The following is a 228,826-nucleotide window of genomic DNA, read 5'->3' as shown; positions in this document are numbered from 1 at the left end:
CAGCACGCCCTTCGCGCCGAGGCGTTCGGCTTCCTGTGCGTACTGAATGGCCATGCGGGTGGGGCCGCCGGCACCCGCGAGAATCGGCACCTTGCCGGCGCAGGTGTCGACGGCGGTTTTGATCACGGCGCTGTAGTCCTGCGGCGTGAGCGAGAAGAATTCGCCCGTGCCGCCAGCCGCAAACAGGGCCGTCGCACCGAACGGCGCCAGCCATTCCAGGCGATCCGCGTAAGCGCGCGCGTTGAAGTCGCCATTCGCGTCGAAGTCGGTCACGGGGAAAGACAACAAGCCGTCGGAGACGATCTGTTTGAGTTCTTGGGGTGCGGTCATTTCGGCAGTTCCTGTCGGCCCGCGGGGCCGGATTCGGTAATAAAAGGGATCGCTCAACTAGCGTCCGGCGCTTAGTTATATGTCATCGTATAACATGTCATTCGGTCGATCAAGAGGGAGGCCGTTGGAATGGCAGTTGGGATAAACCCGGAAAGGGGTTGTCACTATATGGACGTAACCGCGAAAGCGTACGCGCATCAAGCGTCTAGATGTATGATGACGCATAAGTGACGGCGGGTTGAGCCAACATCAACGACGCCGGATGGGATCAAGTCAGCAGGAGGAGAGGTACGCAAGATGTCTTCAACACAGGACACGCGCCACGCAGGCGATACACCGCAGGAAACCGGGCCCGGCACACCGGGATCAACGGCGGCTTCGGCGGCTTCGGCGGCTTCGGCGGCTTCGGCAGCTTCGGCAGCTTCGGCAGCTTCGGCAACATCGGGGCTGTCGGATATTTCCAACAAATCGACGGCCGCACCGCGCTATATCCGGATGCAGCCGGAAGACAACGTCGCTATCGTCGTGAACGACGGCGGCTTGCCTGCGGGCAGCCGTTTTGCCGACGGGCTGGTGCTCGTCGACGCGGTGCCGCAGGGACACAAGGTCGCGCTGGCCGATCTCGCACTGGATGCGCCGGTGATTCGCTACGGCGTGGTCATCGGCTACGCAGCGCGCCCGTTACCGGCGGGCAGTTGGGTCAACGAACGCAACCTGCACATGCCCGAGGCCCCGTCGCTCGACCGGCTGCCGATCGCCACGCGCGTGCCTGCGGCATTGCCACCGCTTGAGGGCTTCACGTTTCAGGGCTATCGCAACGCCGACGGCTCGGTGGGCACGCGCAATATTCTGGCCATTACCACCACCGTGCAGTGCGTGGCCGGGGTGGTCGAATTCGCGGTGAAGCGCATCAAGGAAACGTTGCTGCCGAAGTATCCGAATGTCGACGATGTCGTCGGACTGGAGCACACCTACGGCTGTGGCGTCGCCATCGATGCGCCGGACGCCATCGTGCCGATCCGCACACTGCGCAACATCGCGACGAATCCGAACTTCGGCGGCGAGGTGATGGTGGTGAGTCTGGGCTGCGAAAAGCTCCAGCCTGAGCGTCTGCTCCCGGCGGGCAGCATTCCCATCGGCAGCGCGGATGCCGACGGCAAACCCGACACGGTCTGCCTGCAAGACGAGGCCCACGTCGGCTTTTTGTCGATGATCGATTCGATTCTTGCTACAGCGGACGTGCACTTGCAGCGCCTGAATGCGCGTCAACGCGAAACGGTACCGGCATCGGAGCTGATCGTCGGCGTGCAGTGCGGTGGCAGCGATGCGTTCTCGGGCGTGACGGCGAATCCTGCCGTGGGTTTTGCCACGGACCTGCTGGTGCGCACGGGCGCTACGGTGATGTTCTCGGAAGTGACCGAAGTGCGCGACGGCATCGATCAACTGACCTCACGCGCGGCAACGCCCGAAGTGGCGGCGGCCATGATCAAGGAGATGGCTTGGTACGACGCGTACCTTGAGCGCGGCCGCGTGGATCGCAGCGCGAACACGACGCCCGGCAACAAGCGGGGTGGTCTGTCGAATATTGTCGAAAAGGCGATGGGGTCGATCGTGAAGTCGGGCAGCGGGCCGATTCACGGCGTGGTGTCGCCGGGCGACAAGCTCGACCGTTCACGCCAGCGCGGGCTCATCTACGCGGCGACGCCCGCCAGCGATTTCATCTGCGGCACGCTGCAACTGGCGGCCGGCATCAACCTGCATGTGTTCACCACCGGGCGCGGCACGCCGTACGGTCTCGCCGAAGTCCCGGTGATCAAAGTCGCGACCCGCAGCGATCTGGCACGCCGGTGGCACGATCTGATGGATGTGGACGCAGGGCGCATCGCGACCGGCGACGCCACCATCGAAGACGTGGGCTGGCAGTTGTTCCACTTGATGCTGGCGGTGGCCAGCGGCGAGAAGACGTGGGCAGAGCGTTGGGGATTACACAACGCGCTCGTCCTGTTCAACCCCGCGCCGGTGACCTGATGTGATGCGCGGGGCGTGCTGGCTCGTGCGTCAAAGATCGGCTTGTGTCTGCGCGAGGCCGAACTCGAGCATGGCCGGCACGAAGCAATGGTTGAGCGTGTCGCGTCGGGAGAGTTTGGTCAGCACATAGCGGCGGAAGGCGGTAAGGGTGCCCCAGTCGCCGACATCGGGCGGCAGCAGATCGGCCAGTTCGCACTGTTTGAGCAAGCCCGGGGGCAGGGCGTTGGTGTCTTGCCACGCGGTGGGCGCCGCGTCGATGCTGCGCTCGATCGGTTGCCCCAGATGTTGTTCTGCAATCTCATCCAGACGGGCCGCAAAATCCTCATCACCCGGTACACAGGAGGCCAGCGTCTCGCGCGCCTCATACGGCAACCGTTGCCAGTCGGCCAGTGACAAATGCTGGCCGCTGTGATCCAGATTGAAGCGAATCGCCATTGTGATGAACTTCAGGTCTTCGCAGGCTTCGATCTCGAAGACAAAGATCGGCAGACGCTGATAGAGATGCATGAGCGTAACTCCTCGTGAGGCGACATATCGTAGCCAGACGATTGTACCCGCGCGACGCGAGCCATTGCGACCGCACGCACGATAGTGTGATGGCTGCGAAGTTGCTGTGAGGGTTCTTGGGTGATTTCCGAAAGTGCTCTGCCAAAGCGAGATGACGAGGCGGTCCGCGCGACGCCTGCGCGTGACGCTTGCGGTTAACTGCCGGTCGCAGCACGCGGTGTTGTCGGTGCCGTCAGCCGCCCAATGCGCACCGGTCGCGACGGAAAGGCTTGCTGTCCTATACGGCGGCCACGGAGTGACGACGAGATCCGCGCTGTGAAAATTCCTAGAGCGGTGCCCCAATCACGAAACCCTCCGGTTTTCCTAAGGTAAGCGTTTGCTCGCAGGATTCGACAGGAGCCGACATGCCGACCAACGCCTCGCCGCTACCCTTCCCGTTTGTGCCCGTCGTGCCAGCTTCACGCCCGGCATCACAGAGTCATGCCGCATTGGCCCCAACGCCATCCCTTACACCCGCGAAACCCTCGACACCCGCGACCGCCTCCGTAATCTCCCCGCCCGACGCGCCGTCTTCCTCGGATACTTCAGACAACCCGCCTCGCCGCGCCTCGGGAAAATCTGGCAAATCTGGCGTCACTTCCGGCAACACCGAAGCATCAAAATCCCGCGTTCCCCATCGAAGCGTCTCGTTCGGCGCGCGTCAGACGCCGGTCATGTCACCCGACAGCGGGCTCGCCGACCTGCGCATCGACGTCGTTCGCGCCGTGGCGTGCGCCGACGTGCCGTTGCTTGGCGCGATTGTCCGATGAGCGCGGTGCCTGTCGTGTCCAATTCACCCGATGTGTCTCGTCCTGCGCCGGACGCCGAGAAGCAGAGTCCGGCGGTCTGGCTCATCGTGTCGCCGCATGCGGAGTGGTCGTGTGCGGGCGATGTGGTCACCGTGGCGTCGCGTGAGGTGTCGTGCACGTTGCGCGGCGCTTCGCCCGAAGTGCCCGCATGGCTGGAGCGCTTGCAGCATGGCGTGCTGCTGGCGTCGGCACCCACCCCGGGGACATGGCTCGCGGCGCTCGTCGATGAAGAACTCGCCAGCGTGTTGCCTGCCACCGATCCCGATATCGTGCCGGCGTTCGGAAAGATCTGCGATGTGTGGATGCGCGGCATTTTCGCGTCGCCGTTCTGGGCGCGCTTTCTCGCAGGCGAATCGAGCGAGATTCAGGTGCTCGCGTTTCTTGCCCAGATGTATCACCGGGCGGCGGGCGCCGACGTGCACAACCGCATTGCCGTCGAGCGTTGTACCGACCCCGTATTGCGGCCGATTCTGCTGCGCCAGTACCGGGAGCAGCGGGGGCAGGCGACCATGCTTGCCGCCGGGTTGTTGCGGTGCGGTGCGGCGGCGCGCACGTTTCTCGATAGCGGGGCGTTTGACGCGACGCATGCACTGGTCGATTTCATCATCGAAGCGGCGGGCGACATGCCGGGCTATGTCGGCTGCTGTGCGTTGTGTCAGGCACCGGCAGCGGCACGCGCCGTTAGCGAGATCGAAGCGCAGTTCGACGCGTTATCACAGCGCTATCCTTCGGCGGCCGACGGCTTCGCGGCGGTGTGTGCGCATGCGCGCCACGATGCCAGCGTTTGCGGCGGTACGCCGTTGTTGTCGCTCTGGGTGCAGGAGGCCGGGCCGCCCGATGCGGCAGCGCGCCTGCGCATGTTGCGCGGCGCGTTCGGCGTGGCGGCGGCGTATCGCGCGATGTTCGACGCGTTGTATCGTCTCGACGAGGACCTCTGAGCCCTCACAAGAGGCACCCGATTGGGGCGCACGCCTCGTATAATGGCGTCCCAACGGCGGGGGCGGTTGCGACTTCGCGCCGTCTGCCCCCTGACCATGACAACCCAACTCGCTTACCTCGCCGCGCTCGGTGCCGCCCTTTGCTGGGCTTGCAGCGGCATGATCGCCATCACGCCTGTTCGTCAGGCCGGTTCCTTCCCGTTCAACTACGCCCGCATGCTGCTCGTCTTCGCGATGTTGCTCTTCGCGCTGGCGGTGTTGCGCGGCTGGCCGTCGCTTACCACTGAGCAGTGGCTGCGATTGTGCGCGTCGGGTCTCATCGGCATTCTGGTGGGCGACACCATTCTCTATACGTCGCTCGGCCGTCTCGGGCCGCGCCGCAACTCCATCATCTTCGCCACCAATGCACCGATGACCGCCATGCTCGGTTACTTCTGGCTAGGCGAAGCTTTGGGCTGGCGAGCCATCGTCGGCGTTGCGCTGGTGACGGCAGGCGTGGCGCTGGCGATTGCGTTCGGCGGCCGGCGCGACGATGCGCATCACTGGGAATCGGTACGCGGCGATGTGCGCGTGGGCGTGTTGATCGGCCTGACGGCGGCGCTCTGTCATTCCATCGGCACCTTGATTGCCAAGCCCGTGATGGCGGCAGGGGTCGACCCGGTCGGGGCGTCGGCGGTGCGTGTGGGGGTGTCGGCGCTCGGACTCACGATACTGGCCGCACGGCGCGGTCGCAGCATCTTTTCGGCGTTCACGCCCGGCACGCTGGCGCTGACCGCGTTGTCCGGCTTTGTCGGCGTGGCCGTCGGCATGACGCTGCTGCTCTACGGCATGGGCCACGGCAATACCGGGGTGATCGCCACGCTCTCGGCGACCACGCCGGTGATGGTGTTGCCGTTGCTGTGGATCCGGACGCGTCAACGTCCGGCGGCAGGTGCGTGGGTCGGGGCGTTGATCGCGAGCGCGGGTGTGGCGATGATCTTCAATCGCTAAGGCGTGTGGACGCTGGGCGTTGTTGATTCACCGCGTCAACACGTCAGCGCGTCAGCGGCGAGCGCAGGCTTTCGGTGTTCTGCGAGGGGGAGTCGTCGGACAGACTCGCCAGCGCGGACGCGGCAGTGGGCGACGTTTCGCTCGGTGCCGGGCGCGGTGCCGCCGGTGTGAGCAGGCGCCGCAGCCACGCCGCAAGCCGCTCGAACACACTCGGATCGTCGTTGAAGATCTCGGGGCGCAGCACGCGCAGATATTCCAGAATTTGATCGGCCTCCTGACGACCGACCGAGCCGTAGATCACGGCGAGATCGAGTAAGGCCTGCAATTCCCCCAGCTTCTCGCGCGCCTGCAACGGGCGCGCCGTTTCCACGCCACGTTTGGCCTCGAACACACGTTCGCGCAACACCGACGCCGCGCGCCACGCGGGGGTCTGCAAGGTCGCTTCCAGCGTGCGCAAGTCTTGTGCCGACGTGACGATCTGTCCTGCCAGCGACTCTACGATGCGCTCTTCTCCCTTCGCTTCACGCACGATGCCTTCGGCCCAGCGGCTGGCCTGACGCGACATGTCTTCGCGCGTCCATTCCGGGCGCGAGACAAAGTAGAAACCATGCTGACGGGCCTGATTCAGGATGATCGAGACGACATCCGGAAACTGTTTGTCGAAGGTGCGCTTGGCCCATGCGTAGTGACCGCCTGCGAGCAGTTGCGCGACGGCGGCTTCGGTCAACGGCACGGTGCTGTCGAGCAGGCGTGCGCGCAGAAAATCGTCGAACGGGGGCGGCGTGAAGTGACGATCGACGGCGGCAGAAATGCGCACGAACGCGTCGAAGTCCTTTTGCAGATCCGCAAGTGCGGTGTCGGACAGGGTGAGAGAGATACGGCTCATCGTGACAGGCTCCCGGCCACTGCGACGGCGCGATACCAGTCGTCACGCGAGCCTGTCATGGCCCGGCGAGCGTCTGCCTGAGTGCAGCGGGCCGGATGCGGCGTCGCCGGAGCCCGTGCCACGTGCATCCCCGTTGCGCGTGAAGTCATTGCAGCGATACGTGTAATCGGTGCGCCCGGGTCGTTGCCGTGCGCTATGAAGATGGCCATCGGTACGCGTCGCAGTCTCGCGGCGTGCGTGGCCCCATATGGCGGCGATTCTAGCGTATTCGTCGCCAGCAAGTCACCGCGATTCATTAAACCGCTGTCGAATCCACAGTTTGCAGAGCGATTGTTGTGGATCCCCTCAGGTAAACGGCACAAACGCAGCAGAACTTTAGGGCTGCTGCGTTTGTGCGTTACCTGCACCGCGTTGGGGCGCTCAGGCGTTCAGGCGTTCCCGGCCGGGCCCAGCAGATACACGGCGAAGCGAGCGCGCGCGTCGTGCCACACACGCTCCACGTCCCAACCTGCCGACGTGGCGAGTGCGCGGAATTCCGTGGGGCCGTACTTGTAGGAATTCTCAGTGTGGATAGATTCGCCGGCAGCGAATGTGAAGCGCTGGCCGAGCACGTCGGCGTGGCACGGGCGCTGGGCGACCAGATGCATCTCGATGCGGCTCGCGGCCGCATTGAACCGGGCTTCATGCCGGAAGGCGTCGAGCGGCAGGTTGCCGTCGAGCTCGCGGTTGATGCGCACCAGCAGGTTCAGGTCGAACTGCGCCGTCACGCCGCGTGCATCGTCGTAGGCGGGCAGGAGTACCGCCGGGTCTTTGCACGCATCGACCCCGACGACCATGCGGCGGCGCGGTCCGAGCATCTTGCCCACATGGGCCAGAAACGCGGCGGCCTGACCCGGCGCGAAGTTGCCGATCGTCGAGCCGGGGAAGAAGCCCAGGCGCGGACCCTGTGTGTCGTGCAATTGTGGAGGAAGCCGGAAAGGCCGCGTGAAGTCAGCGCGCACCGGCAGCATCGGAATGCCCGGACAACGGCGCGCCAAGGCGGCGACCGCGTCGTCGAGAAAATCGTCGGCAATGTCGACCGGCACGTAGGCCCGAGGGGTGACGAGGGCGTCGAGCAGCAATGGGGTCTTGCGACTGGAGCCACTGCCGAATTCGACGACGACGGCATCCGGGCCGATCACATCGGCAATCGCCGCGGCGCATTCACCGAGCAGCGCGGTTTCGGTACGGGTCTGGTAGTACTCGTCGAGGCCGGTGATTTCCTCGAAAAGTTCGCTGCCACGCCGGTCGTAGAGCCAGACACTGGGCAGCGACTTGGGGGTATGGCCGAGACCGGTGAGTACGTCGGTGGCAAACGCGTTCTCGGGCAGTGACGGGCAAACAAATGCCGTGGCTTGGGTGGCATGCGACATCAGCGGTCCTCCGCGAGCCTCAGGCCGCAGAATTGCCAGCGCTGATGCGGGTAGAAGAAGTTGCGGTACGTCGCACGCGAGTGTCCCGCCGGGGTTGCCAGCGAGCCGCCACGCAGCACGAATTGTCCGCACATGAACTTGCCGTTGTATTCGCCGACGGCCCCCGCTGCCGTCCGGAATCCGGGATAAGCGACGTACGGGCTCGCGGTCCATTGCCAGACCGGGCCATAGAGCTGCTGCATCGGGGAGTTCTCGTGCGCGGCGTGTGCTACGTGTGCCACATGTGCCGCGGCCTCCCACTCGTGTTCTGTTGGCAATCGCTTGCCGGCCCAGCGCGCAAACGCGTCGGCCTCGAAATAACTCACATGTCGCACGGGCGCGTTGTCGTCGACCGGTTGCATGCCGGCGAGTGTCATCGCGTGCCATTCGCCGTTGCGCAATTCCCAGTAGAGCGGATGCCCCCAGCCTTCGCGCTGCACGGTGGCCCAGCCGTCCGAGAGCCAGAGGCCCGCGATGCGATAGCCGCCGTCTTCGATGAAGTCGCGCCATTCGCCGTTGGTCACGACGCGCGAGGCGATGGCAAAGGGGCGTAACAGGAAGTCGTGGGCAGGCGTTTCGCAATCGAACGCAAACGACTCGCCGCCGTGGCCGATGGTATGCCGTCCGCCATCGTGTTCGATCCATTGCAACGGGAGGTTGCGATGCGCTTCACGATCGGCGTCGCGAATGATTTCACGATGCGCGGGCCGCAGCGGATTCTGCGCGAACAGATGCAGCAAGTCGGTGTGCATCAGTTCCTGATGTTGCTCTTCGTGATGCAGGCCGAGCGTGATCAGATCGGAGACTTCGCGCGGCAAGTCGGCATGCAGCAGCATCTCGTGCATGGCGCTGTCGACATGCTGCCGATAGCGCACGATCTCATCGAGCGTGGGGCGTGTGAGCAGCCCCCGTTGCGGACGCGGATGACGCGGACCGGCGGCTTCGTAATACGAATTGAAGAGAAACGCGAAACGCGGATCGTAGGGGTGATAGCGCTTGCCCGAGAGCGCGCCGTGTTCGCCGAGCAGAAAAGTCTCGAAGAACCACGTCGTGTGTGCGAGGTGCCACTTGATGGGGCTCGCATCGGGCATCGACTGCACGGTGGCATCGGCGTCCGACAGACCGGCCGCGAACGCGACCGACGCGGCGCGCACGGCATCGAACCGGTCGGCGAGCGTATGGCCAGTCAACGCACGGCCGGCTGCACCCAATGCGCCATCAGGCCCATCGCGCGCGATGCGCGAGACAGTGGCGGAGGGGGAGGTGCCGGAGGGCGCCTCGGCTTGCGACGTACAACATGGGACGGTCATGGGGACACACCGTGCTGTGAAACGTGCGCTCTATTGTAGACCTGTTGACGTCGCTCCGTATGACACTCGGGGAGGACATTGCCAGCGCCCGGACGGCAAGCCGGTTCGCCTACATCGATGGCCTACATCAACCACCCGGTCAGTCCGAGCAGGCTGCCGCCGGCGATAAGCCAGAGCGGATTCCAGCGGGTGCGCAGCGTGATGACGATGGCGACGAGCGTGACCAGCGTGCGGGCAAGATTGATGTCGATTTCGCGGGCGAGAATGGCGCTGCTGGCGGCCAGCAGCCCGACCGTGATCGGGGCGAGCCCGGCGCGCACGGCCCGCACCCAGGGCGAGCGCTCGTGCCGGTCGACCCAGCCGCCGACCAGATACGCGAGTAACGAACTTGGTGCGCATTTGGCGAGCGTGGCGGTGAGGGCGCCGGGCAGTCCGGCGGCTTGCAGGCCGATCAGCGTGACCGCCATGCCGTTCGGCCCGGGGGCTGCCTGTGCCAGCGAGAAGAAGGTGACGAATTGCGCGTCGGTGATCCAGTGGCGGGTTTCGACGGCGTAGCGATGGATGTCCGCGAGGGTGACGTTGGTGCCGCCGACCGCGAGCAGCGACCAGAGCGAACCGTGCAGAAAGAGATCGATGAGCGTGTGCATGGCGTGGCGCTCAGGCGGCATCCGGCGGCGGGCGCATGCGATCGGCGTCGCGCTGTCGTCGCAGATGGTAGGCCATGAGGATGGCGCAGGGGCCCAGCACGCCGAGCACGGCCAGCAGGGGCAGACCGAAGACGAAGCTGCCGACGAAGGTTGCGGCGGCGAAGGTCAGCGTGCTCCAGTGGCGTTCCAACCCGGCGAGCAGGCGCAGGGCGGTGGCGATGACCAGCCCGGTGGCGGCGGGCATCAAGCCGGAGAGCAGATGCTGCACGACCTGTGTTTGTCCCCACTGCGCGTAGGCGAAGCCGATGAGGATGATGACGATGGTCGGGCAGAAGTAGAGACCGGCAACCGCGGAGGCCGCGCCGCGCGGCCCTTGAAAGCGCCGGCCGAGCACGGTGGCGATATTGGCGACGTTCGGGCCGGGCAGCAGTTGGGCGAGTGGCAGGAGCTCGGCGAATTCGCGGTCGGTGAGCCATTGTTTCTGATCGACGACCATGCGACGCGCCCACGGCAGCACACCGCCGAAGCCGGTCGCGCCGACGCTGCCGAACGCGACGGCAAGTTGCCAGCAGGAGGGCGGCGGCGAGGCGTGTTCCCCGGGGGCGCTGACTTGACCACCGACGGCGCTTTTGGCGCCTGTGCCTGATGGTGCAGAGGGCGCGGATGGCATGAAAGGCGGGGTGAGTGCGTCGTGACGATCGGAATTATCTGAATCGGCGGGCATGACGACGAAGCGATAGAAAGGATAGGGAGTCTGGGAACACGCACAAAGGTGTCGCGCGGTTTCCCTTGAGAACGGTAACGCGTGAGATGCTGCGCGTCTTGTTGGCCCGCTGTCAGCCGCTACGTCTGCTCACTACGTAGCCGTATCAAGTGGGCCCGCTACCTGATGGGCCATGAATCTCGTGCTCCAGCCGGACGACTTCCTGAGCGACGAGTGCGATGGCGTTACGAATTTCCATCAACGCGGTGTAGAGCGCCTGTGCATTCTGAGGGGATTGCATGGCGACATCGCGGGCAGCGGATTCGATGGCGTCGAGCGACAGGGCGATGCGGTCGAGATTCTCCAGCATGGGATCGATCTCCGGTGGAGCGCGCACCGCGCGCATGCCGTCATGATACTCAACTGACGTAACGCGGTGGGGATGTTAGAATGCGCGACCCTGCCGGGGTGATGAAATTGGTAAACATAGCGGACTTAAAATCCGCCGCCTTCGGGCTTGCCGGTTCAAGTCCGGTCCCCGGTACCACACACCGTTCTTTGAGCGCACGCGCACGAAGAACCGGTCACGCCTTCTTTCCGAATCCCGATCTCCCCCCAATCGAGCCGATGACGTTCTTTGGTTGATGTCATCGAGCACGGCCGCATCGCCCGGTTGCGCCGTGCAAGGCCGTCAATCCGGCACCTACCTTTGGGGAATGCATGCAATCACTTTCTGTTCAGCGGTCCAAGCGAAAATATATTTTGCTGTTGCTCGGTTGTCTCGGCTTCGTCATTGCCGGTGCTTTCATCCTCCGGTCTGGCGGGACGCACCGGCATTCAGCCGCTTCGGCGTTGTGGATCGGTTGGTCGACCATTGTCTTTTTTGGTGCAGGCATTCCGATTGCCTTGTGGCAACTCGTCGATGGACGCCCCCGTTTGCAGATCGACGGCAACGGCATTCTGGACCGAAGACTTGGCGTGGGCCCGATTCCATGGTCGGAGATCACTGGCGCTTACATCAAAGCCGTAGCGGGCAACGCCTTCATCTGTCTTGACGTCAAAGATCCGGAAAAATGGCGGCAGAAAATGTCGAAGACTCAGCGCATGTTGGTCGCGGGCAATGCGATGCTCGGCTACACCGCGCTCGTGCTGAATGTCAGCGACGTCAAAGAGGATCCCGAGGCGATCCTCGATCTCATTCTCAAGAACCTCTCGACGTGGCAAGACACGCGTAGTCAGTTCGTCGGCTGGACTGGCTGAACCTGCCATCGCCGCCATCGCGGTCAGTGAAGTTTTCCTCAACGGTGCCATGAGATTGAAAGGTTAACTTGCAAGTTGACCTTCCGAGTTCTATGCTCCGTCCATGACTGTTCCCAACGAATCCGAAAGCGCTATCGCCGACCTGTTGCCGGTGATGGGCCAACTCATGCGCCGCCTGCGGGCGGTGACCAACACCCGTGAACTGAGCTGGTCGCAGGTAGCCGTCATGGCGCGCCTTGAAGAGGCCGGTCCCATGACCACCGCTGACCTCGCCCGTGCCGAAGCCGTGAAACCGCAGTCGATGGGCGGCACGCTGGCGGTCATGGAGGCGGAAGGGCTCGTCCGGCGGTATCCGCACCCGGACGATGGCCGTCAGATGCTTGTTTCGCTGACCGACGACGGCCGCGAAACGCGGCGCAAGGTGCGGCTCGCCAAACACGACTGGCTGATGCATGCCGTCGCCGATTTCACGCCGGCCGAACGCAAGACGCTTGTCTCTGCGGTCGACCTCATTCGCCGACTCGGCAACTCTTGAAGCACATCAAACTCACGATGCCACTCTCACAACTCGATTCCCGTCCCGGCTTGCCCGCGCTTGTCGTCATCGACATGCAGAAAGGCATCGTCAGACTGCCGACCGCCCACCCCGTCGCCGACATCACGGCCAACAACGTCGCGCTGTTGCGTGCCTTTCGTGCCAAGGGTCTGCCGGTGGTGCTGGTGAATGTTGCCGGTCTGCCGCCGGGCCGCACCGACGCGCCGAAGCACGCAGGACTTCCCGCCGATTGGGCCGAACTCATTCCCGAGCTTGAAGTACAACCAGACGATCACCAAGTCACCAAGCGGCAATGGGGCGCGTTTTACGGCACGTCGCTCGACCAGTTTCTGCGTCGTCGCGGTGTCACGCAGGTCGTGCTCGCGGGCATTTCCACGAGCATCGGCGTGGAATCCACCGCGCGCAATGCGCACGAGTTCGGCTACAACGTGGCGCTGGTGCTCGACGCGATGACCGACCTGAATCTCGTCTCTCACGAGCACAGCGTCGAGAAAATCTTCCCGCGCCTCGGCGAGACGACGACCACTGCCGAGGTGCTCAACGCACTGTCGCAGCGCGCCGATAGTTGAATCGTATTATTTGAACGTGTGCAGATAGGCCAGCAAGTCCGCGATCTTGCGCGGATTGCTGATGCCCCAGAAGCGCATCTTGGTCCCGGGCACCACTTTGCCCGGGTTCTCGATGAAGGCGGCGAGCGACTTGTCGTCCCAGACGATGCCCGACTGTTTCATCGCGTTCGAATACTCGAAATCCTTCAGGCTGCCGGCGTGACGGCCCGCGATCGCGTTCAGTTGCGGGCCGAACCCCGAGCTCGCCATCGGGCCCACCGAGTGGCACGACGAACAGCGCGACGTGAAGAGCGTTTTTCCCTCGGCAATATCTCCCGCAGCGAAGGCTGGTGAGGCCACCGCCAGCATCAGAAGCAGCAAGGTGCGCGCGGCGGGAACGGGCAGGGGAAAACGGGTCATCGGCGAACGGGGTTTGAGTGGGTTACGCAACAAGCGTCGTGCGGGCAAGGCGTTAAGTTACCGCGTTCTAAATCTCGGGGCCAGCGATTCTGCCGTGCAGCGTTGCGACATCCTGTCGCGGTGCTTGCTCGCGCCCCTCACGCCACCTCCGCCATTCACGCAGCTTCATAGCCACTCGCGCCGGGCCGCTGCCATTCGTCGCATCCCCATCGAGAAGTGTTTCGCAATCTCCGATGCTTCGGTCATCGCCGCTGCTGAGCGGTCATCTTCCGGAGAGTTGCGATGACGTTTCTGTCACATGTCCCGATGTGGGTCGGGTTTCTGTTTCTGGCGCTGGTGGGTTTGGGCCTGTCGGCCACGCGCACGCAGCAAAAGCCCCTGTGGGCGGCGCTGGCGATGCCTGTCGCCATGACGTTGTTCTCGGCATATGGCGTCGCGAATACCTTTGGCGCGAGCACGCCGTCGTTGATCGCGTGGACCAGCGCGGTGGTGATCGTGGTAGTGATGCGCGCCGCGTTGGGTATCTGGGGAGACGTGCGCTGGCTGCCTGAGTCGCGCAGGGTGCTCGTGCCGGGAAGCTGGATGCCGCTGGTATGGATGCTCGCGATCTTCGCGATGAAATTTGCGGTGGCGGTGCAACTGGCCATGCATCCGGCGTTGCACGAACAAGGCAGCTTTGCCGCGTGGATCAGCCTTGCCTACGGCGCATTCACCGGCGTATTCCTTGGCAGAGGGCTGGCGATTCGCCGTGCGATTCGGCTGGCAGACAACAAGGCGGTGCCGTTGGTGTCTTGAGTGATGTCGTGCGTGATTTTGCGCGTGATTCTGTGCGTAATTTTTTGAGTATCGAGGTGTGACGTCGCATCGCTGCGGCGCCACACCCTCGCACGTCGATCAGAAGGTCACGACGCCTTCGTCACGCTGTCAGGCAGATCGCGACCGTGGTACTTCTTGTAGATCGCGTTGAGCTTGCCGTTCTTCAGATTGGTCTTCACCCACTCGTTGATCCACTCTTTCAGGCGCGGTTGATCCTTGTTGAGTGCGATGCCGAGATCGAAGTCCTTCTGCGTGAATTTCAATTCAAGGTTCTTGTCCGGCGCGCGCTTGATCATTTCGCCGAGGTTCGACGGCGTGCTCGAGAAGATGTCCACCTGACCCGTGACCATCGACGTGATCAACGTCGCGTCGTCTTCATAGCGCACGATCTGCGCGCCCTTGGCATTCTGCGCGGTCTCGGTGTCGTTGACGGTGGCGCGCGTGAGGCCGATGCGTTTGCCGTTCAGGTCGGCGTAGCTCTTGATGTTCATGCTCTTCGGACCGCCGACAATGATCGAGATCACGGCGTACGGCACAGAGAAATCGATGACCTTCGCGCGCTCGGGTGTAATCGACAAGTCGGCCACCACGACATCGGCACGGTTGGCTTGCAGCGTCGGCACGCGTGCGGCGTTGGTCACCGAGACGATGTCGAGCTTCACGCCGAGATCCTTGGCGAGCAGTTGTGCCGTTTCGACGTCCGAGCCTGCCGGTTGCAGGTTGGCATCGGCAAACGAGAACAGCGGCGTGCCCATGGCAATCGCAACGCGAATCTTGCCCGCCTTCTTGATGTCGTCGAGCTGATCGGCCAGCGCAGCGTGCGCCATTGCGCCGAGCACAACGGCGGTACAGGCTTGGGCGAAGAGTGTCTTGAGTTTCATGTAGTGGTCTCCTTAGCGTGATGTGTTGTCAACTGCGTTTAGCGAATTTACGAACGCTCACAGGCCGTTGGCGAGGAACGTGCGCAGTTCGGGCGTTTTCGGGGCGTCGAGCATTTCACCCGGGCCGACTTCCCATACCTTGCCCTGATGCATGTAAATGATCTGATCGGCCACGCGCTTCGCGAAGGCCATTTCGTGCGTGACCAGCAACATCGTCATGCCGCCAGCCGCGAGATCCTCCATCACGCGCAGCACTTCGCCCGTGAGTTGCGGGTCAAGTGCGGAGGTCACTTCATCGAACAACATGACCTTTGGTGACATCGCCAATGAACGCGCAATGGCCACACGTTGCTGCTGTCCGCCCGAGAGCTGTTCCGGATAGCTGTCGGCCTTTTCCGCAAGGCCCACTTGCGCGAGCACACGCTTGGCAACGGTCTCGGCTTCGCTGCGCGGCATGCGCTTCACATGACGTAGCGCGAGCATGATGTTCTCGCGCACGCTCAGGTGCGGAAACAGGTTGTAGCTCTGGAAGACGATGCCGACTTCGCGGCGCAGCTCGTGCAGATCGATCTTCGGATCTTCCACGCGAATGCCGCACACTTCGATGGAGCCTTCGTCGATCGTCTCCAGCCGGTCGATGCAGCGCAGCGCCGTACTCTTGCCCGAACCGCTCGCGCCGATGATCGCGACCATCTTGCCGCGCTCCACTTCGAACGACACGCCCTTGAGCACCGGGTTGTCGCCGAAGCGCTTGTGAATCTGGTTGACCTTAACGATTGCCGACATTGAGCCTGTCCTCCAGTGCCGCGCTCCAGCGTGATAGTGGGTAGCACAGCACAAAATAAAACACCCCCACCAGCGAGAACACGAGGAAGGGCTGGAAAATCGAGTTGTTGATGATCTGGCCGGCGCGCGTGAGTTCGACGAAGCCGATCACCGACGCCAGCGACGTCATCTTGATGATCTGCACCAGAAAGCCAATCGTGGGCGGCAGCGACAAACGGATGGCCTGCGGAATGATCACGAGACGCAACGTCTGCCAGCGGGTGAACGACAGGCACTCGGCCGCCTCCCATTGCGCTTGCGGCATCGCTTCCACACAGCCGCGCCAGATGTCACCGAGATAGGCGCTCGTGTAGACCATCAGCGCGAGCGCCGCGGCCACGATGGCGGGCAATTCGAAGCCGTACACCGACAGGCCGAAATACACGATGAACAGCAGAATCAGCAGCGGTATGCCCTGAATCGCTTCGATGAAAATTTGCGCCGGCAAGCGCAGCCAGCGCCGCGGCGAGATGCGCGCGAGCATCACGAGAAAGCCACCGGCGCTGCCGAGCACGAACGCGATCAGCGAGAGCACCAGCGTCCAGCCGATCGACTGCACGAGATAACCCAGATAGGTCCACGAAAAACTGCCGATCATGACGCGCTCCGTTGCGCGGGGGTACCGCTGGTGTTGGTCGCGCTGCCCGGGTTTGCTGCGGCCACGCGCGCGGCTGTCGCGCGACGACGTGCGGCCTGTGCTGTCTGGGCGGCAGCGCGCCGCACGGTGCGGCGGCGCTTGAAGAGGTATTCACCGAACGCCCACGCGACGAGCTTCACCAACAGCGACAGCGCCACATAGAGCACGGCCACGACGATGTAGGTCTCGAGCGAGCGGAACGTGTCCGACTGCACCGTGTTGGCGACAGCGGTGAGTTCTTCGGCAGAAATCTGCGAGGCCATGGCCGAGGCCTGCATCATCAGAATGAACTGCGTCGTGAGCGCGGGGTACACCTTCTCGATGGCCGGTTGCAGCATCACGTGCCACGCGATGCGCCATTTCGACAGGCCCAGACACTCGGCCGCCTCGATCTGGCCGCGCGGCACCGACTCGATGCCCGCGCGGATGATCTCTGCCGCGTAGGCGCCGATGTTGATGACCATCGCGATGACCGCCGCAGCGAACGTCGGCATGTGAATGCCCAGACTCGCGAGGCCGAAATAGAGAAGGAAGATCTGGACGAGGAACGGGGTGTTGCGCACCGACTCGATGTAGATGCCGCACAAGCGCGACAACAGGCGATAACGGCTTCGTTTGGCGAACGCCACGAGTGTGCCGAGTGCCGTGCCGATGATCACGGACAACACCGTCATCTTCAGCGTGAGCCACGCGCCCTCCAGGAAAACTGGCCAATAAGGGACCAGCGGGGCGAAATTCAACGAAAAATGCATGGCTAACGCCTGTCTCCGGTGACGTTCGGGGCCGACGCGCCAGGTAGTGCCTTCACGGTGATGACAACCGCGGTTGCGCTGGAGGGTCTTTCTTGTACGTCGTCATATAAGTGATGTGATTTTGCGCATCGGTATTCCGCGTTGTCAATAGCGCGGGCTTGCGGGGATACCCGAGGCTATGGCCTTGATAGGACTAGGGGTAAGTCGCTCCGGATGCCGTGCGGCGGGGGTGTGGCGTGGCTATGAAGCTGCCTCAACGATCGGTTGACGGGGACGTGTTTCCGCCATGTCATCGTATCTCTTGATTGAGGAAGTCCGATGAGCCGAGAACGTCGGGGAGGGGCGGCGGCGAGGGGAGATGCCGGGTGTCGCGTGGCGAGGGACCTTTTATACTTGCGCTTTATCGCTCGCGGGCCTCGCTTGGGTCCGCGCATCTGCCGAGTCCGTCATGACCACCACCGACCGCAAGCCCCTCGCCCTGAGATCAATAACTGCGGTGTTCGCGCAGCCAAGCGCCGGGCGCGCCGAGCATGGGCGTGGGCAGGGGCGGGTTCATCCGGGCGCGAAGTGCTTGGGCGACGATGCGTCGCAAGGCGAGGTCTGATGGCCTTGTCCGCGACGCCGCTCGACGAACTCGACCGGAATCTGCTCGCGCTGTTGCGCGTGAACGCCCGCGAAAGTGCGGCCAATCTCGCGCGCCGGCTCGGTGTGGCGCGTACGACGGTGCTTGCACGTATCGGGCGGCTTGAGCGCGCGGGCGTGATCGCCGGCTACACCGTGCGGCTCGGGCAGGACGCCGTGGGTGGCGGCTTGCAGGCGTGCGTAGGCATCAGCGTGCAGCCGCGCTCCGGGCGCGATGTCCAGCGACGGCTCGACAAGATGCCCGAGATTCACCTGCTATGCACCGTCAGCGGCGAGTTCGACTACGTGGCCTGGCTGCATGCAGCGTCGCCCGATCAACTCGACGCGCTGCTCGACACCATCGGCGAGATCGACGGTGTGACGCGCACCACCACATCGGTGGTACTCGCCCGGAAGATCGACCGGGGCGGCGTGTTGCCTTGATCCGGCGAGGGTTCCTCCCTGATTCAGCGCTAATTCGGTGCTAAGAATTCGGCGCTAAGGTGTCGACCGGCGGTCTTGGTGCGCCGGTTCGGCCATCCCGCTCGGGCATTTCCGCAGGCTTGGTAATTTTCCGTAAACGCTGGATGGGTATTTGCTAAGAAATCTGCGACGCCATGCCGCGGTGGAAGCGCCTCGTTGGTGCGCCGCAGCAAGGCGTGACGGGGCGTTGTAGCGGCCAACCCCGCGCCTGTCGGGCGTCCCCGTGACTTTGGCCAGTGCGCAACGGTGGCTCGCTGCCGGAAGCGAGGCGTTCCAGCGCTGCGCAAAAATGGGGCAAAATGCGTCCCCATCGTCTTCTCAATCCCCGCAATACCCCATGGAGCGTCGACTTCAGGTTTGTCGGGTAGTGGCGATAGTGCTAAACTTATTGAGAATAATTTGCATTAACTTCCTCACAATCTGGAGTTTGTATGCGCGTGAAATCCCTCGTGGCAGCGGTGCTGCTCGCCGGTGCAGCGACCCTGGCGCAAGCCGCCGAGTTTCCGATCGGTAAGCCGCTGGTCACGGCAGGCATGGAAATCAACACCGTTTATCTGCAACCGATCACGATGGAACCGGCCGGCATGATGAACGATGCCAAGAAGTCGGATATCCACCTCGAGGCAGATATTCACGCCGTGGCCAAGAACCCGAACGGTTACGCCGAAGGCGACTGGATTCCGGGTCTGGAAATTACGTACAAGCTGCAAAAGGCCGGTAGCGCGAAGGTCATCGAAGGTCTGATGATGCCGATGGTTGCGAGCGATGGCCCGCACTACGGCGACAACGTGAAGCTCGACGGCGTGGGCAAGTACACGCTGACGATGGTGGTGAATGCCCCGGGCACACTGGCCGAATTCGGTTGCAAGATGGGCGGCGGCGCGATGGCCGCATCGGGCGCACACGCTGCCCACGGCGGTATGGGCCCGTGGTGCTTCGGCCGTCACGTCGACAAGGAAACCGGCGTGGGTCCGTGGTTCAAGCCCATCACGAAGACCGTCGAATTCACGTTCAGCGGTATTGGCAAGAAGGGCGGCTACTAAGCCCGGACTATCTTGATGCAGCGTTGGCCTGTTGGCGGGTCGACGCTGTTTTCATTTGGAGCATGAAGGATGATTCAGCGCATCGCGCGCCTGCTGGCCACGATGATGGCCGTGCTGGCCACGTTGTTCGCACTCGGCGGCCCCTCGCTTGCCCGCGCGGACGAACTTCCCACGTTCAAGCTGGAAATGAACAACGGCAAGCTCAACCCCGCCCGCATCGAAGTGCCGGCCGGCAAGCGCATCAAGATCGAAGTGCATAACACCGGCACGAACGCGGTCGAGTTCGAGAGCCTGCAACTGCGCAAGGAAAAGGTGCTCGCACCGGGCGCGCAGTCGTTTGTCGTGATCGCCCCGCTGCAACCGGGCGAGTACAAGTTTTTCGACGATTTCCATCAGCAGGCGCAAGGCGTGATCGTCGCCAAGTAAGTATCAGCAAGCATCAACAAGTATCAACGAGCAACACTAAAGGAATTGCACGATGGGTCAGGTCATGTTCATCGTCTGGCGCGAAAGCGTCGAGGCACTGCTGGTCGTAGGCATTCTGCATGCCTGGCTGGCCAACCCAGAGCACGGCGCCAAGCGCGGCCTGCCCTATCTGTGGGCCGGCGTAGCACTGGGGATTGCGGCCGCCGTGGCACTCGGCGCCGCACTGGTCGGTTTCACCGAAGTGCTCTCGGGCGACGCGCAAGACTACTTCCAGACCGCCATGGTGCTGATCGCCTGTGTGCTGATCGTGCAGATGGTTTTCTGGATGAAGCGGCATGGCCGCACGCTCAAGCGCGACATGGAGTCGTCGCTACAGAAAACGCACGATCAGGGCACCTGGTGGGGTGTGCTGATTCTGGTGGCGCTGGCGATTGCCCGTGAAGGCAGCGAGACGGCGATCTTCCTGTACGGCATCGGTTTTGGTCAGCAAGGCAGCGTGCCGCTGACGATGTGGCTGGCCGTGGTGATCGGTTTCGTGCTGGCGCTGCTGACGTTCTGGCTGCTGCAACTGGGCGGCAAGGTGTTCTCGTGGCGACTGTTTTTCCGCGTGACGGAAATCATGTTGTTGTTCCTCGCCGCGGGCCTGCTGGAGTCGGGTCTGGACCGTTTGATCTCGCTGGAGCTCGTGCCGACACTGGTCGATCAACTGTGGGATACTTCCGCGATTCTTGACGACACCAGCCCGTTTGGCGGTCTGGTCGCCACGCTGACCGGCTACCGGGCCCACCCGGCCGGCATGAACCTGTTGGTGTATGCGCTGTACTGGCTGTTCATCTGGGCGCTGTTGAAGCGCGCAGGTGCCCCGGCCAAGCAGGTGAAGGCTGCATAAGCGGTAAATGCGCGGTAAATGAGTTGAGTCGTAACTGAGCCGTACCCGGGCGGCACGAACCACCCGATTGGCCATTTGGCCAGACCGGCCTGCACGGACCACGCTGGATAAAGAGTCCGTCAGGCCGCTGAAGCAATCCCCCGAAGCACGAGTTGAGCATGAGCATCGCCATACCTGTCCCGAACCTGCTGGCCCGCGTGGGCCTTTGGATGCAACGCCACGGCAAACTGATCCGCGGCGTGCAGTGGGGCATCGTCTTGGTTTATGCGTTCCTCATCTGCGTGCCGGTCATGATGCCGTTGCCTGACGAGACGGCGCACATTCTGAACAACCTCACCGTCTTCGCCCAGTTCACCTTCTGGGGCATCTGGTGGCCGTTTGTGCTCATCAGCATGGTCTTGATGGGACGCGTGTGGTGCGGGGTGCTCTGCCCCGAAGGCACCCTCTCCGAATTCGCCAGCCGTCACGGCCGTGGCCGCGCCATTCCGCGCTGGATGCGCTGGGGCGGCTGGCCCTTCGTGGCCTTTGCCGGGACCACGCTCTACGGCCAGATGGTCAGCGTCTATCAGTATCCGAAAGCCGTGCTGCTCGTCTTGGGCGGCTCGACCATCGGGGCGATGGTGATCGGTTACTTCTACGGACGCGACAAGCGGGTCTGGTGCAAGTATCTGTGCCCGGTCAACGGCGTGTTCTCGTTGCTGGCGCGCCTCGCGCCGTTCCACTTCAAGGTCAACGAAGACGCGTGGCGTCAGTCGTATCACACCAACGGTCACAAGATCATCCCGGTCAATTGCGCGCCCATCGTGCCGCTGCGCAATATGAAGGGCGGTGCGCAGTGCCATATGTGCGGCCGCTGTGCCGGACACCGCGACGCAATCGAGCTTGCGGGGCGTTCGCCGAGCGAAGAAATCGTGAAGTTCGGCGCGACCGAAAACAACAGCGTGTGGGACAGCATTCTCCTGATGTACGGCCTGCTCGGCGTGGCCATCGGCGCGTTCCACTGGACCGTGAACCCGTGGTTCGTCACCGTCAAGACGGCGATCGCGTCGTGGCTCATCGATCGCAACATCATGTGGCCGTTCGAGACCAATGCGCCGTGGTTCGTGTTCACGAACTATCCCGATCAGAGCGACGTGTTCTCGTGGCTCGACGGCGGTCTGGTCGTCGCCTACATCGTTGGCAACGGCGTGTTGCTCGGATTGGCTTTCACGATCATCTTTGCGCTGGCCAACCGCGCGATGGGCCCGTGGCAGACCTCGCGTTTCAACCATCTGGTGCAGGCGTTGATTCCGATTGCGGGCGCAGGCGTGTTCATCGGCCTGTCGGCGACCACCGTCAGCCTGCTGCGTGCCGAGCATCTGCCGGTGTACTGGGCCAACGACGTGCGTGCCAGCATTCTGGCCGCCACCACGCTGTGGAGCCTGTGGCTGGGCTGGCGCGTGACGGGCCGCCATGCGCGCACGCTGGGCCGTCGTCTTGCCGGCATGGCTGGCATCGTGGCGGCGCTGGCGCTGGTCAACTGGCTCTGGCTGCTGATGTTCTGGATCTGGTAAGCCAACGGTAAATCAGGTCTTGCTGGCCGGAACCTCGCCTTGGCGGGCATCCGGCGCGTGACCTACAATGTCGCCACAAGTCTCCCTGTGTGCCGCCCATGTTGCTCGCTCAACGCCTTCCGCTTTACTTCCGACTCGTTCGACTCGACAAGCCGATCGGCACCGTGCTGCTGTTGTGGCCGACGCTCGCCGCGCTGTGGATCGCCTCCAGCGGGCATCCCGATCCGCTGCTCGTCCTGATCTTCACGCTCGGCACCTTCCTGATGCGCTCGGCCGGTTGTGCCATCAACGATTACGCCGACCGTGACTTCGATAAATACGTCAAACGCACGCAGGAGCGTCCGATCACCTCGGGCCGCATTCGCGCGTGGGAAGCGGTAGCCGTCGCCGCGACGCTGGCACTGGCGAGCTTCCTGTTGATCCTGCCGCTCAATGCGCTGACCAAGTGGCTGTCGATCCCGGCGTTGTTCGTCGCGGGCACGTATCCGTTCACCAAGCGTTTTCTGGCGATTCCGCAGGCGTATCTGGGCGTCGCCTTCGGCTTCGGTATTCCGATGGCGTTTGCGGCCGTGCAGGACCAAGTGCCGATGCTGGCGTGGATTCTGCTGCTCTCCAACGTGTTCTGGTCGGTGGCGTACGACACCGAATACGCGATGGTCGATCGCGACGACGATCTGAAGATCGGCATCAAGACATCCGCCATCACCTTCGGCCGCTTCGACGTTGCCGCGATCATGCTTTGCTACGTTGTGGCGTTGGGCATTCAGGCCGGTGTGGGCGCGTATCTGGGGTTCGGCTGGCCGTTCTGGCTGGGCATCGCGGTGGCGGTGGGTTGCGCCATTTATCACTACTTCCTGATTCGCGAGCGCGAGCGCATGCCTTGCTTTGCGGCGTTCCGTCATAACAACTGGCTCGGTGCCGCCGTCTTCGCCGGTATCGCCGGACATTACCTGCTGACGGCGCACGGCTGAAGGCGCGCGCTTGCGGCGCGCAACTGCGGAGAGCGCAGAAAAGAAAAACGGCGCGGTGATCTGTCGATCATTCGCGCCGTTTTTGCATTCACCGGCAGGTCGTGCCGGTGAGGTCGAACCTTAGTGACCTTCAGGCATCGCCGAGTTCGTCGCCCAGTTCTTTCGCACGCGTATTGGCGGCGTGCACACCGCGCACGATGGCGGCCTTGATCGAATCGCGATCGAACGAGCTGAGTGCGGCGAACGTGGTGCCGCCCTTCGAGGTCACGCGCTCGCGCAGCACGCTGGCGGGTTCGCTCGATTGTGCGGCCAGTTGTGATGCGCCGGTGAACGTGGCGATCGCCAATTGGCGGCCTTGTTCCGGCGAGAAGCCCAGTTCTTGTGCGGCTTGCTCAAGGGCTTCGATGAAATAGAACACATAGGCCGGGCCGCTGCCCGAGATCGCCGTGACGCCGTCGAGCTGGCTTTCCTTTTCCACCCAGACGATCTGACCGGCGGCGCCGAGCACCGTTTCGGCGCGCTTGCGCTGATCGGTGTCCACGCCCGAGAGGGCTGCCAGCCCCGTGATGCCCATGCCGATCAAGGCAGGCGTGTTCGGCATGCAGCGCACGATCTGGTTGTGACCGCCAAGCCAGCGGGCCAGATCCGACGCGCGGATACCGGCTGCGATGCTGATGACCAGTTGCGTGTTCAGATGCGGTTGCAGGGCTTGGGCCACGTCCTTGAGGACTTGCGGCTTCACGGCCAGCACCAGCGTGTCGTAGTCGCGCAGGCGGTCGTTGGGCGCGCTGGCGGTTTCGATGCCGTATTGTTTGACGAGGCCCTCGCGGGTCGATTCGTTGACGTCGATCGCGAGAATGTCGCGCGGTGCCGTGCCGCGTCCCACCAGTCCGCCGATCAGGGCGTTGGCCATATTGCCGCCGCCGATGAATGCAATTCTCATAACCATCCTTTGCGTTGCGTGAGTCGTTTGCGTCGTTACCGTGTCATGCCGTGGCGAGTCTGCGACTCGTCCGTCATCCGAAATCGCCTGCGCGCGCTAAATCCGTAGTGCCTCAGGCGTGGGACCCGTAATCACGGGCCCCGAAAATTGCGGTGCCGATGCGCACCATTGTCGCACCCTCCGCGATGGCGGCTTCCAGATCGCCGGACATGCCCATCGACAGTGTGTCGAGTGCCATACCGTCGGCGCGCAGCGCATCGAACAGTTCGCGCATCGCCCGCAGCGGCGCACGTTGGCGCACGGGGTCGTCATCGGGTTTGGGAATGGCCATCAGGCCGCGCAGTTGCAGGTTGGGCAGGGCGGCAATCGCGCGCGCTGTCTCCGGCACCTCGGCCGGGGGAATGCCGCTCTTGCTGGCTTCACCGCTGATATTCACTTGCAGGCAGACCTTAAGCGGCGGCATATCGGCGGGACGTTGCGCGCTCAGGCGTTCCGCGATCTTGAGCCGGTCGACCGAGTGGACCCAGGCGAAGTGTTCCGCGACCGGGCGGGTCTTATTGCTTTGCAGCGGCCCGATAAAGTGCCATTCGAGCGGTTTGCCGTCGACCGTCGCGCCGGCCAGCGCCGCGATCTTGTCGAGGGCCTCTTGCACATAGTTTTCGCCGAAGGCTAGTTGCCCGGCGGCCATGGCATCGCGCACCGCGTCGGCCCCAAAGGTTTTCGAGACGGCGAGCAATTGCACGCTGCCTGCTGGGCGATGGGCGTTGGCGGTAGCTTGGGCGATCCGGGAGAGGACGGCGTCGAGGTGAGCGGCGATGGTCGACATGAGGCGAGTTCGGGCGTCGATGGGGCGGAGGGCGGGAGCAGAAGTGCATCACCGGCACGCCGATGGGGGTGCAGGCCAACGATTATAGCCGTGCGTATGGGGAGGTGCTACCCCGGCAAAAAACAAGGTGCTACCCAATAACGAAGGGGCATGGCCGCAGAACGGCGCGCGAATTGTGGCAGACTGCGCGTGCCGACAATCAAAGGGAGTCAAAGATGAGCGCGAGTTCACAGCAGGCAACACAGGCACGTCAGGTCTATGACTTTTCCGTCCAGACGTTGGCGGGCGAGACGGTGAGTTTGTCGCAGTATCGCGGCAAGGTTTTGCTCATCGTGAATACGGCGAGCGAGTGTGGTTTCACGCCGCAGTACGAGGGCTTGCAGGCGCTGTATGCGGAGTTGGCGCCGCGCGGTTTCGAGGTGCTGGCATTCCCGTGTAATCAGTTCGGCAAGCAGGAGCCGGGGGATGCGCAGGCGATCCGCAGCTTTTGCGACTTGCGCTTTCACGTCACGTTTCCCATGTTCGCCAAGGTGGACGTCAAAGGCCCCGACGCCGCGCCGCTTTACCAGTATCTGACCGACGAAAAGCGCGGCGTGCTGGGCACCAAAGCGATCAAGTGGAACTTCACCAAGTTTCTGGTCGATGCGAACGGCAAGGTCATCGAGCGTTACGCACCGACCGCCAAGCCACAGGCGATCCGTGCGGATATCGAGCGCCTGTTGCCGGCGTGACGTCAGACCCGGTGAGTGTTGGCCAAAGGTCGGTCAAGACTCGACTCAAAAGCCGAACCGCGCCCGCAGTACACGCCACGGCATCGTGAGCCCGCGTTCGGCCGGTGCGTCGCCGTCGTGGCAGGTCAGTTCTGCGCCTTGGTCAGTGCTCAGCACCAGCCAGCCGGTTTCCTGAACCACATAGGCATGACCGGCAGTCAGTTGCACCGGCGCCGCCCAAACCGTCGCGGCGAGCCAGCGCGGGGCAGGGGTGAGCGCCACGCTGCCGCGCTTCACATGGAATACCGCGCCACGGCGCACATACGTGTGGAATGCCTGAGCGCTCGCCAGCGTCAGTTGCTCCGGCAGCGCGACAAGGTCACCAGCGGTGTTGGGGGAGTGCGTGGCGGCAGCGCGCGTGTCCCGGCGGCCTTGCGTGAGGGCGAGATCCGGCGAGAAGATAGGCTGGAGGGTTTGGGGGCGCTTTGCCATGACAGACTCCGGTGCGTTGAACAGGTACGAATAGCGTATCGACCCGAGACCCCTGCCGGTAGGCACACAGCTCGCCGGTTTTGCCCATAACAGAAGGGCTTTCGGGCATCTGTTACGATGCCAATTCCGCAAATCTGTATCTGTTATGGTGGCCGCCGATGCCTGATGATCTCCCCATGGATGCCGCCATCGCCCCCCCGCCCTCAGCCGCCACGACTACGCCCGACGTTCGATCGGACGTGAATCCGTCGGCATCGCCTTCGTCTCCATCTCCGTCAGCCGCTCCGGCCCTGCCGCTGTATCGCCAGCTCGCCGGACACTATCTGCTCGCCATCGAGGCCGGTACGCTCGTGCCCGGCGACCGCATGCCGAGCGTGCGCACGCTGATGGAGCGGCATCAGGTCAGCCTGTCGACCGCATTGCAGACGTGCCGGCATCTGGAAGCACAGGGCGTGCTCGAAGCGCGTCCGCGCTCCGGGTATTTTGTGCGCACGCCCGCGCGTGCCACGCTCGCGCCGCTGGACGAACCACGCCCGTGGGTGCCCGATCTCGCGCAGTACGTCGGTATCAATCAGCGTGTGTCGTCGATTCTTGCGCGCGGCCTTCAGGCAAGCGTGCACACCAACTTTGCGGTCGCCCACGGTGCGCCCCCGCTGTATCCCGTGACCGAACTGCGTCAGGCCACGTTGCGTGCGCTACGCGACAATCCGCTGCTCTACGGCGTACCGCCTCCGGGCGGCGGCGAAGCCCGCTTTCGTGCCGCCATCGCCCGCCGCGCGCTGGCCGCCCGCATGAATATCGCGCCGGAGGAAATCGTCGTCACGCATGGCTGCATCGAGGCCATCAATCTCGCGCTGCGTGCCGTAGCGAGCCCCGGCGACGTGGTGGCCGTCGAGTCGCCCACGTACTACGCGTTGCTGCAAACGCTCGAGAGCATGGGCATTCGCGCGCTCGAAATCCCGACCAGCCCGCAGACCGGCATCTCGCTAGAAGCGCTGGATCTCGCTTGCGAGACCTACGACAACATCAAGGCCGTTATCGTCGTTCCGCATTTCCAGAACCCGATCGGCTCGGTGATGCCCGACGCCCACAAGGCCCGCCTCGTCAAATGGGGCGAAACGCGAAACATCGCGATCATCGAAGACGACACCTATTCAGCGCTCGGTGACGACGACAATACCCCCGCCGCCATTCGCGGCTGGGACACCACCGGCAACGTGATTCACTGCGCCTCGCTGCACAAGACCCTCGCACCCGGCATGCGCTTGGGCTGGATCGCGGGTGGCAAGTGGCAGTCGCGTATCGAGATGCTGAAGTACGCCCAGACGCGTCCGAACGAAGCGCTGGCGCAGATCGCGATGGGAGAATTCATGGACTCGCCGAAGTACGACCGGCACCTGCGTCGCTTGCGTGCTCACTTGCGTGAGCAGCGTGCGGCGATGGCCGAGGCGATTGCCACGTATTTTCCGGCCGGCACGCGTCTGACGCTGCCGACCGGTGGACTGAGTCTGTGGGTAGAAATGCCGGGCGGCGTGAGTTCGGAGCAACTGTTCGATGCGGCGCTGGCCAAGGGCATTCGCATCGCGCCGGGGAGCCTGTTCTCCAATTCGACGCGTTACGACCACTTCCTGCGCATGAATACCGGGCACCCGTTCACGCGCGAGATCGACCGTGCGGTGCGTACGCTCGCAACGGAAGTCACGCGTCTGGTCGACACGAAGGGGTGATGCGGCCGGCTGACGAGAACCGCTGTCGCGAACCGCTGACAGCGATCAGAACTCGGGATACATCCGCCCCGGGTTGAAGATGCCCGCCGGGTCGAATACTGATTTCAGGTTGCGGTGAATACGCATGACCGGCGCGGGCAGCGGCGTGAAGACACTGACGCCGGGTTCGCCATAGCGGAACAGCGTCGCGTGTCCGCCATCCTGACGGGCCGCCGAGCGCACGATCTGCGCGTCGGCGTCCGTGATCCACCAGCGCTGTGCGCCTCCCCATTCGATCAACTGCTTGCCCGGCAGACGATGCGGTTCCGCCGTGGACGGTACGGCCAGACGCCACAGCGCCTGACCCGGTCCGGCATCGGCGAAGAAGTTATCCGTTTGCTCGCGAATCGCATGCCAGAACTTGGCCGCATGGATCGCATCGACCAGCTCGCCGCCCATCTTCACGCGCGCCGCCTTGATCGCCGCCGAGGCGCCTGCCAGACGAATCACCAGCAAATCGTTGCGCCACGCACTGCCCGTGATCGGCAGCGGTTGTCCGCCCCATTCGTTGAGCTTGCGCACCGCGTCCACGGCGTTCATTTCGAATTGCAGCGTCAGTTCGGCAAACGGCTGCGGCAACACCTTGATCGAGACTTCGAGAATCAGCCCGAGCGTACCGAGCGAGCCCGCCAGCATGCGCGAGACGTCGAACCCGGCCACGTTCTTCATGACCTGTCCGCCGAAGTTCAGCACATGACCCCGGCCGTCCATCAGCTTCGCGCCCAGCACGAAGTCGCGCACCGCGCCCACGGCAGCCCGGCGTGGCCCCGATAGCCCGGCAGCCACCGCGCCCCCGATCGTCGCACCGGGCCCGAAGTAGGGCGGCTCGAACGGCAGCAATTGATTGCGCTCGGCGAGTGCGGCTTCGATATCGGCCAGCGGCGTGCCGCAGCGCGCCACGATCACCAGCTCGGCCGGGTCGTAGGCCACGATGCCGCTATACGTGCGTGTGTCCAGCACTTCGCCCACTCGTTGCTGGCCGTACCAGGCCTTTGTTCCGCCGCCACGCAATTGCAGGGGCTGACGCCGGGCGGTGGCGTGTTCGATGACGGCGCGGAAGTGATCGAGAGTATCGTTCGTGTCGGTCATCAGCTCGGTTCGGCCGGTGGCGGCGTGTCGGTTTGGTAGGGGCCAAGCTCGCTGCCGCAATGCTTGCAGAAGCGGGCGTCGGCGTCGTGCCCTTCGGTGAGGCAGTCCTGACAGGTGCGCGTCGTGATCGACTGCTTGCGCATGGCCAGATGAATTTCGGCACCCATGATCCCGGTCGGAATCGCAATCACGCTGTAGCCGAGCAGCATCACGAAACCCGTGATCGCCTTGCCCAGCCCGGTGACCGGCACCACGTCGCCGTAGCCGGTCGTCGTGAGCGTGACGATGGCCCAGTAGATGCCCACGGGAATGCTCGTGAAGCCGTGCTCCGGCCCCTCGATGATGTGCATGAGCGTGCCGAAGATCACCACGATGATCGACACGAAGCCGAGGAACACGAAGATCTTGCGGCGCGCGTTATACAGCGCGAGGCTCAGCACTCCGGCTTCGTTCACATACGCCGTGAGCTTCAGAATCCGGAACGCACGCATGAGGCGCAGCAGCCGCACGTCGATCAGGCCGTGCAACTCGGGCACGAGAATGGCGAGATACGTCGGCAGAATCGAGAGCAGATCGATGATGCCGTAGAACGACAGCGCATAGCGCAACGGCCGGTGCGCGCACAACAGGCGTGCGATGTACTCGGCCGTGAACAGCAGTGTGAAGAACCATTCGAGAATGGCCATCGGCAGCGGCAGCGTGTCCTGCACCACCGGCACGCTGGAGACGACGACCACGAGCACCGACATGACGATCGCGATGAGCAACGCGATGTCGAACAGACGCCCTTCGCGGGTGTCGGCCTCGAAGATGATGATGTAAAGCCGCTGCCGCCAGTCGTGCGGCAGCCATTCCGACAGTGCTCGCACGTCAGAACCTCGGCAGGTCGGGGTGAGGCAGCAGGCCGCCGCGCACGTGCAGCTTGCCGTATTCGGCACAGCGCGCGCGGGTGGGAATGCCCTTGTCCGGGTTGAGCAGGCCGACCGGATCGAAGGCGCGCTTCACACCGAAGAACGCGTCACGCTCCTCGGCCGAGAACTGCACGCACATCGAGTTGATCTTCTCGATGCCCACGCCGTGCTCGCCCGTGATCGTGCCGCCAAGTTCGACGCACGCTTCGAGAATGTCGCAACCGAACGCTTCGGCGCGATGCCATTCGTCGAGGTCGTTGCCGTTGAAAAGAATCAGCGGATGCATATTGCCGTCTCCCGCGTGAAAGACGTTAATACAGCGCAATCCGTATTGTTGTTCCATCCGCTCGATGCGTTTGAGCAAAGTCCCAATCGTGCGGCGAGGGATGGTCCCGTCCATGCAGTAATAGTCGGGCGAGATGCGCCCGGCGGCGGGGAACGCGTTCTTGCGGCCCGACCAGAACCGCAGGCGCTCCTCTTCACTGCGCGAAATCTGAAGCCGGGTGGCGCCGGATGTGCGCAGGACATGCGAGATGCGCATGATCTCTTCGGCGACTTCTTCCGGCGTGCCGTCTGACTCGCACAGCAGGATGGCCGCGGCGTCGAGGTCGTAGCCCGCGTGCACGAACTCTTCGACTGCTTGCGTGGCGGCCTTGTCCATCATTTCCAGCCCCGCCGGGATGATGCCGGCGGCGATGATCGCGGCCACGGCGTTGCCGCCGGTTTCCACGTCGTCGAAGCTCGCCATGATGACCTGCGCCGTTTGCGCTTTCGGGATGAGCTTGACCGTGATTTCGGTCACCACGCCGAACATGCCTTCGCTGCCGATGAACACCGAGAGCAGATCGAGGCCCGGCGCGTCGGGGCCGAGCGAGCCGAATTCGATGGCTTCGCCCGACATCGTGATGGCACGCACGCGCAGCACGTTGTGCACCGTCAGACCGTACTTCAGGCAATGCACGCCGCCGGAGTTTTCCGCCACGTTGCCGCCGATGGTGCAGGCGATTTGCGATGACGGATCGGGCGCGTAATAGAGGCCGTAGGTAGCGGCCGCGTCCGAGATGGCGAGGTTGCGCACGCCGGGCTGCACGGTGGCCGTGCGCGCGTACGGGTCGATCTCGACAATCTTCTTGAATTTGGCCAGCGACAGCACGAGCCCATCGGAAATGGGCATCGCGCCGCCGGACAGGCTGGTGCCTGCGCCGCGCGGCACCACGGGGATGCCGAGTTGGTGGCAGGCCTGCAAGATGCGCTGCACCTGCGATTCCGATTCGGGCAACGCGACGGCCAGCGGCACGCGCCGATAGGCGGCGAGGCCATCGCACTCGTACGGTGTGGTGTCCTCGCGGCGATGCAGGATGCAGTGCGCCGGCAGAATCTGCGTCAGCGCATCGAGCAACTGGCGCTGACGTTCTTCAAGCGGCGTCTGCCGATCGGGCACGTCGGCGTCGCGTGGGCTTTGCGAAATCGCGGGAGCGTTCATGCGGTGCTCAGCCCGCCGAGCGCAACCGGAAAATCTTGCCCGGATTGAGCAGGTTCTGCGGATCGAGCGACAGCTTGATACCGCGCATCACATCGATGGCGTCTTCGCCGTGTTCGGTCACGAGAAAGCCCATCTTGTGCAGGCCCACGCCGTGTTCGCCCGTGCACGTGCCGCCCATGCGGATGGCGCGCTCGACGATACGCTGGTTCAGGTACTCGGCTTCTTCGATCTCTTCGGGCTTGTCCGGGTCGATCAGAATCGCCACGTGGAAGTTGCCGTCGCCAACGTGGCCCACGATCGGGCAGGGCAGGCTCGACGCGTTCAGATCGACTTCCGTCTCGCCCACGCATTCGGCCAGACGCGAGATCGGCACGCATACGTCGGTCGTCACGGCGCGGCAGCCCGGCTTGAGTTGCAGCATCGCGAAGTACGCGCTGTGACGCGCACCCCACAGACGGTTGCGGTCTTCCGTGCGGGTGGCCCACTCGAAGCCCGTGCCGCCGTTGTCGTCGGCCAGTGCCTGCACCGTCTCGGCCTGCTCTTTCACGCCGGCTTCGCTGCCGTGGAATTCGAAGAAGAGCGTCTGCGTTTCGGGCAGTTCCATCTTCGAGTGCTTGTTGATCGCACGCACGGCGAGGGCGTCGACGAACTCGACGCGCGCCACCGGCACGCCCAGTTGAATCGTCTGGATCGTGCAGTTGACGGCGTCCGTCATGCTCGGGAACGAGCAGATGGCGGCCGACACGGCTTCGGGTTGCGGATACAGGCGGACGGTGGCCTCGGTAATGATGCCCAGCGTGCCTTCGCTGCCGACGAACAGGCGCGTCAGGTCGTAGCCGGCCGAGGACTTGCGGGCGCGCGTGCCGGTGTGGATCACACGGCCGTCGGCCAGCACCACGGTGAGGGCGAGCACGTTCTCGCGCATCGTGCCGTAGCGCACGGCGTTGGTGCCCGAGGCGCGGGTTGCACACATGCCGCCGATGCTGGCGTCGGCACCCGGATCGATCGGGAAGAACAGACCCGTATCGCGCAGCGCTTCATTCAGCGCTTTGCGCGAGATGCCCGGCTCGACCGTGACCGTCAGGTCTTCGGCATTGATCGAGACGACCTTGTTCATCTCGGAGAGATCGAGCGACAGGCCGCCTTCGACGGCCAGCAGGTGACCTTCTAGCGACGAACCGGCGCCGTAGGGAATCAGAGGGACGTTGTACTTGGCGCAGAGCTTGACGATCTGCGAGACCTCGTCGGTGCTGTGCGCGAACGCGACGGCGTCGGGCAGCATCGGGTCGAAGGGAGATTCGTCACGGCCGTGGTGCTCGCGCAGCGCCTCCTTGGTGCTCACGCGCTCGCCCAGCAGGGCTTGCAACTCGGTGAGCAAGGCGTCGGGGAACGGACGCTTGGCAGCAAACGGCAGATGGGGGTGATTCACGGCTTTCTCCTTCGGGTCTCCGGGCGGCCAGCGCGGGATGGCGATGGCGTGCCCCTATTAGGCGGGGTCTCGGGGGCGCTGGCCGGAGACCGCGCCTACCCTGACACCTCATGAGCGTGGATTTTACGCCGGGACGGCGTTTTTCCCCACCCTTTGCGTCATATCATACGAACTTGTCGTCGACATGCGTCGTGAGGGCTGCCTGAAAAACAGGCAACGCATGGCAGATGACGTTTTTCTATCACAAGAAGGTAAGTCGAACCGCCACCGGGGTATGACAACCGGCGGGCATGGCATGCCGCAAGGAGCAGGTATCGCAAGATGGGGAATCGTTTGAGCAAGATCGTCACGCGCGCGGGCGATGGCGGCAGAACCGGTCTGGGCGACGGCGCCCATGTCGACAAACACAGCCTGCGCATTGTCGCCATCGGCGAAGTCGACGAAACCAATTCGCATATCGGCGTGTTGCTGTGTGAAGACCTGCCGGTGGACGTGCGCGACGTGCTGGTGGCGATCCAGCATGATCTGTTCGATCTCGGCGGCGAACTGAGCACGCCGCGTCATACCTTGCTGGGCGCCCCGCACGTCGTCAGACTCGACGGCTGGCTGGCGCATTACAACGCGGCACTGCCGCCCTTGAAGGAATTCATCCTGCCCGGCGGCACGCGCGCGGCGGCGCTCGCGCACGTGGTGCGTACGGTGGCTCGCCGTGCCGAGCGTGCGATGGTTGCGCTGGGTGCCGAAGAGACCGTGGGACCGGCGCCGCGTCAGTACATCAACCGTCTGTCGGATCTGATGTTCGTGCTGGCCCGTGTGCTCAACCGCGCCGGTGGCGGTGACGACGTGCTGTGGCAGCGCGAGCGGGACACCGGCAACGCTGCCTGAATCCGCGCATCACCGGACACCCGACGGGCGTCGGGTACGGTGAGTGCGCGTTTTCCTGCCGGATCAGTTGCCTGAACCGCGCGCCAGACGGCGGGCACGCACGGCTTCGGCCAGCGTGTCGAGCACGCCCAGACTGTCTTCCCAGTTGATGCACGCATCGGTAATGCTCTGGCCGTAGGTCAGCGGCTTGCCCGGCACGTGGTCCTGACGGCCAGCCACGAGGTGCGATTCGACCATCACACCGATGATGCGGTCGTCGCCACCGGCGATCTGGCGGGCGATGTCTTCGCACACCGGGATCTGGTTCTCGTGCTTCTTCTGGCTGTTGGCGTGCGAGGCGTCGATCATCACGCGTGCGGCCAGACCCGACTTGGCGATGTCGTCGCAAGCGGCTTGCACGCTGGCAGCGTCATAGTTCGGCGCCTTGCCGCCGCGCAGGATCAGGTGGCAATCCTCGTTGCCCGCGGTCGATACGATGGCCGAGTGGCCGCCCTTCGTCACCGACAGGAAATGGTGCGGCTGCGAGGCGGCCTTGATCGCGTCGACGGCGATCTTCACGTTGCCGTCGGTGCCGTTCTTGAAGCCAACCGGGCACGACAGTCCCGAGGCCAGTTCGCGGTGCACCTGCGACTCGGTCGTGCGCGCGCCGATGGCACCCCACGACACCAGATCCGCGATGTACTGCGGGCTGATCATGTCGAGGTATTCGGTGCCGGCCGGCAGGCCCAGCTCGTTGATCTCGGCGAGCAGTTCGCGCGCGAGGCGCAGGCCGTCGTTGATCTTGAAGCTGTTGTCCATGTGCGGGTCGTTGATCAGACCCTTCCAGCCCACCGTCGTGCGCGGCTTTTCGAAGTACACGCGCATCACGATTTCGAGTTCGCCCTTCAGGCGCTCGCGCTGTTCGACCAGACGCGCGGCGTATTCCAGCGCGGCTTTCGGGTCGTGGATCGAGCACGGGCCGATGATCACGACGAGACGGTCTTCCATGCCGTGCAACACGCGGTGGATGGCGCCGCGCGAGCGATGGATGAGGTCCGCGCTCTTTTCCGAGCAGGGGGATTCGCGAATCAGGTGCGCCGGGGGCGTCAGTTCCTTGAGCTCGCGAATACGGACATCATCGGTGTTGTGGGGAGGCATGGTTTTTCTCCTGGGCAGTTCGGACTGCGGTTCGGTTCTCGGGAATTCGGGTCAAAAAAAACCGCCAGACTCGCTGGCGGTTTTTCAGGATTCGTTTCGGTGCTTACTGCTGCAACTGTCCCTCTCCATCCGCCAGCGGTGTGAGATACGCAAAAAAGTAAAAGTAAAACTTATTGGCGGTCATGAGGGATATCTGACGTTGCATCGCAGGCGTTTGCCGTGCACAGAATCAACTTTATACGCCGAATCGGATGACGCTGCAACCGTGGCTCTGCGCTAAACGTCTGCAAAACGCGCGGAAATATTGCATTTCATGGTGGTCAAATGCGTTGTTAAAGCATGATATTTCGAATTCTCGCAAAAACGCCCGGTTTGAGCCGGGCGCTTTGCTAAGCTTCACGCATTTTTTGCAGTGCGCCATCTTTTCCGTGACATTCGGCCAACAGAAGCGATGATGCGCTGTGGTGCGGGCCTAATGACAGGTTAAGCCGTGCCGCCGACCGTCATGTTTTCCATGCGCAGCGTCGGCTGGCCGACACCGACCGGCACGCTTTGGCCTTCCTTGCCGCACACGCCCACGCCCGAATCCAGCGCCATGTCGTTGCCGATCATGGTCACGTCCTTGAGCGATTCCGGACCGTTGCCGATCAGCGTGGCGCCCTTGACCGGATACGTGATCTTGCCGTCTTCGATCATGTACGCCTCGGACATCGAGAACACGAACTTGCCGTTGGTGATGTCGACCTGACCGCCGCCGAAGTTCACCGCATACAAGCCGTGCTTGACCGAGGCGATGATTTCCGCCGGGTCTTTGTCACCGCCGAGCATGTACGTGTTCGTCATGCGCGGCATCGGCAGGGCGGCGTACGATTCGCGGCGGCCGTTGCCGGTCACCGGCATCTTCATCAGGCGGGCGTTCAGGCTGTCTTGCATATAGCCCTTGAGAATGCCGTCTTCGATGAGCGTCGTGCACTGCGTGGGGTTGCCTTCGTCGTCGATATTGAGCGAGCCGCGGCGGTTCGACAGCGTGCCGTCATCCACCACTGTCACGCCTTTGGCCGCGACGCGCTCACCGAGGCGTCCCGAGAATGCCGACGAGCCCTTGCGGTTGAAGTCGCCTTCGAGACCGTGGCCGATGGCTTCGTGCAGCAGCACGCCGGGCCAGCCCGGTCCAAGCACCACGGTCATCGCACCGGCCGGGGCCGGGCGGGCGTCGAGCTTGACGATGGCGCCGTCGACGGCTTCCTTGACGTACTTGGCGAGCAGATCGTCGGTGAAGTAGCCGTAGTCGAGACGGGCACCGCCGCCGCTGTTGCCGATTTCACGCTTGCCATTCGATTCGACGATGACCGTGACCGACACGCGCACCAGCGGGCGCACATCGGCGGCGATCACGCCGTCGCTGCGGGCCACCAGCACCACATCGTATTCACCGGCCAGACCGGCCATCACCTGCGAGACGCGCGGGTCGCTGGCGCGTGCCAGCTTTTCGATGCGCTCCAGTAGGGCGATCTTGCCGTTCGCGTCGAGCGAGGCGAGCGGATCGGACGGCAGATACAGCGCGCGCCCCGTGACGTTCGAGAGCTTGCTGCCCACCTTCACGCGGCCACGGCCTGCCGTGGCGATGCTGCGCGTGGCGGCGGCGGCTTCCTTCAGCGCGATCTCGGAGATGTCGTCCGAGTAGGCAAATGCCGTGCGGTCGCCCACGATGGCGCGCACACCGACGCCCTGATCGATCGAGAACGAGCCGGATTTGACGATGCCTTCCTCAAGGCTCCACGCCTCGCTGCGCGTGTACTGGAAGTACAGATCGGCGTAGTCCACGCGATGCGTGAAGATGTCGCCGAGCGCGCGTTGCAGGTGGGTTTCGTCGAGGCCGTACGGGGTGAGCAGCAGCTCACGGGCGGTGGCCAGGTTCTGAATGCCGGGTTCGATGATTTTCATGCGGTGTCAGGCCAAGGAAATATGTTCGGAATATGGGGACGGAAGACGCAATGTCAACCTTGCGCGCGGGCAGGCGTGGCGGGCGCAGGCGCCGGGGCGTCGTGGGCATCGCCGATGGCGCCCAGCACGCGGTGTCGCAACGCCGGCAGGCTCTGGCGAACGGCCGCGAGCCGCGCCGGATCGATGTCGCCGACGACCACGCCGGCGCCGTCGTCTTCACGCTGGGCGACGATATCGCCCCACGGATCGATCAGCATCGAATGCCCCCAGGTGCGCCGCCCGTTTTCGTGGACGCCGCCCTGCGCGGACGCCAGCACGTAGCATTGGTTTTCGATGGCACGCGCGCGGAGCAGCAACTCCCAGTGCGCGCGCCCTGTGGTGTAGGTGAAAGCGGCGGGTACGACCATGAGCGTACAGTCGCCCATGGCCCGGTACAACTCGGGAAAACGCAGGTCGTAGCAGACCGACAGGCCGACGCGGCCAAACGGCGCTTCAAACGTGCGTACGGTTTCACCGGGGCGAATGGTACGCGCTTCGTCATAGGCTTCTTCGCCTTTGACGAAATTGAACAGGTGAATCTTGTCGTAACGCGCGGCGGGGGAGCCATCCGGGCCGTAGACGAGCGTCGTGTTGAGCACGCGGTCGGCTTCCGGGGCGGCCAGCGGCATCGTGCCGCCGATCAGCCAGACGCCGTTGCGACGTGCCGTTTCCGCCAGAAAGTCCTGAATCGGACCGTGGCCGGGTTGTTCACGCAGGGAGAGTTTGTCGGTGTCGCGCTGGCCCATGTAGCAAAAGTACTCGGGCAGCAGCACCAGTTGCGCGCCGGCGTCAGCCGCTTCGGCGACCCAGCGTCCGGCGTCCGCGAGATTGCGTGCGACGTCGGGGGCGCTGACCATCTGTACTGCGGCCACGCGTGCCGGCGCGTTGGAAGCGTTCGGCGTGGCGCGGGTGGCTGAACTATCGGGGCTCGTCATGAAGTCGCTGAAAAGACGCTCGCAAAGCCGGCTCAGTTGCCGTGCAGCCCGTTGGGCGTGGCGGTGTTCTGGGCTTCGGGCCGGGATTCCGGGGATGGATCGATCTTACTCTGATTGCCGCTCGCCTGTCCGATGATGGGGTTGTCCCACGAACCGGTCACGTGATACGTCGTCGAGAGCGTACGCGAGAGCTGTTCGCCGAGCGCCAATTGCGCGAAGAAGGAGCCGATACCCAGTGCCGGGTTGATGATCGCCCAAGCCAGCGAAGCCGACGCCGCATTGATCTTCGGCAGCACGAGCACGTTCAGGTCCTGCGTCTCGCGCGCCAGATCCGTATGCCCGTCGATGCGAATCGTGGCCGCATTCGCATGAATCGTCAGGTCGTCGGTCGTCGCCACGCCGCCTTGCATCGTCGCGTTGCCGTCGATGTTGTCGAACGGCAGGCCGCTGCCGACCACACTGTTGAAGTCGAACGTGAGGATCTTGGCGAGTGTCTGCACGGAAAGAATACCCAGCAACTTCGCGAGCCCCGGGTCGGCCTTCAGAATCTGACCGCGCTTGAGTTCAACCTTCACCTTTCCGCCGAGCGTCGGGTAGTCGATGGCATCGGGGCCGCCGCGCCAGCCGAAACGGCCCGACACCGTGCCCGAGCCATCCTTGAGCGTCTTGGGCAGGCCCAGCCGGTCGAGCAGCGCGCCGGCATTCTTCACATCGAGATTGAAGTCGAGGACCGTGCGGCGCGGGATATCGTCGTCCGAGCCAGCGGCTGTGGCGGCGGCTGCGCGCCGGCGCGACGTGCGCCAGTTGCCCGTCACGTCCAGTGTGGCGGCGCTGTTGCTCAACTCCAGCTTGGTGAGTTGCCAGACCGGTACGCCATCTTCCAGATCGTTATGCGCATTGAGTTGCAGGCGTCCCAACGGCTTGTCGCGCAGCACGAAATCGTTGGCCACCACATCGATCGCGGGGAATTCGTCGCTGGGCTCGTCGAGCACTTGCGTGAGCACGTCGTCGCCGTGTTCTTCCTTGGGAATCACCAGCTTGGCGAGCCGCGCGCGGATCGCGCCCGACGGGTTCTTCGCGTCCGGCGCGCGCCATTCGGCGAAACCCGAGACCAGATCCGAGGCCAGACTCACTTGCCAGTCGCGGTCATTGCGTTGCGCGCCCAGCACCAGCTCCGGCCACAGACGCGACATCAGCCGCACTTGTTTCGCGTGCAACGCCAGTCGCGTCGGCAGGTACGGCGTGAGCGCACCGAATTCCTCGCGGGCGGCGGCGGCCGTCTCGGCGGGCGAGGGCGGCGTGCCTTGCGTGCCCGGCGTGGCGGCATCGGTGGAGAGCGACGCGATCACGCTGCGCCACGCATCCACGTCGAGCGTGTCGAACTGCGCCGTGGCCTGCACGCCTTCACGCGGTGCGGGCACTGGCTGATTGATGCCAATGCCGCCGCGCAGCACCTCAACGCGGTTGCCGTTACGCTGCTGCACGTAATTGCCTTGCACGCTGCCGATGGCGAAATCGAGCGTATCGATGCGGCGTCCTCCGGCGTTCGGCTGCGGACGTAGCGAGAAGCGCGCGGGCAACGACACGTCGGCGCTCTTGCCCAGCGGCGCAGGCAGATTCACCGCGAGGCCGGCGAGCGAGGATTGCACGGCGACCTCCGTCATGCCCTGACGCACGGTGACCACCGCCGTGTAGGGCGTGGCACCCGTCATGCGCTTTGCCAACTGGGCCAGCGAAGCATTTTCGCGGTTCTCGCGCAGACCTTGCGCGCTCATCGTGCCGGCGACGTTCAGGGCGATGGTGCCGTCGTCGCGGCTGCCGCCCGACGCGCGCACATCGCCGCCAAGGAACGTGCCGCGCAGGTTATCGAGCGAAATACCGCGTTCCGTGAAGGCCAGTTCGCCGTCGACCGCGCCGAACGTCGGCAGTCCGTTCAGCAAGGCGATGTCATTGCGCAGGAAGCGCGCCCGCCCGGTCACCTTCGAGCGGTCCGTGTGTTCGAGCGGCATCGAGAGTTGGAGGGCGAGCTGTGCGGTGCCGTTCGCGCGCGTTTCGTCGGTGAAATCGCCGATCCAGTGCCCGACCGGGCTCGAATTGATGTACTTCACGAAGTCCGCTGCCGGGCCCCGCGCATCGCCCTTGAGGACGAGCGTCGAATCCTCTTGCCCGATCTTGTCGATATCGCCGATCACCTGCGTGAGCGTGACCCCATGGATCGAGCCGGTGTCGATGGCGATATGCAGCTTGTCGGCATCGAAACGCAGATTGCCGCGCACCTTCTCGAACGCCGGCCAGACTTCCGTATGTCCCGGGCGCAGCGGCGACGGATTGAACGTCACGTCGACCAGCGGAATGTCGATGCGGAACTTGCCGTGCCCCTTATCGAACGGGAAGAATTCCAGATCGCCTTGCACGGCGAACGGCGCGTTTTGCACCGTGCCGGCGATGAGCGCGCGTTGCAGGTAGTCGCGCACGGCGGCACCGATATCGGTGGGCAGATAGCGCGGCACCGCATTCGCATTGGCGCGCGTGATCGTGCCTTTCAGATCGACGATGCCGTTGTCGCGGCCTCCGTTCTGCCATGTGCCGCTCACGTCGCCTGCGAGTTCCGCGTTTTGCAGATGCAGCGCGTCCACACGCACGTGTATCTCGGCGGGGGCATCGCGTTTCGTGACCGGATGCGAGACGCGCCAACTGGTGCGCGCCGTGAGCGTGTCGAGGGCGATACGGGGCTGATCGAAGCGGCCCGGGAAATCGAGCACCGAACCCTTCGAATTCAGCGTGAGGCTGCCGCGCGACTGATCGGCGTCGACGTGGCCGCTCAGGTGCGAGAAACCGGGGCGTCCGGCATTCGGGCCGCCAGCGCGGGCCGGCGGGTTCGGATTGGGCAGGCTATCGATGCCCGCGTCTTCGAAGTCGGCGACCACCCGGTAGCGATCGCGTTCCGGCGGGAGTTGCCGGATACCCGGCAGATCGCGCCAGTTGGTGCTGCCGTGGGGCTTGGGTGCCTGATAGCTCAGGTCGAAGTTCGCAAGGCGGCCGCGCGGCTGGAAGCTCGTGAGCTGGTCGCGGGTCGTTTTGTCGATCGGGAGTGCGGGCACCAGCGCCATGGCGGCACCGATATCGAAGCGTTGACCGGCCAGCGTGACATGCAGGCCGCGGTCGGCCGTGGTCGGGGCGTAGCTGCCGCGCATGTCGGGGACATCGAGCGTCGGGCGGCCGGCCGCCTGCAACGTGAGGCCGCGCACGCGCCAGTTCCAGCCGCTGTCCGCCTGCGGCCCGATGCGGGTGATGTCGATCCGGCCCTGCGTCGCATCGAACGACAGGGGCGGCAGGTCGTCGGCGAGCTGTGCCGACGTGTTTTCCCCGGCGGCACGCAGCGTGGCGCCCGTGATGGCGCCGTTGTCGAAGTTCACCCACGCGCGCGCAGCGAGCCGGCCGCGCGTGTCGCGAGCGTCGTGTTCGCCTGGCAGGTCGACGTGTTGGGCGAGGGCGGCGAGATCGATGGTGCCGATGTCGGCGTAGATCTCACCGCGCCAGCGCTTGAGTTCGCCGGGGCGGGCGAAGAGCGGGGTCGTGAAGCGTGCGCGAACGTCGAGCGGGGCGACCATGCCGGCGGGCGGCGTGGCCTGCATGCCGAAGCGATGTTCCAACCCGCGATTGCGCAACATTGCGTTCGCGTTGGTGATGACGGTTTCGGGTACGTCGCGGGTGGCGTCGCGCCAGCGCACCGTGCCGCCGCGAATGATCACGCGTGCCTGACGCATGAGCCAGTCGGTCGCCTGCGTGTCCGAGTCGCTGCCGTTGCCGGAAACCGGCATGCCGGCGACGAGAATCGAGCCGTCGGCGAGGCGCTCGACGCTGAGATCCGGCTGATAGAGCGTCAGACTCGAGAGGCGCAGGTCGAGGTGGATCAGGCTCGTCCACGACAGCACCGCGTCGAGGCGATGGAGCGTGAGGCCGGGCTCCACGGGCGGTGGCGCGCCGGGCGGTGCGTAGGTTTGTGCGGTGGCTTTCGCACCGTTGCGGGGCTTGGCGGGGGCTGCTGCGGGCGCGCGCGCGTGCAGGATGCGCACGTCTTCGAGCGTCAGATAGGGGTGCCAACCGCGCCAGACGGCGTCGATGCGGCCGATCGAGACGGGTAAACCGAGCGCGCGCGACGCGGCCGCCTCGATTTGAGGGCGGTAGTCCGACACACGGGGGAGGATCACGTACCGGGTCGCCAGCACGACGGCGCCAAGTCCGAAATACACGACCACGATGAGCGCCAGCAGCCATTCCAGGCCCAGGCGCATGCCACGCGGCAGTGACGAGAACCAGGACCGGGTCGCAGTGGGCGAGGCAGGCGGCTTACGGTCGGTCATGCTGCTCGTCTACGAGGGAATGTGGTAGTTTCTGTGGCAAAGACTGTAACACAAGCCCATGGCCGTTCGACGGGCGGACCGTCGCACAAAGAGACAGGTATTCCGCCGTTTAATTTCACGCGGGTAAGCCGGCGAAAGCTCGCGTAAGTGCGTGAAAGTTCACCGCGCGGTATCCACAAGGTGCTGCAAAGGGTGTCCGACGCCCCGGTACGAGCGCGTTTCGACATGCGGCCGCATGCCCGCAAAGCCTCGCTGCGCGGGGCTCGCCGTCCGGCTGGGGGTGTGTTTCTGTCTTGCCGACAGACATCGTGTGTCTCCATTCTCATTGCTGACCGGAACCCCGCCAGTGAGTTCACCCGAAATTCAGACTGACATCCAGACTTACTCCCGTTATGCCGCGCGCATGCTGGCGAGCCGCCCTGCGCTGGCCGAAGCGTTGCCTGCGTTGAGTGAGCATCCCGTCGACGCGCGCTGGCTGGCGCGGCGTTTCGAAGCCATTGCGGGCGTGACGCTCACACCGCCCGACCAGCCGTCCGGCGTGAGCGGCATCGACGAAGCCGGGTTGACGCGGGCGCTTCGCGTGTTGCGCGTCGAAGCCTTGTGCGCCGTGATGCAGCGCGACCTCGATGGGCGCGCCGAGTTGGCCGAAGTGACCGGCGCCATGACCGCGCTGGCCGAATTCGCCGTGCAGGCAGGCATCGCCGTGCTGTCGCGCGAGTTGGAAGCGATCCACGGCGTGCCGCGCAATACTGAAGGCGAGCCCCAGACGCTGGGCGTGGTCGGCATGGGCAAGCTGGGCGGGCGCGAGTTGAATGTCTCGTCCGACATCGACCTGATCTTCCTTTATGAAGACGACGGCGACACCACGGCGCCCGATGGCGGCACCACCACCGGGCTGCGGCTGCTGTCCAATCATGAATTTTTCACCAAGCTCGGCCGCAAGCTGATCGGGCTGATTTCGGAACTGACGCCGGACGGTTATGTATTCCGGGTAGATATGCGGCTGCGTCCGAACGGCGATTCGGGACCGCTCGTGTGCAGTCTGCCGATGCTCGAAGAGTATTTCTACGTGCAGGGCCGCGAGTGGGAGCGCTACGCGTGGATCAAGGGCCGTCTCGTTTCCGAAGTGGCGAGCGAGCCGGGCAAGCGAATCGAGCGGCTGCTGTCGGCATTGGTGCAGCCCTTCGTGTTTCGTCGCTATCTCGATTACGGCGTGATCGGGGCCATTCGCGCGTTGCACGAACAGATTCGCCATGAGGCCGAACGCCGCGCGCGCGCCAAGCCCGCACGCATCAACGACATCAAGCTGGGGCGCGGCGGTATTCGCGAAGTCGAATTCTCGGCGCAGGTTTTCCAGTTGATTCGCGGCGGGCAGGAGCCGGAGTTGCGGGTGCGCCCGACGCTGGCGGTGCTCGGTGTTGCCGCCCGGCGTGGGTGGCTGGCGCAGAGCGTGGCCGATGCGCTGGCGAATGCGTATCTCTTCCTGCGCAAGCTTGAGCACCGTATTCAGTATCTCGACGACGCGCAGACCCACATCCTGCCCACGCCCGGAGACGACCGTCTCGCGGTGGCGAGGGCGATGGGTTTTCCCGACGAGGCGGCGTTCATGACCGTGCTCGACGAGCATCGCGAGTTTGTCGCGGCGCAGTTCGACGAGATATTTGCCGACAAGGCCGGCGCCAACGCTCAGAAGGGCGGTTCGGCAGGCGAGGGCGATTGCGAGTGTCCGCCTGAGTTGTGGAGCGAGTGTCTCGCGGATGAAGCGCAGACCGGCGACTTGGGCAACCAACTGACGAAGTTGGGTTTCAGCGATGCCGAAGGCGCGCTGGATCGCTTGCGCGCCGTGTGGACATCGTCGCGATACAAGGCGCTCAACGAGACCAGCCGGCGGCGCTTCGATCAACTGGTGCAGCGTGCCGTCGAAGGCGCCTCGGGCACGAAAGAAGCCGACGCCGTGTTGGGACGGATGCTGGACCTGCTCTCGACCATCAGCCGTCGCAGTTCCTATCTGGCGTTGCTGACCGAGTATCCGCGTGCGCTTGAGCGCGTGGTCAAGGTGCTGGCGGGTTCGCGGTGGGCGGCGGGTTATCTCATCAGCCATCCGCAGTTGCTGGATGAATTGCTCGACGACGAGGCACTGGCGGCACCGTTCGACTGGCCGTCATTCAAGACACAGTTGTTGCTGAGTCTGAATGCGTCGGGCGCGGTGGGCAATGTCGAAGTGCAGATGGATATCTTGCGGCGTGCGCATCATGCCGAAGTGTTCCGCATTCTGTTGCTCGATTTGCAGGGCACCTTGTCGGTGGAGGCGATTGGCGACCGGTTGTCCGAGTTGGCCGATGTGATCGTCGACGTGACGATTGCGACCGTATGGCCGCACGTGGCGACGCGTCACCGCGAAGTGCCTCGTTTCTCCGTGATTGCGTACGGCAAGCTGGGTGGCAAGGAGTTGGGTTACGCGTCCGATCTCGATCTGATTTTCCTGTACGACGACGATGACGATCGCGCACCGGATGCATACGCGGCACTGGCGCGGCGCTTCGTGACGTGGCTGACCACGCACACGGGCGCGGGCATGTTGTTCGATGTGGACTTGCGGCTGCGCCCCAATGGGTTGTCGGGGCTGTTGGTGACCAACATCGAGAGCTTCCGCCAGTATCAGTTCCGAGAGGGGAATGCGAACACCGCGTGGGTCTGGGAGCATCAGGCGCTGACGCGGGCGAGGTTCTGTGCGGGCGACGATGCGATTGGCGCGACGTTCGAGGACATTCGCAAGCAAGTATTGGCGACACCGCGCGAGGCACTGCCGCTGGCACAAGAGATTGTGGCGATGCGCCGCAAGGTGTTGGAGGGGCATCCGAACCCGACGCAGCTATTCGATCTGAAGCACGACCGTGGCGGCATGGTGGACATCGAGTTCACCGTGCAGTATCTGGTCTTGCTGCACTCCGGCGCCCATCCGGCCTTGTTGCGTAACGCGGGCAACATCGCGTTGCTGCGCGAGGCGGCACAGTTGGGGCTGATCGATGCGAAGTTGGCAGACGATGCCGCAGCGGCTTACCGGACGTATCGAAAGCGCCAGCACAAACTGCGGCTGGACGGCGTGGAGGCAGCGCGAGTCCCGGCGGTCGATATCGAGACCGAGCGCAGTGCCGTCATGGCGTTGTGGGATTCGGTGTTCGCGGACGCCGGGCCGGTTTAATGGCGGCGCAGGTGTGAGTTGAACGACAGTGGTGGGAAAGACGCCGGGCGAGCCCCGGCGTTTTTCATTAGGGCGGGGGCACAGCGAGGGCGAGGGGGCTTGGACTAAAGCGCCAGCATCTCCCGGGCGTGCTTGCGGGTCGTCGCGGTGATTTCAACGCCCCCGAGCATGCGCGCGATTTCTTCGACGCGTTCCGTGCGATTGAGCGGTTCGATTTCGCTCATGGTGGAATCGCCATCGCTGCGTTTCTTCACGCGCAGGTGTTGATGGCCGAGCGCGGCGACTTGAGGCAGGTGGGTGACGCAGAGCACTTGGCGGCCTTGGCCGAGTTCGCGCAGCAGGCGTCCGACCACCTCGGCGACGGCGCCACCGATCCCCGAATCCACTTCGTCGAAGATCAGCGTGGGCGTGAGGCTTGCGCTGCTGGCGATGACTTGCAGCGCGAGGCTGATACGCGCCAGTTCGCCGCCTGAAGCGACTTTCGCGAGCGGTCGCGTCGGCACACCGGGGTGACCGGCCACGAGAAACTCCACCGTCTCCAGCCCGAACGATTGCGGCTCGGCGGCGAGGGTGATGGCCACATCGAAGCGTCCACCGGGCATCGACAGGTCTTGCATCGCGCGGGTGACTTCGCGCGACAGCGAGGCGGCGGCTTTCGCACGGGCTTTCGACAGCGCTTTGGCAAGTTCGAGATAAGCCGCGTGCGCCGCGTCGGTGGCGGCCTGCATCGCCGCCGTGTCTTGCGACGCCGTCAGTTCTTCCAGTTGCGCACGGCGCGCCGCGTGTTCGGCGGGCAAGTTCTCAGGCGTCACGCGGAACTTGCGCGCTGCCGAATGCAGTGCGTCGAGACGTTGCTCCACGACAGCCAGTCGTTCCGGATCGAGATCGATGCGCTGCGCGTAGTGCGAAAGCGAATGCACCGCTTCGCGCAGTTGAATCTCGGCGGGTTCCAGTGCGGCGAGCGCGTCGGCGAGCCCCGTGTCGATTTCTGCCAGTTCGCGAATCTGATGCACCACGTGCCCGAGCGACGGGACGATGGCCCCGTCCGCTTCGGCCAGCGCATCGAGCGCGCTCTGCACGCCGTTGATCAGGCTCGCGGCGTGAGAGAGGCGGCGATGTTCCGCGTTTACCTCATCCCATTCCCCTTCCTGCGGGCCGAGCTTGTCCAGTTCGGCCGTCTGCCATTCCAGACGTTCGCGTTCCAGTTGCAGTTCGCGATCGCGGCCCTGTGCTTCTTCACAGCGCTTGACCAGACGGCGCCATTCCTTATGTGCCGCTGCCGTATCGGCCGCGAGCCCCGTGGCACCCGCGTGCGAGTCCAGCAGGCGGCGCTGCGCGTCAGGGCGGAGCAATTGCTGGTGCGCGTGCTGGCCGTGAATGTCCACCAGCATCTCGCCGAGTTCGCGCAATTGCGTGAGCGTCGCGGGCGTGCCGTTGATGAACGCGCGCGAACGCCCGGTCGTATCCAGCACGCGGCGCAACAGCACGCCGCCGTGTTCTTCCAGCGTGAGCGCTTGCGCTTGCAGCCACGCTTCCAGATCCGGGCGCGCTTCGGCATCCGCCGCAAATTCTGCCGTGATGTCCGCACGCGTCTGGCCCGTGCGCACCATGCTGGCGTCGCCTCGCTCGCCCATGGCCAGCGCGAGGGCATCGATCAGAATCGACTTGCCTGCGCCGGTCTCGCCGGAGAACACCGTAAAGCCGGCGGAGAATTCCAGATCGAGACGATCGACGATCACAAAATCGCGAATCGAGAGACTGCGTAGCATGGGGTATCGGGTGCCTGACGTTCGGACACCGGCCCGGCGGGCCAGCGGGAAGCGTCAATGATAAGGGGACTTTGCGACGAACGGGAGGGCTGGTGTTGGGTCGGTGTTGGGTAGGTGTTGGGCTGGCGCTTATGCGGGCCTGCGCTCGGTACGCATAAAAACACACGCCACCGGGTAAGGTGGCGTGTAGGCAGAATCAGTTTTGCGGCGCGTCTTCGTCCGAGATATGTTCGTTCCAGTGCAGCTTGCGGCGCAGCGTCGCGTAATAGTTGTAGCCGACCGGATGCAGGAACGTCACCTGATGCTCCGAGCGGCTCACGAGAATCTTGTCGCCCTGACGTAGTTCCGCAAACGACTGCATGTCGAAATTCGCGCCGACTTCGCGTCCGCCCGTGATCGTGATCACGATGTCGCTGGAGTCCGGCAGCACGATCGGACGGTTCGACAGCGCGTGCGGCGCAATCGGCACCAGCACCACACCGCCGAGACGCGGGTGAAGGATCGGGCCCGACGCCGACAGCGCGTAAGCCGTCGAGCCGGTCGGCGTGGCGACGATCAGGCCGTCCGAGCGCTGCTTGTACATGAAGCGCCCGTCCACATCCACGCGCAGTTCCACCATGCCCGAGATGCCCGAGCGGTTCACCACGACGTCGTTGAACGCGAGCGTCTCGAAAAGCGTCTGCCCGTCGCGGTCGATGCGTGCGGCGAGCAGCGTGCGCTGCTCCGCTTCGAAATGACCTTCGAGCATCGCCGGCACCACCTGACGCATATCGTCGAGCGGAATATCCGTGATGAAACCCACGCGCCCGTGGTTCACGCCGATCAGCGGCACCCCTGAGGCGGCCAGTTGACGGCCGACGCCGAGCATCGTCCCGTCGCCACCCACGACGACGGCGACATCGGTCTGCGTGCCGATCTCCTGAATATCGAGCGTGCCGTACGGGTCGGCACCGGCGCCGATGTTATGCGCCGTATCGCGCTCGAAGACGACGTGATGCCCGCGCTGGGCAATGCATGCCGCGAGCGTGAGCAACGGTTCGGCAACGCCGTCGGCATGGTACTTCCCGACGAGCGCTACGGTCTTGAAAGGGCTCCCTGTTTTCATGCCGCCATTACACCATAAGTCGATGACAGCAACCATCGCGTATGCCGCGCAAAGTCAGGCTGTGCCATTGTGCCGACACGCCTGCGCGCCAAACGCCGCGTGCGTACGTTTCGCGTTACAATTTTTGCCATGCTAGATCAACGTGCGCAGACTCTCCTCAAAACCCTGATCGAACGGTACATCGCCGATGGCCAACCGGTCGGTTCGCGCACGCTTTCCCGTTATTCAGGCCTCGATCTCTCTCCGGCGACCATCCGCAACGTGATGGCCGACCTTGAGGCGCTGGGCTTCGTCGCCAGCCCCCATACGTCTGCCGGTCGAATCCCCACGCCGCGCGCCTACCGCCTCTTCGTCGACACCATGCTCTCCGTGAGCCCGCTCGAAGACGCCGTGCATCGCCTCGCGTCGCAGGTGCAAAATCGCCTGCAACCGGCCGGACCGCAGCAACTGGTGGCGTCTGCCGCGCAGGTGCTGTCCAACCTGTCGCAGTTCGCGGGCGTGGTGCTGACCCCGCGACGCAGTCAGGTTTTCCGCCAGATCGAATTCCTGCGATTGTCTGAAAAACGCGTGCTGCTCATCATCGTCACCCCCGACGGCGACGTGCAGAACCGCATCATCCTCACCGAAAAAGACTACTCGCCCGCCCAACTGGTCGAAGCCGGCAACTATCTGAACGCCCATTTCGGCGGTCACAGCTTCGACGATGTGCGCGCTTACTTGCGCGGCGAGCTCGATGCACTGCGTTCCGACATGAGTGCGCTGATGCAGGCGGCGGTCGATGCCGGCAGTGACGCCATGGCCGATACCACGCGCGAAGAGAGCGTGCTGATCTCGGGCGAGCGTAACTTGCTCGGTGTCGAAGACTTGTCGTCCAGCATGGAACGGCTGCGCAAGCTGTTCGACGTGTTCGAGTCGAAGACCGGCCTGCTGCAACTGCTCGACGTATCGAGCCGCGCACAGGGCGTGCAGATCTTCATCGGCGGCGAGTCGAGTCTGGTGCCCATCGAAGAGATGACCGTCGTGACCGCGCCGTACGAAGTGGACGGTGAAGTGGTCGGTACGCTGGGCGTGATCGGCCCGACACGCATGGCCTACGAGCGCGTGATTCCCATCGTCGATATCACGGCCAAGCTGCTCTCGAACGCGCTCAGCCAGCATTGAGCCCGAGGGGCCCGCGAGATTCCGGTGCCAGCCTGTCTATTGCCGTGTCTTCACCTGTATTCACCTGTCGTACCGCCGAATTCGCGTTACAACCCCGTAGCATTCATTTACACGCTGTCACAAGCGGCAGGCTTACGCTCAAGGTGTCACTTACGGCGGGGTGAATGGGCTGGTTGACTCGCCGAAGGATTCGGACAGAACAACAAGGCGGCACGCGGCACACGCTACGCATGCGGGTCCGCCGGAAGGGCCGGGAGTCGGTATGAAACCCCTGAATTCATGGCGGACCGTGGTTCGCTTAGTTGGCGCCGGGCTGATGTTCGGCGCCATCGGTGCGCTGGTCGCCCCCGCGCTGGCACAAGCCCAGAGCGCCGACCCGCCCGGACGTGTGGCGCGGCTCGGCGAGTTCGACGGCACCGTGACCTACGCGCCCGCCGGTACCACCGACTGGCGTTATGCCGACCGCAATCGGCCGCTCACCACCGGCGACGCCGTCTGGGTCGACCGCAACAGCCGCGCCGAGATGCATGTCGGTGGCACGGCAGTGCGCATCGGTGCCTCCACTAGCGTCACGTTGTCGGCCGTGACCGACCAGAATGTGCAACTGAACGTAACGCAAGGCACCGTCGGCTTGCGTCTGCGCAGCTACGATCCCAACCAGCCTTACGAAATCGATACGCCCAATCTCGCCTTCGTGCCGCAGCAGGCGGGCGAGTACCGCATCGACGTCGACCCGAATGGCGTGACCACCGTCAGCGTGTGGCAAGGCGCGGGCACCGTGTACGGACAAGGCGCGTCGGTGCCGCTGCGTCAGGGGCAGCGCGTCGCCTTCACCGGGCAAAACCTCATGCAGCAACCGACCGGGCCGTTGGCCGCAGACGCGTTCGATCAATGGGTGCGCGAGCGCGATGCTCGCGAAGACGCGTCCGTCTCCGCCCGCTATGTGCCACGCGACATGACCGGCTTTGAGAGCCTCGACGATTACGGCTCGTGGCAAGACACGTCGACCTACGGCGCCGTGTGGGTGCCGTCGAGCGTGCCGTCCGGCTGGGCGCCGTACCGCACGGGGCACTGGGTCTGGGTCGACCCGTGGGGCTGGACGTGGGTGGACGAAGCGCCGTGGGGCTTCGCGCCTTATCACTATGGCCGCTGGGCGTACGTCGATACGCGCTGGTGCTGGGTGCCGGGTCCGGTGGCCGTGCGTCCGGTGTATGCACCGGCACTCGTCGGCTGGGTCGGCGGCAGCAGCGGCGGCAACCAGTGGGGCGTGGCGTTTGCTGCGGGCGGCGTCGGACTGGCATGGTTCGCACTCGGACCGCACGACCCGTATCGCCCGGCGTATCACGCCAGTTCGTCGTACGTCACCAACATCAATCGTTCGACGGTGATCAGTACGACCAACATCAACAACATCAATAACGTCCACAACGTTACGAATATCAACAACATCTACGTGAACCGCAACGTGCGCGGTGCCGTGTCGACCATGCCCGCACAAGCCTTCGTGCAGGGCCGCCCGGTCGGTGCGCCGACGGCGTTGGCGGCGCCGCGTGCCGGTCAGAACTGGCGCGTGGGCAACACACCGGGCGTTGCGCCGGTGCAGCAGAGCCTGGTGGGCAACAGCCGCCCGGCCGCCGGGGTGCCGCCGATGGCCGCATTCAACCGCCCGGTGCTGGCTACGCGCGCGCCGGTGACGCGTCCGGTGGCGTCGCGTGAACTGACGAGCAACCTGCATGCCGTGCCCAATGCCGGCGGCACGCCGCTGGCGTTCACACCGAATAACCGTCCGGGTGCTGCCGCACCGCAAGCGCATGTTCAGCCGCGCGTGACCGTGGTCGGGACGCGCGGGCCAGTGGGCGCGCCGATCGGGCAGAACGGTCCTAACGGTGCTAATGGTCCGAACGGTGCCCAACCCGCGCTGAACCATACCGGTGCGCTGCCTGCCACTGGTGCCGTGCCGGCGATGCATGGCGCGCCGGGTGTGCCGGGCCAACCGGGCCAACCCGGCGTACCGGGTGTCCCCGGTCAGCCGGGCGTGCCGAATCGCGCGGGCGAACCCGGCGTGCCGCATCCGCCCGGTGTAACGGGTCAGATGGGGCAGCCGGGCCGTCCGGAACAGCCCACGGTGCGTGGCGAAGTGAATGGACAGCCGGGGCAACCGGGGCAACCGGGGCAGCGCGGACAGCAGGCACAACCGGCGCAGCCGGGCCAGCCGGGACATGACGCGGCACAGCGCGACATGCAGATGCACCGTCAGAATCCGACAGCGCCGACAGCACCGGCCGCCCAGCCGCAGCGTCCGGAACCCAATGACGCCGAGGCAGCGCGTCGCCCGCAGCAGTATCAGTCGCGTCCGCAGGCGCAGCGTCCGGAACCGCAGCCGTTCCAGCAACCGGCGCAGCCGCAGCCTCGCGTGCAGCCGCAGGCGCCGCAAGCACCGCAGGAGCACGTGCAGCCGCAACCGCGTCCGCAACCGCAACCGCAGGAGCACCCGCAGGCCGCACCGCGTCCGCAGCCTCAGGAACGTCCGCAGCCCCAAGAGCGCCCGCAACCTCAGGAACGTCCGCAACCGGCCCCGCGCCCACAGCCGCAGGAGCATCCGCAGCCAAAACCTGCTCCGAAGGAAAACAAGCCCGAGGCGCACGCGCCGGCGCATGAAGGCCAGCACCCGTGGGCCGAACATCGTCCGGCCCACGAAGACGACCATCAGCACGGCTGATCCGGTGCACGTCCCGCCGCCGTCCCGCATGACCGGGGACGGCGGCTGGCGCCTGTTGCCGCACCGGATTTCGTCCCGGTTTGCGGTAAAGTACGCCTCATGCGCTTCGATCCCGAACCTATTTCGCATGGCCAGTCCGGCAAGACCGCCGTTCTGCTGATCAACCTCGGCACCCCCGACGAGCCGCGTCCGGCGGCCGTGCGCCGATACCTGCGCGAGTTTTTGTCTGACCCGCGCGTGGTGGAAATTCCCCCGCTCATCTGGCAGCCGCTGCTGCGTCTCGTGATCCTGCCGTTCCGCTCGCGCCAGTCGGCGCAGAAGTACGCCACGGTCTGGACGCGCGAGGGCTCGCCGCTCAAGGTCAACACCGAGCATCAGACCACCGCGCTGCGCAATCTGCTGCACGCGAACGATTACGACGTGATCGTCGACTACGCCATGCGGTACGGCAATCCGTCGATTCCGGACCGTATTCGCGCGCTGCGTCAGAACGGCGTCGAGCGCATTTTGCTGCTGCCGCTATATCCGCAGTATTCGAGCAGCACGACGGCGACGGCCACCGACGCGGTGTACCGCGTGCTGGCACGCCTGCGCAACCAGCCCGACGTGCGCACGGTGCGCGACTATCACGACCATCCCGCCTATATCGAGGCACTGCGCCAGCAAGTGGAAGGCTACTGGCAGCAGCACGGACGCCCCGACTTCGCCGCTGGCGAGCGTCTGCTGCTGAGTTTTCACGGCGTGCCGCGCCGCACGCTCGATCTGGGCGACCCGTACCACGATCAGTGTGTGAAGACCGCGCGCCTGCTGGCGGCGGCGCTCGGACTCGACGAGACCACCTGCCGTCTCACGTTCCAGTCGCGCTTTGGCAAGGCCGAATGGCTTCAGCCGTACACGGCGCCGACGCTCGAAGAGCTGGGCCGTGGCGGCACGCCGCGCGTGGACGTGTTCTGCCCGGGCTTCACGTCCGACTGTCTCGAAACGCTGGAAGAAATCAATATGGAAGGCCGCCACATCTACGAGGCGGCGGGCGGCAAGGCATTCCACTTCATTCCCTGCCTGAACGGCGCGAGCGCATGGATTACGGCGCTTGGCGAGATTGCCGCGCGCAATCTGCAAGGCTGGCCGGTGCTGTCCCCTGAAGGGCAGGCGGACGCCGCCGTTGCCGCTGCCGCGTCCACACGGGCGCGTCAGGTCGCGGCCGTGGCGGCATTCGACGAAGCGAATGCGGCGGCCAACCCCGGAGCGCGCGCATGACGGTGAAGGTCGACGATTCTGCCCACGCCGCCACGCGTATCGACAAATGGCTGTGGGCGGCACGCTTCTTCAAGACCCGTTCGCTCGCCACGCAGGCGGTGGATCGCGGTCGCGTGCTGTGCAACGAAGGGCGCGTGAAACCGGCGCGCGACGTGCGTCCCGGTGACATCCTGTCGGTCGATAACGGCAGCACGCGTTGGGAGGTCCGTATCAAGGCGATTGCCGAGGTACGCGGCTCCGCGCCCATCGCCCAGTCGCTCTACGAGGAAACCGAAGCCAGTATTCGTGCGCGTGCTGAAGAAAGTGAGCGCCGGCAACTGTTTCAGGAGCCTGCGGCGCAGATGCACGGCCGCCCGACCAAGCGTGACCGCCGCCGCATCGGCGGATTGGGCGACTGATCCGTTTCCGTGTTTTCAATGCCCGAATGAACGCCGCCGCCGGCGAAATGCGCGGCGGCGGACGAGAGGGAGCGGAAATGAACCAGGGCAGTCGGGAAAACGGTAAGACGGTGAGACAGGCAAGTCCGGAAAATCGACGGCTAACGGGGCGTCCAGCGTGGTCCGGTCAGACTGGGATCAGCGTGTGGGCAATCCGTTCGAAGACTGATGGGCTGGCACGCCCGGCATGTCGACATAGTGGTTCAGCACCGCGCGCACGCCACCATATTCGGTGTCGCGCCGGGTGACTGCACCGGACAGGCAGATCGTAATCGTTACCATCGTCACCAACGCAAGGATGAAGACGACAGCCAGTGGCAGCTTCATGATGCGCTCCTAACGCTACATAACGCTCAACGGGACGGGGGGTGTCCGGCGAGCGGCCGGGTCCAGAAATCGGCACAAATTCTGACTGGACCGTAATTCATGTTAGGTCGCAGCAACGGCCGATACAATAGAGGACTCGTAACGCGTGTAACCGGATATTTTTCGGCACGCCGCGCGCACCGACACGGGGCACAGAATGCCCGCCCACTCTTGAAATCGGTGTGAACGCCCCTACTATCCAAAGGGATTTGAACCGGTGGCGCATCGTCGTGGTGCGCTGCAAGAACCTTTTGACGACTCATTCTCATGACTGAACAGCAAAACACTCCCGACCAGCCGATTCCGTCCCAGGCCGACGCGGCCCCGACCGATGCTGCGGGCGCGACCGACGCGCTGCCCTCGGTCGAGGCACTGCTGCTTGCCGCACAGGCCGAAGCGGCTGATCTGCGTGACCAGCTCCTGCGCGCGCGCGCCGAGACCGAGAACATCCGCCGCCGGTCGCAGGAAGACGTGACCAAGGCCCACAAGTTTGCCGTGGAATCCTTCGCCGAGAACCTGTTGCCGGTCATCGACAGCCTGGAAGCCGCTGCCGCCGACACCAGCGGCGACGTGACCAAGCTGCAAGAAGGCGTGCAACTGACGCTGCGCCAACTGTTGGCGGCGCTGGAGCGCGGCCGGGTCAGCGTGATCGACCCGGCGGGCGCCAAGTTCGACCCGCATCAGCATCAGGCCATTTCGATGGTGCCGGCCGATCAGGAGCCGAACACCGTCGTGCAAGTGCTCCAGAAGGGTTACCTGATTTCCGAGCGCGTGCTGCGCCCGGCGCTGGTGACCGTGGCTGCCGCCAAGTAAGGCGGGCGGCAAGCAGTAAGCAGGACTGCAATTAACCGGAAAGCTGCTCAAAAAACGAGCAGCACCGGCAGGAAGGCATCCAGAATGACCGAGCTTGTCATGACATCATGGCAAGCTTTGGTTTTTTCAGGATGGGCGGTACGGCGCGGGCATGGCAACACGGTGCCCGTAGACGATCAGCGGATCAGCGGCAAATTCGGCAACAACGACATCATGGCAAGCGATCTTACGGGCATGCGCGGCGTAGACGGCACGGCTTTCGAGGCATTCTCGATGCGCGAGCTGACGGCGGCGACGTTCGACGAGGGCTTGCTGGCGGCGGGCGACGGACTCGCCGTGGTGTTTTTCTGGGGCGTCGACTGCTTTAACTGCGAAGTCGCCAAGAAAACCATGCTGTCGCAGCGTGAAGCCATCGAAGCGCTGGATTTGCGCTGGTTTCACGCCAATGTGTATGCCGATATGGCGCTGGGCCGGCGTTTCGCGCTGCACGGGGTGCCGACGTTTTTCTTCTTCCATCACGGTAAGAAACTGGGCCGGGCGACCGGCTGGCAGGGCTTGCCCCAGTTCCGGCTGGCGGTAGCCGCCGCCCGCGAGAAGATCGCGGCGGCCGGGGGCAAAACCGGACCGCAAGAAGGGTCTTGAAAAGCACCGCGCGGCACCCATATGTCGTGCAGATCAATGAATTGAACGGGCCACAGGCCTGACGGAAAGACGCAAAGGACGCTAGGAGAAATTTTATGGGCAAGATTATCGGTATCGACTTGGGCACCACGAACTCGTGCGTGGCCGTGATGGAAGGCAATCAGGTCAAGATCATTGAAAACGCGGAAGGTGCTCGCACCACGCCGTCGATCATCGCCTATGTCGAAGACGGCGAGATTCTGGTCGGCGCGCCGGCCAAGCGCCAGGCAGTGACCAACCCGCGTAACACGCTGTACGCGGTGAAGCGCCTGATCGGCCGCCGTTTCGAAGAAAAAGAAGTGCAGAAGGACATCGGCCTGATGCCCTACAAGATCGTCAAGGCCGACAACGGCGATGCATGGGTGGAAGCGCGCGACCAGAAACTGGCCCCGCCGCAGGTTTCCGCCGAAGTGCTGCGCAAGATGAAGAAGACCGCCGAAGACTATCTGGGCGAGCCGGTCACGGAAGCCGTGATCACGGTGCCGGCGTACTTCAACGACAGCCAGCGCCAAGCTACCAAGGACGCAGGCCGCATCGCCGGTCTGGAAGTCAAGCGCATCATCAACGAGCCGACCGCCGCCGCACTGGCTTTCGGTCTGGACAAGAAAGAAGGCGGCGACCGCAAGATTGCCGTGTATGACCTGGGTGGCGGCACGTTCGACATCTCGATCATCGAAATTGCCGACGTGGACGGCGAGCACCAGTTCGAAGTGCTGTCGACCAACGGCGACACGTTCCTGGGCGGCGAAGACTTCGACCAACGCATCATCGACTACATCATCGGCGAGTTCAAGAAAGAACAAGGCGTCGATCTGTCGAAGGACGTGCTGGCGCTGCAACGCCTGAAGGAAGCGGCTGAAAAGGCCAAGATCGAACTGTCGTCGGCCCAGCAGACCGAAATCAACCTGCCGTACATCACGGCTGACGCCTCGGGTCCGAAGCACTTGAACCTGAAGATCACGCGCGCCAAGCTCGAAGCGCTGGTCGAAGAGCTGATCGAACGCACGATCGAGCCCTGCCGTCTGGCCATCAAGGATGCCGGCGTGAAGGTGAGCGACATCGACGACGTGATTCTCGTCGGTGGTATGACCCGTATGCCGAAGGTGCAGGACAAGGTGAAGGAGTTCTTCGGCAAGGAACCGCGCAAGGACGTGAACCCGGACGAAGCCGTGGCCGCAGGTGCCTCGATTCAAGGTTCGGTGCTCTCGGGCGATCGCAAGGACGTGCTGCTGCTCGACGTGACCCCGCTGTCGCTGGGTATCGAAACGCTGGGCGGCGTGATGACCAAGATGATCACGAAGAACACCACGATCCCGACGAAGCACTCGCAAGTGTTCTCGACGGCTGACGACAATCAGCCGGCCGTGACGATCAAGGTGTATCAGGGTGAGCGCGAGATGGCCGCCGGCAACAAGTCGCTGGGCGAGTTCAACCTCGAAGGCATTCCGCCGGCCGCCCGTGGCACGCCGCAGATCGAAGTGACTTTCGACATCGACGCCAACGGCATTTTGCACGTGGGCGCCAAGGACAAGGCCACCGGCAAGGAAAACAAGATCGTCATCAAGGCGAACTCGGGTCTGTCGGACGCCGAGATCGAGAAGATGGTCAAGGACGCCGAGCTGAACGCCGAAGAAGACAAGAAGGCTCGCGAACTGGCGGACTCCCGTAACCAGGGCGACGCGCTGGTGCACAGCACGCGCAAGGCGCTGACCGAGTACGGCGACAAGATCGAGGCTTCGGAAAAAGAAGCGATCGAGTCGGCCATCACGGCACTCGAAGGCGCACTGCGTGGTTCGGACAAGGCAGATATCGATGCCAAGGTCGAAGCGCTGGGTACCGCGAGCCAGAAGCTCGGCGAAAAGATGTACGCCGACATGCAGGCTCAGGCAGGCGCCGCAGGTGCTGCCGGTGCCGAGCAAGGCAAGCCGCATGACGACAACGTGGTTGACGCCGAAGTGAAGGAAGTCAACGACAAGAAGTAAAGCGTGCATGGCGCGCGGCACAGGCAGGAGTCTGCCGGTGTCGTGCGTATGGGCCGGGTATCGAAGTTCTCCGTACGGAGAATCTCGACCCGGCTTTTTGCCTGATGGCGACATGCGCCAACATTGGAAAGAGTTATGGCCAAACGTGATTACTACGAAGTCCTTGGCGTCGCCAAGAACGCCGACGGCGACGAAATCAAGAAGGCATATCGCAAGCTGGCGATGAAGTACCATCCGGACCGCAATCCGGACAGCAAGGACGCCGAAGAGAAGTTCAAGGAAGTCAAAGAGGCCTACGAGATGCTCTCCGAGCCGGAGAAGCGCGCAGCGTACGACCAGTACGGTCACGCAGGCGTCGACCCGAATATGGGCGGCTTCGGCGGTGCAGGCGGTCAGGGCTACGGTGGCTTCGCCGACGCGTTCGGCGACATCTTCGGCGACATCTTCGGTCAGGGCGGCCCCGGTGGCGGCCGTGGCGGTGGCCGTGGGGGTCCGCAGGTGTATCGCGGTGCCGACCTGCGCTACAACATGGAAATTACGCTGGAGCAGGCCGCCAACGGTTTCGACACGCAGATTCGCGTGCCGAGCTGGGAAGAGTGCGAAGTCTGCCACGGCAACGGCGCCAAGCCGGGCACCAAGCCCGAAACCTGCCCGACCTGTAACGGCTCGGGTTCGGTGCGCATGTCGCAAGGTTTCTTCAGCATTCAGCAGACCTGCCCGAAGTGCCACGGCACGGGCTCGTACATTCCTGAGCCCTGCACCAACTGCCATGGCTCGGGCAAGCTCAAGAAGACCAAGACGCTGGAAATCAAGATTCCGGCGGGTATCGAAGACGGCATGCGCATTCGCTCATCGGGCAACGGTGAGCCGGGTGTGAACGGCGGTCCTGCGGGCGACCTGTATGTGGAAATCCACATCAAGGCGCACAACGTGTTCGAGCGCGACGGCGACGATCTGCACTGCCAGATGCCGATTTCGTACGCGACGGCAGCACTGGGCGGCGACATCGACGCCCCGACGCTGCACGGCAAGGCCACCTTCGAAGTGCCCGAAGGCACGCAGACGGGCAAGACGTTCCGCCTGCGCGGCAAGGGCATCAAGGGGCTGCGCGCAAGCTATCCGGGCGATCTGTACGTGCATGTGCAGGTGGAAACGCCGGTCAAGCTCGACGATAAGCAGAAGCAGATGCTGCGCGACTTCGACGCGTCGCTCAAGGAAGGCGGTGCACGTCACAGCCCGCAGACCAAGGGCTGGTTCGACCGTGTGAAGCAGTTCTTCGAGTAATTTCATGGCTATTGAAGCGCCCTTGGCCGCGTTTGCACTGTTGGACGACAGTGCGGACCCGGCCGGCGGGGCGCGTCTGTATACCGGGCTCGTACGCGAGGTAACTTGCGACGAGCCCGGTGTGCTTTCCGACGCGCTACGCGAGATTGAAGACGCCACGCGTCACGGCCTGCACGCCGTGCTGCTGGCTGACTACGAATTCGGCGTGCGTCTGGCCGGTGTGCATACCGTGGCCACACGCCGTGCCCCCGGGCAGTTTCGGGCGCTGCTGTTCCGGGATTTGCAGAAGCTCGATGCGGCACAGACGCAGGCTTGGCTGGCGGCGCAGGACGATGCGCCGGAGGCCAACGTCGCGGGTAATGCCGGAAATGCAGGCATTGCCGGTGTCGCCGCACTTCAGCGCGATGTCAGCGAACCCGCCTTCGACGACGCCATCGCTCGCATTCACGACTGGCTCTCGCAGGGCGAGTGCTACCAGATCAACTACACGTATCGCCTGAACTTCGACGCCTTCGGCTCGCCGGTCGCGTTGTATCGCCGCCTGCGTGCGCGTCAGCCGGTGCCGTACGGCGCGCTGGTGGTGCTGCCCGGCGCGCGTAACGTGGCCGGCCGGGCGATTCTTTCGCTGTCGCCCGAGCTATTCCTGCGCCATTCGCGCGGACAACTCGAAGCCAAGCCGATGAAGGGCACGGCGCCCGCCTCGGGCGATGTCGCGAGAGATACCGAACTCAGCGCAGCGTTGGCCGCCGACGAGAAGAACCGCGCCGAGAATCTGATGATCGTGGACTTGCTGCGCAACGATCTTGGCCGCATCGCCGTGCCCGGCACGGTCAAGGTGCCGAAGCTGTTCGAAGTCACGCGCTTCGCAAGCGTGTTGCAGATGACCTCTACGGTCACCGCCACATTGCCCGAGCAGACCCCATTTCACGCGGTGCTGCGCGCGCTGTATCCGTGCGGCTCGATCACGGGCGCGCCAAAACATCGCACGATGCAGTTGATCGGCGAGCTGGAATCGTCTCCGCGTGGCCTCTATACCGGCGCCATCGGCTGGCTCGACGCGCGGGAGGATGCGCCCGGCGAACTGGGCGACTTCTGCCTGTCGGTCGCGATTCGCACGCTCGAACTCGAATCGCCACGCACGGACGGTCTGCGTCGCGGGCGGCTTGGCGTCGGCGCGGGCATCGTGCTCGACAGCAAAGCGGACGAAGAGTGGGAGGAGTGCAAACTCAAGGCGCGTTTTCTGACCGCGCTCGATCCCGGCTTCGCGATCTTCGAGACGATGCAGGCGACTCGCGACAAGGGCATCGCACATCTCGATCGTCATCTCGCGCGTATTGCCAAGTCAGCGCACTACTTTGGCTTCCGTTTCGACGAAGCCGCACTGCGCACGCAACTGGGCGATGTGGTGAAGACGTTGTCGGAAGACGGCATGCATCGCGTGCGTCTGGCGATCTCGCATGACGGCACGCCGGCCATCACGCATGGCGTGCTGACGCCACTTCCTCGCACCGTGAAAGTGCTGCTGGCCGATGCCACTGATGCCACCAATACGACGCGCGCCGACGATCTGTTTCTGCGTCACAAGACCACCGTGCGCGAGCGTTACGACGCCGCGTGGAAGCACGCCGAAGCCAACGGCGCGTTCGACACCCTGTTCTTCAATGACCGGGGAGAGTTGACCGAAGGCGGACGAAGCAGTGTGTTCGTCAAGCTGGGTGGTCAGTGGGTGACACCGCCGCTTGCGTGCGGTGTGCTGCCCGGGGTGATGCGAAGTGTGTTGCTCGAAGACCGCGCATTCAACGCAGTCGAAGCGGTGATTACACGCGATGACCTGCTGAGTGCGCAGGCCATCGTCGTGTGCAATGCACTGCGCGGTGCAGTGCCCGCAGTCGTTCAGCTGCCCTGACGCGACGCGATCTGCGGCACGAACAGGTCGCTCCACTTCGTCGGGCGCGTCTTGATCGTGCCGGCGCGGCCCATGAACTCCACGTATTGCATCAGGCCGTTGGGCGTCGTGGTGAATTGCAGGCCGGGGTCGGCAATCATCTGCTCGATTTCGGCTTGCGGCAGGTTCATCTTCGACACGCGCAGGAAGGTCTGCGCGGCGCCCACGTGATCCTTCGCGATATAGGCGGCCGCTTCTTCCTGTGCGGCGAGGATGGCCTGCACCAGCTTCGGATTCTGCACCGTGAACTGCTTCGGCGCGAACACCACGTCAATCGTGATGTTGCCGAGCACGTCCGTCGAGTTGAGCACGCGCTTGATGCGCGGATCCTTCAGTTCCTGATACGAGAACGGCGGCGACGTGAAGTGCGCCGTGATTTCCGTCTTGCCTGAGAGCAGGGCGCTCACGGCTTCCGGATGGCTCAGGCTGACCGTCTGCGGGTCGAGCTTCGCATAGTTCTCGATGCCGAACGTCTTCGCCACGGCCATTTGCAGCAGCACGGCGGAGAGCGAGGTCTTGATGCCCGGAATCGCGATCTTGTCCTTCGACGTGAAGTCCTTGAGCGACTTGATGTTCGGGTTGTTCGTGTTCAGCCAGAGCGGGCCGGTCGACAGCGCCGAGAGACCGATCACTTCCGAGCGCGGAATGCCGTGCGCCTTCGACCACAGCGTGATGAAGCCGGGCGCGCCCGTACCTGCCACGTCGAGGTTGCCGGCGAGCATGGCGTCGTTGATCACGTTGCCGCCGTCGAGGATCGTCCACGTGGTTTTCACGTCACCCAGCCCCAGGGCCTTCGCGTGCTTCTCGACGAGATGCTGGTCGCGCATGACCATCAGCGGCAGGTAGAGAATGCCGTAACCGTGCGAGAGGCGCACAGTGCTGGCTTCGGCATGGGCCAGATTGCCGACGGTGGAAAGTGCCGTCGTGGCGGCCAGCGCGAGGGTGCTGACCCAGCGCGTGAAATGACGTCGATTCATGGTGTGCTTGTCTCCGGATCGTTGGAATTATTCACGCCTCCGCCAGTAAATCAAGCGCAGGCGCGGTACTTGTCAATCAGTCAGTCGCTCAATCAGTGCTGCATGCCCCAGCGGTGCAGCGTGCGCTTCTCGATGCGCGCAAACAGCAGGTTCTCTACCGCCAGACCAATCAGAATCACAAAGAACAGGCCGGCAAACACGTTGGCCGTCTCCAGCGAATTGCGGTTCTCGAAGATGTACCAGCCGAGGCCGCCCGACCCCGACGACACCCCGAACACGAGTTCGGCGGCGATCAGCGTGCGCCACGCAAACGCCCAGCCCACTTTCAAGCCGGTGAGAATGCTCGGGAACGCGGCCGGAATCAGCACGTGCTGCACCAGCGCAAAGCGTTTGAGCCCGTAGTTCTGGCCGACCATGCGCAGCGTCTTCGACACGCCGCGAAAGCCGCTGTGCGTGTTGAGCGCCACGGCCCACAGCACCGAGTGCACCAGCACGAAAATCACGCTGCCGTTGCCCAGACCGAACCAGATGAGCGCGAGCGGCAGCAGCGCAATCGCGGGCAGCGGGTTGAACATGGCCGTGAGGGTTTCGAGCAAGTCGTTACCGATCTTCGAACTGATGGCCACCGTAGTGAGTATCGCGGCCAGCGCGATGCCGATGCCGTAGCCGATCAGCAGGGTCTTGAGCGAGACGACGGCGCGCAACAGCAGCACGCCGCTCGTGATGCCGCCGACGAAGGCTTCCAGCGTATCGGTGAAGCTCGGGAACAGCAGCGCGTTATCGAGCCAGCGGCCGTAGATTTCCCAGATCAGCGCCAGCACCAGCAGGATGACGGTCTTGCGCAGCCAGCTCAGGCGGTACAGCGTCTCGAACGTGGAGAGCGGGCGCTGAATCGACGAGAGTTCGGCAGGCACCGGCTCCAGTACGAATTCCGGGCGGAACACGGGCTGGATGCCGGATTTGATGGCCTCAGCAGAGGACGCCGCCGGCGCAGCTTGCACGGGTTGCAACGTTGTCATGGAAATCTCCTCAGTGCGCCGCGAACAGCAGTTGGTCGATACGCGTTTCGAGCGCGCTCTGATGGGCGGTGCCCAGTTGCTCGGGGGCGATGCTGTTGAGTTCGGCCTTGACCTGTCCCGGGTGCGGCGAGAGCAGCAGAATGCGCGTGCCGATGCGAATGGCTTCATCGATACCGTGTGTGACGAACAGCACGGTGAAGCGCGTGTCGTCCCACAGGCGCAGCAGTTCGTCCTGCATCTTGCGGCGGGTGAGCGCGTCGAGTGCGGCGAACGGCTCGTCCATGAGCAGCACGTCCGGCTCCATGGCCATGCCGCGTGCAATCGAGACGCGCTGCTTCATGCCGCCCGAGAGCGTGTGCGGATAGCTGTCGATGAACTTGGCCAGCCCGACTTTCTCGATGTAATGCGCGGCGCGATCGGCGGCTTCGCGGCCTTTCAGACGGCCGCTGGCGGTGAGGGCGAATTCGACGTTCTGGCGCACCGTCTTCCACGGCAGCAATTGATCGAACTCCTGAAACACCATCATGCGGTCCGGGCCCGGCTCGGTGACCGTGCGGCCCTTCAGGCGAATTTCGCCATTCACGGGGGGCAGATAGCCGCCGATGGCCTTGAGCAGGGTCGATTTGCCGCAACCGGACGGCCCGAGCAACACGAACCGGTCGCCGGGGTACACGTTGAAGCTGACTTGCTGGGCGGCGGTCACGAGGTAGTCGTCGGTCTTGTACTGAAGCGTGACCTGATCGATTTCCAGCAACGGCTGCGCGCCAGCCGGCACCGGCCCGGCGGCCGGATGGGGGTTGTTGGGCATTGCCTGTCTCCTGATTGATGCTCTTATAATCGGCTCCGATACTAAGCAGCGAAGCTGTAACGAAGCTGACAGGATGCGGTGTGCAGGGGGTGGGATAAACCCTGTGTCCATCGCGCTCCAAGTCAGAAAAGGAGACTTTGTAACCATGCGCATCATGCTGGTGGAAGACACCGTCGATGTGGCGGAAGCGATTGCCACGCAGTTGCGGCGGCTCGGACACGCGCTCGACTGCGAGACGGACGGCGCCTCGGCGGCGGCGCGCATCGGTGACGATTACGATCTGCTGATTCTCGACGTGATGCTGCCGCACGTCGACGGATTGGAGCTGCTTCGGCGTGTGCGCGAACGCGGGCTGTCCACGCGCGTGCTGATGCTCACCGCGTGTGCCGAAATCGAAGAACGCGTGCGCGCACTCGATCTCGGTGCGGACGACTATCTCACCAAACCCTTCGATTTCCGCGAATTGGAAGCGCGCGTGCGTGCGCTCATGCGTCGCACCGGGCAGGACGCGACCAATCAACTCGCCTGCGCAAATCTGACGCTCGATCGCAAGAGTCGCGGTGTGGAAATCGACGGACTGCCAGTTGAACTCACGCGTCGCGAAGTGACGTTGCTCGAAATTCTCGCCGCGCGTCCCGGGCGCATCTTCGGCAAAGACGAGCTGATGGATCGTCTTTACGGTGACGAATCGCCGCCGAATGCCAACGCGCTCGAACAGTACGTCGCGCGCCTGCGCAAGAAGCTCGCTGCTGCGCAATTCCAGATTCGCACGTTGCGCGGGCTGGGCTACCAACTCGTGCTGTCATGATCGTTCCCGGCCGGTCACTGTATCTCCGGCTCGTCGTCCGGATGGGCGTCGTGCTGGCGCTCGCGGTGGCGGCGGTGCTGCTCGGTATCTGGTTCTCCACGCGCGCGGCGGTCGATCGTGCGTATGACCGGTGGCTGCTCGGCAGTGCGCTTCAGGTCGCGGAAAACACGTGGTATCAGAACGGCGAAGTGAACGTCGACGTGCCGCTCGCGGCGTTCTCGGCACTCGCCCCCGGTGACCAGATTTTCTATACCGTGCTCGATCCCAACGGGCGCTCGGTCGCGGGCGATTCGGAATTCCGTCCGCCGATTCCGTGGGACAAGCTCGCCGAGGGCCCCATCGTGGTCGACGGCACGTATCAGGAGATGCCGATTCGCATCGCCATCGTGGGGCGGCGCATGCCGGTGGCGGCAGCGCATCCGTGGGCGGTCGTGGCGATGGCGCACACGCAGAACGCGCGTGTGAGATTCACGCGAAATCTCGCGGACAACACACTGCTGATCACGATTGCCACCGGGGTGTTGACGTTGCTCGCGGCGCTATGGACGCTGCGTCAGGCGCTCGCACCGCTCAAGCAGATCGAGGCGGCGATTCGCGAGCGAGACTCAAACGATCTCGTGCCGTTGGCGGTCACGGCACCCGCAGAAACGCTCGCATTAGTCGGCGCGATCAACGACTTCATGCAGCGGCTGGCGACCTCGCGTGCGCTGATGCGGCGTGTGATCGGCGACGCGGCGCATCAGTTGCGAACGCCTGTGACTGCGCTCACTGCGCAAGCGGAAATGCTCACACAAACCGATGACGAAACCGCTCGCCAGTCGCACATCGCCCGCATTCAGAAACAGGCGCGCGGCTTGGGCGGGCTCATTCATCAGTTGATCAATCATGCGATGGTGCAGCACCGCGCCGATAGCGTGGCGCCGGTGCCTGTCGATCTGGGCGAGCTGTTGCAGGATGCGATGCGCGAGACGCTGTCGTATGCTGATCGCGATATCGATTTCTCGCTGCAAATGCCTGAAACCTCGGCGGGTGCAAGCGTACCGGCGATGATCGTGGGCGATGCGCTGAGCTTGCGCGAGGCGATCAAGAACGTGCTGGTCAACGCGCTCGCGTACGGCGCGCCGCATCGGCTGTACGTGGACGTGACTGACGATGGCGATCAATGGCGCCTGCGTTTCTTCGACGATGGTCCGGGCATTCCCGAGACGGAGTGGCAGCGCGTACGCACGCCGTTTTCGTCACGTGCCGATGGCCGCGAAGGCGCGAGTCTGGGGCTGGCGATGGTGGCCGAAGTGATGCGCGCGCATGGCGGCCAAATGGCCTTCGAGCGCATCGATGGGGAAGGGTTTGCGGTGGTGTTGACGCTGCCGAAGGCGAGCGCGTGACAGCGCTTGAGATAGCGTCGAAGGCGTTTTTACTTATTGCCCGGCATCGTTAGCAGAACGTCGTAATAGCTGACGATGTTGTCTTCGCTGCCCTGCGTGATTCGGTTGTACGTTTTCGCCCATGGGGAAAAGCGGGTGCCGCCTTCACTCTGCATGCCGGGAAAACGTTGGTCGCCAAGGGTGACCAGACCCCACTGTCCACCGTGATTGCGACGATAGACTTCGCCGATGTAGCTGCCGAAGACCTGCGCATATTGCAGGACTTTGGTGTCGGCGGGTTTGGGGTCTTGTGACGCGTACGCATCGTGCAACTTGCCCAGTACCGTCTCGACGTCGGCGATGCTTTTCTCCGACCCGTCGAGGGTCACCGAGTACTGAATCAACGCGTAGCGCACGGCGTCCGCTGCATAGTGCTGCGCGGCCGCCTCGATGTTGGCGTCGGGCACGAAGGTACTCTGGGACCCTTGTGCCGCGACGCTTCCGGCGCCTGCGAGCAGGCATGCCGGCAGCACGAGCGTCATCAGTCGTCGCTTGAAAATGCTCGTGCGCATGGCGATTCCCCTTAGAAGCAGTGCTCCGGTGCCGGGAACGTACCGTGCTTGACCGCCTGCACATACGCTTCCACCGCAGCGGCGATGCTCGGCTGACCGTCCATGAAGTTCATCGAGAACTTCGGCGACTTGCCGGGGAACACGCCTAGCATGTCGTGCAGCACCAGCACCTGACCGTCGCAGTCGGGGCCCGCGCCAATGCCGATGGTCGGCATCGTCGGCAACTCGGGCGTGACCTTCGTGGCCAGCGCTGCGGGAATGGCTTCGAGCACCACCAACTGCGCGCCCGCTGCCTGCAAGGCACGCGTGTCGGCAATCAGTTGTTGCCCGGCGGCTTCATCGCGAGCCTGCACCTTGAAACCACCGAACGCGTGCACCGACTGCGGCGTGAGACCCAAGTGTGCGCACACCGGAATGCTGCGCTCGACCAGGAAGCGCACCGTATCGACCAGCCACGCGCCGCCTTCGATCTTCACCATCTGCGCACCGGCCTGCATGACGGCCACGGCGCTCTGATACGCCTGTTCCTTCGTGCCGTAGGTGCCGAACGGCAGGTCGGCCACCACCAGCGCTTTGCTGGCGTTACGCGCCACGGTTTCGGTGTGATAGCAGATGTCGCGCAGCGTCACCGGCAGCGTGGTGCGCTGGCCTTGAATCACGTTGCCGAGCGAATCGCCGATCAGCATCACGTCGACGCCCACGCGATCGAGCAGGGCGGCAAAGCTGGCGTCGTAGCAGGTGAGCATCGCGATCTTTTCACCGCGCGCACGCATGTCGGCAAGCCCGGGGACAGTCACGGCCTTGCGATTGGATTCCTGGAGATAACTCATGTCGGCCTCGGTTCAGGAGGAGTCACTGGCGCGCCGGGCGGGGACGGGTGATGTCGTACGCCCGCGACGACGCATGGATCGGAGGGAGAGGCAGAGGCGCCGCCGAGCCTCGTGGGCTCAGGGGCGCGCGCCCTTGACGAAGACTTCTTTGCGCCCGCGCATCTGATCGATGCGTTCGATCAGCAGCGCGAAATCGCTGTCATTGTGCGCCGGGTCGAATTGTTCCGTATCGACGGTCAATACCGGCGCTGCGGCGTAATGATAGAAGAATTCGCCGTAGATGTCGCATAGCGCGCGCAGATACGTGTCGGGGATCTGCTGCTCCATCGGAATCGCGCGCTTCTGAATGCGCGAGAACAGCGTCTCGGGGCTCGCCTGCAAATGAATCACGAGATCCGGTGCGCGGTGCGCCCGTTCGATGTGAGCGACCAGCCGGTGGTACAGCGCAAGCTCGTCATCGGCCAGCGTGAGCCGCGCGAACAGGCCATCTTTCTCGGGCAGGAAATCGGTGAAGATCGGCTTGCCGTCGATATCGCGTCGCGCAATTTCCATCGCTTCGTCCACGCGTTGCAGACAAAACGTCAATTGCGCGGGCAGCGCATAGCGCGCGCTATCGCGATAGAAACGTTCGAGGAAGGGGTTGTTCGCGGGCTGTTCGAGCATCAGATCGGCACCGGCCGCGTCGGCGAGACGCCGGGCGAGCGATGTCTTGCCCACACCGATGGGACCCTCGACGGCCAGATAGCGAAAACGCCCGAGGACGGGCGATCTCATCGGGCGATCATGATGCGTAGGCGCGCTTGGTCGGGCAGCAGCACTGCGCGACACGTTCGATGCGCTGATCGGCCACCGCCGGCAGCAGCGCGCTGACACGGCCGACGCCGGGGATGTCGAGTTCGGGAGCGAGGTCGGCGAGCGGGCGCAACACGAAGGCGCGTTCTGCCATGCGCGGATGCGGCACGATCAGATCCGGCTCGGCAATGCGGTCTTCGCCGTAGAGCAGCACGTCGAGATCGAGCGTGCGCGGCGCGTTCTTGTACGGCCGCTCACGCCCGAAGTGCAGCTCGATCTTCAGGCACAGCGTGAGCAATTGACGCGCAGTCAGCGACGTCTCGACGGCAACGACGCAATTGAGATAGTCGTCGCCGCTCGACTCGATGGGAGCGGTGCGATAGAAATCGGATTTACCGATGATCGTGACGCCAATTTGCTGCGCGAGGCAGACGATGGCGTCCTTCATCGATTGACGGGCGTCGCCAAGATTGGCACCCAGCCCGATGTAGGCAACAGTCATGAAGCACCTTCGGAACCATGCTGTCGCGATGATACCCGCTTGCCATTTTTCTCGCTGGTAGCGTTCTCACCACTATCGCCGCCCGAATTTGCACCCCCCGAGTTGCCGCCGCCTTCACCGCCATCGCCACCCTCATTACCACCATCGCCGCGCGAGCCCGGCTTGCGACGGCGACGACGGCGCTTGGCGGCCGGCGTGCTGCCAGAGGTGGCGCCCTGCGAGAGCAGTGCGTCGCGGGTGACGGAGTCGCCTTCGAGGAAGTCGGTCCACCATTGCCCCACATCGGCAGGCACTTCGCCCGATTCGCAACGCAGCAACAGGAAGTCGTAACCGGCGCGCAGACGCGGGTGTTCGAGCAGGCGCAGCGGCGTGCGGCCGACGCGCTTGTCCAGACGCACCTGCAAGCCCCAGATTTCCTTCATGTCGGCGACAAAGCGGCGCTGGATGGCCAGCTTGCCGGTCTGTGCGTCGAGCACGTCGTCCATCGCGAGGTGCAGTGCAGGAATCGGATATTCCCCGGCGCGTTGATACGCTTGCCACTTCTCGAGCACGAGGTGCCAGAGCAGGGCGGCGAACAGGAAGCCCGGCGAAACCGGTTTGCCCGCACGAATGCGGGCATCGGTGTTGGCCAGCGCGAGCGTCACGAACTTCTCGCCCAGCGGCTGTTCCAGCACCACATCGAGCAGCGGCAGCAGGCCGTGATGCAGGCCCTGTTCGCGCAGTTGCTGCACGCAACCCCAGGCGTGGCCCGAGAGCAGCAGCTTGAGCATTTCGTCGAACAAACGCGCGGCAGGCACATTGTCGATGAGCGGCGCGAGTTCCGGAATCGGCGCGGCCGTGGCGTCGTCGATCTTGAAGCCGAGCTTGGCGGCGAAGCGCACCACGCGCAGCATGCGCACCGGGTCTTCGCGATAGCGCGTGGCCGGGTCGCCGATCATGCGCAGCACGCGCTTCTGAATATCTTCCCAGCCGTGGTGATAGTCATGCACCGTTTGCGCGGCCGGGTCGTAATACATCGCGTTGACGGTGAAGTCGCGGCGGGCGGCGTCTTCATCCTGCTCGCCCCAGACGTTGTCGCGCAGCACACGGCCCGACTCGTCGGTCACGTGGGTCTTGCGATCGAGTTCGCCTTTCTTGGGACGGCGTGCGCCGATCTGCTCGCTGTCGATCGCGTCGACCAATGCCCGGAACGTGGAGGTCTCGATGATCTCCTGCCCGAACTGCACGTGCACGATCTGGAAGCGGCGGCCGATGATGCGCGCGCGCCGGAACAGGCGCTGCACTTGCTCGGGCGTGGCGCTCGTGGCGACGTCGAAGTCTTTCGGTGCGATGCCCAGCAGCAGGTCACGGACCGCGCCGCCGACGATGAACGCCTTGAAGCCGGCTTGTTGCAGCGTGTCGGTCACGCGCACGGCGTTCTTCGAGAGCAGCGTCGGGTCGATGCCGTGCACCGACACCGGAATGACGACCGGCGTGCCGGCAGGGGTGGCACTGTAGGCGGCGTCGGGGGTGCCGCTTTCTTTGCCGAGCAGCTTCTTGATGAGTTTGCGTATCACTGGAACAACTCGAGAATGGGCCAGCGACGCGCCAGCGCGATTTCGCGCAGAGCTTCATCGGGATTGGTCGCCACCGGATGGTTCACTTTCTCCATCAGGGGGACGTCGTTGGCAGAATCGCTATAGAAGAATGCGTGGTCGAAGTCACTCCACGTCTTGCCCAGGCTCGCGAGCCAGGCTTCGGTGCGGGTGATCTTGCCCTCGCGGAAGCTCGGCGTACCGACGTAGGCACCGGTGTAACGGGCCTGCGGGTCGTCGCCGACGGTTTGCGGTTCAGTGCCGATCAGGTGATCGATGCCGAAGGCGTTGGCGATCGGGCGCGTGACGAACGTGTTGGTCGCGGTCACGATGGCGCACAGATCGCCGGCCTTGCGGTGAATGTCGAGCAATTCGAGCGCTTCGGGGCGCACGTGCGGCAGGATCGACTCTTCCATGTACTGCGCGTGCCAGGCGTCAAGCTGATCGCGCGGGTAGCGGGCGAGCGGCGCGAGGCAGAAACGCAGATAGGCCGGCATATCGAGCCGGCCTGCACGGTAGTCCTGGTAGAAGGCCTCATTGGCCTGCGCGTACGTGTCGCGGTCGACGGCGCCCTGGCGCACGAGGAAGCGGCCCCACTCCTTGTCGCTGTCCGTAGGCAGCAGGGTGTGGTCGAGATCGAAGAGAGCTAAATTGGTCATTGCGCGAATTTTACCTGAAGCGGACAGCACTCAGTGCCAGTCAGTGTTTGCCGTCGGGGGCAGCGGGATCGGCGTGAGTCAACATCTGGCGCAGCAGCGGCAGGGTCACGGCCCGCTTCTGCTCCATGGAAAAACGGTCCAGCCGGTCGAGCAGGGCCATCAGGCTCGACATGTCGCGCTGGAAGTGGGTCAGCAGATAGGCCGGCACGTCGGCCGCCAGTTGCAGGCCGCGCTCGCGGGCGGCATTTTGCAGCGCCTGTTTCTTGCCGTCGTCGTCGAGACCCACAATATGAAAAACCAGACCCCAGCCCAGTCGCGTACGCAAATCTTCGCGCAGCGGCATGTCAACCGGGGGCTGTGACCCGGCGGCGACAAAGGCGCAGTGCGGCCGGGCGCGGGTTTCGTTGAACAGGTTGAAGGCGGCGATCTGCTGGTTCGGCGAGAGGTTGTCGCAGTCGTCCACACAGTAGACGGTGCTCGATTCATCGAACATGAAGGCGGCCAGCGGGCTGTTGGGGCGCAGATAGCGCGCGCCCGGGCCCACGGCATGAACCAGCGCTTCCATCAGATGGGTGCGCCCGGACCCCGCGCTCCCCCAAAGGTAGATGCCGCGGTCGCGTGCGGTGCCGGCCGACAAATCGGCAGGCAAACCGGCAAGCGTCTGCGCCACCTCGCGATTGGGCCCGACAATGAAATTGTCGAACGTGGCGGGCGGCGGTGTGCCGAGGTCGAGAAACAGTTGCTGGATCACGAACGAAGAAAGCCGGCGGAAGGCCGGCGCCATACGGTTTGCAGGGCACGCCGGCACTGGGCCGGCGTCCGATATCCCGTTTGCGTGCCAGCAGGGGCCGCGCATCGGGTAAAATCGCATTTTACCGAACCTTGATGCATTCCCGTCATGTCACACCCTAACGAAACTTCCGGACTTTCCTATCGCGACGCCGGCGTCGATATCGAAGCAGGCGATGCGCTGGTCGAAGCGATCAAGCCGTTTGCGAAGAAAACCCTGCGCGACGGCGTGCTGGGTGGCATTGGCGGCTTCGGCGCGCTCTTCGAAGTGCCCAAGCGCTATAAGGAGCCGGTACTCGTTTCGGGCACCGACGGGGTCGGCACCAAGCTCAAGCTTGCCTTCACCCTGAACAAGCACGACACCGTGGGCCAGGATCTGGTCGCGATGAGCGTGAACGACATTCTGGTGCAAGGCGCCGAGCCGCTGTTCTTCCTCGACTACTTCGCCTGCGGCAAGCTAGACGTGGCCACGGCCGCAACCGTGGTCAAGGGCATTGCCCAAGGCTGCGAACTGGCCGGTTGCGCCCTGATCGGCGGCGAAACGGCGGAAATGCCGAGCATGTACCCGGACGGCGAGTACGATCTGGCCGGTTTTGCGGTCGGTGCGGTGGAAAAGAGCAAGATCATCAACGGCACGACCATCGCCCCGGGCGACGTGGTGCTGGGTCTGGCCTCGTCGGGTGCGCATTCGAACGGTTATTCGCTGGTGCGCAAGATCATCGAAGTGGCCAAGCCGGATCTGGACGCCGACTTCCACGGCCAACCGCTGCGCGACGTGCTGATGGCTCCGACGCGCATTTACGTCAAGCCGCTGCTGGCGCTGATGGAAACGCTGCCGGTCAAGGGCATGGCCCACATCACGGGTGGCGGCATCGTGGAAAACATTCCGCGCGTGCTGGCCGACAACCTGACCGCCGACCTGTCGAAGGACGCGTGGACGCTGCCGCCGCTGTTCCAGTGGCTGCAAGAACACGGCAAGGTCGCCGACGCTGAAATGCACCGCGTGTTCAACTGCGGTATCGGCATGGCCGTGATCGTCTCGGCGGCGGATGCCGACGCTGCGGTCAAGCACCTCGAAGCCTCGGGCGAGACAGTCTACCGTCTGGGCACGGTCCGCGAGCGCCGCGAAGGTGAAGCGCAGACGATCGTTTCGTAAGTTTCGATCGTCTCGCAAGACACCGGGGAGGGCCCGCCCTCCCGGCAAGGAATGCAAGAAAAGCCCGCCGGGGATCTCCTCGGCGGGCTTTCTTTTTTTTACAGCTTTGTAGCCGTGGCGTGCGCGTCAGCGTGGGCTCATGTCCGTCGACGGTTCGCCCAGATCAGCGGCGCCCGCGCGGCGTTTGCCGCCCAGACACGCAAACACGACCGTCGCGCACAGCAGGGTGACGATGGCGAGCCGGTCAAGCAGCGTCGCAAAAGCCTGTTCGTAGGCATCGCGCAACGCCGCTTCGCCCCATGCCGGAACGCTGGCCATCGCGCCACGCATGTCGCCTGCTACTAGCCGGTTGACGGCTTCACGTGCCACGTCGGGCGCCACCGCGCCGTGCAGATCAGGCAAATGCGTGCCGATCAGCGCAATCAGCACCGCCCCGACGATCGCCAGCGCGACGCCTTCGCTTGCGACGCGCGTCGTATTGAAGATACCCATCGCCATGCCTGCGCGCTCGGTCGGCACCACGCTCACCGACAACCCGTCCATCAGTCCCCACGGCACCGCGCTGCCCGCGCCAATCAGCAGCATCGGCCACAACGCCGGATTCAGCACACCGCTGTGCAACGTGCCCGGTGCGCCTGCGGTGCGCGCGAGCCACACCAACCCCACGGCCGCCAGTACCAATCCCGAACTGCACAACACGCCCGCCGGAATGCGCCGCGCCAGTTGCGTTGCGATGAACGGCACGACGAGCATCGGCAGCGACATGGCCATCATGCGCAGCCCGGCCACGATCTCGCTGTCGCCATGCACGCCGATAAAGCGCAACGGCAACAACACGAGCAGCACGATGTAACAGCAGCACGTCGCGACGGGCAGCATCTGCACACCGATGAAGCGCACGTAGCGAAACAGCGTCAGGTCCAGCATCGGATGCGTGACACGCCGCTCGATGACGACAAACGCGATGGTCAGCGCCAGCGCGAATACGAGCGAGCCAATGACCTCCGGTGCCGTCGCGCCGATGGCGGGTGCTTGAATCACGCCGTACGTGAAGCACGCGAGCGCGCCGGTGAAGGACAACGTGCCGGGCCAGTCGAGCCCGGCGGCGGCCGGATCGCGTGACTCGCGCATGCAGCGTGCGCCGATGCACAGCGCGAACGCGGCGATTACCGCGGTAGCGGCAAACACGCCCCGCCAGCCGAAGCGCGCGATGAGCACCCCGGCGAGCACCGGGCCGAACGCCAGCCCCACGCCGAAGGTCGTGCCCAGCAAACCGTAGGCGCGCGCCCGGGCATGTCCGTCGAAGTCTTGCGCCAGTGACGCGCCACCGCCCGCGAGCGTGGCAGCGGCTGCGACGCCCTGCAATGCCCGCAGCCAGTCGACGGCAAGCGCCGAATGCGACAGCGCGAGGGCCAGCGAAGTGAGCAGCAAACATCCCACACCCAGCAGAAAGACGCGTTTGCGCCCGAAGGCGTCGGCGCACGCGCCAGCGGCCATCAGGCACCCGCCGAAGGCCAGCATGAACGCGCTGGTAATCCAGCGCATCTCCAAAGCACTGCCGTGCAATGCGGCGCCGATGGCCGGGGTGGCGACGGCACCACCGGAGAAGCTCATCGGCAGCAACAACGCGGCCAGACAAACGGAGAACAAGCCCAGCAGCCGGCGGCGCAATGACGCGTCAGCGGGCGGCCAAGGCTGGGAAGTGGTGAGCGACATGAAGAGAGTCCTGAAGATGACGCGCTGACGCGCATCGAAACGCAGAGGGGGACCAGCCCATACATGCTAAAAAATCGTGAATGCGGGATAAACAGGCGGAGGGTTCGTAGATTAAGGAATAATATTCTGCAATACGCGTCGATGGATGGCGCTAGCGTCGACTGGTCGCGGGCGATGCGCCGCAATCCGAACTGGAGGGCATGAGGATGGACAATCTGGCGGAAATCACCGCGTTCGTGCGAGCGGCAGAAACGTTGAGTTTCGTGGCGGCGGGGCAGGCGACCGGGGTGTCGGCTTCCGCAGTCGGCAAGCAGATTGCGCGGCTGGAAGCGACGCTTGGCGTACGGCTCTTTCAGCGCAGCACGCGGCGGGTGAATCTGACCGAAGCTGGCCAGATGTACTACGAACGCTGCCGGCGCGTGCTCGATGAACTGGCCGATGCGCGCGCCATGCTCTCGCAGGTATCGCAGACGCCACGCGGCAAGTTGCGCATCGGGCTGCCGGTGACGGCCTATCGATTCGTCATGCCGTTGTTACCCGCGTTCGCCGCAAAATACCCGGAGATCGAGCTCGATCTGGATTTTGACGACCGCATCGTCGATCTGATCAAAAGCGGGCTGGACGTCGTCATTCGCAGCGGCGATCTACCGGACTCCACGCTGATGTCGCGTCGCGCGGGGCCGTTTCGCTTCGTGCTGTGCGCTTCGCCCGCCTATCTTGCCAAGCACGGCACGCCGCAAACACCGAACGATCTCGAAACCCACACGTGCATCCGCTTTCGCTTTCCGACCTCGGGGAAGTTGCAGCCGTGGGCGTTCGTTGCTGATGTCACGCGCGAGCCCAAGCTGCCTACCGGGCTCACGTGCAACAACATGGAGGCATTGCTGAGTGCGACCACGCACGGGCTCGGCATCTCGTACATGCCCGACTTTCTCGCGCGTGACGCGCTTGCCGCAGGCGAGCTTCAGGTTTTTCTCGGTGACTATCTGGAGAATCCCGGTCAGTTCTGGATGCTGTGGCCGTCGAGCCGTCATCTCTCGCCCAAGCTGCGCGTGTTCGTGGACTTCATGTGCGACCGGATGCTGTAGACGCTGACCTCACTGTGCGTCGTCAGCCGCCGCCGGACGCGCCTTGAGCCAGAGGCCGAATTCCTGCATCACGGCGACCACGGGGCGCAGGCGCTCACCGTCTTCGGTGAGTTCGTACTGAACTCTGACAGGCACCTCGGCGAACACGGTTCGCTTGACCAATCCGGCGTCTTCCAACGCACGCAGATCGAGCGTGAGCATGCGCTGTGAAATACCCGGCACGTCGCGCCGCAAATCATTGAATCGCTTCGGCCCGTCGAGCAGGTAGGAGACGATCAGCAATCGCCAGCGTCCACCGAGCAAACGCATCGATTCTTCGACAGAACAACCGGTCGCACTTTCCTTCATTGGGCACCTGAGTAGGTATATTTTTTGTACCTATATCACAAACATTTGCCTTCTTCTCTTTTTATACCGAGTGAGCGATAGTCGCTTCCTCACCGCTATCAGGGTTCAAAAGGAGAACGCAATGAAGCTGTATCACGCACCGGGAAGTTGTTCGCTGGCGATCTGCATCGGTTTGCAGGAGACGGGGTTGGCCGCGGAAGTGATTCGCGTCGACGCGCGCAAGCATCTGCTCAACGATGGCAGCAGCTTCTACGACGTCAACGAGCTTGGCTACGTGCCGGTGCTGGAACTCGATGACGGGACGTGTCTGCGAGAAGGCGTGGTCATCGCGCAGTATCTGGCCGATCAGCGCCCGGAAGCCGGTCTGGTGCCCGCGCACGGCACGCTTGCCCGATACCGTCTGCTCGAATGGCTCAATTTTCTGAGCGCGGAGATCCACAAGGGCTTTATTCCGCTGCTGTATGCGGTGGCCGCAGGCAAGTATGTGGAGACGGCGCGCCCGAAGCTGGCGTCGCGATTCGCATGGGTCGATCGCCAACTCGAAGGCAAGGCGTATCTCATGGGAGAGTCGTTCACGGTGGCAGACGCGTACCTGTTCGCCATTACGCGCTGGGGCAAGGCGAGCTGGATGACGTCGGTCTACAACGCCGACATCGATCTCAGCGAATACCGCCACCTGCGCGCATGGTTTGCGCGCGTGAGCGAGCGCACGTCGGTTCGTGAGGCGCTTGCGCAAGATGCGGCATAAGGCGCTTTGCCGTGGCGCCTCGCGCTCAGCGCTTCATACGATCTTCGACGGCGCGCATCACATCGTCGAGCGTGGTTTCCATCACGCGCACGAGATCGTCGATCTGCGCGCTCGGTGCCGCCGAGCGGGGCGTCACGCGCAAGGTATGAAAGGGCATCGACGGCTCGAAGCGTCGCAGCACGAGATCGGAGTCGAGGAAATCGTAGGCCGCTACCGGGTGCAGCAGGCCGATGCCTAGCTTCTCCTTGACCATCGTGCCGATGTTCACGGAGTAGCGCGCGGTGGCCACGACCTGCTCATGCAGGCGGCCCTCGATGAAGAGTTGATCCATGCCCCAGCGCACCATGTCCGTGGGCTCGTACGAGAGGATCGGCTGCCCTTTCAGATCGGCGAGCCGTATGACCTTCTTGCGGGCCAGCGCATGACCGGCCGGCAGCGCGCAAATGGCGTCGAGCTTGGCGAACGACACCGCGTCGGTGGCGGCCACATCCTTGGTGTCGGTGAGCAGCCCGAGCGCGATCTGACGCGTGACGACCTGATCGCGAATCAGATCCGATGCCCCCGTGACCAGCGCAAGCTGCACACTCGGATGCACCGCCCGGTACCCCGCCATCACGCGGGCGAAGAAGCCCAGCCCGAACGACACCACCGAGCCCACACGAATCACGGCCTGATCGGGGTTGCGCAGGTTCAGCGCGAACTCGCGGATGTTCTCGAGCCCGGCGTAGCGCCGCTCGACCTCTTCGAACAAGGCCAACGCTTCGGCAGTCGGCTCCAGCCGGCCCCGTGCACGATCGAACAGCGTGAGCCGTGTCAGCCGCTCAAGGTCGGCCACCAGCCGGCTCACTGCCGACTGCGACGTGCCGAGTACTTGCGCGGCCTTGGTGGTCGTGCGCGTGAGCATCAGCGCCCGAAAGGCGTCGACGTGCCGAAAATCCATCAGGTCTCCCGAAGAGAGGGCGGGGCACCCGAGTGCCCCGACGCGTTTGCCTAAGGTGAGCAGACCCTAGAGCGCAAAAGCGTGGATTTTACCGCCCTTCATCACCATCGGAATCCGCTCGCCTTGCCCCAGCAGGCAGTCGAGCGAGCGCAACGGATCGCCGTCGACAATCAGGATGTCGGCGTGTGCGCCCGGCACGATTTCGCCCAACTGGCCCGACTGTCCCAGCACCTCCGCACCGACCACCGTCGCGCTGCGCAGAATCTCCGCAGGCGAGAGCACTTCGGCGCGCAGCCGGAATTCATCCGATTGCAGCCGCTGCGACTCGCCGAGCAGATCCGACCCGTAACCCATCTTGACGCCCGCTTCGCGGAAGATTTCGAGCGAACGCAGCCCGGCGGCGTGCACGTCGGCAATTTTCGCCACGCTGTCGTCGGGCAGACCTAGCGACTTGCCTTCATTCGCGAGCGCATCGTAAGTCACGAGCGTGGGTACCGCGTACGCGCCCTGTTCGGCCATGAAGCGGGCCGTCGGTGCATCGACCAGATTGCCGTGTTCAATCGTGCGCACACCGCATCGCACGGCGCGCTCGATGGCGGCAGCCGTGTAGGCATGCGCGAGTACATACGTGCCGCGCCCGCGCGCTTCGGCCACGATGGCGCGGATCTCGTCTTCCGAATAGCCCCATGCACCCACGGGATCGGTCGGTGACGCCACACCGCCTGAGGCCATGATCTTGATCTGATCGGCCCCCATTTGCAGTTCTTCGCGCACGGCGCGGCGCACTTCATCCACGCCGTCGGCGACCCGCGACAGCGCGCCCACACGGACACAGCACGGGCACGGGCCGTCGGTGCCGATGTAGTCGGTGCGCGGGCGGCCGTCGCCGTGTCCGCCGGTCTGGCTGATGGCGCGGCCCGACACGAACAGACGCGGGCCTTCGGCCAAGCCGCTTTCCACCGCGTGCTTGATCGCGTGCCCGGCGCCGCCGGCATCGCGTACGGTCGTGAAGCCGCGCCGCAACATGCCTTGCAGGATCGGCACCGACTTGAGCGTGACCAGCACGTTGGGCAGATGCGCCTGCGCCGACAGATTGAGCTGCGTGGCATGCACATGCACGTGCAGATCGATCAGGCCCGGCATGACGGTCTTGCCGCGCACGTCGATTTCGCGCGCGCTCTGGCTGCGAATCGGTTTGTCCGAGACTTCCTTGATGCGGCCATTTTCGATCAGCACCGCGTGATCACCGCGCAACTCGCCCTTGACCGGATCGAGCAACGCGCAGTTCGACAACAGAATCGACTCCATAACCTCTCCTCCCAGACGGTGTCTCTCAAGCACCGTGCACGCATGGGGTGCGCGGTGCCATGCCTATGTCTCTCGTGTGTCTCTCGTGTGCGTCTCGTGCGCGCTCAGTCGATGGTGGCGTGGGCCAGCGTGCGCGGCGTACGCGTGAGCATTTCAGGGGTGTCGCCGGTGACGACCGAGTCGTCCAGCCGGAAGCCGCCCAGCCCGTAGACGTAGATGCCCGGCTCGGCGGAATAGACCTCGTTGGCCAGCAGCGGACGATGATTGAACGCCATGTCGTCGGGATATTCATGGCCGATGATGCCCATGCCGTGCCCGGTGCGATGGCGGATGTATTCGCCGCAACCGGCCTTTTCAATGACCGCCTGCGCGGCGGCGTCGATGCCCGAGACGGGCCGGCCGGTCACCGCCGCGTTCACGGCAGCTTCGTTGGCGGCGCGGGCCACTTCGTAAAACTTCGCCTGATCGCTCGACGGTTTGCCGCAGAACCACGTCCGTTCGTTCTCGATCACGAGCCCGTTCAGGCGTGGAATCACGATGTTTACCAGCCCGTCGCCCTCGCGGATCACTGCACCACACGACGCGCCATCACCATGCGGCGAAGCCGACGCGGGGCCGGAGAGTGTCCAGCAACGCATGACTTCCAGATTCTCGCCGGGGAACCGCTTCGCCCCTTCGGTGACCATCAGGGCCGCCATCGAGTAATCGAGTTCCTGCACGAGCCGTCCCGGGCGAATGTTCTCGCGATAGCGATCCTGCACCCAGTCGGCAAGTTCGGACGCCGCGCGCATGATCGCAATCTCTTCCGCATGCTTGACCCAGCGCAGCGAGCGCATCTCGGCGAGCATCGGCACCAGCTTCGCATCGGGCAGCGACGCACTGGCACGCGCGAGCGGGCCGCCCGCCGCATCCACGCCGATGCGTGCACCCGCGAGACCGGCGGCACGAAGACGTTCAGCGATAAGCGAAGGCACTTCGGCAAGCAACGGCAGACGCTGCGTCACACGCGGGTGTTCGGCATACAGCGAGACGCGGTCGAGATCGAGCCACAGATGTCCCCGCTCACGCGCCATCATCAGGTGGTGCGTGGACAGCTCGTTCATGACCGCGAACGGCTCGCCGTCACGCGGCACACACACCGCAATCGGGCGCTCCCACGTCTGCACGTCGACGTGAAAGTTGGTCGCCCACTGGAAGAAGTCGGCGGCGGTGAAGATCAGGGCATCGACGCGCGTGTGATCCATCAGATCGTTCATCAGATCGCGGCGGTACTGGCGGGTAGCATCGGAGAGTGTCGGCATGGCGAAATCCTTTCGATCGGTAATGTCCGGCAGCGTCGGGTGAACAGGCCCTGAGCCGGTGGGGATCAGCACATTCAGTTCTTCAACTCAATCAGATTAGTCAGGTCATCATCGTCTTCGCATAGCGGCGCTGAATGACCCAGTGCGAGGCGATGGCGAGCGCAAACGTCACCACCATCGAGACCAGCGAGAGCACGGCACCGAACGGCCAGTTGTTCGCCTTCGCGATCTGGTCGTAGATGGAGGGCGTCATCATCGTGATGCCGGTGCCGCCGAGCAGCACGGGCGTCGCATAAGCGTTCATGCACAGGATGAACACGAGCATCGTGCCCGCCGCGATGCCGGGCGCTGCCATCGGCAGAATCACGCGGGTCAGCGTTTGCCGGAAGGTGGCGCCGAGGTTGCGGGCGGCTTCCTCGACAGAGAAGTCCATGCCTTCGAGCACGCTCTGCAAGGTGAGAATCATGTACGGCAGCACCACCGCCGTAGTGCCCACGACCACGGCGAATGGCGTGTAAAGCAGACGGATCGGCTGCGGCACGATACCCAGCGAGACGAGCAGCGAGTTGACGAAGCCCGCATTGCCGAGCATCACCATCCAGCCCGCCGCGCGCACCACATTGCCCACCAGCAGCGGGAACACCAGCAAGATCACCAGCAGGCTCTTGAAGCGGCTTTGCGTGCGCGCCAGCACATAAGCGACCGGAAAGCCGAGCACGAGCGCGAGCGCGGTGCACAGCGTGGCGACCTTGATGGTGGTCCACAACACCGACAGGTAATACGGGTCGGTGAAGAACTTGATGTAGTTCTCGCCGGTGATGGCGGCTTGCATCATGTCGACCGGATCGAACCGGTTCAGGCTGTAGCGCAGCAGTTGCAGCCCCGGCAACACGATCACGACCAGCACGACGAGCGTGGCGGGAAACGCCAGCGCACCGCCCGTGAAGGCGCCGCGCACCGCGCGGGCGGTGGCGGCTCGGGATGTCGGAGAGAGGCGGGTCGGCGATGGCATGGTTGGCTCAGGCGATTCTGGCGCGGCTGCGGCGTTCACAGGCCCACCTTGAATTCCTTGTTCCAGAAGTCGAGCAGCGCCGGCTTGTCGGCGGTGAATTTGGCGTAGTCGAGCTTGACCATGCGATCGAGTTCGGCGTTCGTGAAGCCCACGCTCTGTTGCAGCGCCGGCGGCAGGTTGGCATTTTTCACGGTCGGCGCGTAGCCCATCGTTTCCGCAAAACCGATCTGCGCGCGTGGGTCGAGCATTGCGTTCAGATAGTTGAAACCGCACATCTTCGACTGCGAGTTTTTCGGCACGGCCGCTTCGAACGTCACCGGCACGGCACCTTCCTTCGGCACCACGTATTCGATCGGCACGCCGGCCTTCTTCCATTGCAGCGCGCGCGCTTTCCACATGCAGGTGAACCAGATGTCGCCGCTCTTGAGCGCGGACGCCACAGCTTCGTTCGACGGGTACACCTTCGGTTGCTGCGACTTGCGCAACTCGCGCAGGAACTGCATGCCACCGGCGGTATCGCCGTCCTTGTGGCCTGCCGCGAGCGAGCTGCTCACCACGTTGAAGTTGTAGAGGATGTCGGAGAAGCCGACTTTGCCCTTGAGCTTCGGATCGAGCGCGGCCATGAACGAGTCGGGCTTGGTGCCGAGCTTTTCGGGGTTGTACACGATCACCATCGCACTGAAGATGTGCGGAATCGAGTACGGACGGCGCAGCGATTCGAGCGTGTTGGCGAGGTTCGGCACGAGCTTCGCGTCGATGGGTTCGAGAATGCCCGAGCGGTTGATGTCGTACATATCGAGATCGGCCAGACAGGCGACGTCGAGCGAGCCGCGGCGCGACGCTTTTTCGGCGCGCAGCTTGGTCATGCGCGCGACCTGATCGGCCGAGTCGTACGTGACCTTGCCACCGGCCGCTTCGATGATCGGCTTGCCGATGTTCTGCTCGAGCAGATTCAGATAGTCGCCACCCCAAGTGCCTACCACTACGTTCGGGCAGGCATCGGCCGCGCGTGCCGAGAGGGCTTCGAGGCCGAGCGCCGGGGCGAGCACCAGGCCGGAGGCGGTCTTGAGAAACGTGCGGCGGTTCAGGGCGTGCGTCATGTCGTCATCCTTCCTAACGTGAGGCCGAAACAAAGGGCGGCACCGGTGCGGGACCGCGGGTAAGAAAACAGAGAGTCAGGCGTTGAACAGCAGGCAGTCGCCGGGGGCGAAACACGCCTTGAGCATCTGGCCGGGCGCATACCGCCCGGCGCTGTCGCTGGCCGTGTTCGGCACATGCGCGACCAGCATCTCGCCCTGCGGGCTCTTCAGGCGCAGTTCGAGCGTGGAGCCGAGATAAATCGTCTGATCGACGGTGACGGGCACAGCGCTCTCGTTGCCGGCCGGCGCATCGGTCAGGCGCAGGCGCTCGGGCCGGATACCGAGCGTGGTGGCGTCGGGCGCGGCGTTGGCGAGGGCAAATCGCTCGCCTTTGGCCGTGACGAAGTGGCCATCGTTCATGCGGCCTGCGAGGAAATTCATCTTGCCGAGGAAGTTCGCCACGAACGGATTGGCGGGACGCTCGTATAGGGCGTCGGCGGTGCCGATCTGCTGCACGCGGCCGTCGTGCATGACGGCGAGACGGTCGGCAATGGCGAGCGCTTCTTCCTGATCGTGGGTGACGAAAATCGTAGTCAGGCCGAGACGCTGTTGCAGCGCGCGAATCTCTTCGCGCACTTCGGTGCGCAGCTTGGCGTCGAGATTCGAGAGCGGTTCATCGAGCAGAAAAACGTCGGGCCGGATGGCAAGCGCGCGGGCAATCGCCACGCGTTGCTGCTGTCCGCCCGAGAGTTGGCGCGGGTAGCGATCGGCCAGTTGGGTCAGCCGCACCATGTCGAGCGCTTCACGCACGCGGGTCGCGCGATCGGCGCTCGAGACGCGGCGCATCTCCAGCCCGAATGCGACGTTTTCCGCGACGGTCATGTGCGGGAAGAGCGCATAGCGTTGAAACACCATGCCCGTGTTGCGCCGGTGCGGCGGCAGGCGCGACACCTCTTTGCCGCCGATCCAGATTTCGCCGTCGGTCGGCTCCACAAACCCCGCGACCATGCGCAGCGTGGTGGTCTTGCCGCAGCCGCTCGGGCCGAGGAAGGCGACGAGTTCGCCTTCGGCAATGTCGAGCGAGAAGTCGGCCACTGCCGCCGAATTGCCGTATTGCTTGCGCAGACCGCGCAGACAGACGTTGGCCATGTCAGATCACCTGGCTGAGTTTGACGAAGCGATCGGTGATCAGCATGACGATGCCGAGCAACACGATCTGCGCGGCAGAGACCGCCGCAATCGTCGGGTCGAGGTTGAATTCGAGGTACTGCATGATCGCGATGGGCAGCGTAGTCTTGCCCGGGCCGACGAGCGGCAGCGTGAGTTCGAGGTTCTCGAACGACACGATGAAGCTGAACAACACGGCGGCGACGATGGCCGGGCGCAGCATCGGCAGCGTGACGCGCCAGAGCGTGCGCCACGGGCCTGCGCCGAGGTTGCGCGCAGCCTCTTCGATGGTGCCGTCGATCTGCGCGAGGCTCGCGCCGACGAGACGCATCGTCCACGGAATAGTGAGGCAGATGTGCGCGACGACCAGTCCGGTGAAGGTGCCGACGATATCCACATCGAAGATGTTTTCGGCGCGCAGATAGAACAGATAGGTCGCGATGCCGGCAACGATGCCGGGCACGACCAGCGGCAGCAGCAAGACGTTGCCGAGCGTGCGGCGCCCGGGGAAACGATATCGGGCAAGTGCGAGCGAGGCAGCCACGCCGAGAATGACGCCGCCGATGGCTGCGCACGCAGCAAGTTGCAGAGACAGGAGGAAGCCGTTGGCGAACGCGGCATTGCGCCACGCGTTGGCGTACCACGACAGCGTGTAGCCGCTGGGCGGGAAGGTGATGATCGCGTCTTTGAAGAAGCTCAGCCAGATCACGAAAATCAGCGGGCTGAGCATGAACAGGTAGATCAGCGTGACACCGGCGCGCACGGCCCATTTGCCGGCCGAAATGCCGCGCGGCTTGCCTGCCGGTAACCGTAGCGTGTCGCTTGGCGCACCCCCTTGCAGCGCGCCCGGCACCCCACTCTGTTCCATCGAAGTCTGCGTCATTGGCACCCTTCCCGGTATCGTGGATTCGATGCAATTTTGAATTGATCGAAACGTTGATATGCAAATTAGCATATCAAAATCGACATGCAAACCGGAAAGCTGTCAGGGTTTCAACGGAGGCGGGAGAGGTATTCAGAATGCGTTCCGCACAGCGGCATGGCGGAACGCGGGCAGGTGAGTTTTGACTCGGACTTGCGTCAGTCTTGCCAGAGTTGGCGCACGGTGGCGAGCGCGCGTTGCGGTGCATCGCTGGCGGTGCAGTCGACGATATGACGCTCGGGCATCGAGCGCAGCCACGTGAGCTGACGCTTGCACAACTGGCGCGTGGCGAAGATACCCTTGTCGCGCATGGTGTCGTAATCGGTTTCGCCGTCGAGGTATTCCCACACCTGGCGGTAGCCCACGCAACGCATCGACGGCAGGCCGGGATCGAGATCGCCGCGCGCGCGCAGACGCTCGACTTCTTCGATGAAACCGGCAGCGAGCATCACGCGAAAACGCTCGGCAATGCGCGCGTGCAACACCGCGCGATCGCTCGGTTCCAGCGCAACGGGAATGAACGTGTGTGGCGATGCTTCGGCAGGGGCCTGCGCCTGTTCGGCGAGCCATTGCGACATCGGCTTGCCCGACAATTCGAATATTTCGAGTGCGCGCTGAACACGCTGCGAATCGTTCGGCGCGAGTCGCGCGGCAGTGACCGGATCGACGGCGGCCAGCCGCGCATGCATCGCCGGCCAGCCATCGCGTGCGGCTTCCTCATCGAGGCGGGCACGCACGTCGGCATCGGCGGACGGCAACGGCGACAAGCCTTGCGTGAGCGCCTTGTAGTAGAGCATGGTGCCGCCTACGAGCAACGGCCGGCGACCGCGCGCGGTGATCTCGTCGACCAGACGCAGTGTGTCGTTGCGAAACTGGGCTGCCGAGTAGGCGTCGCGCGGATCGATGATGTCGATCAGATGATGCGGCACGGCGGCGAGTTCGGCGGCGCTGGGTTTGGCCGTACCGATGTCCATCTCGCGATAGACGAGAGCAGAGTCGACGCTGATGATTTCGATCGGTGTGTCTTGTGCGAGCGCGAGCGCGGCAGCGGTCTTGCCGGAGGCCGTCGGGCCCAGCAGGCAGATGATCGGGGGCGGGTGATTCATGGACTTCCGGATACTTTGTCGTGCTTTGTGCTGCAACTCAACGGCCGCGCATGAACAGTTTGTCGAGATCGCCCAGCGTGAGTTGATACCACGTGGGACGGCCGTGATTGCACTGGTCGGCGCGCTCGGTCGCTTCCATCTGGCGCAGCAGCGCGTTCATTTCCTCATGCGTCAGACGCCGGTTGGCACGCACGGCACTGTGGCAGGCCAGCGTGCCGAGCAACTCGTGCTGACGTTCGGTGAGCACACGCGAGCCGCCGTACTGACGCAGATCGGCGAGGACGGCGCGGGCCAGCGCTTGTGCGTCGGCCCCGTCGAGCAACGCGGGAATGGCGCGTACCGCGAGCGTCGTCGGCGACATCGCGGCGAGATCGAAACCGAGGGCTTTCAAGGTTTCCTGATGCTCTTCGGTCGTGCCGATTTCGACCGGATCGGCGAAGAACGTCACCGGGATGAGCAACGGCTGCACCGGTACCACGCGCTCGATCAGCGCGTGCTTGAACTGTTCATAAAGAATGCGCTCGTGCGCGGCATGCATGTCGACCAGCACCAGCCCGTAGGCGTTCTGCGCGAGGATGTAGATGCCGTGCAGTTGGCCGAGGGCGAAGCCGAGCGGCTGTTCGAGCTGCATGGCGTCAGGCGTGGCGCCTGCCGTCATGCCGTCGGTCATCGACGCGCCAGTCGCATCCGATGCTGCCCCGGGGCTGCCAAGCGAACCGTAAGCCGAAGCCGGAGCATCGGTGACGCCCGGTTGGCCATACGGGCGGGGTGCAGGCGGTGCGGCGCGTCCGAACAGGTTGTCGTAGACCGAGAGCGGCTGCGCGACCGGCAGCGTGCCTTGCTGCGCGCGCGGGTTCCAGTTGCTGCCCCCCGGGGTGCCGAAACCAGCGGCAGGGCGTGCGCCCATGAAGCCGAAGCCTGCGCCGTTGTTGCCATTCCCTGCCGCGAGGCCGCCGCCTTCGGTCACATGCGCGGCGTGGGTTGCGCCGCCACTGCCGGCGGCGCGTGCGAGCGCACGCTGCACGGCGTGGAAGACGAACTGGTGCACGCTGCGCGCATCGCGAAAACGCACTTCGATCTTCGACGGATGCACGTTCACGTCGACCAGTTGCGGCGGCAGTTCGAAATACAGCACGTAGGCCGGATAACGGTCACCATGCAGCACGTCTTCATAGGCGGCGCGCACGGCGTGTGTGAGCAGCTTGTCGCGCACAAAGCGGCCGTTCACGAAGAAATACTGCTGATCGGCGCGGCCACGGCTGGCCGTGGGCAGCCCAACGAAACCGGACAGGCGCAGCTCGGCCGCGCCTTCATCCAATGCGAGGTGTGCGTCGGCGAAGTCGTTGCCGAGCACACGCGAGACCCGCGTGGTGGCGTCAGACACATTCCAGTGCTCGACCGCACGGTTGTTATGCAGGATCGAGAAGCCGACATCGGGGCGCGCGAGCGCGCTGCGACGGATGACATCCATGCAGTGGCCGAATTCGGTCTGCTCGGTCTTGAGGAATTTACGGCGCGCGGGGGTGTTGAAGTACAGGTCGCGCACATCGACCGTGGTGCCGACCGGCCCGGCGGCAGGCGTCAGCGCGCCGGTGTTGCCGTCGATAGCCGTGGCATGGGGAGCGTCGATCTGACGGCTCGACAGCGTGAGCTGGGCCACCGAGGCGATCGACGCCAGCGCTTCACCGCGAAACCCGAGGGTGAGCACCGATTCCAGCTCGTCGAGCGTGCGAATCTTGCTGGTGGCGTGACGCGTCAGTGCCAGCGGCAGTTGCTCGGAAGACATGCCGCCGCCATCGTCGGTAATCGCGATGCGGCGCACACCGCCTTCTTCGAGCTTGATCTGGAGCGCGCGGGCACCGGCGTCGAGGGCGTTTTCGAGCAGTTCCTTGACCACCGAGGCCGGCCGTTCGACCACTTCGCCGGCGGCAATCTGGCTGATCAACTGGTCCGGGAGGACGCGGATGGCCCGCGTGGGCGCCAAGGCAGCCGGAATGGGGCCGGGCAGGCGCGCCGGGCGCTCCGCATGATCAGCGTCGGCGGCACCGTTGGCGGTGTCGTCGGGGGCACCGGCGAGGCGCTCGGCAGCGGAATTTGAGGTCGGGGTGGCAGACATGGGAACCATTATAAAGGTTGCCCTCAAAGACATAGATCGGTCTGTGTTTCAGCCTGCAATACCTAACTTGACGCTAATAAAAGCCCTATATAGTGCAGTCATAGGAAGGTCGGGGCAGGGCCCGGTGTGGCTGAAGGGAACCGACAGCCGGTGAACGGGCGATTTTTCCCGCCCCCGGCACTTAACGACGCCCGATGAATGCGCTGGTATGATGCGATTCGTCGTATGCCCGTGGGGACGGGCCGGCGTCCTTTATCTTGAGGAATCGTCTTGGATACTTTGGTGCAGTTGTTGGAGATGGTGCTCCACATCGATAAGCATTTGGGTGTGTTTATCGATCAGTACGGAAACTGGGTCTATCTGTTCCTGTTCCTGATCGTGTTTGTCGAGACCGGGCTGGTGCTGTTCCCGTTCCTGCCGGGCGATTCCCTGTTGTTCATCGGCGGCGCGTTTGCCGCGACGGGTGCCATGGACCCGTGGTTGCTCGGCGTGCTGCTCTTTATTGCAGCGATTACCGGCAATACGCTCAATTACTGGATCGGCTCGAAGATCGGGCCGCGCGTGTACGAGAAGAACTGGCGTTTTCTCGATCGCGACGCGCTGCGCAAGACGCACGATTTCTACGAACACCACGGCGGCAAGACCATCGTGATGGCGCGTTTCGTGCCGGTAGTGCGCACGTTCGCCCCGTTCGTGGCAGGCGTGTCGGCCATGCCGTGGGCACGCTTCCAGCTCTATAACGTGCTGGGCGCGGCGATCTGGGTGGTGCTGCTCGTGGGCGGTGGCTACGTGTTCGGCAACCTGCCGATCGTCAAGCAATACCTGAACGTGATCGTGCTGGTGGGCATCAGCGCGGCCGTGGTGCCGATCGCACTCGGCGCACTGTGGAAGATGTTCACGCGCGGCCGTCGCCGCGTGCCGCAAAGCCAAGGCGAGTGATCGCCTGATAGTGCGGTGGCGGGGCGATAGTCCTCGCCCGCCAAGGTTCAGAGAAGCTTCAGACAAGAAAATGGCGCGTCCGATTGGGCGCGCCATTTTTGTTTGCCATGCCGGTCTTCGGAGGCAGGAGACCGTCGATATCAGGCCGTGCGGTTCTTCGCCAGCGGCGGGTTCTTCGCGAAATACGCCTTGATGCCGGTGAGCAGCGCGTTGGCCAGCTTCTCCTGATACGCCGGGTCGTTGAGCCGCTGTTCTTCATCGGGATTGCTGATGAAGGCGGTCTCGACCAGCACCGAGGGGATGTCCGGGGCTTTGAGCACGGCAAACGACGCTTGTTCGACGCGGCCGCTGTGCAAGCGGTTCAGGCCGCCAATCTGCTTGAGCAGGGCATCGCCAAACACCTTGCTGTCGCGAATCTGCGCCGTGGTCGACATGTCGAGCAACGCGTGCGCCACCGTGCGGTCGTTGGTCTTGATGTTCACGCCGCCGATCAGGTCGGACGCGTTCTGCGTCTTTTCGAGCAAGCGCGCCGTGGCACTCGTGGCACCACGCTCGGACAGCGCAAACACCGACGAGCCGTTGGCCGCGGGTGAGGTGAACGCGTCGGCGTGAATCGACATGAACAGGTCGGCATCCACGCGGCGGGCCTTCTGCACGCGCACGCCGAGCGGCACGAAGAAGTCGGCATCGCGGGTCATCATCGCGCGCATGTTGGGCTGCGCATCGATCTTGTCGCGCAGGCGCTTGGCGATCTGCAACACCACATGCTTCTCGTACGAGCCCTTGCTGCCGATGGCGCCCGGGTCTTCCCCGCCGTGGCCGGGATCGAGGGCGATGGTGAGCAGCCGGGCCGTTTTCGGGCCGCGCGAGGGCGGCGGTGCGATGGACAGACCGTCGTCATCGTCGTCGTTACGCTGCGCGAGCGGCGGGGTCTTCTCCGGGGCCGGGCGGGGCGGGCGTGTTGATGAGGACGGCGTGGGCGGGCGTGACGGGGCCGCATTGCCTGCGTCACGCTGGGCATATTGCTGGAAGAACGCTTCGCTCTCTTCGCTGCTCGGCGTGCCGCCCGAGGACGGCGCCGGACCCTGCTGCGCGAGCGCTTCGGCCTTGCGGCCGGACTTCGCGAGCAACTCCATGAGCGGATCGGGTTCCACCGCCGGATACAGATCGAACACCGTGCGGTACTTGTAGCCCGCGACCGGCGGCAGCGTGAACGACTGCGGCTTCACGCCGGCCTTCAGGTCGAAGACCATGCGCACCACGCCGGGCTTGAACTGCCCCACGCGCACTTGTGCGATCTGCGGGTCGTTCGGCTGAATCTTGGCGACGAGATCGCGCAGCGTCGGGCTCAGATCCACTTCATCGAGATCGATGACGAAGCGGTTCGGACTCTCCATCAACTGCTGCTGGAACTTGACCGGGTTGTCGGTCTCGAGCGTCACACGTGTGTAGTCTTTCGCAGGCCACACGCGCACCGCGACGATGGCGTTGGCAAAGGCGAAACGGGGGCCGGTGAGGGCGAGGATCAGCGTCGATGCGCCGGCGCGCAATGCGCGGCGGCGGCCGGCATTGGGCGAGGAGGCGTCGTCGGTACGGGCGAAGCGTTTGATCAGCATGAGTTCAGGCAAGCCAGACCGGCCGGCGTGTAGGCGCTCGTCGTGAGACGTCGGCCATCGCCAACTGGTTCCAGCCAAAGGCGTAAATCGGGGGTGCCCAGCAGACCGCCGGCCTTCTCGGGCCATTCGACCAGACACAGGGCGTCGCCGGCAAAATGCTCGCGAAAGCCCGTGTCGTGCCATTCGGCCGGATCGGCAAAGCGGTACAGGTCGAAATGATAGACCGGCAATACACCCTGCGGCGTGTCGATGTTGTACGGTTCACACAGCGCATACGTCGGGCTTTTGACGCGGCCGTGGTGGCCCAGCGCGCGCAGTACCGCACGCACCAGCGTGGTCTTGCCGGCACCGAGATCGCCCGAGAGCTGCACGTGCAGGCCCGCATGGGCGGCGTCGGTGTGGGCCATGCGCGAGACGATGGCGTGCGCGAGTGCCACTGCGAAGGCTTCGGTGGCAGCTTCGTCGGGAAGCGCAAAAATGCGCTCGCCCAGTGGCGCGGACGCTGTGTGATCGGGCATTGCGTAAAATAGAGTCGATGAAAGCTTCCGTGATTTTCCCCGCTCCCGCCGCACAAGTCGAGCCATCGGCACTGCCGGATGGGCCCGAAGTGTCGCCCTCGCGCGACAATACGGCGATTGTTTCGCTCAGTGCAGCGCAACTGTCGACGCTCGCGGGTCAAATTCGCACGTGGGCGCATGAACTCGGCTTCGGCGAAGTCGGCATCACGGACACCGATCTCTCGCACGCCGAACCGGGTTTGCAACAGTGGCTCGATGACGGCTGTCACGGCGATATGGACTACATGGCCGCGCACGGCATGAAGCGGGCCCGCCCCGCCGAACTGGTGCCCGGCACGGTGCGCGTGATCAGCGCGCGCATGAATTATCTTCCCCAAGACACCGACATGGCCACATGGCGCGCGCACGAAGCGGCGCGTCAGCACATGCCGGGCGAGGCGGTGGTGTCGATCTATGCACGCGGCCGTGACTATCACAAGGTGATGCGCAACCGCTTGCAGCAACTTGCCGACCGGGTTTCGCAGGCGATCGGGCCGTTCGGGTATCGCGTGTTCACCGATTCGGCACCGGTGCTGGAAGTGGAGCTTGCGCAGAAGGCCGGTCTCGGCTGGCGCGGCAAGCACACCCTGCTGCTCTCGCGCGACGCGGGATCGTTGTTCTTTCTCGGCGAAATTTTCGTGGATGTGCCGTTGCCTGTCGAGGCAGAGGTGGGCGCCTCGCGCGGCGAGCACTGCGGCCAGTGCCAGCGATGCCGCGATGTGTGTCCGACCGGGGCGATCACCGAGGCCTATCGTGTGGATGCGCGGCTGTGCGTGTCGTATCTGACGATCGAACATAAGGGGGCGATTCCCGAACCGTTGCGCGCCAAGATGGGCAATCGCATCTACGGCTGCGACGATTGTCAGCTTTTCTGTCCGTGGAACAAGTTTGCGCAGCCTTCGCCGTTGCCCGATTTCGATCCGCGCAACGGTCTCGATCGTGCGTCGTTGGTGGAATTGTTCGCGTGGACCGAAGACGAGTTCCTCGCGCGGCTGCAAGGCAGCCCGATCCGCCGCATCGGCCACGAGCGATGGCTGCGCAATCTGGCGGTCGGTCTGGGGAATGCGCTGCGTGAGGTCAGTGCACCGGGGGCGCAGGGTGAGAATGCGAACGAGAGCGCGTGCAAGCCGCTGCGCGACGCGCTCACGGCGCGCATGGAGCACCCCTCCGCGCTGGTGCGCGAACATGTGCAATGGGCACTGGCTCAGGAAGGAGCGACGCTTTGACGACGCGCGCTAAAAAGGCACCAGCGGCTGTGGTCGACCCGGCGGTGGATTTCGATGACGACGAGCCGTTCGAGCAGGCGGTCATCGGCGATCTGGACGAGACGGCCGACGCCGGCATGCACGCGGACGAAGCGCTCGAATTCGACGCGCAGGGGGCCGCCTATGTGCGCAGCGCCACGCTCATCGACCAGTTCTGCGACACGATCTGGCTCGAAGACGGGCTCTCGCGCAATACGCTCGACGCTTACCGGCGCGATATGCGGCTGTTCGCCGAATGGCTCGCAGCCAAGCACGACATGGCGCTCGATGGCGTCGACGAGGCGGCGCTGTCGGCGTATCTCGCCTGGCGTCGCGAGAGTCTGGCCAGTAGCGTGAATCGCCGGTTGTCGGTGTTCAAACGGTTCTATCACTGGGCGCTGCGCGAGCACATCGTGCATGTGGACCCGTGCCTGCGCATTGCCTCGGCGAAACGCGCACAGCGCTTGCCGTCGACATTATCCGAAGCACAGGTCGAAGCGCTGCTGGGTGCCCCGGATCTGACGCAGCCGCTCGGCTTGCGCGACCGTGCGATGTTGGAACTGATGTACGCGAGTGGCTTGCGGGTGTCGGAGCTGGTCGCGCTCAAGACCATTGAAGTGGGTCTTAACGAGGGTGTGCTGCGCATTTTCGGCAAAGGGGCGAAGGAGCGGCTGGTGCCGTTCGGCGACGAGGCCAGCGGGTGGCTGACACGTTATCTGGCGGAGAGCCGCGGCGTGCTGCTCGCGGGCCGTGCCTGCGACACGTTGTTCGTCACCCAGCGCGGCGATGGCATGACGCGGCAGGCCTTCTGGTATCTGATCAAGCGCTACGCCCAGCTTGCGGATATTCACGCACCGCTCTCGCCGCACACGCTGCGGCACGCGTTCGCCACGCATCTGATCAACCACGGCGCTGATCTGCGCGTGGTGCAATTGCTGCTCGGGCACGCGGATATCTCCACCACGCAGATCTACACGCATGTGGCGCGCGAACGATTGAAGTCGCTGCACGCGCAACATCATCCGCGCGGCTGAGCGAATTCATTTGGCCAGCGCCGCCTACAGCAGCGCCTTGAGCTTGTGTTTGAGCACCTTGCCGGTCGACGCGGCGGGCAGGGCATCGAGCACGCGAATCTCTGCCGGGCGTTTGTACGGTGCCAGCCGCTCGGCAGCCCATGCGGCGAGCGCCGCCACATCGATGACGTGTCCCGGGCGCGCTTCCACGAACGCGATCACCTGCTCGTTGCCATCTTCCTCACGTCCCAGCACGGCCGCTTGCAGGACATCGGCGTGACTGGCGAGCGCTTGTTCCACTTCGATCGGGTACACGTTGAAACCGGAGTGGATGATCAGCTCCTTCGCACGTCCCGCCAGAAAGAGCGCGCCGTCGGCTTCGCGTCGTGCCAGATCGCCCGTGCGAAGCCAGCCGTCCGGGGTAATGGCGGCGGCCGTGAGTTCCGGTGCGCGGTAGTAGCCAAGCATGACGTTCGGGCCGCGTACCCAGAGTTCGCCGACTTCGCCGTCGGGTAAATCGTGTCCTTCCCGGCTGACGATGCGCACGGAGACCCCGGGAATCGCGGGCCCGACGGCACAGTCGTCGCGTGGGGCGTCGAGCAGTGTCTGCGACACCGTCGGGCTGCTCTCCGTCAACCCGTAACCGTTATGAATCGGCAGGCCATAGAACGCTTCGACACGCGCCTTGAGTGCGGCATCGAGAGGCGAGCCGCCCGAGTACACGAAGCGCAGGCGCGGGGCCACGAACGGGGTGCCCTGACTAGCCACATGAGCCATCAGGCGTGCGTGCATGGCGGGCACACCCTGCAATATCGTCAGGCCGTCGTGGGCCAGCGAGTCGAGCACCGCTTCAGGGGTAAAGCGCGCCGCCAGCCGCAGGGTGCCGCCGGCATACAACGTGCCCAGACACACGGACGTCAGACCGTAGACATGCGAGATGGGCAGCACGGCGTAGGCCACGTCGTCGGCGCCAACGCGCCGCAACGTGCTTGAAATCGCCGCGATAAACAACAGATTGCGATGCGAGAGACGAACGCCTTTCGGCGTACCCGTCGTGCCCGTGGTGTAGATGAGCGCGCCGCACTGCGCTGCCGGGTCGGTCTGCACCGGTTCGGCCGCGCTTTGCGGGTCGGCGTCGGTGGCCGCCAGCGCACCCAGTGCCAGATCGGTCCAGACGATGGCCGCGCCCTGGCTGCGCGCGTGCGCGGCCGCGTCGGGGGAGGCGTCGATGGTGAAGATTGCGCAGCGCGGGCGCGCGTGATCGCGAATGACGGCCAGTTCGGTAGCCGACAACCGCGCGTTGCAGAGCAGCGGCCAGGCATCGAGCGCCGCCACGGCGAGCAGCAGCACGACGTAGGCAATGCCGTTCTCGCCGACGATCATCACGCGATCGCCACCGCGCACACCGTGGTCGCGCAGATGCGCGGCACACGTGGCGACGGCGTGGGTCAGTTCACCATAGGTCAGCCGGCGGAAGTCGTCGATGAGGGCAATGCGTGCAGGCGTTTGCGCCGCAATGCGGGCGGGCAGGGCGTCGATGCGCGGCGGCAGGTTCGCCAGCCATTGGGCGGCCAGCGCATCCTGTTGCGAAGTGTCGGGGGTAGCGGCCATGGCCGCATTGTAATGCCCGCGCATGACGGCGACACAGCAGGGGCGTTTCATTACAATAGGCGCCCATGAGCAAGACCAAACACGTCTCGGAAACGCCGGCCACGCAGTTTCTGAAGCAAAAGAAAGTGGCCTTTACCGAACACGTCTACGAGTACGTCGAGCACGGCGGCACCGGTGAGTCTGCGCGTCAGTTGGGCGTGGACGAGCACGCGGTCATCAAGACCCTCGTCATGGAAGACGAGAAGGCGCGCCCGTTGATCGTGCTGATGCACGGCGACCGCACTGTCTCGACGAAGAATCTCGCGCGCCAGATCGGCGCCAAGCGGGTCGACCCCTGCAAGCCTGACGTGGCGCAGCGGCATTCGGGCTATATGGTGGGCGGCACGTCGCCGTTCGGCACGAAGCGCGCGATGGTGGTGTACGTGGAGGCATCGGTGCTCGACTTGCCGCAGATCTACATCAACGGCGGGCGGCGCGGTTATCTCATCGGCATTGCTCCGCAGGTGCTGCTCAATACGCTGGCGGCCAAACCGGTGTCGTGCGCGCTGGCGGACGACTGAGCGCGAGCCACCGTCGGCCACCGACGCGCCGGGACTTCGCGCAACCCCGTGTTTGCCAGAATGGGGCGGCAGGGCGTCTCAAGTAGAATGGCGCCCATTACAAATCTTCCTCACGCTAGAAGTTCATGGCCACTCTGGTTTTTATCGTCCTCGCGTACCTGATCGGCTCGGTGCCGTTTGCGGTGATCGTCAGCCGCACGATGGGTCTCGCCGACCCGCGTAGCTACGGCTCAGGCAACCCGGGCGCGACCAACGTGCTGCGCTCGGGCAACAAGAAGGCCGCCGTGCTCACGCTGCTCGGCGACGCGCTCAAGGGCTGGCTCGCCGTGTACCTCGCCGAGCGTTTTGCCGACGCCTGGGGTGTCGGCGACTTCGGTCTGGCGGCGGTCGCGCTGGCCGTGTTCATTGGCCACCTCTACCCGGTATTCCTTCGCTTCAAGGGCGGCAAGGGCGTGGCAACTGCTGCTGGCGTGCTGTTCGCGATCGACCCGATTCTCGGGCTGGCCGTGGCCGCCACGTGGCTCATCATTGCCGTGTTCTTCCGGTATTCGTCGCTGGCGGCGCTGGTCGCGGCCGTGTTCGCACCGCTGTACTACGTGTTCATGTTCGGCTTGGGGCCGTATGCGCCCGCCGTCATCGTCATGGCGATTCTGCTGATCTATCGCCATCGCGCGAATATCGCCAAGCTGATCGCGGGCAAGGAAAGCCGTATCGGCAGCAAGAAGAAGTAAGGGACGGCACGGGACTCACAGCGCCCCCGCCCAATAAAAAACCCGCAGCGAGCACTGCGGGTTTTTATTGGCTGAAACAACAACGCTCAGTCGCGGAAGTTGTTGAAGTCGAGCGGGGTGTCGGTCACGTCCTTGCGCAGCAGCGCCATGGCGCTTTGCAGATCGTCGCGCTTGGCACCGGCGATGCGCACGCTGTCGCCCTGAATGCTCGCCTGCACCTTCATCTTGCTGTCCTTGATCAGGCGCACGATCTTCTTGGCCAGATCGCCTTCCACGCCCTTCTTCACCTTGACGACCTGCTTGACTCTGTCGCCGCTGACCTTCTCGACCTTGCCGTAGTCGAGAAAGCGCACGTCGACGTTACGCTTGGCCATCTTGGCGATGAGCACCTGCGTGACCTGTTCGAGCTTGAAGTTGTCGTCGGCGAACAGGGTGATCTCCTGCTCCTTGTGCTCGACACGCGAGTCCGACCCCTTGAAGTCGAAACGCGTCGAGATTTCCTTGTTGGCCTGCTCGATGGCGTTCTTGACCTCTACCATGTTGGCTTCGCTAACCACGTCAAACGATGGCATCTGGCTCTCCTGAAATACAAAGGGTTCGTGAAAGGGACGGATGGCCCCGCGTGCGGCGCCGTTGAGGCGCCTGCGCCGTGGGGCGGCCAGTCCCGGCAATCCGGACAATCCGGGTAATCAACGGTACTGCGCGGCATGGCCGGTATAATGCGCAAAATTCTTTCGCCCGACATTGTAATTCAGGCGTCCGTTCTGCATCCATCCCGCAATCATTTGCGGGGCCGCCCGGCCGCTGAATCACATCACCACTCTTCATGCTCCAGTTGCAACGCGACGTCAGCCTGCGCGAATTCAATACCTTCGGTCTGCCTGCCGCAGCCCGCTACTTCGTCACGATCGACAGCGAAGCGGCGCTGGTGGCCGCCCTCGCCATGCCTGAACTGGCGGGCTTGCCGTGTCTGGTGCTCGGCGGCGGCAGCAATGTCGTGCTGACCCGCGACTTCGACGGCGTGGTGCTGAAGATAGCGATTCGCGCCCGCGAGCGTCTGTCCGACGATGCCGGTGCGAGCTATGTGCGCGGCGGCGCGGGCGAGGTCTGGCACGACTTTGTCGGCTGGACGCTGGCGCAAGGGTGCCCGGGGCTCGAAAACCTCGCGCTGATTCCCGGCACGCTCGGCGCCGCGCCTATCCAGAACATTGGTGCTTACGGGCTCGAACTCGCCGAGCGTTTCGCCTCGTTGCGCGCGCTCGATACGTCGGCCGGTGAATTCGTCACGCTGGATCGCGAGGCGTGTGCTTTCGGCTATCGCGACTCGCTGTTCAAACGCGAACCCGGACGCTACATCATCGTGTCGGTGACGCTGCGCCTGCCGCGTCCTTGGCAGGCAGTGACCGGTTATGCGGACGTGTCGCGCACGTTCGCCGATGCCGGTGTCGAAGCCCCCAGCGCGGTGCAGATATTCGAAGCGGTGGCCGATATTCGCCGCCGCAAGCTGCCCGATCCGCTGGAACTCGGCAACGCCGGCAGTTTCTTCAAGAATCCGGTGGTCGATGCGCAAACGTTTGCCTCGCTGCGCGAGCGCTTCGCGCAGATCGTCGGCTATGCACAGCCCGACGGCACGTGGAAGGTCGCCGCCGGGTGGTTGATCGATCAGTGCGGCTGGCGCGGCAAGTCGCTCGATACCGCGCCGGCGGCGGCAGTACACGAGCGGCAGGCGCTCGTGCTGGTCAATCGCGGCGGCGCGAACGGGGCCGATATCGTCGCGCTCGCGAAGGCCGTGCAGGCCAGCGTGCAAGCGCGCTTCGGCATCACGCTCGAACCCGAACCGCTCATGCTTTGATCGACGTGGCGTCCGGCAGCCGCTGGAGATAGTCACGTCGCAAGTCCACCGTAGAGCGCACCCCCACGTCGTTGAAATGCTCGTCGAGCCAACGGGCGGCCGCCTCGCGTCCGCGATCGCGCAGTGTCGTCAGAAAGTGCCAGTCGGTCACGAATTTGGTCGACGACGACAAGTCGTACAGCTCCTTGTCGGCACGAATCGAGTGAATCAACGGGTACTTCAGACGCTTGCGGAATTCCGGCTTGAGCCAACCTTCGTCGAGCAACTTGTGCACGAACGAAATCGCACGGAATTCGCGCTGCAATGACGCATTGAAGGTGATCTCGTTCACGCGGTTCATGATCTGTCCCGGTAGCACAGGCTTCTCTTTGCGCTCGATCGGGTTGATGTGCACGATCAGAATGTCGCTCGTGAGCGTTTCGTAATAGAACGGGTAGAGCGGCGGATTGCCGAGATAGCCCCCGTCCCAGTAAAAGTCGTCATCGATCTTCACCGGTTTGAAGAGCCACGGCAGGCAGGCCGATGCCATCGCGACATCTAGCGTGATTTCATGCGTGCGGAAGATGCGGATGTTGCCCGTGCGGATATTCGTCGCCGAAACGAACAGGCGCGTGGCCGTGCTCTCGCGCAGACGCTCGAAGTCGACCTGCGCTTCGAGCACCGTGCGCAGCGGGTTGATTTCGGCCGTGGGCTGCGCAAACGGCATCATCCACTGCTGCATGCTCTGCATCCAGTCGTGCCACACGGGGTATTCGGTCGGGCGGCCGTTGAGCCAGCTGAAGACGGTTTGCGCCCACGCCGTGGCCGATGAGCCGGCCTGCGATACCCCTAGCCAGAAGCTGTGCAGCGATTCACGGGCTTTTTCGCGCGGGTCGACGCCCGGCCGGTCGAGCAGGCCATGCGCCAGTACGAGCGCGTTCATGGTGCCGGCGGATGCGCCGCTGATGCCCTCGAACTCGAGACGTCCGTCTTCGAGCAACTTGTCGAGCACGCCCCACGTGTAAGCGCCGTGCGCCCCCCCGCCTTGCAAGCCGAGATCGATGCCTTTGCGCTTGGCACTGCCACGACGGCTGCGTGACGGACGCGCTGCGCTCGCCTTGGTGCCTTTGGCTGTGGCGGCGTCGGCGGCTTCGGTGCCTTTGGCGTCGAGGGTGTCGGGGGCTTCTGGGGATTCTGCCGCGTCGCGCTTGCGTGAGCGGGTGCGGGCTTTGGCGGGTTCAGCGGTCTTGGCTGTCTTGCTGGATTTCGCGGGTGCCGTCAGACCGTCAGGCGGCAGCAGCGGGACGTCGCTGGGTTCGAGATCCGAGGCTGCACCATTCGCATGCGCTGCGGCGGTGTCGGACAGGCTGGCGTGGCTAGAGAGGGGGGTAGAGGGAGGGTTGCCGGCAGCATCGTCGGCAGGATTGTCGCCAGAATCGTCGGCAAATTCGGGGGGCAGACGCGACATAGTTTGTAGCGGCGCCGGGCCGCGCTGAACCGGCCGAGAGGGCAACCGCGCGAATCAATCCGTGCGGTTGCGATGCTGGCCGGCGATTAGCCGTAGTGGCAAACGTAATCGAGCGTCTCGACGACCTCGATATCGAACTCGCTGTTGCCCGGCACGGAGAACTGCTCACCGGCGGCATATTCCTGCCACTCGGTCTGACCGGCCAGACGAATGCGGCAACGGCCGCCTGTCACTTCCATGATTTCCGGGGCATCGGTGCCGAACGCCAGCGTGGCGGGGAAAATCACGCCAAGCGTCTTGCGCGTGCCGTCCGGGAACAGCACGGTGTGCGAGACGCACTTGCCGTCGAAATAAGTATTAGCGCGCTTGATTACGGAAACGTTGTCGAACTGCGTTGCGTTTTGCGTCATGACCGGATGCGGTTTGATTCGGAAGTCGGAAGTCCTGCTGCCCGGCGTCGGCGCTAACCAACACATCAGGCGGGCAGGGGTGAATTCATGCTAGCACGTTTCGAGCGTCGACCCGGCTGACATTTGTGCAGTGCACAACAAATTCGCACCGAGGTGGTGCAAATTGCGAAATGTTCTGACGGGTAGTGCGCTTCAGATCGTGTGGCTATGAAGAAAGGCAGAAAATCGCTGCCATATCGTCAATTAATGCCCAAAAACATCGAAAAACGCGCCGAGCGGCAAGCGCTGCGGCACGTTAGCGATGATAGCGGAAGGCGAGGCGCGTTTGGCGCGTCGCGCTGACCGGCGGTGCGCTCTGGATCAGACGCGACCGAGCATCAGGTACTCCATGAGCGCCTTCTGCACGTGCAGACGGTTCTCGGCTTCATCCCAGACGACGCTTTGCGGGCCGTCGATCACGTCCGCCGACACTTCTTCGCCGCGGTGGGCGGGCAGGCAGTGCATAAACAGGGCGTCGGCCTTGGCTTGCTTCATCAGGTCCGCGTTCACGCACCATTGAGCAAACGCTGCCTTACGGGCTTCGTTCTCGGCCTCATAACCCATGCTGGTCCACACGTCGGTCGACACGAGGTCGGCCCCTTCGCAGGCTTCGCGCGGGTCGTCGAATTCGCGTACGAACGGACGGCTCGATTCGGCCACCATGGCTTGGTCGAGTCGGTAGCCCGGCGGGGTCGAGATGTTGACCTGGAAGCCGAAGATTTCGGCCGCCTGAATCCACGTGTACGACATGTTGTTGGCGTCGCCGATCCACGTCACGGTCTTGCCCTTGATCGGGCCGCGATGCTCGTAGTACGTGAAGATGTCCGCCAGCACCTGACACGGGTGGTACTCGTTGGTCAGGCCGTTAATCACCGGTACGCGCGAATGCTGTGCGAAGCGCTCGATGATCTCCTGACCGAACGTGCGGATCATGATGATGTCGGTCATGCGCGAGATGACTTGGGCGGCGTCTTCGATCGGCTCGCCGCGGCCAAGTTGCGTATCACGCGTATTCAAGAACACGGCGTGCCCACCCAATTGGTGAATACCGGCTTCAAACGACAGTCGCGTGCGGGTCGAGCTTTTCTCGAAAATCATCGCCAGCGTGCGGTCGTGCAGCGGATGGTAGGTCTCGTAGTTCTTGAATTTTTTCTTGAGGATGCGGGTGCGTTCGAGCACGTAGTCGTACTCGTCGAGTGCCAGATCCGAAAATTGAAGGTAATGCTTGATGGGTTTAGCGGTGGTCATGTGGATGTTCTGCAGGAGGCCGAGAATCGGGGGATCACGAAGGCAAACACGAGATCGGGAGACCCGGCGGGAACTCGCCCGCTGTCGGCGCGACGAACAAGCCTTAAGGCCCGCTCCCCCACTTGGAGGAGCAGACCCCTAGTCTACCAAATCGTTTTGTCGTCACACGAAAAGCGTATGATCGACACCGCTGCGGCACAGCCCGGAAGGGCTGGCAAGACCGAAAAAAACATCTGCGGCAACGGTGGGGAGACGGGTTTGAGTCTTATATAAGATATAATACTGTCTCTGTCAGCAACGCTACCCGCGTATGGCTGGTCAGGTGTTTTTTTGAGGTGATTGAGCGATATGACCGACCAGGTTTCCGCGCGCGAGTATTTCATCCAGGGTCTGACCCGGGATGGCAAGAAGTTCCGGCCGAGTGACTGGGCGGAACGTCTGTGCGGCGCCGTGTCGTTCTGTGGCCGGGGTACCGGCCCGAACGCATACATGCAGTACTCCCCCTATGTGCGCCCGATTATGGTGGGTGACGTCAAATGCGTCGTCGTTGACGAGCGACTTCGCGAAATCGAGCCGATGGCGTTCGATTTCGTCATGAATTTCGCCCGCGACAACGATCTGCAACTGACCGAAGCCTGCTTCGTTCCCGACGTAAAGTAAGACTCTTCAGTACCCCCTGGGCCGATGTATTCGGCCTGACGTGAGTGCCGGGCCTTTGGCCCTGACTCACCGTCGTCTGCCTTTCCCGCCTTTCCCGCCTCTCCCGCCTCTCAGCCTTCCCGCCGCTTCCGATTTGTCTCTCCGGCTCACTTTGTCTTACCCGTCTTGCTGATTTTCTGCGGCGCTGTGACGTGCATTTTTACCGCAGAGGTCTATCGATGAACATAGCAGTCTGGAAAGTCGCGGCGTGCATGCTGGCTGTGTGGGGAGTGACGGCCGAAGGGGCGCGTCTACGCGTTTTGATGCGCTGATTGTTCAGCGATCTAAGTTTTCCGTCGCAGAATAGAAAAAAGCCCGCATGAAGCGGGCTTTTTAGTGTTCCGACCGAAGTCAGAACCGGCAAGCAACTTGTAGTGCTTTGCAGCGTCGTCTATCGACTCGCTGTCTTAGGCAGCAGCCGACATCGCCTTGATGGCGGCCGACAGGCGGCTCTTTTGACGAGCAGCGGTGTTCTTGTGAACGATCTTCTTGTCAGCAATGATGTCGATCGTCTTTGCCGAAGTGCGCAGCACTTCCTTGGCAGCGGCTTGGTCGCCCTTGGCGATAGCCTTGCGGACAGCCTTCACAGCCGTACGCAGACGCGAACGCAGCGCCGAGTTGTGAGCGTTGATCTTAACGGTTTGACGCGCGCGCTTGCGTGCTTGTGCAGTATTTGCCATGTTCGGTGAATTCCTTGAATTGCTCCGCCTGATGCGGCTTTCTATGCAGTTTGGCTCGGCTCCCTGGGAGACACGGTGGCCAGGAAGCAATCCATTGACTTCGAAACCGTCGATTATAGCCGAAGGCCAACGGAAATTGCAACGTCTTTGCTGCAATGCTGTGCGTATAATACCCGCAACATGAATTTGCTAAAAGCTCTCGCTACGGTCAGCGGTTTTACGATGCTTTCGCGCATCACCGGTCTGGTCCGTGAAATTCTCATTGCGCGCATGTTCGGGGCCGGTCCAATGACCGACGCCTATAACGTGGCGTTCCGTATCCCCAATCTGCTTCGCCGTCTGTCCGCAGAAGGGGCGTTTTCGCAGGCATTCGTGCCAATTCTGGCCGAATTCAAGTCCCAGCGAAGCGCCGACGAGACCAAAACACTGGTCGATTCCGTCACCACGGTGCTGTTCTGGGTACTGCTTTCAATCACCGTCGCGGGGGTTCTCGGGGCGTCCGGCGTAGTTTATGCAGTCGCGACCGGGCTTTCGCGCGAAAACGGCACGTTCGACGCCGCCGTCTTCATGACGCGCGTCATGTTTCCGTACATCACCCTGATCTCGATCACGACGCTCGCCGCCGGGGTGCTCAATACGTGGCGTCAGTTCTCGGTGCCTGCTTTTGCGCCCGTGCTGCTCAACGTCAGCTCGATCGTCGCGTCGCTGTGGGTCGCGCCTCACCTTGAAACCCCCGTCTACGCACTGGCTTACGCCGTCATCGTCGGCGGCGTGCTGCAACTGCTTATCCAGTTACCCGCGCTCGCCCGCATCGGCATGGTGCCGCGCATCACCATCAATATCGTGGCCGCCCTGCGCAACCCCGGCGTGAAGCGGGTGCTCGCGAAAATGGTGCCGGCCACACTGGCGGTGTCGGTCGCGCAGGTGAGCCTGATCATCAATACGAATATTGCGTCGCGGCTCGCGCAGGGCAGCGTGTCGTGGCTGGCCTACGCCGACCGCCTGATGGAGTTTCCGACCGCCTTGCTGGGCGTGGCGCTGGGCACGATTCTGCTGCCGAGCCTCTCGCGTGCCAATGCCGATGGCGACGGCGCCGAATATTCGGCGCTGCTCGACTGGGGGCTGCGTCTGACGTTCTTGCTGGCTACGCCAAGCGCCGTGGGGCTCTTCGTCTACGCGGAGCCGCTGACCGCCACGCTCTATCAATATGGTCGTTTCGACGCCAACGACGTCGTGATGACGGCCCATGCCCTGACCGCCTACGGCGTAGGGCTGGTTGGCCTGATTCTGATCAAGATTCTGGCGCCGGGCTTCTATGCCAAACAGGACATCAAGACGCCGGTAAAGATTGCCATCGTGGTATTGATTGCCACACAGCTGTCGAACTTGCTGTTCGTGCGCTGGTTTGCGCATGCGGGCCTGTCGCTCTCGATTGGCGTGGGCGCTTGCATGAACGCAGCGCTGCTTTTCGTGGGGCTCTACAAGCGGGGTATTTACCGTCCGGCACCCGGCTGGCGGCTCTTCTTTGTGCAATTGCTGGCGGCGTGTCTGATTTTGGCCGGGGTGTTGCTGTGGTTCACGCAGAGCTTCGACTGGGTCGCCCTCGGGGCGCGGCCGCTCGCACGTATTGCTCTGCTGGGCGCGAGTCTGGTGCTATGCGCCGTGGTGTATTTCGGCGCATTATTCCTCATGGGTTTCAATTTCTCGTTCTTCCGCCGTCGCACGAATTGACGCGGCAGGACCTACGGGTGCCGCATGGCGAATCGCTTTCTCGAGTACTTTGCTGCACTGGTGGCGTCTGACGATGGCTTGCCGCTGACCGAAGCGGCCATTTCCATCGCGCAGGACGTCTACCCCGATCTCGACGTGCAGGACACGCTCACGCAGATCGACGCGTTCGCCGCTCGCCTGTCCAGACGCTTGCCGACGGACGCCGGGCCATTGCAGAAGCTGCAACTGCTCGATCACTTCTTCTTCCGCGAACTCGGCTTCTCGGCCAATCAGAACGATTACTACGATCCCGACAACAGCCATCTGCATATCGTGCTGGACCGCCGGCGCGGTATTCCGATTTCGCTCGCGGTGTTGTGTATGGAGATCGGGCATCAGATCGGACTGCCGCTGCGCGGGCTGTCTTTCCCCGGGCATTTTCTGTTGAGACTGGCGGTGCCCGCCGGCGACGTGGTCATCGATCCGCTCTCCGGCAATTCGCTCTCACCGCAGCGACTGCTGGAAATGGTCGAGCCGTATCTGAAGCACTATCGCGACGAGAGCGCCGAACCGATTCAGGAACTGGCGCTCTGGGCGCTATTGCATCCGTTTCTGGAGCCGGCGACGCCGCGGGAAATCCTTGCGCGCATGCTCCGTAATCTGCGGGCGATTTACACGCAGAACGAGCGGTGGGAGCGGTTGCTGGCCGTTCAGGAGCGAATGGTTCTCCTGTTGCCCGACCAGCCGATCGAGAAGCGTGACCGTGGGTTGGCCTACGCGAGGCTCAAACTCATACGCCCGGCGCAAGATGATCTTGAACTTTATCTGAGCAAGCGACCCGAGGCCGAAGATGCCGACGCCATCCGGCAGGTGCTCGACGACCTGAGCCGTCGGCCGGGCAGTCACGGGTAACAGCGGATTCCGGCGCTCATGCCGCAAAACGAAAAACGCCAGCCGATGAGACTGGCGTTTTTGTTTCACGCGGATTGCGCCGCCAACTCCTCCACTCGGCGTCGCAGGCCCGGCTTGTAGCCGAAGTAGAAAAACACTTCGGCCATCAGGAACATCGGCGCGATGAAAATCTGGAAGAGGTTGTCGAGCAGGGCGGGTTTGCGTCCCTCGAAATGGTGTCCGATCAACTGGATGATCCAGCCGCCGATGAACAACACACCGAACGCGGTCAGCGCCCATGGCCAAGGCAGGCGGCCGAGGTGCTGGGTCACCGCGAGCATGACGGCGAAGAATGCGGTCATGGCCAGCGCGAGTGGCACATCGAGCAGGAAGTAGTACATCAGCAGGATCAGCACGATCACATGCGTGGCGTTCAGGCCACTGGGGCCGAGTGGGATCCACGAAAACGCCTGCATCACCGCGAGGATGATCATGGGAACGCCGAAGAAATGGGTCAGACGATTCTTGGGACTGCGGTGATAGCGCTGGTAGAACGACATCTGTTGCGCCAGTGATTTCATGCCAGCCTCCTGCCTCGGGGGACGGGGGGAACACGCGGGGCCGGCGACGTACCGGCGTCGGAGTCGGCCGCAGAGTGCGGCCTGAGTTTCATTGTAGTCATACTCGGCACGGCAAATTGCTGCGATGCGGCAAAGTGTCTCTGGGTGCCTTTGGGTGTCCTTGGGCTGCGCTCGCGAGCCTACTTGGGCTGCATACGGATCGCGCCATCCAGCCGAATGACTTCGCCGTTGAGCATCGGGTTACGCACGATCTGTTCGACGAGCATCGCGTATTCCGACGGCTTGCCCAAGCGTGGCGGAAACGGCACCATCTGGCCGAGCGAGGCCTGCACTTCTGCGGGCATGGCCAGCATCATCGGCGTCTCGAAGATACCCGGTGCGATGGTCATGACGCGAATGCCGCTGCGAGACAAATCGCGTGCCACCGGCAGCGTCAGACTCGCGACACCGCCTTTCGACGCGGCGTAGGCCGCCTGTCCCATCTGACCGTCGTAAGCGGCCACCGATGCCGTGTTGACGATGACGCCGCGCTCGCCTTCGCCATTGGGTTCCGTCTGGCTCATCGCCGTGGCGGCCAGGCGGATCATGTTGAACGTGCCGATCAGGTTGATCTGGATGACGCGTGAGAACGTATCGAGCGGGTGCGGGCCGTCGCGCCCGACAGTCTTGCTGCCGATGGCGATCCCCGCGCAATTGACCAGACCGCGTAAGGTGCCCAGCGTCTGCGCGGCGGCTACGGCGGCTTTGCCGTCGTCCTCGCGCGTGACGTCGCACTTGATGAATTTGCCGCCGAGCTTTTCGGCCAGCGCTTCGCCCTCGTCAATATTGACGTCGGCGAGCGTGACCTTCGCACCCAGTCCGGCGAGCCAGCGCGCGGCGGCCGCACCGAGCCCCGAGGCGCCACCGGTGATCAGAAACACATTGCCCTGAATTTCCATGCGTCATCCTCCTGAGACAAAAAAGGCGGCCCAGTCTGCACTGGCCGCCTTTTTCTGTTGCGTCATCTGCGCCGAACGTCAACCGGGATAGGTGAGGGTCGGCGCATGGTCGCGGGTGCGATGGTAATGCGCTTACTTCAGTGCATCGAACACGCGTGCGCGAATCTCGTCCACGCTGCCTTGGCCCGAGATCTTGCGATACTGCGGTGCGTCGACGATGGCGCCCGGGCTGCCATGCTTCGCCCAATCCGAATAATAGGCCACCAGCGGCTTGGTCTGCGATTCGTACACGGCCAGACGCTTCTTGACCGTTTCTTCCTTGTCGTCGTCGCGCTGCACCAGCGGCTCGCCGGTCACATCGTCCTGACCTTCGACCTTGGGCGGGTTGAACTTGACGTGGTACGTACGGCCCGATGCCGGGTGCGTGCGACGGCCGCTCATGCGCGTGATGATTTCATCGAACGGCACATCGATCTCGAGCACGAAGTCGATGGCGACGCCGGCTTCCTTCATGGCTTCGGCTTGTGCGATGGTGCGCGGGAAGCCGTCGAAGAGGTAGCCGTTCTTGCAATCGTCGGCGGTCAGGCGTTCGCGGACCATGCCGATGATGACGCCGTCCGGCACCAGATCACCTGCGTCCATGAAGCGCTTGGCTTCCAGACCGAGCTGGGTGCCTTCCTTGATCGCGGCGCGCAGCATGTCGCCGGTCGAGATTTGCGGGATGCCGAATTTTTCTTTGATGAAAGTGGCTTGGGTGCCCTTACCGGCCCCGGGTGCCCCCAACAAAATCAGACGCATCGATGACTCCTGAAAGTTTGTGATTTGTGAATGCTGTGCGTGCGGCAGGCAGTCTCGTCTCCGGGGTTTGCGTGGGCGTGCGGGGCGTTGACCGGCACGCAATACGACACGCAACATGGCGCGCTGGCGGCGCGCTTGGCAGCAGCGCGGCGCGCGCGACCGGAGGTCTGCTCGCGAGAATCAAAAGCGATTATGCCACGACGTGCCCGCCCGTCGGCGTTTTGCGGGCTCGCTGGCGGCATGCCTGTGCGAATTCCGGGACGATCGCCGTGTGGTTCGAACGGGGATGGCTCGAGGATTTCAGGCGCCGAGGCGAGCGATGAAACCAGTGCTGCGGCGAGTAACCAGACGAGTGATGCGCGACGTCACGAACGAGGTCGTGTGTGACGTCGCTGTGACAAGGTCAGTCGCGAAGCAAGGCGCGCACGCGTTCGAGATCTTCGGCCGTGTCGACACCGGGCAGCGGCGCGTCTTCCGTCACGAGCACCGCGATTCGCTCGCCGTGCCACAACGCACGCAACTGTTCGAGCGATTCCGCCGTCTCCAACGGTGCCTGCGGCAGGCTCGGATAGCTGCGCAGGAATTTGGCACGATAAGCGTACAGCCCGATATGCCGATACACCGGTGTCGTTGCCGCCGGCAGTGAGCCGACATTCGAGAGACCTGCGTTCCATGCATCGCGCGACCACGGAATCGGGGCGCGCGAGAAATACAGTGCGCGGCTATGGGCGTCGAGCACGACCTTGACGACATTCGGCGAGAAAATCTCGGCGTTGTCCGTAATCGGGTGTGCCGCCGTCGACAGCGCGCATTCCGGGTGTTCGGCGAGATGGCCCGCCACGGCATGCACGAGACGCGGGTCGATTAGCGGCTCGTCGCCCTGCACATTGACGACGATCGTGTCGTCGGACCAGCCCTGCTGTACCGCGACTTCGGCGAGGCGGTCGGTGCCGGTCGGATGATCGGCGCGCGTGAGCACGACGTCGAACCCGTGGGCGGCAACTGCATCCACAACGCTTTGAGAATCGGTCGCCACGACGACCTGCCGGGCACCTGACTCACGTGCCCGCTCGGCCACACGCACGACCATCGGCTTGCCGCCAATGTCGGCGAGCGGCTTGTTGGGCAGGCGCGTCGACGCGAGACGCGCCGGGACGACAGCAACAAAATCGGTCACTTGGCTCACGATCCGGACTTGTCGTCGGTCAGCGGCACCGGCGTGCCTTCGACGGATTGACGGGCTTCGTCGGCCAGCATGACGGGGATGCCGTCACGAATGGGGTACGCAAGCTTGTCCGCGTGGCAAATCAGTTCCTGGGCTTTCTTGTCGTACTCCAGGGGGCCCTTGCACAACGGGCAGACGAGAATTTCAAACAGTCGGGTGTCCACGCAATTTCTCCACTACCAGGGATACCAGGCGCGCATCGAGCGCCGCCTCGGCGGGTACGGCCCACACACGCGGGTCGGACCAGGTGAGGCATTTTACTGCATCCTTTTCGGTAATCAGGATGGCATCGGCCGCGACCCCGTCGAACGGATTGGTCGCGAAATCGTAATGATCGGGCAGCGGCAGCGTCTCGATGGTCAGACCCGCCGCACGCAGCGCTGCAAAAAATCGCTCGGGGGCACCGATACCCGCAGCGGCAAGAATCCGCCGCGGGGCCGGGGCCGGGGCCGGGGTTGCGGATGCCGGGACGGGGGCCGAAGCCGACGCCGGGCTGCTGGCGCCAGCGCCCGCAAAGTGGGCGAGCGGCCGCGAGAGTGTCGGCTGGCTCACGCACCACGCGTCGCCCAATGCCAGCGTGAGACGCCAGGTGTTGGGCCAGTCGGGCAGCGTCTTGCCGAACGGATCGTTGATGAGGTTTGCGTCGCGTCGGCGCGAGAGCGGTTCGCGCAGCGGCCCGGCGGGCAGCAGAAAGCCGTTTCCGCCCAACCGGTGGTCGAAGACAGCGATCTCGACGTCGCGTGCCAGTGCGTAATGTTGCAGCCCGTCGTCGCAGACGATGACGTCGCATTCGGGATGTGCGGCAAGCAGTGCACGGCCGCCTTCGACGCGCGCCGGCCAAACCCAGACGGGGACGCTAGTGCGTTTTGCGATGAGCAGGGGTTCGTCACCCACGTCTTCGGGGCGCGACGTTGCGACGACTTCGGTCGGGCGCGACAACTGCGCCCCATAGCCACGCGAGAGCACGCCGGGGCGATAGCCCTGTTGGCGCAGTGCCGCGACCAGTGCGATGACGGTCGGCGTCTTGCCGGTGCCGCCGACGGTGAGATTGCCAACCACGATCACCGGGACCGGCAGGCGTGTCGATGTTTTCCAGCCACGCCGGAAACTCAGGCGCCGCCATGCGGCCACGCCGGCGAAGATCCACGACAACGGCCACAACAGCCATGCCATCACACCGCGCCGCTGCCATTGCGCGCTGACCCAATGAACGAGCGAGCCGGACAACCGAGGGACCAACGCACGGGCGCGGGCCCCCGAGGCACCGGCGGTGCCGTTTTTACCCGGGGTGCCGTGGGTGCCGTTGGTGCTGTTAGCGTCTCGGTCGGCCGGGGTCGTCATCGGGCGGGCTTGCCGTTTGCGGTATTCGAGCGCGCGGCGAACGTCAGCCGCGACAGACCGGCTTCACGCGCGGCTTCCATCACGTTGATGACCGACTGATGGGTACTCTTCGCGTCGGCGTTGATGATGATCACCGGCGGTTCTGCACCGGCGCTCGGCGTGCCAGTGGCCTGCCGCAGCGCTGCGGTCAGGCTTGCCACGTCGCGTTGGCCGAGGGCCTGCCGGTCGATGGCATAACTACCGTCCGCACCTACTGACACCACGATCTGACGCGGCGGCACGACCGCCTTCTCGGCATCGGCGGTGGGCAGGTTGACCTTGAGCGCGGTGTAACGCGTGTAGGTCGTGGTGATCATCAGGAAGATCAAGATGACGAGCAGCACGTCGATGAGCGGGATCAGATTGATCTCCGGCTCGTCGCGCGTGGAGAGGCCTCGACGGAAATTCATCGTGCGCCTCGCCGATCAGTGCCGCGGCAGCGTGGCATCGAGGAAATGGACGGCCTGCGTTTCCAGTTCTACGAGGAACGCATCGACGCGCGTGCGGTAGTACCGGTAGAAGATCATCGCGGGAATGGCGATCATCAGGCCGAACCCGGTGTTGTACAGCGCCACCGAAATGCCATGCGCGAGTTGCGCCGGATCGGTGCCTGTGGCGTCTTGCGAGCCGAAAATCTCGATCATGCCCACGACCGTGCCGAACAACCCCATGAGCGGAGCCACCGAGGCAATGGTGCCGAGCGCCGGCAGAAAGCGCTCAAGTTCATGCGCCACGGCCCGGCCGGTTTCTTCGAGCGCCTCCTTAGCACCGTCGCGCGGGCCTTGCGGGTTATGCGCAACGTAACGCACGCCGGTGGCAAGCACGCGGCCTAGCAACGAGCCGCGCGCGAGCGCTTCCGTGGCGTCGTGTTTGGCGGGCGAGCGGCGCGCGAGCGTAATGGCGTTTTCGAGCACGCCGCTGGGCAGCACGCGTGCGCGGCGCAACGACAGGGCGCGCTCGACGATCAGGGCGAGGGCGATGACGGATGCGATGAGAAGTGGCCAGATGGGCCAGCCGGCGGCCTGGATGACGGCGAACAAAGACGACCTCTTGCTTGTTGCGGGGATGGGCAAACGAGTCCGCACTGTAGCGTGCAGGGTGGGGATGGGCAAGCACCGTTTTCCACATCTAACGAGCACAAGGATGTGGACAACCTTGGGATATTTTTGGCAAGTCTTTGACGGCAAGGAGATTTTTGGTTCGTGATGAAAAAATGAGCAACATATGGTTTCAGATATGAACACCTCCGCAACCTCTCGATTCCCAAACGCACAAAGCCAGCCTGTGGATAACTTTGTGCACATGTCCCCGGGCGCCCGTATATCCTGCTGGCTGTCACGAAAATGCCATGTGACGCGGGTGCGACACCCGCCGGACAGCCCCGTCAGTCAAGGCTTTACCGCCCCGATGTAGGAAAAGTGCGGCAGCGGGGTGCGAAAACCCTTAAATTAACGGGCCTGTGGACAGTTTTTGACCTGCCGAATCGCATGAACCTTTCTTTTGACGACGCCCGGCCCAATCGTGGTGCGGATCGCGTGCTCAGTGTTTCGGATTTGAACAAGGCCGTCGCCGGGGTCCTGGAGCGGAGTTTCCCGCTCGCCTGGGTGAGCGGCGAGATTTCGAACTTCACGCGCGCGGCGAGTGGCCACTGGTATTTCTCGATCAAGGACGCGCAGGCGCAGATGCGCTGCGTGATGTTCCGTGGTCGCGCGCAACACGCTGATTTTTCACCGAAAGAGGGCGACCGCGTGGAAGTGCGGGCGCTGCTTTCGATGTATGTGCCGCGCGGCGAGGTGCAACTGAACGTCGAGGCGATCCGGCGCGCGGGGCAGGGCAATCTCTATGAAGCCTTCTTGCGGCTCAAGGAGAAACTTGCGGCGGCAGGGCTTTTCGACGCCGATCGCAAGCGGCCGCTGCCGCGCTATGCCCGCCGGGTGGGCGTGGTGACCTCGTTGCAGGCGGCGGCGCTGCGCGACGTGTTGAGTACGCTCGCCCGCCGGGCACCGCACGTCTCTGTGGTGATTTACCCGGCCCCGGTGCAGGGTGCGGATGCCGCCTCGCGTCTGGCCGCAGCGCTTGATACCGCTAACGCGCGCCGAGAAGTCGACACGATCTTGCTGTGCCGTGGCGGTGGCTCTATCGAAGATCTCTGGGCGTTCAACGAGGAAGTGCTCGCGCACGCGATTGCGCGCAGCGAGCTCCCGGTGGTGTCGGGCGTTGGTCACGAGACCGATTTCACGATTGCCGACTTCGTGGCCGATGTGCGGGCACCCACTCCCACGGCCGCGGCCGAACTGATCAGCGCAGCACGTGACGAGTGCCTGCGCGAGGTGGACCGCGAGCGGCAACGCCTGACACGTGCCATGTGGCGCACGCTGGAGCAGCGCGCCCAGCAGCTCGACAGTCTGTCGCGCGGTCTGGTGTCGCCGCGTGAGCGTCTGGCCCGGCAACAGGGCGCACTCGCGCATCTGTCCGACCGGATGCGTCATGCGCTGGAGCGCCCGCTGGCACAGCGCCGCAGTCGATTCGAGATGCTGCGCCTGCGCTTTACGCGCGCCGTGCCCGATGTCGCGTCGCAACATGAACGGCTCGCATTGCTCTCGCAGCGTCTGCACACGGCCTTGTCGCGCCGCACCGAGCGCTCGACACAGCGGCTCGTCGATGCCACTGCCCAGTTGGAACTCCTCAATCCGCGCCGCACGTTGCAGCGTGGCTATGCTGCCGTGCTCGATGGCCGCGGTCAGCCGGTGCGCGACCCGCGCAAGCTCCAGCGGGGCCAGCAGGTCACGATGCATCTGGCCGATGGCGCGGCGGACGTGGGCATTGGTGATGTCCAGGTCAGGCTAGACGATACTTTTTAGCGGTGCCGGCCCGCCAGTGTTGGTGAAGTGCAGACAATCTGCGGCGATTAGCCGGGATCGGCACACAATCGTCACACGTGAAGCGCAAAGTGCGGTGAAACGAGTAACCGTCGGGTTTGCGGGGTTATCGCATCTGCCCTAGAATCGGTGGTTCCGGATAATGCAAATCGGGTTCCCCTCAGAGCACAAAGGACAATCGCCATGGAACACAAGCTCCCTGAACTGCCGTACGCCATCGATGCACTGGCGCCGACCATCTCCAAGGAAACGATGGAGTATCACTACGGCAAGCATCACCAAGCCTACGTGACGAACTTGAACAACCTGATCAAGGGCACCGAATTCGAAAACGCGTCCCTCGAAGACATCATCAAGAAGTCGTCGGGCGGCGTGTTCAACAACGCAGCGCAAGTGTGGAACCACACGTTCTTCTGGAACACGCTGTCGCCGAAGAGCAGCGGCGCACCGACGGGCGATCTGGCCAAGGCCATCGAAGCCAAGTTCGGCTCGTTCGACGCCTTCAAGGAAACCTTCTCGAAGTCGGCCGTGGGCAACTTCGGTTCGGGCTGGACGTGGCTCGTGAAGAAGGCCGACGGTTCGGTCGACATCGTGAACACCAGCAACGCCGCCACGCCGATCACCGGCACGGACAAGCCGCTGATCACCATCGACGTGTGGGAACACGCGTACTACATCGACTACCGCAATGCCCGTCCGAAGTTCGTCGAGGCATTCTGGGGTCTGGTCAACTGGGACTTCGCAGCGAAGAACTTCGCGTAATCGAATACCCCGGAACACCCGGAATTCACCGGCAACGAGGTCAACCCTGGCGTCACGCGCCTGACCCGAGCGCGGCGCCTCGCCGGTGAAGCAAAAGCCCATCGCTTGCGATGGGCTTTTTGTTTTCAGCAGCCACCGGTTTGCCCGCAGGGTGGTGTCGTTTGATCAGCGTCAACATTCGGATGGGCAAGCGTCGTTAGAGTAGCCACTTCCAACGACCGGATGACGTATGCCAGACCCTGCGCCAACGTGCGATGCCTGCTCTTCCTCGCATCGTTCCCATGCTCGCGCTGCCCAACGTGCGACGCACGACGCGCCACCCCACCCGTCGCATCAACGCTACTGGCTGGCCGATGCGCATCTCATGCGCAGTTTGCCCCCCGCAGCGTGGACGCTGTTCCGTTTAGCCGAACACAAGCGCGGCGGCACGGCGTCACATATGTGGCGCGTCGGCCGGCTGGCGTGGCGTTTTGCTCAGGCGTTGGAGATGCCGGCGATCGAAGCGCAGGCGCTCGGCTTGGCCGCTGCACTCCACGATACCGGTAAGCTTTGTATTCCGAATTCGATTCTTGAGAAGCCGGGCAAGCTGACGGTCGATGAGATTCGGGTGATGCGGATGCATCCGCAACTCGGTGCCGACATGCTCAATGCCATCGGCGGCGCTGCCTGCGATCTGGCCGCGAGCGTCGCGCGCACTCACCATGAGCGATATGACGGGGGCGGTTATCCGTTCGGATTGTCGGGAAATCGTATCCCGCTGGCCGGACGCATCGTCGCGTTGGTCGACGTCTTCGACGCGCTGGCGAGTCACCGGCCGTATCGGGCAGCGCTCACACCGGCGCAGATCGTGAAGGCGATGCTCGGCGAGCGCGGGCGCCATTTCGATCCGTGGCTCCTCGACCGATTTCTTGAGCGGGCGCTGATGCCCGCGCTGGCGATTTCAAGCGGCGCGCGTTAGCGCGCCATCACCTGGACATTTGAGGCGCCCGGGCGCCCGGCAATCGATAGGTGTCGAGGTGTGACCCGCGTTGTGCGGGTCAACCGATCAGCGCGTTTACTTCGGCAGGCCCGAGATCTTCGCACCCGGCCCCAGGTTTTTGGTCTTGAACCAGCCCTGATTCATCTCGAGCGCGTAGCGGATCGGCTCACGCGGGCAGTGGTTGTCATCCGTTTGCGGCGCCATATCGTCAACGTTCACGATCGTGCCGTCGTCCTTGAGAAAGGCGATCGACAGCGGCAGATCCGTGTTTCGCATCCAGAAACAGTTCATGGCGCGATTCTCGAACACGAACAGCATGCCGGCGTTCGGTGCCATCTTCTGGCGATACATCAGGCCCTGCTCACGATCCGCTTCGGTGGCGGCGACTTCGGCCTTGATGAGGAACATGCCGGCGGAGAGCTGAACGGTTGGGAAATCGCCCGGCTGCTTGATCCGTTGCGCGGCGGCAGTAGCGGGGGCGAGTGCCATGACGGCAGCGGCGGCAGCGAACGTGGTGCTGGCAGCGAGCGAGGCCAGTTGACGTGAAATCCGGATCACGAACGACTCCTGGGAAGGTCTGAAAACGTCAGACGAATGGCGGGTCATTGTAGCCGCCGGACGAAAAAAAAGCAGGTTGCGTGAGCAACCTGCTTATTACCGTCAGTTGCGCAAAGAAGCTGCGCGACGCGGTACTTACTTGCTGGCGGCGGCCGGCGCTTCAGCAGCCGAAGCCTTCTTCGCCGACTTCTTGTGAGCCGACTTCTTGTGCGTCGACTTCTTCTTGGCAGCCGGCTTTGCGGCGGCAGCCGGAGCAGCGTCAGCAGCCGGAGCGGCCGGAGCAGCAGCTTGAGCGAACACGCCAGTTGCGAACAGGCCAGCGACCAGGGCAGCGATCAGTTTTTTCATGAGATTCCTCGTTGAAGCTCGATGTTTGGGTAGTGAACTCGTTGACCCGCGAAGTGAGTCACCTCTAATAACGTCCATTCAGGACATCGGTTGACAACTCACTCGCGGATTTTTACGAAGTGAAGTATTACGGCTTGTTACCAGTCGGCGGCTGGGTCGCCGGACCCTTCTTGGCCGACTTCTTGTGATGATGCTTCTTGTGCGATGCCTTCTTCGTCGGCGCAGCCTTGTCGGCAGCTGCCGCCGCCGGAGCGGGTGCTGCTGCTGCGGGCGCCGCCGGCGCGACAGGTGCCGTCGCCGGCGCCGATTGTTGGGCCATCGCGGCGCCGGACACGATCATGCCGGCGGTCAGGGCGAGCAGCAGTTTGTTCATGACTTGGTTTCCTCGTTTCAATTAGTGGTGCGTATGTTGCGCACCTGTTCCCTCAACGAGTCGAGCGACCGCTTCGTTGACCGGAAAGTGTAAGTATTTGTTGCGGCAGTTCGCACCACTGCCCAGGGGCGAGGTTCAACGCAAAGACGTCGACGGGGCCGATGGCCACACGCACGAGTCGCAATGTCGGCTTGCCGACGGCTGCGGTCATGCGCCGCACCTGACGATTTTTGCCTTCGACGAGCCGGATCTCGAGCCAGTGCGTTGGAATGCTCGCGCGATAGCGAATCGGCGGATCGCGGGGCCACAGCGATTCGGGCTCGGGAATTTCGCGGGCTTCGCACGGCAACGTGATGAAGTCGCCAAGATCGAGCCCGGCGCGCAGCCGGGCGACGGCGGCTTCGTCGTAAGCGCCTTCGACCTGAGCCCAGTAAGTCTTGGGCAACTTGCGCTCGGGCTCGGCGATGCGCGCTTGCAGGCGTCCGTCGTCAGTCAGCAGCAGCAGGCCTTCGCTGTCGGCGTCGAGTCGTCCGGCCGGATAGACGTTCGGGCGTTGCACGCATTCGGCCAGCGTCGGGCGCGTGGGGTGCGGCGAGAACTGGCAAATCGTGCCGAAGGGCTTGTTGAGTGCGAGAAGTGTCATACCGAGGGAAGAAAATCGGAGATTGCCGACATGAGGAAGTGCGACATTACACGTCGCCCGGCATTTCACAGAATTTCGCAGTGATTCGCAGAATTCGCGGACTCCACCGCCGGGCGGCAACCTCTGTTCAGGCCTGACATGTTAATGCATAATCGGAAAAATCAGTCTTATGTCTTATATAAGACTTAAGGCTTGCTGTACGCAGCGATGAGCGCTGTGACTACAATAGGGCGGTAAACCCGATGGCGATACCGCCGCCTCTCGTGCGATATCCGATCTATCCAATTGGAGCCCCACCATGTCGTATCAGCACATCAAGGTCCCCGCCGGCGAGAAGATCACCGTGAACAAGGACTTCTCTCTGAACGTTCCGGACACGCCGATCATCCCGTACATCGAAGGCGACGGCACCGGGGTGGACATCACACCGGTGATGCTCAAGGTCGTCGATGCTGCGGTAGAGAAAGCGTATGGCGGCAAGCGCAAGATCAGCTGGATGGAAATCTACGCGGGTGAAAAGTCAACACGTGTCTATGGACCCGATGTGTGGCTGCCTGACGAGACGCTCGAAGTGGTCAAGGACTACGTTGTTTCGATCAAGGGCCCGCTCACGACGCCGGTCGGTGGCGGCATTCGTTCGCTGAACGTGGCGTTGCGCCAGCAGCTTGATCTCTACGTGTGTCTTCGCCCCGTGCAGTACTTCAAGGGCGTGCCGTCGCCGGTGCGCCAGCCCGAGAAGATCGACATGGTGATCTTCCGTGAGAACTCCGAAGACATCTACGCAGGCATCGAGTGGGAAGCCGAGTCCGAAGGCGCGAAGAAGTTGATCGCGTTCCTGCAAAACGAAATGGGTGTGAGCAAAATCCGTTTTCCGCAGACCTCGGGTATCGGTGTGAAGCCGGTGTCGCGCGAAGGGACGGAGCGTCTGGTACGCAAAGCGATTCAATATGCGATCGACAACAACCGCGACTCGGTGACGCTCGTGCACAAGGGCAACATCATGAAGTTCACCGAGGGGGCGTTCCGTGACTGGGGGTATGGTCTCGCGAAGAAAGAGTTCGGCGCGACGGACATCGACGGTGGCCCGTGGTGCAAGGTGAAGAACCCGAAGACGGGGAAAGACATCGTGATCAAGGACTCGATCGCGGATGCCTTCCTCCAGCAGATTCTGTTGCGTCCCGCCGAATACGATGTGATTGCTACGCTCAATCTGAACGGTGACTACGTCTCGGATGCCCTGGCAGCGCAAGTGGGCGGCATCGGCATTGCGCCGGGCGCGAACTTGTCGGACTCGGTCGCGATGTTCGAAGCCACGCACGGCACGGCACCGAAGTACGCGGGCAAGGACTACGTGAACCCGGGCTCCGAGATTCTCTCGGCAGAAATGATGCTGCGTCATATGGGATGGACCGAAGCGGCAGACCTGATCATCGTGTCGATGGAGAAGTCGATTCTTTCGAAGAAGGTTACGTACGATTTCGCCCGGTTGATGGAAGGTGCGACGCAGGTGTCCTGTTCGGGCTTCGGCGCGGTCATGATCGAGAACATGTAAGGCAACGATCGACGGCGGCAATCAGGCGTCAGTTGCGACGACCTGCAACTGCCGCCGCGTTTCACGCGAAGGTAATCAGCACCCCGGTTGAGCTACGCTTGCCGGGGTTTTTTTCATCGTGAAGTAATGCGATGCGTGTGATGGGACGCCGAAGACTCCATCGCGCTAACGTGCGAGCGAATAACCGCTCTTACGTTCCTGCCACATCGCGGCAAGCGCATAACTCCCCGCTACACACAGGCTCAGTTGGCTGGATTGCGCGAGGCCTTCGACAATCGTCGACGACATGACGGATAGCAGCAGCAAGTACTGCGGGAAGAGTCCGACGCCAAATGCAAACTCTTCGGCCCGAACCGGGGCCGCGATTTCCGGCGAGCGACGTGTTCGCCAAATTCGCCATGCCACATAAATTACACCGTGAAAGAACGCGCCGTACTCGACCCAGTTCCCGTCAAATATGAAGTTCGGCATCGCCAGACATTACCTTCGGCAAAAGAGCCAGATTGCGGACACCGAGGCGCCGATTACGGCGCCGATGTAGCGTGGGTCAAACGGGAAAAAAGGGAGCTGCATGTTGCCAACGGTGACACCGGTCAACGAGATACCAATGACGGTGTAGCTCGCGACGCCGCGAAGCTTTGCTCGTGTCTGAGGGGAAATCTTGATCATGAAAGCCTGCAACTGATATTCGACAGCGACGAAAGGAGAGGGGGCATGACAAATTCTATTTCGTCGCCATACGTCGAGCGCAAGCGTTTACCTGCCGCGTAGCAGCAAATCCGAAAAATCCCTAAACGCTGAAATTCAGTGACGTCGCTATTGAACGACCACGGTCGTCGTGACGCGATGATCGCCGGTCGACGGAATGCGACTCGTGAACTCGCGCGGAAAACCTACCGTCCATGTCACGACGTCGGTGCCTGCGACTTTCCCCGCCTGATACCAGACGATCATGCCGGGAAAGCGCATCGTCTCGCAGCGTTGTCCCGCGGGCACGGTGTAGTCGGTCCACTCGGCCGAGACTTCACCGAGTGCGGGAACGGAGTCGAGCTGGAAGGTGGGTTGTCCGAGCGAGCGGCACAGCGCGCTGTAGTTGGGCTGTACCCATATCGCGACTTTTTCGCCGATGGGAACCGTAATCTCAATCGACGCTGGCGGATAAGCGGCCTGACCGAAGGCTGTACCAATCCCCAGCCAGCCGACGACGAAAAGCGCAACGCGCCCGGCACGCCAAAGGTTGCGACGGCACGTTTCGGCAAGTAGCGGGAGGCGATACTCAGGACGGGGGCGCTCGGTGTCAGACGCGAAGGGCATGCGGGCGCTGCACCGGGATGCGGCGCGTGCGGTGTTGGCGGTATCCATATTCGGATCTCCCACCCCCCAGGCGGCCGACTGGGAACGTTCTCATATTCCCGGCATGACGTCGGCACGACAATTCAATTACAGTGCACGCGAGCACGTAAGGCAAGGAACCGGAGCGGATCGATCAAGTGCCGCTCTCACGGCCACGCGTTCGCCCCATCGGGATAACCCGGGGCCACCGGAAACAACAAACCAGAAAGGGAGCCAGCAGATGAAAGTCAATCGCATCGTTGCAAACATCGCCGTGCCGTCGCACGAGGCGATGCAGGCCGCGCAGCACTTCTACGGCGAATTGCTCGGACTCGAACTGCTGATGGATCACGGCTGGATCGCGACGTACGGCAACGCCGCGAAGATGACCGTGCAGATGAGTGTCGCGACCGAGGGCGGTGCGGGTACGCCGGTGCCCGACCTGTCGATCGAAGTCGATGATGTCGACGAAGCGTTCACTCGCATGCAGGCTGCGGGCATTGCCATCGAATACGGCCCGGCGGACGAGCTCTGGGGCGTGCGCCGCTTCTATGTGCGCGATCCGTTCGGCAGGCTCGTCAACATTCTTTCGCACCGATAACGGCCGCGCCCCGAGCACGGCGTGTGTGACCGCCTATCTACCGTTCGCTTGCACCGCCCACCGCTCACCGCTCACCGCCCATCGAAGTAAGCCGCGAGTTTCTGCGCCTCGAACGCTTGCACCACGTAGTCGACAAACACCCGCGTGCGCAACGGCAACTGCTTCTTGTTCGAGTAATAGACGAACAGGCCGCCATATTCCTCGCACCAGCCGGGCAGCAGCCGTATCAGCCGGCCGGTGTCGAGCAGCGGCGCGGCGTGGGGCATTGGCAGCAGCGCAATGCCGTAGCCGAGGGCGACGGCATGCGCGATCGCCTCGGGGTCATCGAAGATCATGCGCGTGCGCGCTTCCACATTGACCCGCTCGCCGCGTGCATTGCGCAACTCCCACGCGCGCAGTCGTCCCGACATTCCGGAGCGGCGCATCACACCGTCGAACGACGCCAGTTCGGAGGGATGCTTCGGCATCGCCCGATCCGCCATATACGCCGGCGACGCGCAAATTACGGTGTAGGTCGGCGCCAGACGCCGCGCGATGACCCCGGGTGTCAACTCGATGCCCCCGCCGACGGCGGCGTCGAAGCCTTCACTTACGACATCCACGCTGCGGTTATCGAAGCGCCAGTCGGGCACGATCTCCGGGTAGCGCGCAAGAAACTCGCCGAGCATGGGGACCAGATACTGCCGCCCGAACGCGTGCGCCACGCTCACCTTGAGCACGCCCGATGGCGCGCTTTCGCTCTCGGCGGCGCGTGCCACAGCGTCGGTGAGTGCCGCAAAGGGCCCGTCGATCTCCCGCAGGAACGATTCGCCACCCGCACTTAGCGTGAGACTGCGCGTGCTGCGGTGAAACAACCGCAAGCCGATCTGCGCTTCCAGTCGCGCGACATTCTTGCTCACCGCCGCAGGCGTGATGCCGAGTCGCCGCGCCGCCGCAGAGAAGCTGCCGGTACGCGCGCTGAGGACGAAGGATTCGAGCAGGTTCAGGGCTTCCATAGGTCACCTGTTCCATTGGGTTGAAAGTGATGATCGGAATTATGGACTAGTTGGCAGGTAATCCGCCGACCATACTGGCTTCACTTTTCCAAACAACGGAGTGGCATCATGGCAACGAAATTTCAAGGCAAGGCAGCGTTTGTGACGGGTGGCTCGCGGGGTATCGGTGCGGCCATCGTGCAGCGGCTGGCGGACGATGGCGCTGCGGTCGCCTTCACCTACAAGGGCTCGAAAGCAGAAGCCGAAGCCATCGCGGCAGGCATTCGTGCCGCTGGCGGGCGCGCGCTGGCCTTGCAGGCCGATGCTGCCGATGCGGCGGCGCTGGGCAAGGCCGTCGACGATGCCGCCCGGGAATTCGGCAAGATCGATATTCTCGTGAACAATGCTGGCGTTTTCACCATGGCCAACGTCGCAGACATGGCGCTCGAAGACTTCGACCGGATCCTCGACGTCAACGTGCGCTCGGTATTTGTGGCGTCGCAGGCGGCGCTCGCCCACATGGGCGACGGCGGGCGCATCATCAACATCGGTTCGTGCAATGCCGACCGCATGCCGTTCGCCGGCGGCGCAGCGTATGCGATGAGCAAGGCGGCGCTCGTCGGCCTGGTCAAGGGGATGGCACGTGACCTCGGCCCGCGCGGCATCACCGTCAACAACGTGCAGCCGGGGCCGACCGCAACCGACATGAATCCGGCGACCGGCGATTTTGCCGGTGTGATGCACGACCTGATGGCCCTCAAGCGCCACGCCGAACCGTCGGAAATCGCTGCCATGGTTGCCTACGTCGCTAGCGATGAGGCAGGCTTCGTGACCGGGGCCAGCCTGACGATCGACGGTGGTTTCAACGCGTAAGGCGTAGCGCGGCAAGTTGGTACGTAGTGGACGGTCGTGGGCTATTCAACTAGCCCGCGACCCAACGGCCAAACGGCCTCAGCGGTCTCGCCGAAGTATTACCGTCGTAACCGGCGGTAAGCAGACACCCTTCGCCATGTAAACCCCGGCGCGAGGGTGGCGATTAGACTGCCCTCATGAAGGTCGTCCACATCTCGCACACGCCGGTGGCGGGCAGTCCGGGCAACATCGTCTCGGCGCTCAACCGGTTGACCGATATCGAAGCGCGGCACGTCGTCTTTGACGCGGCCGCGTATCAGACACGCACGTTCGCCGTCGATATCGACTGGAAACGCCAGCGCGATATGGCACTTGATGTCATCGCTGCCGCCGACGTCATTCATATCCATCAGATTTTTCCGATGGAGAAGACCTTCGGCGCCGACTTCCCCCAGCTTTTCACCAATAAGAAGCTGATACGCCAGTTCCATTCGGCGCCCGAGTTGTGGGCACGCGATGACAAGGCGATGCGCGAGCGAATCGTTAATGATCCGATCCCGCAACTGGTCATCGCGCAAGGCCCCGAACGCTTTTATCCATTCGCGCGCGTGGTGCCCAACATCGTGCCGCTCAACGATCCGCGTTACATGCCCCAACCGGAGAGAGCGAGCGACGCGGGCCGCCCTGTGGTGGTCTTTTCTCCGAGCGGACGTTCGTCGGGCTGGCGCAAGCGCTGGGAGACCAAGGGCGCGCCGCAAACGCTCCGTCTTTTACATCGGCTTGAACGTCGCGGGTTATGCGAAATTCGCCTGATTACCGGTACGCCGCATGACGAGTGCCTGCGCCTGAAACAAAGTGCTGCCGTCGCGCTCGATGAGTGCGTGACGGGCAACTACCATCTCTCCGGGCTTGAAGCGCTCTCGCAGGGCAAGCCCACGCTAGGTCATCTCGACAACCGTGTGCAGTCGCAACTTCGCCGCCTGACCGGTGCGTTTGAATTGCCATGGGTCGACGTGCCGCTCGAAGCTGCCGAGGCACCGCTTGTCGAGTTGCTGACGAACGCGTCGCTGCGTACGCAGATCGGTGCGGCGTCACGTCGCTGGATGGAGACCTACTATCAGGAAAGCGCGATGGTCGAGTACTACCGTCAGGCGTATCTCGATCTGTTCAACGCGCCGAATCGATTCACCGAGCGGCGTATCGACGACGCCACGCAGTGGCTCGCGGTCTCGCTGCCGAACTTGCGCTGGAGGGCCCGGCGCAACGCCAACGCCTTCTGGCGCGGCCTCTGGGAAACGTGGCACGGGCGTTGAGCGTCGCGCCGTCTCTGCCTCATATCTACCTCGTCTCTATCCGCGTCCTCGCACCGTCCTCGCGCTCGCCGCGTGCCTCATTCCGAAAACAACGCGAACAGCAAGTTACGCATCCATTGACTGGCTGGTTCCTGATGAAAGCGCGCGTGCCAGAACAGATTGATCTGAATGTCAGGCACGTCAATGGGGTGCGAGACATAGCGCAAGCCGAAGTGCTGCGCGCTGCGCTGGGCAAACTTCTCGGTGACCGTCGCGACAAGATCGGTCGCGTGCAGGATGTCCGCCAATGCGACGAAGTGCGGCACCCGCAGGCGAATGTTGCGATGCACGTGCGCGCGCGCCATGAACTCGTCGACTTGGCCGTGGCCCGTGCCGGCAGCCACCACAACCACCTGCTCGGCGCGCTCGAAATCGTCGCGTGAGAGTGCGCTGGTGTTGCTGTCATCGGGCCGATCGAGGGGGTGTCCGGGGCGGAACATGCAGACGTACTTCTGTCGAAAGAGTCGTCGCTGAAAGAAGCCGGAGGTCAGATCGGGCAGGTGCCCGACGGCCAGATCGACCTGTCCGGTCGCCATCTCCTCCTGCAAGTTGATTGCCGTATTGCGCACGGTGCTGACCGTAATGCCCGGGGCCTGCTCGCCGAGCGCGTGCATCAGGCGCGGCAGGAAGTGAACTTCACCTATGTCCGTCATCGCAATCTGAAACGCCTTCTGGCTTGTCGCGGGGTCGAACGCCACTTGACGATTGAACACGCCGTGCAGCGCGTCGAGCGCTGCGGCCACGGGTTCGGCCAGTTCGGTGGCCATTGGCGTCGGCAGCATGCCCCGCGAAGTGCGGATAAACAGCTCGTCGTTGAACAACTTGCGCAGGCGCGCGAGGGCATTGCTGACAGCAGGCTGCGTAACGCCGAGGGCTTGCGCCACCCGCGATACGCGCCGTGCGTTGTACAGATGCTGGAACACCACCAGCAGGTTCAGATCGACAGTGTGCAGGTCCATGGCGGGCAGTCGGGGCGAGTCGCGATAACGATGGCGATAACGACGGCGATAACGACGGCGATAACGACGGCGATAACGACGGCGAGGCGATGCCGCGCAAGTATCGATGTGGAGCGTCTTGCCAGTGTTATCACTGAAATCTATGGAGGATATAAGCGAGATTCTATTGGTTTATATCGCCCTGTGCGCGATCCTTCGTTCAAACGGCGTAAGAACGCCACAAACGGTGCCCGCGGGTATCGACAGAACGGAGACAAATCCCCATGGAAGTCAGCGTGCAACCGCTCGGCGAGCGTTTTGCCGCCGTGCCCGGCGACAACCTGCTCAAAGCCCTCACCGATCGTCAGATCCCCATTTCGTATAGCTGCCTCTCGGGGCGCTGCGGCACGTGCCGCTGCAAAGTCGTGTCCGGCAACGTGCAAGAGACCGGGGGCTACGAGTATCGGCACAACGTCGGGACCGATGACGACACGAGCGCCGATGGCCGCTACGTGCTGGCTTGTCAGGCAACGGTGCACGGCGACTGCGAGATCGAGTTGCCGGAGATCGACGAAGTTGTCGTTCACCCCGCAAAGATTCTCAAGGCGACCGTGCTCGCCATTGAGCCGCTCACCCATGACATCCAGCGTCTGGTGCTCAAGCCAGCCAAGCCCCTGAGTTTTTCGCCGGGGCAATACGCAACGCTGCAATTCACACCGGAACACATCCGGCCGTATTCGATGGCGGGGATCGATGCCGACGGGACGCTCGAATTTCACATCCGGCGCGTGCCGGGTGGCGCGGTTACCGGATACGTCGCGGAGCAACTGAAGGTCGGCGACGCCGTGCGTGTGTCGGGGCCGCTCGGTACGTCGTATCTGCGCACGCGCCATGACGGCCCGATGCTGTGCGTGGCGGGTGGCACCGGACTCGCCCCGGTGCTTTCGATCGTGCGCGGAGCGATTGCCCGTGGCATGACCAATCCCATCGAAATCTACGTGGGCGCGCGCTCGCCATCCGATGTGTACGGCCTCGCGTGGTTGCGTGAACTGGCCGCCCGCCATGACGGCAGCCTGCGCTTGCATGTCGTGACGACGAGTGGCGCATCGGCTGTCGGCATATCGGCCGCGTCTGGCGCCCGAGCTACAGCCGCCACCCCAGCCGCCACCCCAGCCGCCCCCGTTGTCTCCGCCGAGGACGGTAGCCCGCTCTCGCGACTCGGTCACGTGACGGATGCCATTGCTGCCGACTTTGCCGGCGCCGGGGCCTTGGCGGGGTGGCGAGCGTACCTGTGCGGTGCGCCGCCGATGGTCGACGCTGCGACGGCGTTGTTGCGCGGGCGCGGGATGGATGCCAGCCATATCTACGCCGACGCCTTCTATGCCCGGGCGGCTTGATTGTTTGCAACGCATCGGGACGCAGCGTCGTTGCCGTCCGACGTCACGCGCTTCGTGAATTCCCCAAAGGAGACAACCGTGAGTACAACACCGCAGACCGGACACGATCCGGCGTCGACAGGAATGTCAGAGCCGTTGGCCGCATCTTCAGCGTCTGAAGCGTCAGGCACGTACGACACGTACGACACGTCAGATATCTGGCCCGCCGAGGGCACGAGTCGTATCCCGTTTCGGGTCTATACGGATACCGATCTGTATCGGCGCGAGCTTGAACAGTGCTTCTATCGCGGCCACTGGAACTATGTCGGGCTGGAAGCGGAAGTGCCGAATCCCGGTGACTTCAAGCGAACGGTCATCGGCGAGCGCTCGGTGATTGTCACGCGTGATGCGAGCGGCGACGTCAATGTGGTCGAGAACGTCTGCGCGCATCGCGGCATGAAATTCTGCCGTGAGAAGCGTGGCAATCGGACCGATTTTCACTGCCCCTATCACCAGTGGAACTACGACCTCAAGGGCAACCTTCAGGGCGTGCCGTTCCGTCGCGGCGTCAAGCAGGATGGCAAGGTCAACGGCGGTATGCCGAAAGACTTCAAGCCGGAAGACCACGGCCTCACCAAGCTCAAGGTGGCGACACGCGGCGGTGTGATCTTCGCGTCGTTCGATCACGACATCGAGACGCTCGACGACTTCCTCGGCCCCGAGATCGGTGCGTACTTCGATCGCCTGTTCGATGGGCGCAAGCTCAAGCTGCTCGGCTACAACAAGCAACGCATTCCGGGTAACTGGAAGCTGATGCAGGAGAACATCAAGGACCCGTATCACCCGGGGCTGCTGCATACCTGGTTCGTCACCTTCGGGCTCTGGCGTGCGGACAACAAGTCACGTCTGGTCATGGACGCGCACGGCCGTCACGCCGCGATGATCTCCACGCGCGGTCAGGGCGGTGGCGGGGAGGTGACCTCGGGCGTGTCGAGCTTCAAGGAGACGATGTCGCTCAACGACACGCGCTTTCTCGACATCGTGCAGGAAGACTGGTGGAAGGGGCCGACGGCAGTGCTCATGACGCTCTTTCCCAGCGTCATTCTTCAGCAGCAGGTCAACTCGGTTTCTACGCGTCACATCCAGCCGCGCGGCCACGATTCGTTCGACTTCGTGTGGACGCACTTTGGCTTCGAAGACGATACCGACGAGATGACGCAGCGCCGTTTGCGACAGGCCAACCTTTTTGGGCCGGCAGGGTTCGTGTCGGCCGACGATGGCGAGGCGATCGAATGCTCGCAGGAAGGGTTCGAGCAGAAGCCGTGGCACCGCGTGCTCGCGGAACTGGGCGGCACGGGCGTGGAGAACACCGACCACATGGTGACCGAGACGCTGATTCGCGGCATGTACGCGTATTGGCGCCGCGTGATGGGCGTTTGAGGAGACACGAGAAGATGGTCGACTTTGTGACGTTTCAAGCCGTTGTCGAACTCAATGCGGCCTATGCGGCGGCGCTCGATGCGCAGCATTGGGATGCGTGGCCGGGGTTCTTTCTCGACGACTGCATTTATCGCGTGCAGCCACGCGAGAACTACGACATGGGACTGCCCCTCGCGACGCTCTCGTTCGAGAGCCGAGGCATGCTGCAAGACCGCATCTACGGCATCCGCGACACGCTCTTTCATGACCCGTACTACCAGCGTCACGTGATCGGCTTGCCGAGCATCAAGGCGCTCGATGAGACCACGCTGCATGTGGAATCGAACTACGCGGTCTTTCGGACCAAGCCGGATCAGCTCACCGATATTCTGTCGGTCGGCCGTTATCTGGACATCGTCAAACGAACCGGTGACGGGTGGAAATTCGCGTCCCGGTTGTGCATTTTCGACAGCGAGATGATTCCCAACTCGCTGATCTACCCGATCTGAAGCGAGGACACCATGAGCGGTAACTGGATCGAGGCGGCTCCACGCGACGCCATTCCCGAAGACGACGTCGTTGGCCTGGTGGTGGGCGGGCGCGACATTGCCCTGTACGGGGTGGACGGGGAGGTGTTCGCGACCGATAACGTGTGCACTCACGGGAACGCGCGCTTGTGCGACGGGTTTCTGGAGGGGCACGAGATCGAATGCCCGCTGCATCAGGGCAAATTCGACGTGCGCACCGGCGCGGCCATGTGCGCGCCGCTCACCGAGGGGGTGAAGACTTATCCCATTCGGATCGAAGCCGGCAAGGTCTACGTCGACCTGGGCTGACGACTTGACGACAAGACGACCCGGCGAAGGGTCTCTGGGATAGACGGACCGATGACCGGTGTGACCGGTCTAGGGGAAATCGTCCAAACGGGCTGCCGGCAAGGCGGCCCGTCGCGTTTGCGCGACAAGATTTCGTGCGCTCACGTCCTGCGGTGAGTGGCAGTGGCCCAGTCGCAGCGCGCTGGCGCATATGATTCATTGTTTTATTGAATGACACATATGAATCATTTCGATGAAACGGCATCCTCGCGTTTGAGGCCGGTTTCGTCCGCCCGTATTCGTTAAAAAAGCTATTTATTTCCGGCGCTTATCTGTGGCATATCGCCGTCGTTGTCAGACAGTCGCCTGCGTAGGAATACTTAGCCTTTTCAGCTAATTGCGTAATTGATTTCCGCAACTCAGGATCGATGGACGTTATTTTAATAACTGAGTGGAATATTGCTATGTGGCGGGTTTTATAAGCGATTAAACGCAGGTAAATTGTGCCGTGCGCGGAATGCTGAGTGGAAAGTTGCGTTTCGTTTTGTATTCAAAAACGGATCCAAAAGATTCAAGGTGGTGCAGTCTTTTGTGCGGCGCAATAAAAAACCCGGCCGAAGCCGGGTTTCCGATGCATTGAAGCTCAGCGTATCAGGACGGTGCCTGAATGTTCGAAGCCTGCTTGCCCTTGGGGCCTTGCACCACCTCGAAGACCACCTTCTGACCTTCCTTCAGGGTCTTGAAGCCGTTCATCTGGATCGCCGAGAAGTGAGCGAACAGATCTTCGCCACCTTCATCCGGCGTGATGAAACCAAAACCCTTGGCATCGTTAAACCATTTGACCGTACCGGTTGCCATACAAACTTCCCCTAAACAATTACGACTACTACATATCACCGCAACAACGAGCACATCTGAAAAACCCGCCGACTAGTCGCGGCGGCTTCTTAGGCTCACCCAGGCATCTTTTCTTTTAAAACGCTTATAGAGGAAAAGCGCCAAGTTGATTGTTTTCGCTAACTACCAATAGTGTCAAGCCCTTTTTCGCCGATAGAAGATGAGTTCGATCAGGTTTTACCCTTATATCTAGGAGGGCATAAGCAGTGCCGCGACACGCCCTTGAAATTTGGGTTAAGCTGACTCATATGGGTGTGGCACCCCCGGTGGTCGGGGCTGCGGCGCCTTGCTGGACAACGCACGCGGCGATTTGGCGAGTGTTGGCATTCCGGTGGACACCGGCGGCAGGCGGCAATAGGAGCTTCGATTGCTTCCTGCGCCCCGGAGTTGTTTAGAATCCACGTATGGCAACCTTACCGACAACGCATGACGACACCGTACAGGAGCGGCAAGAGCAACAGCTCAAGCCGCCTTCGATGTACAAGGTGGTACTGTTGAACGACGATTTCACCCCGATGGAGTTCGTGGTGATGGTCATTCAGGAATATTTCAATAAGGACCGGGAATCTGCAACGCAGATCATGCTCAAGGTCCACCGAGAGGGCAGGGGAGTTTGTGGGGTCTTCACGCGCGACGTCGCGGCGACCAAAGTTGAGCAAGTTGTTAGCCATGCAAGGCAGTCCGGGCACCCGCTGCAGTGCGTGATGGAGGAAGCATGATTGCCCAGGAATTGGAAGTCAGCCTGCACATGGCGTTTATGGAAGCGCGCCAGGCCCGACATGAATTCATCACGGTCGAGCACCTGTTGCTCGCCCTCTTGGATAACCCGACCGCTGCCGAGGTGCTGCGCGCCTGCGCCGCAAATCTAGACGATTTGCGCCAGAACCTGCGCAACTTCATCGCGGACAATACGCCCACGGTGCCGGGCAGCGACGAGGTCGACACTCAGCCCACGCTCGGTTTCCAGCGCGTGATTCAACGCGCCATCATGCACGTCCAGTCCACTTCCAACGGTAAGAAGGAAGTGACCGGTGCCAATGTGCTGGTGGCCATCTTCGGTGAAAAAGACTCCCATGCCGTCTACTACCTGCAACAGCAGGGCGTGACGCGTCTGGATGTCGTCAACTTCATCTCGCACGGCATCACCAAGACTGGTGCTGCGGGCGAGTCGGCCAAGGCCGGTGAAGGCAGCACCGAGGGTGAAGAGGGCGCGAGCGCCAAGGAAAGTCCGCTGGCGCAGTACACGCAGAACCTCAACCAGCTCGCACGCGACGGCAAGATCGATCCGCTGATCGGCCGCGAGTCGGAAGTCGAGCGCGTGGTGCAGGTGCTGTGCCGCCGCCGCAAGAACAATCCGCTGCTCGTGGGTGAAGCCGGCGTGGGCAAGACGGCGATTGCCGAAGGCCTCGCCTGGCGCGTCACGCGCGGCGAAGTGCCCGAGATTCTGCAAGACGCTACGGTCTTCTCGCTGGATATGGGCGCGCTGCTCGCCGGTACGAAGTATCGCGGTGACTTCGAGCAACGCCTGAAGGCCGTGCTCAAGGAACTCAAAGAGCGCCCGGGTGCGATTCTGTTCATCGACGAAATTCACACGCTGATTGGCGCAGGCGCCGCATCGGGCGGCACGCTCGATGCCTCGAACCTGCTCAAGCCGGCGCTGTCGTCGGGGCAGTTGAAGTGCATCGGCGCGACCACGTTCACCGAATATCGCGGCATTTTCGAGAAGGATGCAGCGCTTTCACGCCGCTTCCAGAAGATCGATGTGAACGAGCCGACCGTCGAGCAAACCGTGCAGATCCTGCGCGGCCTCAAGTCGCGCTTCGAAGAGCACCACGGCGTGAAGTACTCGTCGAGTGCCCTGTCGGCGGCCGCCGAGTTGTCGGCCAAGTTCATCACCGACCGTCATCTGCCGGACAAGGCGATCGATGTGATCGACGAAGCGGGTGCCGCGCAACGCATCCTGCCGAAGTCGAAGCAGAAGAAGACCATCGGCAAGGGCGAGATCGAAGAGATCGTCTCGAAGATCGCGCGCATCCCGCCGCAAAGCGTGTCCGCCGACGATCGCGGCAAGCTTCAGACGCTGGATCGCGACCTGAAGAGCGTGGTGTTCGGGCAAGACCCGGCCATCGACGCGCTGGCGGCCGCCATCAAGATGTCGCGCGCCGGGCTGGGCAAGACGGACAAGCCGATCGGTGCGTTCCTGTTCTCGGGACCGACCGGGGTCGGCAAGACCGAAGTCGCCAAGCAACTGGCCTTCACGCTCGGTATCGAACTGATTCGCTTCGACATGTCGGAGTACATGGAGCGCCACGCGGTCAGCCGTTTGATCGGCGCGCCGCCGGGCTACGTGGGCTTCGATCAGGGCGGTCTGCTCACAGAAGCGATTACGAAGAAGCCGCACTGCGTGCTGCTGCTCGACGAAATCGAAAAGGCGCATCCGGACATCTTCAACGTGCTGCTTCAGGTGATGGACCACGGCACGCTGACGGACAACAACGGGCGCAAGGCCGATTTCCGCAACGTCATCATCATCATGACGACGAACGCGGGCGCCGAGACGATCAATCGTGCCAGCATCGGCTTCACGAACGAGCGTCAGGCCGGTGATGAAATGGCCGACATCAAGCGGATGTTCACGCCGGAGTTCCGTAACCGTCTGGACTCGATCATCAGCTTCAAGCCGCTCGACGAGCAGATCATCCTGCGCGTGGTCGACAAGTTCCTCATCCAGCTGGAAGATCAGCTGCACGAGAAGAAGGTCGAAGTTGTCTTCACCGACAAACTGCGCACGTATCTGTCGAAGAAGGGTTTCGATCCGTTGATGGGTGCCCGACCGATGCAGCGTCTGATTCAGGACACGATTCGTCGTGCACTGGCCGACGAATTGCTCTTCGGGCGTCTGACGACCGGCGGCCGTGTGACCGTCGATCTCGACGAGCACGATCAGGTGCAACTGTCGTTCCCCGAGGACGGCAACGCCCGCTCGGAACCGGAAGCTGCCGAAGTCGAGTAAGCCGAGTAAGCCGAGCAAGCCGGTCAGCGATGCGCTGACGAACCTGCTGGAAAGAAAAAACGCCGCGATATGCGGCGTTTTTTCATGAGCGCGTCAGCCGCAAACCACGCGACGTGGCGTCACATACTTAATGCTTGCCCGTGCTGCCGAAGCCACCGGCACCGCGATCGCTCTCGGGGAATTCGTCCACGAGGTTGAACTCGGCCTGCACGACCGGCACGATCACCAGTTGCGCCAGACGCTCGAACGGGTTCAGCACGAACGGCTCGTTGCCGCGGTTCCACGTCGAGACCATCAACTGGCCCTGATAATCCGAGTCGATCAGCCCGACCAGATTGCCGAGCACGATGCCGTGCTTATGGCCGAGGCCCGAGCGCGGCAGAATCAGCGCGGCATAGCCCGAATCGGCCAGATGGATCGCCAGACCCGTCGGCACGAGCACGGTCTGGCCCGGGGCGATGGTGAGCGGTGCGTCGAGGCACGCGCGCAGATCGAGCCCGGCGCTACCCGGCGTGGCGTAGGCGGGGAGCTGCGAGCGAAGGCGTTCGTCGAGGATCTTGACGTCGAGTTTCATGGCGTGGGCTTGGCGTAATTCAGTAAAAAAATCAGTCGGGGGCACCGTCGGACGCCGACAGCGAGAACGCTTGCGCCAGCAATTCATGCGAGCGCAGACGGGCGCGGTAACTGCCGGCCACCGTCAGCACGATGATCTCGTCGGCGTCGAACTGCTCCTGCAATTCGAGCACGCGAGCGGTCACCCGTTCCGGGGTGCCGATGATACTACGGGGCTTCTCGCGCGCGATCACCGACAACTCGCGGTCACGGTATTGCGGCTTGGCGTCTGCGCCTTGTTCAAGGCTCGGAATCGGCTCGTTCATGCCGTAAGCCATCTGCACGCGACGCAGGTCGACACCCGCTTCGAGGGCTTCGGCTTCGGCATCGGTATCCGCGCAGATCACGAACAGCGCCACGGAGCAGTATGGTTTGTCCAACTGCCCCGGCGTAAAGCGTTCGCGATACGCCTCGGTCACGCGATGGCCGTAGTGCGCATTGATGAAGTGCGCAAAGCAGTAGCGCAAACCGAGTTGCGCGGCGAGCAGTCCACCGAATTCGCTCGACCCCAGCACCCACAACTCCGGACGCGTTTCGACGGCCGGTTGCAGCAGCACGCCGCGATAGGGGTGATCGTCGGGCAACGTGCCGTCGAAGAGCCGGGCCAGCTCCTCCACTTGCTGCGGAAAGTGCTCACCGGCATCGTACGGCCCCTTGGCGACAGCCCGCGCGGTGCGCATGTCGCCACCGGGCGCGCGTCCGACGCCGAGGTCGATGCGATTTGGAAACAATGCTTCGAGCATCAGAAATTGCTCAGCAAGCTTGAACGGGCTGTAATACGGCAGCATCACGCCGCCGGACCCGACGCGCAGACGTTTGGTCACGCTGGCCAGCCGCGCGATCATGACTTCGGGGGCAGGGTTGGCCACGCCACGCAGGCCGTGGTGTTCCGCGCACCAGTAGCGCGTGTAGCCGAGATCGTCGGCGGCTTGGGCCAGCTCGACCGTTGCGGCGATGGCATCTGCGGCGCTATGGCCGTGAATCACCGGTGTCTGATCGAGCACCGAGAGTTTGATGCGATTGCGGGTTTGCGTCATGGAATCGATGCTCCTTGCATCATCTGGTGCTGCCGCGAGCGTTCAGGAATTCCCGCAGGCTCGCACGCACCGGCAACTCGACAATTCTCCGAACAGCTCAATGACCGCCGCCAGCCGGACCCACCGGCGCGTGGTCCGTGTTGGCGTGCGGCAAGCGCGCGATCATCAGAATGGCGACGATGCCGCCGAGCGCGCCGCAGAAAAAGATCGAGGCGTAACCGAAATAATTCGCGACCAGCCCGGCCATCGGTCCAATCAGACCCAACGCCAGATCGAAGAAGGCCGAATAGGCTGCCAGTGCTGCGCCCCGATTTTGCGGCGGCACCGAACGCAGCGCTTCCACGCCGAGCGCCGGAAACACCAGCGAGAAGCCGAGACCGGTCAACCCGGCGCCGATCAGTGCCATGTTCGGATGGACGGCACCCCACAGCAGAAACTGGCCGAGGGCGCTGAACACGAGCGAGCACATCGCGACGCGGCGTCCGCCGAAGCGGTCGACCGCATGGGCGAACAGAACGCGCATGCCGATGAAGCAGCCGCTGTACAGCGTGAGTGCGTAGGCGGCACCGGTCCAGCCGTGACTGGCGTAATACAGCGTGATGAAGGCTGCGATCACGGCGTAGCCGATGCTGCCGAGCGTCATCGCCAGCCCCGGACGCCACACGAGGCCGACCACCCGCAGGAACGGCAAACGGGTGCCGCCGACCGGCGCGGCGGCAGGCAGGCGCAGCGCAATGGCGAAGGAGATCGCAGGCACGACAATGCTCACGAGTGCCACCACGGTGAACCCGGCCGATTCCAGCAGATAGGCGCCGAACGGTGCCCCCACGGCAATCGCCGTGTACATCGACACGCCTTGCCATGAGATGGCCTTGCTGGCGTGGGCCGCGCCAAGCAGGCCGATGCCCCACGACATGCCGCCGGTGAGCAGCAGACTTTCGCCGAAGCCGAGAACGACGCGTCCGGCAAACAACACGCCCAGCGCGAGCGTGGGATTCGGGATCATTGAGGCGATCAGATACAACACCCCGGCGGCGGCACAGCCGCACAGGCCCGTCAGCACGGCACGGCGCGGGCCACGGGTGTCGACGGTGCGCCCGGCGTACGAGCGCAGCAGCAGGGTCACGACCGACTGGATACCGATGGTCACGCCGACGACGAACGAGCCGTAGCCGAGCGTTTCGTGGACATACACCGGCAGCACGGGCAGCGGCATGCCGATGGTCATGAAGCCGAAGAACATGATGGCGGCCAGCATGCTCAGTGTCCCGTAGACACTGACGACTGGCCGCGGCGTTGGAGCGGGTTGCGTCATTTTGATTGTTATCGTGTGCGGCCCCCGGGAGTCGATGGGGGCAGTGATGCGACTAAAGCAATTAATTCGATGGATGCGAACAAAGCCACTATGGCGGCCAAAAGCGCTTACGGCGAATCGTTCGACGCGGGCGTGGCCGGCATCGCGGGGCAACCGTGGCGAGTTGCCAGTGTGTCACCGTCGCCGGACAACGACGATGACAGCCGCGAGGCCAGTAGGGGCATGCTCAGGTACTCAGGCGCGTGCGGGCGCTCAGCCGGGCGCGCGCGAGGGCAGTCGTGCGGCGATCTCGACGATCAGGCTGCGGGCCAGCGATTGCTTGTCGGCGCGCGGCAGGCGCTTCTGACCGGCGTCGTCGAAGATGATGACTTCGTTGTCGTCCTGTCCGAAGGTGGCCGGGCCCAGGTTGCCCACGAGCAGCGGTACCTGTTTGCGGCGGCGCTTCTCTGCGCCGTGCTTTTCCAGATCGCCTGATTCAGCCGCGAACCCGACGCAATACGGCGGCTTAGGCAGCTTTGCCACCGCCGCGAGAATATCCGGGTTCTGCACGAATTCGAGCGTGGGTACGTCGGCGTCGCCCGTCTTCTTGATCTTGTCGTGCGCAACCTCGCGCACACGCCAGTCGGCCACGGCCGCCACGGCGATGAAGATGTCGCTATGCGACGCGTCGGCGAGCACGCGGTCGTACATCTGCTGCGCCGTCTGCACGTTGCTGCGCGTCACGCCGTACGGCGTCGCGAGTGCGGTTGGGCCTGCCACCAGATGCACATCGGCACCGGCTTGCGCCGCGGCCCGTGCGATGGCGAACCCCATTTTGCCGCTCGACAGATTGGTCAGGCCGCGCACCGGGTCGATCGGCTCGAAGGTCGGTCCGGCGGTAATCAGCACGCGGCGGCCTGCCAGACGCTTGGGTTGGAAGAAGCCGACGACGGCTTCAAAGATGTCTTCCGGCTCGAGCATGCGGCCATCGCCGACTTCGCCGCACGCCTGATCGCCGCTGTCGGGGCCGAGGATCGTGACGCCGTCGCCGCGCAGGGTTGCCGCGTTGCGTTGCGTCGCCGGGTTGCCCCACATCTGCCGGTTCATCGCGGGCGCCACCAGCAGCGGACAATCGCGCGCCACGCACAGCGTGGAGAGCAGATCGTCGGCCATGCCGTGCGCGAGCTTGGCGAGAAAGTCGGTGGAGGCGGGGGCGATGAGAATGGCGTCGGCCTCGCGAGAGAGGTCGATGTGCGCCATGTTGTTGTCGACGCGGTTATCCCACTGGCTGGTGAACACCGGCCGCCCGGAGAGCGCCTGCATTGTGAGCGGGGTGATGAATTGCGTGGCGGCGTCGGTCATGACGACCTGCACGGTCGCGCCCGCCTTGATGAACAGTCGCGTGAGTTCGGCCGACTTGTAGCAGGCGATGCCGCCGGTGAGTCCGAGGACGATGGTCTTGCCCGCAAGTTCCATTTGAAAATGCCTCCTCCAAAGTGCCGCGCGGCGCCTCCGGGGCGCCGCGACGGTGGTGGCATCGGCTCGACGGGGTGTAATGCTGTCTTGCGCTACCCCCCCCCCACGAACCGTGCCGCAGATACTGCTTTGGCGTGGCTACTTGCCGCGCCGCACGCGTCGCAACTCGTCGATCACCAGCAGCACGGCGCCCACGCAAATGGCCGAGTCGGCGACGTTGAACGCCGGCCAGTGCCAGCCGCCGACGTGAAAGTCGAGAAAGTCGATCACATGGCCATAGATCACACGGTCGATCACGTTCCCGAGCGCGCCGCCCAGAATCAGCGAGAGCGACAGGCAGAACATCTTCTGGCCGTTGTGACGCTTGAGCAGCCACATGATGACCACCGCCGCGACCACGCCGAGCAACGTGAAGAACCAGCGTTGCCACCCGCCCGCAGCGGCCAGAAAGCTGAACGCTGCGCCCTTGTTGTACACCAGCACCAGATTGAAGAACGAGGTCAGCGGGTGGAATTCGCCGTACTGGAACGTCTTCAGAATGGTGAGCTTGGTGACCTGATCGAGCAGAATCGCGATGACCGCGATCCCGAGCCACGGGGCCAGACCGAGCGTGGAGCCGACGCGGGCACCGCCGCCATTGCCATTGCTACCGTTGTTACGTCTTGCGCCCGAACGAGCGCCTGCTTTGCCAGCCATTATGCCGCGCTCCGGTGTTCGCCGCTGCCGAACAGATTCGACACGCAGCGGCCGCACAAGGTCGGATGTTCTGCGTCCGAACCCACGTCGAAACGATAGTGCCAGCAACGCTCGCACTTCTGATGCGTCGACGGTGTGACGACCACGCCTTCATCGGCGTCGCCGGCCACTTGCTTGACGGTGGCTGCCGACGTGATCAGCACGAAGCGCAGATCGTCGCCGAGGCTGGCCAGCACGTCGAACTTGCGGCCCGACACGCGCACTTCCACTTCGGCCTGCAACGACGAACCGATCTGCTCGGCGGCGCGGGCTTCTTCGAGTGCCTTCGTGACGTCTCCGCGCACGTTGCGCAGCAGGAACCACTTTTCGAGCAGTCGGGTGCTCTCGGCCACTTCCGGATACTGGTAATACGTTTCCGTGAAGATCGTGTCGTTGCCCGGCTGGAACACCTGCCACGCTTCTTCCGCCGTGAACGACAGGAACGGGGCCATCTGCTTGAGCAGGCCGTGCGTGATGTGATACAGCGCGTTTTGCGCGGCGCGGCGGGCCGGGGCATCCGGGGCGCTCGTGTAGAGGCGGTCCTTCAGGATGTCGAGGTAGAAGCCGCCGAGGTCTTCCGAGCAGAACGTCTGGAGCTTGGACACGACCGGGTGGAATTCATAGCGGTCGTAGTGGCCGAGCACTTCGGTTTGCAGCGAATTCGCGAGCGCGACGGCGTAGCGGTCGATCTCCAGCCACTGATCGGCCGGCATCGCATGCTTCGCGTGGTCGTAGTCGGCCAGATTCGCGAGCAGGAAGCGCAGCGTGTTGCGAATGCGGCGATACCCTTCGGTCACGCGCTTGAGAATTTCGTCCGAGATCGACAGCTCGCCCGAGTAATCGGTCGACGCCACCCACAGGCGGATGATTTCCGCGCCCAGCTTGTCGGCAACATCCTGCGGAAGGATCGTGTTGCCGATCGACTTCGACATCTTGCGGCCTTGGCCGTCGACGGTGAAGCCGTGCGTGAGCAGGGCCTTGTACGGCGGGCGGCCGTCGAGCATCGAGGCGGTCAGCAGCGACGAGTGGAACCAGCCGCGGTGCTGGTCCGAGCCTTCCAGATACAGGTCAGCCGGGAAGCCCAGTTCATGCGCGTGCGAGCCGCGCAGCACGTGCCAGTGCGTCGTGCCCGAGTCGAACCACACGTCGAGCGTGTCGCGGTTCTTTACGTAATCCTTGGCTTCGTCGCCCAGCAGTTCCACCGGGTCGAGCGTCTGCCAGGCTTCGATGCCTTCGATTTCCACGCGCTTGGCGATGGCTTCGAGCAACTCGGGCGTGCGCGGATGCAGCGCGCCGGTTTCCTTGTGCACGAAGAAGGCCATCGGCACACCCCATTGGCGCTGGCGCGAGAGCGTCCAGTCCGGGCGGTGCGCGATCATGTTGTGCAGGCGCTGCTTGCCCCACGCCGGGAAGAACTCGGTCGCCTCGATGCCGGCGAGCGCGATCTCGCGCAGCGTCTTGCCGTCACCCGGCGCGCCTTCGACCGGCGTCACATCCATGCCGGCGAACCATTGGTTCGTCGCGCGGTAGATGATCGGCGTCTTGTGGCGCCAGCAGTGCATGTAGCTGTGCGTGTACTTGAACGAGTGGAACAGGGTGCCGGCTTCGCGCAGCGCGTCGACGATGTGCGGGTTCGCGTCCCAGATCGACTGACCGCCAAACAGCGGCAGGCTGTCCTGATAGCGGCCGTCGCCGAGCACCGGCATGCGGATTTCCGAATCGGGCATGTCGTGCGCCTTGCACGACAAAAAGTCTTCCACGCCGTAGGCCGGGGCCGAGTGCACGATGCCGGTCCCCGTGTCGGTCGTCACGTAGTCGCCGAGGTAGATCGGCGAGGTGCGTTCGTAGCCGGCGTCGGCCGTTGCCAGCGGGTGACGGAAACGGATCAGCGAAAGGGCTTCACCCTTCGTCTTCGCGATGATTTCGCCATGCAGGCCGTAGGTCTTCAGGCAGTCTTCGACGCGGTCGGTGGCGAGGATCAGCAGGCCGCGCTCGGTCGACACCAGCGCGTATTCGACTTCCGGGTGCACGTTCAGCGCCTGGTTCGACGGGATGGTCCACGGCGTGGTCGTCCAGATGACGATGTAGCCCGTGTCCGTCGGCAGCTTGGCCAGACCGAACGCCTTGGCGACCTTCTCCGGTTCGGCGAAGGCGAAGCCGACGTCGATGGCCAGATCGGTCTTGTCCTTGTACTCGACTTCCGCTTCGGCCAGTGCCGAGCCGCAGTCGAAGCACCAGTTCACCGGCTTCAGACCCCGGTAGACGTAGCCGTTCTCCATGATCTTCGCGAGCGCACGAAGCTCATCGGCTTCGTTCGTGAAGTTCATGGTCTTGTACGGGTTGTCCCAGTCGCCCAGCACGCCCAGACGCTTGAAGTTGGGCTTCTGACGCTCGATCTGCTCGGCGGCGTAGGCGCGCGCCTTTTCCTGCACTTCGCGCACGGGCAGGTGCTTGCCGAACTGCTTTTCGATCTGGATTTCGATCGGCATGCCGTGGCAGTCCCAGCCCGGCACATACGCGGCGTCGAAACCGGCAAGGCTGCGTGCCTTGACGATCATGTCCTTCAGGATCTTGTTGACCGCGTGGCCAAGGTGGATGTCACCGTTGGCATACGGCGGGCCGTCATGCAGGATGAACTTCGGCCGGCCCTTGCTGGCTTTGCGGATCTTGTCGTAGATCTTCTTGTCCTGCCATTGCTTGACCCATTGCGGCTCGCGCTTGGGCAGATCGCCGCGCATCGGGAACGGCGTATCCAGCAGATTGACGGGGTACTTGCTCGGGGCTTTCTTTTCGCTCATGGTGCTTCGCTACGAATTTTTGGAAATCGGTGTGGGGCGCTGGTGCCGTGTGCGTCGCGTGCCGGCCGGCGGGGCCGGTAGGACGCTTGGCGACGACGTATGCCAGAGGCGGCAGCGGGCCGCGCGCGCGACGCGAAGCGCCGGAGCACGCGGGCGAAGATCAACTAATTCGGTCAGTGGCCGAGGTGGCGAAGTCGCGTCGTGCGCTCGGGCCGTTGGCGTCGAGCGCATGGGCGAAATAGGCACGTGCCTCGCGCGTGTCCTGCGCGATGGCGGCTTCGAGTTCGGCCAGACCGTCGAATTTGGCTTCGTCTCGCAGCTTCTGCAAAAATTCCACGCGCACGAGTTTGCCGTAGCAATCGCCCGCGAAGTCCAGCAGATGCACTTCCAGCAGCACACGCCCCGAATCGTCGACGGTCGGGCGCAGGCCGAGGCTCGCCACGGCGGGCAGCGGCGTGTCGGCCAGCCCGTGCACCTGCACGACGAAAATGCCCGCGAGGGCCGGGTGTTTGTGTGCGATACGAATGTTGAGCGTCGGGAAGCCGAGCTTGCGCCCGAGCTTCATGCCATGCACGACGTGGCCGGAGATCGCGTACGGGCGACCGAGCAGCGCATGGGCGCGCTCGAAGTTGCCGTCGGCGAGCGCGGCACGCACTTCCGAGCTGGAGATGCGCACGCCGTCATGGGCGATCGTCGGCATTTGCTGGACGACGAAGTCGTGCTGGCGGCCTGCTTCGCGCAGGTACTCGATATCGCCGGCGCGTTTGGCGCCGAAGCGGAAGTCGTCGCCGACGAGCAGCCAGCGCGTATGCAGGCCGTCCACAATGATGTTTCGAACGAAGTCTTCGGGCGACTGACCGGCGAAATGGGCGTTGAAGTGTTCGACCACCAGCCGGTCGACGCCGTGCGCGCGCAGTGCTTCGAACTTGTCGCGCAAGTTCGAGATGCGCGCGGGCGCCTTGTCAGGGGAGAAGTATTCGCGGGGATGGGGCTCGAACGTCATCACGCATACCGGCAGGCCGCGCGCAGCCGCTGCGGCGCGCACGCGCGCGAGCAGGGCCTGATGGCCGAGGTGCACGCCGTCGAAATTGCCGATCGTCAGCACACAGGGCGCTTTGCTTTGCGCGTTGGGTAGACCCCGGAAGACTCGCACGATAAGGAAGCGTCAGTACAGGACGTTGATGAACGTTGGTGGGTAAGCTGCGCGGCGCTGCCCGGGACTTGCCGGCCTGCGGCGGCGGGGCGGGCCCGGAGTGCCTGACAGGACGGCCGATCCGACATTGCGGCGCCGCAGAACGTTGAATTATAAACGCTTCGGCGCCTTCGCGGCGCGGATCGCGTGTCTGGTGCGGCGCGCCAATGATAAAATCCGGCGATGAAGAACATTGTCATCCTGATTTCCGGACGTGGCAGCAATATGGAGGCCATCGTCCGTGCCTGTACTGAGGAAGGCTGGCCAGCCCGCGTGGCTGCTGTCATCGCCAACCGCGACGAGGCCGAGGGCCTCGCCTTTGCCCGCGAGAACGGCATCGCCACCGCCGTCGTCCCCAGCCGCGGCAAGACCCGCGAAGTTTTCGACGGCGAACTCGCCGCCGAAATCGACCGCCACCAACCCGATCTGGTCGTGCTCGCCGGTTTCATGCGCATTCTGACGCCCGAGTTTACCGAGCGGTATGCCGGCCGCCTCGTGAATATCCATCCGTCGCTGCTGCCCGCGTTTCCGGGCTTGCAGACCCACGCACGGGCACTGGAAGCCGGTTGCAAGATCGTTGGCGCGACCGTGCACTTCGTGACGGCCGAGCTCGATCACGGCCCGTTCGTGCTGCAAGCGGCCGTGCCGGTCAAGACCGGAGACACGCCCGAGGCACTTGCCGAGCGTATTCTTCCGCTGGAACACATCATTTATCCGCGCGCTGTGCGGTGGTTCGTGGAAGACCGTCTGGTCGTGGCCGATGGCCGCGTGACAGTCAAACCCGCCGCCGATGGCACGCCCGATCCGCAATGGCTTTTTGGTGAGAACGCATGAGCACCCGTCCGACACAGCGCCGCGATGGCGCAAATCAATCCGGTAACCGCTCAGGCGGCAAGTCGTCCGAGACGAAGGAGCGCTACGTGCGCCCCGACCGCTACGACCGCACCCGCAACGATCGCCGCCCGGAAGCCCCGCCCGCCGAGACCGCCCGCATGCGTGGCGACCATCTGTCGCCAGCGCTGTTCGAACATACGCAGCGCTTGCTCGGCAGCGTGCTCACGTTCACCGGCCCGGCCGACATGCTGGTGAGCACGTATTTCCGCGCCAACGCCAAGCTGGGCCACCGCGAACGCGGTGTACTGGCCGAAACCGTTTTCGCGATCCTGCGCCGCAAGCTCGAATTCGGTCAGCACGCCGGCAGTGGTTCGGGCCCGCTGGAGCGCCGTCTGGCGCTACTGGGTCTGGCCTTCACGCGCGGCTTGACGTCGGTGCAACTGGTCGCCACGCCTGACGAAGTCACGTGGCTGGAACACGTCGGTCAGATCGATCCGGCGAGCCTTTCCACGCGTGTGCGCACCAATTTGCCGGACTGGCTGTACGAGCGTCTCGCGAAGCGTTTTGACGCCGCAGAACTCGAACCGCTGGCCGCCGCGCTGAATCAGCCCGCGCCGCTCGATTGCCGCGTGAACCTGATCAAGGGAAATCGCGACGACGTGCTCGCGCAACTGCGCGCCGACGGGTTCTCGGCCGAGCCGACGCCGTTTGCGCCGAACGGCATCCGTCTGGCCGGCAAGCCCGCGCTGCAAAAGCACCCGCTGTTCATCTCGGGCACCATCGAAGTGCAGGACGAGGGCAGCCAGTTGCTGTGTCAGTTGGTCGCACCGCGCCGTGGCGAGATGATTGTCGACTTCTGCGCAGGGGCCGGTGGCAAGACCCTCGCCATCGGTGCGCAAATGCGCTCGACCGGGCGTCTCTATGCGTTCGACGTCTCGGACAAGCGGCTGGCGAAACTCAAGCCGCGGCTGGCGCGCAGCGGGTTGTCGAACGTCTATCCTGTGATGATCGACAGCGAGAACGACAGCAAGATCAAGCGTCTGGCGGGCAAGATCGACCGCGTGCTGGTCGATGCGCCGTGCAGCGGGTTGGGTACGCTGCGCCGTAATCCGGACTTGAAGTGGCGCCAGTCGCCGCAATCGGTGTCCGAGCTGACGCAAAAGCAGGCATCGATTCTGGCGAGTGCTGCGCGGCTGGTGAAGCCGGGCGGCCGTTTGGTCTACGCTACGTGCAGCCTGCTGAACGAAGAAAACAACGCGATCGCCGAGGCGTTTGCGGCGGCGCACCCGGACTTTGCGCTGGTGCCGGCCAACGAGTTGCTGGCGTCGCAGAAGATTGCGCTCGACACGGGCAAGTATCTGGAACTGCTGCCGAACCGCCACGCTACGGACGGGTTCTTTGCCGCCGTGTTCGAGCGCCGTGCGGCTGAAAAGGCGCCGAAGGCACCCAAGGCAGCGCCGGAAGTCACGGAAGTTGCTGAAGTTGCAGCACCGGAAGCGCCGGAAGCCTCGGCGGAGTAAGCCGGGCGGCCGGCCAATGGGTGAATGAGCGAGTGCCGCGAGTCACGGCGTGACCCGGCACATGCTTGCGGGCGTTAGCTAAGAAGGGAAAAAAGAGAAATGGCGATGCAGGAAAGTCCGGCTTTCGCGAAGTTGGTGCGCGACGTCGTACGCGACTTCGGCGACCCGCAAATCATCTGGCAGATCGTGGCACTGGTGGTCGCGCTCGGCGTGGCACTCGTCCTGCGGCGCTGGATGATCGGCCGCCTCGATCGCCATTTCGAGACCGTGGCACCGTCGCGCCGGGCCGGTTCGTCGAGTCTGCGGCGCTCGTTTTTCCCCATGTTCGGCTGGCTTTGCGTGGCGCTCACGCGCGTGGTACTGCAAGAGTACATGCGCGTGTCGCTGTTGCGCCTCGCCGAAGTGCCGCTTTTCGGGACGGCACTGATCTACCTGGCGTTCTACTTCGCGCGCCGCCTGTTCGCCTCGTCACCCCATGCCTACGGGCTGTTGAAGGTATTCGAGCGGGTGTTCACCACGTTCGCCTGGCTGTCGATGCTGGCTTACGTCCTGGGCGTGCACGACGATATTCTGAACTGGCTGGCCAGCGTGCGTTTTGCCGTCGGTTCCAGCCATCTGACGCTGCTCTCGATGCTCTCGGGCATCCTCTGGATCGGCGTGACGCTGGTGCTGGCGATGTGGGTGGGTTCGCTGATCGAAGACCGGATCATGCGCACCACCACGCTCGACGGCAACCTCAAGGTGGTGATGTCGCGGCTGGTCAAGGGCGTGCTCACGCTGATTGCCGTGCTGGCCACGCTGTCGTTCGTGGGCATCGATATCACCGTGCTCGGCGTGTTCGGCGGGGCGCTCGGGGTGGGGCTGGGGTTTGGCTTGCAGAAGATTGCGTCGAACCTGGTGTCGGGCTTCATCATCCTGCTCGACCGCTCGGTGCGGCTGGGCGACCTGATCACCGTAGCGCCGTATCACGGCACCGTTTCCCAGATCAATACGCGATATACGGTCGTGCGCGGGCTCGATGGGGTGGAAGCGCTGGTACCAAACGAGAAGCTCGTGACGGACGTGGTGCAGAACCACTCGTTCACCGAGACGCGCGGGCGCGCCAAAGTGAACGTGCAGGTGGCCTACAGCGCCGACGTAGAACTGGCCATGTCGCTGATGCTGAAAGCTGCTGAGGGGATTCCCCGCGTACTGACGGACCCGCCGCCGTCGGCGTTGCTACTGAACTTTGGGGCCGACGGCATGGACCTCGAAATGGGGTTTTGGGTACAAGACCCCGCTTTAGGCAGCGGATCGATCCGTTCGCAGATAAATTTGCGGATTTGGCGCACATTTCGCGAGCACGGTATTGAAATTCCGTATGCGCAGCGCGAAATACGGATTCTGAACGACTGGGCCGACGGTGTGCCTGCGGGCGGGCCGGCGGATGCCGTCAGCCGGGTCAATTTGCCCCCGGGAACGCCGGAACTGGCGCAAACACAGGCTGTCGAGGGCAAAAAGCCGACCTCGTAGACGGTTTTTTCTACGTCGGCGCCTTGACCTGCGACAAAATGCGTGGCGGGGACGTTACACACGGGGAACAGTCCGTCAGGTAAAATGCCCCCCAAACCATAAAAAACCAGACGTTCACTGGCACGTTTAGCGCTCACTCGCCCCGAGGAATTTACGCAACTTGCGGAGTTCCTGCGAATCAAAGCGTCAAGCGAGCGCAAGAACGAGACCGGACGCGGTGGCTGGCCCTCCGCATGGCCCGACAAGACAAGGCGCGGCAACTTTGCCGCCATTGCCACCGTATTGATTAGTTTGGAGTGATATTTTGCTGGACAGTCTCCTTGGATTTCTCTCGACCGGCCTGCTCGACTGGAGCGGCTGGAAGATCTTCTTCTTCACGTTGATCGTCACCCATGTGACGATTGCCGGCGTGACGATCTATCTGCACCGTTGCCAGGCGCACCGCGCGCTCGACGTGCACCCGGTTGTCGCCCATTTCTTCCGTCTGTGGCTGTGGATGACCACGGGCATGATCACGAGCGAATGGGCCGCGATTCACCGCAAGCACCACGCCAAGTGCGAAACGCCGGAAGATCCGCATAGCCCGCAGACGCGTGGCCTGTGGAAGGTGCTCGCCGAAGGCGCCGAGTTGTATCGTGCCGAAGCGAAGAACGAAGAAACGATGCGTAAATTCAGTCACGGCACGCCGAACGACTGGATCGAGAACAACATCTACAAGCGCTTCCCGATTCTCGGTATCAGCGTGATGATGATCATCAACATCTCGCTGTTCGGCGCCATCGGTTTGACCGTGTGGGCGGTGCAGATGGTGTGGATTCCGTTCTGGGCGGCAGGTGTGATCAACGGTCTGGGCCACTACTGGGGCTACCGTAATTTCAACTGCGCCGACGCGTCGACGAACCTGCTGCCGTGGGGCATCATCATCGGCGGCGAAGAGCTGCACAATAACCACCACACGTATGCCACGTCGGCCAAGCTGTCGAACAAGTGGTACGAGTTCGACATCGGCTGGCTCTACATCCGAATTCTGTCGGCCGTGGGTCTGGCCAAGGTGAAGAAGATCGCACCGACGCCGAAGCTCGCGAAGAACAAGGCCACGTGCGACGACGATACGTTGCAGGCCGTGCTCTCGAACCGCTACGAAGTCATGGAGCGCTACGCCAAGACCTTCAAGCGTGCTTATAGCGAAGAGCTGGCGCGTTTCAAGGAAAAGCGTCAGGTCGGCGAGTATCAGTTGTTGCGCGGTGCCCGCAAGTGGCTGCATCACGACGAAGCTTCGCTGCAAGAGCCGCAGAAGCAGCAACTCGGCGAAATCTTCGCACACAGCAAGTCGGTGCAGACGTACTACGAACTGCGCAGCGAACTGGCCGGTATCTGGGAACGTTCGAACGCCTCGCGCGAGCAGTTGCTGAGCCAGTTGCAGAACTGGTGCCATCGTGCCGAACAAAGCGGGATTCACGCGTTGCAAGAATTCGCGACGCGACTGCGCCGTTACGCGTAAGGCGAATCAGCCAGAATTTCGTTTTTGTCGCATAATCGAAACCCCGCTACGGCGGGGTTTTGTCATTCCGGTCCCCACAGACCCAGCGAAAATGAATGCCTCACTCAAATCCGTAGAATTCGAGCGCCCCGCACCGAGCGGCGCCCTGTGCGTTGCCCAGGCTTGGGCGCGTGTCCCGGATGCGCCGTCGCAGGAGCAGCGCACGGCGCTCAAAGCGCGTATCAAGCGTCTGCTCGTCGAGCAAGATGCCGTGCTGGTGGCGCATTACTACGTCGATGCCGACTTGCAGGATCTCGCCGAAGAGACGGGCGGCTGCGTGTCCGACTCGCTCGAAATGGCGCGTTTCGGCCGCGATCATTCGGCCAAGACGCTGGTGGTGGCCGGTGTGCGCTTCATGGGCGAGACATCGAAAATTCTCAGCCCCGAGAAACGCATTCTGATGCCCGATCTGGACGCGACCTGTTCGCTCGATTTGGGCTGTCCGGCTGACGAATTTGCGGCATTCTGCGATGCGCATCCTGACCGTACCGTCGTTGTCTATGCGAACACCAGCGCAGCCGTGAAGGCGCGTGCCGACTGGATGGTGACGTCGTCGATCGGGCTGGAAATCGTGGCGCATCTGCACGCGCAAGGTAAGAAGATTCTGTGGGCGCCGGATCGCCACCTCGGCAGCTACGTGCAAAAGCAGACTGGCGCCGACATGTTGATGTGGCAGGGCGCATGCCTTGTGCACGACGAATTCAAGGCGACCGAGCTTGAGCTGCTGCGTCGTGAGCATCCGAACGCGAAGGTGCTCGTGCATCCGGAATCGCCGGCGGCGGTGGTCGAGTTGGCCGACGTGGTCGGTTCCACCTCGCAAATGATTGCAGCCGCGCAGACGATGGACGCAACCGAGTTCATCGTGGCGACCGACAACGGCATTCTCCACAAGATGCGGGCGGCGGCACCCGGCAAGCGTTTCATCGAAGCGCCGACGGCCGGCAACAGCGCCACCTGCAAGAGCTGTGCGCATTGCCCGTGGATGGCGATGAACAGCCTGCAAAATCTGGCCGACGTTCTCGAGTCGGGTCAGAACGAAATTCATGTCGACGCGGAGATTGGCCGGCGAGCCCACACGTGTATCGACCGTATGTTGTCGTTCGCCGAAGCGCGCAAGAAGAACGTGCGCGCTAGCGGCGATTTCGCGCGCGATGGCGCGCTGTTTGCCGGTGTAGGCCCCGCATAATGACGCAATCCGTATCCCTGAGCACCACCGAGGCACTCTCTGCCGAGTTCGCCACGTTCGGCGAACCCCTCCAGACCGCACTCTTGCGCAATGTGCGCGACGCGTTGGCCGAAGACATCGGCGCGGGCGACCTGACGGGTTTGTTGGTCCCCGCTGACGAGATGGCGCACGCGCGCATCATCGTGCGTGAAGCTGCCGTGCTGTGTGGCGTGCAATGGTTTGAGGCGTGCATGCGCAGCATCGATGCGTCGGTTCGCGTTCAGTGGCATTACCGCGAAGGCGAGCCCATGACGCCCGATTCGACGGTGTGCGACATCCATGGCCCCGCGCGGGCGTTGCTCACGGGCGAGCGCACGTCGATGAATTTCCTTCAGATGCTCTCGGGCGTGGCGACTGCCGTGCGCCGGTACGCGGACATCGTCGAAGGCACCAAGGCGCGCGTGCTCGATACGCGCAAGACGATGCCGGGTTTGCGTCTGGCGCAGAAGTTTGCCGTGCTTGTCGGCGGTGGAGTGAATCAGCGTCTCGCGCTGTACGACGGCATTCTCATCAAGGAAAACCACATCGCGGCGGCGGGCGGCATTCGTCAGGTGCTCGCGAACGCCGATCGGCTGGCCGATGGCGCGTCGGTACAGATCGAGGTGGAGTCGCTTGAAGAGTTGGAGACTGCGCTGGAGTGCGGCGCCAAGTCGATCCTGCTCGATAACTTCACGCTGGAAATGATGCGTGAAGCGGCGCGTGTGACCGATGGCCGCGCTGTGCTGGAAGCGTCGGGCGGCATCAATCTGGAAACGCTGCGCGCGATTGCCGAGACCGGTGTCGACCGTATTTCCGTCGGTGGCCTCACCAAGGATGTGCGCGCCACCGACTTCTCGATGCGTATTATCGAGACGGTGGGGTAGTGGCGTAGTGGAGTAGGGCCCCGTCAGCGGACGGGGCGGCGGGTCAGCGTTTGCGCGGTAGTACGGGCGAAAGCACGGTCGGCAACGCTTTGGGCAGTGTGTCGGGGAAATCGCGAGAGTAGTGAAGCCCACGGCTTTCGTGGCGTGACAATGCGCTATCCACGATCAGTGACGCCACGTCGACCAGATTTCGCAGTTCAAGCAGGTCGCGGCTCACGCGGAAGTTCGCGTAGTACTCGGTAATCTCCTCGCGCAGCAACGCAATACGATGCTGCGCGCGCTCCAGACGTTTGCTCGTACGCACGATGCCGACGTAATTCCACATCATCCGGCGCAATTCATCCCAGTTGTGGGCGACCACGACTTCTTCATCCGCATCGGCCACGCGGCTCTCGTCCCATGCAGGCACGTCGGTAATGCCGGGCAGCGACACCTCATCACGCTGAATATCTTCCGCGGCGGCCTTGCCCAACACGATGCACTCCAGCAGCGAGTTGCTGGCCAGACGATTGGCACCATGCAGGCCGGTGTAAGTCGCTTCGCCCACGGCATAAAGTCCCGGCAAATCGGTGCGGCCGTTCATATCCGTGACGACACCGCCACAGGTGTAATGCGCGGCGGGCACCACCGGAATCGGTTGTTTCGTGATGTCGATACCGAGTTCGGCGCAGCGCGCGAGAATCGTCGGGAAGTGTTCTTGCAGGAATTCGGGACTTTGATGGCTAATGTCCAGATACACGCAATCGAGTCCGTGCTTCTTCATCTCGAAGTCGATAGCGCGCGCTACGATGTCGCGCGGCGCCAATTCGGCGCGCGGATCATGCTGCGGCATGAAGCGAGTCCCGTCCGGAAGCACCAGCCGGCCACCTTCGCCGCGCACCGCTTCGCTGATCAGAAACGACTTCGCGTACGGGTGGTAGAGGCAGGTCGGATGAAACTGGATGAATTCCATGTTCGCGATCCGGCATCCGGCGCGCCAGGCCATGGCGATACCGTCTCCCGTCGCGGTGTCGGGATTCGTCGTGTAGAGATAAACCTTCCCCGCACCGCCGGTGGCCAGCACCGTATGACGGGCGGTCATCGCGTGGACCGCGCCGGTGGCCATATCCTGAACGTAAAGTCCCTGGCAATGGCGGCCGACGGTCGGCGCAGCGTCGGCGCGGTCTGAAGTGATCAGATCGACGGCGAAGTGGTTTTCAAACAGCGTGATATTGGGGTGTTGGCGCACCCGTTCGGTGAGGGTGGTAATCACCGCGTGGCCGGTAGCATCGGCCGCATGAATGATGCGGCGATGGCTGTGACCGCCTTCGCGTGTGAGGTGAAAACCGAGTTCGGCGCCTTCGTCACGCGTGAACGGCACGCCCTGACCGATCAACCATTCGATCGCTTCGCGGCTATGTTCGACGATAAAGCGCGTAGCGGCCTCGTCGCACAACCCGGCGCCGGCAATCAGGGTATCGGCCACATGTTCGTCGACGCTGTCGGCCGAATCGAGCACGGCGGCGATGCCGCCTTGCGCCCAGTCGCTGGCCCCTTCGGGCATCGGGCGTTTTGCGACCAGTGCGACCCGGCAGGTGTTGGCCAGATGAAGGGCGACGGATTGACCGGCGAGTCCACTGCCGACGATGACGACATCGAAATTCATGATACGGGCTGTCTCCGTAATCGACGTCATCTTGGTGACGTGATTCGCATGATGGGAAGTGAGCCAGTATAGCGAGTCGATACGCGCGTGGCACATGACCCTATGCGCACTTCGGCAAAATCGGAGGAGGGATGACTACGCAACGCGTAGCTTGGTGAATTTCGGGACGCCCAAATGAAAAACCCCGCCAGAGGCGGGGCATTGAACGCAACAGCGAACTGCTGCGAGAAAACCTGTTGATCTTATTTGATCTTGGTTTCCTTGTACGGCACGTGCTTACGAGCGACCGGATCAAACTTGCTGATTTCCATCTTTTCCGGTTTGGTACGCTTGTTTTTGGTAGTCGTGTAGAAATGACCGGTACCAGCGGTCGATTCCAGCTTGATCTTGTCGCGAGCGCCTTTTGCCATGATGAGCTCCTAAAACTTAGATGGCCTTGCGCGAACGCAGGTCGGCGAGAACGGAATCGATGCCGTTCTTGTCGATCAGGCGCAGGCCAGCGTTCGAGATACGCAGGCGCACCCAACGGTTTTCGCTCTCAACCCAGAACCGGCGATTTTGCAAGTTCGGGAGAAAACGGCGCTTGGTTTTGTTGTTGGCGTGGGAAACGTTGTTGCCGACCATCGGCGCTTTCCCGGTCACTTGACATACGCGTGCCATGAAGCACTCCTAACCCAGAATTCTGTGTAAAAAAAAGTGGTGAGTCGAAAAGACAGACCGCGATGATACCACAAAAATCCCAGACAAATCAATCGCTTTTGGACGATGTAGGACGCGAGCCCATGGTGGGAAGCGCCTGTCGGAGATTCGGGAAGGGACGGATTATAGCGCAAGCGGCCCGCGAACGCGAACTGCTTGCTAAATTGTTGTGCAGATCACAACTCGCCCTGCTCGGCGAGCGAGTACACGCTATCGCCGGCGACGATGAAATGATCGAGCAACCGTATCTCCAGCAGGGTCAGCGCATCCCCGAGCAGCCGTGTGAGCGCTAGATCTGCCGGGCTTGGCAGGGCGATACCCGACGGATGATTGTGGGCGACAATCACTACAGCCGCATTGACGTCGAGTGCGGCGCGCACGATTTCGCGAGGGTAGGCGCAGGTCTGAGTGAGGGTGCCTTCAAACATGATGCGGGCACTCACCAGACGATGGCCGGCATCCAGAAACAGGCAGACAAAGCGTTCGCGCGAGTGATCGCGCAGCGTCAGGCGAAGGTAATCGCGCACGCGTGCCGGTGTATCAAGCACGTCGCCGGCCTCGAGGCGCTCGCCCAGCATGCGGCGGGCCATTTCTAGTGCGGCTTGAAACTGGACGAACTTGGCCTGACCGAGGCCGGGAATCTGCCGTAGCGTCTCGAACGGCGAGGCGAGCAGGCGGGTCAATGAGCCGCCGCTACCCGCGAGCAGGTCGCGGCCGAGATCGACGGCATTGCGTCCGCGCGAGCCGGTGCGCAGGAAAATGGCGAGCAATTCGGCATCGGAAAGGGCGTTAGCCCCACGGGCAAGCATTTTTTCGCGGGGCCGCTCGGCGAGCGGCCATTGGGCGATGGACATGACGACTCCAGGCGCAGACACCGCCGCGCGCATGAATCGTCGCGATGTCACTAAAGAGAAATACAGCCGCTGGAGGTAAAATTCCGGACTGCGCGTAGGGGGAGCCGGACGCGCAACGCGTCGTCATTTACAATATTAGCTTGACCTTGCTGTGAGACCCCCATGAATTCTGTCGCACCCCCCGTGGTTCAGGACGATTCCTATCTGACGCTGCACTACCGGATTGGCGCCCCTGACGGCGCGGATATCGTCAACACTTTCGAAGGCACGCCGGCCACGCTGCAACTGGGCGGCGGCCAGATGGCGCCGACGCTCGAACAGGCGCTGCTGGGCATGAATGTGGGGGAGCGCCGTAGTATCGAACTTGCCCCGGAGCAGGCCTTCGGCCCGCGCAATCCCGAGTTGCTGCAACGTGTCACGATGAAGACGCTGCAAGAGAACAGCAATTTCGGCGAAGAATACACCGTGGGTGATCTGGTCGAATTCAATGCGCCGAGCGGTGGCCGCTATGCGGGCATCCTGCGCGAGTTGGGTGACGGCTGGGCATTGTTCGACTTCAACCATCCTTTGGCTGGACAGCCGATTGTGTTCGAAGTCCAGATTATCGGCATTCTGTAGGAATCGAAATGAGCGCCACCCAAGTCGTTGCGCCGACCCTGTCGGACGCGGAAATTCTGCTGGCCCAGCCGCGCGGTTTTTGCGCGGGCGTCGACCGTGCAATCGAGATCGTCGAGCGCGCGCTGTCCATGTATGGTGCCCCGATCTATGTTCGTCACGAGATCGTACATAACGCCTATGTCGTCGAGAACCTGCGCAAGAAAGGCGCGATTTTCGTCGAAGAGCTGACCGACGTGCCCTCGGGCAACACGTTGATCTTCAGCGCTCACGGCGTGTCGCAAGCCGTGCGTGCCGAAGCGCAGGAGCGCGGTCTGCGCATTTTCGACGCCACCTGTCCGCTCGTGACCAAGGTGCACGTCGAAGTCGCGAAGATGCGCGGCCAAGGGCACGAGATCATCATGATCGGCCACAAGGGCCACCCGGAAGTCGAAGGCACGATGGGGCAGTCGGGCGAGGGCATGTTCCTCGTCGAGACCATCGAAGACGTGCTCGCACTGCAAGTCGCCGACGAAACGAAACTGGCTTTCGTGACGCAGACGACGCTGTCGGTCGATGACGCCGCCGAAGTGATCAACGCGCTCAAGAAGCGTTTCCCGCTGATCACCGAGCCGAAGAAGCAGGACATCTGCTACGCGACGCAAAATCGTCAGGACGCCGTGAAGTTCATGGCCCCGCAATGCGATGTCGTGGTGGTGGTGGGCAGCCCGAACAGCTCCAATTCGAATCGTCTGCGCGAAGTGGCCGAGAAGATGGGTGTGCCGGCCTACATGATCGACTCACCGGCGCAACTCAAGCCCGAGTGGTTCGATGGCAAGCGTCGTATCGGTGTGACGGCAGGCGCTTCGGCGCCGGAAGTGCTGGCACAGTCGATCGTCGCGCGCCTGCGCGAACTCGGCGTGAATCAGGTCAAGGTGCTCGAAGGCGTCGAAGAGAACATCGCGTTCCCGCTGCCGAAGGGCCTGACGCCGGTGACCGAGTAAGTTTTACGTTGTCAGCATGATCGTCTGCGGGACGTCGTCAGCACGACGGCCCGCAGTCACGAAAGCCGGGGTGCCGCATCATGCGCGCCCCGGCTTTTTCGTTTCCCGTCCCCACTCACACACCCCTCCCGCCGCCCCTCGGTAAGCCTCCCGCAGGCCTTCCTCGTCGCGCCCCCGCAAGCCTCTCCCCATGCCCTTGGCGGCCGTCAATAGACGCCCGCAAATTCAAGTCAAACACCACGCGACAGCTACGCAATTCTGCGTACGTTTTTGCGGAATCCCCGCAATGGCGATTTGGCGAATTTCGCCGTATCGGCCATTAAAACCACGTGCGTGATTTCCGCAATTCATCGCTTAATGAATTAATACCAAATAACGCCATTCGGTTTTCAATTATCTAATTATTTATATATTCACTTAATTAGAGTATTCGTTCCAAATCGACCGGGCACGTAATTTGCTTTATTAATAACTATGGTGATGAATCCCATATTTGGTGCATTGTATGCACCATGGAGCCGCCTGAGCGAATTCGCGCAGGTCTGTAAAACCTTGATCGAAAGCGGGGTTGCACTTTTGAAAAAATAGGGTTGCACAAGTCGGTATAAACCTTAGGCCTCCATTATGGAAAACCCTGTGGCGGCGGGCGTCGCAGCCGCAAAGAATGGAGTTACAATGCGCGCGTTTCGCATACGAAACATTGAATTGGCGTTATTGGCGTTTTATTAAACCGCCGACAATCAGGAGATAATCACATGCAACTCAAGTTCGCGAAGGTACTGCCCGTAGTCGCCGCAGTGACGCTGTTGGCGGCATGCGGTCAGAAGGAAGAAAAGCAGGCCGATTCGGGTGCCGCTTCTGCACCTGCCGCGACGACTGCCGCCAGCGGGGGCGGCGATGCGGTTGTTATCAAGATTGGTCACGTTGCACCGTTGACGGGCCAAATTGCTCACTTGGGCAAAGATAACGAAAATGGTGCACGCCTCGCCGTTGAGGAAGCCAACAAGGCCGGTCTGACCATCGACGGCAAGCCGGTCAAGCTGGAACTGGTGGCTGAAGACGATGCGGCCGATCCGAAAACCGCTACCCAGGTTGCACAGAAACTGGTCGACGAGAAAGTCGTCGCAGTGGTGGGCCACTTGAATTCGGGCACGACGATCCCGGCCTCGAAGATCTATAGCGATGCAGGCATCGTGCAGATCTCCCCGTCGGCAACCAACCCGGCCTACACCCAACAGGGCTTCAAGACGGCCTATCGTGTAGTGGCGACGGACGCTCAGCAGGGTCCGGCACTGGCCAACTACGCAACGAAGACGCTGGGTGCCAAGTCGGTGGCCATCGTCGACGACGCGACCGCCTACGGCAAGGGCTTGGCCGACGAGTTCGAGAAGACCGCCAAGGCCAACGGCCTGAAGGTGCTCTCGCACGACGCGACCAACGACAAGGCCACGGACTTCCGCGCCATTCTGACCAAGATCAAGGGTGAGAAGCCGGACATCATCATGTACGGCGGTATGGATGCGACCGGCGGCCCGTTCGCCAAGCAGTCGAAGGAACTGGGCATTGGCTCCAAGGTGCTGGCCGGCGACGGCGTGTGTACCGACAAGGTGGCCGAACTGGCCGGCGACGCCATCGACAACATCGTCTGCTCGGAAGCGGGTATGGCGCTGTCGAAGATGGAAGGCGGCGACGACTTCTCCAAGCGTTATGAAGCTCGCTTCAACCAGCCGATCCAGATCTACGCCCCGTTCACGTATGACGCTGTCAATGTGATCGTCGACGCGATGAAGCGTGCCAACTCGACCGATCCGGCCAAGATCCTGGCGGCCATGCCGGCCACCGACTACAAGGGTGTCATTGGCCACATCGCTTTCGACAGCAAGGGCGACATGAAGGAACCGGTGATTACGCTCTACAACTATCAGAACAAGAAGAAGAGCGTGCTTGACGTGGTGAAGATGTAACTCCCGGGCGCTAGCGCCATGAAACGGCACCGTTGCCTACCCTTTCGGTGCCGTTTCTTCATCTGCGGAACGAAGCCGTGCCTGCATGACGGGCACGGCCCCCCCTCCTGAACCAGGATCAGCCTCAACACCCGCAGTTCTCTCAGCCACCCCTGCGACGCCTATCGGTGAAGCGCGCTGGGAGCCCGTTTTCGGGGAACAAGGAGTTAGCTTCATGGATATTTTTATCCAACAAATCTTGAACGGCCTCGTGCTTGGTAGCGTGTACGCGATCATTGCGCTGGGCTACACCATGGTCTACGGCATCTTGGGCATCATCAACTTTGCCCACGCCGACGTGATGATGATCGGCGCGATGGTCGCGCTGTCCACCATCAACTTGTTGATGAAGATCGCACCGAACATGAATCCGGTGCTCATGCTGGCCATCGCCACGGCGGTGTGTGTGCCCGTGTGCGCGTTGACCAACTTCGTGATCGAACGGGTTGCTTACCGGCCGCTGCGCAACGCTCCGCGTCTGGCGCCGCTGATCACCGCCATCGGCGTGTCGCTGCTGTTGCAGACGATCGCCATGCTGATCTGGTCGCGCAACCCGCTGTCGTTCCCGCAACTGCTGCCTACCGACGCCTTGACGGTTATCCCGGAGCGCGGCAACCATCCGGGCGCTGTGACCAGCGGCACCGGTATCGTGATCGTCGTCGTCGCGTTCCTCGTGATGTTCGGCCTCACGCAGCTCGTGAACCGTACCAAGCTCGGCCGTGCCATGCGCGCCACTGCGGAGAACCGCAACGTGGCGGGTCTCATGGGCGTGAACCCCAACTTCGTGATCTCGGCGACCTTCGCGCTGGGCGGCGGACTGGCGGCACTCGCGGGCGTGATGATGGCGTCGAACTACGGAAACGTCCACTTCTACATGGGTTTCATTCCCGGGATGAAGGCGTTCACCGCCGCCGTGCTCGGGGGCATCGGCAACCTGCAAGGCGCCATGGTCGGCGGCGTGCTGCTCGGCCTGATCGAAGCGCTGGGTGCCGGCTACATCGGTGACCTCACCGGTGGTGTTTTCGGCAGTAACTATCAGGACGTGTTCGCGTTCGTCGTCCTGATCGTGGTGCTCGTGTTCCGTCCGTCCGGGTTGTTGGGCGAACGCGTGGCAGATCGTGCATAAGCGGCGAGGACAAACACAATGAATCAACCTGTGCAAACTTCGTCGGGCGCGGCCACGCAAATTTCGGCCGCCGCCGCCACACGCAAGGCCTATCGCGGCCTCGCCTTTTTCCTGCTTGCGGCCATCTTCGCGCCGGTACTCGTGGGCTACGCCGGTGGCAACTACTGGGTGCGCGTGCTCGACTTCGCGCTGCTCTACATCATGCTCGCGCTGGGCCTGAACATCGTGGTGGGCTTCGCCGGCCTGCTCGATTTGGGCTACATCGCGTTCTATGCCGTGGGCGCGTACGTCACCGCGTTTCTCAGCTCGCCGCACTTGTCGACGCAGTTCGAGTGGATCGGGCATCTGTTCCCGAACGGACTGCACGTGCCGGTGTGGTTCACCATACCGATCGGGGCGGCGGTAGCGGCGATATTCGGCATCTTGCTGGGGGCGCCGACACTGCGTCTGCGGGGTGACTACCTGGCCATCGTCACGTTGGGTTTCGGCGAAATCATCCGCATTTTCATGAACAACCTCGACCGTCCGGTGAACATCACCAACGGCCCGAAGGGGATCACCGCGATCCAGCCCGCGTCGTTGTTCGGCTTCGATTTTTCGAAGGCGCACAACTTCTTCGGGGTACAGGTCAGCTCGGTGTACATGTATTACTACCTGTTCGTGTTCCTGGCGCTGATCATCGCGTTCATCTGCGTGCGATTGCAGCACTCGCGCATCGGACGGGCATGGGTGGCCATTCGTGAAGACGAAATCGCCGCCAAGGCGATGGGCATCAACACGCGCAACATCAAGCTGCTCGCATTTGCCATGGGCGCGTCGTTCGGCGGTGTGGCCGGCGGCATGTTCTCGGCGTTCCAGGGCTTCGTCTCGCCCGAGTCGTTCACCTTCTGGGAGTCGATCGTCGTGCTCTCGATGGTGGTGCTCGGCGGCATGGGGCACATTCCGGGCGTGATTCTGGGCGGTGTGCTGCTCTCGGCCTTCCCCGAGATCCTGCGCTCGACCATGGGCCCGTTGCAAATGAAGTTGTTCGGCAGCGTCATCGTCGATCCCGAGGTGATCCGGCAGTTGCTGTACGGTCTGGCCATGATCCTGATCATGCTGTACCGTCCGGCCGGCCTGTGGCCGTCGCCGCGTCCGGAAGAACGGACTCTGTAAGCCGAGGGAGATGATCTGACTATGAGCGAACAAATTCTGCTGTCCGTCAAGGGCGTGAACAAACGCTTCGGCGGTCTTCAGGCCCTCACCGATGTGGGCCTGGAAATCAAGCCGGGACAAATTTATGGACTGATCGGCCCGAACGGTGCCGGCAAGACCACTTTCTTCAACGTCATCACCGGGCTCTACACGCCCGATTCCGGCGAATTCACGCTCGACGGCAGCGCCTACAAGCCGACCGCCGTGCATGAAGTGGCGCGCGCGGGCATTGCCCGCACGTTCCAGAATATTCGTCTGTTCGGCGGCATGACCGTCGTCGAGAACGTGATGGTCGGGCGCCACGTGCGCACGAAGATGGGCGTGATCGGCGCCATCCTCCGGTATCCGGGGGCGAAGGCCGAAGAGCGTGCCATCCGTGACCGCGCGATGGAGTTGCTCGAATACGTGGGCGTGGCGAAGTATGCCAACTACACGGCGGCCAACCTCTCGTACGGCCACCAGCGCCGTCTGGAGATTGCGCGTGCGCTTGCCACCGATCCGAAGCTGCTCGCACTCGATGAGCCGGCTGCCGGCATGAACGCGACCGAGAAGATCGAGTTGCGCGGCTTGCTCGACAAGATTCGCAGCGACGGCCGCACGATTCTGCTCATCGAGCACGACGTGAAGCTGGTGATGGGCTTGTGCAACCGCATGACGGTGCTGGATTACGGCAAGGTGATTGCCGAAGGTTTGCCGCAGGATGTGCAGAAAAATCCCGCGGTGATTGAAGCGTATCTCGGTGCAGGAGGCCATTGATGAGCGCAATGTTGACGATCAAGGGCCTGAAAGTCGCGTACGGCGGGATCAAGGCGGTCAAGGGGATCGACCTGAGCATCGAGCCGGGCGAACTGGTCACGCTAATTGGCGCGAACGGTGCGGGCAAGACGACCACGATGAAGGCCATCACTGGCCTGTTGCCGTGGGCCGATGGTGATATCGAGTATCTGGGCAAGTCGATTCGCGGCGTAAAGGCGTTCGATCTGCTCAAGCAGGGGCTGGCGATGGTGCCGGAAGGCCGCGGCATCTTCACGCGCATGACCATCCTCGAGAACATGCAGATGGGGGCGTATCTGCGCAACGACACGGCCGGGATCAAGAACGACACCGACAAGATGTTCGGTATCTTCCCGCGTCTGAAGGAGCGCAAAGACCAACTCGCCGGCACGCTCTCGGGTGGTGAACAGCAGATGCTCGCGATGGCACGCGCGCTGATGAGCCAACCGAAGTTGCTGCTGCTCGACGAGCCGTCGATGGGCCTCTCGCCGATCATGGTCGACAAGATCTTCGAGGTGGTTCGTACGGTGTCGAGTGAAGGCGTGACGGTGCTGCTCGTTGAGCAGAACGCGCGGCTCGCGTTGCAAGCCGCAAACCGTGGCTATGTGATGGACAGCGGGCTCGTCACCATGACCGGTAACGCGAAAGACATGCTCGACGATCCGAAGGTGCGCGCCGCGTATCTCGGGGAGTAAGTCTTGGCGAGTCGGCACGTATCGACACGTGACTGAAAGGAAAAAGCGCGCCGGAGGAAACTCCGGCGCGCTTTGTTTATGGCGACGACGCTAGCAATTTCAACATTTACAGCAACGCTCCCGCTCCGGCCGTGAGCGGCAGACGCTTGCCCAGACTCACCACATCGTCAGCGGCATAGCCGTGCGCCGCGTAGAAGGCGAGGGCCTCGCGCGACTGCGTGAGTACCTGCAAGTTGAGCTTCAGACAGCCGCGTTCGGTCAGCGCATTTTCTGCATGACGCAGCAACGCACTGGCGACACCGCGCCGACGCAGCGTCGTCGCGACCGCGAGCGAATACACCCAGCCGCGATGCCCGTCGTAACCGGCCATCACGGTGCCGACAATCTTGCGATCGCGCACGGCGACGAAGAACAGGCCGTCATGCATCGCCACCTTATTGGCGATCGAGCGGCGCGGCTCGCGATGCGGCTTGTCCGCGCGGTTGTACTCGGGAAATGCCTCCCGCCAGAGCGCGATCACCGCGTCGGTATCGGTATCGTCGAACGTACGGATATGGATGTCGGTAGCCAGCGCGATCACGATGCATGCTCCTTGCCGGTATAAATATCGGGCCGGTGAATCTGCATCATCTTGTTGGGCTCGCCCAGCGGCTCGAAGCCATAACGCGCATAGAGACTCGCCGCGTCGGTCGTGGCGAGCAGAAAGCGCCGCAAGTTCTGCAACGCCGGGTGCGCGAGCACGTTCTCGCACAGGCGCTTGCCGATGCCCAGACCGCGCATCGACGGATCGACGAACACATCCGCCAGATACGCGAACGTGGCGCGATCGGTAATCACGCGCGCAAAGCCGACCTGCTGCACCGGCCCGCCTTCGACGTGCGTGGCGTACGCGCCAAAGCACAGCGAGTGCGAAATCGCGCGCGTGAGCGTGTCACGCGGAATGTCTTTCGCCCAATGCGTCTGCGTCGACAGTGCCTTGTGAATGAAGCCGATATCCAGTCTGGCCGGATCGGGCGATATTTCGACGATGGCGTCGGCCGGTGGCGTCGCGTGCGCCTGGCTCATGTCGTTCATCGTTGGTCTCTCCTCTGAGAATCTGAGAATCTGGGAACGTGGCGGCGGGTCTTACGCGTGCTTGGCGAGCAGCGAGTCGAGCAGGGACAGCATCTGATCGATTTCGTCGCGGCTCACGTTGAGCGCCGGCATGAAGCGCAACAAGTTCGGGCGGGCCGAATTGAGCAGCAGGCCGTCCGGCCCCATGTCGCGCGCCGCTTCCACCAGTTGCGGGCCGATGTCGCGCCCGAGCAGCAGCGCGCGCAGCAGGCCGGCGCCACGCTCGCCCTGACCGCCGTAGCGCGACGACAGGTGCTCCAGCCCGGCGCTCAGGTAATCGGCCTGTGCCCGCACGAATTCGAGGAAACCCGGGGCGCTGACCGTGCGCATCACGGCGAGGCCCACGGCACACATGAGCGGATTACCGTTATACGTGCCGCCCTGATCGCCCGGCTGGAAGACGGCGAACTCGTCGCCGCAGAGCATGGCCGCCAACGGCACGCCGCCGCCGATGCCTTTGCCGAGCGTCATGATGTCGGGCGTGATGCCTGCCTGCTGGTGAGCGAAGAGCGTGCCCGTCCGGCCGCAGCCTGTCTGCACTTCGTCAACGATCAGGAGCAGGCCGCGCGCCTTCGTGAGCGCACGCAGTTCCTTGAGAAACGCCTCGGTGGCGGGCACCACGCCCGCTTCGCCCTGAATCGGTTCGAGCATCACGGCGACGGTATCGGGGCCGATGAGTGCCTCGACCGAAGCGATGTCGTTGAGATCGGCCTTCGGGAAGCCCGGCACCTGCGGCGCGAAAATCGTGTCCCAGCCCGGCTTGCCGCTGGCCGACATCGTGGCGATCGTGCGGCCGTGGAAACCGTTCTTGAACGTGATGATTTCAAAGCGCGCGCCACCGGCCGGGTTCGGATGCAACTGGCCCCACTTGCGGGCGAGCTTGATGGCGCTCTCGTTGGCTTCGGCGCCGCTGTTCGCGAAGAATACCTTGCCCAGCCCCGACAGGCGCGCGAGCAGATCGGCCAGCTCGATCATCGGCAGGTTGTAGTACGCCGGGCTCGGGTTCAGCAGTTGCGAGGCCTGCGTGGTGAGTGCGTCGCGCATCACCGGATGGCAGTGACCGAGGCTGTTCACGGCCCAGCCCTGAATGAAATCGAGATATCGCTTGCCGTCGTGGTCATACAGCCACGCGCCTTTGCCGTGGGTGAACACGAGATCCGGGCGCGAGGTAATCGGCAACAGGGCGTGAGTGGCGAACTCGGCAAACTTCGCGTCAGACGAAGTCTTTGAGGTCGACGAAGTTGACGATGACGATGCGGCGGATTGGGAAGCAAGCGACATAACGGTCTCCGAAGGACGAAAGGTAAAGAGACGAGGAATAAAAAAAGCCACGGGGTGTGCCCGTGGCTTTGCTGTGCTTGAGAACTCGCTTGTTATCGCAGTCCATAGCGCGCCGCGCGGCATCCCGGGAGGGGCAGCGTACGGCGACGTCGGATCGAGGCGATGGCAATCAGGTTCATGTCGGCAAGAATAAGGCGATGATGCGGCGCTTGTCAAAGGGAATGCGTGAACTGTCGCGTTCATGCATCTGTCCCTATCCCCCCCAAATGACGCGCGCCCGTCGATCAGTTGCCGCTCCCCGGGTTGTCGGCCTCGGTGGTGAAGGCGTCGGCGAAGAACGCATCTTCCGGCAACTGGTGGTGGGCAATGAAGTCGCGGCGTGCCGATTCGACCATCACCGGCGCGCCGCAGGCGTACACCTCGTAGCCCGACAGATCCGGCAGGTCTTCGACCACGGCGCGGTGCACGAAACCCGTGCGGCCTTGCCACTGGTCTTCCGGTGCGGCTTCGGAGAGTACCGGTACGAAGGAGAAGCCCGGAATCTCGCGTGTCCATTGTTCGACCAGATCGCGCAGGTAGATGTCCTTCAACTGGCGGGCGCCCCAGTACAGCGTCATCGGGCGATTCAGGCCCTTGTGCACGGCGTGCTCGACGATGGCCTTGATCGGCGCGAAGCCGGTGCCCGAGGCGAGCAGCAAGATGGGCTTCTCGGAATCCTCGCGCAGGAAGAATGTGCCGAGCGGGCCTTCGAAGCGCAGGATTTCACGCTCCTTCATCGTGTTGAAGACGTGATCGGTGAACACGCCGCCGGGCATATGGCGCAGGTGCAGATCGATGAAGCCTTCTTCGTGCGGCGCGGTGGCCATCGAATAGCTGCGGCGGCGGCCGTCTTTCAGGATGAATTCGATGTACTGGCCGGCGAGGTACTGAAAGCGCTCGTTGGCCGGCAGTTGCAGGCGCATGACGATGACGTCGTCGGCGAGGCGCGTCAGCGCATTCACGCGGCACGGCAGGCGTTTGACCGGAATGTCGCCGATGCCCTTGACTTCGCGGCTCTCGACGACAACGTCGCTCTTGGCGTGCGCGCAGCACAGCAGTGCGAAACCGCGCGTTTCCTCGTCCTTGGTGAGCGCAGTCGCCGAGTGTGCGCCGTGCTCGACGGTGCCCTCGACGAGCTTCGCCTTGCATGACCCGCAGCCACCGTTCTTGCAGCCGTAGGGCAGGCCGATGCCCTGACGTAGCGCGGCCGAGAGCAGTGCCTCGCCGTCTTCGACCTGGAACTCGCGCCCGCTCGGCACGAGGGTAACGTTGTAAGCCATACTACAATCCGAAAAATGAAAAATCCGTCCAAATCCCTCGGTCGCCCACGCCTTCTGGTCGTGGGCTGCGGCGATGTCGGCATGCGTGCGCTGCCGGCCCTCGTCAAACGTTTTCGCGTCTACGCCGTGACGTCCAGCGATGCGCGTCATGCCGTCCTGCGTGCCGCCGGTGCAGTGCCTGTCGCCGCCAATCTGGACGACCGTGCGAGTCTCGCGCGTATCGCCCATCTGGCGCCGCGTGTGCTGCATCTGGCGCCGCCCGACGGTGTTGCCGGCAGCGGCACGAAGGACCTGCGCACGCGCCGTTTGCGGGCCGCACTTTTGCGGCCCTCGAAGCCCAATATTGTACCCGAGGGGGGCGCACGCGCTTCGCGTCGCATCCTCGTCTACGCCAGTACCAGCGGGGTGTATGGAGATTGCGGCGGGGCGCGGGTCGATGAGACCCGTACGCCGCAGGCGCGTTCGCCGCGCGGGCAGCGGCGCGTGGATGCCGAGCGCACGTTGCGCGCGCTCGGGCGGCCCTCCGCGCACGCCCGAAATGCGCGGCGCGAGTGGGCGGCCGGGCCGCCACGCACGCTTTCGCCGGGCAGCGCGACGAGCGTGGCGGGTGTGCGCCCCAGTTGGCGGCAGGCGGAGCGGGCCCGGGTGCGCTGGCGCGCGTCCATCGTCCGAATTCCCGGGATTTATGCTGCCGACCGGCTGCCGACGGCGCGTCTTGAGCGTGGCACGCCCGCATTGCGCGAATCGGACGACGTGTACACCAACCATATCCATGCGGACGATCTGGCCGCGATTCTGATCCGGGCGATGTGGCGCGGCAAGCCGCAGCGTGTGGTGCATGCGAGCGATGACACCGAATGGCGCATGGGCGAATACTTCGACCGGGTGGCCGATGCGCTCGGTTTGGCCCGTCCGCCACGCATCTCGCGCGAAGCGGCGGTGCGCGAGCTGCCGCCGACGCTGTTGTCGTTCATGTCGGAATCGCGCCGGCTGGACAACACGCGGCTGAAACGTGAACTCGGTTATCGGTTGACGTATCCCGACGTGGCGGCGCTGCTGGCGACACTCGAAACATGACGACATTTCGAAACTTCGTACTCGTGACGCTGCTCGCATTGCCGGGCGTTGCACCGCTGTCGGCCGCGCACGCTGAACCCGATATTCGCATGGGGTTTTCGCCGGAGGGCTCGGCACGCACGCTGGTGCTCGAGACCATCGGCAGCGCAAAGCACAGCATCCAGATGCTCGCTTACTCGTTTCAGGCACCTGACATCATGCAGGCGCTGGTCGATGCGAAAAAACGCGGCGTGGATGTTCGCGTAGTGATCGACAAGAAGCGCAATACCGGCAAAGCCAGCAAGGCGGCCATGGACTTCGTGACGGGGCAGGGCGTGGCACTGCGCACCAACGATCACTTCAATATCCATCACGACAAGACGATCATCGTCGATGGCAATACGGTGGAAACCGGCTCGTTCAACTTCGTACCGTCTGCCGAGACGAGCAATTCCGAGAACGTGATCGTCATTCGCGATAGGCCCGACATCGCACGCCAGTACGTCGCGCACTGGCAGTCGCGTTGGGATCTCGGCGAGCCTTATCCGCCTGTGGCGCCACGTTGACGTTGCCGTGCACATTGCCGCCGATGCTGCGGCCGATGTTGCCGCTGACGTTGTCGCCGATGTTGTTGATGAAGGGCACCATCACACCTCGCCGCTCGCCGATCCCCCAATGCCTTGATGAGCGTGAGCGTGGCATCGATCTGATCGAGGCGCGATTGCGCGGCGTTCCGGCGTGCCTGCCGCGCAAGCCGTTGTGCATCGAGCCACGTCTGCAAGTCGATATCACCAGCACGATAACGCGCACCCGACAATGCCGAAGCGCGTTGCGCGAGCGCTGCCGCCCGCGCCAACGCCTCGTATTGCGCCGACGTGCGTTCGCGCGTCGAGAGCGCATCTTCCACTTCCTTGAGTGCCGTGAGCAGCGTGCTGCGAAACACGACGGTCGATTGTTCGAAGTCATTGCGGGCGAGTGCCGTCGTGAAGCGTGCCGTCTGAATTTGCAGGAACGGCATGGCGATCGTGGCGGCGAGCGTGCCGACCGGATTGGCGAGCAAGCGCGACAGCGAGTCGCTGGCCGTACTCGTCGACCCCGTGAGCGTGAGCGACGGGTAGAACGACAGGCGCGCCGCATCGACATCGGCCAATCGCGCCCGCACGCGGGTTTCGGCCGCCGCCAGATCGGGGCGGCGGGCGAGCAATTCAGCGGGCAAGCCCGGCGCCACCTCGGGCAACGTCGTGTCTGCCAGCGACTCGCGTTCGGTAAAACGGGTCTGAGCGGGCTCGCCGAGCGCGTTGGCCAGCGCATGCCGGGCGATGTCGCGCAAACGTTCCCAGTCGGCCAATGCGCCAGCGACGGTGTCGCGATCCTGCTGCGCCTGCACCGGGTCGAGGGCCGACACGGCCCCGGCGCGGCGTCTCGCGTCGACTAGTGCGACGACCTTGTCGGCGGAAGCCAGATCGTCCTTCGCGCTGCGCACGTTGTCGTTCAGATAGGCGAGACGCCAGTACAGCGACGCGACATCGCTCGACAGGGTGAGTGCCGCAGCGCGGCGATCCCATGCGCTGGCAGCGGCTTGCCAGTTGCCCGCATCGCGTTGCGCGGCGAGCTTGTTCCACAGATCCACTTCGTAACTGATGCTCGCGTTGGTGCCGGAGGTCGTCTGCGTCTGCCCAATCGCGGCAATGGCCGCGTTGCCACCATCGAGCGAACGCGACTTAGCCCCCGCAATCGAGGCGGAGAGTTGCGGCCAGCGGTTCGCGCCGGTCAGTCCAGCCTGAAGCGCATCGCGATCCGCCTGAAGCGATTTGAGCGCCAGCCCCGGATTGCCCGCCAACGCGCGAGTCACGAGTGTGTTGAGACCCGGCTCACCGAAGCCGTGCCACCACGGATCGATGGCGAAGGGCGTGTCGCTTTGTGCGTCGGTTTTCGGTGAGGCAGAACGCAATGCATCACTCGCCACAGAGGCCGTGGCGCCATCGAGGGGCGTGCGGTATTGCGCGGGCACCGGCAGCACTGGACGCGCGTAATCGGTACGCATCAGACCGCACCCGGCGAGCAGCAAGGCGAGGCTCAGAACAGACAGCACGGGCAGACGGGGGCGCGACGACAAAGCCGTCGGGAAACGTAACAGAGAGCAGGTCATCGAATCGTCAAAAAGACCCCCGCGCGCGACACCGAATCGCGCGCGGGGTATAAATCCATCCCGTGCCTGAGGGGGGGCGCAGCGGGACGGTTGGGGGGCAATTCATTCACGGGCCAGCGCATCGACGGGATCGAGCCGTGCCGCACTGCGCGACGGCCACCAGCCACTGGCGACGCCGATGACACTGGCGCACAACACGGCCGCCGCGAAGGTGTTGACTGAGAACACGACGGCCACCTGCGGCACCACGAACGCGACGAGTTGGCCGATGGCGTACGACAGCACCACGCCGACGGCACCGCCCATCAGGCAGACCAGCACCGCCTCGATCAGAAACTGGCGCAGGATGTCCTGTCGCCGCGCACCGATGGCGCGGCGAATGCCGATCTCGCGTGTGCGCTCCGTGACCGACACCAGCATGATGTTCGCCACACCGATGCCGCCCACGACGAGCGAAATCAGCGCGACGAACGAGAGCAGCAGCGTGAGCATCTGACTGGTGCGAGAGATCGACTTCACGACCGTGTCCATGTTGAACGTGAAGAAATCCTTGTTGCCGTGCGCTCGTGTGAGCACGCGCACGATGCCCGCTTCGGCCGCTGACGGCGGGTGGCCATCGAGAATACGCACCGTAATCGCTTCCAGATGCTGCTGACCCGCAAGACGGCTGGCGGCGGTGGTCCACGGCACATAGAGGTTGAGCGAGCGGCTCACGAACATCGACGAACGGTCGCGCACTACACCGATCACCCGCAGCGGTAACGAGCCCGCCAGCACGATCTGACCGATCGGGTCACCGCCGTTCGGCATCAGCTTGCGCAGCGCGTTCTCGCCAATGACGGCCACCTGCGCCTGACGTTCGACCTCGCCGGTATCGAAGCCACGCCCACGCGCGAGCTTCAGCCCGTTGGCCCGCAAGAAATTCGCGCCTTCGCCGTGCACTTGGGCGTCGGTATCGATGCGTCCGAAGCGCACACGTACCGTGCGTGCGTTCACCTGCGGCGACACGCTGTCGGTGTACGGCTGCGCGGCGAGCAGTTCGGCGTCGCGTGGCAGCAGCGTGCGAATCTCGGCGGCCTTGTCGTCATTGAAGTCTCTGCCGCGCAACACCGTGATCGTGTTCGGCGCGATGCTGCCGATATCGTTGAGCACGCGCCGTTTGGTGCCCTCGCCAATGGCGGAGAGCGAGACCACCGACGTGATGCCGATGACGATGCCGAGCATCGTGAGTCCCGTGCGCAACCGGTGCGAGGCGAGCGCGTGCCACGCCATCGACAGGCTCTCCGAGAACTTCGGCCAGCCGGCGAGCCAGCGACGACGCACTTCGACTGCCGGGGGTTTCTGTATGGCGATGTCATCGGGCGTCGGGGCCTCTGCTGCACGGGTGTGATCGATCTGACTAGCGCGAGTGTCTTCTTGTGTCTCTGTCTGCGTTTGTGTCTGTGTTTGCGTCTGCGTCCGTTCACGCGTCAGCGCGGCAAGTTCTGCCGTACGTGGCGTCTCGTTCACGCGATCGCGCACGATGCGGCCATCGGCAATCTCGATGACGCGTTGTGCCCACGCGGCGACCCCGGGGTCGTGCGTGACCAGAATGATCGTGTGCCCGCGTGCGTGCAGTTCGCACAGGATCTGCATGACTTCCAGACCGCTGCGGCTGTCGAGCGCCCCAGTGGGTTCGTCCGCGAGGATGATGTCGCCGCCGTTCATCAGCGCGCGCGCAATGCTCACGCGTTGCTGTTGGCCGCCCGACATTTGCGACGGGCGGTGTGACAGATGTCCGCCTAGGCCCAGTCGCCCGAGCAGTGCCGCAGAACGTTGCGCTCGCGCCGTCTTCGTGGTGCCGGCATACACGGCGGGCACTTCGACATTGCCCTGCGCCGTGAGGTGGCCCATCAGGTGATAGCGCTGAAAGATGAAGCCGAAGTGCTCGCGGCGCAGCGCGGCGAGGTCGTCGTCGGAGAGCGAGGCCACATCGCGGCCATCGATTTCGTAGCATCCGCTGCTGGCCCGGTCGAGACACCCGAGCACGTTCATCAGCGTGGATTTTCCGGAGCCCGACGGCCCCATGATGGCCACCATCTCGCCACGCTGGATGACCAGTTCGACGTCGCGCAAAACGGTCACCGCACCGACGCCCTCGCCAAACGAGCGCGCCACGCCGGACAAGCGCAACAGCGGGACGCCGGCGGGCGCGCCGTCGCGCACGCCGTCGGGCATATCGGACGCCGGAAGCATTGCATCGGACGGTGGGAGCGCGCGCGTCACAGCAGACCGCCTCCGGTGTCACCGCTGCCGGGCGGGGGCACATCGGTCGGGTCGGCGGTCACCACGCGATCGCCTTCTGCGAGCCCGTCGAGCGCTTGCGCCATCAGGCGATTGTCGAGACCGACCTTGACCCAGCGGGGTTGTGCGTGATCTTTGGCGTCGAGTACGCGCACCTTGTAACGGCCATCAGCACGTTGCTCGCCGAGCGCGACCGACGGGAACGTCAGTGCGTTCGAGATGCGCTCGCGCACGATCGAGACTTGCGCCGTCATGTCGGGGCGCAGCACACCGTTCGGATTCGGCACGTCAAAAAGGGCATTGAAGAAGATCGCGTTGTTGATCTTTTCGGGCGAAGGTTGAATCACGCGCAGCTTGCCTTCATAGCGCGTCTGGGGCGCTCCCAGAATCGTGAAATACACCGGCTGACCTTCGCGAATGCGCACCACGTCCGCTTCGGAGACTTGCGCCTTGACGGTCATCTTCGACAGGTCGGCGATCTTGAGAATCGTCGGGATCTGATAGATCGCGGTGACGGTCTGACCTTCCTGTGTGCTGATCAGCGTCACGCTGCCCGAGATCGGCGCGGTGATGCGCGTGTACGACAGGTTGGTGCGGGCCTTGTCGACCTTGACGTTCTGCTGGCTGATTTGCGAGTCCAGTGCGGCCAGTTCAGCGCTCAGCGCTTCATAGTCGGTGCGCGCCTTTTCAAAGTCGCGCGGCGAGGTGGCATCCTCGCGGGCCATCTGCCGCTGGCGTGCCAGCTCGCGCTCGGCCTGCGCATGGCGAATGGCCTTGGCGCGCCGGTCGGCGGCGAGCGTCGTGAGCCCTGCGGTCACTTCGCGAAGATCGTTCTCGCTGAGTGTCGGATCGATCTCCGCGAGCAATTGTCCCTTGGTGACCTTGTCGCCGAGCACGACCTTCAGCGAGCGCAACTGCCCGTTGGCCTGCGAGCCGACTTCCACTTGCTTGATCGGCTGAAGCACGCCCGTCGCGAGCACGGCATCTTCCAAACTGCTGCGGGTGACCTTGGCGCTGAGATAGGCCGGCGGTTTTGCCTGCGGCCATTGCCACGCCGCGATGGCACACAGCGCGAGAAAGACAGCCGCGGCGGTCTTGCGGCGAGGGGTGAGGCGAAACTTGCGTGAGAGCGTCATTGATCAGGAAATAAGCACCGCGTCCGCACCGTTGTGCAGACATGTGGCGATCCTAATCAAAGGGGGCGGGACAAACTGTTTTCAGTTGTTGCGACTTTGTGAACAGAATTGACCGGCGGTGGGTTTATGTCGTTTTCGGTCGAATTCGGCTGGGTTATGTGCCTCACGGCAAGGGATGCGCACCGATGGGCAGCGACGGGTGATCCGGTGTGGGGTAGGTCAGCGCGGGCAACGGTGCCCCGGGGCGGCGGATGACGACCTGATCGACCACGGCCTCGACATCGGCCGTCTGGCCGAGCGCCTTGATGAATTTGGCGAGCGGAAAGCCCGGCGCCATGCAGCCCTGCATCACGATGATGCGCCGCTGGAAAGTGAGCCAGAGCGAGGTCTGCGTTTTCCACGGAATGTCGGCGGCGATCGAAGACAGCCGTCGCTGCGCGCTCTCGGCAATCTCGACATCGTAGCGGTAGCTATTGGAGAGGCGGCAGCGTCCCTCGAACCAGCAGTGATTGCCTTTCTCGATGCGGTGGTGGGCATCGGCTATCCAGTCGGATTCGCGCATGAACGGGCCTAACGGCACCGGACAGTCGGCCACCGCCGAGGAAATGTGGAGAAACGGATCGTTGCCGAAATTGCGCAGATCGTCATGGGCGCTTGCGGCCGACGGGCCTGTCGCCGCGCCGGAAGCCACGCCCGGCAAGGCCGCTGGGGCGGCGCTGGCCGTCGCGGCGATGGCAATCCCCAAGGCCAGCCCCGTGGCGGCGTGTTTGCACAATGTGAAGATTGGACGGCGCATACGACCTCCCACGAGACATACGGGGTAAATGCTGCAACACGTGAAACCAGCGTGTATGCGCCAAGATGACTATAATTTCGCGCTATCGCTCGCAACGTCGCTCAAATTTGCATTTTTCAGTCGAGTGGTGGTTGCGAACGGCTGGGCTGCGCATCAGGCTGCCTTACCAATCCTTTCTGAAATAAGGATTGGATGCCATTTTATTGGATGCTTCGGCCAACGGGTGGCTGGACGGGCGCGCAAACTTCAGCGTATCTCGACACCGTGGGAGCACAAACCATGTCCTCAGGCATTGGCGCGCCGGGTGCGGCGCTACATCGGGCCTGGCGTTTGCCGGGGCAGGGCACCGCCGCTACCGTCGGCACACGCCGCGCTTCGTCATCGCCCGACCGTTTCACGAATGCGCTGCGATCGCTCTCCGGGGTGCGCGAATCTGCTGCCTCCGAGCCGGTGCAGTCGGTACAGGCTACGACGCAAGACCCTGCCGTAGCGGCAGTCCAGAGTTCGGCCTCCCTGCGTGAGCTGGGCCGAGCCTAAATTAGCGAGAATTCCTTCATGAGTCTGCATGTTCTTCTGGTCGACGACGATCCCGTCGTGCGCGACCTGCTGCGTGAGCTGCTGCATGCCAACGGTATGCAGGTCTCGGTGCTTCACAACGGCGCGTCGTTGCTGCGCCGGCTCGAACTCGAGCGTCCGTCGGTGATTCTGCTCGACATCATGATGCCCGAGCGTGACGGCCTGCGTGCCTTGCAGGACTTGCGCGCGGCCGGGGAAGATATTCCCGTGATCATGCTCTCGGCACGCGGCGGGCCGCTCGATCGGGCCCTCGGTCTGGAGTTGGGGGCCGACGATTACCTCGCCAAACCGTTCGATCCGCGCGAATTGCTCGCACGCATTCACGCGGTCCTGCGCCGGCGTGGCCCGGTGGCGGCCAGTGCCCCCGATGCGCGCGCGCCGTACCGCTTCGGTCCGTTCGAACTCGATTTCACGCTGCGCACCTTGCAGCGCGAGGGCGAGCGTCTGCCGCTGCGCGACACGGAATTCGCGATGCTCAAGGCGTTCACGCAACATCCGATGCAAGTGCTGCCGCGTGTGAAGCTGCACGCCATGCTGTACGGCGACGGCATCTCGTTCCGCGATCGCAGTCTCGACGTGCCGGTGTGGCGTCTGCGCCGCCTGATCGAAACCGATCCATCCGAGCCGCGTTATATCCAGACGATTCGCGGCAAAGGCTACGTGTTTGTGCCCGGTGGCGAGTTGTCGGCCGATGCGGCATCGGACACGCGCGAGCATGACGCCGGTGGCGCTGACGATGGCCGCTCGCTTGCGGTGCCGCCGGTGGCTGCGGTCGCAGCGGTGGCGCCAGCGGTCAAGCGTGCGGTGCGTGGCTGGCGGGAGTCGATGGCGTGAAACTGCGTTGGCGGCTGCGCGACACGCTGTTCGGGCGCATGGCATTGCTGGGTATCGGCGTCTTGCTGGTGATGCATATCGTGTGGAGCGCGCTGGTGTTCTATCAGCGGCCTCGCCAGCAAGTCGACGGCTTCGCGCGCGGCTTGCTCATCGCCATCCAGAGCGTCGATCAGCGAGCCGTCGACCCGGGCAGCCTTGCACCGCCGCGCGGGTTGCGGCGCGTGCCGCTTGCGCAGGCCCCCGTGTTTGCCGATCCGTCGGAAGACGGGCGTGCCTCGCACCTGCGTAACGAACTGCTCTCGAAGCTGCCGCCCGGCACGCAGTTGCATGTGCGTGAAGAGCCGAAGCGCAGCAGCTTGTGGGTCTTGCTGCCGAACCACGATCAATGGATTGTCATTCCGCTTGATTTGCCGCCGATGCCGCCCTTCGTGCGCGAGACGGTCGGTATTCTGATTGGGGCGGTATTGCTGGCATTGTTGATGGCGTGGCAGATGCAGCGTCCTATTGCGCGCGTGGCGCAAGCCGCCCGGGTGATCGCCCGGGGACGCCGCCCGGCGTTGCTGCCCGAACAAGGGCCGCACGAGTTGCGTGACCTGGCGCACGCGTTCAACGACATGGCCAAGCGTCTGGCCGAGGCGGAAGACAATCAGGCGATCATGCTCGCCGGGATTGCGCACGATCTGAAGTCGCCGCTCACGCGTCTGCGTCTGCGGGCCGATCTGATCGACAACGAAGGCTCGCGCGATGGCTTCGTGCGCGACATCGCCTCCATCAATCACATCGTTCAGCAATTTCTCGCCTATGCCCGCGACGAGGCCGACACGAGCCCGCTCGTCGGTGTCGACGCGTTTCTGCGCGAGCAATTTCCGGCCGAAGAGGCGTGTGACGCTGCGGTGCCAGCGCTCATGACGACGGACATGGTTGTCGAAGCGCTCGCGTATGTCGATGGCGAGGGCGGTGAAGGTAGTGATAGGGCTGACGGCGTTGCTGGGGTGAGCGGTACGGCGGGCGCGTCGTGCCCCGATCAGGCGTTGTTCACCTGCGACTTGCGCGCGGGCTCCGATTTCAAGTTGCCGCGGACGTTGCTCGATCGCGTGATGTCGAATCTTGTCGACAACGCGCTGGAGCACGGCGAGCCGCCGGTGCGGCTGGCGACGTGGCGCGAGGGCGATGTCGGCTACATCGAAGTGACCGACTGCGGCGGGGGGATTCCGGAAGATCAGGTGGCGCTGGCGATGCGGCCGTTCGTGCGGCTCGATGCTTCGCGCGGCGGCGAAGGCCATTGCGGCCTTGGCTTGTCGCTGGTGGGGCGTCTGGTCGAAGGGCTGGGCGGCTCGGTGCGTCTGGCGACGTCACCGGATGGCGGTTTGCGCGTCACGTTGTGCTTGCCGATCACCCATGCACCGGCACCGCTGACTTCGCATTAATTTCCTGACGGTATTTTCGACTGCGGCCGTGGTGAGTTTGTGTCACACGGCCGCAGCCGGTTGGCGCGTTCCACGCCAACCTTTCTCCCGATAAATCTCAATAAATCTCCGGCACGATCATCGTGTCGGGCACCGGGTGGCGCATGTAGTCTTCGCTGCGGGCGCGCTCGGGCAGCAGCACGGGCGTGCGTTCCACGTCGTGGTAGGGCACTTGTGCGAGCAGGTGATGAATGCAGTTCAGGCGAGCGCGCTTCTTGTCGTCGGCCTGCACCACCCACCACGGCGCTTCGGGAATATGGGTGCGCTCCAGCATGACTTCCTTGGCGCGCGTGTAGCTCTCCCAGCGGCGACGGCTTTCCAGATCCATCGGGCTGAGCTTCCACTGCTTGAGCGGGTCTTGAATGCGGGCGAGAAAGCGGGCTTCCTGCTCTTCGTCTGAAATCGAGAACCAGTATTTGACGATCTGCACGCCACTGCGCACCAGCATCTTCTCGAACTCGGGCACCGAGCGGAAAAACTCTTCGTACTCGTCATCCGTGCAGAAGCCCATCACGTGCTCGACGCCTGCGCGGTTGTACCAGCTACGGTCGAACAGCACCATTTCGCCGGCTGCGGGCAGGTGCTGCACGTAGCGTTGGAAATACCATTGCGTGCGTTCGCGGTCGTTGGGGGCGGGCAGGGCGGCGACGCGGCACACACGCGGGTTCAGGCGTTGCGTAATGCGCTTGATGGCGCCGCCTTTGCCGGCGGCATCGCGGCCTTCGAAGATCACCACGAGGCGGTGGCGGCTGCGAATGACCCAGTCTTGCAGCTTGACGAGTTCGCCTTGCAGGCGAAAGAGCTCGCGGAAATATTGCAGGCGTTCGCTGCGTGCGGTGTCGGTCAGATCGTTCAGGCCGGGCAGGCGAAGATCGTCGATTTCCATCTCGATTTCTTCGTCGTAGCTGTCGATCAGGTCATCCTGGAGGCGACGCGCGAGCGAGGCGTCGTGGTCGGCATCGGAGTCGAATTTTGTCATGGCGACGATCTCGGTACGGGGCGGAGAAAACCCCCGCGTGGCGGATTGAGCAACTGAGTATGCGACGATTCTATGACACCCGCATGGCGCTGGCGAGGGCGGCGCACCGGGGCACACCGCGCTTGCAACGGGTTTATGACTGTCACATAAAAGACATATGACATTGTCATGATGGCCGGTCCCGCCACATTCTGGCGCGGCTTTCCCGACGTGCCGGCCTTTACCGGCCGTCACAACATTACCGGCTTCCCCACGTTTGACTCCGACAGTGCGCATGTTTGCCGACCTTGCTCATCATGCTTATGGCTGCGATCAGGCGGGTTTGATCTACGGCTATCACTTCACCGAGGGCGCATCGCCTGAGCCGGTCGATTCCGGCGAGGCGCTGGCGTGGCTGGCGAAGCTCGCACGCGGCGAGCCCGCCGACGGGTTCCTGTGGCTGCATTTCAACTTCGCGCATGCCGCATGCGAGAAGTGGCTGCAACAGCACATGAGCCTGCCGGAAGAGTTCTTCGACGCGCTGACCGAAGGGTCGCGCTCCACACGCATCGAGCATTCCGACGACTGGTTGCTGGCGGTTATCAACGATGTGATCTTCGCGTTCGACATCGCGCAGTCCGAGATTTCCACGTTGCGGGTGGCGGCCAATGCACGGCTGCTGGTGACGGGACGGGTCAAACCGTTGCGATCGATCGACAAGCTGCGTGCGTCGGTCAAACGTGGCGAGGCGTTTCGCTCGCCGCTGGCGTTGCTGGTGCACTTGCTGCGCGATCAGGCGGACGTGCTGGAGCGTATCGTGCGCGAGACCAGCCGTCGTGTGGATACCGTGGAAGACCGGCTGTTGCAGCAGCGCATCGAGAGCAACCGGGCCGATCTGGGTTCGCTGCGGCGGGTGCTGGTGCGGCTGCAACGCTTGCTGGCACCGGAGCCGGCGGCGCTCTTCCGGCTACTGAGCCGTCCGCCCGTGTGGGGGCATGCCGAAGACGTGCAGGAATTCCGTCAGGCGACGGAAGAGTTTGCGGTGGTGCTCAACGACTTGTCGGCGCTGCTCGAGCGCATCAAGTTGTTGCAGGAAGAAATTGCGGCGATGGTCAGCGAGCGCACGGACCGCACGATTTACACGCTGACGGTGGTGACGGTGCTGGCATTGCCGATCAACATCGTGGCGGGCTTTTTTGGCATGAACGTGGGCGGTATCCCGCTGGCGGAGCATCCGCATGGGTTCTGGGTACTGGTCGCTATCGTCGCGACCGGCACGGCGGCCGCCGGCTGGTGGGCATTCCGGCGCCGGCCGGAGTGATATCTACGTAAATCCGCATGATCGTAAAATCAAACATTAGTGCTTTAACGCCTGATTTCACGATCATGAAAATATCCCAAAGCAAATCGATATCCTCGGCATTGCAGGCCGAAGCCACGCGTCTGGGCCAACTCCTTGCCCGGTTACGCACGGCGCGTCAGTTCAAGCAGACCGACGTAGCGGCGCGTGCGGGACTTTCGCGCAACACCATCCATCGCATTGAGCACGGCGACCCGGGTCTCGCGTTCGGGCAAATCCTGCGCTATCTGGACGCCATCGCCCCCGGCGCAACACTCCAGGATCTATACGCTGAATCGGACCCCGCATTGACTGCATTGAAACTGCGGGAGCAAACCCGGCGGGTGCGCGATCTGACGAGTGCCGATCTCGAAGCACTCGATTTCTGATCTACAAAGTCACACCCCTTTCACCGCAATCCCCGGTATCCGATCCACCGCCGCCAGCACCTGTTCCGGCGTGATCTCGCGAGTGCATTCGAAGGCGCGCGACGTGCCGTGATGGCGCGGGCACCAGTGGAAGTCGTCGTGCCGATAACGCAGCGTGGGGTCGTGCCAGCAGCCGGTGCAAACGTTCTCCGCAATCACGCGATACCGCGTGGCGAACTCGTTGTGCGGCAGCGTGAAACCCGACACCAGCACCGTTGGCGTGCCTGCCGTCCATGCCAGCCATGACAAGCCGCTCGATAGCCCGATGAATGCGTTCGCGTGCATCAGCCAGCGTGCGCGCTCCGTGAGCGGCAGATCGCCTGTCGCATCTTCCGCACCCTCGGGAATGGTCTGCCAGAAGTCGCCCTTGCCATGACGCGGCTTCTGATCGATGCAGATCACGCGAAGCCCACGCGCGCGTAGCCCCGCGACTACCGTCTCCCAGCCGTCCGGACGATTCCAGTATTTGCACTGCGCCGTACTCTGCACGGCGATGCACACGTACGGCACCGCCAACGGACGCGACGTATCCGGCAAGCCAAGACGGGCAGGGGTTTCCGTGTCATCCACACCCAGAATATGTGCCGCCGTCCGATGCAACCCCGTCTCGCGAAAGTCGCGCGGTTGCTGTGTCAGCTCCCCGTCGTCGAAGAAGAGTCCGATGTTGTAGGTCGCGTAATACTTGCGGCGCTCGACGTTCTCTTGTGCCACGAAATCCACCTCGGGATACGTGTCGCGAAACAGCGACGCGACCGCAGGTGTCACCACACACGCGAGACGGCAACCATGTTCCCGCGCGAAGCGCAGCGCATAGGGCAGCCAGCCGAGCACATCGCCGAGGGCGGCCACCGCGAACTGGACGAGCACGTCCTGATCGCGGGCGTCGTAACGATGCTCGAACACGACGACGTTGTTGAGCCAGATGGTGATGCCGTACGGCACGAAGTACTTCGCGGGGCTGCGCACAACCCCCGAGGACAACTCGGTTTCGACGAGCGTGGCATCGTCGCGCGTGTCGAAGACCCGCACGCGCCACGGCAACGGTTGTCCGAAATCGGGGATGACGACCCGTGCGCCGTCGTTGAAGTCGAAACGCAACCCGGCCGGGCCGACCTGCGTCGGCAGCAGGGCGGGAGCGAGAAAAATCTGGTGAGGCGACTGGGCGAAGGGGGTGGCATCATTCATGCCGTTACCTTACGTCTGACGCTCGAATCGCAATCGACGAACAAACATGCCAAAAGGCGGTTATTTCGCGAATTTGCCGGGTTTTTCGACGGAAAACCCTTTCCACGCCTTACGGTTGCTACCGCCGCGCCACGCTCACACCGATCCCGTCATCGCCTGATACTGGGCCCGCAACGCCTGCGTAAACCGCTGATGGGTCTCGCGCGGATTTTCCCGGCGGGTGAACATCGCCACAGGCGGCAACGTCCACGTGAGCGACCATGGCACGACTGCCACGCCTGCAACGCGTACCAGTTCCTCGGCGATGTCGGCCGGCAGCAGCGACACGGCGCGCTCGCTGCTGGCGAGCAGTTCACCCGTCAGGCGGGACGAAAAGCTCTCCACCACAGGCACCGGCGGCACCACGCCGGCATGCAGGAACAAGTCGGCCAATTGATCGCGCATCGGCGTATTGGGGGCGCCCATGACCCAATCCAGCTCGGCGAGTTGTGCCCAAACCGGGGCGCTGCGGCCCAGCCTGGCGGCCAACCGGCGGCTGGCCACGACGCGGGGCATCTGGTGCATGAGCACCTCGAATTGCACCTGCGTCAGGTCGACACTGGCGGCGGCGCGCCCGATCACCACGTCCAGCGTGTGATCGCGCAACTGCGCCATGAGCGCTTCACTTGTGCCTTCGTGCAGCGTGACGGTGAGCCGTTGCGGCATCTGCGCGAGCGTCTGCTGAATCGCGGCAGCGAGCGTCTTGCCCGAAATATAGGGAATCACGCCCACATGCAGGCGCGCGGCATGCCCGGCCATCACCGCCTCGATGTCGCGCGTCAGATGGTCGAGATCGTGGACCATCGCCTGCGCCCGGGCGAGTACCACTTCGCCCAGCGGCGTGGGCGTCATGCCGCGTGGGGTGCGGTCGAACAGCGGGCCGCCAAGCATGCTTTCCAGCTCGGCCAGCGCGCTGGTCACGGCCGGCTGGCTCGTCGCCATATGCTCGGCCACGCGTGTGAGCGAGCCATGCTGCTGAATCTGCAACAACAGCACCAGATGGCGCATCTTGAGCCGCGTCGTCAGACGCCGCACCACCTCGCCCGTATCGAAAGGCACCACTCCTACCCCCTGAATCCCCAAATCCTGCGAGCGTCCCGCCGTCCGGATATCCACGGCATCTCCGGCATGGCAGGGAAAGTACGCTCATAACGAAAATATGATGGCCCCATAGTAATTCAGAATCGCCTCGCAATAGCGGCTGCCTAGAATGGCTTCGCAATCAGGTGCACCGGGCGGCAACCGTCTCGAAGAACGGCCGGGCGGTGCACGAGAGAGATGACATCCAACGAGGACGACACGCCCATGAGCAACAACAACGATCACCAGGCAGCCCTGGAATATCACCAGTTCCCCACCCCGGGCAAGATCTCCGTGACGGCCAGCAAGCCGCTCGTCACGCAGCGTGACCTGGCGCTCGCCTACACCCCGGGCGTTGCCATCCCGTGTCAGGAAATTGCCGCCGACCCCGCCAAGGCGTTCAACTACACCGCGCGCGGCAACCTCGTGGGCGTGATCACCAACGGCTCCGCCGTGCTGGGTCTGGGCAACATCGGCGCACTCGCCTCCAAGCCGGTGATGGAAGGCAAGGCCGTCCTCTTCAAGAAATTTGCCGGTATCGACGTCTTCGACATCGAAATCACCGAAAGCGACCCGGACAAGCTCGTCGAGATCATCGCCAGCCTCGAAGCCACCTTCGGCGGCATCAACCTCGAAGACATCAAGGCCCCCGAATGCTTCACCGTCGAGCGCAAGCTGCGCGAACGCATGAAGATTCCGGTCTTCCACGACGATCAGCACGGCACCGCCATTACCGTTTCGGCCGCGTTCATCAACGGCCTGAAGGTCGTGGGCAAAGACATCAAGGAAGTGAAGGTCGTGACCTCGGGCGCCGGTGCGGCTGCCTTGGCATGTCTGGACCTCATGGTCGACCTCGGCCTGCCTATCGAGAACGTGTGGGCCACCGACATCGACGGCGTGGTTTATGAAGGCCGCGCGGTCGGCATGGACCCGGACAAGGCCCGCTTCGCGCAAAAGACCGACAAGCGCACGCTGGCCGAAGTGATCGATGGTGCCGACGTGTTCCTCGGCCTGTCGGCTGGTGGCGTGCTCAAGCCGGAAATGTTGAAGACCATGGGCCCGCGCCCGCTGATTCTGGCGCTCGCCAACCCGACGCCGGAAATCTTCCCGGAAGATGCTCGTGCTGCCCGCGACGACGTGGTGCTGGCCACCGGCCGTTCGGACTTCCCGAATCAGGTCAACAACGTGCTGTGCTTCCCGTACATCTTCCGTGGCGCGCTCGACGTGGGCGCGACCACCATCACGCGCAACATGGAAATCGCCGCGGTCAACGCGATTGCCGCACTCGCGCAAGAAGAACCGAACGATTCGGTAGCGACTGCCTACGGCGCTTATGACCTCTCGTTTGGCCCGGAATACCTGATTCCGAAGCCGTTCGACTCGCGCCTGATCGTGCGTATCGCCCCGGCCGTGGCGCGTGCTGCCATGGAAGACGGTGTGGCGACGCGTCCGATCGCCGACTTTGACGCCTACGCCGACCAGTTGCAACAGTTCGTGTACCACTCGGGCGCGTTCATGAAGCCGATCTTCTCGGCGGCGAAGCAACTCGTGCGCGACGGCGGCAAGGCCCGCATCGTGTTTGCGGAAGGCGAAGAGGAGCGCGTGCTGCGCGCCGTTCAGGTGATCGTCGACGAAAAGCTGGCCCGCCCGATTCTGGTCGGCCGCCCGGAAGTGCTGCTCGCCCGTATCGAGAAGTTCGGTCTGCGCCTTCGTCTGGGCGAAGACGTCGAAGTGACCAACCCGTACTACGACGAACGCTTCCACCAGTACTGGACCAGCTACTGGGAACTGCGCTGCCGCGACGGCATTACGAAGGAAATGGCGCGCGTGGAAATGCGCCGCCGTCTCACGCTGATCGGCGCGATGATGGTGCGTCTGGGGGACGCCGACGGCATGATTTGCGGCACCGTGGGCGCGTATCACGACCACCTGCGCTTTGTCGATGAAGTGATCGGCAAGCAGGCCGGCGCGAATACCTATGCCGCCATGAACATCCTGCTGCTTGACAAGCGCACCGTGGCGCTCGTGGACACGCACGTCAACGACGATCCGACGGCCGAGCAAATCGCCGAATTCACGATCGCCGCGGCCAAGCAGATGTCGTGGCTGAACCTCAACCCGAAGGTCGCGCTGCTCTCGCGTTCGAACTTCGGCTCGGGAAGTGCCGCCTCGGGCACCAAGATGCGTCGCGTGCTGGATCTGGTGTCGGCGCAGGCGCCCGATCTGGAAATCGACGGCGAAATGCACGGCGATTGCGCACTCGACGAAGGTCTGCGCAGCCGCATCCTGCCGCATTCGCGTCTGAAGGGGGCCGCCAACCTGCTGGTGTGCCCGAACGTGGACTCGGGCAACATCGCCTACAACCTGCTCAAGACGGGCGCGGGCAGCAATGTCGCCGTGGGTCCGTTCCTGCTGGGTGTGGGCGCACCGGTCAACGTGCTGACCTCGAGCTCGACCGTGCGACGCATCATCAACATGACGGCGCTCACGGTTATCCAGGCCAATCGTGACTGAAGTCGACGCGGCGCCCGGAGGCTGGAGGTAATTCAGATGGATTGCCGAACGCTTCCGACGCGCCCGTAGCCTTGTTTGTCCGCCAACGCCCCGGCAAGCTGAGTCCACGCATCGTCCCGATGCGTTGCCAGCCGCGCCGGGGCGTTTGCGTTGGGTCAGCTTGCCCGCTGCCCCGCGTCGGCGCCGATTGGCTGAACGCCTTCCCGCAAAGCCATTCCAGCGCGCTGCACATCACGAAGTAGATCAGCGCAACAAAAGCAAACACCTCCGCCGGATACACCATCAACCGGCTGTTGACCTGCGTCGCCAGAAACGACAGCTCGGCCACGCCGACGATGTAGGCGAGCGAGGTGTCTTTCACGAGCGAAATCCACTGATTCACGAACGACGGCGCCATCATGCGCAGCGCCTGCGGCAGCACCACGTGCCGCAGCGTCTGCACGCGCGTGAGGCCGAGCGACATGCCGGCCTGCCACTGTGCCGTACCCACGCCGCGAATACCGGCGTAGACCGTATGCGAGAGATACGCACCGCCGATGAGCGAGAGGGCACAGGCGACGGTGGCGAGTCCGGGCACGTCCACGCCGAAGAGAATCGGCAGCAGGAAATACGTCCAGAAGATCAGCATCAGCACGGGAATCGCGCGGAAGAAGCCGATGACCAGCGTGAGCAGCCAGCGCGACGGTCCGGTGAGCATCGCCAGCGCAATGCCACCCGCAAGACCGAGCAGGCCCGACGCCACTGCGCTCGTACTGGCGAGCACCAGCGTGAGGGCGGCACCCGCGAGCGGGCCATCGGGAAAGGTGCCCCACAGCAAGTAGGGCAGGTTATCGATAACGGCAGAGAAGTTCATGATCAGCGCGAAGGAGCCGCCGCATGGCGGTGCGTGGTCGCGAGGCTGACCGCTTCGATCAGGGCAATCGCGCCAACGTAGAGCAGGGTGGCAATGCCGAACGCCTGAAACGTCTTGAACGTCTCGGTCTCGACCTGACGCGACGCATATGACAGTTCGGCGAGTCCGATGGCCATCGTGAGCGACGAGTTCTTCACCACATTCATGTACTGGCCGAACAGCGGCGGCAGCGCAATGCGCACCGCTTGCGGCAACACCACGTGTCGAAAGACGGCATATCGGCTCAGCCCGAGCGCTGCGGCCGCGTGCGTCTGACCGGCCGGCACGCCACGTAGTCCGGCGCGAATTTCCTCGCCGATGAACGCGGTGGTGTAAAGCGTGAGGCCGACGAAACCGGCAAGCGTCTCAAGCGCGGGCCAGCGAATGTCGAACAGCACCAGATGCCACGTGTGGGGTTGAGAGAGCCATGCCACGACGCTCGCAGGCAACAGCGCGGCAACGCCGAAGTACCAGAAGAACAATTGCACCAGCAGCGGCGTGTTGCGCATGAGCGCGACAAATGCCGCCGCAGGGCGTGAAAACAGCGCGCTTTGCGAGTTGCGTGCCAGCGCGAGCCCGAAGCCGAGCCATGTGGCGGCGGCGCTCACCACGGCCGCCAACGCGACGGTGACGACGAAGCCGTGCAGCAGCCAACTGAGGTATTTCGGGGCGAGCCAATCGATCATGACAGGGGATGTCCAAGCAAAAACGCCGGGGCACACGAGGACGCATCCTCCTGTACCCCGGCTGGCGGGCGGGTCACTGCGGGGTCACCGCCGGTATGGCTGGCGGTACCAGACTCAGACCTTGTCGCCGATCTTGAACAGACGCGGCAGCGGCTGCGACGTTTGCGGGCCGAACCAGCGGTTGTAGATGTTGACGGCGGTGCCGTCTTTTTCCAGACCACGCAGCGTGTCGTTCACGAAGGCCGTCAGGCGCTCTTCACCCTTGGGCACGCCCACGCCCATGTAGTCGTTCGAGATCGTGAACGCCGGGATTTCGTAGTTCTGCTTGTCGGGCACGTTGGCGAGCAGGCCGACCAGCTTCGGGCCGTCCTGCGTAATCGCCTGTACGGTGCCCGCACGCAGGGCGGCGAAGGCGAACGGCGTGTCGTCGAAGGCCACGATGGTCGTGCTCGGGTATTTCTCGCGCAGTGTGATTTCGTTGGTGGTGCCCTTGTCGGCGCCGACGCGCAGCTTGCTCAGTTGATCCGCCGACGAGAGCGTGCCCTTCTTCGCAAGGAACTGCTGACCCGACGAGAAGTACGGGATGCTGAAGTCGACCTGCTTGGCGCGCTCATCCGTGATCGTGAAGTTGGCGAGCACGAGGTCGACCTTCTTCGACGTCAGGAACGGAATGCGGTTGGCGGGGTTCGTCGGTTGCAGTTCGAGCTTCACGCCCAGCTTGTCGGCGATGGCCTTGGCGTAGTCGACATCCAGACCGATGATCTTGTGCGACTTCGCATCGACGTAGCCGAACGGCGGGTTGCTGTCGAACGTGGCAACGCGCAGCACGCCGGCCTTCTTGATGTCGTCGAGCTTGTCGGCATGTGCTGCGAGCGGCAGCAGCGCAATGGCAGAGAGGAGGGCGGCGGCGAAGACCGAGGTGCGGCCGCGACGGTGGCGTTGGGTGTGCTGGGTGTGATTGGCGCGTGGTGTGCGATTGTTGTTTTGCATGGCCTGATGGGCTCCGTTTTTTAAGACGCGTAAAACCTTCACTCGATACCGCCGGGGATATTCCGGACAGGGTTCGGCGGTAACTCGTCACGGATAGTGGCGAGCGGGTTTCACACGATAACGGGGCGCGCATGCGGGCCCAACCAATCGATTTTTCTTAGCAAAACGCCGGCGCAGATAAGCGCCGGCGTGCGGGGTGTTTCATGCCGATTGGCAATGATGCGAGCGTGCCGATGGTCACGCTCGCCGTACTGCCGGAAGATCAGCCGTGGTGGTCGTAACGATGGTCGTGATCGCGGTCGTGGTCATCATGACGATCCGGTCCCGGACCATGGTCCCAGCCGCCGCGATCGAGCGCCCAGCCGTGCGGGCCCTGATGCCAGACCGGTGCACGATAGGCGTAGCCCGGACGTGCGCGTTCCCAGTGACCGCCCACCCATACGTGGCGATGGCCGTCCCAATCCCAGAAGCCCGGTGCCCATGCATAGCCGGGACGCGGCGCCGGCACCACTTCGTAACGCGGCGGCGGCGGTGCGCCGATGCTGATCGAAACACCCACCTGAGCTTGCGCGGGTGCCACTGCAATACCGCCAAGCGTGGCGGCAACGAGCGCGATGGTAAGAGTCAGTTTTTTCATATTCGCCCCCTTGAAAGCGATGTCTTTGAATGCGCTTTCATCGTACGAGGTGAAGTGGCGAATAACGAAGCAAATAGTCGTAAGAAAGTGTTGGAATTGTTTCGTTCTGTTGGCCGAAAAGCCGCATGAGCAGCGGCTTTCACGTGTTTTTACGAAACCGGCGGGCAGTCGGGATTGCCCGCCGGTCGACACGATGGTGAACGGATGGTGAATGTTAGCCGCCACTTATTTTGCGGTGTGCTGATGCCGGAATTCCTGCGTGCGGCCACCGTAACCATATGCGGCGGCGCGTGCGTCGATCACGTGAATGTACGAGCACGCGTGCACGTTGCCGAGCAAGCCCGACAGCGTCTCGAACACCTGTGCGATGTACTGCGCTTTCTCGGCTTTCGTATTCGTCTCGTCGGTCACGCTGATATCCAGATGGAAGGCGTTTTTCCCCTGCTCGGCGAGCGGTGCGCCACCAATGAACCAGCGCTCGTGCGGAATGTAGTCGACGGTGACGGCGATCACCTCGGGTGCCTTGTGAAGCACGTCGACAGTGAGTTGCGAGACGGCGCGCACGGCATCGCGGGTGAGCTTGTCGTTGGGCGTGCCGGAGAGTTGCAGAACGAGATGGGGCATGACGAGACTCCTGAAGTGGTGACGAAAGTGTCGGCGCCGGGGTTGGCCCTTAGGTTGGCGCCGTCCGGGCGTCTGAAAAGCGTGACTTCAGTCTAGGGTCTCGGTTGACATCGGAAAAGCGGGAATTTACGATGTGATCCATCGGTTTATCAAATGGGTGAGATGATGGCGCCGGGATTCGATTTCGATCAGTTGCACACCTTTGTCGCGGTCGCGGATGCCGGCAGCCTGTCGGCGGCGGCACCGTTGGTCTTTCTCTCGCAGTCATCGGTGAGCGAACAGATTCGCAAGCTGGAGGCCCGCGCTGGCGTGTCGCTGTTCACGCGCGGCAAGCTCGGCGTGGCGCCGACGGCGGCGGGCGACCGCTTGCTGGGGCACGCGCGGCAGTTGCTCGCACACAGCGAGCAGGCGTGGCACGACGTGCGGGGTTTTTCGCTGTCGGGAGAACTGCGGCTGGCGATTACCGACTACTTCCGCCCCGGCGAAGTCGCACGCATGCTCCGGCATCTCGGGGTGGTGTACCCGGCGCTGCGCATCCACGTGACGATTCTCAAGAGCGGTGTCATCGAAACGGGTTACGACACGGGGGAGTTCGATATCGGGGTGTCGATGCGCATCCTAGGCAAGTCGCTCGGCCGCGATGGCGTTGCCGGTACGCTTGCGCTGTCTCGCGAGTCGCTCGACTGGGTGGCCGCCCCCGATTTTGTGCTCGATCCCGACGCGCCGTTACCGCTGCTCGTCCTGCCGGACACCTGCGCGCTGCATCGCTTCACCACGCAATGGCTCGACACGCATCACGTGCCGTACACGATTGCGCACGTGGCGTCCGGGGTGGCGGGGTTGCAACTGGCGTTGAGTGCGGGACTCGGGGTGGCGTGTCTGAACGCGTCGGCGGCGGGGCCGTCGCTCATGCGGATCGAGAAGCTGGTGAGCCGGCGGCGCTTGCCCAAGCTGCCCGACGCGGAGTTTCACTTGTTGCCCGCGCGCCGGGGTGAGCCCGATTGGGTCACGCAGGCGCGTCAGGCGCTGGCGTCGCAGCTTGCCGCGCCAGCAGCGTTAAGCGCATGAATTACAGGGCGAGTTACAGCGCGTTGATCGGAATCTTCAGATAGCGCGTGCCGTTGGACTCGGGGGCAGGCATGTCACCGGCGCGAATGTTGACCTGCACGGCCGGCAGGATCAGCGTGGGCATGTCGAGCGTCCGGTCGCGGGCTTCGCGCATCGCGACGAAGGCGTCTTCGTCGATGCCGTCGTGCACATGGATGTTCGCGCGACGCTGTTCGCCGACCGTCGTTTGCCAGTTCGCCGTGCGGCTCGCGGGCGGATAGTCGTGGCACATATACAGACGCGTGGCTTCAGGCAGCGACAGCAGTCGGCGGATCGAACGATAGAGCGTGTGCGCATTGCCACCGGGAAAATCGCAGCGCGCCGTGCCGACGTCGGGCATGAAGAGCGTGTCGCCGACAAATACCGCATCGCCGACGCGATAAGCCATATCGGCCGGCGTATGACCGGGGACGAACATCGCTTCGGCTTGCAGATTGCCGATGGCGAACGTCTCACCATCGTCGAACAGGTGATCGAACTGCGAGCCATCGGGCGGCACGTCGGCCCCGAGATGGAACAGCTTCTTGAAAACATGTTGCACGTCGCGGATATGCCCGCCGATGGCGATGCGCCCGCCCACGCGCTCCTTGAGCCAACGCGCCGACGACAGGTGGTCGGCGTGCGCGTGCGTTTCCAAAATCCAGTCGACCGTCAGTTGCTGTGCCTTCAGAAAATCAAGCACGCGCTCTGCGGAACCCGTGTGCGTGCGGCCCGCCTTCGGGTCGTAGTCGAGCACGGGGTCGATGATCGCCGCGCGACCGCCCGGCGCATCGAATACGACATAGGTCACCGTCGAGGTGCCGGTGTCGAAGAAAGCTTCGATGTGGGCTGCGGTGGCTGACATGGCCGGGCTCCTGCAAAGGTTTATCGATTGATATATTATAAACGAGTAAAGTGTACGCGATATGCGTGACATAGCGTCGCGCGGCGTCCGCCCTCGAATTGCCTCGATCCTGCCATGCCACGTGCCACTTCGTCACCCCTGCACGCCAACATCGCTGACGTCTCCCATGCCTCTGATGCCTTCGGTGCTTCGGCTGTCGCGACACCGCCGACATCCGTGAATCCGGATGGCACAGGCACGGGTGCGCCGCTGGACGTGGCGCGCTTGCGCACGGCCGCGCGCGATGCGACCAAGCTACTGCGCGCATTGGCCAATGAAGATCGGCTGCTGATTCTGTGTCAGCTCACGCAGGGCGAGCGCTCGGTGGGCGAGTTGGAATCGCAGCTCGATATCCGGCAGCCGACCTTGTCGCAACAACTCGCCGTACTGCGCACCGAACAACTCGTCACCACGCGACGCGACGGCAAGCGTATCTATTACGCCGTTGGCGACGCCACCGTACTTGCCGTGCTGTCTTGCCTCTACGATCAGTTCTGCCCTAAACCGTGACGCGATGCGCCGGTAAGGCCTTCACCGTCCGCCGTCGCACTGCCCGTCGTCTGTGTTTTCTCTGTTGGATCGACCGCCCATGACCCTCGATACCCTTCACTTCACGCCGTGGACGGCACTGGCCGGTGGCGTGCTGATCGGCGTGGCTGCCGTCTGGCTCATGCTCGCCAATGGCCGCATCGCCGGGATTTCCGGCATCGTCGGTGGCTTGTTGCGCCCGCGCGCGGGTGACGTCGGCTGGCGGCTGGCGTTCATCGTCGGGCTGATGGCCGCTCCTTGGGGGTATCGCCTGCTGGCGGTCGTGCCGGAAGCGCAAATCGACGCGAATTTCGCCATGCTGGTCGGGGCGGGCTTGCTGGTCGGCTTCGGCACACGGCTCGGCTCGGGCTGCACGAGCGGTCATGGGGTTTGCGGCTTGTCGCGACTGTCGTGGCGATCGCTGGCCGCCACGCTGTGTTTCATGGCGACGGGCTTCCTCACGGTGTTCGTCGTGCGGCACGTATTGCATGTGGGAGGTGCGGCATGAAGAAGTTTGCATTGGCGTTCGTTGGCGGGCTGATCTTCGGCCTCGGCCTGATACTCGCCGGCATGGCCAACCCGGCGAAGGTGCTCGGGTTTCTCGATATCGCCGGGCGCTGGGACCCGTCGCTCGCGTTTGTCATGGGCGGTGCCATTGCCGTCGGTCTGGCCGGCTTCCGACTGGCGCGTGCGCAGCCGATGGCGTGGACGGGCGAGCCGCGCGCATGGCCTAGCCTGCACGGCATCGACAAGCGTCTGGTGCTCGGTGCGCTGCTGTTCGGCATCGGATGGGGGATCGCCGGGATCTGCCCGGGGCCGGCGCTCGTGTTGCTTGGCGCGGGCTCAGGCAAGGGGCTGACATTCGTCTTGGCGATGCTCGCCGGTATGGCGATTCACGCGATGTTGCCCGCACGGGCAGACAAACACGCGGCATCGATGGGATCGAACAAGGGCTGACCGGGTGGATGGGCGTCCGTGTCCGGTCCGCGAACGTCAGTGCCGTCTTGCCAGTTCGGTCCCCGCATCGGCGGGCAGGCGGCGGGTGACCGGAATCGAGAGCCACGAGAACAGCCCGATCACGAGAAACGCGGGCAGGAAATCGCTGGCCGTCAGTTGCTCGTGCCCCGCGAGCCGGCTGCTCGCCTGCAAGACCATCCCGGCAATCGTCACGCCCAGCCCCAGCGACAACTGCTGAATCACGCTCGCGAGGCTCGTCGCCCGGCTCGCGTCACCGCTCGCAATGTCGGCGTATACGATCGAATTCAGGCAGGTGAACTGCAACGACGGGAAGAAGCCGCCGAACGCCACCACGCCCAACATCACAAGCACCGGCGTGTTGTGCGTGAAAAGACCGTACGACGCGAGCGCCAGTCCAGCGAACGCGGCATTGACGATCAGCACTCGCCGGAAACCGAAGCGTGCCAGCACGCGCTGCGCAATGGCCTTCATGAAAATCGCGCCGAACGCTGAGGCGCAGGTAATCATGCCGGACTCGAACGGGTCCATATGCAGCCCTTCCTGCAACGCCAGCGGCAGCAGAAACGGCACGGCGCCCAGACCGATGCGAAACAGCGAGCCCCCGACCACACTCGCGTGGAAGGTGGGAATGCGCAGCAGCCGGAAATCGAGCAGCGGCGTCTCGGTGCGATTGGCGTGCCACCAGTAGCCATAGAGGAAGACGGCACCCAGCACACACATGACGATGACGACGCTGTCGGGCACCTGATGTTCGCCGATCATGGCGAGCCCCAGCATCAACAGGCCGCTGCCGAGTGCCGACAGTACGAAACCGACCGTATCGAGCTTGCCGGCGTCGCCGCCCCGGTCGTTATCGATGTACTTGCCCGCGAGATAAATCCCCAGCAGGCTGACCGGAATATTGATGAAGAAAATCCAGCGCCAGTGCAGATAGGCGGTGATCGCGCCGCCCAGCGGCGGGCCGATGACCGGGCCTAGCAGCGCAGGCATCGTCAGGTAGCCGATCGCCTTGACCAGATCGTGCTTGGGCACCGCGCGGAAGATGACGAGCCGGCCGACCGGCACCATCATCGCGCCGCCCACGCCTTGCAGGAAGCGCGCAAAGACGAAGGTCGGCAGCGAGAACGACAGCGCACACAGGATCGACCCGGCCATGAAGATGCCGATGGCGGTGCGGAAAACGTTTCGTGCGCCGAAACGGTCGGAGACCCAGCCGCAGATTGGAATGAAGATACCCAGCCCCACGACGTAGGCCGTGAGTGCCATCTTCAGTGAGATCGGGGCCTGGTGCAGGTCGCGTGCCATGGCAGGCAGCGAGGTGGTGATCACCGTTGCGTCGATGTTCTCCATGAACAGGGCGCAAGCGATGATGAGCGGAATAATGACGGCGCGCGACACGATGGGGGGGACGGCTGGCGCAAAGAGATGGATTGTCCCATAACGCATGCGTTGCCTTCAATCGCTAAGACGACGCCGATCGCTTGTGCGCCGCCAATTGACGGCAAATACCGCTTGCTTGGCGGATACGGCAGCCGCGAGTGATGTGATCGATTGCGATCACCACGTCAGGTTGACGCGGGCGGCATGGCTTGAAGCAGTTCGCCGGCATTCAGGCGGTACAGCACGTGACGGCGCAGCCGGTGGCCCGGCGGAATGAGCGGATGCAGGAAATCCTCGTCGGGGCAGTGCCGCATGCCGATGCGTGTCATGACGCCGCGCGAGCGCACATTGGCCGGTACGGTGAACGACACCAGTTCGTCGAGTTGCAGCACGTCAAACGCGAAACGGGCGGCCGCGCGGGCCGCTTCGCTGGCGTAGCCGTTCGACCACCATGGGCGGGCGAGCCGCCAGCCGATTTCCACGGCAGGGACGAATGGGGCGTCGAATCCGACGCGCATGAGCCCCACAAACCCTGCAAAAGGCGTCACCCCCGGAATCTCGAGCGCCCACGGGCCGAAGCCGTGCGTTTCCATATGGTTGCGCAGGCGCTGTGCGACGGCATCGCTCTGGGCGCGGTCGAGCGTCGTCGGGAAGTGACGCATGACTTCCCGGTCGGCATTCAGGGCGGCAAACGCATCCAAATCGTCTGTCCGCCAAGGGCGGAGTACGGTGCGTGCGGTCGTGAGCGTGACCGGCGTCGTGTCGTGGCGCGCGGGCAGCGCCGGTGCGGAGGGTGAAGTCGTCATGCGAATCGAGCGAATCAATGAAAGCGGCGGAAATCCGTTGCGAAGTTACCAAGGACGCGAATTCGTCATTTGCTTAATTCTAAACGCGAAAATACCGGCCCTCGAAATCGGCGCCCAGCCTTACCTGATGGGCGTTCCGGAGAATTCCTGAGGTCAATTGGCATTCACGGCAATTCTCATCTTACGGAAACCGGCTCGGCCGGGGAAATGACATTGATGCATGGATGCGCAATAGCGAATTGACGTATACGTTAACGAAAGAATTTCCGTCCCGATTTATTGATGGCGCGACGCAGCATTGGTTGTTGCGCAATTCATGGAAGCTATCCACCGATATTGCACGGGCGTTCATTCCGTTGAACGAACACAGCCCGTTTTCATGTCACCCATCATGCGTGGCCTGAATCTGAACCAATCGCTTGCGCGAATTCACCGTAGTGCTTATCCGGAAATTGCGCTACACCGATGTGAATTCCCCGAATGTCAGTAGTGTTTTGGATAACAGACTAATCGGCATACTCTTAAATATTTGTGATCGTATATTTTGGATTGCGTTTTATGGGGGAAGCCGGTGTGTGTTGCGGTCGATGGGGTTTTGTTGCGAATCCTTACGAAGTCTTGCCGAATGTTGCGCTGTGGCTCAGGCAATGCGGAGTCCTGACGACTCGCTTCGCTATTTTCACCAGATTGCGTGGCAATGACCCACTTTAGCGGGGGGTAATGAAGGGAGGAATGCTGGGGAAATTCTGGGATTCATGCCCTGATTCTGTGCATATTCTGAAGTTGTGCTTGGGAGATTCAATGCGATTTGTGCTGGCACAGACTCATTCTTCGGAAATGCTGTTTTCAATTTGTTAAAACTCGTGCTATTTTAAGTGGCGATCCATTTTAACAATGTAAGGACACGCCAGATGGCAAACTATAAGGAAATTCGCGCGCAGATCGAGAAGCTTGAAAAGCAAGCGGACGAAGCTCGTGCCAAGGAAGTTTCGCAAGTCATTGCAGAACTCAAGCAGAAGATTCAAGAGTACGAGTTGACCGCCAAGGACCTGGGCCTTGCCACGACCGATGGCCGTCGCCGCGCCGCACGCGCGCCGCTCGCTGCCAAGTATGCGAATCCGGCAACCGGCGAAACGTGGTCGGGTCGCGGTCGCGCACCCAAGTGGATTGGCAAGAACAAAGAGAAGTTCCTGATCAAGTAAAGTCGCCGGCGTTATTGCCGGACTGGCATTGCCGGTCACATGCCAGGGAAGGCGGGGCGAAGCGTCATTGCGGTGTCTTACAAGAAACATCGCGCTGAGCCATCTCCAACGTGTCCCTGAGAGCAGTAAAGCAGCAGCCCAGTAGTTGTATTGCCCCCCATCCCGGATCGCCTGGCTGTGGCTTGATGTGATGCAGTGCCCGTAATGAATAAAACCCGCCGTCCAGTGCTGGACGGCGGGTTTTTTCATGGGGGTTTCAAACGGGAAATCAGTGCGCGGGGAGAATCTTGCGGGGCGTTACAACATTACGCAACATTAAGCCGCGCCCGGATCGTCCGGCGGGAACATCAACGTGACGCGCAGCCCGCCCGTCGGGCGATTGCTGAACGAGACCCGCCCGCCGAGTTGCTGCGTCAGCTTGTCGACGATGGCCAGCCCCAGCCCGCAGTGCGCATTGCCGCCGCGCGCCGGGTCCAGCCGCACGAAGGGGCGAATGATCCGGTTGATGTCTTCATTGGGAATGCCGGGCCCGCTATCTTCGATGACCAGTTGCCAGCCGCTCGCGTCTTGCGACGTGCGGATCGCCATCGGCGCGCGTCCGTAAGTCACGGCATTGTCGAGCAGGTTGTTGACGATACGTTCGAGATAGGTCTGCTTGAGCTTGAAGCTCGGGCCAGCCTGAAGATCCAGCTCGATCGCATAGCCCTGATCGAGAAACGGCTGAATCAGCGACTGCATGCGGGCTTCCACCGGCGACGCGGCGCTATCCGACTCGATGCCCCGTGCAAACAGCAGGAACTGATCGACGATGCGCGTCATCGATTCGGCGTCGCGCGTGATGCCCTCGCTCATCTGGGTGTCGTCGATCATCTCGGCGCGCAGCCTCAGCCGGGCGAGCGGTGTTTTCAGATCGTGGGCAATCCCGGCGAGCATCGTATTGCGCTCGCGGTCGGTCTGCACGATGTCGTGACTCATGCGATTGAAGCGCTCGGTGAGCTGGCGAACTTCCAGCGGACCGCGCTCCTTGACCGGCGTGCGGATGCGATGGGTGGCCAGTTGTTCGGCTGCCGCTGCCATATCGCGCACGGGGCGCTGCAATTGCCAGGCGGCAAAGAGCGCAAAGATGACCGTGATACCGAGGACGGCCGCCAGACCCGGCAGGATCGTGGCGGTGCCGGGCGGGTTGCGCACCGACAGCACGGGCGTGGCAATCCAGTAATCGCGGCCCGGCAGACGCGCCCAGATACGCGGCGGCGGCGTGCGCTCGACCCGCAACTGGGTGCCGGCCGGCAGGCGGCGCGCCAGTTCCGTGGTCAGGCGCTGGGTCTTGCTGGGCGGCTCGAACACGTCGCCATGGGCAAACGTGGCCGGCACCACCTGCACGAGATCCGGCAGCATGAGCTCCGAGTGACCGTCATGGACTTCGGCGGCCGCCTTGATGATGAACGCCATCTGCTCGGCGGCGTTCTGTACGCGCGTATCGTCGTGATCGCTGCGCAGGATCGTCAGATAAGAGAAATGGCTGATGACCAGCGCGGCAATGATAAGCAGCGCCAGACGGCCAAACAGCGTGTCGAAACGGCCTTTCATGCGGGGCTCCGCATATGGCCCGGGGTTAACAGCATTGCCAGCATTGCCGGAGTCCTTGCCAGACCGGTGAGCGAAGCCCTTCCAACGAAAGGCTTCGAAAAAAAGCGTATGACGCCGGTATAACAACCGACCCGGGCCCCGGCGCATCAGCCGGCTGCCATATCGGCCCGCTGGCCGTCGGGTACAAAGATGTAACCGCGCCCGCGCACGGTCTGGATAAAGCGCGGGCTCTGAGCGTCTTCGTCGAGCAGGCGGCGCAAGCGCCAGATCTGCACGTCGATGCCGCGATCGTTCACGTCGCTGTCCGCGCCGTAAAGCAATTCGATGATGCGTTCACGCGAAAGCACCTGCATGGCGTGATTGACCAGCAGGCGCAACAACCCGTACTCACCGTCGGAGAGCGTGAGCAACTGCGCATCGCGCGTGAGCGTGCGGCTGCGGAAGTCGAGTACGAACGGACCGAACGTGTAGTTCTCGCGCTGCTCTGGCACCGCGGCATCGGGCGACTTGCGCCGGCGCAGCACCGCGTTGATACGGGCGAGCAACTCGCGCGGGCTGAACGGCTTGCCGAGATAGTCGTCGGCGCCGATCTCGAGCCCGACGATGCGGTCGATCTCGTCGCTGCGTGCCGTGAGCAGAATGACCGGCACGTCGTCGTTGCGTGCGCGCAGATCACGCAGCGCCGTCAGCCCGTCGACCTTCGGCATCATCAGGTCGAGCACGATCAGCGCAGGGCGCTCTCGTTCGAGGCGCGCAGCCAGCCCGTCGCCATCGTGCATGACAGCAACAGAGAAGCCGTGACGGCTGAGATATTCACGCAGCAGGTCACGCAGATCGGGATCGTCGTCGACAACAAGAATCTTCATATTCGTTCTGACAGGTTGTGTCGTCATGATAGTGGCCTCCCCGTGCGGCTTTGCACGCGTTTTGTTTCCGGGCATTACAGTGTTGGTCACCTGTAATCATGCGTAATAATAGAGCCTGCGCCGTCAGCGCACGAAATCCGCGCACTTCCGCGAACATCATTTAAGCTTCGCACTGTCTGCGCATCACCACTTCCATGCACACCCAACCGCACTTTCTCGCCTTGCAGGCCTTTCGCAAGTGGGCGAGGAGAACGCTGCGGTCAGGCACTGCGAGGCGCGGCACGCGGGAATAAGCAGGTCTGCGAAGCATCGCCGGACCGCGAACCATCTCCCGTGTACCGGGTCCCTTACGGCATAAAGCGCTTTTTGGTCCTGCCCCACAAAGGTGTCACGTCCGTCTGCTATGCTGATCCACCGATTTCGGCGAGGCATAGGGGCGGGGAACCCCGCCGGGCCAGCTTGCCGCGCCGCAGCAATCAGAAAAAATAAACGTCGTCCGCACCGGACGAATCCGCTAAACACTCCGTTGTAACGAGGAAGTCATGACCGAGCACGGTCCCCACGGTTCCGACCAACCGAACGATTCCGGTCGTTCGTCAGTGCCGCCAACGTCCCCCGCAGCCGGGGCGCGCCGCGACATGGGGGCAACCCCACCGGCCTCGCGCAAGCGCCGCTGGCTCGTGCCGGGCGTGATCGGGTTAATTCTGGTGTTGATCGCGGGCGGTGTTTACTACCGCTTGCAGGCTCAGAACGCCCAAGGACCGGCCCAGCAGGGCGGCCGTCGCAGCGGCCCGCCCGCCGGTATGGCAGGCGCGGGGGGCATGCCGGCCACGCCGGTGACGGCGGTGGACGCGAAGAAGGGCGACCTGCCCGTGTTCCTCAATGGCCTGGGCACCGTGACCCCGACGCGCAGCGTCATCGTGCATTCGCGCGTGGACGGTCAGTTGATGAAGGTGCACTTCAAGGAAGGCGACATGGTCAAGGAAGGCCAGTTGCTCGCCGAGATCGACCCGCGGCCGTTCCAGGTGGTGGTGACCCAGCAGGAGGGCCAGCTCGCCCACGATCAGGCGCTGCTCAAGAATGCGCAGCTCGATCTGGCCCGCTACGAGACGCTGCTCAAGCAGGACTCGATTGCCTCGCAGACCGTGGATACCCAGCGCGCGCTCGTCAAACAATATGAAGGCACGGTCAAGTCCGATCAGGGCCAGTTGGACAACGCCCGCCTGCAATTGAACTACGCCAGCGTCACCGCGCCGGTCTCGGGGCTGGCCGGCCTGCGTCAGGTGGACCCGGGCAACATCATTCACGCATCCGATACCAACGGCATCGTGATCATCAACGAAGTCACGCCGATCACGGTCGTGTACACGATTCCCGAAGACAACCTGCCGCGCGTGGTCAAGCGCACGCGTGCCGGTGAGGCGTTGCCGGTCGAGGCATTCGACCGGGCGGGCAAGATCAAGCTGGCGAGCGGCAAGCTCGCTTCCATCGACAACCAGATCGATACGACGACGGGCACCGTGAAGCTCAAGGCCGCGTTTGCCAATACCGAAGGCATGCTGTTCCCGAACCAGTTCGTCAACGTGAAGATGCTGGTCGACACGCTCAAGGATGCAACGCTCGTGCCAAGCGCGGCGGTACAGCGCGGCACGCAGGGCAGCTTCGTGTATGCCGTGCAGGCCGATCAGACCGTCAAGCTCAAGACCGTGAAGCTCGGACCGACCGATGGCACCAACGTCGCGGTCGAGTCGGGTGTCGAGCCGGGCGAGAAGCTCGTGATCGATGGCATGGACAAGCTGCGCGACGGCGCCAAGGTCGAAGTGATCACGGCGGAGAGCCGTGCGGCGGCCACCGCACCGCGCCAGCCGGGGGAGAAGCGCAATAGCAATGGCAGCCATCGCCGTCCGGGGCAGTAAGGTGCGGCGCGCGTGAGCCTGCTGCCCTTGCCGACCCTGTTGAAACCGCTGATCGAATACGCGGGCACCGCGCCAATGCCGGTGCCCGCTCGCACGCCGCCCATAGAGATGCTCCCCCGACGCTGCCAATGAATCCGTCCCGCCCGTTTATTCTCCGACCGGTTGCCACATCGCTGCTGATGCTGGCGATTCTGCTCGCCGGTTTTGTCGCCTACCGGCTGTTGCCGATCTCGGCACTGCCGGAAGTCGACTACCCGACTATTCAGGTCGTCACGCTCTATCCGGGCGCGAGTCCGGATGTGATGACGTCCTCGGTCACGGCGCCGCTCGAGCGTCAGTTCGGCCAGATGCCGGGCCTCAACCAGATGTCGTCGACGAGTTCGGGCGGCGCCTCGGTGATCACCTTGCAGTTCTCGCTGGATCTCGGGCTCGACGTCGCTGAACAGGAGGTGCAGGCCGCCATCAACAGCGCCAGCAACCTGCTGCCGAGCGATCTGCCGATGCCGCCGATCTACAACAAGGTCAACCCGGCGGACACCCCGATCATCACGCTGGCGATCATGTCGAAGACCATGCCGCTGCCCAAGCTGGAGGATCTGGTCGACACGCGCGTGGCGCAGAAAATCTCGCAGTTGCCGGGCATCGGCCTCGTGAGCATTTCGGGCGGGCAGCGTCCGGCGGTGCGTATTCAGGTCAACCCGCGTGCCATTACGTCGTACGGCCTGAACATCGAAGACGTGCGCACATCCATCGCGGCCGCCAACGTCAATCAGGCCAAGGGGAGTTTCGACGGCCCGTTGCGCGCCTCGACCATCGACGCCAACGACCAACTGGCGTCGGCGGACGAATATCGCAATCTCGTCATCGCTTACAAGAACGGCGCCCCGATTCGCCTGACCGACATCGCCGACGTGATCGACGGTGCCGAGAACACCAAGCTCGCGGCGTGGGCCGACACCACGCCTGCCATCGTCGTGAACGTGCAGCGCCAGCCGGGCGCCAATGTGATCGACACGGTCAACAAGGTCAAGGCACTGCTGCCGCAGTTGCAGGGCGCGCTGCCCGGCAGCGTCGACATGAAGCTGCTGACCGACCGCACGACGACGATTCGCGCGTCGGTCGCCGACGTGCAATTCGAACTGATACTCGCCGTCGCCCTGGTGGTGATGGTGATCTTCGTCTTCCTGCGCAACGTCTCGGCCACCATCATTCCGAGCGTGGCGGTGCCGCTCTCGCTGATCGGCACGTTCGGCGTGATGTATCTCGCGGGCTTCTCGATCAACAACCTCACGCTCATGGCGCTGACGATTGCCACGGGCTTCGTGGTCGACGATGCCATCGTGATGATCGAGAACATCACGCGCTATCTGGAGCAGGGCGAAAAGCCGCTCCAGGCTGCGCTCAAAGGGGCCGAGCAGATCGGCTTCACGATTATTTCGCTGACCTTCTCGCTGATCGCCGTGCTGATTCCGCTGCTGTTCATGGGCGACGTGGTGGGCCGGCTGTTCCGCGAGTTCGCCGTCACGCTGGCGGTCTCGATCCTGATCTCTGCGGTCGTCTCGCTCACGCTCACGCCGATGATGTGCGCGAAGCTGCTGCGCCATGTGCCGGACGAGAAGCAGGGCAAGTTCTACCGCAAGACCGGCGAGATGTTCGACCGCATCATCGCCAAGTACGGCGAATGGCTCACGTGGGTGCTCGACCGTCAGACCGCGACGCTGTTCGTCGCGCTTGGCACGCTCGTGCTCACGGTACTGCTCTATATGTGGGTGCCCAAGGGCTTCTTCCCGGTGCAGGACACGGGGGTGATTCAGGGGATTTCGGAAGCGCCGCAGTCGATTTCGTTCGCCGCCATGGGTGAGCGTCAACTGGCGCTCGTGAATGAAGTGCTCAAGGATCCGGCGGTCGAATCGGTGTCGTCGTTCATCGGTGTCGATGGGGTGAACGCCACGCTCAACAGCGGCCGCTTGCTCATCAACCTGAAAGACAAGGACGTGCGCGGGCTCGATGCCTCCGCCGTCATTCGCCGCTTGCAACCGCAACTGGAGCACGTGCCGGGCATCGCGCTGTACATGCAGCCGGTGCAGGATCTGACGATCGAAGACCGCATCAGCCGCACGCAATATCAGTTCACGTTGCAGGATCCGAGTCTGGACACATTGGGCATCTGGGTGCCCAAACTCGTCGAGAAGCTCAAACATGTGCCGTTGCTGGCCGACGTGACGAGCGACTTGCAGGTCAACGGCTTGCAAGCTTATGTGGAGATCGATCGCGATACGGCCAGCCGCCTCGGCGTGACCCCCGCAGCCGTCGACCAGACGCTGTACAGCGCGTTCGGCCAGCGGCTGATTTCGACGATCTACACGCAGGCGTCGCAGTATCGCGTGGTGCTTGAGGTGTCCTCCGACTTCCAGCGTGGCCCCGATGCGTTGAAGAGTATCTACGTAGCGTCGAACACCGGCGTGCAGGTGCCGATGTCGTCGTTCGCAACGATTACCGAGAAGCCCACGCCGCTCGCGATCAACCACCAGAGCCAATTCCCGGCCGCCACGATCTCGTTCAACCTTGCCAAGGGCGCGTCGCTGGGGGATGCCGTCAAGGCGATTACCGAAGCCGAAGCGTCCATCGGTCTGCCGATCAGCACGCAGACCACCTTCCAAGGCGCAGCACAGGCATTTCAGGCGTCGCTCTCGAACACGCTGTGGCTGATTCTCGCCGCCGTGGTGACGATGTACATCGTGCTGGGCGTGCTGTATGAGAGCTACATCCACCCGATCACCATTCTGTCGACGCTGCCGTCGGCGGGCGTGGGCGCGTTGCTCGCGCTGATGGTCTCGGGCAACGACATCAGCATCATCGCGATCATCGGCATCATCTTGCTGATCGGTATCGTCAAGAAGAACGCCATCATGATGATCGACTTCGCGCTGGAGGCCGAGCGCGAGCACGGCATGGCGCCGCGCGAGGCGATCTATCAGGCGTGTCTGCTGCGCTTCCGCCCGATTCTGATGACGACGATGGCCGCGGTACTTGGCGCGCTGCCGCTGATGCTCGGTTCGGGCGTCGGCTCGGAGTTGCGTCAGCCGCTCGGTATCACGATGGTCGGCGGCCTGATGGTCAGTCAGGTGCTCACGCTCTTTACTACGCCGGTGATCTACCTGTGGTTCGATCGTCTGGCCATGCGTGCGCGCGCCTGGCGAGAGCGACGCTTCGGCCCGTCGGATGATGGTGACCACGGTGGCCATGGCGGCCATGCCGTCAGCGACACCCCGGACGGTCAGACGCGATGAACCTGTCGTCTGTCTTCATCCGGCGCTCGGTCGCCACTGTCCTGCTGACCATCGGCGTCACGCTCGCGGGCATCGTCGCCTTCGGCCTGCTGCCGGTGTCGCCGTTGCCGCAGGTCGATTTTCCGACCATCTCGGTGTCGGCCTCGCTGCCGGGCGCCAGCCCCGAAACGATGGCGGCGAGCGTGGCGACACCCCTTGAGCGCTCGCTCGGCCGTATTGCCGGCGTGACGGAAATGACCTCGAACAGTTCGCTCGGGTCGGCGCGCATCACGCTGCAATTCGACCTGAGCCGCGACATCAACGGTGCGGCGCGCGACGTGCAGGCGGCGATCAACGCTGCGCGCAGTCTGCTGCCCACGGGTCTGCCGAGCAACCCGACGTATCGCAAGGTGAACCCGGCCAGCGCGCCGGTGATGATCATTGCGCTCACGTCCGAGAGCCTGACGCGCGGGCAGATGTACGACGCGGCGTCGACGATCCTCGCGCAAAAGATTTCGCAGTTGGAAGGTGTGGGCGACGTCACCGTGGGGGGCAGTTCATTGCCGGCGGTGCGCGTCGAACTCAACCCGACGGCGCTCAACAAGTATCAGATTCCTATCGAGTCGGTGCGCACGGCGATTCAGTCGGTGAACGCCAACCGGCCGAAGGGCGCGCTGGAAGATGGCGACCGCCGCTGGCAGATTCTGGCCAACGATCAGGCGAAGACGGCCAAGGAATACCTGCCCGTCATCGTCAGTTATCAGAACGGCCGGCCGGTGCGGCTGGCCGACATTGCCGACGTGGTCGACTCGGTGCAGGATCTGCGTAACGCGGGCTCGGCCAACGGCAAGCCGTCGGTCTTGCTCATCATCACGACGCAGCCGGGCGCCAACATCATCCAGACGGTCGACGGCATCAACGCGATTCTGCCGAACCTGCGTGCGTCGATTCCCGCCGCCATCAATCTCGACGTGGTGATGGACCGCACGCCGACCATTCGTGCGTCGTTGCGCGAAGTGGAGCGCACGTTGCTGATCTCCATCGCGCTCGTGATCGGGGTGGTGTTCGTCTTCCTGCGCAACTGGCGTGCGACGCTGATTCCGAGCGTGGCCGTGCCGGTCTCGCTGATCGGCACGTTCGGCGTGATGTATTTGTGCGGCTTCAGTCTCGACAACCTCTCGCTCATGGCGCTGACCGTGGCGACGGGCTTCGTGGTCGATGACGCCATCGTCGTGCTCGAGAACATCTCGCGGCACATCGAAGAAGGGCTGAGCCCGTTCGCGGCGGCGCTCAAAGGCACGCGGGAAGTGGGCTTCACGGTGCTGTCGATGAGTATCTCGCTGGTGGCCGTGTTCATCCCGCTGCTGCTCATGGGCGGGATTGTCGGGCGGCTGTTCCGCGAGTTTGCGGTCACGCTCTCGGCCGCCATCATGGTCTCGCTGGTGGTGTCGCTCACGACAACGCCGATGATGTGCGCGCGTTTGCTCAAGGGGCGTGCGGCGCCGGGCGTGCCGGAAGGCGCGGCACCGCTTGCGACCGAGCCGCCGCGCCGGCCGTCGATCTGGACGCGCATGGGCAACTGGACCGAGCGCATGTTCGACGGCATGTTGCGCGAGTACGAACGGTCGCTGACGTGGGCGTTGCGCCACGGGCCGCTGATGCTGGTGATTCTGTTCGCGACCATCGGTCTGAACGTGTGGCTCTACACGGTAGTGCCCAAGGGTTTCTTCCCGCAACAGGACACCGGCCGGATGATCGGCTTCATTCAGGCCGATCAGGCGATCTCGTTTCAGGCGATGGAAAAGAAGCTCGCCGACTTCATCAAGATCGTGCAGGCCGACCCGGCCGTGGCGACGGTGACCGGCTTTACCGGCGGCTCGAATCGCAATGGCGGCTCGATGTTCGTCACGTTGAAGCCGCTGTCAGAGCGCAAGCTCTCGGCCGATCAGATCATTGCGCGCCTGCGGATCAAGCTGGCCAAGGAGCCGGGCGCACAGCTCTATCTGCAATCGGTGCAGGACATCCGGGTGGGCGGGCGCTCCAGCAACGCGCAGTATCAATACACGTTGCAGGCCGACGACTTGCAGCAGTTGCGCGAGTGGGAGCCGAAAGTGCGTAACGCGCTTTCGCGGCTGCCGATTCTGGCCGATGTGAACACCGATCAGCAGGACAAGGGGCTGCAAACCACGCTCGACGTCGATCGCGATCAGGCGTCGCGGCTGGGCCTGTCGATGAGTCAGATCGACAACGTGCTGAACGACGCGTTCGGCCAGCGGCAGGTATCGACCATCTACAACCCGCTCAATCAGTACAAAGTGGTGATGGAAGTCGCCCCGCAGTGGTGGCAGAGCCCCGAGTCGCTGAAAGACATCTACGTGGTGACCTCGGCCGGTGCGCAAGTGCCGCTGTCGTCGTTTGCGAAGTATCGGCCGACAAATACGGCGCTGGGGGTGTCGCACCAAGGGCAGTTTGCGGCGAGCACGATCTCGTTCAACTTGCCGCCGGGTGTGTCGCTCTCGCAGGGGCAGGCGGCGGTCAACGACGCGGTGGCGCGTCTGGGCATGCCGACGTCCGTGCACGGCAGTTTTCAGGGCACGGCGCAGGCGTTTCAGTCGGCGCTCTCGTCGCAGCCGTTCCTGATTCTGACGGCGTTGCTCACCGTGTATATCGTGCTGGGCGTGCTTTATGAAAGCTACATTCACCCGCTCACCATTCTGTCGACGCTGCCCTCAGCGGGCGTAGGCGCATTGCTGGCGCTGCTGCTCTTCAACACGGAGTTCAGCATCATTGCGCTCATCGGCGTGATTCTGCTGATCGGTATCGTGAAGAAGAACGCGATCATGATGATCGACTTCGCGCTCGATGCCGAACGGCGCCAGAACATGGCGCCGCGCGATGCCATCTATCACGCGTGCGTGCTGCGCTTCCGCCCGATCATGATGACGACGATGGCGGCCATGCTCGGCGCCATTCCGCTCGCATTGGGGACTGGCGACGGCGCAGAACTGCGCCAGCCGCTGGGTATCTCGATCGTGGGCGGTCTGCTCGTGAGTCAGGTGCTCACGCTTTATACGACGCCGGTGGTGTACCTGTATCTCGACCGGGTGCGCTTGCGCTGGGCGCGCTGGCGTGCGCGCGGTCACGGCAACGTGGAGGTGGGCCATGGCTGATCGCCGCTTCAATCGACCACTGCTTTCGCTGCTTTCGCTTCGCCCGCTTCGCTGGCTGCCGATGCCGGCCATGCCGCGTGCGGCCTCCGCGATTTTTTCCGAATCTGACTCTCCTGTCTCGGCCGATGGGCCGACCCGTGCTATGCCTCGTACCCTGAATCGTCAAGACAACGCTGCCCGTCACCCCGCCGTGGGGCGAGCCGGCGCATCGTTGCGCACGCGCCGTACGGCAGCGTTTTTCGCCGCGAGTGCCGTGCTCTGGCTGGCGGGGTGCGCCGTCGGGCCCGACTACGTGCGCCCCGAGATGGACACTCCGGCGGCCTTCAAGGAAACCGGCGACTGGAAGCTGGCCGAACCGAACGACGCCGCCGCCAAGGGCGAGTGGTGGACGATCTATCAGGACACCACGCTGAACGACCTGATGGCGCAAGTCGACGTCAACAACCAGAACATCAAGGTCGCCGAGGCCAACTATCGTCAGGCACTGGCGGTGGCCTCGCAGGCCCGCTCGGCGTTCTTCCCGACGATCGGCGCCAATTCCAGCCTGACGCGCAGCAGCTCACGCGTGAGCAACACGGCCGTGAGCGGCTCGGGCGCAGGCGGCATTTCGAACAGCTACAGCCTGTCGGGGACGGCCAGCTGGGAGCCGGATATCTGGGGCAGCGTGCGCCGTTCGGTCGAATCGGGCGACGCGAGCGCGGCAGCGAGTGCCGCCGATCTGGCCAATGCGCGCCTGTCGGCGCAAGCGTTGCTGGCGCAGAACTACTTCGATCTGCGCGTGACCGACGCCCAGAAGGCGTTGCTCGACCGGACCGTCGCCGCGTACGAGCAGACGCTCAAGCTCACGCAGAACCAGTACGCGGTGGGCGTGGCGCAGCGCTCCGACGTGATTCAGGCGCAGACGCAATTGCAGTCGGCACAGGCGTCGGCGATCGATATTGAAGTGACCCGGGCACAGCTGGAGCACGCCATCGCGCTGTTGGTCGGCAAGGCACCGGCGGCGTTTTCGCTGGCCGTGGCGCCGATGCGCGCGGCATTGCCGAGTGTGCCGGGTGCGTTGCCGTCGCAACTGCTGGAGCGTCGCCCGGACATCGCTGCGGCCGAACGTGCGGTGGCGTCGGCCAATGCGAAGATCGGTGTGGCGAAGGCGGCGTTCTTCCCCGCGCTCTCGCTCTCGGCTTCCGGCGGTTTCCAGAGCAGCAGCTTTGCCAACTGGCTGACGCTGCCAAGCCGCTTCTGGTCGGTCGGACCGGCGTTGGCGGCAACGCTGTTCGATGGCGGTCTGCGCCGTGCGCAAACCGACGCGGCCATTGCGGCGTACGACGCGCAGGTGGCGACCTATCGTCAGACGGTGCTCACGGCGTTCCAGTCGGTCGAAGACAATCTGGCGGCGTTGAACTATCTGGGCCGCGAGGCGACCGTGCAGACGCAGGCCGTCCAGTCGTCGCGGGAGGCGGCGCAACTCATCCTGAATCAGTACAAGGCGGGCACCGTCAGCTTTCAGAACGTGTTGACGGCCCAAGCCACTGCGTACAGCACGGAACGTACGTCGCTGACCATTCTCGGCCGCCAGTTCACGGCCAACGTGCTGTTGGTGACGGCGCTGGGCGGCGGCTGGCACGGTTTGCCACCGGAGGACGGCGGACCAGCCGCCACGGACTCGCCAGAGACGTCGGCTGCGCCGACAGCGCCGACAGCACCGGCAGCACCCGGTGTAGCTTCCGGCGCGTCAGCCAGCTGATTCGGATTCGGATGAATGCCACCTTTGAACGCCGCGCCTAGCGCGGCGTTTTTCATTCCAGCGCGCTGCCGTCGACTGTCATCTGCGGCACCGCTGATTGCGCCGTTTCCGAGCATTTGCGGGGGGCGATCACTAATTTTCGAGTTGGTGTTTGAGCTATTTCCGAACTTCGCTCTCGGAATCACGGAAGTCGCCGCTACGAATTGTCCGAACCGGTGTGACGCGAGTAGCACAAAGAGGACGGCGAGAGGCGTGAGTGATTTCACGTTCAAGCGAGCGCGTTCAAGCCTTTCGCATGCCGTTACCTCGCTATGAGGCAGTGGCCGGGCGTCTCGCGCGTTGACCACAGTGCGTAGCAAGGGTGCCCGAGTGAATTGTCTATGGGCGATCTCCCAGCGAGGAGGGCCGATTCGTTTTGCCAGAATGTTCCCACTTCGCTGCGATGGCAGGCACGAAGCGCCGTGCTGCCACGGCAGTTCTGCCAGATGACGAATAAAGGAGGGGGCAGCGATGACAATCAATGTCGTGGTCGCAGATGACCATCCGATTGTGCGTTACGGAATTCGCCGTTTGCTGGAAGAGCGGGAGATGATTCAACTGGTCGGGGAGGCGGCCAATTCGTCGGAGCTGGTCAGCCTGTTGGCCAAGTCGCCGTGCGACATTCTGGTGACCGATTTTTCGATGCCCGGCGGTCACTTCAAGGACGGGCTATTTCTCATCGGCTATGTTCGCCGTTACTTCCCTAACATCAAGATCATCGTCGTCACGATGCTGGAGAATCTGGCGATCTTGCGCGGCATGCTCAAGCTCGGGGTGCACTCGATCCTCTCGAAACTCGACGAGCAGAGTTCCATTGCCGACATCGTTTGCGTGGTGGCCGACGGCAGCCGCTACATTCCCGCCGGGTTGGCCACGCGATTGCACGACTCGGTCGCCGACGATGCCGAAGCCGACGCCTCGAAACTCTCGGGGCGCGAGGTCGAGGTAGTGCGGCTCTTCGTTTCGGGGCTCACGATCAGCGAAATCGCGTTCAAGCTGAGCCGCAGCGTCAAGACCGTCAGTTCACAGAAGACCAACGCGATGCGCAAGCTCGGGCTGGATCGTGACGTCGATCTCTATCACTACGCCACGCGAACCGGCTTCACCTGATGCCGGCTCACTCCTAAAACATCACGCGTCATGCTTCCCGTGCCCCCCACACACCACATTGACCCTTCACGCTCACGCGGGCAGGCGGATTCCTCGCATATCGCGCAGAATCAGCTCGCCCGCGCGGAGCATCTGCTTCAACTGATGCACCACCTGCTTGAGTTCCTGCACATTAGCGTCGGGCGCATCGGGCTGCTGCTCCTGCGCGACGACGAGCGCGTCGAGACGCCGGGTGTAGTCGCGCATGGCCTCGCTGGCGGCCTGTGCGTCGGTCGGCACTGACGCGGCCGGGGCCGCCACCGCTTGCGACAGCAAGTCGCTGATGGCCGACACCACTTGCCCCAGTTCGCCGCTCTTGTCGGCGGCAATCTGACGCGGCAGCACATCCGACATGCCGGTGATGTACGACGCCATCACATGGTTCTGCACCAGCAGGTCGTTAAGCTCGCCCACCGACACCTGCTTCGACTTGGGCTCGAGCATCATCCGCTTGAAGGCCGCCCCAAAATTCCCGAAGGCAATGTGCATGTCCTTGCGCGCCATGCGATAGGCGAGATCGTCGCGCTTGCCCTCGCGGCCGGCGCACGACTCGAGATACGCACGGGTCGATTGCACGGCCTGCCGGATCAGCGGCCCCATCAGACGATATTCCCAGTAGGGGAACAAGTAGGAGCACACCAGCGCGACGCCCGAACCGATCAACGTGTCGATGGCGCGCTCGCCCACCACCGATAACGAGCCCGGCAGCAGAAAGTGGAACAGCAGCAGCACGTACGACGACATGAACACCACGGACAAGCCGTAGTTGAAGAGCGAGAGACTGTTGCCCATCACCATGCAGAAGAACATCAGTGCGAACAGCACCCAGGGTTTGTGCACGAACGACAGGATGATCAGCACGCTCACGCAGCCCACGAGCGTGCCGGTCAGACGCTGGGCATTTTTCTGCTTCGTGAGGCTGAAGCCGGGCTTCAAGATCACGATGATCGTGAGCAGTACCCAGTAACTGTGCGCCTGTCCCGCGAGCAACGACCAGTTCTCGCAGATGATGAGCCCGGCCGTGATCGCGATCGTCACCCGCAGCGCATGACGAAAACTCGGCGACGAGAACGTGAGGTTCTTGCGCAGCAGCTTGGGCGAGAAGCTCTGCCGCGAGGTGAATCGCAACAGCGCCTGATCGATCTGCATCTCCGTGGCGGAGGCGGCCGTGGCGATATTGGTGTTGCGATGCATGCGCTCGAGCACACGCGTGGCGCTCCACACCCGGCGGAAGGTGCTGGTCACGGCCTGATAGGCCTCGGGCGCGCGTTGCGGCAACTGCTGTTTGCGCATCAGTTCGATTTCGTACTCGATGGCACGAAACTCCGCGCGCCAGCTGCGCTGCGCGCGTGATGGCTCGTTGGTCGCAATGGCGTAGCCGATGGCATCGACCTCGACGGCGATCTTGCGAATCATGTCCCGGAAGAACACGAGCACGTCTTCGTTGGCGAACTCGCGGCGCAGCATCGGATAGTCGGTGTGCACCGACACCACGACCTCATGCAGGTCGACGATGTTGATGAACAGATTGAACAGCATCGTGCGGCGTGGTTCCAGCTTGCCGATGCGCAGCCGGGGCAGGTTGCGCAGAATGATTTCGCGCGCAGCCTGCTGCTTTTCGACCACGTTGACCTGTGCGGCAATCAACTTGCGGTAGCAATCGTCGATATCGGTCGATGAGTCGTAAAACGCCGCTTTGGCTTCGAGATACTGCGCCGTGACGAAAAAACACTCGGCAAGTGTTTGCTGCTCGATGCGAAACCACCAGACACGGCACACCACCAGACTGAAATAGGTGTACCAGAGCCCGCCGATCAATACGGCCCCGGCGTCGAGCACGGCCTGATGCCGGGTGAGATCGGCCTCGACGTTGAGCACCATCATCATCAGGCAGGCAAAGCTCACCAGCGAGGCGCGAAACCCGTAGACCACGAGCATCGACAGGCCGAACGTGAGAATCAGCGTGGTGAGCCAGAGCTGCCACGGCTGGGCTGCCGTGGCCATGCCGGTAATCAGTACCGTCAGCGCGCCGAGCAGCGTGCAACTGAGCAGTTCGGTGTGCTTGTGACGCAGCGGCCCGTTGATGTCGACGACGCTGGCGCACAAGGCCCCGGAAGCGACTTCGATGCCGAGCAGGTGCTGATCGAGCCCCCAGAACAACACGAGCGCGGGCAAGACGACACCCACTGCCTGCCGGGTGCCGGTGAAAAAGTAGTGGCTATATAAGAACTTCTTGATATCGGTCTGGTAGTCCATGCGTCGGGTGCGAGGGTTCCGCTGCAAAGCCGGCCGTGCGCGGGTAGCGCGCGGCGCAGACAGGAGTCTAGCCCAACGCCCGCGCAGCGCGAAGAGGGGATACTGCCGGTTACACGACCCGCCCGGCTGTGCTGTGACCCCGACAGGTCCGGCTTTTCGGATGGATCCGATGGGCCTCGGCGCGGCCCTTTTGTTATGCTTGCGAACAGTCGCTCAGCCGTGGGTTTTCTTGGTCGCTTTGGCCTTTGATCCTTGATCCTTGGTCATTGCGTCATCACCCCCGGCCCTTAGCCTTCCGTCCCATCAGGTCGCCACGCCCGCATGCTCCACTTATTCTTCTCGAACCGGTTCACCACGCTCGAAGCCGCCTTACTGCGCGATCTCGCCCAGGCGCCGGGTGACCCGATGCATTCGGAAACCATCGTCGTGCCAAGTGTGGCGGTGCGCCGCCGGCTCGAACTGGACTACGCCGACGTGTTCGGCGTGTGCGCCAACGTTCGGCTGGCCTATCTGGCGCAATGGCTGTGGGACATGGCCGGCAAGCTGCTGACGGTGCCCGAGAGTTCGCCTTTCGCGCCCGACCGGCTCGTCTGGCCGCTCTACCAGTGCCTCGCCCAGCCGTGGGTGAAGGCGTCGCCCCGGCTGGCAGGCTATTTGTCCGAGGCGGACGACGTCATGCGCTTTGAACTGGCCGACCGGCTGGCGCACATTTACGACCAATACCTGACCTACCGGCCGAACTGGCTCGAACGCTGGCAGACGGGCGATACGATTCCGACCCATGGGGCCACGGGCTGGGGCGACGTCCAGCGCGACGACGAAGCGTGGCAGAGCGAGTTGTGGCGGCGGGCGTTGCAGCATCTCGACATTCGCGAGCGGCACCCGACACTGCGCGCCATCGATCAAATCGAGCAACTGACGCCGGAAACGCTGCCTTCAGGCTGGCCCGCGCGGGTCTCGGTGTTCGCGCTCTCGTCGATGCCGCCCCTCTCGATGGTGATGCTCAAGGCAATGTCGCGCCTGATCGACGTGCATTTGTACGTGCTCAACCCGTGCGAGAGCTACTGGTTCGATATCGTGCCGCCGTCCCGGCTCTCGTATCTCAAGCGCCGCGACGGGACGGCGCACCGTGAGGTCGGGCATCCGTTGCTGGCTGAATGGGGCCGCCAGACGCAGTCGCACATCGACGCGCTCTACGCCGATCTTGCCCAGCAGGCGGTGGAAGACCGGGCGCTGTTTCAGCCGAATACCGCGCCGACGCTGCTCGCTGCGCTGCAAAACGGCATTCTCACGCTGGACGATGGCCGCTACGGCGTGCCCGACGGCGTGGGTGCCGACGGCTCGGTGGAAGTGCATGTCTGTCATAGCCTCGCGCGTCAGATCGAAGTCCTTCACGACCGGTTGCTGGCCTGCTTTGACGAAATTCCGGATATTCGGCCCGACGATGTGCTGATCACGGTGCCGGACCTCGGCAAAGCGGCACCGCTGATCGATGCGGTGTTCGGCACGGCGACGCCTCGTATTCCGTATCTGGTGACCGGGCTGCCGCCCACGCGCACCAACCCGGTCGCCCGGGCGTTCGCGTCGATTCTGGCGTTGCCGCAACTGCGCGTTGCGGCGTCCGATCTCGTGGAACTGGCGCGCACGGAGGCGGTGGCACAGCGCTACGACCTCGGCGGCAACGTACTCGATTCGATTCAGAACTGGCTGCATGCGGCGGGCGCGCGCCGTGGCTGGCGCGGCGACGCGTTGCTGCGCCTCGATGCGCAGGGCGCGCAGGCAAAGGCCGCGGACGCCGCAAACGGCACACCCGCACTGGAGCGCCACACGCTGGGCGACGCGATGATGCGGCTGTTCCTCGGTTATGCCTTGCCGGATGATGCCTTGCCGGTCGACGATTGGCTGCCGATCGGAGGCATCGAAGGCGGGCGCGCAGAGTTGCTGGGGGAACTGGCGCGTCTGATCGACGATCTGGACGCCACCGCAGTCGCTCTGCAAACCGAGCGCACCGGGCTGGCATGGCGCGATCAGCTATTGGCCATGCTGGAGCAGTTCTTCTCGGACGATGCGCGTTTTGCCGACGATGTGGCGGAAGTGCGCATGGCGATCGAGCAGATCGGTTCGGCAATTGCCGACGGCGCCCCGGCAGTGCGTGTGCCGGTGGAAGTCGTTGCGCGCGTGTTGGCCGATGCACTGGACGACCCGACGCGGGGCGGGGTGCCGTCGGGGCGCGTCACGTTCGCGGCGATTCCCAGCTTGCGCTCGCTGCCGTACCGGGTGGTGTGCATGCTCGGCATGGACGACGGCGTGCTGCCCGGGCGCGTGCGTGCCGACGAATTCGATCTGATGCGCGTGTTGCCGCAGCGTGGTGACCGGCAGCGTCGCGACGATGAACGCAATCTCTTTCTCGATCTGCTGCTGTGCGCGCAGGATCGATTCCTGATGACCTACACGGGACGCAGCGTGCGCGATAACGCCCCGTTGCCGCCGTCGACCGCCGTGGACGAACTGCTTGATTTCACGGGGCAACTGCTGGCCCCGGCGTCGCAAGGTTTCCACGTCGATGACCAGCGCGAGGCACGGGAGCGACTCGTCGTGCTGCATCCGCTGCAACCGTTCTCGCCCGCGTATTTCGACGGGCAGCATGCGTCGCTCTATAGCTACGATGTGTCCAACGGTGAAGCTGCGCGGCAGTTGGCGACACAAATGGCGGCGCCGGTACCGGAGACGGAGGCAACGCCGTTCGTAACCGAGGCACTGCCTGCGGTCGCGCAGACGCACCTGACGCTCGACGACTTGCTGCGGTTCTGGCGACATCCCGGCCGGGCGTGGTCACGTGACCGGTTGGGGCTGTCGCTGGGCGATGTGCTCACCGAAGTCGAAGATGACGAGCCGTTCGTGCTCGACTGGGCGGGCCGCGACGCGCTGGCTGCGCGACTCCTGCCGCGGTTGTTGCGCGAGGGCGGAGGCGATGCCCGGACACGGACCGACGCCATCGAGCGCATTGCGCTGGTCAGCCACGAATTACCCGGCGGCGCGACAGGGGCCGTGTGGCGCCGGCGCGAACTGGGCGGGCTTCGGGCGTTGGCCTCACAAGTGCGTGAAGCGCAGGCAGAAGGCACACAAGAGATCCTGACGATGCTGCCGCTCGCCCCGGCATTGCCTGCCACGTGGCAGCAGGCGACGCAGGCCGAATGGCACGGCGACGCCACGCTGTCGGCAGCGTGTCTGTTGCAGGGGCGGCTCGCGCCAGTGTCGCGCTATGGCCTCGTGATGTACCGCTACGGCAGCATGCGCCCGAGCGACCTGCTGGCCGCGTGGTTGTCTCACCTCGCGCTGTGCGCTCACTTGCAGCAACCGGCGCATGCGGGGCTGGACATCGCAGCGCGCACGCTTTGGTACGGCGAGGACGAGACGTTCGCGCTGCGCCCGGTGGCGGATGCTGCCACGCTGCTCGGCGAGTTGGTGGCGCTATACCGGCTGGGGCAGACGCGGCCACTGCCTTTCTTCGCGCGCAGTGCATGGAAGCTCGCGAGCACCGGCAAGCGCAGCGACGCCGAAAGCCAATGGGAGGGCTCGGCGTTTGCCCGTGGCGATGCCGACGATCCGTACACCCGGCTGGTGTGGCGAGGGGTAGACGACCCGCTGGCCGCGCCGTTTGACTTGCTTGCCAATACCGTTTTCGGCCCGTTGGTCGCCCATCTCGAACTCGTGGAGGGCGCATGACGCAGCTTATCGACCTCGACGTATTCAATTGCGATCTCGATGGCGTTTGCCTGATCGAAGCGTCGGCCGGCACTGGCAAGACGTGGAATATCTGCGCACTGTATGTGCGTCTCCTGCTCGAAAAGAACCTGAGCGTCGAGCAAATCCTCGTGGTGACGTTCACCAACGCGGCAACGGCCGAACTGCGCGAGCGCATTCGTGGACGGCTGTCGGACTTGGTCGCGGCTATCGCCCCAATGTTCGGCGAGGACGAAGCAGGCGAGGGCCAGGGCGAGGCCGGCGATGACGATTTCCCGGACTTCGATCCTGACGCGAGTAGCGACCCACTCTTTACCGTGATGATCGCCGGATTGATTGAGCGCGGCGAAATGACGGTGAAGCAGATTCGCGAGTGCCTGCAAGCGGCACTGCGCGGCTTCGATCAGGCGTCGATCCATACGATTCACGGCTTTTGCCAGCGCGCGCTGGCCGAAGTGCCGTTCGCGGCAGGTTTGCCGTTTGCCTACGAATTGGTGCCGGACGATAACGGCGTGCGCCACGATCTGGCAGTCGAGTTCTGGCGTCGCGTGGTGGAGCCGCTGGCAGCGCAAGACGATGGGTTTGCCGCGTGGCTGGTGGATCGCAAACGCTCGCCGGGTACGTTGACTGATCAGTTGGCGCGGCGGTTGAAAAAGCCGATGTCGACGCTGCGCTGGCCCGCCGCCGTGCGCGCCGAGGCCTCGACTGCCGCCGATGCGGCCTTGCTCGAAACGTATGCCATCGCCCGCGAGTGCTGGGAGGCCGAGGCGCTGGGCATTGCCGAGTTGATGGGCAAGGCGCTGCCATCGCTCAAGAAGAACATTTATCACGAGGCGTCGCTGGCGCAGGCGGTCTCCGCGTGGCAGCGGTACCTGAACGCCGGTGACGTCGGCGCGCTGCTCAACACCAAGGCGGAACTGCTCACGACGACGCGCTTGGCCAAGGACATCAAGAAAGGGGAGACGCCTCCCGACCATCGCTTCTTCGGACTGGCCGACGTGCTGGTGAAGGCGCGCGCCGACGCCGACGAGCGTTACGCCATGGCGTGGCTTCGTATCCTGCGCGCATGGATGAACGAGGCCCCCGATCAACTGGCACAGCGCAAGCGCGAACTCCGCGTCGTGTCGTTCGATGACTTGCTGGGCAACATCTCGCGTGCGCTGACGCAGCACCCCAATCTGGCCGATGCCCTGCGCACGCGCTACCCGTGCGCGCTGATCGATGAGTTTCAGGATACCGACCCGCAGCAATTCGCCATCTTCAATGCGGTGTACCGCGCGGGTTCGGCGCTGACGAATGTGAACGCCGCCGATGCTCGGGGCGACGGCGATGGCCGCGCGAAGAGCGGCCCGATGTTTATGGTGGGCGATCCGAAGCAGGCTATCTACAGCTTCCGTGCGGCAGATCTGCATACGTATCTTGCCGCTCGTGAGAATGCCGATGCGGCGTACACGCTCGCTGTCAATCAACGCTCGACGCCTGCAATCATTCAAGCGGGGAATCGCCTGTTCGGGGCCAATGAGCGCGCGTTCGTACTCGACGGTCTGGAGTATCCACCCGTGCGCCCGGGGCAGCGTGTGCGCCCGCCGTTGGCCGACGGGCGCACCGTTGCAGACTTCACGGTGTGGTGGTTGCCGGAAGGGGCGAGCAGCGAGCAAGGCAAAGGCGACGGGCCGCTCTCCAAGGATGAAGCCCAGCAAGCCTGCGCACGTGCCACTGCGGCGGAAGTCGCGCGTTTGCTCTCTGGCGCGTCGCGCGGGGATGTTTTGATCGGTGAGCGCGCGCTGGCCCCGGGGGATATTGCCGTCATCGTGCAAACTCACCGGCAGGGCGCGCTGATGAAGGCAATGCTCGCCGAACATGCGGTGGGCAGCGTTGAACTCACGCAAGACTCGGTGTTTGCCAGCGACGAAGCGCAAACGCTGTTGCGTGTATTGCGTGCGGTCGAATCACCGGGCGACGTGCGTGCGTTACGTGCGGCGCTCGCGACGGAATTGTTCGGACTAGACGCCTCGGCGTTGTTCCGGATGCAGACGAGCGAAGCGTCCGATGCCGAGGCGATTGCCTGGATCGAACGGCTGCAACGCTATCGGCAGTTGTGGATCGAGCGAGGCTTCTCCGCCATGTGGCGCACGCTCATGCGCGAGTTGGGGCTGGCGGCGCGTCTGGTCGCGCAGGCAGGCGGCGAGCGGCGGCTTACCAACTTCATGCATCTGGCCGAGTTGGCACAAGCCCGCTGGGCCGAGCAGCCGGGCATGCCGGCACTGCTGCGCTGGCTGGCGTCGCAACGTAATGCCAGCGGCGGGGAAGACGCGCAGTTGCGTCTCGAGTCCGATCAGAATCTTGTACAGATCGTGACCGTTCACAAGTCGAAGGGGCTGGAATACGGTGTCGTGTTCTGCCCGTTCCTGTGGGATGGCGCCGTGCGTGACAGCGGCAGTCTCGATGGTCTGGAGTATCACGACGGGCCAAACGCGGTCATCGACTTTACCGAGGCGGGCGCCAAGGGTTCACCGGCGCACGGCGCGCTACGCCGCGAGCAGTTGGCCGAACAGGCGCGGTTGTTATACGTCGCGCTGACCCGCGCGGTCTACCGTTGCTATCTTGCTGCGGGGATCTACACGTCGCGACGCAGCGTGAAAGAGGCCTGCGGCGGCATGCTCAACTGGCTGGCCGCCGGGCAGGGGACTGCCTTCGACGACTGGATTTCGCCAAGCGTCGATGCTGAGGCCCGCGTCGACGCGATTCGTGCCGCATGGAAGGCACTCGCCGGAGGCCCCGTCGACGTGATTCCCTTGCCGGTGGGCGATGCCTTGGGGAAGGGGGAGCGTATCGGACACGATGCGCCGCCCGAACTCTCCACTCGCACGAGCACGCGCGCGTTGCGTGAAGTGTGGCGCATCGGCAGCTTTTCCGGTCTGCTGGCCGGCATGCATGCCGGGCCGCAGTTGGGTGGCGGGCAATTGAGTGCGCCTGAGCGCACGCGTCCGGACTACGACGCGCAAGCCAATGCGGGGCCGACGTTCGCCTTGCCGCCGGAAGGTGATGACACGTGGCCGCCCCCCGACGACATTCTGCGATTTCCGCGCGGTCCGGCAGCGGGCGAGAGCTTGCACCGTGTGTTCGAACTGGCCGATTTCACCGCGCGTGGCCAATGGCCGCAGGCGGTCACACGTGCCTTGCGCGAGCGTCCGCCGGGGCGCGGGGCGGAACAGAACGACTTGTGGCGCGCGATGATGATGAGCATGTTGGGCGATACGCTGAATACCCCACTGCGACCCGGTTTGCATCTCTCTGATGTGGCCATGAGCGAGCGGCTCACGGAAATGGAGTTCACGTACCCGGCCGATGCGGTCTCGCTCGATGCGTTGCGCGGGCTGCTGCGGCAGTTCGGTTATCCGGATCTGCCGCTCGATGCCACGGTGCTGCGCGGCTATCTCAAAGGCTTCATCGATCTGGTGTTCCGCCACGGCAAGCAGTGGTGGATTCTCGACTGGAAGTCCAACTATCTGGGCACGGCCCCCGAGAACTACGGGCCGGAGGGGCTGCGCGAGGCGATGGCCGAACACGGTTATCACCTGCAATACCTGCTCTACACACTGGCGCTGCATCGCTATTTGCGACGCCGCCTGACTGACTACGATTACGACCGCGATATGGCGGGCAGCCTTTATCTCTTCGTGCGTGGTGTGCGTCCCGACTGGGCTGAGGCCAATCGACTGGAAGACCACGTGCCGGGTGTCTATTTCGACAAGCCGTCGCGGGAGATGGTCGATGCACTCGATCGGCTGTTTGCCGCTGGCGAGAACGTGGCGCTAGCCGAGGCATTGGCGCTCGACGGCCGCGACAGCCCCGATGCTGCGGGCGATGCCGAAGGGGGCCGCGCATGAGCGAACTCCTCAACCTGAACGACCCGGCCGGGTCCGCGCAAGCCGATACTGGCGTGGTAAGACTCGCGCAGGGCTTCGCGCGTCGGATGACGATGCTCGCACGCGGGCGCGGTGCGAACGAGTCGACGTGCCGCTACGTCTGGCGCGCGGCGCTGGCCGTGAGTCTCGCGACTGCCGAAGGGCACGTCTGCGTGCCGCTCGACAACTTTCTCGATGCGCAGGCCAGCGGCGAGTTGTTCCCTGACGATTCGCCGTCGCTCTCCGTGTGGCGCGATGCACTTTTTGCCAGCGGCCTATGCGCGCCGGCCAACCTTGCCGCCGTGCTGACCAGCGATGCGCAGTCCGACGCATGGCCGTTGTTGCTCGATGAACAAGACCGCCTCTATCTGGCGCGTTACTACGTGTATGAAGCGCGCCTCGCGGCGGCGCTCGGCCGCAAGCTGGCCACGTCGGAGACGACAGCAGTAACGGCGCAGGATCGCGAACGGTTGCGCAAGTATTTCGGTGAGGGCGTGCTTGCGTCGTCCACCGCTTCCGATGGCCAGCCCGAACCGAACTGGCAGATGGCGGCAGCTGCATTGGCGCTGCAACGCTCGCTCGTGGTGCTCAGTGGCGGACCGGGCACCGGCAAGACGACCACCGTCGTGGGGCTGCTCGCGTGCCTGCTCGAACGCGACGCCAACCTTCGCGTGGCACTGGCGGCTCCCACGGGCAAAGCGGCGCAACGGATGCAGGAAGCGCTCACCGCCCGTCAGGATTTGCCTGAAGCCGTCCGGCAAGCCCTGCCCGAGGCGGCGCTGACGCTCCACCGTCTGCTGGGGGTGCTGCCCGAATCGGCGGAGCAGGTGGGTCGACGCTTCCGCCATCACGCGGGAAATCCGCTGCCTTACGACCTGATCGTCGTTGACGAAGCCTCGATGATCGATTTGTCGATGGCGACGCAGTTGCTTGAAGCGGTGCCCGAGGGCGCGCGATTGATTCTGCTGGGCGACAAGGACCAATTGGCCGCCGTGGAAGCCGGTGCGGTGTTCGGCGAGCTGAGTGCCAAACGCGCGTTTTCCGTCGATATGCGCGCGCAACTGTTACAGGCGCTGGGCTGGCCGCAGGGAACGCCGCCGGTGCACGGCCCCCTTTCGCCAAGTGCCCCGGCCGGTGTGGCGCGTGGATTGGAAGATGCCGTGGTCTGGCTGGAACGGACTTACCGTTTCGGCGAGCACTCGGCCATTGGTCGGCTGGCGACGGCGATCAAGACCGGGCGCGTGGCGGACGCGCGCAAGGAGTTCACGACGGAAAGCGCAGAACGCGTACTGGCATCGGCGCATGGGCGTGCGTCGATGGCGCCGCAGCCCTCCGCAGTCTCCGTGCAGGCAACCTCGCATGCCGCATCCGCATCCGCAACTTCATCGGTTTCCGCGTCGGCCGCCGACCGCGTCAGTCTCAGCGAAGACGGTGGCGTGCAACTCTCTGCGGCTAATCTCAATGCGCTGGCGGATGGCTATGGCGCTTACCTCGACGCGTTGACCGATGCCGTGACGCTTATCGGCCAACTCGGTGACCCGGGTGCCGCGACGGCAGGTGACATCGCGATGGTGGCGCAGCCGGTGTTCGCGGCTTTCGGTCAGTTTCGGGTGTTGTGTGCGACGCGTGGCGGACGCCGTGGCGTGGAATTCCTTGGCGCGCAACTCACCGCACTGCTGGCGCGTCGCGCGGGCGTCGCACTGAATGCTGGCGGCGGCGCTTGGTTTGCAGGGCGCCCGGTGCTCGTGACGCAGAACGAGTACGCGCTGAATCTGTTCAATGGCGATATCGGCATCGCGTTGCCGCTTGGGCCGGGCGGTGCGTTGCGGGTAGCGTTTGCTACCCCGGATGGCGGATACCGGTTGTATTCGCCGGCGAGCTTGCCGGCACACGAGACGGCGTTCGCGATGACGATCCACAAGTCGCAGGGGTCGGAGTTCGAGCGCGTCGCCATCGTGCTGCCCGAGCAGTCGAGCCGCGTGTTGTCGCGCGAGTTGATCTACACGGGCGTGACCCGCGCTCGCCGTCAGGCGTGGCTCTATGCACCGTGGCAGGTCATCGCCTCGGCGATTCTGCGTCCAACGCAGCGAGACGGTGGATTGACCGATCGGCTGGCGCAGGTGCTGGAGGCAATGCCTTCGTGACCTGCACCGCCCGCGCGATCGGCAACGACAGTCGCCGCGAAACTGTCGATTCCTGACGATGTCCGCAGCCGTCAGGACGTCGGCGTCTGTGTCTGAGACTGGGCCAGCTTCTGCGCCGCGATGGCGGCTTCGGCAACTGCGCCCATCCGCGTGACAAGCAATTGGTCGATCTTGTAGTTGTCGATGTCGACCACTTCGAACTTGTAGCCCATGGCTTCGGTCGCTTCCGACTTCTTCGGAATGCGCTTGAGCTGATAGATCATGAAGCCGGCGATGGTCTCGTACTCGCCCTCGCCGGGCAGCTCGTCGATGTCGAGCGCCTTCTTCACGTCTTCGACGGAAGTGACGCCATCGACCAGCCATGAATGCTCGTCGCGCTGCACGATCTGGTCTTCATCTGCCGGGTGGACCACGTCGCCCATGAGCGCGCCCACGATGTCGTTGAGCGTGACCACGCCTACCACCATGCCGTACTCGTTGATGATGACGGCGAAGCTCTCGCGGGTTTCCTTGAAGCGGGCCAGCGCTTCCGAGAGATTGAGCGTGTCGGGAATGACGAGCAGCTTCTTCGCGTAGAGACGGTCAAGGTTACGAATCACGCTCGACAGGTCTTCGCTCGCAATGCGCTGGAGCAAGTCTTTCGAGTCGACGTAGCCGAGCACGTTGTCGATTTCGCCACGGCACACCAGATACTTCGAATGCGGGCTTTCGATGATCTTGTGACGGATGCTGCGCTCTTCCTCGGCGATGGTGAAGTACACCACGTCGTCGCGAAACGTCATGACCGAGCCGACCGTGCGCGACTCCAGTTCGAACACGTTTTCGATCAGATGCAGTTCCTGCTTGCGCAGCACCCCCGCCTCGGCACCCGCGCCCACCATGGCGGCGATGTCTTCGGAGGTGATGTTTTCGATGGCATGCGTGGGCAATTTGAAGATGCGCAAAAACATGTTCGCGATGCCGTTGAAGATGAACACCAACGGACGCAGCACCTTCAGGCAGAGCAGCATCGGGTCGATGATCGACATCGCCACGCGTTCCGGGTTGACCATGGCGAGCCGCTTCGGAATCAGATCGGCAAATTGAATGAAGGCGATCGTGATGAACAGGAACGAGCCGATACCGGCCAGTCGGAGTGCCATGGCCTGATCGGTGAACGACGAGAGCCAGTCGAAAAGATAGCCGGTGAGAAAGCTCTCGCCGAGCACACCGCCGAGCACCGCGACCGCGTTCACGCCGATCTGCACGACGGTGAAGAAGTTACCGGGCTGCTCCTTGAGCGCGAGCACTTTGATGGCCTGCTGGTCGCCCTTTTCCATGAGCACCTGAAGCTTGGTGCGTTTGGCGGCGGTCAGTGAAATTTCGGCGGCGGAAAAGAACGCGCTCGCCAGAACCAGCAGCAAGATACTGAAAAGAAAGCCGTAACCACTCATATTGTTGTCACCTGTAAGTACAAAGTCAGGCGCACAGCAGCGACGGGAGCAAGGCGGTGACGCCCCAAGACAGGGCAAAACCGGTTGCGCGGAGACATTTCGAAACAAGGCCGGGTGGCCATCATTTTGAGATGCCTTCGGGCTGGGGTGCGGAAAGCGCGTCCCCGGAGCGTTCGCGTGTGGGGCGAATCCACGGGGGCGCAGCAGCCGCGTCGGCTGTGCCGCTGACCGATAGCATGCCATAAGTCCATGTCGCCCCGTCAGCGGCACCCCGGCAACGTTCGCGTTGCGCGACGGACGTTCACTGTCTCCTACTGGGCGGTGGCTTGCGCGAGCGGGGAGTGCGTGTGCGCAGAACCGACAGTGACACCCATGCCCGTCGGGCATCGTGAACGCCGTTCCGACACCTTGTCGGGGCCGTGGTCGATGGCCACGCTCACCGCACTGACGGAGGACTTCACGATGAATGGCTTGCAACCGCTTTTTGCCGGACTGCATGGACTGGCCACACATTCACTGTCACAAGCACTGCTCGCGAACAGTCTGGTTCGAAACACGCGGCCCGCGCTCGATCGAGACTTTCCGCTGCAAGGTGTCGAAAGCGCCCGGGAAGGGCACCCGGCACAGCAGATCCGCGCCAGCGCGCTACCGGCATCGCTGGTAGCGCTGGCAAACGCCATGCGGGCGGATCTTCGCGATGTGGCGACGGCAACCGGTTCTCCGTTGAAACCGAACAGCGACCGACCCGATTCGGCAGTGTTGTCCGCGTTTGCCGATCGTCTAGCCGGTTCGGGCGAAGCCTTCGCGGCATTGCCGAAGACGAATGGCACCCAGCGCGCGGCGCCCGTCCTGTGCCCCTCGGCGCTGCAAACGTTGTATGTCTGTGCGGGACCGGCTGGATTCGACGCCAACCCGAGTGCCGCCGGTCTGAGGAATCATCCGGTGATCATGCCGGAGGCGCGCAGCGAACGCGCGCAAGTGTGCAGCGAGGTCGTGGGCAGCGCGTTGTTGGGTACGGACGGACGCAACAGTACGTCGGCCTATGAGGTGCTCCGTTCAGATGTCGCGAAATCAGTGGGAGATACGGCGCGCCGCTGGACCGGCAAGCCCGATCTGGTCGGCAAGAAAGAGTGGGCACAGGTTTGCCGCGTACGAGATCCCGTGAGCACGTTCATCCAACAGATCAACCAGCACCTGCATGAAGGCCGCCGCTTGCTGCCGGCGCAGGACGCGACCGGCTGGATGCTGCGTGTTGCGCTTTCCACGGGCTCGCCGATGCAGCAGGCGATGGCTCGCAACGACCTTCCCGCAACGGTTGCCGTGTGTTCCAACGACTGGGCCAAACTGGCGTTGGGTATCGAACAGATCGGCGACGGTCACTGGGGCATGCGGCACGCGGACGTCATGCAGTCGGCACGGTTACCCGTGACCGATACACAGTCCTTCACCGCACTGGCGACTTCGATGCACACGTCGTTGCGTCCGCACGAAGCCTGCCGGCGCCTGCGCAATGAAATGACGGCCCAGAATGTGCCCACGATCAAAGCGTTCGGTGGGAATGATGCCGAGGAGAACTACGACTATTCCGATGTTTGATGCATCACTAACGCATAACGTATAACGCATAAAAAACGCGTCCGGGATCACTCCCGGACGCGTTTTCTCATTGGCACATCATCTGCCGGTCAGCTACCAATCAGCGGCAAAACAACCGCTAATCAACAGCGCCGCCAGACCGTACCATTCAACGCACCGATCAAAGCATCAATCAGGTGCGTTGATAAATCTCGGCACCCTTCTTCACGAACTCGACCGCTTTGACTTCCATGCCTTGCTTGAGCGCGGCTTCTTCCGTGAGGCCTTGCTTGGCAGCGTAGTCGCGCACGTCCTGCGTGATCTTCATCGAGCAGAAGTGCGGGCCGCACATCGAGCAGAAGTGCGCCACCTTGGCCGAATCCTTCGGCAGCGTCTCGTCGTGGAATTCGCGCGCCTTGTCCGGATCGAGACCGAGGTTGAACTGGTCTTCCCAGCGGAACTCGAAGCGAGCCTTCGACAGCGCGTTATCGCGAATCTGCGAGCCCGGGTGACCCTTGGCCAGATCGGCCGCGTGTGCTGCGAGCTTGTACGTGATGATGCCTTCCTTCACGTCGTCCTTGTTCGGCAGACCCAGGTGTTCCTTCGGCGTGACGTAGCAGAGCATGGCCGTGCCGTACCAGCCGATGGTCGCGGCACCGATGCCCGACGTGATGTGGTCGTAGCCGGGGGCGATGTCCGTCGTCAGCGGTCCGAGCGTGTAGAACGGGGCTTCGTCGCAGTACTCGAGCTGGAGATCCATGTTCTCCTTGATGAGCTGCATCGGCACGTGGCCCGGGCCTTCGATCATCACCTGCACGTCATGCTTCCACGCGATTTGCGTGAGTTCGCCGAGCGTCTTCAGTTCCGAGAGCTGGGCTTCGTCGTTGGCGTCGTAAATCGAGCCCGGACGCAGGCCATCGCCCAGCGAGAAGGCCACGTCGTAGGCCTTCATGATTTCGCAAATCTCTTCGAAGTGCGTGTACAGGAAGCTTTCCTTGTGGTGCGCGAGACACCATTTGGCCATGATCGAACCGCCACGGCTCACGATACCCGTCATGCGGTTGGCGGTCATCGGCACGTACGCGAGACGCACACCGGCGTGGATCGTGAAGTAGTCGACGCCCTGCTCGGCTTGTTCGATGAGCGTGTCGCGGAACATTTCCCACGTCAGGTCTTCGGCCTTGCCGTTGACCTTTTCGAGCGCCTGATAGATCGGCACCGTGCCGATCGGCACCGGGCTGTTGCGCAGAATCCACTCACGCGTTTCGTGGATGTGCTTGCCGGTCGACAGATCCATGACCGTGTCGCCGCCCCAGCGGATGGCCCACGTCATCTTGTCGACTTCTTCGCCGATCGACGACGTCACGGCGGAATTGCCGATGTTCGCGTTGATCTTCACGAGGAAGTTGCGGCCGATGATCATCGGCTCCGATTCCGGGTGATTGATGTTGTTCGGGATGATGGCGCGGCCGCGGGCGATTTCGCTACGCACGAATTCCGGCGTGATTTCGGCAGGCAGGCTGGCACCGAAATGCTGACCCGGGTGCTGGCGCGAGAGCAGCTTGGCAAGGCGCTCGCCCTGCGGGCCGGCGTTGCGCACGCTCTCGATGTATTCCTGACGGCGCAGATTTTCGCGAATGGCAATGTATTCCATCTCGGGCGTGATGATGCCCTGACGCGCGTAGTGCATCTGCGTCACGTTCTTGCCGGCCTTGGCGCGGCGCGGCGTGCGGTGCAGGCCCGGGAAACGCAGGTCGGTCGTCGCCGAGTCGTCGGCACGCTCGCGGCCATAAGCCGATGAAAGACCCGGCAGCGCTTCAGTGTCGCCACGTTCTTCGATCCATGCGGCGCGCACGGCGGGCAGGCCCGAGCGGATGTCGATCTTGGCGTCCGGATCGGTGTACGGACCCGACGTGTCGTAGACGAAAATCGGCGGGTTCTTTTCGCCGCCGAAGCTCGTTGGCGTGTCCGATTGCGAGATTTCGCGCATCGGAACACGGAGGTCCGGGCGCGAACCGTTCACATAGATCTTGCGGGAATTGGGCAGCGGTGCGATCGCGGCTTCGTCCACGCGCGCGTTGGCTGAGAGGAACTTCGGATTGGCGTTCATGCAATGTCTCCTGGCGGGGCACGTGTTGACGCCGACAAATTCGGCGCAAAGCGGCTCAGGAGCATGAACGGGGGCGAGTGACTTCTACGCTCCCTGCGCTGGCATTATCCAGATCAGGTTCTAAGGGTATTTCTCACCCACAACTCACGTTGCAGGACCCCTGCGCTAGCTTTGCGGCAACGATACACCGACATGACACGCAAACACAAGCGCGATGTGTCCCGAAAACCGTCCGAAAAATGTTCTGTTGCGACAACGTAAAAATGCTGCGCTGCGTCATCTTCAGTGCGATTTTTCATCGTCGTCGAACGCACGCGCGAGGCGCTTGGCGACGTCGTTGGCACTCGCTTGCGGCACATTCGTGAAGCTCATCACGAGGGCTGGCGGTAATTGCCGCTCGATACGGAAATAGGACAACGCCCCCGGCGCCAGCCCGTGGACGTGGGCGGCGCGGCACACCGCACGATCGTCGCGATGCGGCTCGATCCAGCCCAGCAGGTGCATGCCGCCCGCCTGATGTGCGAGTTCGATGCGCCCGGGAAGATGCTGCCGCAACGCGTCGGCCAGCGCCGCACGGCGCTCACCGTAGAGTTGCCGCATGCGGCGAATGTGCCGGCTGAAATGGCCTTCCGTGATGAAGTCGGTGACGGTCGCCTGTTCGATCCAGCCGTGCACCGGGGAGAGCAGCGCGGTGGCCGCCGTAAAGGCGTCGCATAACGCGGGGGGCACGACGAGATAGCCAAGCCGCAGGCCGGGAAACAGCACCTTGCCGAATGAACCCGCGTAAAGCACGCGTTCGCCGCCGTCCAGACTCTTCAAGGCAGGCAACGGCGCACCGGTATAGCGGAACTCGCTGTCGTAGTCGTCTTCGACGATCCATGCCTGATTGGCCTGCGCCCAGTTGAGCAAGGCGAGACGGCGTTCCAGCGATAGCGCCACCGACAGTGGTGACTGGTGCGAGGGCGTGATCACCGCGAGCCGCGCGTGGCGGGCACGACGCTCACCCTCGGCGACATCGAGTCCGTCGCTGTCGACCGGCACCGGTACCAGCGTTGCACTCACCATCCGCAGGGCTTCGTGTGCCCGGAAATAGCCGGGGTCTTCGCACCAGACGGCGTCGCCCGGCTGCAACAGCAGGCGGGCGATCAGTGCCAGCGCGCCCTGAAAGCCCGTGGTGACGATGACTTGCGCCGGGTCGCAGTGAATGCCGCGCGCAATGGCCAGATAGCCGGCAATGGCCTCGCGCAGGGGCGCCAGACCGGCGGCGTCCTGATAGCTGAGCGCGTCGGCTGGCAAGTGGCGGGCATGGCGTGTGGCAAGGCGCGCCCACAGCTTGCGGGGGAATTCGTCGAAGGCCGGCATGCCGTTCTGTAACGGCAATGGTGTGCCGTGCGCGCTGAGCGGCACGTAACTCGGGTTTTCGATGCGATGGTTCCGGTGCGGCGCGCGAGGGCTACGGATAGCGGGTGGCTCGCCAGTGTTCGCGCGGGCGGTTTTTTCGTCGCCAATGGAATTGTGGCCGGTGTCGCGAGGCAAGACTTTGGCCGCCGCATCGAGCCGTGCGCCGCTCAAGTGCGGGTTCACGCGGCTGCCGGCGGCGCCGCGTCCGATCACGAAACCTTCGGCCACCAGCCGTTCGTAGGCGGCTTCGACGGTGCCGCGTGCAACGCCAAGCTCACTCGCCAACGCGCGCGTGGACGGCAGCCGCGACGAGGGCGCGAGTTTGCCCGAGAGAATGCCCTCGCGAATACGCTCGTACAGCGCGCGGTAGGTCGGCATGCCGGTGGCTTGGGCGGCGTCGGCGAGGCGCAGGCCGCTCAGGTCGGATGTGTCGCGCATAGGGACGGTCTCCAGCGTCTTTTTGGCCTACCGATTCTATTCGGTTTTGGCTCTTTCGAAGCAGGCCAAGAGGCCGTATCGTTACATCCATCGACTGACTTCCCGACACTCAACGGAGACTCAAAAATGCAACGTCTGAACTACATCAAGGCCTCACCGCGTGCCTACGAACACCTGGCGGCTCTGAGCGGCTACTTCCATGACTGCGGCCTGCCCGATGGACTGCTGGAACTGGTGTGGCTGCGCGCCTCGCAGCTCAACGGCTGCGCTTTCTGCATCGACATGCACGTGGCCGACGCGCTCAAGGTCGGCATCGAAGCCCGTCGCCTGCACCTGCTCGATGCATGGCGCGAAACCGAGCTGTACTCGCCGTCGGAGCGCGCCGCACTGGCGTGGACCGAAGCCGTGACCAACGTGCAGGACGGCCATGTGCCGGATGCCGTCTTTGCCGAGCTGCGCGAGCACTTCGACGACAAGCAGATCGCCGACCTGACGTTCGCGGTGAGCACCATTAACGCATGGAACCGTCTGGCGATCTCGTTCCGCTCGGCACTGCCGAAGACGCCGAAGGGCGTGCGCTAAATCGCTGGTTCGCACGTTCGCACGAGAGGGTGCGGATCACGCTATTCCGCGACCCGCACCTCCCGCTGAAACTCGCGAGGCATCAGCCGTAACGCGTCGCGGAAGAACCGGCGATCGGGCGGCGGCAGCATCGGCAGCACACGCCCGAGCGATTGGGCGGCGTGGGTGGCCTGTGGCGAGTCGCCGTCCTGATGCAGCGCAAACCACAGCATTTCGAACCACAAGTTGGCGAGCTGCAACGGCTCGAAGCGCACGCGTCCATCCTCGTGGTCGGCCAGCGTCGTCGCCACCACATCCGTCCATTTCGAAAAGCCCTTGGCGCGCGAGAATGGTGCGCCGAACGGCTGCACGGCGTCGAGAAACGCGTCGACGGCCAGCGGCGTGCTCGCGCGCAGCGTCGCCAGATCGGGGTCGCGCCGCACGGGCACGGCACCGCGCGCGATACGCAGCAGGAACACCGTATTCCACACGGAATTCCCGCCCACACCGAAGCGGTCGCAAATCCATTCCGACAAGCCGATCCAGCGCAGTGCCTGCCGCTGCACGTCGCTCACGGCGAGGCGCCGGGCCGGGTCAATCAACGAGTCCTGCCAGAACAGCCACAGCGAGAGCCCGATATTCGCGGCGACGTGCTGAGCCAGCTCGATGGAGTCGGCTTCGAACGCGGCTTGCAGGGCGTCGGAGAATGCGGCGAGGGCGTCGGCCGCCGATTGCGCCCGCGCTGGCTGCGGCCCGGGGCGTGCGGCGTGCGTCTTGTACAGCAGCGCTTGCAAGTTGCGCGTTTCGAATCGAATTCGCGGGTTGTAGACGAGGCACGGTGCGAGCGAAGCATCGTCGCTGATGCGCTGCAAATGCGCGAAGGCGCCCGCTTCGTCGCGCAAGGCATACGCCTGCCAGGCCTGCACGATCCAGTGCATCGCGCGCAAGGTGGGCGAGGCATTCTGCGTGGGCTGATTCGCGCCGAACGTCTCGGCGAGCGCTGTCAGCGTGCGTTTCGCGCGTGCCACGTCGCCCATGCGACGCCACACGATGGTCTCCGCCAGCAGGGCAATGCCGCGCTGAACGTCGTCGACCGCGCAGACTTGCGCAGCATGAAACGACGGAATGGCACCGGTGCGCTGCGTGCGGGTGCGCCCGTGAGGCGCAGGGTCGGACGGCGCGAAGAAGATGCCGTCCTGCATGTCGCGTTTGCCGAGCGTGACGTGATGCCAGAACGCAATGTCCTGCATCACGTAGTCGAGCGCCGGGGTGTCGAGCGTGGCCGGGGTGTCGTGCGAAAGACCGAGGAAGGTGGCAAGCGTGCGCCGTTCGTCGGTGGGCACGGCGCCGCCAATCGTGACGACGATTCGCTCAAGTTCGTGGCTGGGCAGCCAGAACGGCCCTCTGCCGCGTCCGCGAGTGGGCAGCAGGCGAGCGTCGGCTTGCCGGTCGTCACCCCAACCGGCGCTGACGCCCCATTCGGCGAAATCGGCGAACGCCCGGCTCACCAGCATGCGCAGGTCGCCCGCCTGAGCGAAGCGCGATTTGAGCGCGGCAAGCGGCACGGATGCCGACTCGTAGCGCGCCGCGTAATACACGCGCATCAACAACCACAGACTCTGGTACCGCACCGGTTGATCGCCGACGTGCTGCGGTGCATCGAGACGGATGACGAGCGGGGATGAGGGCGCGGACGGGCCAGTCGGCATGGAGGCGTGAGGTGGGCGGACACGATCGTCAGGCATGGCGACGCACGAGAAAGGAGCGGTGAACGGGGAACAACGACCGGCAGGATCCGCCGATTTCGTGGCAATGATACGGCGGTTACATCGGTTACGGCACTGTGACTTTCCACGTGTCGAAACACCTCCTATTCTGCAAGCGCTTTCGGAAGCGAGCGCCCGGCCAGCGCTTCGAGATTCACGACACTCGTTGCATCCACCCACTGACATCAGGACTCCAAAATGATGATGCTTTCTCGCTGGCGTCGTAGCGCCGTTGTGCTGCGGATCGCCGCCGCGTTGTTATCCCCGTTGGCGATTGCGATACCGGCGCATGCGGATGCTATCGCCAATGCCGCAAATGCTGCCAATACCGCAGCGCCAAAAATCGTGGAACGGGCCGATTGGGGCAAGTATTTCGAGGCTGAAGGCGCGAAGGGCACGATCATCGTGCTCGACGGCCGCACCGGGGGCTATCAGGCCTACGACAGCACTCGCGCCAATCAGCGCATGTCGCCGGCTTCGACGTACAAGATTTTCAACAGCTTGCTGGCGCTGGAGTCCGGGGCGCTCGACAACGAGCGCGAGATCATTCCTTGGGACGGCAAGCCGCGCAGCATGAAGCGCTGGAACGCCGCGATGAATCTGCGCGATGCGTTCCGGGTGTCGTGTCTGCCGTGCTATCAGGTGGTCTCGCGCAAGATTCCGCGGACCTTTGCGCAGGGCAAACTCGATGCGGTGGGCTATGGAAATCACACCATTGGGTCCGCGGCCGATGCGTATTGGGTCGATAACAGCCTGCAAATCTCAGCGCGTGAACAGGTGGTATTCCTGCAACGGCTGGCGCGCGGGCAGTTGCCGTTCTCGGCGCGTACGCAGGACATCGTGCGGCAGATTTCGATTGCCGAAGCGAACATGGACTACGTCTTGCACGGCAAGACCGGCTGGTATGTCGACGGCAAGCACGACATCGGCTGGTGGGTCGGCTGGATCGAGCGGGACGGCAATATCACCACGGTTGCGCTGAACATGGACATGCGCAGCGACGCCGATGCGCCCAAGCGCGCCCGGATTGCCCGTGCCGTGCTGAAGGATCTGAGGTTGATCTGAGGTTGATTGGCGACCGGCGTGATGCCGGTGCGATATCAGCCACAGACCGGCCGTGGGCGGGTCTGTGGCTGATCAGGGGAGGGCGCGGTCGCTTACAGCGTGCGGCCGTGCTTGAGTGCCGACGCGATTTCCGTCACATGACGGCCTTGCGTCTTCGCGATCTTCAACTCGTTCGCGCTGGGATGGCGCGAGCCGTCGGCGCCCGCGAGCGTTGTGGCGCCGTAAGGCGTGCCGCCGGTGATTTCCTGCATATTGGTCAGGCCCGGCTCGGTATAGGGCACGCCAACGATCACCATGCCCTGATGCAGCAATGTGGTGTGAAAGCTGGTGATCGTCGTTTCCTGCCCGCCGTGTTGCGTGCCGGTGCTGGCGAATACGCTGCCGACTTTGCCGACCAAAGCGCCCTTGGCCCAGAGGCCGCCGGTCTGGTCGAGGAAGTTACGCATCTGCGCGGTCATGTTGCCGAAGCGGGTGGGCGTGCCGAAGATGATCGCGTCGTAATCGGCCAGTTGTTCAACGCGCGCGACAGGCACATGCGCGAACGCGGCGCGCGCCGCCTTCGCACCGCTTTTTTCGAGAACTTCGTCGGGAACCAGTTCAGGCACTTGCATCAGTGTCACGTCGGCGCCGGCGACGCTGCGTGCACCTTCGACAACCGCTTCGGCCATCGTGTAGATGTGCCCGTACATGCTGTAGAACACCACCAGGATCTTGGCGTTGGCCATGGAAAACTCCTAAGGGTCTAGAGGGGCAAGCGCCGCGACACGCCGGTCATGGCGGTTCGACGCGAGCCGTTCCATGATAGTCGACGCTCATGACGAAACCAGCGGCAGACTAGCGCAGTCGCGAGCCGATCAGACAGCCGAGTGCCAGTGCTGCCATCAACACCGCCACGCTGGCCGACAAGCCGCCTGCGAGTGCGAGTCCGGTGGCGGCGAGGCCGTGTGCCATGACGGCAGCGGGCACCAGCAGCATGGCCGTCACCACACTCCAACGCATGACGTAGCGCCACATGAAGCGGCTCACGACCTGCATGCGCGCGTCGAGTTGATGCCGCTGCCAGAACGACAGATCGGCCGCCGCGTGAAAGAGCCACAGCGGGCTGAAGTATTTGATGAGCAAGTCCATGACGCCGTACCGGAAACACAATGCCCGCGGGGCGCGGGCATGGCGTCGAGGCATGGTGGGGTGAGCACCGGGTGAGGGCTCACGCGACAGTCAGGCGCTTGGGGAGTCGACGCACGCTGATTGTAGCAGGTGCTCACTTACATTTCGCGTGAGAAAGCTGTCAAGGCAGGCGATAACTGAATTCAATTTTCGTCAACGTTGCGGTTACACCCGGTATCGGATGTCATCTCCAATGATGTCAGGGTTTGCTGGCCGTTTTGGTGGGCTTGGTGGTGATCGCTGCCTTGGCTGCCTTCGCTTCTTTGGCGGCAAGCGCATGCGGCGTGTTGGCCGTGATCTGCTGGATCAACTCCCACACCGATTGGGCGGCGGGGGAGAGCGTGCGGTTCTTGCGCCGTACCAGCATGATGGTGCGATCCAGTTGCGGCACGAGCGGCAGGGCGACGAGACGGCCGCCGTTCTCGGGCAAGCCGGGCATGGCGGGTAATGCCAGCGCCGGCATGATGCTGATGCCGATCCCGGCCTCGACCATGCGGAACA

Annotated in this window: 205 protein-coding genes, 1 tRNA gene and 1 riboswitch (2 of these 207 running past the window's edge); of the genes, 92 read left to right on the top strand and 114 right to left on the bottom strand. The window is 63.6% G+C overall.

Annotated elements, in window-relative coordinates:
* Positions 1-330: the 5' end (the start) of a 5-dehydro-4-deoxyglucarate dehydratase gene (gene kdgD, locus CDV46_RS11255; RefSeq protein WP_087691300.1), read on the bottom strand. The gene continues 582 nt to the left of window position 1, outside the view; 330 of the gene's 912 nt are visible here — the first part of the coding sequence; the start codon lies at positions 328-330; its stop codon lies beyond the left edge, outside the window.
* Between the two features lie 495 nt (positions 331-825).
* Here kdgD and garD point away from each other — a divergent pair, with 495 nt between their 5' ends.
* Entirely contained in the window at positions 826-2,358 is a 1,533-nt protein-coding gene (gene garD / locus CDV46_RS11250; RefSeq protein ID WP_212677154.1) for a galactarate dehydratase, read from the top strand.
* Positions 2,359-2,388: 30 nt separating this feature from the next.
* Here the strand turns inward: garD and CDV46_RS11245 are convergent, their stop codons facing one another.
* On the bottom strand, positions 2,389-2,865 hold the full coding sequence (locus CDV46_RS11245; protein ID WP_087691301.1) for a nitrate reductase associated protein: 477 nt from the start codon (positions 2,863-2,865) through the stop codon (positions 2,389-2,391).
* Positions 2,866-3,688: 823 nt separating this feature from the next.
* On the opposite strand from CDV46_RS11245, the gene CDV46_RS11240 reads away from it, so the two are divergent.
* Together CDV46_RS11240 and CDV46_RS11235 are read left to right on the top strand one after the other, a co-directional pair.
* Complete coding sequence (locus CDV46_RS11240) at positions 3,689-4,651, top strand: hypothetical protein (RefSeq protein ID WP_140413342.1); 963 nt, start codon at positions 3,689-3,691, stop codon at positions 4,649-4,651.
* 96 nt (positions 4,652-4,747) lie between these two features.
* Positions 4,748-5,641, top strand: a complete 894-nt coding sequence (locus tag CDV46_RS11235) for a DMT family transporter (protein WP_087691303.1) — start codon at positions 4,748-4,750, stop codon at positions 5,639-5,641.
* A gap of 43 nt (positions 5,642-5,684) precedes the next feature.
* Here CDV46_RS11235 and CDV46_RS11230 read toward each other — a convergent pair whose 3' ends face one another.
* From CDV46_RS11230 to CDV46_RS11205, 6 genes are all read right to left on the bottom strand, one after another.
* The gene (locus tag CDV46_RS11230) at positions 5,685-6,527 is read right to left on the bottom strand and encodes a DUF4088 family protein (protein WP_087722550.1); all 843 of its coding nucleotides are present in this window, start codon (positions 6,525-6,527) and stop codon (positions 5,685-5,687) included.
* Positions 6,528-6,955: 428 nt separating this feature from the next.
* Positions 6,956-7,939, bottom strand: a complete 984-nt coding sequence (egtD, locus tag CDV46_RS11225; protein ID WP_087691304.1) for an L-histidine N(alpha)-methyltransferase — start codon at positions 7,937-7,939, stop codon at positions 6,956-6,958.
* On the bottom strand, positions 7,939-9,288 hold the full coding sequence (gene egtB, locus CDV46_RS11220; protein WP_176399060.1) for an ergothioneine biosynthesis protein EgtB: 1,350 nt from the start codon (positions 9,286-9,288) through the stop codon (positions 7,939-7,941). The genes egtD and egtB overlap by 1 nt, the downstream gene beginning before the upstream one ends.
* Positions 9,289-9,410: 122 nt before the next feature.
* Positions 9,411-9,935, bottom strand: coding sequence for a chromate transporter (locus CDV46_RS11215; RefSeq protein WP_058375900.1), 525 nt, complete (start codon positions 9,933-9,935; stop codon positions 9,411-9,413).
* Positions 9,936-9,945: 10 nt separating this feature from the next.
* The gene (locus tag CDV46_RS11210; RefSeq protein ID WP_254916016.1) at positions 9,946-10,659 is read right to left on the bottom strand and encodes a chromate transporter; all 714 of its coding nucleotides are present in this window, start codon (positions 10,657-10,659) and stop codon (positions 9,946-9,948) included.
* Between the two features lie 145 nt (positions 10,660-10,804).
* Entirely contained in the window at positions 10,805-11,008 is a 204-nt protein-coding gene (locus CDV46_RS11205; protein ID WP_087722548.1) for a hypothetical protein, read from the bottom strand.
* 92 nt (positions 11,009-11,100) lie between these two features.
* Here CDV46_RS11205 and CDV46_RS11200 point away from each other — a divergent pair.
* From CDV46_RS11200 to CDV46_RS11185, 4 genes are all read left to right on the top strand, one after another.
* Positions 11,101-11,185: transfer RNA gene (locus tag CDV46_RS11200), tRNA-Leu, on the top strand.
* A gap of 173 nt (positions 11,186-11,358) precedes the next feature.
* The gene (locus tag CDV46_RS11195; RefSeq protein ID WP_140413341.1) at positions 11,359-11,898 is read left to right on the top strand and encodes an STM3941 family protein; all 540 of its coding nucleotides are present in this window, start codon (positions 11,359-11,361) and stop codon (positions 11,896-11,898) included.
* Positions 11,899-12,001: 103 nt separating this feature from the next.
* Entirely contained in the window at positions 12,002-12,433 is a 432-nt protein-coding gene (locus CDV46_RS11190; RefSeq protein ID WP_058375897.1) for a MarR family winged helix-turn-helix transcriptional regulator, read from the top strand.
* Positions 12,434-12,450: 17 nt separating this feature from the next.
* A complete protein-coding gene (locus CDV46_RS11185; RefSeq protein WP_087722763.1) occupies positions 12,451-13,023 on the top strand; it encodes an isochorismatase family protein in 573 nt (190 codons plus the stop codon).
* Positions 13,024-13,029: 6 nt separating this feature from the next.
* Here CDV46_RS11185 and CDV46_RS11180 read toward each other — a convergent pair whose 3' ends face one another.
* A complete protein-coding gene (locus CDV46_RS11180; RefSeq protein WP_087722546.1) occupies positions 13,030-13,422 on the bottom strand; it encodes a c-type cytochrome in 393 nt (130 codons plus the stop codon).
* Between the two features lie 282 nt (positions 13,423-13,704).
* Here CDV46_RS11180 and CDV46_RS11175 point away from each other — a divergent pair, with 282 nt between their 5' ends.
* The gene (locus CDV46_RS11175; protein ID WP_087691310.1) at positions 13,705-14,217 is read left to right on the top strand and encodes a DUF6622 family protein; all 513 of its coding nucleotides are present in this window, start codon (positions 13,705-13,707) and stop codon (positions 14,215-14,217) included.
* 107 nt (positions 14,218-14,324) lie between these two features.
* Here the strand turns inward: CDV46_RS11175 and CDV46_RS11170 are convergent, their stop codons facing one another.
* The 4 genes from CDV46_RS11170 to CDV46_RS11155 are packed head-to-tail and all read right to left on the bottom strand — an operon-like array spanning position 14,325 to position 17,333.
* Positions 14,325-15,119 (bottom strand): transporter substrate-binding domain-containing protein, encoded by a 795-nt coding sequence (locus CDV46_RS11170; protein ID WP_087691311.1) that lies wholly within the window; start codon positions 15,117-15,119, stop codon positions 14,325-14,327.
* Between the two features lie 57 nt (positions 15,120-15,176).
* Entirely contained in the window at positions 15,177-15,905 is a 729-nt protein-coding gene (locus CDV46_RS11165; RefSeq protein ID WP_087722545.1) for an amino acid ABC transporter ATP-binding protein, read from the bottom strand.
* The gene (locus CDV46_RS11160) at positions 15,889-16,542 is read right to left on the bottom strand and encodes an amino acid ABC transporter permease (RefSeq protein ID WP_087691313.1); all 654 of its coding nucleotides are present in this window, start codon (positions 16,540-16,542) and stop codon (positions 15,889-15,891) included. Before CDV46_RS11160 ends, CDV46_RS11165 begins: the two co-directional genes overlap by 17 nt.
* Complete coding sequence (locus CDV46_RS11155; protein WP_087691314.1) at positions 16,539-17,333, bottom strand: amino acid ABC transporter permease; 795 nt, start codon at positions 17,331-17,333, stop codon at positions 16,539-16,541. The genes CDV46_RS11160 and CDV46_RS11155 overlap by 4 nt, the downstream gene beginning before the upstream one ends.
* Positions 17,334-17,781: 448 nt before the next feature.
* On the opposite strand from CDV46_RS11155, the gene CDV46_RS27095 reads away from it, so the two are divergent.
* From CDV46_RS27095 to ubiA, 7 genes are all read left to right on the top strand, one after another.
* Positions 17,782-17,937, top strand: a complete 156-nt coding sequence (locus CDV46_RS27095; RefSeq protein WP_176399059.1) for a hypothetical protein — start codon at positions 17,782-17,784, stop codon at positions 17,935-17,937.
* Positions 17,937-18,398 carry an Lrp/AsnC family transcriptional regulator gene (locus tag CDV46_RS11150; protein ID WP_087691316.1) on the top strand — a complete coding sequence of 154 codons (462 nt, stop codon included), beginning with the start codon at positions 17,937-17,939 and terminating at the stop codon, positions 18,396-18,398. The genes CDV46_RS27095 and CDV46_RS11150 overlap by 1 nt, the downstream gene beginning before the upstream one ends.
* A 470-nt stretch (positions 18,399-18,868) precedes the next feature.
* Positions 18,869-19,480, top strand: coding sequence for an iron transporter (locus tag CDV46_RS11145; RefSeq protein WP_087691317.1), 612 nt, complete (start codon positions 18,869-18,871; stop codon positions 19,478-19,480).
* 102 nt (positions 19,481-19,582) lie between these two features.
* Complete coding sequence (locus CDV46_RS11140; RefSeq protein WP_058379858.1) at positions 19,583-19,906, top strand: cupredoxin domain-containing protein; 324 nt, start codon at positions 19,583-19,585, stop codon at positions 19,904-19,906.
* Positions 19,907-19,958: 52 nt separating this feature from the next.
* Positions 19,959-20,795: an FTR1 family iron permease gene (locus CDV46_RS11135; protein ID WP_058375887.1), complete on the top strand. Its 837-nt coding sequence runs from the start codon at positions 19,959-19,961 to the stop codon at positions 20,793-20,795.
* Positions 20,796-20,953: 158 nt separating this feature from the next.
* Positions 20,954-22,348, top strand: coding sequence for a 4Fe-4S binding protein (locus tag CDV46_RS11130; protein WP_176399058.1), 1,395 nt, complete (start codon positions 20,954-20,956; stop codon positions 22,346-22,348).
* 98 nt (positions 22,349-22,446) lie between these two features.
* A complete protein-coding gene (ubiA, locus tag CDV46_RS11125) occupies positions 22,447-23,319 on the top strand; it encodes a 4-hydroxybenzoate octaprenyltransferase (protein ID WP_087722544.1) in 873 nt (290 codons plus the stop codon).
* A gap of 130 nt (positions 23,320-23,449) precedes the next feature.
* Here the strand turns inward: ubiA and proC are convergent, their stop codons facing one another.
* Both proC and CDV46_RS11115 read right to left on the bottom strand, forming a co-directional pair.
* Positions 23,450-24,262, bottom strand: coding sequence for a pyrroline-5-carboxylate reductase (gene proC / locus CDV46_RS11120; protein WP_087691320.1), 813 nt, complete (start codon positions 24,260-24,262; stop codon positions 23,450-23,452).
* 112 nt (positions 24,263-24,374) lie between these two features.
* Positions 24,375-25,088 carry a YggS family pyridoxal phosphate-dependent enzyme gene (locus CDV46_RS11115; protein WP_087722543.1) on the bottom strand — a complete coding sequence of 238 codons (714 nt, stop codon included), beginning with the start codon at positions 25,086-25,088 and terminating at the stop codon, positions 24,375-24,377.
* Between the two features lie 215 nt (positions 25,089-25,303).
* Between CDV46_RS11115 and CDV46_RS11110 the strand changes: the two genes are divergently transcribed.
* Positions 25,304-25,819, top strand: a complete 516-nt coding sequence (locus tag CDV46_RS11110; RefSeq protein ID WP_087691322.1) for a glutathione peroxidase — start codon at positions 25,304-25,306, stop codon at positions 25,817-25,819.
* Between the two features lie 45 nt (positions 25,820-25,864).
* On the opposite strand, the gene CDV46_RS11105 is transcribed toward CDV46_RS11110, so the two are convergent.
* Complete coding sequence (locus tag CDV46_RS11105; protein ID WP_087722542.1) at positions 25,865-26,290, bottom strand: hypothetical protein; 426 nt, start codon at positions 26,288-26,290, stop codon at positions 25,865-25,867.
* 158 nt (positions 26,291-26,448) lie between these two features.
* On the opposite strand from CDV46_RS11105, the gene CDV46_RS11100 reads away from it, so the two are divergent.
* Entirely contained in the window at positions 26,449-28,017 is a 1,569-nt protein-coding gene (locus tag CDV46_RS11100; RefSeq protein WP_254916014.1) for an aminotransferase-like domain-containing protein, read from the top strand.
* A gap of 45 nt (positions 28,018-28,062) precedes the next feature.
* Here CDV46_RS11100 and glcE read toward each other — a convergent pair whose 3' ends face one another.
* The 4 genes from glcE to CDV46_RS11080 are packed head-to-tail and all read right to left on the bottom strand — an operon-like array spanning position 28,063 to position 32,968.
* Positions 28,063-29,145, bottom strand: coding sequence for a glycolate oxidase subunit GlcE (gene glcE, locus CDV46_RS11095; protein ID WP_058375880.1), 1,083 nt, complete (start codon positions 29,143-29,145; stop codon positions 28,063-28,065).
* Positions 29,145-30,014, bottom strand: coding sequence for an ion transporter (locus tag CDV46_RS11090; RefSeq protein WP_087722540.1), 870 nt, complete (start codon positions 30,012-30,014; stop codon positions 29,145-29,147). The genes glcE and CDV46_RS11090 overlap by 1 nt, the downstream gene beginning before the upstream one ends.
* Before the next feature lies 1 nt (position 30,015).
* A complete protein-coding gene (locus tag CDV46_RS11085; protein WP_084656391.1) occupies positions 30,016-31,539 on the bottom strand; it encodes an FAD-linked oxidase C-terminal domain-containing protein in 1,524 nt (507 codons plus the stop codon).
* Between the two features lie 7 nt (positions 31,540-31,546).
* Positions 31,547-32,968, bottom strand: coding sequence for an FAD-binding oxidoreductase (locus CDV46_RS11080; protein ID WP_087722539.1), 1,422 nt, complete (start codon positions 32,966-32,968; stop codon positions 31,547-31,549).
* Between the two features lie 321 nt (positions 32,969-33,289).
* On the opposite strand from CDV46_RS11080, the gene CDV46_RS11075 reads away from it, so the two are divergent.
* Positions 33,290-33,853, top strand: a complete 564-nt coding sequence (locus CDV46_RS11075) for a cob(I)yrinic acid a,c-diamide adenosyltransferase (protein ID WP_087691327.1) — start codon at positions 33,290-33,292, stop codon at positions 33,851-33,853.
* Between the two features lie 63 nt (positions 33,854-33,916).
* On the opposite strand, the gene aroG is transcribed toward CDV46_RS11075, so the two are convergent.
* The 4 genes from aroG to CDV46_RS11055 all read right to left on the bottom strand — a co-directional run bounded on the left by aroG (position 33,917) and on the right by CDV46_RS11055 (position 42,272).
* The gene (gene aroG, locus CDV46_RS11070) at positions 33,917-34,990 is read right to left on the bottom strand and encodes a 3-deoxy-7-phosphoheptulonate synthase AroG (RefSeq protein ID WP_058375876.1); all 1,074 of its coding nucleotides are present in this window, start codon (positions 34,988-34,990) and stop codon (positions 33,917-33,919) included.
* A gap of 483 nt (positions 34,991-35,473) precedes the next feature.
* Complete coding sequence (gene tldD, locus CDV46_RS11065) at positions 35,474-36,934, bottom strand: metalloprotease TldD (protein WP_087691328.1); 1,461 nt, start codon at positions 36,932-36,934, stop codon at positions 35,474-35,476.
* Positions 36,935-36,987: 53 nt separating this feature from the next.
* On the bottom strand, positions 36,988-37,908 hold the full coding sequence (locus CDV46_RS11060; protein ID WP_087722538.1) for a carbon-nitrogen hydrolase family protein: 921 nt from the start codon (positions 37,906-37,908) through the stop codon (positions 36,988-36,990).
* A gap of 32 nt (positions 37,909-37,940) precedes the next feature.
* Positions 37,941-42,272: a YhdP family phospholipid transporter gene (locus tag CDV46_RS11055; RefSeq protein ID WP_087722537.1), complete on the bottom strand. Its 4,332-nt coding sequence runs from the start codon at positions 42,270-42,272 to the stop codon at positions 37,941-37,943.
* 403 nt (positions 42,273-42,675) lie between these two features.
* Here CDV46_RS11055 and glnE point away from each other — a divergent pair, with 403 nt between their 5' ends.
* The gene (gene glnE / locus CDV46_RS11050; RefSeq protein WP_441339329.1) at positions 42,676-45,474 is read left to right on the top strand and encodes a bifunctional [glutamate--ammonia ligase]-adenylyl-L-tyrosine phosphorylase/[glutamate--ammonia-ligase] adenylyltransferase; all 2,799 of its coding nucleotides are present in this window, start codon (positions 42,676-42,678) and stop codon (positions 45,472-45,474) included.
* 104 nt (positions 45,475-45,578) lie between these two features.
* On the opposite strand, the gene recN is transcribed toward glnE, so the two are convergent.
* Together recN and CDV46_RS11040 are read right to left on the bottom strand one after the other, a co-directional pair.
* Positions 45,579-47,243, bottom strand: coding sequence for a DNA repair protein RecN (recN, locus tag CDV46_RS11045; RefSeq protein WP_087691332.1), 1,665 nt, complete (start codon positions 47,241-47,243; stop codon positions 45,579-45,581).
* Positions 47,244-47,439: 196 nt separating this feature from the next.
* Entirely contained in the window at positions 47,440-48,384 is a 945-nt protein-coding gene (locus CDV46_RS11040) for an NAD kinase (RefSeq protein ID WP_058375871.1), read from the bottom strand.
* A gap of 93 nt (positions 48,385-48,477) precedes the next feature.
* On the opposite strand from CDV46_RS11040, the gene hrcA reads away from it, so the two are divergent.
* The 4 genes from hrcA (at position 48,478) to CDV46_RS11020 (ending at position 53,883) form a co-directional block, all read left to right on the top strand.
* On the top strand, positions 48,478-49,509 hold the full coding sequence (hrcA, locus tag CDV46_RS11035; RefSeq protein WP_058375870.1) for a heat-inducible transcriptional repressor HrcA: 1,032 nt from the start codon (positions 48,478-48,480) through the stop codon (positions 49,507-49,509).
* 262 nt (positions 49,510-49,771) lie between these two features.
* Complete coding sequence (locus CDV46_RS27090; protein ID WP_176399057.1) at positions 49,772-52,228, top strand: collagen-like triple helix repeat-containing protein; 2,457 nt, start codon at positions 49,772-49,774, stop codon at positions 52,226-52,228.
* A gap of 99 nt (positions 52,229-52,327) precedes the next feature.
* Complete coding sequence (gene hemH / locus CDV46_RS11025; protein WP_087691334.1) at positions 52,328-53,485, top strand: ferrochelatase; 1,158 nt, start codon at positions 52,328-52,330, stop codon at positions 53,483-53,485.
* Entirely contained in the window at positions 53,482-53,883 is a 402-nt protein-coding gene (locus tag CDV46_RS11020; RefSeq protein WP_087691335.1) for an RNA-binding S4 domain-containing protein, read from the top strand. The genes hemH and CDV46_RS11020 overlap by 4 nt, the downstream gene beginning before the upstream one ends.
* 177 nt (positions 53,884-54,060) lie before the next feature.
* Here the strand turns inward: CDV46_RS11020 and CDV46_RS11015 are convergent, their stop codons facing one another.
* The gene (locus CDV46_RS11015; protein ID WP_306439732.1) at positions 54,061-54,249 is read right to left on the bottom strand and encodes a hypothetical protein; all 189 of its coding nucleotides are present in this window, start codon (positions 54,247-54,249) and stop codon (positions 54,061-54,063) included.
* Between the two features lie 306 nt (positions 54,250-54,555).
* Here CDV46_RS11015 and grpE point away from each other — a divergent pair, with 306 nt between their 5' ends.
* The 5 genes from grpE to CDV46_RS10990 all read left to right on the top strand — a co-directional run bounded on the left by grpE (position 54,556) and on the right by CDV46_RS10990 (position 60,954).
* Positions 54,556-55,101 (top strand): nucleotide exchange factor GrpE, encoded by a 546-nt coding sequence (gene grpE / locus CDV46_RS11010; protein ID WP_058375866.1) that lies wholly within the window; start codon positions 54,556-54,558, stop codon positions 55,099-55,101.
* A 234-nt stretch (positions 55,102-55,335) separates the two neighbouring features.
* On the top strand, positions 55,336-55,743 hold the full coding sequence (locus tag CDV46_RS11005) for a thioredoxin family protein (RefSeq protein WP_087691524.1): 408 nt from the start codon (positions 55,336-55,338) through the stop codon (positions 55,741-55,743).
* A 95-nt stretch (positions 55,744-55,838) separates the two neighbouring features.
* The gene (gene dnaK, locus CDV46_RS11000; RefSeq protein ID WP_087691336.1) at positions 55,839-57,764 is read left to right on the top strand and encodes a molecular chaperone DnaK; all 1,926 of its coding nucleotides are present in this window, start codon (positions 55,839-55,841) and stop codon (positions 57,762-57,764) included.
* A gap of 135 nt (positions 57,765-57,899) precedes the next feature.
* The gene (gene dnaJ / locus CDV46_RS10995) at positions 57,900-59,048 is read left to right on the top strand and encodes a molecular chaperone DnaJ (RefSeq protein ID WP_087691337.1); all 1,149 of its coding nucleotides are present in this window, start codon (positions 57,900-57,902) and stop codon (positions 59,046-59,048) included.
* A 4-nt stretch (positions 59,049-59,052) separates the two neighbouring features.
* Positions 59,053-60,954, top strand: a complete 1,902-nt coding sequence (locus tag CDV46_RS10990; protein WP_176399056.1) for a chorismate-binding protein — start codon at positions 59,053-59,055, stop codon at positions 60,952-60,954.
* Here the strand turns inward: CDV46_RS10990 and CDV46_RS10985 are convergent.
* The 3 genes from CDV46_RS10985 to CDV46_RS10975 form a co-directional block, all read right to left on the bottom strand.
* The gene (locus CDV46_RS10985) at positions 60,942-61,970 is read right to left on the bottom strand and encodes an ABC transporter substrate-binding protein (protein ID WP_087722534.1); all 1,029 of its coding nucleotides are present in this window, start codon (positions 61,968-61,970) and stop codon (positions 60,942-60,944) included. The genes CDV46_RS10990 and CDV46_RS10985 overlap by 13 nt on opposite strands.
* A 92-nt stretch (positions 61,971-62,062) precedes the next feature.
* Positions 62,063-62,995, bottom strand: a complete 933-nt coding sequence (locus CDV46_RS10980; RefSeq protein WP_441339328.1) for an ABC transporter permease — start codon at positions 62,993-62,995, stop codon at positions 62,063-62,065.
* Between the two features lie 4 nt (positions 62,996-62,999).
* The gene (locus CDV46_RS10975) at positions 63,000-63,797 is read right to left on the bottom strand and encodes an ABC transporter ATP-binding protein (RefSeq protein ID WP_058375861.1); all 798 of its coding nucleotides are present in this window, start codon (positions 63,795-63,797) and stop codon (positions 63,000-63,002) included.
* Between the two features lie 145 nt (positions 63,798-63,942).
* Between CDV46_RS10975 and CDV46_RS10970 the strand changes: the two genes are divergently transcribed.
* Both CDV46_RS10970 and CDV46_RS10965 read left to right on the top strand, forming a co-directional pair.
* On the top strand, positions 63,943-64,605 hold the full coding sequence (locus tag CDV46_RS10970) for a response regulator transcription factor (RefSeq protein WP_087691338.1): 663 nt from the start codon (positions 63,943-63,945) through the stop codon (positions 64,603-64,605).
* Positions 64,602-65,990 (top strand): sensor histidine kinase, encoded by a 1,389-nt coding sequence (locus CDV46_RS10965; protein ID WP_087722533.1) that lies wholly within the window; start codon positions 64,602-64,604, stop codon positions 65,988-65,990. Before CDV46_RS10970 ends, CDV46_RS10965 begins: the two co-directional genes overlap by 4 nt.
* 29 nt (positions 65,991-66,019) lie before the next feature.
* Here the strand turns inward: CDV46_RS10965 and CDV46_RS10960 are convergent, their stop codons facing one another.
* The 7 genes from CDV46_RS10960 to hda all read right to left on the bottom strand — a co-directional run bounded on the left by CDV46_RS10960 (position 66,020) and on the right by hda (position 71,649).
* Complete coding sequence (locus CDV46_RS10960) at positions 66,020-66,541, bottom strand: hypothetical protein (RefSeq protein ID WP_087691340.1); 522 nt, start codon at positions 66,539-66,541, stop codon at positions 66,020-66,022.
* An 11-nt stretch (positions 66,542-66,552) separates the two neighbouring features.
* Positions 66,553-67,371, bottom strand: coding sequence for a 3-methyl-2-oxobutanoate hydroxymethyltransferase (panB, locus tag CDV46_RS10955; RefSeq protein ID WP_058375857.1), 819 nt, complete (start codon positions 67,369-67,371; stop codon positions 66,553-66,555).
* A gap of 117 nt (positions 67,372-67,488) precedes the next feature.
* A complete protein-coding gene (locus CDV46_RS10950) occupies positions 67,489-68,145 on the bottom strand; it encodes a deoxynucleoside kinase (RefSeq protein ID WP_087691342.1) in 657 nt (218 codons plus the stop codon).
* Positions 68,146-68,152: 7 nt separating this feature from the next.
* Positions 68,153-68,665, bottom strand: coding sequence for a 2-amino-4-hydroxy-6-hydroxymethyldihydropteridine diphosphokinase (folK, locus tag CDV46_RS10945; protein ID WP_058375855.1), 513 nt, complete (start codon positions 68,663-68,665; stop codon positions 68,153-68,155).
* Positions 68,662-70,221 carry a polynucleotide adenylyltransferase PcnB gene (gene pcnB / locus CDV46_RS10940; RefSeq protein WP_087722532.1) on the bottom strand — a complete coding sequence of 520 codons (1,560 nt, stop codon included), beginning with the start codon at positions 70,219-70,221 and terminating at the stop codon, positions 68,662-68,664. Before pcnB ends, folK begins: the two co-directional genes overlap by 4 nt.
* A complete protein-coding gene (locus tag CDV46_RS10935) occupies positions 70,218-70,898 on the bottom strand; it encodes an HAD family hydrolase (protein ID WP_087722531.1) in 681 nt (226 codons plus the stop codon). The genes pcnB and CDV46_RS10935 overlap by 4 nt, the downstream gene beginning before the upstream one ends.
* A 40-nt stretch (positions 70,899-70,938) precedes the next feature.
* A complete protein-coding gene (gene hda / locus CDV46_RS10930; RefSeq protein ID WP_087722757.1) occupies positions 70,939-71,649 on the bottom strand; it encodes a DnaA regulatory inactivator Hda in 711 nt (236 codons plus the stop codon).
* Positions 71,650-71,796: 147 nt separating this feature from the next.
* On the opposite strand from hda, the gene purM reads away from it, so the two are divergent.
* Positions 71,797-72,843, top strand: a complete 1,047-nt coding sequence (gene purM, locus CDV46_RS10925) for a phosphoribosylformylglycinamidine cyclo-ligase (protein ID WP_058375851.1) — start codon at positions 71,797-71,799, stop codon at positions 72,841-72,843.
* 126 nt (positions 72,844-72,969) lie between these two features.
* Here the strand turns inward: purM and CDV46_RS10920 are convergent, their stop codons facing one another.
* Positions 72,970-74,559, bottom strand: a complete 1,590-nt coding sequence (locus tag CDV46_RS10920; protein ID WP_087722530.1) for an MFS transporter — start codon at positions 74,557-74,559, stop codon at positions 72,970-72,972.
* A 206-nt stretch (positions 74,560-74,765) separates the two neighbouring features.
* On the opposite strand from CDV46_RS10920, the gene CDV46_RS10915 reads away from it, so the two are divergent.
* Positions 74,766-75,647: a LysR substrate-binding domain-containing protein gene (locus CDV46_RS10915; RefSeq protein WP_087722529.1), complete on the top strand. Its 882-nt coding sequence runs from the start codon at positions 74,766-74,768 to the stop codon at positions 75,645-75,647.
* Between the two features lie 9 nt (positions 75,648-75,656).
* On the opposite strand, the gene CDV46_RS10910 is transcribed toward CDV46_RS10915, so the two are convergent.
* Positions 75,657-75,995, bottom strand: coding sequence for a winged helix-turn-helix transcriptional regulator (locus CDV46_RS10910; RefSeq protein ID WP_087722528.1), 339 nt, complete (start codon positions 75,993-75,995; stop codon positions 75,657-75,659).
* Between the two features lie 121 nt (positions 75,996-76,116).
* On the opposite strand from CDV46_RS10910, the gene gstA reads away from it, so the two are divergent.
* The gene (gene gstA / locus CDV46_RS10905) at positions 76,117-76,743 is read left to right on the top strand and encodes a glutathione transferase GstA (protein ID WP_087722527.1); all 627 of its coding nucleotides are present in this window, start codon (positions 76,117-76,119) and stop codon (positions 76,741-76,743) included.
* A gap of 25 nt (positions 76,744-76,768) precedes the next feature.
* Here the strand turns inward: gstA and CDV46_RS10900 are convergent, their stop codons facing one another.
* The 9 genes from CDV46_RS10900 to mutL form a co-directional block, all read right to left on the bottom strand.
* Positions 76,769-77,683: a LysR substrate-binding domain-containing protein gene (locus CDV46_RS10900; protein WP_087691348.1), complete on the bottom strand. Its 915-nt coding sequence runs from the start codon at positions 77,681-77,683 to the stop codon at positions 76,769-76,771.
* A 66-nt stretch (positions 77,684-77,749) separates the two neighbouring features.
* A complete protein-coding gene (locus CDV46_RS10895; protein ID WP_087691349.1) occupies positions 77,750-78,991 on the bottom strand; it encodes a metal-dependent hydrolase family protein in 1,242 nt (413 codons plus the stop codon).
* Positions 78,992-79,095: 104 nt separating this feature from the next.
* Complete coding sequence (locus CDV46_RS10890; protein ID WP_058375844.1) at positions 79,096-80,292, bottom strand: M24 family metallopeptidase; 1,197 nt, start codon at positions 80,290-80,292, stop codon at positions 79,096-79,098.
* Positions 80,293-80,392: 100 nt separating this feature from the next.
* Complete coding sequence (locus tag CDV46_RS10885) at positions 80,393-81,304, bottom strand: ABC transporter permease (RefSeq protein ID WP_249277707.1); 912 nt, start codon at positions 81,302-81,304, stop codon at positions 80,393-80,395.
* 35 nt (positions 81,305-81,339) lie between these two features.
* Positions 81,340-82,404, bottom strand: coding sequence for an extracellular solute-binding protein (locus tag CDV46_RS10880; RefSeq protein WP_087691350.1), 1,065 nt, complete (start codon positions 82,402-82,404; stop codon positions 81,340-81,342).
* 75 nt (positions 82,405-82,479) lie between these two features.
* On the bottom strand, positions 82,480-83,532 hold the full coding sequence (locus CDV46_RS10875; protein WP_087722526.1) for an ABC transporter ATP-binding protein: 1,053 nt from the start codon (positions 83,530-83,532) through the stop codon (positions 82,480-82,482).
* Between the two features lies 1 nt (position 83,533).
* Positions 83,534-84,433, bottom strand: coding sequence for an ABC transporter permease (locus CDV46_RS10870; RefSeq protein WP_087691352.1), 900 nt, complete (start codon positions 84,431-84,433; stop codon positions 83,534-83,536).
* 197 nt (positions 84,434-84,630) lie between these two features.
* Complete coding sequence (gene miaA / locus CDV46_RS10865) at positions 84,631-85,578, bottom strand: tRNA (adenosine(37)-N6)-dimethylallyltransferase MiaA (protein WP_087722525.1); 948 nt, start codon at positions 85,576-85,578, stop codon at positions 84,631-84,633.
* Between the two features lie 37 nt (positions 85,579-85,615).
* Positions 85,616-87,694, bottom strand: a complete 2,079-nt coding sequence (gene mutL / locus CDV46_RS10860; RefSeq protein ID WP_441339324.1) for a DNA mismatch repair endonuclease MutL — start codon at positions 87,692-87,694, stop codon at positions 85,616-85,618.
* A gap of 270 nt (positions 87,695-87,964) precedes the next feature.
* On the opposite strand from mutL, the gene CDV46_RS10855 reads away from it, so the two are divergent.
* Complete coding sequence (locus CDV46_RS10855) at positions 87,965-88,633, top strand: VTT domain-containing protein (RefSeq protein WP_058375839.1); 669 nt, start codon at positions 87,965-87,967, stop codon at positions 88,631-88,633.
* Positions 88,634-88,773: 140 nt separating this feature from the next.
* Here CDV46_RS10855 and CDV46_RS10850 read toward each other — a convergent pair whose 3' ends face one another.
* Positions 88,774-90,261, bottom strand: a complete 1,488-nt coding sequence (locus CDV46_RS10850) for an N-acetylmuramoyl-L-alanine amidase (protein ID WP_087691354.1) — start codon at positions 90,259-90,261, stop codon at positions 88,774-88,776.
* Positions 90,243-90,767 (bottom strand): tRNA (adenosine(37)-N6)-threonylcarbamoyltransferase complex ATPase subunit type 1 TsaE, encoded by a 525-nt coding sequence (tsaE, locus tag CDV46_RS10845; protein WP_087722524.1) that lies wholly within the window; start codon positions 90,765-90,767, stop codon positions 90,243-90,245. Before tsaE ends, CDV46_RS10850 begins: the two co-directional genes overlap by 19 nt.
* Before the next feature lie 17 nt (positions 90,768-90,784).
* Between tsaE and queG the strand changes: the two genes are divergently transcribed.
* Together queG and xerD are read left to right on the top strand one after the other, a co-directional pair.
* Positions 90,785-92,032: a tRNA epoxyqueuosine(34) reductase QueG gene (gene queG, locus CDV46_RS10840; protein ID WP_087722523.1), complete on the top strand. Its 1,248-nt coding sequence runs from the start codon at positions 90,785-90,787 to the stop codon at positions 92,030-92,032.
* Between the two features lie 116 nt (positions 92,033-92,148).
* Entirely contained in the window at positions 92,149-93,084 is a 936-nt protein-coding gene (xerD, locus tag CDV46_RS10835) for a site-specific tyrosine recombinase XerD (protein ID WP_087722752.1), read from the top strand.
* A 24-nt stretch (positions 93,085-93,108) separates the two neighbouring features.
* Here the strand turns inward: xerD and CDV46_RS10830 are convergent, their stop codons facing one another.
* Entirely contained in the window at positions 93,109-94,674 is a 1,566-nt protein-coding gene (locus tag CDV46_RS10830) for a class I adenylate-forming enzyme family protein (RefSeq protein ID WP_087722750.1), read from the bottom strand.
* A 65-nt stretch (positions 94,675-94,739) separates the two neighbouring features.
* Here CDV46_RS10830 and ybaK point away from each other — a divergent pair, with 65 nt between their 5' ends.
* Together ybaK and plsY are read left to right on the top strand one after the other, a co-directional pair.
* Positions 94,740-95,234 carry a Cys-tRNA(Pro) deacylase gene (ybaK, locus tag CDV46_RS10825; RefSeq protein ID WP_058375836.1) on the top strand — a complete coding sequence of 165 codons (495 nt, stop codon included), beginning with the start codon at positions 94,740-94,742 and terminating at the stop codon, positions 95,232-95,234.
* A 125-nt stretch (positions 95,235-95,359) separates the two neighbouring features.
* Positions 95,360-95,965: a glycerol-3-phosphate 1-O-acyltransferase PlsY gene (gene plsY / locus CDV46_RS10820; RefSeq protein ID WP_058375835.1), complete on the top strand. Its 606-nt coding sequence runs from the start codon at positions 95,360-95,362 to the stop codon at positions 95,963-95,965.
* An 86-nt stretch (positions 95,966-96,051) separates the two neighbouring features.
* On the opposite strand, the gene CDV46_RS10815 is transcribed toward plsY, so the two are convergent.
* Entirely contained in the window at positions 96,052-96,537 is a 486-nt protein-coding gene (locus tag CDV46_RS10815) for a YajQ family cyclic di-GMP-binding protein (RefSeq protein WP_058375834.1), read from the bottom strand.
* 254 nt (positions 96,538-96,791) lie between these two features.
* On the opposite strand from CDV46_RS10815, the gene murB reads away from it, so the two are divergent.
* Positions 96,792-97,817 carry a UDP-N-acetylmuramate dehydrogenase gene (gene murB, locus CDV46_RS10810; protein ID WP_087722522.1) on the top strand — a complete coding sequence of 342 codons (1,026 nt, stop codon included), beginning with the start codon at positions 96,792-96,794 and terminating at the stop codon, positions 97,815-97,817.
* On the opposite strand, the gene CDV46_RS10805 is transcribed toward murB, so the two are convergent.
* The 3 genes from CDV46_RS10805 to argF all read right to left on the bottom strand — a co-directional run bounded on the left by CDV46_RS10805 (position 97,807) and on the right by argF (position 100,961).
* Positions 97,807-99,264, bottom strand: a complete 1,458-nt coding sequence (locus CDV46_RS10805; RefSeq protein WP_140413340.1) for a patatin-like phospholipase family protein — start codon at positions 99,262-99,264, stop codon at positions 97,807-97,809. The two genes, murB and CDV46_RS10805, sit on opposite strands and share 11 nt — an antisense overlap.
* Before the next feature lie 86 nt (positions 99,265-99,350).
* Positions 99,351-99,674, bottom strand: a complete 324-nt coding sequence (gene ppnP, locus CDV46_RS10800; protein ID WP_087722521.1) for a pyrimidine/purine nucleoside phosphorylase — start codon at positions 99,672-99,674, stop codon at positions 99,351-99,353.
* A 360-nt stretch (positions 99,675-100,034) separates the two neighbouring features.
* Entirely contained in the window at positions 100,035-100,961 is a 927-nt protein-coding gene (gene argF, locus CDV46_RS10795; protein ID WP_058375831.1) for an ornithine carbamoyltransferase, read from the bottom strand.
* Positions 100,962-101,309: 348 nt separating this feature from the next.
* Here argF and CDV46_RS10790 point away from each other — a divergent pair, with 348 nt between their 5' ends.
* The gene (locus tag CDV46_RS10790; RefSeq protein ID WP_058375830.1) at positions 101,310-101,621 is read left to right on the top strand and encodes a DUF3579 domain-containing protein; all 312 of its coding nucleotides are present in this window, start codon (positions 101,310-101,312) and stop codon (positions 101,619-101,621) included.
* 446 nt (positions 101,622-102,067) lie between these two features.
* On the opposite strand, the gene rpsT is transcribed toward CDV46_RS10790, so the two are convergent.
* Entirely contained in the window at positions 102,068-102,340 is a 273-nt protein-coding gene (gene rpsT / locus CDV46_RS10785; RefSeq protein ID WP_058375828.1) for a 30S ribosomal protein S20, read from the bottom strand.
* A gap of 135 nt (positions 102,341-102,475) precedes the next feature.
* Between rpsT and murJ the strand changes: the two genes are divergently transcribed.
* Together murJ and CDV46_RS10775 are read left to right on the top strand one after the other, a co-directional pair.
* Entirely contained in the window at positions 102,476-104,071 is a 1,596-nt protein-coding gene (gene murJ, locus CDV46_RS10780) for a murein biosynthesis integral membrane protein MurJ (protein ID WP_441339327.1), read from the top strand.
* Positions 104,072-104,095: 24 nt separating this feature from the next.
* Positions 104,096-104,962 (top strand): SirB1 family protein, encoded by an 867-nt coding sequence (locus tag CDV46_RS10775; protein ID WP_058375826.1) that lies wholly within the window; start codon positions 104,096-104,098, stop codon positions 104,960-104,962.
* 65 nt (positions 104,963-105,027) lie between these two features.
* Here the strand turns inward: CDV46_RS10775 and CDV46_RS10770 are convergent, their stop codons facing one another.
* From CDV46_RS10770 to CDV46_RS10735, 8 genes are all read right to left on the bottom strand, one after another.
* Entirely contained in the window at positions 105,028-105,522 is a 495-nt protein-coding gene (locus tag CDV46_RS10770; protein WP_087691361.1) for an Mpo1 family 2-hydroxy fatty acid dioxygenase, read from the bottom strand.
* Between the two features lie 179 nt (positions 105,523-105,701).
* Positions 105,702-106,460, bottom strand: coding sequence for a 3-hydroxyacyl-CoA dehydrogenase (locus CDV46_RS10765; RefSeq protein ID WP_087722520.1), 759 nt, complete (start codon positions 106,458-106,460; stop codon positions 105,702-105,704).
* A gap of 132 nt (positions 106,461-106,592) precedes the next feature.
* Positions 106,593-107,258, bottom strand: a complete 666-nt coding sequence (gene adk, locus CDV46_RS10760) for an adenylate kinase (protein WP_058375824.1) — start codon at positions 107,256-107,258, stop codon at positions 106,593-106,595.
* Positions 107,259-107,661: 403 nt separating this feature from the next.
* Positions 107,662-108,444: a 3-deoxy-manno-octulosonate cytidylyltransferase gene (gene kdsB / locus CDV46_RS10755; RefSeq protein ID WP_087722519.1), complete on the bottom strand. Its 783-nt coding sequence runs from the start codon at positions 108,442-108,444 to the stop codon at positions 107,662-107,664.
* Positions 108,441-108,647, bottom strand: a complete 207-nt coding sequence (locus tag CDV46_RS10750) for a Trm112 family protein (RefSeq protein ID WP_087691364.1) — start codon at positions 108,645-108,647, stop codon at positions 108,441-108,443. The genes kdsB and CDV46_RS10750 overlap by 4 nt, the downstream gene beginning before the upstream one ends.
* Positions 108,628-109,656 carry a tetraacyldisaccharide 4'-kinase gene (gene lpxK, locus CDV46_RS10745; protein WP_254916033.1) on the bottom strand — a complete coding sequence of 343 codons (1,029 nt, stop codon included), beginning with the start codon at positions 109,654-109,656 and terminating at the stop codon, positions 108,628-108,630. Before lpxK ends, CDV46_RS10750 begins: the two co-directional genes overlap by 20 nt.
* Before the next feature lie 164 nt (positions 109,657-109,820).
* Positions 109,821-110,273: an ExbD/TolR family protein gene (locus tag CDV46_RS10740; RefSeq protein ID WP_087691366.1), complete on the bottom strand. Its 453-nt coding sequence runs from the start codon at positions 110,271-110,273 to the stop codon at positions 109,821-109,823.
* A gap of 15 nt (positions 110,274-110,288) precedes the next feature.
* Entirely contained in the window at positions 110,289-110,903 is a 615-nt protein-coding gene (locus tag CDV46_RS10735) for a MotA/TolQ/ExbB proton channel family protein (protein WP_058375820.1), read from the bottom strand.
* A gap of 447 nt (positions 110,904-111,350) precedes the next feature.
* Here CDV46_RS10735 and xseA point away from each other — a divergent pair, with 447 nt between their 5' ends.
* From xseA to CDV46_RS10720, 3 genes are all read left to right on the top strand, one after another.
* Positions 111,351-112,724, top strand: coding sequence for an exodeoxyribonuclease VII large subunit (xseA, locus tag CDV46_RS10730; RefSeq protein WP_087722517.1), 1,374 nt, complete (start codon positions 111,351-111,353; stop codon positions 112,722-112,724).
* 201 nt (positions 112,725-112,925) lie between these two features.
* Positions 112,926-113,504, top strand: a complete 579-nt coding sequence (locus CDV46_RS10725; protein WP_058375818.1) for a superoxide dismutase — start codon at positions 112,926-112,928, stop codon at positions 113,502-113,504.
* 364 nt (positions 113,505-113,868) lie between these two features.
* A complete protein-coding gene (locus CDV46_RS10720) occupies positions 113,869-114,462 on the top strand; it encodes an HD-GYP domain-containing protein (protein WP_176399054.1) in 594 nt (197 codons plus the stop codon).
* Between the two features lie 96 nt (positions 114,463-114,558).
* On the opposite strand, the gene CDV46_RS10715 is transcribed toward CDV46_RS10720, so the two are convergent.
* The 4 genes from CDV46_RS10715 to CDV46_RS10700 all read right to left on the bottom strand — a co-directional run bounded on the left by CDV46_RS10715 (position 114,559) and on the right by CDV46_RS10700 (position 116,405).
* A complete protein-coding gene (locus tag CDV46_RS10715; protein ID WP_254916009.1) occupies positions 114,559-115,041 on the bottom strand; it encodes a DUF192 domain-containing protein in 483 nt (160 codons plus the stop codon).
* 135 nt (positions 115,042-115,176) lie between these two features.
* A complete protein-coding gene (locus CDV46_RS10710; RefSeq protein WP_087691370.1) occupies positions 115,177-115,389 on the bottom strand; it encodes a hypothetical protein in 213 nt (70 codons plus the stop codon).
* Between the two features lie 127 nt (positions 115,390-115,516).
* A complete protein-coding gene (locus CDV46_RS10705) occupies positions 115,517-115,762 on the bottom strand; it encodes a hypothetical protein (protein ID WP_087691371.1) in 246 nt (81 codons plus the stop codon).
* Positions 115,763-115,814: 52 nt separating this feature from the next.
* Positions 115,815-116,405: a pseudouridine synthase gene (locus CDV46_RS10700; RefSeq protein ID WP_087691372.1), complete on the bottom strand. Its 591-nt coding sequence runs from the start codon at positions 116,403-116,405 to the stop codon at positions 115,815-115,817.
* Positions 116,406-116,703: 298 nt separating this feature from the next.
* Between CDV46_RS10700 and icd the strand changes: the two genes are divergently transcribed.
* A complete protein-coding gene (icd, locus tag CDV46_RS10695) occupies positions 116,704-117,957 on the top strand; it encodes an NADP-dependent isocitrate dehydrogenase (protein ID WP_087722515.1) in 1,254 nt (417 codons plus the stop codon).
* Between the two features lie 165 nt (positions 117,958-118,122).
* Here icd and CDV46_RS10690 read toward each other — a convergent pair whose 3' ends face one another.
* From CDV46_RS10690 to CDV46_RS10680, 3 genes are all read right to left on the bottom strand, one after another.
* The gene (locus CDV46_RS10690) at positions 118,123-118,362 is read right to left on the bottom strand and encodes a hypothetical protein (protein WP_140413339.1); all 240 of its coding nucleotides are present in this window, start codon (positions 118,360-118,362) and stop codon (positions 118,123-118,125) included.
* 75 nt (positions 118,363-118,437) lie between these two features.
* Entirely contained in the window at positions 118,438-118,626 is a 189-nt protein-coding gene (locus tag CDV46_RS10685) for a hypothetical protein (RefSeq protein WP_087691375.1), read from the bottom strand.
* A 147-nt stretch (positions 118,627-118,773) separates the two neighbouring features.
* Complete coding sequence (locus CDV46_RS10680; protein WP_087691376.1) at positions 118,774-119,319, bottom strand: hypothetical protein; 546 nt, start codon at positions 119,317-119,319, stop codon at positions 118,774-118,776.
* A gap of 211 nt (positions 119,320-119,530) precedes the next feature.
* On the opposite strand from CDV46_RS10680, the gene CDV46_RS10675 reads away from it, so the two are divergent.
* The gene (locus tag CDV46_RS10675) at positions 119,531-119,890 is read left to right on the top strand and encodes a VOC family protein (RefSeq protein ID WP_087722512.1); all 360 of its coding nucleotides are present in this window, start codon (positions 119,531-119,533) and stop codon (positions 119,888-119,890) included.
* 71 nt (positions 119,891-119,961) lie between these two features.
* On the opposite strand, the gene CDV46_RS10670 is transcribed toward CDV46_RS10675, so the two are convergent.
* A complete protein-coding gene (locus CDV46_RS10670; protein WP_087691378.1) occupies positions 119,962-120,885 on the bottom strand; it encodes a LysR family transcriptional regulator in 924 nt (307 codons plus the stop codon).
* Positions 120,886-120,993: 108 nt separating this feature from the next.
* Here CDV46_RS10670 and CDV46_RS10665 point away from each other — a divergent pair, with 108 nt between their 5' ends.
* A complete protein-coding gene (locus tag CDV46_RS10665) occupies positions 120,994-121,737 on the top strand; it encodes an SDR family oxidoreductase (RefSeq protein ID WP_087691379.1) in 744 nt (247 codons plus the stop codon).
* A gap of 176 nt (positions 121,738-121,913) precedes the next feature.
* On the top strand, positions 121,914-123,029 hold the full coding sequence (locus CDV46_RS10660; protein ID WP_087691380.1) for a hypothetical protein: 1,116 nt from the start codon (positions 121,914-121,916) through the stop codon (positions 123,027-123,029).
* 77 nt (positions 123,030-123,106) lie between these two features.
* On the opposite strand, the gene CDV46_RS10655 is transcribed toward CDV46_RS10660, so the two are convergent.
* A complete protein-coding gene (locus tag CDV46_RS10655; RefSeq protein WP_087722511.1) occupies positions 123,107-124,027 on the bottom strand; it encodes a LysR family transcriptional regulator in 921 nt (306 codons plus the stop codon).
* A gap of 263 nt (positions 124,028-124,290) precedes the next feature.
* On the opposite strand from CDV46_RS10655, the gene CDV46_RS10650 reads away from it, so the two are divergent.
* The 4 genes from CDV46_RS10650 to CDV46_RS10635 all read left to right on the top strand — a co-directional run bounded on the left by CDV46_RS10650 (position 124,291) and on the right by CDV46_RS10635 (position 127,637).
* Positions 124,291-125,403, top strand: coding sequence for a 2Fe-2S iron-sulfur cluster-binding protein (locus tag CDV46_RS10650; RefSeq protein WP_087722510.1), 1,113 nt, complete (start codon positions 124,291-124,293; stop codon positions 125,401-125,403).
* A 78-nt stretch (positions 125,404-125,481) separates the two neighbouring features.
* Positions 125,482-126,822: an aromatic ring-hydroxylating dioxygenase subunit alpha gene (locus CDV46_RS10645; RefSeq protein WP_254916006.1), complete on the top strand. Its 1,341-nt coding sequence runs from the start codon at positions 125,482-125,484 to the stop codon at positions 126,820-126,822.
* 14 nt (positions 126,823-126,836) lie between these two features.
* A complete protein-coding gene (locus CDV46_RS10640; protein WP_087691384.1) occupies positions 126,837-127,310 on the top strand; it encodes an aromatic-ring-hydroxylating dioxygenase subunit beta in 474 nt (157 codons plus the stop codon).
* Between the two features lie 12 nt (positions 127,311-127,322).
* A complete protein-coding gene (locus CDV46_RS10635; RefSeq protein WP_087722509.1) occupies positions 127,323-127,637 on the top strand; it encodes a non-heme iron oxygenase ferredoxin subunit in 315 nt (104 codons plus the stop codon).
* 630 nt (positions 127,638-128,267) lie between these two features.
* On the opposite strand, the gene CDV46_RS10630 is transcribed toward CDV46_RS10635, so the two are convergent.
* Positions 128,268-128,474: a cold-shock protein gene (locus tag CDV46_RS10630; protein WP_058375799.1), complete on the bottom strand. Its 207-nt coding sequence runs from the start codon at positions 128,472-128,474 to the stop codon at positions 128,268-128,270.
* Positions 128,475-128,917: 443 nt separating this feature from the next.
* On the opposite strand from CDV46_RS10630, the gene clpS reads away from it, so the two are divergent.
* Both clpS and clpA read left to right on the top strand, forming a co-directional pair.
* The gene (gene clpS / locus CDV46_RS10625; RefSeq protein WP_010807118.1) at positions 128,918-129,232 is read left to right on the top strand and encodes an ATP-dependent Clp protease adapter ClpS; all 315 of its coding nucleotides are present in this window, start codon (positions 128,918-128,920) and stop codon (positions 129,230-129,232) included.
* Positions 129,229-131,526, top strand: coding sequence for an ATP-dependent Clp protease ATP-binding subunit ClpA (gene clpA / locus CDV46_RS10620; protein ID WP_087691386.1), 2,298 nt, complete (start codon positions 129,229-129,231; stop codon positions 131,524-131,526). Before clpS ends, clpA begins: the two co-directional genes overlap by 4 nt.
* A 127-nt stretch (positions 131,527-131,653) precedes the next feature.
* Here the strand turns inward: clpA and dut are convergent, their stop codons facing one another.
* The 7 genes from dut to CDV46_RS10585 all read right to left on the bottom strand — a co-directional run bounded on the left by dut (position 131,654) and on the right by CDV46_RS10585 (position 140,631).
* Positions 131,654-132,100, bottom strand: coding sequence for a dUTP diphosphatase (dut, locus tag CDV46_RS10615; protein ID WP_039367384.1), 447 nt, complete (start codon positions 132,098-132,100; stop codon positions 131,654-131,656).
* Positions 132,101-132,131: 31 nt separating this feature from the next.
* Positions 132,132-133,175 (bottom strand): LLM class flavin-dependent oxidoreductase, encoded by a 1,044-nt coding sequence (locus CDV46_RS10610; protein ID WP_087722508.1) that lies wholly within the window; start codon positions 133,173-133,175, stop codon positions 132,132-132,134.
* 97 nt (positions 133,176-133,272) lie between these two features.
* Entirely contained in the window at positions 133,273-134,490 is a 1,218-nt protein-coding gene (locus tag CDV46_RS10605) for an MFS transporter (RefSeq protein ID WP_087722507.1), read from the bottom strand.
* Between the two features lie 252 nt (positions 134,491-134,742).
* Entirely contained in the window at positions 134,743-135,945 is a 1,203-nt protein-coding gene (coaBC, locus tag CDV46_RS10600; RefSeq protein ID WP_087722506.1) for a bifunctional phosphopantothenoylcysteine decarboxylase/phosphopantothenate--cysteine ligase CoaBC, read from the bottom strand.
* Between the two features lie 138 nt (positions 135,946-136,083).
* On the bottom strand, positions 136,084-136,641 hold the full coding sequence (gene lspA, locus CDV46_RS10595) for a signal peptidase II (protein ID WP_174997302.1): 558 nt from the start codon (positions 136,639-136,641) through the stop codon (positions 136,084-136,086).
* The gene (gene ileS, locus CDV46_RS10590) at positions 136,641-139,478 is read right to left on the bottom strand and encodes an isoleucine--tRNA ligase (RefSeq protein ID WP_058375793.1); all 2,838 of its coding nucleotides are present in this window, start codon (positions 139,476-139,478) and stop codon (positions 136,641-136,643) included. Before ileS ends, lspA begins: the two co-directional genes overlap by 1 nt.
* Before the next feature lie 160 nt (positions 139,479-139,638).
* A complete protein-coding gene (locus CDV46_RS10585) occupies positions 139,639-140,631 on the bottom strand; it encodes a bifunctional riboflavin kinase/FAD synthetase (RefSeq protein WP_087722505.1) in 993 nt (330 codons plus the stop codon).
* Positions 140,632-140,853: 222 nt separating this feature from the next.
* Between CDV46_RS10585 and purN the strand changes: the two genes are divergently transcribed.
* The 6 genes from purN (at position 140,854) to nadC (ending at position 148,164) form a co-directional block, all read left to right on the top strand.
* The gene (gene purN / locus CDV46_RS10580) at positions 140,854-141,504 is read left to right on the top strand and encodes a phosphoribosylglycinamide formyltransferase (protein ID WP_087722504.1); all 651 of its coding nucleotides are present in this window, start codon (positions 140,854-140,856) and stop codon (positions 141,502-141,504) included.
* Positions 141,505-141,662: 158 nt separating this feature from the next.
* Positions 141,663-143,024, top strand: coding sequence for an RsmB/NOP family class I SAM-dependent RNA methyltransferase (locus CDV46_RS10575; RefSeq protein ID WP_087691534.1), 1,362 nt, complete (start codon positions 141,663-141,665; stop codon positions 143,022-143,024).
* A gap of 99 nt (positions 143,025-143,123) precedes the next feature.
* Positions 143,124-144,536 carry a mechanosensitive ion channel family protein gene (locus CDV46_RS10570; protein WP_087722503.1) on the top strand — a complete coding sequence of 471 codons (1,413 nt, stop codon included), beginning with the start codon at positions 143,124-143,126 and terminating at the stop codon, positions 144,534-144,536.
* A 304-nt stretch (positions 144,537-144,840) separates the two neighbouring features.
* Positions 144,841-146,037, top strand: a complete 1,197-nt coding sequence (locus CDV46_RS10565; protein ID WP_087691394.1) for a DesA family fatty acid desaturase — start codon at positions 144,841-144,843, stop codon at positions 146,035-146,037.
* Between the two features lie 91 nt (positions 146,038-146,128).
* On the top strand, positions 146,129-147,262 hold the full coding sequence (gene nadA, locus CDV46_RS10560; RefSeq protein WP_087722502.1) for a quinolinate synthase NadA: 1,134 nt from the start codon (positions 146,129-146,131) through the stop codon (positions 147,260-147,262).
* Complete coding sequence (nadC, locus tag CDV46_RS10555; RefSeq protein ID WP_087722501.1) at positions 147,262-148,164, top strand: carboxylating nicotinate-nucleotide diphosphorylase; 903 nt, start codon at positions 147,262-147,264, stop codon at positions 148,162-148,164. Before nadA ends, nadC begins: the two co-directional genes overlap by 1 nt.
* Before the next feature lie 43 nt (positions 148,165-148,207).
* Here nadC and nadB read toward each other — a convergent pair whose 3' ends face one another.
* From nadB to radC, 4 genes are all read right to left on the bottom strand, one after another.
* Positions 148,208-149,809 carry an L-aspartate oxidase gene (gene nadB / locus CDV46_RS10550; protein ID WP_087722742.1) on the bottom strand — a complete coding sequence of 534 codons (1,602 nt, stop codon included), beginning with the start codon at positions 149,807-149,809 and terminating at the stop codon, positions 148,208-148,210.
* Positions 149,810-150,051: 242 nt separating this feature from the next.
* The gene (rpmG, locus tag CDV46_RS10545) at positions 150,052-150,219 is read right to left on the bottom strand and encodes a 50S ribosomal protein L33 (protein ID WP_058375786.1); all 168 of its coding nucleotides are present in this window, start codon (positions 150,217-150,219) and stop codon (positions 150,052-150,054) included.
* A gap of 16 nt (positions 150,220-150,235) precedes the next feature.
* Positions 150,236-150,469: a 50S ribosomal protein L28 gene (gene rpmB / locus CDV46_RS10540; RefSeq protein ID WP_058375785.1), complete on the bottom strand. Its 234-nt coding sequence runs from the start codon at positions 150,467-150,469 to the stop codon at positions 150,236-150,238.
* Positions 150,470-150,684: 215 nt separating this feature from the next.
* Positions 150,685-151,362 (bottom strand): RadC family protein, encoded by a 678-nt coding sequence (radC, locus tag CDV46_RS10535; protein WP_087691397.1) that lies wholly within the window; start codon positions 151,360-151,362, stop codon positions 150,685-150,687.
* 162 nt (positions 151,363-151,524) lie between these two features.
* Between radC and CDV46_RS10530 the strand changes: the two genes are divergently transcribed.
* From CDV46_RS10530 to CDV46_RS10500, 7 genes are all read left to right on the top strand, one after another.
* Entirely contained in the window at positions 151,525-151,980 is a 456-nt protein-coding gene (locus CDV46_RS10530; protein ID WP_058375783.1) for an FKBP-type peptidyl-prolyl cis-trans isomerase, read from the top strand.
* 8 nt (positions 151,981-151,988) lie between these two features.
* A complete protein-coding gene (ispH, locus tag CDV46_RS10525; protein ID WP_087691398.1) occupies positions 151,989-152,960 on the top strand; it encodes a 4-hydroxy-3-methylbut-2-enyl diphosphate reductase in 972 nt (323 codons plus the stop codon).
* A gap of 755 nt (positions 152,961-153,715) precedes the next feature.
* Positions 153,716-154,924, top strand: coding sequence for a branched-chain amino acid ABC transporter substrate-binding protein (locus tag CDV46_RS10520; RefSeq protein WP_058375781.1), 1,209 nt, complete (start codon positions 153,716-153,718; stop codon positions 154,922-154,924).
* A gap of 214 nt (positions 154,925-155,138) precedes the next feature.
* Entirely contained in the window at positions 155,139-156,089 is a 951-nt protein-coding gene (locus CDV46_RS10515; protein WP_087691399.1) for a branched-chain amino acid ABC transporter permease, read from the top strand.
* Positions 156,090-156,107: 18 nt separating this feature from the next.
* Positions 156,108-157,244, top strand: coding sequence for an ABC transporter permease subunit (locus CDV46_RS10510; RefSeq protein WP_249277712.1), 1,137 nt, complete (start codon positions 156,108-156,110; stop codon positions 157,242-157,244).
* Between the two features lie 21 nt (positions 157,245-157,265).
* Positions 157,266-158,039, top strand: a complete 774-nt coding sequence (locus CDV46_RS10505; RefSeq protein WP_058375779.1) for an ABC transporter ATP-binding protein — start codon at positions 157,266-157,268, stop codon at positions 158,037-158,039.
* The gene (locus tag CDV46_RS10500) at positions 158,039-158,752 is read left to right on the top strand and encodes an ABC transporter ATP-binding protein (protein ID WP_058375778.1); all 714 of its coding nucleotides are present in this window, start codon (positions 158,039-158,041) and stop codon (positions 158,750-158,752) included. Before CDV46_RS10505 ends, CDV46_RS10500 begins: the two co-directional genes overlap by 1 nt.
* A gap of 106 nt (positions 158,753-158,858) precedes the next feature.
* Here CDV46_RS10500 and CDV46_RS10495 read toward each other — a convergent pair whose 3' ends face one another.
* From CDV46_RS10495 to CDV46_RS10480, 4 genes are all read right to left on the bottom strand, one after another.
* Entirely contained in the window at positions 158,859-159,329 is a 471-nt protein-coding gene (locus tag CDV46_RS10495; RefSeq protein ID WP_087722740.1) for a GNAT family acetyltransferase, read from the bottom strand.
* Positions 159,329-159,826, bottom strand: coding sequence for a GNAT family N-acetyltransferase (locus CDV46_RS10490; protein ID WP_087722500.1), 498 nt, complete (start codon positions 159,824-159,826; stop codon positions 159,329-159,331). Before CDV46_RS10490 ends, CDV46_RS10495 begins: the two co-directional genes overlap by 1 nt.
* Positions 159,827-159,877: 51 nt before the next feature.
* Entirely contained in the window at positions 159,878-161,146 is a 1,269-nt protein-coding gene (locus tag CDV46_RS10485; RefSeq protein ID WP_087722499.1) for an acetylornithine transaminase, read from the bottom strand.
* A gap of 284 nt (positions 161,147-161,430) precedes the next feature.
* Complete coding sequence (locus tag CDV46_RS10480; protein WP_087722498.1) at positions 161,431-162,465, bottom strand: CDP-6-deoxy-delta-3,4-glucoseen reductase; 1,035 nt, start codon at positions 162,463-162,465, stop codon at positions 161,431-161,433.
* Between the two features lie 81 nt (positions 162,466-162,546).
* Between CDV46_RS10480 and CDV46_RS10475 the strand changes: the two genes are divergently transcribed.
* A complete protein-coding gene (locus CDV46_RS10475) occupies positions 162,547-163,542 on the top strand; it encodes an SDR family NAD(P)-dependent oxidoreductase (RefSeq protein WP_249277713.1) in 996 nt (331 codons plus the stop codon).
* On the top strand, positions 163,539-164,087 hold the full coding sequence (locus CDV46_RS10470) for a phospholipase D family nuclease (RefSeq protein WP_087722497.1): 549 nt from the start codon (positions 163,539-163,541) through the stop codon (positions 164,085-164,087). The genes CDV46_RS10475 and CDV46_RS10470 overlap by 4 nt, the downstream gene beginning before the upstream one ends.
* Here the strand turns inward: CDV46_RS10470 and CDV46_RS10465 are convergent.
* The 4 genes from CDV46_RS10465 to CDV46_RS10450 all read right to left on the bottom strand — a co-directional run bounded on the left by CDV46_RS10465 (position 164,063) and on the right by CDV46_RS10450 (position 169,885).
* Positions 164,063-165,613: an efflux transporter outer membrane subunit gene (locus tag CDV46_RS10465; protein ID WP_176399052.1), complete on the bottom strand. Its 1,551-nt coding sequence runs from the start codon at positions 165,611-165,613 to the stop codon at positions 164,063-164,065. The two genes, CDV46_RS10470 and CDV46_RS10465, sit on opposite strands and share 25 nt — an antisense overlap.
* A 159-nt stretch (positions 165,614-165,772) precedes the next feature.
* Positions 165,773-167,887 (bottom strand): MacB family efflux pump subunit, encoded by a 2,115-nt coding sequence (locus CDV46_RS10460; protein WP_087722495.1) that lies wholly within the window; start codon positions 167,885-167,887, stop codon positions 165,773-165,775.
* A gap of 44 nt (positions 167,888-167,931) precedes the next feature.
* Complete coding sequence (gene macA / locus CDV46_RS10455) at positions 167,932-169,089, bottom strand: macrolide transporter subunit MacA (RefSeq protein ID WP_087691407.1); 1,158 nt, start codon at positions 169,087-169,089, stop codon at positions 167,932-167,934.
* 163 nt (positions 169,090-169,252) lie between these two features.
* Positions 169,253-169,885, bottom strand: coding sequence for a hypothetical protein (locus CDV46_RS10450; RefSeq protein ID WP_176399051.1), 633 nt, complete (start codon positions 169,883-169,885; stop codon positions 169,253-169,255).
* A gap of 279 nt (positions 169,886-170,164) precedes the next feature.
* Here CDV46_RS10450 and CDV46_RS26795 point away from each other — a divergent pair, with 279 nt between their 5' ends.
* The 3 genes from CDV46_RS26795 to CDV46_RS10440 are packed head-to-tail and all read left to right on the top strand — an operon-like array spanning position 170,165 to position 172,722.
* On the top strand, positions 170,165-170,422 hold the full coding sequence (locus tag CDV46_RS26795) for a hypothetical protein (protein ID WP_140413338.1): 258 nt from the start codon (positions 170,165-170,167) through the stop codon (positions 170,420-170,422).
* 18 nt (positions 170,423-170,440) lie between these two features.
* The gene (locus tag CDV46_RS10445) at positions 170,441-171,295 is read left to right on the top strand and encodes a response regulator (RefSeq protein WP_087722494.1); all 855 of its coding nucleotides are present in this window, start codon (positions 170,441-170,443) and stop codon (positions 171,293-171,295) included.
* Positions 171,292-172,722 carry an ATP-binding protein gene (locus CDV46_RS10440; protein WP_254915998.1) on the top strand — a complete coding sequence of 477 codons (1,431 nt, stop codon included), beginning with the start codon at positions 171,292-171,294 and terminating at the stop codon, positions 172,720-172,722. Before CDV46_RS10445 ends, CDV46_RS10440 begins: the two co-directional genes overlap by 4 nt.
* Positions 172,723-172,819: 97 nt before the next feature.
* Here CDV46_RS10440 and ppk2 read toward each other — a convergent pair whose 3' ends face one another.
* The gene (ppk2, locus tag CDV46_RS10435) at positions 172,820-173,740 is read right to left on the bottom strand and encodes a polyphosphate kinase 2 (RefSeq protein ID WP_058375770.1); all 921 of its coding nucleotides are present in this window, start codon (positions 173,738-173,740) and stop codon (positions 172,820-172,822) included.
* Positions 173,741-174,014: 274 nt separating this feature from the next.
* On the opposite strand from ppk2, the gene CDV46_RS10430 reads away from it, so the two are divergent.
* Entirely contained in the window at positions 174,015-175,040 is a 1,026-nt protein-coding gene (locus tag CDV46_RS10430; RefSeq protein ID WP_087722493.1) for a transporter, read from the top strand.
* Positions 175,041-175,105: 65 nt separating this feature from the next.
* Positions 175,106-175,447 (top strand): helix-turn-helix domain-containing protein, encoded by a 342-nt coding sequence (locus CDV46_RS10425; protein ID WP_087691410.1) that lies wholly within the window; start codon positions 175,106-175,108, stop codon positions 175,445-175,447.
* A gap of 9 nt (positions 175,448-175,456) precedes the next feature.
* On the opposite strand, the gene CDV46_RS10420 is transcribed toward CDV46_RS10425, so the two are convergent.
* Both CDV46_RS10420 and CDV46_RS10415 read right to left on the bottom strand, forming a co-directional pair.
* A complete protein-coding gene (locus CDV46_RS10420; protein ID WP_087691411.1) occupies positions 175,457-176,671 on the bottom strand; it encodes an autotransporter strand-loop-strand O-heptosyltransferase in 1,215 nt (404 codons plus the stop codon).
* Positions 176,672-176,806: 135 nt separating this feature from the next.
* On the bottom strand, positions 176,807-177,769 hold the full coding sequence (locus CDV46_RS10415; protein ID WP_058379837.1) for a LysR family transcriptional regulator: 963 nt from the start codon (positions 177,767-177,769) through the stop codon (positions 176,807-176,809).
* A 246-nt stretch (positions 177,770-178,015) separates the two neighbouring features.
* Between CDV46_RS10415 and CDV46_RS10410 the strand changes: the two genes are divergently transcribed.
* Positions 178,016-180,304 carry an NADP-dependent malic enzyme gene (locus CDV46_RS10410; protein ID WP_058379836.1) on the top strand — a complete coding sequence of 763 codons (2,289 nt, stop codon included), beginning with the start codon at positions 178,016-178,018 and terminating at the stop codon, positions 180,302-180,304.
* Here CDV46_RS10410 and CDV46_RS10405 read toward each other — a convergent pair.
* From CDV46_RS10405 to CDV46_RS10385, 5 genes are all read right to left on the bottom strand, one after another.
* Positions 180,282-181,157, bottom strand: coding sequence for an amino acid ABC transporter permease (locus CDV46_RS10405; RefSeq protein ID WP_087722492.1), 876 nt, complete (start codon positions 181,155-181,157; stop codon positions 180,282-180,284). The two genes, CDV46_RS10410 and CDV46_RS10405, sit on opposite strands and share 23 nt — an antisense overlap.
* A gap of 2 nt (positions 181,158-181,159) precedes the next feature.
* Entirely contained in the window at positions 181,160-181,882 is a 723-nt protein-coding gene (locus CDV46_RS10400) for an amino acid ABC transporter permease (RefSeq protein ID WP_087722491.1), read from the bottom strand.
* Between the two features lie 114 nt (positions 181,883-181,996).
* Positions 181,997-182,872, bottom strand: coding sequence for an ABC transporter substrate-binding protein (locus CDV46_RS10395; RefSeq protein ID WP_087722490.1), 876 nt, complete (start codon positions 182,870-182,872; stop codon positions 181,997-181,999).
* A gap of 262 nt (positions 182,873-183,134) precedes the next feature.
* Positions 183,135-183,509 (bottom strand): YXWGXW repeat-containing protein, encoded by a 375-nt coding sequence (locus CDV46_RS10390; protein WP_087691539.1) that lies wholly within the window; start codon positions 183,507-183,509, stop codon positions 183,135-183,137.
* A gap of 225 nt (positions 183,510-183,734) precedes the next feature.
* Positions 183,735-184,133, bottom strand: a complete 399-nt coding sequence (locus CDV46_RS10385) for a tautomerase family protein (protein ID WP_087691415.1) — start codon at positions 184,131-184,133, stop codon at positions 183,735-183,737.
* Between the two features lie 153 nt (positions 184,134-184,286).
* Between CDV46_RS10385 and CDV46_RS10380 the strand changes: the two genes are divergently transcribed.
* The gene (locus tag CDV46_RS10380; RefSeq protein WP_087722489.1) at positions 184,287-185,201 is read left to right on the top strand and encodes a LysR family transcriptional regulator; all 915 of its coding nucleotides are present in this window, start codon (positions 184,287-184,289) and stop codon (positions 185,199-185,201) included.
* A 13-nt stretch (positions 185,202-185,214) separates the two neighbouring features.
* On the opposite strand, the gene CDV46_RS10375 is transcribed toward CDV46_RS10380, so the two are convergent.
* A complete protein-coding gene (locus tag CDV46_RS10375) occupies positions 185,215-186,084 on the bottom strand; it encodes an MBL fold metallo-hydrolase (RefSeq protein WP_087722488.1) in 870 nt (289 codons plus the stop codon).
* 264 nt (positions 186,085-186,348) lie between these two features.
* Here CDV46_RS10375 and CDV46_RS10370 point away from each other — a divergent pair, with 264 nt between their 5' ends.
* From CDV46_RS10370 to CDV46_RS10360, 3 genes are all read left to right on the top strand, one after another.
* Complete coding sequence (locus CDV46_RS10370) at positions 186,349-186,633, top strand: ArsR/SmtB family transcription factor (protein ID WP_249277734.1); 285 nt, start codon at positions 186,349-186,351, stop codon at positions 186,631-186,633.
* Positions 186,634-186,712: 79 nt separating this feature from the next.
* Positions 186,713-187,159, top strand: a complete 447-nt coding sequence (locus CDV46_RS10365; RefSeq protein WP_087722487.1) for a YeeE/YedE family protein — start codon at positions 186,713-186,715, stop codon at positions 187,157-187,159.
* Entirely contained in the window at positions 187,156-187,608 is a 453-nt protein-coding gene (locus CDV46_RS10360) for a DUF6691 family protein (protein ID WP_087722486.1), read from the top strand. Before CDV46_RS10365 ends, CDV46_RS10360 begins: the two co-directional genes overlap by 4 nt.
* Positions 187,609-187,644: 36 nt before the next feature.
* Here CDV46_RS10360 and CDV46_RS10355 read toward each other — a convergent pair whose 3' ends face one another.
* The gene (locus CDV46_RS10355; protein ID WP_087722485.1) at positions 187,645-189,075 is read right to left on the bottom strand and encodes an MFS transporter; all 1,431 of its coding nucleotides are present in this window, start codon (positions 189,073-189,075) and stop codon (positions 187,645-187,647) included.
* 119 nt (positions 189,076-189,194) lie between these two features.
* Positions 189,195-189,815: a GNAT family N-acetyltransferase gene (locus tag CDV46_RS10350; RefSeq protein WP_087722484.1), complete on the bottom strand. Its 621-nt coding sequence runs from the start codon at positions 189,813-189,815 to the stop codon at positions 189,195-189,197.
* A gap of 911 nt (positions 189,816-190,726) precedes the next feature.
* Here CDV46_RS10350 and CDV46_RS10345 point away from each other — a divergent pair.
* Positions 190,727-191,017: an H-NS histone family protein gene (locus CDV46_RS10345; RefSeq protein WP_087691420.1), complete on the top strand. Its 291-nt coding sequence runs from the start codon at positions 190,727-190,729 to the stop codon at positions 191,015-191,017.
* Between the two features lie 315 nt (positions 191,018-191,332).
* Here CDV46_RS10345 and CDV46_RS10340 read toward each other — a convergent pair whose 3' ends face one another.
* Together CDV46_RS10340 and CDV46_RS10335 are read right to left on the bottom strand one after the other, a co-directional pair.
* Entirely contained in the window at positions 191,333-192,607 is a 1,275-nt protein-coding gene (locus CDV46_RS10340; protein ID WP_087691421.1) for an ATP-binding protein, read from the bottom strand.
* 146 nt (positions 192,608-192,753) lie between these two features.
* Positions 192,754-193,500, bottom strand: coding sequence for a response regulator (locus tag CDV46_RS10335; protein ID WP_058375757.1), 747 nt, complete (start codon positions 193,498-193,500; stop codon positions 192,754-192,756).
* 515 nt (positions 193,501-194,015) lie between these two features.
* Here CDV46_RS10335 and CDV46_RS10330 point away from each other — a divergent pair.
* The 5 genes from CDV46_RS10330 (at position 194,016) to CDV46_RS10310 (ending at position 204,718) form a co-directional block, all read left to right on the top strand.
* Positions 194,016-195,389 carry an MdtA/MuxA family multidrug efflux RND transporter periplasmic adaptor subunit gene (locus tag CDV46_RS10330; RefSeq protein ID WP_087722483.1) on the top strand — a complete coding sequence of 458 codons (1,374 nt, stop codon included), beginning with the start codon at positions 194,016-194,018 and terminating at the stop codon, positions 195,387-195,389.
* Positions 195,390-195,517: 128 nt separating this feature from the next.
* Positions 195,518-198,679, top strand: coding sequence for an MdtB/MuxB family multidrug efflux RND transporter permease subunit (locus CDV46_RS10325; protein ID WP_087691423.1), 3,162 nt, complete (start codon positions 195,518-195,520; stop codon positions 198,677-198,679).
* Positions 198,676-201,828: a multidrug efflux RND transporter permease subunit gene (locus tag CDV46_RS10320; protein ID WP_087722482.1), complete on the top strand. Its 3,153-nt coding sequence runs from the start codon at positions 198,676-198,678 to the stop codon at positions 201,826-201,828. Before CDV46_RS10325 ends, CDV46_RS10320 begins: the two co-directional genes overlap by 4 nt.
* Positions 201,829-201,970: 142 nt before the next feature.
* Entirely contained in the window at positions 201,971-203,569 is a 1,599-nt protein-coding gene (locus CDV46_RS10315; RefSeq protein ID WP_087722736.1) for an efflux transporter outer membrane subunit, read from the top strand.
* A 510-nt stretch (positions 203,570-204,079) separates the two neighbouring features.
* Complete coding sequence (locus tag CDV46_RS10310; RefSeq protein ID WP_087722481.1) at positions 204,080-204,718, top strand: response regulator; 639 nt, start codon at positions 204,080-204,082, stop codon at positions 204,716-204,718.
* Positions 204,719-204,790: 72 nt separating this feature from the next.
* Here CDV46_RS10310 and CDV46_RS10305 read toward each other — a convergent pair whose 3' ends face one another.
* Complete coding sequence (locus tag CDV46_RS10305; protein ID WP_087691426.1) at positions 204,791-207,013, bottom strand: FUSC family protein; 2,223 nt, start codon at positions 207,011-207,013, stop codon at positions 204,791-204,793.
* 321 nt (positions 207,014-207,334) lie between these two features.
* Here CDV46_RS10305 and recC point away from each other — a divergent pair, with 321 nt between their 5' ends.
* From recC to recD, 3 genes are read left to right on the top strand one after another with little or no spacing between them, the layout of a single operon-like run.
* On the top strand, positions 207,335-210,739 hold the full coding sequence (recC, locus tag CDV46_RS10300) for an exodeoxyribonuclease V subunit gamma (protein ID WP_087722480.1): 3,405 nt from the start codon (positions 207,335-207,337) through the stop codon (positions 210,737-210,739).
* Complete coding sequence (gene recB, locus CDV46_RS10295) at positions 210,736-214,647, top strand: exodeoxyribonuclease V subunit beta (RefSeq protein WP_087722479.1); 3,912 nt, start codon at positions 210,736-210,738, stop codon at positions 214,645-214,647. Before recC ends, recB begins: the two co-directional genes overlap by 4 nt.
* Positions 214,644-216,809, top strand: a complete 2,166-nt coding sequence (gene recD / locus CDV46_RS10290) for an exodeoxyribonuclease V subunit alpha (RefSeq protein WP_087722478.1) — start codon at positions 214,644-214,646, stop codon at positions 216,807-216,809. Before recB ends, recD begins: the two co-directional genes overlap by 4 nt.
* Before the next feature lie 71 nt (positions 216,810-216,880).
* Here recD and CDV46_RS10285 read toward each other — a convergent pair whose 3' ends face one another.
* The gene (locus CDV46_RS10285; RefSeq protein WP_058375750.1) at positions 216,881-218,242 is read right to left on the bottom strand and encodes a hemolysin family protein; all 1,362 of its coding nucleotides are present in this window, start codon (positions 218,240-218,242) and stop codon (positions 216,881-216,883) included.
* A 363-nt stretch (positions 218,243-218,605) separates the two neighbouring features.
* Here CDV46_RS10285 and CDV46_RS10280 point away from each other — a divergent pair, with 363 nt between their 5' ends.
* Positions 218,606-219,838: a hypothetical protein gene (locus tag CDV46_RS10280; RefSeq protein ID WP_140413337.1), complete on the top strand. Its 1,233-nt coding sequence runs from the start codon at positions 218,606-218,608 to the stop codon at positions 219,836-219,838.
* A gap of 172 nt (positions 219,839-220,010) precedes the next feature.
* Here CDV46_RS10280 and thiC read toward each other — a convergent pair whose 3' ends face one another.
* Positions 220,011-221,927 (bottom strand): phosphomethylpyrimidine synthase ThiC, encoded by a 1,917-nt coding sequence (gene thiC, locus CDV46_RS10275; protein WP_058375748.1) that lies wholly within the window; start codon positions 221,925-221,927, stop codon positions 220,011-220,013.
* A gap of 73 nt (positions 221,928-222,000) precedes the next feature.
* Positions 222,001-222,099, bottom strand: a riboswitch (TPP riboswitch).
* Positions 222,100-222,209: 110 nt separating this feature from the next.
* Positions 222,210-223,766, bottom strand: coding sequence for a MocR-like pyridoxine biosynthesis transcription factor PdxR (pdxR, locus tag CDV46_RS10270; protein ID WP_254915994.1), 1,557 nt, complete (start codon positions 223,764-223,766; stop codon positions 222,210-222,212).
* Positions 223,767-223,892: 126 nt separating this feature from the next.
* On the opposite strand from pdxR, the gene CDV46_RS10265 reads away from it, so the two are divergent.
* Positions 223,893-224,348: a carboxymuconolactone decarboxylase family protein gene (locus CDV46_RS10265; RefSeq protein WP_087722476.1), complete on the top strand. Its 456-nt coding sequence runs from the start codon at positions 223,893-223,895 to the stop codon at positions 224,346-224,348.
* Positions 224,349-224,389: 41 nt separating this feature from the next.
* On the opposite strand, the gene CDV46_RS10260 is transcribed toward CDV46_RS10265, so the two are convergent.
* Complete coding sequence (locus CDV46_RS10260) at positions 224,390-226,036, bottom strand: hypothetical protein (RefSeq protein ID WP_087691432.1); 1,647 nt, start codon at positions 226,034-226,036, stop codon at positions 224,390-224,392.
* 255 nt (positions 226,037-226,291) lie between these two features.
* Here CDV46_RS10260 and blaOXA point away from each other — a divergent pair, with 255 nt between their 5' ends.
* Complete coding sequence (gene blaOXA, locus CDV46_RS10255) at positions 226,292-227,158, top strand: OXA-62 family carbapenem-hydrolyzing class D beta-lactamase (RefSeq protein WP_087722475.1); 867 nt, start codon at positions 226,292-226,294, stop codon at positions 227,156-227,158.
* Between the two features lie 92 nt (positions 227,159-227,250).
* On the opposite strand, the gene wrbA is transcribed toward blaOXA, so the two are convergent.
* The 3 genes from wrbA to CDV46_RS10240 form a co-directional block, all read right to left on the bottom strand.
* On the bottom strand, positions 227,251-227,883 hold the full coding sequence (gene wrbA, locus CDV46_RS10250) for an NAD(P)H:quinone oxidoreductase (RefSeq protein WP_058375743.1): 633 nt from the start codon (positions 227,881-227,883) through the stop codon (positions 227,251-227,253).
* A gap of 109 nt (positions 227,884-227,992) precedes the next feature.
* Positions 227,993-228,286, bottom strand: coding sequence for a hypothetical protein (locus CDV46_RS10245; RefSeq protein ID WP_087722474.1), 294 nt, complete (start codon positions 228,284-228,286; stop codon positions 227,993-227,995).
* A gap of 238 nt (positions 228,287-228,524) precedes the next feature.
* Positions 228,525-228,826, bottom strand: partial view of a LysR family transcriptional regulator gene (locus tag CDV46_RS10240; RefSeq protein WP_254915993.1) — the end only. The gene runs 685 nt beyond the window's last position; only the last 302 of its 987 coding nucleotides appear in the window; the start codon falls outside the window, past its right edge; the stop codon is at positions 228,525-228,527.

It is taken from the genome of Pandoraea sp. PE-S2T-3, assembly GCF_002179965.1.
GTDB lineage: Bacteria > Pseudomonadota > Gammaproteobacteria > Burkholderiales > Burkholderiaceae > Pandoraea.
The sequence above is the reverse complement of the archived record's forward strand: the minus strand, read 5'-3'. Positions and strand labels throughout refer to the sequence as shown.

What these genes read in the sequence shown, in the direction of transcription:
- CDV46_RS10330 (WP_087722483.1), top strand. Translation starts at nt 194,016, where the DNA reads ATGACCGAGCACGGTCCCCACGGTTCCGACCAACCGAACGATTCCGGT.
- nadB (WP_087722742.1), bottom strand. Translation starts at nt 149,809, where the DNA reads ATGAATTTCGATGTCGTCATCGTCGGCAGTGGACTCGCCGGTCAATCC.
- hrcA (WP_058375870.1), top strand. Translation starts at nt 48,478, where the DNA reads ATGCTAGATCAACGTGCGCAGACTCTCCTCAAAACCCTGATCGAACGG.
- egtB (WP_176399060.1), bottom strand. Translation starts at nt 9,288, where the DNA reads ATGACCGTCCCATGTTGTACGTCGCAAGCCGAGGCGCCCTCCGGCACC.
- recN (WP_087691332.1), bottom strand. Translation starts at nt 47,243, where the DNA reads ATGCTACGCAGTCTCTCGATTCGCGATTTTGTGATCGTCGATCGTCTC.
- CDV46_RS10680 (WP_087691376.1), bottom strand. Translation starts at nt 119,319, where the DNA reads ATGGATACCGCCAACACCGCACGCGCCGCATCCCGGTGCAGCGCCCGC.
- CDV46_RS11205 (WP_087722548.1), bottom strand. Translation starts at nt 11,008, where the DNA reads ATGCTGGAGAATCTCGACCGCATCGCCCTGTCGCTCGACGCCATCGAA.
- CDV46_RS10505 (WP_058375779.1), top strand. Translation starts at nt 157,266, where the DNA reads ATGAGCGAACAAATTCTGCTGTCCGTCAAGGGCGTGAACAAACGCTTC.
- CDV46_RS10740 (WP_087691366.1), bottom strand. Translation starts at nt 110,273, where the DNA reads ATGAATTTCCGTCGAGGCCTCTCCACGCGCGACGAGCCGGAGATCAAT.
- wrbA (WP_058375743.1), bottom strand. Translation starts at nt 227,883, where the DNA reads ATGGCCAACGCCAAGATCCTGGTGGTGTTCTACAGCATGTACGGGCAC.
- CDV46_RS10790 (WP_058375830.1), top strand. Translation starts at nt 101,310, where the DNA reads ATGACCGACCAGGTTTCCGCGCGCGAGTATTTCATCCAGGGTCTGACC.
- ppnP (WP_087722521.1), bottom strand. Translation starts at nt 99,674, where the DNA reads ATGACGCAAAACGCAACGCAGTTCGACAACGTTTCCGTAATCAAGCGC.
- CDV46_RS11115 (WP_087722543.1), bottom strand. Translation starts at nt 25,088, where the DNA reads ATGTCGACCATCGCCGCTCACCTCGACGCCGTCCTCTCCCGGATCGCC.
- CDV46_RS11100 (WP_254916014.1), top strand. Translation starts at nt 26,449, where the DNA reads ATGCCTGATGATCTCCCCATGGATGCCGCCATCGCCCCCCCGCCCTCA.
- CDV46_RS10350 (WP_087722484.1), bottom strand. Translation starts at nt 189,815, where the DNA reads ATGACGACTTCACCCTCCGCACCGGCGCTGCCCGCGCGCCACGACACG.
- lspA (WP_174997302.1), bottom strand. Translation starts at nt 136,641, where the DNA reads ATGGCTGGCAAAGCAGGCGCTCGTTCGGGCGCAAGACGTAACAACGGT.
- blaOXA (WP_087722475.1), top strand. Translation starts at nt 226,292, where the DNA reads ATGATGATGCTTTCTCGCTGGCGTCGTAGCGCCGTTGTGCTGCGGATC.
- CDV46_RS10605 (WP_087722507.1), bottom strand. Translation starts at nt 134,490, where the DNA reads ATGACGCAACCCGCTCCAACGCCGCGGCCAGTCGTCAGTGTCTACGGG.
- CDV46_RS11210 (WP_254916016.1), bottom strand. Translation starts at nt 10,659, where the DNA reads ATGCCCGCCGATTCAGATAATTCCGATCGTCACGACGCACTCACCCCG.
- CDV46_RS10320 (WP_087722482.1), top strand. Translation starts at nt 198,676, where the DNA reads ATGAACCTGTCGTCTGTCTTCATCCGGCGCTCGGTCGCCACTGTCCTG.
- CDV46_RS10470 (WP_087722497.1), top strand. Translation starts at nt 163,539, where the DNA reads ATGACGACATTTCGAAACTTCGTACTCGTGACGCTGCTCGCATTGCCG.
- CDV46_RS10900 (WP_087691348.1), bottom strand. Translation starts at nt 77,683, where the DNA reads ATGGATTTTCGGCACGTCGACGCCTTTCGGGCGCTGATGCTCACGCGC.
- ispH (WP_087691398.1), top strand. Translation starts at nt 151,989, where the DNA reads ATGAGCGCCACCCAAGTCGTTGCGCCGACCCTGTCGGACGCGGAAATT.
- garD (WP_212677154.1), top strand. Translation starts at nt 826, where the DNA reads ATGCAGCCGGAAGACAACGTCGCTATCGTCGTGAACGACGGCGGCTTG.
- CDV46_RS10870 (WP_087691352.1), bottom strand. Translation starts at nt 84,433, where the DNA reads ATGACGCAGACTTCGATGGAACAGAGTGGGGTGCCGGGCGCGCTGCAA.
- CDV46_RS11160 (WP_087691313.1), bottom strand. Translation starts at nt 16,542, where the DNA reads ATGATCGGCAGTTTTTCGTGGACCTATCTGGGTTATCTCGTGCAGTCG.
- nadA (WP_087722502.1), top strand. Translation starts at nt 146,129, where the DNA reads ATGAATGCCTCACTCAAATCCGTAGAATTCGAGCGCCCCGCACCGAGC.
- CDV46_RS10490 (WP_087722500.1), bottom strand. Translation starts at nt 159,826, where the DNA reads ATGAACGACATGAGCCAGGCGCACGCGACGCCACCGGCCGACGCCATC.
- CDV46_RS10700 (WP_087691372.1), bottom strand. Translation starts at nt 116,405, where the DNA reads ATGACACTTCTCGCACTCAACAAGCCCTTCGGCACGATTTGCCAGTTC.
- hemH (WP_087691334.1), top strand. Translation starts at nt 52,328, where the DNA reads ATGCGCTTCGATCCCGAACCTATTTCGCATGGCCAGTCCGGCAAGACC.
- CDV46_RS11060 (WP_087722538.1), bottom strand. Translation starts at nt 37,908, where the DNA reads ATGACGAGCCCCGATAGTTCAGCCACCCGCGCCACGCCGAACGCTTCC.
- aroG (WP_058375876.1), bottom strand. Translation starts at nt 34,990, where the DNA reads ATGCCTCCCCACAACACCGATGATGTCCGTATTCGCGAGCTCAAGGAA.
- CDV46_RS11170 (WP_087691311.1), bottom strand. Translation starts at nt 15,119, where the DNA reads ATGAAACTCAAGACACTCTTCGCCCAAGCCTGTACCGCCGTTGTGCTC.
- folK (WP_058375855.1), bottom strand. Translation starts at nt 68,665, where the DNA reads ATGACTGTTGCCTACATCGGGCTGGGTGCCAATCTTGGCGACGCCCGT.
- CDV46_RS10265 (WP_087722476.1), top strand. Translation starts at nt 223,893, where the DNA reads ATGCAACGTCTGAACTACATCAAGGCCTCACCGCGTGCCTACGAACAC.
- CDV46_RS10720 (WP_176399054.1), top strand. Translation starts at nt 113,869, where the DNA reads ATGCGCAGTTTGCCCCCCGCAGCGTGGACGCTGTTCCGTTTAGCCGAA.
- CDV46_RS10665 (WP_087691379.1), top strand. Translation starts at nt 120,994, where the DNA reads ATGGCAACGAAATTTCAAGGCAAGGCAGCGTTTGTGACGGGTGGCTCG.
- CDV46_RS10285 (WP_058375750.1), bottom strand. Translation starts at nt 218,242, where the DNA reads ATGAGTGGTTACGGCTTTCTTTTCAGTATCTTGCTGCTGGTTCTGGCG.
- CDV46_RS10355 (WP_087722485.1), bottom strand. Translation starts at nt 189,075, where the DNA reads ATGCGTTATGGGACAATCCATCTCTTTGCGCCAGCCGTCCCCCCCATC.
- CDV46_RS10635 (WP_087722509.1), top strand. Translation starts at nt 127,323, where the DNA reads ATGAGCGGTAACTGGATCGAGGCGGCTCCACGCGACGCCATTCCCGAA.
- CDV46_RS10640 (WP_087691384.1), top strand. Translation starts at nt 126,837, where the DNA reads ATGGTCGACTTTGTGACGTTTCAAGCCGTTGTCGAACTCAATGCGGCC.
- ppk2 (WP_058375770.1), bottom strand. Translation starts at nt 173,740, where the DNA reads ATGACAAAATTCGACTCCGATGCCGACCACGACGCCTCGCTCGCGCGT.
- CDV46_RS11140 (WP_058379858.1), top strand. Translation starts at nt 19,583, where the DNA reads ATGATGGCCGTGCTGGCCACGTTGTTCGCACTCGGCGGCCCCTCGCTT.
- CDV46_RS10445 (WP_087722494.1), top strand. Translation starts at nt 170,441, where the DNA reads ATGAGTCTGCATGTTCTTCTGGTCGACGACGATCCCGTCGTGCGCGAC.
- CDV46_RS11040 (WP_058375871.1), bottom strand. Translation starts at nt 48,384, where the DNA reads ATGGTTGCTGTCATCGACTTATGGTGTAATGGCGGCATGAAAACAGGG.
- CDV46_RS11175 (WP_087691310.1), top strand. Translation starts at nt 13,705, where the DNA reads ATGACGTTTCTGTCACATGTCCCGATGTGGGTCGGGTTTCTGTTTCTG.
- CDV46_RS10500 (WP_058375778.1), top strand. Translation starts at nt 158,039, where the DNA reads ATGAGCGCAATGTTGACGATCAAGGGCCTGAAAGTCGCGTACGGCGGG.
- CDV46_RS11235 (WP_087691303.1), top strand. Translation starts at nt 4,748, where the DNA reads ATGACAACCCAACTCGCTTACCTCGCCGCGCTCGGTGCCGCCCTTTGC.
- CDV46_RS10950 (WP_087691342.1), bottom strand. Translation starts at nt 68,145, where the DNA reads ATGAGATCGCCCGTCCTCGGGCGTTTTCGCTATCTGGCCGTCGAGGGT.
- grpE (WP_058375866.1), top strand. Translation starts at nt 54,556, where the DNA reads ATGACTGAACAGCAAAACACTCCCGACCAGCCGATTCCGTCCCAGGCC.
- CDV46_RS10310 (WP_087722481.1), top strand. Translation starts at nt 204,080, where the DNA reads ATGACAATCAATGTCGTGGTCGCAGATGACCATCCGATTGTGCGTTAC.
- CDV46_RS10705 (WP_087691371.1), bottom strand. Translation starts at nt 115,762, where the DNA reads ATGAACAAACTGCTGCTCGCCCTGACCGCCGGCATGATCGTGTCCGGC.
- CDV46_RS10660 (WP_087691380.1), top strand. Translation starts at nt 121,914, where the DNA reads ATGAAGGTCGTCCACATCTCGCACACGCCGGTGGCGGGCAGTCCGGGC.
- CDV46_RS10970 (WP_087691338.1), top strand. Translation starts at nt 63,943, where the DNA reads ATGCGCATCATGCTGGTGGAAGACACCGTCGATGTGGCGGAAGCGATT.
- gstA (WP_087722527.1), top strand. Translation starts at nt 76,117, where the DNA reads ATGAAGCTGTATCACGCACCGGGAAGTTGTTCGCTGGCGATCTGCATC.
- dnaJ (WP_087691337.1), top strand. Translation starts at nt 57,900, where the DNA reads ATGGCCAAACGTGATTACTACGAAGTCCTTGGCGTCGCCAAGAACGCC.
- clpA (WP_087691386.1), top strand. Translation starts at nt 129,229, where the DNA reads ATGATTGCCCAGGAATTGGAAGTCAGCCTGCACATGGCGTTTATGGAA.
- CDV46_RS11180 (WP_087722546.1), bottom strand. Translation starts at nt 13,422, where the DNA reads ATGACCCGTTTTCCCCTGCCCGTTCCCGCCGCGCGCACCTTGCTGCTT.
- CDV46_RS10805 (WP_140413340.1), bottom strand. Translation starts at nt 99,264, where the DNA reads ATGTCGCGTCTGCCCCCCGAATTTGCCGACGATTCTGGCGACAATCCT.
- recC (WP_087722480.1), top strand. Translation starts at nt 207,335, where the DNA reads ATGCTCCACTTATTCTTCTCGAACCGGTTCACCACGCTCGAAGCCGCC.
- CDV46_RS11020 (WP_087691335.1), top strand. Translation starts at nt 53,482, where the DNA reads ATGACGGTGAAGGTCGACGATTCTGCCCACGCCGCCACGCGTATCGAC.
- CDV46_RS10685 (WP_087691375.1), bottom strand. Translation starts at nt 118,626, where the DNA reads ATGATCAAGATTTCCCCTCAGACACGAGCAAAGCTTCGCGGCGTCGCG.
- ubiA (WP_087722544.1), top strand. Translation starts at nt 22,447, where the DNA reads ATGTTGCTCGCTCAACGCCTTCCGCTTTACTTCCGACTCGTTCGACTC.
- CDV46_RS11190 (WP_058375897.1), top strand. Translation starts at nt 12,002, where the DNA reads ATGACTGTTCCCAACGAATCCGAAAGCGCTATCGCCGACCTGTTGCCG.
- CDV46_RS10570 (WP_087722503.1), top strand. Translation starts at nt 143,124, where the DNA reads ATGGCGATGCAGGAAAGTCCGGCTTTCGCGAAGTTGGTGCGCGACGTC.
- CDV46_RS10610 (WP_087722508.1), bottom strand. Translation starts at nt 133,175, where the DNA reads ATGACGCAAACCCGCAATCGCATCAAACTCTCGGTGCTCGATCAGACA.
- xseA (WP_087722517.1), top strand. Translation starts at nt 111,351, where the DNA reads ATGAACCTTTCTTTTGACGACGCCCGGCCCAATCGTGGTGCGGATCGC.
- CDV46_RS10830 (WP_087722750.1), bottom strand. Translation starts at nt 94,674, where the DNA reads ATGGCCGCTACCCCCGACACTTCGCAACAGGATGCGCTGGCCGCCCAA.
- CDV46_RS10815 (WP_058375834.1), bottom strand. Translation starts at nt 96,537, where the DNA reads ATGCCATCGTTTGACGTGGTTAGCGAAGCCAACATGGTAGAGGTCAAG.
- CDV46_RS10340 (WP_087691421.1), bottom strand. Translation starts at nt 192,607, where the DNA reads ATGAAAGGCCGTTTCGACACGCTGTTTGGCCGTCTGGCGCTGCTTATC.
- CDV46_RS11075 (WP_087691327.1), top strand. Translation starts at nt 33,290, where the DNA reads ATGGGGAATCGTTTGAGCAAGATCGTCACGCGCGCGGGCGATGGCGGC.
- dnaK (WP_087691336.1), top strand. Translation starts at nt 55,839, where the DNA reads ATGGGCAAGATTATCGGTATCGACTTGGGCACCACGAACTCGTGCGTG.
- CDV46_RS10935 (WP_087722531.1), bottom strand. Translation starts at nt 70,898, where the DNA reads ATGACCAATTTAGCTCTCTTCGATCTCGACCACACCCTGCTGCCTACG.
- ileS (WP_058375793.1), bottom strand. Translation starts at nt 139,478, where the DNA reads ATGAGCGAAAAGAAAGCCCCGAGCAAGTACCCCGTCAATCTGCTGGAT.
- purM (WP_058375851.1), top strand. Translation starts at nt 71,797, where the DNA reads ATGTCACACCCTAACGAAACTTCCGGACTTTCCTATCGCGACGCCGGC.
- recB (WP_087722479.1), top strand. Translation starts at nt 210,736, where the DNA reads ATGACGCAGCTTATCGACCTCGACGTATTCAATTGCGATCTCGATGGC.
- CDV46_RS10530 (WP_058375783.1), top strand. Translation starts at nt 151,525, where the DNA reads ATGAATTCTGTCGCACCCCCCGTGGTTCAGGACGATTCCTATCTGACG.
- CDV46_RS11130 (WP_176399058.1), top strand. Translation starts at nt 20,954, where the DNA reads ATGAGCATCGCCATACCTGTCCCGAACCTGCTGGCCCGCGTGGGCCTT.
- glcE (WP_058375880.1), bottom strand. Translation starts at nt 29,145, where the DNA reads ATGACCGACACGAACGATACTCTCGATCACTTCCGCGCCGTCATCGAA.
- CDV46_RS10430 (WP_087722493.1), top strand. Translation starts at nt 174,015, where the DNA reads ATGTTTGCCGACCTTGCTCATCATGCTTATGGCTGCGATCAGGCGGGT.
- murB (WP_087722522.1), top strand. Translation starts at nt 96,792, where the DNA reads ATGCTCCAGTTGCAACGCGACGTCAGCCTGCGCGAATTCAATACCTTC.
- CDV46_RS11185 (WP_087722763.1), top strand. Translation starts at nt 12,451, where the DNA reads ATGCCACTCTCACAACTCGATTCCCGTCCCGGCTTGCCCGCGCTTGTC.
- CDV46_RS10485 (WP_087722499.1), bottom strand. Translation starts at nt 161,146, where the DNA reads ATGTCGCTTGCTTCCCAATCCGCCGCATCGTCATCGTCAACTTCGTCG.
- thiC (WP_058375748.1), bottom strand. Translation starts at nt 221,927, where the DNA reads ATGAACGCCAATCCGAAGTTCCTCTCAGCCAACGCGCGCGTGGACGAA.
- queG (WP_087722523.1), top strand. Translation starts at nt 90,785, where the DNA reads ATGAAAGCTTCCGTGATTTTCCCCGCTCCCGCCGCACAAGTCGAGCCA.
- glnE (WP_441339329.1), top strand. Translation starts at nt 42,676, where the DNA reads ATGCTGGCGAGCCGCCCTGCGCTGGCCGAAGCGTTGCCTGCGTTGAGT.
- purN (WP_087722504.1), top strand. Translation starts at nt 140,854, where the DNA reads ATGAAGAACATTGTCATCCTGATTTCCGGACGTGGCAGCAATATGGAG.
- CDV46_RS10725 (WP_058375818.1), top strand. Translation starts at nt 112,926, where the DNA reads ATGGAACACAAGCTCCCTGAACTGCCGTACGCCATCGATGCACTGGCG.
- CDV46_RS10480 (WP_087722498.1), bottom strand. Translation starts at nt 162,465, where the DNA reads ATGGCTTACAACGTTACCCTCGTGCCGAGCGGGCGCGAGTTCCAGGTC.
- CDV46_RS10315 (WP_087722736.1), top strand. Translation starts at nt 201,971, where the DNA reads ATGCCTCGTACCCTGAATCGTCAAGACAACGCTGCCCGTCACCCCGCC.
- CDV46_RS11145 (WP_087691317.1), top strand. Translation starts at nt 18,869, where the DNA reads ATGCGCGTGAAATCCCTCGTGGCAGCGGTGCTGCTCGCCGGTGCAGCG.
- CDV46_RS10985 (WP_087722534.1), bottom strand. Translation starts at nt 61,970, where the DNA reads ATGAATCGACGTCATTTCACGCGCTGGGTCAGCACCCTCGCGCTGGCC.
- CDV46_RS10990 (WP_176399056.1), top strand. Translation starts at nt 59,053, where the DNA reads ATGGCTATTGAAGCGCCCTTGGCCGCGTTTGCACTGTTGGACGACAGT.
- CDV46_RS10475 (WP_249277713.1), top strand. Translation starts at nt 162,547, where the DNA reads ATGCGTGCGCTGCCGGCCCTCGTCAAACGTTTTCGCGTCTACGCCGTG.
- CDV46_RS10375 (WP_087722488.1), bottom strand. Translation starts at nt 186,084, where the DNA reads ATGTCAGCCACCGCAGCCCACATCGAAGCTTTCTTCGACACCGGCACC.
- CDV46_RS10385 (WP_087691415.1), bottom strand. Translation starts at nt 184,133, where the DNA reads ATGCCCCATCTCGTTCTGCAACTCTCCGGCACGCCCAACGACAAGCTC.
- dut (WP_039367384.1), bottom strand. Translation starts at nt 132,100, where the DNA reads ATGAAACTCGACGTCAAGATCCTCGACGAACGCCTTCGCTCGCAGCTC.
- CDV46_RS10335 (WP_058375757.1), bottom strand. Translation starts at nt 193,500, where the DNA reads ATGACGACACAACCTGTCAGAACGAATATGAAGATTCTTGTTGTCGAC.
- tldD (WP_087691328.1), bottom strand. Translation starts at nt 36,934, where the DNA reads ATGAAAATCATCGAACCCGGCATTCAGAACCTGGCCACCGCCCGTGAG.
- CDV46_RS10920 (WP_087722530.1), bottom strand. Translation starts at nt 74,559, where the DNA reads ATGTCGCTCACCACTTCCCAGCCTTGGCCGCCCGCTGACGCGTCATTG.
- panB (WP_058375857.1), bottom strand. Translation starts at nt 67,371, where the DNA reads ATGAGTTATCTCCAGGAATCCAATCGCAAGGCCGTGACTGTCCCCGGG.
- tsaE (WP_087722524.1), bottom strand. Translation starts at nt 90,767, where the DNA reads ATGCCCGATCACACAGCGTCCGCGCCACTGGGCGAGCGCATTTTTGCG.
- CDV46_RS11230 (WP_087722550.1), bottom strand. Translation starts at nt 6,527, where the DNA reads ATGAGCCGTATCTCTCTCACCCTGTCCGACACCGCACTTGCGGATCTG.
- CDV46_RS10260 (WP_087691432.1), bottom strand. Translation starts at nt 226,036, where the DNA reads ATGCCGACTGGCCCGTCCGCGCCCTCATCCCCGCTCGTCATCCGTCTC.
- CDV46_RS10380 (WP_087722489.1), top strand. Translation starts at nt 184,287, where the DNA reads ATGGGTGAGATGATGGCGCCGGGATTCGATTTCGATCAGTTGCACACC.
- CDV46_RS10345 (WP_087691420.1), top strand. Translation starts at nt 190,727, where the DNA reads ATGGCAAACTATAAGGAAATTCGCGCGCAGATCGAGAAGCTTGAAAAG.
- CDV46_RS10510 (WP_249277712.1), top strand. Translation starts at nt 156,108, where the DNA reads ATGAATCAACCTGTGCAAACTTCGTCGGGCGCGGCCACGCAAATTTCG.
- CDV46_RS10245 (WP_087722474.1), bottom strand. Translation starts at nt 228,286, where the DNA reads ATGGACTTGCTCATCAAATACTTCAGCCCGCTGTGGCTCTTTCACGCG.
- CDV46_RS11135 (WP_058375887.1), top strand. Translation starts at nt 19,959, where the DNA reads ATGGGTCAGGTCATGTTCATCGTCTGGCGCGAAAGCGTCGAGGCACTG.
- CDV46_RS10450 (WP_176399051.1), bottom strand. Translation starts at nt 169,885, where the DNA reads ATGCGCCGTCCAATCTTCACATTGTGCAAACACGCCGCCACGGGGCTG.
- CDV46_RS11005 (WP_087691524.1), top strand. Translation starts at nt 55,336, where the DNA reads ATGCGCGGCGTAGACGGCACGGCTTTCGAGGCATTCTCGATGCGCGAG.
- icd (WP_087722515.1), top strand. Translation starts at nt 116,704, where the DNA reads ATGTCGTATCAGCACATCAAGGTCCCCGCCGGCGAGAAGATCACCGTG.
- ybaK (WP_058375836.1), top strand. Translation starts at nt 94,740, where the DNA reads ATGAGCAAGACCAAACACGTCTCGGAAACGCCGGCCACGCAGTTTCTG.
- CDV46_RS10895 (WP_087691349.1), bottom strand. Translation starts at nt 78,991, where the DNA reads ATGGAGTCGATTCTGTTGTCGAACTGCGCGTTGCTCGATCCGGTCAAG.
- CDV46_RS10400 (WP_087722491.1), bottom strand. Translation starts at nt 181,882, where the DNA reads ATGATCGATTGGCTCGCCCCGAAATACCTCAGTTGGCTGCTGCACGGC.
- CDV46_RS11150 (WP_087691316.1), top strand. Translation starts at nt 17,937, where the DNA reads ATGGCCTTGTCCGCGACGCCGCTCGACGAACTCGACCGGAATCTGCTC.
- adk (WP_058375824.1), bottom strand. Translation starts at nt 107,258, where the DNA reads ATGCGTCTGATTTTGTTGGGGGCACCCGGGGCCGGTAAGGGCACCCAA.
- radC (WP_087691397.1), bottom strand. Translation starts at nt 151,362, where the DNA reads ATGTCCATCGCCCAATGGCCGCTCGCCGAGCGGCCCCGCGAAAAAATG.
- CDV46_RS10360 (WP_087722486.1), top strand. Translation starts at nt 187,156, where the DNA reads ATGAAGAAGTTTGCATTGGCGTTCGTTGGCGGGCTGATCTTCGGCCTC.
- CDV46_RS10325 (WP_087691423.1), top strand. Translation starts at nt 195,518, where the DNA reads ATGAATCCGTCCCGCCCGTTTATTCTCCGACCGGTTGCCACATCGCTG.
- rpmG (WP_058375786.1), bottom strand. Translation starts at nt 150,219, where the DNA reads ATGGCAAAAGGCGCTCGCGACAAGATCAAGCTGGAATCGACCGCTGGT.
- CDV46_RS10975 (WP_058375861.1), bottom strand. Translation starts at nt 63,797, where the DNA reads ATGCCCAACAACCCCCATCCGGCCGCCGGGCCGGTGCCGGCTGGCGCG.
- nadC (WP_087722501.1), top strand. Translation starts at nt 147,262, where the DNA reads ATGACGCAATCCGTATCCCTGAGCACCACCGAGGCACTCTCTGCCGAG.
- CDV46_RS11015 (WP_306439732.1), bottom strand. Translation starts at nt 54,249, where the DNA reads ATGAAGCTGCCACTGGCTGTCGTCTTCATCCTTGCGTTGGTGACGATG.
- CDV46_RS10670 (WP_087691378.1), bottom strand. Translation starts at nt 120,885, where the DNA reads ATGGAAGCCCTGAACCTGCTCGAATCCTTCGTCCTCAGCGCGCGTACC.
- pdxR (WP_254915994.1), bottom strand. Translation starts at nt 223,766, where the DNA reads ATGCGCGACACATCCGACCTGAGCGGCCTGCGCCTCGCCGACGCCGCC.
- CDV46_RS10885 (WP_249277707.1), bottom strand. Translation starts at nt 81,304, where the DNA reads ATGCCATCGCCGACCCGCCTCTCTCCGACATCCCGAGCCGCCACCGCC.
- CDV46_RS10405 (WP_087722492.1), bottom strand. Translation starts at nt 181,157, where the DNA reads ATGAACTTCTCTGCCGTTATCGATAACCTGCCCTACTTGCTGTGGGGC.
- plsY (WP_058375835.1), top strand. Translation starts at nt 95,360, where the DNA reads ATGGCCACTCTGGTTTTTATCGTCCTCGCGTACCTGATCGGCTCGGTG.
- macA (WP_087691407.1), bottom strand. Translation starts at nt 169,089, where the DNA reads ATGACGCTCTCACGCAAGTTTCGCCTCACCCCTCGCCGCAAGACCGCC.
- CDV46_RS11155 (WP_087691314.1), bottom strand. Translation starts at nt 17,333, where the DNA reads ATGCATTTTTCGTTGAATTTCGCCCCGCTGGTCCCTTATTGGCCAGTT.
- CDV46_RS10650 (WP_087722510.1), top strand. Translation starts at nt 124,291, where the DNA reads ATGGAAGTCAGCGTGCAACCGCTCGGCGAGCGTTTTGCCGCCGTGCCC.
- CDV46_RS11105 (WP_087722542.1), bottom strand. Translation starts at nt 26,290, where the DNA reads ATGGCAAAGCGCCCCCAAACCCTCCAGCCTATCTTCTCGCCGGATCTC.
- CDV46_RS10630 (WP_058375799.1), bottom strand. Translation starts at nt 128,474, where the DNA reads ATGGCAACCGGTACGGTCAAATGGTTTAACGATGCCAAGGGTTTTGGT.
- proC (WP_087691320.1), bottom strand. Translation starts at nt 24,262, where the DNA reads ATGAGAATTGCATTCATCGGCGGCGGCAATATGGCCAACGCCCTGATC.
- clpS (WP_010807118.1), top strand. Translation starts at nt 128,918, where the DNA reads ATGGCAACCTTACCGACAACGCATGACGACACCGTACAGGAGCGGCAA.
- CDV46_RS10910 (WP_087722528.1), bottom strand. Translation starts at nt 75,995, where the DNA reads ATGAAGGAAAGTGCGACCGGTTGTTCTGTCGAAGAATCGATGCGTTTG.
- CDV46_RS10710 (WP_087691370.1), bottom strand. Translation starts at nt 115,389, where the DNA reads ATGAAAAAACTGATCGCTGCCCTGGTCGCTGGCCTGTTCGCAACTGGC.
- CDV46_RS10575 (WP_087691534.1), top strand. Translation starts at nt 141,663, where the DNA reads ATGCGTGGCGACCATCTGTCGCCAGCGCTGTTCGAACATACGCAGCGC.
- CDV46_RS10655 (WP_087722511.1), bottom strand. Translation starts at nt 124,027, where the DNA reads ATGGACCTGCACACTGTCGATCTGAACCTGCTGGTGGTGTTCCAGCAT.
- CDV46_RS10890 (WP_058375844.1), bottom strand. Translation starts at nt 80,292, where the DNA reads ATGCCGACACTCTCCGATGCTACCCGCCAGTACCGCCGCGATCTGATG.
- rpsT (WP_058375828.1), bottom strand. Translation starts at nt 102,340, where the DNA reads ATGGCAAATACTGCACAAGCACGCAAGCGCGCGCGTCAAACCGTTAAG.
- CDV46_RS10675 (WP_087722512.1), top strand. Translation starts at nt 119,531, where the DNA reads ATGAAAGTCAATCGCATCGTTGCAAACATCGCCGTGCCGTCGCACGAG.
- CDV46_RS27095 (WP_176399059.1), top strand. Translation starts at nt 17,782, where the DNA reads ATGACCACCACCGACCGCAAGCCCCTCGCCCTGAGATCAATAACTGCG.
- coaBC (WP_087722506.1), bottom strand. Translation starts at nt 135,945, where the DNA reads ATGGAACTTGCGGGCAAGACCATCGTCCTCGGACTCACCGGCGGCATC.
- CDV46_RS10520 (WP_058375781.1), top strand. Translation starts at nt 153,716, where the DNA reads ATGCAACTCAAGTTCGCGAAGGTACTGCCCGTAGTCGCCGCAGTGACG.
- CDV46_RS10365 (WP_087722487.1), top strand. Translation starts at nt 186,713, where the DNA reads ATGACCCTCGATACCCTTCACTTCACGCCGTGGACGGCACTGGCCGGT.
- CDV46_RS10965 (WP_087722533.1), top strand. Translation starts at nt 64,602, where the DNA reads ATGATCGTTCCCGGCCGGTCACTGTATCTCCGGCTCGTCGTCCGGATG.
- CDV46_RS10420 (WP_087691411.1), bottom strand. Translation starts at nt 176,671, where the DNA reads ATGAATGATGCCACCCCCTTCGCCCAGTCGCCTCACCAGATTTTTCTC.
- mutL (WP_441339324.1), bottom strand. Translation starts at nt 87,694, where the DNA reads ATGTCTGCCACCCCGACCTCAAATTCCGCTGCCGAGCGCCTCGCCGGT.
- xerD (WP_087722752.1), top strand. Translation starts at nt 92,149, where the DNA reads ATGCACGCGGACGAAGCGCTCGAATTCGACGCGCAGGGGGCCGCCTAT.
- CDV46_RS11215 (WP_058375900.1), bottom strand. Translation starts at nt 9,935, where the DNA reads ATGCACACGCTCATCGATCTCTTTCTGCACGGTTCGCTCTGGTCGCTG.
- CDV46_RS11195 (WP_140413341.1), top strand. Translation starts at nt 11,359, where the DNA reads ATGCAATCACTTTCTGTTCAGCGGTCCAAGCGAAAATATATTTTGCTG.
- CDV46_RS11055 (WP_087722537.1), bottom strand. Translation starts at nt 42,272, where the DNA reads ATGACCGACCGTAAGCCGCCTGCCTCGCCCACTGCGACCCGGTCCTGG.
- CDV46_RS26795 (WP_140413338.1), top strand. Translation starts at nt 170,165, where the DNA reads ATGTCCTCAGGCATTGGCGCGCCGGGTGCGGCGCTACATCGGGCCTGG.
- egtD (WP_087691304.1), bottom strand. Translation starts at nt 7,939, where the DNA reads ATGTCGCATGCCACCCAAGCCACGGCATTTGTTTGCCCGTCACTGCCC.
- CDV46_RS10395 (WP_087722490.1), bottom strand. Translation starts at nt 182,872, where the DNA reads ATGCAAAACAACAATCGCACACCACGCGCCAATCACACCCAGCACACC.
- CDV46_RS10960 (WP_087691340.1), bottom strand. Translation starts at nt 66,541, where the DNA reads ATGCGCACGAGCATTTTCAAGCGACGACTGATGACGCTCGTGCTGCCG.
- CDV46_RS10460 (WP_087722495.1), bottom strand. Translation starts at nt 167,887, where the DNA reads ATGCCCGACGGCGTGCGCGACGGCGCGCCCGCCGGCGTCCCGCTGTTG.
- CDV46_RS11245 (WP_087691301.1), bottom strand. Translation starts at nt 2,865, where the DNA reads ATGCATCTCTATCAGCGTCTGCCGATCTTTGTCTTCGAGATCGAAGCC.
- miaA (WP_087722525.1), bottom strand. Translation starts at nt 85,578, where the DNA reads ATGAATCACCCGCCCCCGATCATCTGCCTGCTGGGCCCGACGGCCTCC.
- CDV46_RS10880 (WP_087691350.1), bottom strand. Translation starts at nt 82,404, where the DNA reads ATGACGCACGCCCTGAACCGCCGCACGTTTCTCAAGACCGCCTCCGGC.
- CDV46_RS10775 (WP_058375826.1), top strand. Translation starts at nt 104,096, where the DNA reads ATGGCGAATCGCTTTCTCGAGTACTTTGCTGCACTGGTGGCGTCTGAC.
- recD (WP_087722478.1), top strand. Translation starts at nt 214,644, where the DNA reads ATGAGCGAACTCCTCAACCTGAACGACCCGGCCGGGTCCGCGCAAGCC.
- rpmB (WP_058375785.1), bottom strand. Translation starts at nt 150,469, where the DNA reads ATGGCACGCGTATGTCAAGTGACCGGGAAAGCGCCGATGGTCGGCAAC.
- CDV46_RS27090 (WP_176399057.1), top strand. Translation starts at nt 49,772, where the DNA reads ATGAAACCCCTGAATTCATGGCGGACCGTGGTTCGCTTAGTTGGCGCC.
- lpxK (WP_254916033.1), bottom strand. Translation starts at nt 109,656, where the DNA reads ATGGCATGGCTGTTGTGGCCGTTGTCGTGGATCTTCGCCGGCGTGGCC.
- CDV46_RS10875 (WP_087722526.1), bottom strand. Translation starts at nt 83,532, where the DNA reads ATGGCCAACGTCTGTCTGCGCGGTCTGCGCAAGCAATACGGCAATTCG.
- CDV46_RS11165 (WP_087722545.1), bottom strand. Translation starts at nt 15,905, where the DNA reads ATGTCGGCAATCGTTAAGGTCAACCAGATTCACAAGCGCTTCGGCGAC.
- CDV46_RS10390 (WP_087691539.1), bottom strand. Translation starts at nt 183,509, where the DNA reads ATGAAAAAACTGACTCTTACCATCGCGCTCGTTGCCGCCACGCTTGGC.
- CDV46_RS10765 (WP_087722520.1), bottom strand. Translation starts at nt 106,460, where the DNA reads ATGGAAATTCAGGGCAATGTGTTTCTGATCACCGGTGGCGCCTCGGGG.
- CDV46_RS10915 (WP_087722529.1), top strand. Translation starts at nt 74,766, where the DNA reads ATGGACAATCTGGCGGAAATCACCGCGTTCGTGCGAGCGGCAGAAACG.
- argF (WP_058375831.1), bottom strand. Translation starts at nt 100,961, where the DNA reads ATGACCACCGCTAAACCCATCAAGCATTACCTTCAATTTTCGGATCTG.
- CDV46_RS10425 (WP_087691410.1), top strand. Translation starts at nt 175,106, where the DNA reads ATGAAAATATCCCAAAGCAAATCGATATCCTCGGCATTGCAGGCCGAA.
- CDV46_RS10305 (WP_087691426.1), bottom strand. Translation starts at nt 207,013, where the DNA reads ATGGACTACCAGACCGATATCAAGAAGTTCTTATATAGCCACTACTTT.
- CDV46_RS10515 (WP_087691399.1), top strand. Translation starts at nt 155,139, where the DNA reads ATGGATATTTTTATCCAACAAATCTTGAACGGCCTCGTGCTTGGTAGC.
- CDV46_RS11085 (WP_084656391.1), bottom strand. Translation starts at nt 31,539, where the DNA reads ATGAACGCTCCCGCGATTTCGCAAAGCCCACGCGACGCCGACGTGCCC.
- CDV46_RS10770 (WP_087691361.1), bottom strand. Translation starts at nt 105,522, where the DNA reads ATGAAATCACTGGCGCAACAGATGTCGTTCTACCAGCGCTATCACCGC.
- CDV46_RS10410 (WP_058379836.1), top strand. Translation starts at nt 178,016, where the DNA reads ATGAGCAACAACAACGATCACCAGGCAGCCCTGGAATATCACCAGTTC.
- CDV46_RS11110 (WP_087691322.1), top strand. Translation starts at nt 25,304, where the DNA reads ATGAGCGCGAGTTCACAGCAGGCAACACAGGCACGTCAGGTCTATGAC.